Consider the following 230686-nt stretch of genomic DNA (forward strand, 5'->3'; position numbering starts at 1 on the left):
GGGTTTGATCTGTAGGAGGCCCGCCCCGGGCCGAATTCACGGCGAGGGCGCTACTCCTGCCGGGCAAATCCGCTCACGCACATCCATGTGCTTCGCGGTATAAGCTCCTCCCTGAGCAAATCCGCTCACACTCACGCGGTGGTTTGAATCGTACTACTCGCTGGTCAGCGTGCGCTTGTAGACTGCCTCGGCAATCGCCAGCAGTTCCGCCTCACTCATGTCGGGGTAGAGGCCGCGGGCGATCTGCATGCCGATCTCCAACTGGCCGTCCCGGCACAGGCCCGACATAGCGGCCTGCTCCATGGCTTCGAGGATGGTAGCGGTATTTGGATCCATGATCTGATTCTAGTACCTGTCGCGGCTTCAGGCGTCAATAAACCCGACGACGCTCTGGGCACTGCGGGCGATCTCCAGCTCTTCATTGGTGGGAATCACCAACAGCCGGACCCGGGAATCGGCCGAGTGTAAAGCCAGTATGTTGTTGGATGCTGTCGGCTCTTCACAGGAGATAGCAATACCCAGTCCCTCCAATCCCGTGCAGATTTGCTGGCGCAGTTCCGTATCGTTTTCACCGATACCACCGGTAAAGATGATCGCATCCACCCGGCCCAGGGCGGCGGCGTAACTGCCGATGGTCTTTTTTATCCGGTAGGCGAACATGGCTCTTGCCAGCTGTGCGGCATCGTCCCCCTGCGATGCCCGTTGACTCACCTCGCGCATGTCGCTGGAGCCGCACACACCTTTCAGACCGCTCTCCTTGTTCAGGAGTTTTTCCAGCTGATCCGCGGACAGGCCGCCTTCACGCAGCAGATAGAAGTGCAGCGCCGGGTCGATATCGCCACAGCGGGTGCCCATCATCAGCCCCTCCAGCGGGGTCATGCCCATGCTGGTGTCTATGCAGTGGCCGGCTTCAATGGCAGCCGCGCTGCAGCCATTACCCAGGTGCAGGGTGATCAGGTTGAGTGAATTAAGCTCGGTGGAGAGAAATTCGGCCGCCTGCTTGGCCACATAGTGATGCGAGGTGCCGTGAAAGCCGTAACGCCGTACCTGGTAGTCCCGATAGAGCCGCTCCGGCAGGGCGTAACGAAAGGCGTAATCCGGCATGCTCTGGTGAAACGCCGTATCGAATACCGCCACCTGGGGGACGTCGGGACAGAGTCCCTGCATCACCTCGATCCCCTCCAGGTTGGCGGGGTTGTGCAGCGGTGCCAGCGGGATCATGGCGCGGATGGCCTGGATCACCTCATCATCAATCAGTACCGGTTCACTGAACCGCTCACCGCCATGCACCACCCGATGTCCAATGGCGGTCAGTTGATCCAGCGAGGCCAGTGCGCCGCTGGAGCCGAGCTGCGCCACAACCTGCTCCAACGCCTGGTGATGATTGGCTACAGGAGCACCCGGCTCGCCGATCCGGTCGATCATCCCGGTGGCCAGGGGTAGCTGCCGTTGCATATCGAACAGCTGATACTTGATGGATGAACTGCCGGCGTTGATCACCAGAATGGTCACGCCGGATTCTCCCGCTGGTTGTTCTCCTGTGCCTGAATGGCGGTAATGGCGACGGTGTTGACGATATCGGTCACCGTACAGCCGCGGCTGAGATCGTTGACCGGCCGGTTCAGGCCCTGGATCACCGGGCCGATGGCCACCGCGTTGGCGGAGCGCTGCACCGCCTTGTAGGTGTTGTTGCCGGTGTTGAGATCAGGAAAGATGAACACCGTGGCCTGGCCGGCCACCTCGCTCTCCGGCATTTTGGAACGGGCTACCCCGGGATCAATGGCGGCATCGTACTGGATGGGGCCTTCCAGTTTCAGGTCGGGTCGCAGGCGGCGCGCAATGGCGACTGCATCCCGTACCGACTCCACATCATCCCCCTTACCGGAGACGCCGGTGGAGTAGGAGAGCATGGCGACCCGGGGTTCTATGCCGAACATGGCGGCGGTGCCGGCCGAACTGATGGCGATATCGGCCAGTTGAGCGGCATTCGGATTGGGGTTGATGGCGCAGTCCCCGTACACCAGGACCTTGTCCTCCAGACACATGAAGAAGACGCTGGAGACCAGCGAGCAGCCGGGTTTGGTGCGGATGATTTCGAACGCGGGACGGATGGTATGCTGGGTGGTGTGGGCGGCGCCGGAGACCATGCCATCGGCATGACCATGATGGATCATCATGGTGCCGAAGTAACTGACATCGGCCATGGCATCGTAAGCCATCTGCTCGGAGATCCCCTTGTGCTGACGCAATTTGAAGTAGGTGTCGGCAAAGGTTTGACGCCAGGGTGAAGTGCGGGGGTCAATGGTCTTGACCCCCTGCAGATTGAGACCCAGCTGGCTGATTCGTTGCTGGATCTTCTCTTCCGATCCGAGCAGGGTGATATCCACCACCTCGCGCAGCAGAAGGATCTCCGCCGCCCGCAGGATGCGCTCGTCGAATCCCTCCGGCAGGACGATGTGTTTGCGTACCGACTTGGCGCGCTGAATCATCTCGTATTCGAACATCAGCGGGGTCTTGCGGTGGGTGCGGCCGACAGATATTCGTGCCGTCAACTCTTCCGCGTTGATATGCTTTTCCACAATACCCAGGGCAGCGGCGATCTTGCGGTCATCCGAAGGGAGGATGCTTCCCTCCACCTCGTTCACCTTGAGCGCGGTACAGAAGGTATCCCAGGGTGCGCTGAGGATAGCCAGGCGGGATTTGGTCAGCCCCTCCAGCAACCGGGTTACCTGGGGGGCGGGTGTCAAGCCGCCGGTCAGCAGTAGTCCGGCGATCTTCGGATAGCTGCTGGAAACGTCTGCCGCCAGGGTGGTGAGGATGATGTCGGAACGGTCGCCGGGGGTGATGACCAGGCTGTCTTCCTGGATGTTATCGAGGAAGTTCGGTACCTCCATGGCGGCGACCTTGTAGTGGCTCACCTCCTGGTTCAGTGACTCCTGGTCGCCACTCAGACAGGCGATGCTCAATGAACGGGCGATCTCGCCCACGGTCGGCTTCTCCAGGGTGCGGTGTTCAGGCAGTACGTAGAAGGGGAGGGTGGGTATGGAAGAGACGGTCAGCTCGGCGATCACCTGATCAATGTTCTCCGGGTCCACCCGGTTGACGATGGCGGCCAGCAGCTCGCAACCGCGATTGTTCAGGGACTCCTCCAGCACCCGCACCGCGTCGACCGTTTCGTGGGCGGATCGACCATAGCCCTTGATCACCGGCATCAGCAGGCAACCCAGGTTATTGGCCAGGTCGGCGTTGAAGTCCAGCTCCATGGCCGAGGTGACATCGGAGAAGTCGGTGCCGGCACAGACCACCATGTCCACCTGCTGCTCCACCAGCTTGTACTTGGCCATGATCTGTTTCAGCAGCTCGGCATAGCGCCCCTCCGCCAGTAAATTACGGGCGGTTTCATCAGTACAGCCGTACAGCGCACTGGCCGGCAGGTCGATGCCGTAACGTTGGCTGATCAGGTGAGTGAGATCATCGCTGCCGCCGTTCTCCGGGATGATCGGGCGAAAGAAACCGACCCGTTTGGTGAGGGCGGTGAGCATCTCCATCACCCCCAGGACGATTACCGATTTTCCGCTGCCGGGTTCCGCGCCGGCGATATAGATACTTCTTAACATGGTTGCTCTTGTTACTGTTCAGGGTGCCCGCGTTGTGCGGCGCAGCATGATGAAAGAATAAGGAGTTTCCGGCAAGAATACCATCCCTTTTCGGGTTTTTTAGGATTCCAGAACCAAGCCTGAATCGCGAAGTACGTGAAGCACCGGCAGGAGCGGAGCGGCGCCGCGAATTCGGCCCGGGGGCGGGCCTCCTACAGGTGGATTATTGCAATGGTCGGGTGAACGATCCGTGATAAATCATCACCTTCGTGCGCCTGGCCATTCATTGCGGTTAATCGCTGTCATGGAGACCGATGAACGGAAGCAGCCGGGCTTGTGCTTTAATAGACTGAAAGCCACATGACCATGCCTAACAAGGGGTTCCCAATGCGTCCAATCCAGGAAATCGCCGACCGGCTCGATCTGACGGCAGCCGATCTGATGACCTATGGCGACCAGATGGCCAAGATCCGGCTGGCCGCCCTGAATCAGAATTCCTGCAGGCCGGCCGGTCGGATCGTGCTGGTCTCAGCGATCAATCCCACCCGCAGCGGCGAGGGCAAGACCACGGTCTCAATCGGTCTGGCCCAGGGGATGCAGCGCCTGGGTGCACGGGCCGCCCTGGCGCTTCGGGAGCCTTCGCTGGGGCCGATCTTCGGTATCAAGGGTGGTGGGGCCGGCGGCGGGCAGTGCCAGCTGGAACCCTCCACCCGCATCAATATGCATTTCACCGGAGACATGCATGCCATCGGCGCGGCACACAATCTGCTGGCGGCGCTGGTGGACAATGCGGTGCACTTTCGCAGCGAGCTGGATCTGGAACATCGGCAGGTGTTTTGGCGTCGGGTGCTGGACATGAATGACCGGGCCTTGCGCCAGGCGGTGATCGGCCTGGGTGGGCGATTGAACGGGGTGCCGCGGGAGACCGGCTTTGACATCACCGCAGCTTCCGAGGTGATGGGGATTCTCTGTCTGGCCGAGGATCTGGCGGACCTGAAACGGCGCCTGGGCAATATCCTGGTCGGCTTCGACCGTCAGGGGGCGCCGGTCACCGCGGCCAGCCTGAAGGCGACCGGGGCCATGGCGGCCCTGCTGCAGGATGCCATGCTGCCCAACCTGGTGCAGTCCACCGAGGGCGTGCCGGCGCTGGTGCACGGTGGACCGTTCGGCAATATCGCCCACGGCTGCAACAGCGTGATCGCCACCAAGAGCGCGCTGGCCCGGGCTGAGTACGTGGTCACCGAGGCCGGTTTTGGTTTTGACCTGGGTGCGGAGAAATTTTTTGATATCAAGTGCCGCAGCGCCGGACTCTGGCCCAGTGCCGTGGTGCTGGTGGTGACTGTCCGTGCCCTGCGCATCCACGGAGGCGGCAATCCCGAATCCGTAGGTACGGTTGAAGAGATTCGTGCCGGGATGGAGCATCTCTATCACCATGTGGAGAGCGTACAGGCGTTTGGTTTTGAACCGGTAATCGCTATCAACTGTTTTACCGGCGATCTCGAAGCCGATCTGGCCACGATCGAGGCCGGCTGCCATGAACACGGTCTGCCCGTGGCGCGGTTTGACGGCTACACCCGGGGCGGCGCCGGCAGCGAGGCGTTGGCCGAGGTGGTGCTGGGTGCGGCTAACAAGCCACAACCGCCGGTACGCTTCCTGTATGAACTGGATGAGTCACCACAGCAGAAGATATTGGCCGTCGCCAGTACCATCTATGGTGCCAGCGAAGTGGTGTTCAGCCGCACGGCGCTAAAGGACCTGGAGCGGATTCGCTCTCTGGGTTACGAAAAGCTGCCCATCTGCATCGCCAAGACCCATCTCTCCCTGAGTAGCGACCCGACCCGGGTAGGGCATCAGGATGGCTTCGAACTGCCGGTGGAGTCGGTGCGCATCTCTGCCGGGGCCGGTTACCTGCTGGCATTGACCGGGGATATCGTCACCATGCCCGGATTATCCGCCAGCCCGGCGGCCCACCGCATCGATCTCACCGATGACGGGGAAGTGTTGGGGGTCTGAGGATTGGCACCGTTCATTCGCGGCTTAAAAAAACGATGATTCAGCGCACGAATAGGGCGCTCCGTGGGCGGCGCAATTCGCAACTTCGATGTCGTGGAGGCATGGCCCGCACGATGGCTGATTTCGGCCCTCGCGCCTAATCCCGCCGCAGTTTTGCCGTCAGGGCGATCGGTGTCGGATACTTGAACAGCACCCGGTAAGTGGAGACCAGAAAGGTGAGCAGGGTAGCCAACTGGATCAGGTAAGAGGCCTCCAGCCCGATCAACTTACTCTCCCAGGCGAGTACCGCCAATAACAGGGAAAATTCACTCAGTTGACCGAGTCGGGCACCCACCTCGGTGGCACGCATTTTTTCTTCTCCCACGCTACGCAGCAAGCGCGAGAATATCACCGGTTTCAGCAACAGCATGGCTGCCGCGATCAACAGCGCGGGCAGGATCACATCATCCAGCATGTACAGGTCAAAGCCGGCACCGAGCGAGAAGAAAAACAGCACCAGGAAGAAGTCGCGCAACGGTTTGAGGTTTTCTGAAATGAAGAATGAGACCGGGCTGGTGGCAAGTGAAATGCCGGCAATAAAGGCGCCGATTTCGTGAGAGAGGCCGAGTGCCGTTGCGGCCTCCGCGAGGCCCAGGCACCAGCCGATGGTGATCAGGAAGATATACTCCTTGATGGTGTCGAATTTCTTCATCAGGGGATAGAAGACAAACTTCACGAACAGTGCCGAAACACCGATCAGCAGCGGCAGGGCGAGTCCCAGCTTGAATATCTCCAGCAGGGGGGATTCATTCCCGCTGCCGCCTTTCATCGCCAGCAGCAGGAGGATGGCGATCAGGTCCTGGAACAGCAGGATACTGATCACCAGCTCGCCGGTATGCTGATGATGCAACACCGTTGTGGGCAGCAGCTTCAGGCCGATGATGGTACTGGAAAACATCATGGCGGCGCCGACAATCAGCGACTCTTGCGGGGTGAAGCCGAAAAGCCAGGCGACCAGTCCGCCGCAGAAGGCAAACAGGGCGGAGCTGAGGACGGTGACCGTGGTGGTCTTTTTCAATAACAGCAGCAGTTCACGGGGGTTAAGCTCCAGACCCATCAAAAACAGCAGGAACATGATGCCGATATTGGACATCTCCCGTACCAGTTCACTGTCGTTCACCAGTCCGGCGGCGGAAGGTCCCAGCAGTACCCCCAGCAGGATATAGGAGATCAGCAGCGCCTGCCGTGCGTACAACGCCAGGGTGGCAAACACGGCGGCTCCGGAGAAGATCAGGAAAATGGTAAAGAGTATCGGGTGTTCGGTCATGGGGACGGGTCGCTCGACGTCTGGGAAATTCGGGGTTCTGGCACATTGCAGTATTCCCCTTGACCTGCGGTGGGGAGCAAGATGAGGATTCGGCCTACTCCTCCTGCAACTCTTTCAGCCGGGTCTGATAAGTTTCATCATCGATCTCACCGCTGGCGTGCTTCTGCTGAAGTATCCTGATGTGGTGTTCGGCCCACTCCTCCGGCGAGCCTGTGGACCGGTTGAGTAGCCAGCGCAGGATGAAAATCCCTGGAATAATGAACGCCAGTCCGGTTGCGACCTTGATCATTTGATCTTCAAACATAATAAATGCCTTAATCTGGTGAATGATCCGCTCTGGGTTCGGGTCATTATACACAATGACCTGATCATCCGGTTAACGGGGTAGACCGGGTAGCACCAGTAGTATGATTTTTCATGGCCATAACGCCTAAGGCGTGTCAGTCGATTCACTGTCTTCAGAGTGGTTATTTTCAGCTTGAATTCAGGCAACGCTGATAACGTCCATAGTCGGCAACATGGTTAATGCTGATAAGGGGGGAGTATATGCAGATTCGTAACAATGGGATGAGATTTGGCACGGTTGCCCAGGTGCTGCACTGGGGCATGTTTGCGGTTTTCATTGCACTCTTTGTATCGGCCGAGATCATGCAGGATCTGCCAAAGGGCGAAGAGAGATGGGCCCTGTACGGTTTCCACAAATCATTGGGTGTCACCGCCCTGTTTTTGGTTTTTCTACGCCTCTCATGGCGTGGATTAAACCCGCTGCCCGTGAGCAACGGAAATCACCCGGCCTGGCAACGGAGCCTGGCTGCTGCGGTTCATTTGCTGCTGTATACCGTAATGCTGGTGATGCCACTGAGTGGTTATGTCATGTCCATGGCACACGGTTATGGCATTGAGTGGTTTGGCTTGTGGGAATTGCCGGATCTTGTTGGTAAGGATGAGGCGTTGGCGGAGCAGGCGAAACAGCTGCACATCTACAGCTCCTATGGGTTGTACGCCCTGGTTGGAATACATGCGGGAGCGGCTATGTGGCATCAGTTTGTCCTCAGAGATGGCATCATGCAACGCATGCTGTCGGTAAAACATCAGCTCACTGATTAGATTTTCAGCCACATTGGTAGATTCCCGTGTCGCTATTAACCACAGGAAATGTGACTTGTTTAGTTGGGTGGATCAGCTAAATGTATGCAGGAATACAGCTCGCGTTTGGGAGATACCATGTTTGTTGTCGATGATCCGGTGCTGGCTCTGATCGTTCGCTTTGTCGCCAGGGCACGGGACCTGGATGTCACGGATGGAGAATTTCTGCAACGCCAGGTGGAGAGCATGAAGTGCTACCTGGAGCGTTATCCCGAGCAGGAGCATGGTGATAAGGCGATCGAGTGGATAGCGGAGTATGCCGCGCAATACCGGGACCAGTGGCAGAAACAGGTGGTCACGCAGCAGGCCACGCAGACCCGCTGCATGGACTGTCCGATGAATACCTTGGGTGAGGATAGCTATTGTCAGATCCACTATCAGTGGCTGCGGTTGCTCAAACGTTATACCCGGGATGAGATGAGTTCTTCGGAGTATGTGAAAGCGGCGCTAAAAATGTTGCGGGAACACAAACAGGAGCTGAAGGTACGAAAAGAGCATGAAGCAGAGGGGCTACGGCAGCTAAAGGCCTATCGTGATGCGAGAAACCAACCGTTATAGCGACCCCATTGCATGACTCGAAGCGGGCCCCCTGTATGAATGTCACTCCTGCGGATGATCCTACTCCAGCCGGACCAATACCAACAGATGATCGGAGCAGCGCCTGTTTTTTGGGATGCCCCGGTCACGGCAACGCCCTATAATCCCGATAGTCTGAAATTTGTAGTATTCGGGATCTGATATGCATATCCACTCGCTGGAACAGTGGCGCCACGACCACAACTTCAATATAGATACCTCGGAAGGGGAGCGCAGAACCCGGCTGGTGGTCCTGCTGACGGCGGTTATGATGGTGGTGGAGATCGCTGCCGGTTATCTGTTCGGCTCAATGGCCCTGCTGGCCGATGGCTGGCATATGGGGACCCATGTGGCGGCGCTGGCCATCTCGCTGTTTGCCTACCGTTATGCCCGACAGAACGCAGAGAATCCACGTTTCAGTTTCGGCACCGGAAAGGTTACGGCGCTGGGTGGTTTTGCCAGCGCCATCAGCCTGGCGATGGTAGCCCTGCTGATGGGCGTGGAGTCGGTGGAACGCTTGATTGCGCCCGAGACAATCCGCTTCAATCAGGCGATTCTGGTGGCGGTCGTGGGTCTCGTCGTCAATCTGCTTAGTGCCTGGCTGCTGCATGGCGGGTCTCCCGCGCACCACCTCCATGATGATGACCATCACCATGGGCATCCTCATCAGCATGACCAGAATCTACGTGCCGCCTATCTGCATGTAATTGCCGATGCCCTGACCTCCGTGCTGGCCATAATTGCCCTGTTTGCCGGTAAATATTTTGACTGGATCTGGATGGATGCCCTGATGGGGATTGTCGGGGCGGTGCTGATTACCCGCTGGAGTATCGGGCTACTGAAGGATACCAGTGCCGTGCTGCTTGACTCCGTGCCCAGTGACGAGATTGGCCGGCGCATCACGGATGCGATCGAGGCGGAGTCGGACAACCGCATCGTGGATCTGCATATCTGGCAGTTGGGTCCGGGCAGTTACGGCGTCATCATCTCGCTGGTCACCCATGAGCCCAGGGACCCGGAACATTACAAGGCGTTGATCCGGCATATCCATGCGTTGGGGCATGTCACGATCGAGGTGACCGGCTGTGAGGGCGAGGCGTGCATAATGCCGCCACGCCAGTAGGTGTGTGGACACTTGTAAATTTTTACCTGATTATCCACCTAACTCAGCCGTATTCAGGAAAACTATTAGCCGCGAATAAACGCAAATGAATACGAATCATGCTATTTCGCTAATACCTCAGCCCCTGGTCTGGATGGAGGGTACCGATCGTTTTCCGGTATGGACCTATTCGGTTACAGCATATATAGATAGCCGTCTTTATTACTATTTGCGTGTATTCGCGTTCATTCGCGGCTTTATAAAGGGTATCCAGCCATAGTTGACTCTGGTGGGTAATCAGGAATTTTTAACCGATGCACAGTTGACCGGCAGTGTCTGTTAAGCGATGAATAAACGAAATGCCATCATCCATCGATAAACTGTTGAAGAAACATCAGAAGCTGACCCAGTCGGATATGCTGAAAGTAGCATCCCACGTGCAGCGCGAGCAGGGCGAGTGGATTATCAATACCCTGATGATCGAGGGGCAGTCGGTACCCTTTATCTATAAACGCAAGCGGCGCTACAAATCACTTCAGGGGCAGCGGGTCAATATCACCTACTATCCGGCGATGGATTCGGTAGCGGGCATCGAGTTTGAAATAATGAAAGTGGTACGTATTCGGGTTGCCTGAGCGGCCACCATTAATGCAGCCATGCTGATTGTGGGGTTGACTTCACGGGCTGATCGTTAAATGGTTGGGTGGTTACTCTTAACTCCAATAACCGTTGCAAACGAAATCAATGAGCCAAAGTAAAAATTATCTGATGGTAGATGGGGCCAGGCTGGAATGCCGCTGGTACGGCCGGCGCAAGGCGGATCAACCGGTGTTGGTGCTGCTGCATGAGGGGCTGGGTTGTATCGATATGTGGCGGGATTTTCCGGACAGACTGGCGGAAAAGACCGGCCTGGCTGTCTTTGTCTACAGTAGACAGGGTTACGGAAGGTCTGACCCGTTTGAACGTCCGCTGGAGGTCGGTTTCATGCATCGGGAAGGGTTGGAAATCCTGCCCGGAGTGCTGGATGAGGCGGGTATCGATCAGGCAATTCTTGTAGGGCACAGCGATGGGGCGTCAATTGCCCTGATCTACTCGGGCGAGCGTTCCGATAGGCGCATCAGGGGGCTGGTATTGCTGGCGCCTCATCTGTTTGTTGAGGAAGAGACCCTGGAGGGAATACGCCAGGCGAAGCAGGCATTTGACACCGGCCAGCTCGCCGACCGGCTGCAACGCTACCATGGAGACCACACGGAAAGTACCTTCCGGCACTGGTCAGGAATCTGGCTGGATCCCCGGTTTACCGCCTGGAATATTGAATCCAGTTTACCGGGAATCAATGTGCCGCTGCTGGCGATCATGGGTGAGGATGATCAGTACGGTACTCTGGCCCAGATCCATAGGTTGGCTGAACAGTCGCCGCAACAGAGCGAACTGGCCGTACTCAAAGATTGCGGTCACTCACCCCATCTGGAACAGATGGAACAGACCCTTGACCGGATAACCGATTTTCTGCGTCTGCAGGGTCAGGTCGACCAGCATCGACCTGACCCTGAGCCGGCATGATTCAGGTGCGGAATTTCCCCGCCATGGTCTGCAGGTCGGCGGCCAGTTGCGCCTGCTGTGTACTGGCAACCGCTGTCTGTTCCGCCCCCTGGGCTGACTGAACCGAAAGGTCATTAATCGAAACTATGTTGCGGTTAATCTCGTTGGCCACCGCGCCCTGCTGTTCAGCGGCGGTGGCAATCTGGGCGTTCATGTCCTTGATGCGCGAGACGGCCTGATTGATCTCATTGAGCGCCTGATCGGCCTGCTCCACCTGGGCGAGGCTGTGTTCCGCCTTCTGCTGACCCCGCTGCATCGCGGTCACTGCCTCCTTGGTGCCGTGCTGCAGACGTTCAATCATGGACTGGATCTCCTGGGTCGATTCCTGGGTTCTGCCTGCCAGGGTGCGTACCTCATCGGCGACCACGGCAAAGCCACGCCCCTGTTCTCCGGCGCGTGCCGCCTCGATTGCGGCATTGAGTGCCAGCAGATTGGTTTGCTCGGCAATACCCCTGATCACATCCAGTACGCCACCGATGGTGTTGCTGTCGGCTTCCAGATTGTGAATAACCTGTGCCGCCTGTTCCACTTCGCGGGCCAGATCACGGGTTGCATTCAATGCCTGTTCCGCCACCGCGCGGCCGTTGTTGGTGAGGGTGTCGGCCTGCAGGGCTGACTGTTCCGCCTCGGCTGCATTGCGTGCCACATCCTGCACCGTGGCTGCCATCTCGGTCATCGCCGTGGCCACTTGTTCAGTTTCCGACTGTTGCTGCTTGATGCGAACGCTGGACTCTCCGGTGATCACCGAAGTCTCTTCCGCCGCGGCGGCGAGCTGGATGGTGGTGCCGCCCAACTCCTTCACAACCGTTCTGAATTTGTCACAGATGGTGTTGAAGGCGTTGGCTATTTCGCCCAGCTCGTCACGGGATTCATGCTGGCTGCGCACCGTCAGGTCGCCGGCGGCCATCTGTCGGGATGCTTCGGTCAACTGACTCACCGCATTACTGATACCCTTGATGGTGAGCAGGGCCAGCAGGCCGAGCAACATAACACCGGCAATCATCAAGACAATTGAGATATTCAGAACAGATTGATTCTGATTCACGGTGTCTGCATAGGTGGCCTGGGCGACATCCAGCTGCAGTTGCCACAGTTTCTCCACGGCGGCATAAGCGGTCTCAAATGTGGGGCCGGTCCGGTTCAGCAACTGCAGATCGGCGGCCTCGTATCTGCCTGCCCTGATCAATTCGGCGACCGCCTTAAGCCCTTCCTGCACAAAGATGGCCCGCTTGTTTGCGAAATCCTCCGCCAGAACCTTCTCTTCCGGCGTGAGGTAGGTCGTCAGATAGGCCTGCCAGATACTGGAAATGGTGGCGATATTGGCATCAACAGCTTCAATATGCCGGGTTACCGGATGATCATGCAGAATGGCTGTATGGGAATCCGGTGCATGTTGCAGCGCCAGCAGCAACTCACCGCGGTTTGTCCGCATCAGATCAATGATTTTACTGAGCTGACCGGTCGGGATCAGGCGGTCTTCATAAACGCTTTTCAGGCCGGACTCGGCATTGTTCATGGCGCTGATACTCAGTAGTCCAACCGTTGCCAGTTGCAGTACAGCAAACGAGACCAGAAAGATCAGGCGTGCCTTGATGGATATTTTATTGAGTAATTTCATTTTGTTACCTCCGGGGGCTGGGGGGGCAATTGACATTGGTTGTTGTTTCATTCTTGGTCAGTTGTTGCTCAGTCACTTATGAGGCGTACATCAACATCGGTATGTGCCGGGGCACACGCCAGTTGTTTGTTTGATTCCGAAATTTCACTGCATAGGTGATTCAAGGCCTCTCCTCAAAGCACGGCTTCGGAGAGGGGGTTGCGCCACTGTCCCTGCTCATATTAATGACATATGTCAATTTTCGACCGGAATGAATAATTCTTTAGTCTTTTTCTGAGAATTATTATTGGGTTGATTTACCGGCGTGCCTGGAATAAAAGTAGTCCTGTTGCCGTCGGCGAACGGGGATTAAGTTCTTTGAGATGGGGTAGCCTGGTTCTTTGAGGGAAGGAAGAGTCCTTATCAGGTGGGTGTCTGGAGTTCCGGGAAAAAGGGGGGCGTTGTGTTACAAAACATTGCGATTTTATTTTTGCTTTTAATGGCAATTGTGATTGCCGGTTGCAGTGGTGATCAGCACGATCACCCCGATCTGAAAACGGGTCAGCAGCTCTATGAGTATCACTGTGCATCCTGTCATAAAGAGGATGGCACCGGTATATTTCTAAAAGGTGTCCCGGCCAACCGGGATACTGATCTCTCGGTATGGCAGATTATCCATAAGGTACAGACGGGCTCGGAAGAGAAGAGCGCGATGCCCAGTTTTGAAAAAATGCCGCAACAGGAGGCCTCGAAGATCGCAGTCTACCTTAAGCAGCTGGCTAAGAAATAATCGGGCCCGGTCAGGCGACCGGGCCCGAGTCACTCGGATCAGGCAGCCTCCACCTTGCTGTCGATCACGTTTCCGCTACGCTTCTGAATCTCGATCCGGCGCGGTTTCATCTCTTCCGGTATCTCTCTGATCAGTTTCACTTCGAGCATGCCGTCCTGAATAATGGCGCTCTCGACCCGAATGTGGTCCGCCAGTTGGAAGTTGCGCTCAAAGCTGCGATTGGCAATCCCGCGATGCAGGAAAGTCCGGCTGGACTGCTCGTCCTCCTGTTTCTGACCGGAGACATGCAGCATGTTCTGCCTGACCTCGATCTCCAGATCATCGGTAGTGAAGCCGGCGACTGCCATGGTAATGGTGTAGTGATCCTCATCCACCAACTCGATGTTGTAGGGTGGGTAGCCGCCACTGACGTTGGCGTTGTGGATTGATTCCAGGGTGTTGGCCAGGCGATCAAAGCCGATGGCACTGCGGAACAGGGGTGAAAGATCATAAGCTCTCATAGTGATATCCTCATTGTTCAAGCGATATTTTCAAGCAAGTGTGTTCGATTGAACCACACGGTTTCGTGAATCCTCGCGGCATCCACTTGACTATGAGTTAGGGGCTTTGGATTTGGATTTCAAGCGTCAGTGGGCAGAAATTTTTCTCGTGTCGCGCATTCTGTTCGGCGGCGCCCACGGGGCGCCCTATTTCTTTCGTGTACCGTCAGTTACCGTAGGTCGTGTTAGCCAAAGGCGTAACCCGACAAGGGGATAATGGGCACGTTGCGCTTTGCATATCCTACCTGGGGTAATTGCCCAAATTCGTTATGACTGCCCAGATCGCGTCGCGCTTAGTAACCGGTCATCTCAAGATAGCCCCGGCCTGTCAGTCTGTTCTGCTCATATACGTCCACCGCACCTTCCCAGTAACGTACGCTTAGGTCCATCTCCTGATCATCCAGCACCGGTTTAACCTGCAGCGTCCTGTTTTGTGAATTTATCCGCAGGCTCCACTCAACGGGATAACGCGTTCCGGTCGGACTCTGCCACCAGCGTTCGGCTGTCAGCTCGACATCATCGGGAGTCAGCCGTCTCGACTGTCCAATGGCGGAAACCAGCGTGCCCGCGCTGAAGGGATCAGGCTCGCCTTCACTGTCCCTCAACTGGTAATACATGAGATTTTCCCCACCGCTGAGCTGCAGTGAGAACCAGTCCCAGCCGGTCTGATCCGGGGAGAGTGCGCTGGTGCCCCACTCCCGGTCGAACCAGGAATTCCCTTGCACCCTGAATGTGGTGCCGTCCAGGGTAATGTTGCCGGTGGTGTGCATGCGGGGGTAGGAGTAGTAGTAGGAGGCGTTGCCCGGCTGGGCACTCTTCTGGCTCAATCCTTGGTCGCCCTGCAATATGACGCCGACAGAAGATTCGCCCTCCAACTCCAGGACTATTTTGAACTCCCTGGCGGTGATGTTGATACGCCAGGGAAACGTCGATCCGGTTGCGTCCAGTTGCCAGTCTTCCACCCAGACCCTGAACGGTTCCGTCTCCACCCCGGCCAGTCCGGGCCCCGTCCTGACCAGCCGCTCTTCCGCCAAGTGGCGTTGGCCGTCGGCATCGGTAATCGCCACATGGGCCATCCAGACCGGATTACCGGCCCAACTTGAAGCGCTTTTCACGCTGCCCGGTGGTGTCAGGGAGAAACGGAAAAAAGTGACCTGATAGCCGAAGCGGCGGCCGTTGTTGCTCTGCAGATTGCCGGTAAAATACCACCACTCGTTGCGGTATTCAGGATGTCCGCCATGATCCCGGGGAAAGCTGAATTCCCGTGGCGCCGTGGCACGGGCAAAGCCGGCCTGATCCACGGTGGAGAGCAGCCCGGTTGCCGAGAGTTTGGCTGCCGGTGCCGGGGGTTCGGTGCAACCCGTCAGCAAGAGTAACAGCAACAAAAAGCAGAGCCACTTCATACTACTCCTCCCGCAATGCCAGGGCGGGGCGCGTGCGCGCCATGCGCAGGCTGGGATAGAGCCCTGCAAGCAGCGCGGCAATCAGTGCGAAGCCGGTGGCCTCCAGCAGAATGGTGGGCGAGAGCTGGCTCGGCATGCTCCAGCCGAACGCACGCAGATTGATCACATGCACCAGGATCTCCGCCATCAGCCAGCCCAGCGGCATCGCCAGCAGCGCGGCAATCAGCCCCATCAACAGGGTCTGCAGGCTGATCTGGCCCAGCAGTTGGCGCGGCGTCAGGCCGGTGGCCCGCAGGATGGCATGCTCCCTGGCTCGTTCCAGTTGCAGCGCCATCATGGCGCTGACAATGCCGACAAAGGCCACCGCGATCACCAGCAGGCGCAGCACCCGGGTAATGGTAAAGGTGCGGTCGAAGATCTCCAGCGACTGTTCCAGAATCTCCCGGTTGGCCCGCACCTGTAGTGGCCGTTCTGACTGACCGGCCAACTGTTTGATCCGGGTGAGCAGGGGTTCGATCGGTTCTCCTGCCTGCAGATAGATGCCGAGGGTGGTGATCTGCTTATCGTGCCAGAGGGTGGCGTAGCGATCTCTCGGCATGACCACCAGTCCCCGGTCTGAGCCGTAGTCGAAAAAGATACCGCCGATAGTAAATCTGACTACGCCATCCGGCGTAAGCAGAGGCAGCGCGTCACCGACCTGGAGACGATTGTGGTAGGCATAGGGCTCCGAGATCAGCAGCAGATCACCCGTGGCAAAGCGCTCCCAGAGATCGGGCAGGGTCTCGCCCTTGAAATGGAAGCCGCGATAACTGCGGGCCGCCAGGCCGATGGCCAGCAGGTTGACCGGGCCATTCTCGCTCTCCAGGGTGACATGGCGGCCGCTACTCAGATCTTCCACCCCCGGCAGCGCTTCAACCTGTTCCAGCAGCCAGTCGGGCAGGGGCGCCGAGGCGCGCTTGGAGGCGCTATGGGGGGCGGTGACATAGATATCCCCCTGTACCGTCTGGGCCAACCACTGGCCGACGGTGTCGCGGAAACTCTCCACCATAATGCCCATGCCTATAGTGGCGGCGATGGCCAAGGTCAGGGCGGCAATGGCCGGGCCGGTGCGACTCAGGGTGGCATCGATGCCCCGGGAGGCAAGTCGGCCGATGGTGCCGAACAGCCATTTCAGCGGATGCTGCAGCAGCCGGGAGAGTGGCGGCACCAGGGTCGGTACCAGCAGGCAATAGCCCATGATGAAGCAGAACAGGGCGGCAAATCCCATCAACAGGCTGCGTTCCGAGGCTTGCACCAGCAGCGCCCCCCCGGCCATGCCGGCTATCCCGATCAACAGCAGCCAGGGTAGTGCGCGGTGGCTCCGCCGCTCGATAACCGAGCGGCGGTTAACGCTTTGGGGGCTGGAACGGGTGGCCTCCCAGGCCGGCACGGAGGCGGCAAAAAAGGTGGTGAGCAGACCAAGCAGCGAACCGGTCAACAGGATCTGTGGTGCCAGTTCAAGCTGGCTGACGGTCAGGGCAAAATAGAGATCATTGATGGTGCGGGTCACCAGCCAGAGCAGTTGCCGGGCCAGCAGAATGCCGGCTCCCATGCCCACCAGGGTGCCGATCAGGCCGATGAGCATCTGTTCCGCGAGTATGGCACGGAACACCTCGCCCCGGGTGGCGCCCAGCAGGCGCATGATGCCGAACTGGCGGCGCCGCTGCAGAACCGAAAAGGTAGCGGTGTTGTAGATCAGGAATCCGCCCACCAGCAGGGCCAGCAGACTCATGGCGGTCAGGTTGGTCTGAAATGCCTGGCTCATGTCGGCCATGGCGGCGGTGCGCCGTTCGGTCTCCACCAGTCGGACGCCTTCGGGTAGCCAGTCACGCAACATGGCGGCTTGCGTCTCATCCAGCGCGAGGTCGATCCGGTCCAGGCTGCCGAACTGCTGTAACAGGGTCTGTGCAACGGCAATATCGGTTACCAGCACACCATCCAGCGCCGCCTCCCGGCGGTCGCCGAACAGGGCAAGAATCTCTGCTTCTTGAATAGTGCCGGCGATATCCAGGGTGATACGGCTGCCTGTGTCCAGTCCGAGTCGCTGGGCGCTATAGGTTGAGATCAGCAAGCCATCGCGGCTGGTCAACAGTTGATTCTGCACTCTGGGTGGGGCATTCAGGGTCAGGTTTCTGAATGGACGCTCCGACAGCGGATCGAGTCCGAGCAGGGTCAGCTGCTCCTCGTCGATGCGCACCACCCCTTCCACCACCGGGGCACTGGGAAGATAGGGGTATTGGCGTCTCAGGTCGGTGAAGAGCTGCTCGGGGAGTCCGGCCGATCCCGCAATGATCTGGTGAGTGACGCGGCCGGAGATCTGCTCCATGGTGATCTCGAAGGCCCGGCTGGCGCTCTGGTTGGCCAGGCCCACTGCCATCACCACTGCCACCCCCAGGGCGATGCCAAGTACCGACAGGATGGACTGCCAGACATGTCGCTGCTGGTGACGGAAACCGGCGCGCCAGAGACGGGAGCCTACCAATGGAGTTCTCCTCCTTCACTCAATACTCCGTCGCTCAGGGTAAGGATGCGGTCGGCCCGTTCGGCCACCTCCAGGCTATGGGTCACGATAATCAGGGTGCGCTTGAGCTGTCTTGAGAGGCCGATCAGGATGCCGAGGATCTGGTCGCCGGTCTCCGCGTCCAGGTTGCCGGTGGGTTCATCGGCCAGCACGATAGTGGGGTTGTGAATCAGTGCGCGGGCGATGGCAATGCGCTGCTGTTCGCCACCGGAGAGCTGGTCGGGGAAGGCGTTCCAGCGATCACCCAGCCCCACATCGGAAAGTATCAGGCCGACCATGCGACTGATCTCCAGTTCCTTGAGTCCGTTTAGCTCCAGCGGCAGACCCACGTTCTCGGCCACAGTCAGGGTCGGGATCAGGTTGAAGAACTGGTAGACAAAGCCGATGTGGCGGCGCCTCAGCAGGGTGCGGTCCCGTTCCGAGAGGGCATTGATGTCCTGCCCCAGCACCTGTATCCGGCCCTCTTGCGGGGTATCGATGCCGGCCAGCATATTCAGCAGGGTGGATTTGCCGGAACCGCTTCTGCCGAGCAGTGCAATACACTCGTACTCTGCCACCTGCAGATCAATGCCGTTCAGGATAGGTCGGCTGTCGCCCCCTTCACGGTAGCTGTGCATCAGTTGTTCAACGACAAGCAGCGGTTTGTTCTGTTTATTCTGCATATGCTTCATAGGATAGGAAATCTACAACAGTTCAGCTATCACCCGGCATGACTATTTGGCAAACTAGGCCATCAATCCGAACAGCCTGTCCAGACCATGAGCATAACCATTAATAGCAAACTTCCGGCAGTGGGCACCACCATCTTTACCGTAATCGGTGAGCTGGCCAACCGTCATCAGGCGATCAACCTGGGTCAGGGATTCCCCGATTTCAGTGCCCCCCAGGCGCTGTTGGAGCGGGTGGATCATCACATCCGGCAGGGGCATAACCAGTATGCGCCCATGGCCGGGGTTGCCCGTCTGCGCGAGGCGATCGCCGCCAAGATCGAGCAGAGCTATGGCCGCCCGGTCTCGGCAGACCGGGAGGTTACGGTGACGCCCGGCGCCACCGTAGCGCTCTACTGCGCCATCACCGCCTGTGTCAGGCCGGGGGACGAGGTGATTGTGTTTGATCCCGCCTACGACAGTTATGAACCGGCCATTGAACTGAGTGGCGGCCGTGCGGTGCATCTGCCGCTGTTGCCGCCGGCCTTCGCTGTCGACTGGCAACGGGTCAAGGATGCCATCACGCCCCGGACCCGTATGATCATCCTCAACTCGCCCCACAATCCGACCGGGGCAACCCTGTTGGCGGAGGATCTGGCGACCCTGGCCGAGCTGGTGCGGGATACCGATATCCTGCTGCTCTCCGATGAGGTGTACGAGCATCTGGTCTATGACGGCGTGACCCACCAGAGCCTGCTGCAACACGACGAGCTGGCGGCGCGCGCCTTCGTTGTCTTCTCTTTCGGTAAGACCTACCACGTCACCGGCTGGAAAACCGGCTACTGCATTGCCCCGGCCGCGCTCACCGCGGAACTGCGCAAGGTGCACCAGTATGTCACCTTTGTGGCGGTAACACCGATCCAGCTCGCCCTGGCGGATTTTATGCAATCCTGCCCGCAACACCACCAGCAACTTGCCGCCTTTTATCAGCGCAAACGGGACCTGTTCTGTGAGCAGATGGCCGGATCGCGTTTTCATTTTTCCCCGGCCAAGGGCACCTTTTTCCAGCTGATGGATTATAGTGAAATAAGTGACCAGGAAGATTTGGCCATGGCGGAGTGGCTGACCCGGGAGCAAGGGGTGGCGGCAATCCCGGTTTCGGTATTCTATGAAGAGCCGCCAGCGGCGCGTTATGTGCGCTTCTGTTTTGCCAAAGAGGACGAAACCCTCATCAGAGCAGCGGAGTTATTGTGCAGGATCTGACCCTTACCCTGATACAGGACAGCATTTACTGGCAGGAGCCGGAAGCCAATCGAGAGCACTTCGAGGTGTTGATCTCACAGGCGCCGGCGTCCGATCTGATCCTGTTGCCGGAAATGTTCAGCACCGGTTTCTCGTTGGAGTCTTTCCAACTGGCCGAAACCATGACCGGCGAGAGCATCCACTGGATGACCCGCATGGCGCGGGAGAGTGGGGCGGTGATCGCCGGTTCCCTGATCCTGGAGGATGCCGGTCACTACTTCAATCGGTTGATCTGGATGCGCCCGAACGGCAGTTTCGCCTTCTATGACAAACGCCACCTGTTCCGCATGGCGGAGGAACACCGCCACTACAAGCCGGGTGATGCACGGCTGGTAGTTACCCTCAACGGCTGGCGCATCTGTCCGCTGGTCTGCTATGACCTGCGTTTCCCGGTCTGGAGTCGCAACAACAGCAGCTTCGACCTGCTGCTCTATGTCGCCAACTGGCCGGAGAAGCGACGCATGCACTGGCAGCGACTGCTGCCGGCCCGGGCGATCGAGAACCTCTGCTATGTCGCCGGGCTGAACCGGGTCGGCGAAGACGGCAACAACATTGCCTACAGTGGCGACAGCGTGGTGATCTCACCCCAGGGCGAGGAGCTGTTGAACGCCGGCAGTGAGGCAGGGCTGTTCACTGTCCAGCTCAATCACGCCGAGCTGATGAGCTACCGGGAAGCATTCCCCGCCCACCTGGATGCGGATCATTTTTCCCTGTAATACTCCTTGAATAGGGCACCTGAACCCAGCCCCGATAAATCCCCAAACGGGTTCCATGCTTCCCAAGAAATTAGTTCATTATTATACGGTTGTTTGATAGGCTTCTTTATTGAAGATCAGCCGGTAGCCGGTAAGTTGGGGTGAGGAATGAACCCCAACTTCACGCGGTACACGCTGAAGAACCGTTGGGGTTCGCAAGCTTACCCTAACCTACGAGCTTGGTAAGGGACTTCTGCGAGTAGGTTAAATATTGAAAAGTACTTTATGAAAATAATTAAAAAGATCGAAATTAGCTATTTTAGGTCAGTGTATTCAGTGGATTTAAAGAACGTTGATGATCTGAATATTTTGATTGGTGGAAATGACAGTGGGAAGTCAAATATTTTAAAGGCTTTAAACCTGTTTTTTAACAATAAGACGGAATTAGGCCAAGAATATTACTTTTCGGATGATCTGACGAGAAAGAGGGAGCAAGAGGCACGAGATACGAAAGGGCGTGCAACTATATGGATCAAGGTTCATTTTTATAACTTTTTAAATTGGAAATCTCTACCAAAGGAATTTGTCATTAAGAAGGTTTGGAATCGGTATGTTGCTGAGCCAGAAGTGGCATACCCGAAAGGTCTTCCCTCAACTGCGATTGCTAGGTTCTTGAATAAAATTTCTTTTCATTACGTGCCGGCTGTTCGAGGAAGAGACATATTTAGCCACTACTTGTCGCTGCTCCATGACGCCCTGCTTGAAGATGAGAAAGCTGGATTGATTAACTCAACAGATGAGTTAATGAATACTTTGAACAATAGCACTCAGGATATGAGTGAGAAAATAAAAGAAGGGGTAGGTATAGAAAGCAGTATACAACCCCCAACAAACTTGCGTGTATTATTTAACGCTCTTGATTTCTCAACTGGGTATGGAGATCACAGTGTACCTCTTCAAAAGCGAGGGGACGGCATACAAAGTAGACATATACCCTATATTCTTGATTTCATTGCAAGGCATACAAACACACATCACATATGGGCATATGAAGAGCCGGAAACATCATTAGAGCTTGGCCCTGCGTTTGAGCTTGCGAAACAATTTAAGGAGGAGTTTTGCGAGGAAAACCAAATTTTTCTTACGACCCACTCGCCAGCGTTTTATGATTTATCTGGAGATCACGTATCTAAATGGTATGTGTATCAAATGGAATTGGAGAGCGGTAATGAAACCCGGGCTGAAAAAGTGTCTTCTGAAGAGATATTAGATCGCAAGCTCGGTGTAGCTGCATTAGTTGCTGACCGAGCAAGAGAAGCATATGAGCAGATACAAACTTTAACGACTACAGTCAATAGACTTGACGCAGAGCTTGTACAACAAGCGATTCCTCATGTAATCGTTGAAGGTGTCACGGATAAAACCATTATGGAGGAGGCATATCGCAAGCTTTATCCCAATGATGATCCTTTTTGTGAATTCTTACATGCAGGAGGAGCTACGAATATCCCACCGTATCTTAAGTCTGCCAAAGTTTTGTCAAAAGAATTTTCTCACGCTGTTATCGGTTTATTCGACAGGGACCAAGAAGGAAGAAAACAAATAAGGGAGTTCTCTTCCAGTGGGCGTATAGATGATACTGAATTTTACGAAATATCTTCTGAGCGAATGCTTTATGCTGGTTTGCTTGCACTACCTGAGACGCTTCAAGCTATCGAAGAAGATATAAAAAATAACATAGGTAGTGAACTCAATCTACCAGTACCGATTGAGTTCATGTTTCCTGCGGAGGTTATAAGTGAAGCATTAGGCGAGGGGGTCATTGAGCTTGAAGATCGAATAGCAAAAGCGAATGACCCTGAGCTACCCACTACTATTAATCTTAGCGATCTTTATTCAAATCAACTTCCAGATGGAAGTGGGTATCTTGCTAAAAAAGTAAAAAAGAGTACTAAGACCCAATTTTCAAACTGGGTGTCCGAGCAGCCAGCAGAGTCATTTGAAAACTTTAGGACTATTTTCGAACAACTTAAAATAGTGATTGATACGGAGCAATAATAATTTAACATATATGAGCCTTCTCGGAGCCAATAGCCCGTAGGTTGGCGTCCGTTCCTCACCCAATCCTACGGACTCAATCAACCGAGCCAAGTAGGGTGGGCACGCCTTTTGTGCCCATGCGGATAGAAGGTTTATTCATCTGGAAGCGGACATTTCGCTCCTTAAGACTCCCCTGTAAGTATAGGTAATAGAGTTTCCCCTATACTCATTACTATGCGATTAGCATTCGGCCATTGCATACACGCACAACCAGGAGTGCAAATTGCTTCCTGTCGGTCAACGTTTAATCGTACGTCGCACCGTTGTTACGAGTGCAACAGCCCGCTTATTAACGGAAAGGCCGCACAAACAAAAGCGGTTGATGATAAATGAAGTGCAACTACTCGTTGGACCGAATTACCACCAACCGCGTTAATACCACGCCTGATAATTATTACTGAATGGTCATTTTAATTTCAACCGGGATGGCCCTGGATACCATTTCGTAAACCGGAGAGAAGCTGATCAGTTTCCCGATAGTTGCCTCATCAGCGGGCGTTTTAACCCGGATATCGACATTAACTTTTTGATATCCACGGCTGACATCCTCTGAAACGCCAAAGAAACCGCGAGCATCCATCTCGCCTTCAGCGGAAATATCAAGCGATTCGATTGGGATACCTTGTACCGATGCATGGGCAACCACGGTCGTGTTCAGGCAACTGACCAGGGCGTTGAGATAATGTTCAACCGCATTCGGCGCCGTGTTCTGCCCCGCCAGGAATACAGGCTGGTCAGCATTCACGGTCAACACTTGTGTACGCTCCGCTTGCTCACTATTGCCTGCGTAGAAGCTCTTGATAGCGGTGCGACTGCGGCTGCCGTTAATCCACTCATTTTTGGCGCGGAAGCGAAACTTACCGTAGTTTTCGTCCCGTGACATGTTGGTCGCCAGTTCTACAATGCGCTGGGTATCAACGCCATTTACCAGGTGGTCAATTTTTTTTGCAGTATGGGTCATGATATTTCTCCTAAGGGGTTTGGTGGTTTAAATCGACTTATCGCGTCGATGGAGAAATATTATGCAAACACTGTTTACCCTTATACGTCTTGGAATGTAGTAAACCACTACAAAATCTGTAGTAGACTATTTGATACCTGCAACGATTGATGGCTGGGAGGCACTATGGACTATGGGCAGTTCTGTCCCATCGCTAAGGCAACCGAATTGCTCGGTGAGCGCTGGATGCTACTTATTCTGCGCGAACTGTCCCTTGGTTCCCATCGTTATAGCGAACTCCAACGCGGCCTGTCTCGAATATCACCCTCATTGTTAACCAAGCGACTGAAGCAACTTGAAGATGCCGGCATTGTTGTGCGTAAGACACAGCAGGGCCGTAAAGGACATCAATATTTCCTGACACCTGCCGGCAAGGAATTAAAACCGCTGATAGAAAATCTCGCTGTATGGGGTATGCGTTGGGCGCGCGGTCAATTGCGTGATGAAGAACTGGATGTTGAATTCCTTATGTGGGATATCCAGCGTCGCCTGCAGATAGACGAACTACCGGATGGCGAAACCATATTCTGTTTTATCTTTAACGACATTGAACGCTACAACAACTGGTGGCTCATCGTGCGCGCCGACAGTGTCGACCTCTGTACCGATAATCCGGGAATGGACGTTGATCTTTATATCCGCAGTTCACTCCGTACCATGGTGGAAGTCTGGGAGGGGGACTTGGCTCTGCAGGCTGCATTAGATGATGAGCGAATAGATACACAAGGCAATAAACAGCTGTCAAAAACCATGTTGAGTTGGTTTGGTATCAATCCATATGCGGATGTTCGTCCTGGTGATCCAGCCTTGACCAGGGTTGCTGCAGACGATTGATTATAAAATGAAGCCGGTAGGTTGGGGTGAGGAATGAACCCCAACATCACGTTAATCACGAATGCAAACCCGTTGGGATTCCTGTAATTATAACCAACTCGCCAACGGCAATTATCGCGCATAATAAACAAAGGATTGCGAAACATGCGCTACCGACGTGCAGATGTGAAAGGCGGCACCTATTTTATACAGAGGCGAGTGACTGGAACGTCATGGCTAACGATATCGAATCCGGTTATGGGGGGCGAATGGAATTTAGTTGGAGTTCACGGGCTTATCTCAACCCGCGGGCTGTCGTAAATATTAAGTCGGAGAAAAGAAATGGATCACGACCTGGAGTCAAATAAACAAAATGCTATTGCATTTTATCGCACCGCTTACCTGGGAGATCCGTCCAGGGCTGTCAAGGATTATGTCGGTGCAGAATACATACAGCACAACCCACTGGTCGCCGATGGTAAGCAGGCGTTCATCGACTACTTCGAAGAAATGGCCCGGGATTATCCTGACAAAAGCATCGAATTTGTCAGAGCAGTAGCCGAGGATAATTTGGTGGCACTTCACACTCATCAGACATGGCCAGGCAATGAACAATACGTGACAATGGATTTTTTCCGTTTCGACCATAATGGAAAAATTGTTGAACATTGGGATTCAATACAGGAGGTTCCAAGTGAAACAAAGAATGGAAACCCAATGTACTAGACAAACAGATGACAGCTACATGGTCATACCTGCGAAGGACGAAATGCCGGGCCTAATCTGGGTGTCACAGGCCACGAATGCTCATTGACAGGTTTTGTCGGTAGCAAGCCAGCTCGGAACATTATTTTTCTCCCACCGACTTTCATAGTGGGTCGAAGAGTGATTAAACCAGCCGATATATTTTTCTTCTACGCCACTCCAATTGGCGGGAAATCTGTTTCCACCCCCGTCCGCAAGAACCACAAGATCCAAATGGACCCGCAGTGAGAATATCGATTGGTAATTTTCAGGTTTCGGGCTATACCGGTGGGGGTGAGCCGGGGTTGACAGCAGGATCATTCTGCCGAAGGGAATACCGCTGGATGCTATGAATCCAATGTTAGCCCCATGGCTATGGGCAACGATATTCAGACAAGCCTTGTTGTTTTTAGTTGCCCAAGTCGCGAGTTCTGTGGCGGCCTGTTTACGCGCATCGTGACTCCAGGTTCCCGTCCATGCGAAAGGTTTGTTACCAATGTACAGGTCATCGATCTGTACCTCATGTTCCAGGTACTCAAAGAAAGGGTAGCCGTTCCGCCACCAGTTTTCATCGTTAGCCCAGGTGCCATGAATCACCAAGGTAGAATGCGGGTTTTCTGTTGGATCTGAGCCTGGCTTCTGCTCCTCTGTCAGCTTTTCGAGTGCTGAGTCTTTTGCTTTGAATCGGGCCAGAAGCGTGGTGGCAAGAAGCGACAATCGCTGGTCCTTTAGCTGCGTCCCGCGCCTGAGCTCTTCCAGGGCTTCCTGTTCGCCGTCGGTGAGTACGATCAGCAGTGGTGCTGAAGCGATGCGAATGAGCGGGTCTGGATGAACGAACGATATCGCCGCCAATTTTGTGATGTCCTCCAGGTTTGGCTGCTCGCCTATTTTACTGGCAATGCTTCGCTGCATGTCTATGAGCCGATCGGGGAGTATCCTGTAGACCTCTTGCTGGATATCGATCTCGTCACGTATAGCCGTTAGTGCACGCGGGAGTATGTCTTTGTTAAGTTCCGCTACGCCGTAAAGGCGCTCTGTCAGCCCAATGGCTTTCAGGTCACCAGGTGGCACCATGTCGTCTTGCCTGATCCCTTCTATTGGACTCAGCAGATTCAGGAGAACCAGGAGGAACGCTGCCTGAGTCTGATCTTCACGGACCCGGATGTCTCCGTGGTAGCTCTCCAGGTAATGACTTGGATTATCGAGTGTCGGATAGTTGGTGTAATATTGCGCCCCAGCCGGTAGTGCTGAAAGCAAGCCAATCAAATAAACGAGTAATTTGATTCTGGTCATTGAGCTCTTCCTTGATCGCTTCTCCGGTTATGGTCGCAATCCCCTCCCGATGCCGAACGCTCCCATCCCCATTAGTGGTATTGTGGATAAGAGTGATAGCACCGGGCTGATCTTTTTGTTGGATCCTGTAACCGGCTTCCGACTATTTATCCATAGAAAATCAAACCGGTTGCACTGAATTATAGTTAACATGGCCAGGACTTTTGGTATTGATGTTCGGCAGCGGTTGTCCGGTTCAACACGGAAAACGGGGCAGATTTATTTTCTTGCCTATGCCTGCCGCTCTACACGGTGTTGTCTTATCGCAATAGATTTCTGGAGAGACCTTCATCGCCCATTGAAATGCTATGGTTACCGGTATCGGACAGATTTGATTAACCGAACCTGACAGGAGCAAACAGATGAACGACGACAAGTTCAATATGGATATGCGTAAATTTCTGAAAAAGGTTGGTGTTACCTCGCAACGGGAGATTGAAAACGCCGTGAATCAGGCCATGAACTCGGGTGCGATCAAGGGTAACGAAAACTTCAAGGTCAAGATGACCCTGGAAATCGCGGAGTTGGGTCTGACCTGGGTGGTTGATGGTGAAATTGCCCTGGAATAGTCGACAACGACCTGTCACTGTGACCAAGTAGTTTAAACAATTATTTGCTGTTCAATGGCAGCTGGGTGCGGCATGTGCGAGATTACGCAGGAATCCAGGGCATGGGGTTGGGTTGCGCCTTGCAAACATTCCTCAAAGGGCGCTGGCGCCTTTCGATATGATTATGTGGTCAAGTAAAACAGGTCGGCGCTCCAAGCCCGGCTGGAAGTATCGAATACGGCGCTGGATCTTCTTGCTCTTGCTGGGTGTTGCATTCCTTGGCGTGCTGGTGGTATTGCCCTGGCGCTGGATGGCTCCGCCCACCAGCGCCTTCATGCTGGCCGAGCGCTGGCAGTCTGATGGCGAGATTGACTATCGCTGGACCCCGTTTGAGCGAATCTCTCCGCAACTGGCGATTGCCGTTGTCGCGTCCGAGGACCAGAAATTTCCCGTGCACTATGGCTTTGATCTGGATTCGATCATGGATGCCTTGTCGTCCAGACAGAAAAGAGTCCGGGGCGCCAGTACCATTAGCCAGCAGGTTGCCAAGAACCTGTATCTTTGGGGAGGCCGCAGCTATTTGCGCAAGGGGATTGAAGCCTACCTGACGCTGTTGATTGAGAGTCTCTGGCCCAAGCAGCGCATACTGGAGGTCTACCTGAACGTGGCCGAATTTGCTCCCGGTATTTACGGGGCCGAGGCGGCGAGCCAGCGCCTGTTTGGCAAACCCGCCAATCGGCTTACACTGCATGAGAGTTCATTGCTGGCAGCGGTGTTGCCGAATCCCAAGCGCATGCGGGTGACACCGCCATCTGATTACGTAAGCAGTAGAGCACAGGATATTCGCCGGGAAGTGCGCCGCTTGGGTGGCCCGCCTTACCTGACTTTTTTGCAATAGGTTGGCAGGCCACACGGACAAGGAAAAGAGCGGCAGAGCAATATTTTTGCGAGCGTTTGAATCCAGGTTTCCTATATTTGGTTACATAAGCCGATCGGATGTGTAAGACCAGCCTGGCAGGAGGTCGCCAATGGACAGATGGTTTTTATTCCTATTACTCACGCTTGTCTTTCCCTTGTACCCAGCCATTGCGACCGACAGTGCGGTCGGTCGCGCGCATCTTGAGCGAGGCAATTACGTTGCGGCCTACCGGGAGTTCAGGGGGTTGGCGGAGCGTGGATATCCCGTTTATCAGAATGTCATCGCCGGGATGCATGCCGAGGGAAAAGGGGTGCCCAGAGACCTGGTTCTGGCACACGTCTGGTACTCGCTCTCGGCAGCCCAGGGGGATACGGAGGGAGTGGCAGGGAAAGAACGGCTGGAAAAAACGTTGACCGATGATCAGTTGATGACATCCAGGCGACTTGCCCGGGAGTATGCCGAAAGGTATCTCGCACCGTACAGAACAAGCGGTGACTGGCAACTCTGATTATCCAAGTCTGAGCCCGTGGGTTTGTCAAATCCGGGCTGGGCCGGCACCTCTGGACCGGGCGCGGGGCTGAAAGTGTGGGTCGAAAAACAGGCATATTAACCACAAAATAGTAGGGTTTATTCCGTTGTGCTTTGTTGATATCGGCAATATCTTGTGGAATACGCCTCGGCAAATAGCTGCCTTTTTCCAGTGGCAAGTAAGTTGCCCATAGGAATAAAATCGACGCGTGCGCCACTCAGTGGAGCCCCACTCGGGCAATATCCTGTGCTCAAATCCTGCGAACCTCATAGCGTAACCTTAACGGTGGCTTCTGAGAGATATGCTGTTATTCTCTTCCGTACACCACCAGCGCCGCTTCGCGGGCACCGATGGCGGTGTCACCGGCGTTTGCAACATTGCCTCTGTAGGCAAACTGAGTACACGCATGTTGATGATGGCTACCCGGTAAATTTTTACGCTTAGGGCGGCTCAATTCAGAAATATGAAGCGCGAGAACATGATTATACGTCATATTTTTTTCTGGTTTGTGCTTATGCTAGTCGCTATCGGTAATGGTTTGCTGAGGGAGGCAACCTATGGCAAGCGAGTAACAGAACTGGCTGCTCACCAGATTTCTACCCTGACAGGTATATTATTTACCGGTCTCGCCGTTTGGGTATTTTCCCGCATCTGGCCCCTGAAATCGCTGACCCAGGTCTGGATGGTTGGCCTCTCATGGCTGCTTCTCACTCTTATCTTTGAGTTCTCTTTTGGTCACTATGTTGCGGGACACTCCTGGGCGAGATTGCTCCAGGACTACAATCTCTTGGCAGGCCGGGTTTGGGTGGTCTTTTTGCTGTGGGTGGCGATTATGCCATACATCTTCTACAAAACAGGGCGAACCCAGGCGTGACCAATGGATCCCGCTGTTCACCGCGTGCACTGAATGATGCTAATCACTGATCTTGTATAGCCATTCAGGATTCCTGTTTCCATCCATATAAAAATGTGTTTGTTCGAATTAAATTATCTGATAGTCTTCTTAGGCAGTATGGTTATAAAAATATAAAATAACTACTATCTTCCACCTTCACTTTTCCATACACACTACCAAAGCTATCGATCGAAAATAGCTTGGAAAGTAACTCCTGGCCGCCGCACAGGATTGCTTGTGGAAAAGTGCGGCATAAAAAGTCCAGTGGAGGATAACTGTGAAGAAAATACTACTGATTTCTTTATCTGTTTTATTGCCTTTGTGTGCGAAAGCTTCAGGTGATATTGGAATAGCTGCAAAAGGTGGTTTTCCAGAATATTTGTTTCTGGAGAAGGTGAATGAGTCTGAGGCCCATTCAACGGCAGTGATGATATCAAAATCACTTGCTATTGGCAGACTGGTGATATTTGCCCAGATGGGAAAACTGACTGATCCGACCCTCGGCGATAAAGGCTTCAGTGGCGATGTGTTTGCTGATCAGTGGAAATCTGCACTTGAGGCGGAATTTATGGATGCCTCTCCTACGCAACAGCGCATCATTGACAAGCTGATATGGGCCGGAAAGTTGAGTATGGATAATAATCAGGACCGGCTGAATGTGCAGGGAGTCAAATGGAAACATTTCCTGCCAGCCAAGTGGGCGAGAGAGGCCGGTCTGATGTTTAACTCCAGGACGGGTATTGTAACCAAACAGCCTTCCGTCAATTACCGACACCCAAGTAATGCTCCGGATTTAAAGGAAATAGAAGTACTTACCGAGTTTGTGAATGCCGGTACGGAGGCAAAACCCAAAGGCGAGTTTGCAATGATGGGAAAGCAGAAGGTCTACCGGTATTTTGATCCGATTAATCTCATGCCACCCTGTTTGGCTTGCCACGGAAAACCGAAAGGTGAACTCGATATGCTGGGTTTTGAAAAAGACGGATTCGATGCCGGTGATGTGATTGGCCTGATCAGTGTCTCGGTGGCTGTAGAGTAATAGACTATCAGCGAACGTTACCGGGTTATCATTTGATGCGGTGCTGTTTACACGTCATTTGATAGCCTGGTAAGTCGAGCCTTCTTGGCGAAGCCCTGTAGGAGTGCGGAATTACCATGAATTTTCATTACAGCAGCAGACCGTCAGGGTAGTGACGTCCGCCGCTGCAAAATGGAAGTTTAACTACCGGCACCGGGTCCCTTGAATCCAGCCCGGGCAGTTTTCGCTTTCTCCATTGATAACTTGGCTTCTTGAGTGGTCAATGCCTGGACGGTTTTCAGGTTGGTGACGCCACCAGATGACCCTGCGATCATCAATCCGGCCAGGACATCAGTCAAACTGTCACCTTCGGCGATGACCAAAAAGTCGTATTCGCCAGTGGTAACATAGTACTGAAGGAGTTTGGCGCCGACTGATTCCATAAGACCGGCTACAGCTTTCTTTCGATCCTCGGGATTACTAACCATTCCCTTGATCGCCTGGCCGGTGTAGTTGCCTTGTGTGATAAAAATACTCATCAGTGTTTCCTTATTCCTAAATGAAAAACTACCGAAAGAGCGGGTTGTTACAGGGTCTCGCCAATCTCATTTACGCTTGGCGTTTCTCTTGCCGTTCCTGATTCCTGCTGCGCCCTCATATCATCGTCGGTCCGATCAATGTTGTTTAAGTCATTCTCGGTAGATATAGCTGGAGGGGTGTCTGCGTAACTAAAGACGGCACTGCAGTGGTTAAACTGTAGTACGAAAGACCGGAATAACAACATTAATAAAAACAGGGTAAGAGTGGATGAACTCTTGGCGTCCCATCCACCATCCTCTGCCACATCCCGAAGCGTGGGGGTGAACAACAGTAGGCTATGGATGGTGTTCTTTTAATGGATCAGGCAGGTGAGCGGTAAGAAAGGTTTCAAGGCCGCGCATATAGTTATCCCCGCTGACAATAAATCCCGTGTTATGGTCGCCCCTGAGTTCCAGGAAGGTTCGCGGCGGATGTGCCGCTTCATAGAGTGACTGGCCGTGTCGATAGGGGATGATCTCATCCTCCCGGCTATGTATCACTTGCACCGGACAATGCACTTCAGCCAGATAATTCCGTGTGTTGTATTGCAGTCGGGAAAGCAATCTGGCCGGCAGCCACCAGTACAACTCGGCCGCCAGTTCCGGTACCGAGATAAAGGCAGACTCCAGAATAAGTGCGCCGGGTTGCACGCGTGCAGCGAGCCAGGCTGCCAATGCGCCGCCGAGTGATCGACCGAACAGTACGATTCGATCAGGTGATTCGCCCCGGATGTCCACCAGATGATGCCATGCCGCCAGGGCGTCCAACTGGGTTCCCCGCTCGCCGGGTTGTCCCTGGCTTTGTCCATAGCCACGGTAATCAAAGATCAGGACGTTGAGTCCCAGTTGATGAAAGATCTGCAATGATTCCAGCCGGTGGGAGATATTACCCGCGTTGCCATGGAAGAACAGCAGGGTTCCGCGCGCGCGCTCGGTGGGAATATACCAGCCATGCAGGTCCACGCCGTCGTCGGTCAGCAGCCGCACATCTTCATGGATCAGGCCGATATCACGTGGGCTGGCGGTGAGTTCCCGTGATGGCATGCCGGGCAAATAGAGCAGGCTGGATTGATTGAGATAAACGATGAGCAGTAAGACAGCGTAAATGCCGGCCGCTATCAGTATCACGTTCAACATGGTCCCGGATTTCCTGGATTGATCCATAAGAGCAGCATAGCGGAATCCTTACCCTGTGTGTGGTCGACGTAGAGAGGCCGGGTTTGTTGGAGGGGGGGCGATTCCAGGAAGTTTCAAAATAGAGAGGTTGGAGGGTTACAGGAAGTGCCATGGGTAAAACCGGCTGCCATACATGGTTGATAACTGTACCGGGGGCTTTAATATTGCTGTGTGTTATTTATGGAAATTGATTGACAATATTCGCACGGTTATTTGCAGAGAGAAAAAACAGGGCATCTTCTATGAAATATTCCAGACTGGGCAGCAGTAATCTTAGGGTATCCCGGGTGTGTCTGGGCACCATGACCTGGGGTACCCGGAACAGTCAGCAAGATGCCAATGCACAGATAGAGTACGCCCTGTCCCAGGGGATCAACTTTATCGATACGGCGGAGATGTACGCCATACCGCCTACGGCAAAGACCTATGGAACGACAGAAACCCTTATAGGTAACTGGATCGCGGCCAATTCAACCCGGCGTGGCGAGTTTGTTCTTGCCAGCAAGATCGCCGGTAACGGCCTGGAATACATCCGCAAGGGCGGCGATATTACCGGTGAGGCGGTCATCGCTTCGGTGGATGCCTCTTTACGGCGATTGCAGACGGATTATATCGACCTGTACCAACTGCACTGGCCCAATCGCACCTCCCCCCACTTTGCCAAACATCATCCAGGGATGCTGCGTTTCACGGAAGTGGAGGCAACGGTCCATTCCCTGCAGATGCTGGAGATTTTGCAGGCGCTTGATGCCTGTGTTAAAGCGGGAAAAATCCGCCACTTTGGACTCTCTGACGATACCCCCTGGGGCATCAATGAGTATATCCGTCTCAGTGAGCAGCATGATCTTGTACGCGTGACTTCGATTCAGAATGAATTCAATCTGCTACATACCAAGGACTGGCCCTATCTGATCGAAAACTGCGTGCACGCCGATGTGGCCTACCTGCCCTGGTCACCGCTGGCGGGTGGGGCGTTGACGGGGAAGTATATTGATGGTGCCCGGCCTCCAGGTACCCGCTGGAGCAAAATGCAGCGTAATGGATTGTTTCGGGATACCGGAGTGAGCAATAGCGCGATAAAGGCCTATGCTGAAGTGGCGACCCGGCACGGGCTTGTTCCCACCCAGATGGCACTGGCCTGGTGTAATCAGGTGGATGGCGTGACCTCTACTATCATCGGTGCCACTTCAATGGATCAGCTGCGGGAAGATATCGCCGCATTTGAACTCTGTTTAAGTGAGGCTGTACTGAATGATATTGCATCGGTCCATCGGCAGTACCCGGTGCCATTCTGAAAGTGGCCGCATTTCTGCTCCGGCTTGACCTAACTTTTATCCACCAACACAGTTGAAGCCGAATGAGGTGAGACGGGCCATATGCACAGCCGTAGTTCTGTTATGGATCAAACCTTCCCCTGTATCGGGATCTGCTACTATTGATACCTAAGGCAGATCCCAATACAGGGGATGAGGTAATGCGGGTGCTCTCATGAATAGTATCGGGCCTAATAAGCAGCAGTATTCGTCAGCCATCAACAATAAGATCGGTTCATTACCTCTGTTGCCATCCGTCGTCTCACAACTGCTGGTATTGAGTCCGGATGATGATGACTTTCTTGATCAGGTATATCACCTGGCCAGGCAGGACCCAACCTTTTCCATCAGGCTGGTCCAGTATGCCGCAAAGACCTGCAAGTCCAGTCAGATGGCGGAGAAGTTCAGTCTTAAACATGCCATAGCCAGACTCGGCTCCCGGCAAATCGCCAGTATCGTCGCCAGCCTGTCCTTGATGGACTCCTTTGAACCGCGTAATCAGAGTGACCGAAATCTCTGGGTTCACTCAGTACAAGTTGCGGTAATTGCGAAAAAGCTGGTGGAGGTGATGCCCGATCTGCATCTGGAAAGTGAAATCATCTACCTCGGAGCGCTGTTGCATGATATCGGGCGATTCATCATTTTTCAGGCCGTTCCGGAGGGTCCTTCCCGTATTGATGAAAATCGCTGGTCGACGCCTGCCGCGCTACTCGATGCTGAGATGAAAACCTGCGGTATCGATCATGTTCGGGTCGGAGCCGATGCCTGTGTGCATTGGGAGATACCCAAGGCGATAACTGATATTGTTGCCAATCACCACAACTATAATCTGCCGACTGATGCGTTGGATGAGCGATTGCTGCGCCTGCGTGTCGATATCATTCAGATCGCGGATTTTTACAGTGTCTATCTGATGAACCAGCCCGTTATGGTACCGGATGAGATTGAACAGGAAGAGGGATATGAAGAAAAACAGATTGAAATACTGGCCACAGAGCTTGCTGAAGTGATCTTGTCCACCGGCTCTGTACTGCCGGAAAAATACCGATCAATAATCCCCAGAACATTGATTGTTCAGCGGAAAAATATACTTGTTGAAACCGGGAAAATCCTGGATGCGTTGGGGCTTCAGGAGTAGACGGCAAACGGTATGATGCGGTATGTCTGAAGTTAAAACGGTAGGGCTTTTTCTATTAACCGCGCTGGCGGAAATTGTTGGCTGCTATCTGCCGTATCTCTGGCTTAACCAGAATAGATCCCCCTGGTTACTTGTTCCTGCCGCACTCAGTCTCTCTCTGTTCGCCTGGCTGCTTACGCTGCACCCGACGGCGGCCGGACGAGTATACGCGGCATACGGCGGTGTTTATGTGTTTGTGGCCATTCTCTGGCTCTGGGCCGTTGATGGCGTTCAGCCTACGTCCTGGGATCTGGTGGGTTCGGCTGTTGCATTGACCGGTATGGCGATAATCATGTTTGCCCCGCGGTATGGCTGAAACATCAGGGTCTGGCAATGTTCTATAAAAGTACATTGCACGTTATGCCACCCTGCGGTGGCTCTTAATATCACGCGGATCGCGTTATCGATTTACCGGTCAGATTAATTCATTTTATGGAGATCTATGACACAACAAGAAGCTGTATTCATTGGTCCGCCGGTTACATACAAGCAGGACGATACACCCAGGCGGGTCGGCTTCGAGCTGGAGTTCACCGGCCTGACACTTGATCAGACGGAGACGGCACTGGTGTCTTCACTGAACGGTGTTGTAGAGAGCATATCGGTAGCGGAGCGGAAATTACATGTAGAGGATCTGGGTACGTTTAATATCGAGCTGGACTGGGAATTTCTCAAGCGTACAGCGGCGAGGAGTGAGCAGGCGGAGGAGGGCGGTGACTGGGTCGATCTGCTGAGTCAGGCGGCGACCCTGCTGGTGCCAATGGAGGTGGTTTGCCCGCCGATTCCGATTGCGGATCTAGGGGCTCTGCTACCCATGGTTGACGCCCTGCGCCAGGCCGGGGCCATCGGGACCGAACATTCCCCGATTGCTGCCTATGGGGTTCATGTGAATACCGAAATTCCGAGTCTCGATGCCGGCACACTGAACGCCTATCTGCGTGCCTTTGCACTCCTGCAGTGGTGGCTGGTTGACGATCTGCAGGTTGATGTGACACGTAAAATCAGCCCCTACATTGATTTGTTTCCACAAGCCTATCTGGAACAGTTGTTTTCCCGGTCTGAACCGACACTGGATCAGGTTTTTTCTGACTATCTTCAGCATAATGCCACGCGCAACCGTGCCCTGGATATGCTGCCAATACTGTCTGACATAGACAATGACCGCGTGCGCCGTGCCGTGGATGATCCGAAGATCAAGTCAAGGCCCGCTTTTCATTATCGGCTTCCCGATTGTCATGTCGAGAAGGCTGACTGGACATTGGTAGATCCCTGGAATAACTGGTTGGTGGTCGAACGCCTGGCCAACCAGAGGAGTGCATTGGATGAGTTGTCGTCTGCCTTCCTTGCGGCGGAACGGCCAGTGATTGGCGTAGGGCGTTCGAGCTGGGTTGAGTTTATTGATCAATGGTTAAGAGACCACGAGTTGGTGTAACCGGCAATGCACGACGCTGGTCTCCCAGTTGGTGGTGCACCCGGTTTGCGTTACGCCTGGCCGGTGGCGTGCCGGAACGGATCAGTGTGCGCCACCAGTTCAGCGGCGATTCTCCAGACGCATTGATTATTGGCGGTGGCGACGATATTGCACCGGAACACTACAACGGTGATATCAACGCCATGGTCAAAGCGGATCCGGAACGTGATCGTCTGGAGATCGGCTGGATAAAGTATGCACTGGAGAAGCACATACCACTGCTGGGGATCTGTCGTGGCGCCCAACTGATCAACGTGGTATTAGGCGGTACCCTGCACCAGGATATCCGTCAGTTGCGCAAACTCACTTACAACCGGCCTGGTCTGTTACCCACCAAGCAGGTGCGGCTGGCAGCAGATTCGAATATTGCCTCGGTGTGCGGAAAGATCCATCTCAGGGTTAACAGTCTGCACTATCAGGCAATCAAAGAGCACGGTCCCGATCTCAGGGTTGTGGGTTGGGACCTGGACCAGATTACCCAGGCTGTTGAATCGACCACCGGATGCAGAATCATTGGCGTACAGTGGCATCCGGAATACCTGTTCTACCTGCCGTCCCAGTTTGCGCTGTTTCGCTGGTTGCTGCAGGATACGGCATGATTCTTTCCTACCTGCTGTTGTTCAGCTCCGCCTTTCTGGCGGCCACCATTCTTCCGTTCTATTCTGAGGTGGTTCTGTTCGCCCTGTTGCGCGATGGCGGTGATCCCATCGTGCTGGTGAGTATTGCCACGCTCGGTAATACCTTGGGGGCCGTGGTCAATTGGCTATTGGGCTGGTACCTGCTGCACTTTCAGGACCGACGCTGGTTCTATTTCAAGCCGGCACAGATCGAACGGGCACAGCGCTGGTTTCAACGTTACGGTTTCTGGACCCTGTTGCTCGCCTGGATGCCGGTGGGGGGGGATGCCCTGACCCTGATTGCCGGCATCATGAAGGTCCGTCTCTGGCTGTTCCTGCTGCTGGTGGGCACTGGCAAGGCACTACGCTATATTTCGGTAGTCTATCTGACTGCCTGGGCCCCGGTGTAAAAACTCAACGAACTAAAGTAGCGGTAGTTCCTCTTGGGTAGATGGGCAATCCTGTTTTTTAGCAAAACGCATACTGAGGTTTTCCACAATTCTGTTGCTACGGCAAACCAGTACAATAGCGATTGAAAATAAATTTGGGGGTTAAATGAATATGAAAAGAAGAATTGGTGCAATCTGCCTGGGCGTCCTGCTGTCAAACACTCTGCCGGCTGATGAGGTATCCCGAACGATCAATATCAAGCGCCTCTCCCTGGAGACGGCCCAGGAGATTGCCCATGGTGCGATCGAGGCGTGTCGTAAGGAGGGCATTCAGATAGGCGTCACGGTCGTTGACCGTGAGGGCACAACACAAGCCGTGCTGCGGGACACAATCGCCGCGCCCATTACCTTGGAAATCAGTCGGCAGAAGGCCTTTACGGCGGTCAATTTCAATGCCGCTACTTCACAACTGGTTTCCCGTGCCAATACACCGATTGGTCGTGTCGAAGGACTGGTGATGTCTGCCGGTGGCCTGCCGGTTCAGGCTGGCGGCATGCTGCTCGGTGGCGTGGGGGTCAGCGGTGCGCCCTCCGGTGAAACTGACGAGGCCTGTGCCCAGGCCGGCATCGACAAGGTCGTGGATGATCTTGAGATGTCCATGTAAGCCAGTATGTCGGCACGCCGGTCATCACATTACCGATGGTTAATCAGGAGAGCTCATGGGGGTAGTGCTATGGATGATGGGGGCCTTGTTCTCTTTCTGCCTGATGGCGGTGGGTGCTCGTGAGCTGTCGGGAGAGATCGATACCTTTCAAACACTGTTTTTCCGCAGCCTGATCGGCCTGATTTTCATCACCCTGATTATCTACAGTACCGGGCGTGTTGCTCTTTTTTCCACCCGGAGAGGTGCCCTGCATATCGGCCGAAACCTGTTCCACTTTGGCGGACAGTATGGCTGGTTCACCGGTATCGGATTATTGCCGCTGGCGGAGGTGTTTGCTCTTGAGTTTACCGTACCGATATGGACCCTGTTGTTCGCTGCCTTGTTTCTGAAGGAGGGGCTGACGGCCAAAAAGATCCTGGCCATTCTGTTCGGAATTGCTGGTGTCCTGGTGATTGTCAGGCCGGGTTCGGAGATATTTGATCTCGCTTCACTGATTGTGATCGCCGCGGCGATCTGTTATTCCGTCGCCCATGTCTCCACCAAGGCTCTTTCGAATACCGACCATCCCCTGACGGTGCTGTTCTATATGTGCCTGGTGCAACTGCCGGTCGGCTTGTTGCTTTCCCTCTCCTCCTGGCGCCTGCCGGATCCCCTGCAGTGGTTGTGGCTGTTGCTGGTGGGTATTACCGCCCTGACTGCACATTACTGCATTACCCGGGCGATGCAACTGTCCGAGGCCGGTATTGTGGTGACACTGGATTTTCTTCGCCTGCCGCTGATTGCGGTAGTCGGTGTGTTGTTTTATCACGAGGCGTTTGATGTCGCGTTGATGCTGGGTGCAGGATTGATGCTGCTGGGAAATCTGCTGAACGTGTATCAACAGAAGGCTGATGCTCCACGCATCCTCCGCGGTGGCCAGGACTAGCCGGACATTACCAAAAACCGGATGGCATAAACTGCTCCGGCTTCAGGCGCTTTTGTGCTAAATTTGTCCGGTCATTGTTGTGGATATAGCGAAGCCCCATGAGCGGAATGCCAGTTAAAAAACCAGTTTTATCACTTTGCATGTTATTGATTGCGCTTATCTTTCACCATTCCGGGTTCCATGCGGCCAAGATGTAAACGAATACGGCAAGAAGCATGAACGTTATCTGGAGTGGCGCCGGTGCACCCGAAAACACAGTGAAGTGGTGCGGGAGATGCGTGACCGGTTACGCGCCGTCGAGCGCAATATTTATTGACCTCTGGAGAGCAAGCTGATGATCACATCGATTATTTTACTGAATGTCGTCCGTACCCGGATCAATGAGATCGCGGAACAGTTGGCCGGGATGGATGAGGTATCCGAGGTCTACTCGGTGACCGGCAACTATGATCTGGTGGCCATTGTGCGTGTTGAGCACAATGATGATCTGGCTCGACTGGTGACCGATCAACTGGTCAAGATCGACGGCATCGAAAAGACCGATACCATGCTGGCATTCAAGGCTTACTCCAGACACGATCTGGAAGCGATGTTCTCACTCTGATTTCAACACAAAGCCTGTTCAAATTAATACTCCGGGTTGGGCTATGATTAATGCCTCTCTTAGCAGTTGAGCGTTAATCGGATCAGGAGAACAGGTGATGAGTGAACCCGTACGTGCAGCAGATAGCCCCTTTGCGGTTGAGGTCGAACAGGGCAAGACCTACTACTGGTGTGCCTGTGGCCGGAGCGCAACCCAACCCTTCTGCGATGGTTCGCATAAGGTGACAGAGTTCCGCCCGGTGAAATATGAGGCTGTAGAGTCAGGAACTGTCTACTTTTGCGGCTGCAAGGGGTCGCAGAATAAACCCCTGTGTGATGGCAGTCATAAGAAAACCTGAAAATCCATCTTTCCCGGCCATATTCAGGCGACTCCATTTCTGAGCCGATGGCGGGCGCGAATCCCGCCCGGTTTGCTTACGATCAATTCGTATTGATTCGATCTCAGCCTATAATTGCCGAATCGTTATAGGTGGAGCTTATATGAACAGTTTTGGAACCCTGAAGATTTTTGCCACCGCCCTGATGGTCAGCGTGCTGGCCGGGCCGGTTATCCAACGACTGCTACCCGATTGGGCGACGCTGGCGGAGAGCGTCGGATCGGGCGGTGCCTGGTTCGCCTCGATCATGTACCACATTGTTTACGGGATCATCATCGGCGCGGCAGCGGCGTTGGCGGTGACTCTGCTTGGCCGATTCGGCAAGTTTTTGACCCTGCCCGGTGCGGCGATTGCGGCGCTGGTCACTGTTGTGCTGTTTGATGCCGGATTTGTGCTGTTCAAGCCAAAGGTGGAGACTTTCGCCTGGCTGGCGCTGATTCTGGCGCTGATCAGTTTTGCCGCCCATACCCTGATGACCTTCATTCCGGTTGGCCAGCATGCGGGGGATGATAACCGGGAACTGCCGGGGTAATTTCAGCCCCTCCCGGTTTGTCGTTTTGAAAAATCAGGTGCTGCCGCCCCGGTAGCGGATCGACCGCAAACAGAAAAACACTATCCCGCCAGTGTGCCGAATTCACGATCGGCGAAAAATCCCTGCGGATCTTTCAGCATCAGGATGCTGTCCTGGATCGCCTTCAAATGATGGAACTCTTCGTGGGCCAGTTGGGTATAGAAGTTTTTCTCAAACAGATCGGTGACGGCTTCCGCCCGTTCGGCATAGAAATTCTCACCCTTGCGCTCGAACTCGGCGGCCTGTTCAAGTGCCGCGATATCGTCAGCATCCAGATGCTGTTTTTCATCCAGTTCGGCCAGGGCGTTGGTGAAGATGGTCTTGTACGCTTCCCCAGTCTCTTCGGCCACGGGGGGGTGCTCTGGCCAGACGCCGGATTGTTCCAGGGTGTGGTAGATCTCGCGGATGCGCCGGATGTGGCCCTCCTCGGACTTGCGCAGATATTCAAACATGTTGCGTCCGATATCACTGGTGGCTTTGTCGCGGGAAGCCTGGTAGTAGGCCATACCCTCTTTTTCCAGTTGCATGGCCCTTTTGAGGGCGTTTAGTCGTACATCCAGCATCGTTCTGTCTCCGGTCAGACGGGAAGAGTCATAACCCGGCATGTGAATATGCTTCTTTATTCAGCGCCGAATATCGTAATCTGTATCAGTTTTACACGGTTTGCCATCAACTGGCAAAGGAACTGTTTGGGTGACGTAGGGCTCCGATCCCTTCTGCGCCTTCGATTTCTATTTCTCCCCCAGGGCTCGAATGGTCTGCATGAAGTCCTTTGCAAACTGTTCGCCATCCAGCTTGGCAAAGTCGAGCTGGTACTTTCCATTGATGATCAATGCGGGCACGCCGGTCAGCTCCGCCTGATCGAACAGGCGCCTTGACCGTTCGATCAGTATTGAAACCTCCTGGCTGTTCATCTGCTGCTCCAGGGCTTCCCTGGTGATACCGGCGTCGCTGAACAGGTCGGCCACTTCGTCCAGTGTCGGATAGCGCTTTTCATTGCGCTTGTCGGCGTAGATTTTGAACACCCGATCATAGTGGGATTCCTTTACCCCCAGGGCCTCCATGGCGTAATAGATTCGCGCCTCGATCTCCCAGCGCTGGTTTGGCGCCGCCGGGATGGTGATGAACTGGATATCCTGGTTGTCCTGCCTGAATGCCTTGACCAGGGGTTCCAGGCTGTAGCAATGGGGGCAGCCGAACCAGAAAAATTCCACCACATAGGGTGCGCTGGCGCCCAGTTCATCGGTTGGCAGGGGTGTATTGAGCAGGGTGTACTTGTCCTGGGCGATGTCCACCGCGGTCTCTGTCAGGCTGGTCTGCTTGCCAGGCTCTGGTTTCGGAACCTGGGTGCCATTGTCGCAACCCAGAAGGGCCAGTCCCAGACTGGCGATGAGGAGGTACTTTTTCATTATTTTTCCAATGGATGGTTAAATTGGGGAATGGTCTTGGGCGACGCTCGACCGGGGAAGAATAGCCTTACACCCGGCGGACTTCAACCTGGAGCGCTGTTTGATGTCGCGCCTGTTATCCGGGGTGAGATAACCTTCACGCCATGATCGCCTCTGTGCAATACTCACTGCTGCTTCATGGTGAATTATTGCTTTGTAACCGAGTGGCGGTACATTCGGGGCTACGCCGCTGATGAGAGGAGCTGTGTCCGTTGAGTTATCGAATCGATTCCACTGTACGGAAACTCACCCCCCCCAGGATCCTGTTGCTTGACTGGCATGCCACGCTGGTGGATTCACTGGATGCCATGTATCGCGCCATCGATGATCTGCTACCGCAGTTTGAAGAGCTGGGGCTGTTGAACCGTCTGGCCCCGGAGGAGCTGAGCAAGACCCCGGATGATGTCAAGCTGGTCCGCTTTGTCCGTATTTTCCGGCGTCTGCACCCCAAGATCCGCGCCGAACGCCGGGTCTCCCGGACGGATATTTTTGATGCCCTGTTCGGTCCCGACCTGGAGGCGATCTCGATTGCCCACAAGGCGTTCAACGAGTGCTACCGGGACCATTTTGGTGAAGTGAAGCCGTTCGAGGTCGGGATGCGGGAGCGGTTGCTGTTGTTGCGAAAACTGGGTATTCGCCTCGGGGTGCCGACCAACCGCAGCCGGGAGTTTCTGGGGCAGGAGATGCACAGCCTGGAAGGGGGCAGTTGGGTCGAGCTGTTTGACACCACCGTGTGTGGTGATGAGGTGACTCACCACAAGCCGGCACCGGATGTTCTGCTCCAGGCCATCGCCAACCTGAACGCCGAACCGGGAGCGGATGTCTGGTATCTGGGGGATAGTCGCACCGATACCATCGCCGCCAAGGAGGCCGGCATCACCAGCATCTTCTACAACGGCGCCATGTGGGACTGGGATTGGCTGGAACGGATCTTTCCCCGTACCGAGCAGCATCCACACAAGCCGGACGCGGTGGTGGATGATCTCGATTCACTGCTGGATCTGCTCTACAAGCTGGAGCCGGAAACGATAACACCGGAACGATCCGCCATCTGGGCGAGCCGGCCGGAACCGTTGCCACCGCGCCGCCCGCCGCCGCCCCGTATCGAACCGGACTGGCATCCGGCGGTGGTGGACCTGACCGCCCCGGTGCTGCTGCTGTTTGACTGGCACGCCACCCTGGTGGATACCCTGGATGCCATGTATCACGCGGTGGATGATATGCTGCCCGAGCTCGATACGCTGGGACTGTCGGAGCGCCTGGTGGATTCCGCCCACAGCAAGACTCTTGAGGATGCCAAACTGGTGGAGCACGTGCGCAATTACCATCAGTTGCATCCCAAGATCAAGGCGGACCGGAAGATCTCCCGCACCGATATTTTTGAAGTGCTGTTTGGTAGCGATGAGGAGGCCAAGCAGATTGCCCATGCCGCGTTCAACCGGCACTATCGCAACCACTTTGGCGCTGTTTACCCGTTTGAACCCGGGGTCAAGGATATGCTGGTGGCACTGCGCGCGCTGGATATGAAGCTGGGGGTGCTGACCAACCGTGATCGCGAGTTTTTCGAGCACGAGCTGGCGGCCGTGGAAGGTACCGGCTGGACCGACCTGTTCGACACCACGGTGTGCGGTGACGACACGGCGCTGCGTAAGCCCCATGCCGAGCCGATACTCAAGGCGCTGGACAATCTCCACCTGCTGCCGGGGCCGGAGATCTGGTATATCGGCGACAGCACCACCGACACCATCGCCGCCAAGCGGGCCGGCGTCACCAGCGTTTTTTTCAACGGCGCCCAGTGGGATCAGCAGTGGCTGGACAAGATCTTTCCCGGCACCGAGCGGCACCCGCACAAGCCGGATGTGGTGGTGAATGATTTTGGCGAGTTCTGGGCCCTGACCCTGGCCTGTCGCGCGGCCCGTCCACGCAAAGGGTGGAGCATCTGATCGGTCGGATCAGAGGCCGCTGTTATGGATATCAACCGTTTTCACTGCCCGGGCTGTGGCCAGCGAGTCGAATCCTGGGTGGCCCGGCGGCCCGAATTCCACTGTCCTGGTTGTGCTCAACGGTTTCACTCCAATTACCGCCGTTCGCTGAAACGGAGTGCGCTGTTCGGTCTGTTGTTCTGGATTGGTGGAACCGCGCTGGGCTGTCTGCTGATAGATCCCTGGCAGGTGGTGTTTGTATTTGCCATTGAATTCGGTGGTCTGCTGGCTTTCGCCGCTGCCTTCCTGCTGCACCGTTACACCATCCGTATCACTCCAGATCCATAGGGCGGACCATGCCAGCCCGGAGCCGGTTTCCTCCCCTATGGATAGTCCGCCTCAGACCCCCACACGACTAAAATCTGTCCCCACCCTGAGTCCGTAATGCTGTTCCAGGTCAAACTCCTGGATCAGGCCGTCCACTGCCTGCTGACCCTGGGTGCGCTGCATCTCGCCGAGAATCATGCGCACTGCATTGCGGTTGTAGCCGCTGCCGAACTGTAGCTGTACCTGTATCAGCTCCCGTGCCCTGTCGATATTCATAATGCGTCACCTTTTGACCGGCCTCTAAAAAACTTACGACCGGCTGAAACAGCTTCTACCGGTACGGCTGGCCGCCGGCGTGAGTTTGATCTGTAGGAGGCTCGCGCCGGGCCGAATTCCCGGCGAGGGTGCCATCCTGGTGTGCGAATCCGTGGCGGAGTCAACCCTGAACCGGTTTTACGCGCATACCGACGGTATCGAACAGATGTGATTCCGGCATGCCGCATAAAAGCACATAAAGTTTGCGTAAATATAATAATAAAGCAAATAAAATTGCATTCATCCATTCTGCTGCCTATGCTTTAGGGCAGTTCAGCACCCTTTGTGATGCGTAACAACCCCCGGAGACTATGGATAGCCAGCGACAGAACGCCACCGGCATGGAGAGCGTGAACGGGCCGCAATCCCTGGAGCAGCTCTCCCGATTGCTGGCGGACCTGAAATCAGGCACCGCGGAGCTTAAAGTCGGCAAGCGCGCGCTTGAGGTGCTGGACGGAATGATTACCTATCCCAAGCAATCCGCGATCTCCTCCATATCGCATCTGGCCAAGACATTCGACGTGAACCCCTCAACCCTGACCCGGCTGGCCAAATCCCTCGGATACAAGGGGTTCGCCGAGCTGCAGAAAATCTTTCGGGATTACACCGCCGGTACGGAAAACTTCTACAGCCGGCGTGCCGGACAGCTGTTTCAGCGTGAGGATAACCGTCATGAAGGGATGCATCTGGCGACCCGGATCGCCAATGAGGAGACCCAGAACATCGCCAGTATGGTCGATAACCTCAACAGCAAGACACTGGATGGGGTGGTGGATCTGTTGGTCCACGCGCCGCGCATACGTACCCATGGTTTGCGCCAGTCCTATCCGATCGCCAACTATCTCTCCTATGGGTTGGGTCTGATCCGCAACAATGTCTCGGTTCTGAGTATTGCCGAGCATGGCATTATTCATGGAATCTCCCAGCTGGAACCGGGTGACCTGTTGTTTACCATCGGCTGTGCTCCATACACCCGCAGTACAGTCACGGCCTCACAGGTCGCGCGGGAGCAGGGGGTTGCGGTGGTGACGATCACGGACAACCACGCCTCGCCGCTGGCGGCCTCGGCCAGCTATACCTTCATCTCGCCCACTTCCGGCACCTTCTTCAGTAACAGCATGAGCGCATCCCTGGTGCTTATCGAAGTGCTGCTCTCCCTGGTGGCACGCAAACTGGGCGACAAGGCGCTGGACTCGCTTATGCGCTATGAAAAGTTGATCGGGAAAATGCAATTTGAGATATGAACAGCCAACATGAAAACCTGCTGGTGACCTGTGATGACGGCATTGCCGAGCTGCGCTTCAACCGTCCGGAGCGGCTGAACGCGGTCAATGAAGCGCTCTATGCGGAGTTGCAGGAGCAGCTTGGACGGCTGGAGCAGATGCCAGATGTAAGGGTGATCCTGCTGACAGGTGCAGGACGCGCCTTCTGTGTTGGTGCCGACATGAAGGCCCATGGCGAGGCCACACGCAGCGCCTATCAGCGCCGTCAGTACCTGAACGCGGAACAGCAGGTATGTCGGGCCATTCGCGAATCCGCCAAACCGGTAGTGGCGGCGGTCAACGGTTATGCCCTGGGGGCCGGTGCCGAGATGGCCATTGCGGCGGACTTTATACTGATGAAGGCGTCCGCCCGGATCGGTCTGCCGGAGATCACCATCGGCACTTTCCTGGGGGGCGGCGTGACCCACACCCTGCCACGCCTGGTCGGGCTGGCGAAGGCGCGTGAGCTGGTGTTTCTGGGAGAAAAGATAGACGGTGCGGAGGCGTTGCGCATCGGCCTGGCCAGCCGCTGTTTCGCCGATGACCGGTTTGATGAGGAGGTTCGGGCATTTTGCCGCCAGCTGGCGCTTGGCGCACCGCACTCCATGCAGCTGGCCAAGCGGCAACTCAATCATGCGCTGCAACAGGGTTTTGATAATGCGTTGCAGGCGGAACTGGAGGGCATGACCTTCTGTGCAACCACCCGGGACTGGCAGGAAGGGGTGGATGCGTTCCGGGAGAAACGTGCACCGCGCTTCGAGGGACGCTGAGATGACCCGGCCAATGGACAATCCGCTGCAGCAGATTCTCGCCCCTCGCTCCATTGCCGTGCTGGGTGCCTCCCGTGACGCCGGGAAAAGGGGCAACCTGGCGATCCGTTATCTGCAGCAGAATCAGTTTCAGGGAGCAATCTATCCGGTCCATCCGAAAGAGACAGAGGTGCTGGGGCTGGCATGCTATCCCACGGTCGAGAGCCTGCCGGAGGCAGCGGACCTGGCCTTGATCTGCACCGCCGCAAACACTTTGCCTGAGCTTGTCCGCCGCTGCGGAAGCAAGGGAATTCGTGGGGCGGTGGTACTGGCCACCGGTTTTTCCGAGACCGGAGAGGTGGGGCTGGCGCTGGAGAATGAGATGGTGCGGGCGGCCCGGGAGAGTGGGCTGAGAATCATCGGTCCCAACACCTCCGGCATGTTCAATACCCATTGCGGCGCCAACCTGGTTGGCTATCGGGATTTGCGTACCGGTTCGATTGGCCTGCTCTCCCAATCCGGCAACATGGCGCTCTCGCTGGTGACCGAAGGGGGGCAGCACGCCACGCTGGGTTTCTCCACCTATGTGGGTGTGGGTAACGAGGCGGACGTGCAGTTTCACGAATATCTGGACTACTTCGCCGCCGACCCACATACCCGGGTGATTGTCGGCTATGTGGAAGGGCTGAAACAGGGCCGGCGTTTTTTGCAATCCGCCGCCAGTATCTGCCTGGAAAAGCCGCTGGTCATTTACCTGTCAGGCCGTACCGCGGTTGGCCAGCAGTCGGCACGCTCCCACACCGGTGCACTGGCCGGCAGCTATGAGATGGCGAAAGGCGTGATGCGACAGGCCGGAGTATTGCTGGTGGAGCGGGCCGACGAGATCCTGCCGGTTGCCAGTACTCTGGCGTCAACCGCAGAATGGTTACCGCTCAACGGCAACCGTGTCGCCATTCTCGCCGATGGTGGGGGGCACGCCACCATCGCTGCCGATGCCCTGCATCAGCTCGGCCTGTCGATTCCGTCGTTGAGTGAAACGACCCGGCAGCAGCTGCGTAGCCTGTTGCCACCGGCCGCCGCTATCAATAATCCGGTGGATGTGGCCGGTGGCACCGATAATCATCCGCAACTGTTCGCCGACTGTGCCGAGGTCCTGCTGGCCGACAGCCGGATCGATGCCCTGTTGATCGTCGGTCTGTTCGGTGGCTATGCGTTGCGTTTTTCCGAATCGCTTGCCGGCGAGGAGCGGCAGTGTGCCGAGCGGCTGGCCCGGTTGCCGGGCAGTCTCGGAAAACCACTGCTGCTGCAGAGTCTTTACCGGCCGCTCAAGCCTGAACCGCTGCGCTATCTCGAAAGTTCGAATATCCCGCTGTTCAGCTCCATTGATGAAGCAGCCCGCTGCCTGGCTGCCGTGGTCAATTACAGCGAGGCAAAAAAACGGCTGTCGATCCATGACCAAACAGCAGCGGCCGATCCGTCAATCCCGGTATCCGAGTTGATTTTCAAAGTGCTGCAGGCAGGCCGTAGCAGCCTGTATGAATACGAGGCGCTGGATGCACTCGCCGCCTACGGGGCGAAGGTTGTCGTGCCGCAGGTGATCCGGGATGAAGAAGGATTCAGCGACATGGCGCCGTCCCCGCCGGATCTGCGTTATGTGATGAAACTGGTGTCCCGGGACATCCTGCACAAGACGGATGCGGGCGGTGTCAAGCTTGACCTGATGCGCGACGATTTCCCGCAGGCCTATCATGAGATCCTGGCCAACGCCCTGCGCTACCAGGCGGACGCTCGGATCGAAGGGGTACTGTTGGTGCCGATGGCGGAGCCGGGTGTGGAGGTGATTATTGGTGTCACCCAGGACAGGCAGTTTGGTCCGGTGATGATGTTCGGACTCGGTGGCGTATTTGTGGAAGTGTTGCGGGATGTGGTGTTTCGCACGCTGCCTTTGCGCCGAGCCGATGCGCTGGAGATGCTGGATGGGATTCGTGGCAGTAAAGTCCTGGATGGAATCAGGGGCGGGGAGCCGGTAGACCGGCAGGCGCTGGTCTCCCTGATGCTGGCGGTTTCCGATCTCTGCATGAACCACCCCGAAATCGTCGAGCTGGATCTAAACCCGGTGCTGGCAAGGCCCGGGGATTATTGCGTGCTGGATGCACGCGTCTTGCTAAACCCGCAACAGGAGGCGGCATGATTGGCACGGCACGAGGGAGAGATGCCCGGGCGTGGTCCCGGCGATCAATGCGTTTATTGAATAGCGCAAAACGAAATTCAAGGGAAGGTAGGCACGTTTCCTTGGCATCGTGCGGCTATCCGGGCACGGGTAGGCTGCACATTTTGCGGAACAAACTGCTACCAGTGAAGGTAGCAAGCTGAAACTGTTCACTCAGGAGGATTTATCATGTTGAAGAAAAAAGTAACCACCTTGGCACTGCTGGCGGGACTGGCGCTGGGTGTTGTCGGCGCCGCCCATGCGGAGTCATTTATCACTATCGGTACCGGCGGTGTTACCGGTGTCTATTATCCCACCGGCGGCGCGATCTGCCGTCTGGTGAATAAAAACCGCGCGGAGCACGGCATCCGTTGCTCCGTGGAGTCGACCGGTGGTTCGGTCTATAACCTGAACACTATCCGTGCGGGTGAGTTGGACATGGGCGTGGCGCAGTCAGACTGGCAATACCACGCTTATCATGGCACCAGTAAGTTTGAGGAGAGCGGTCCAAACAAGGAACTGCGCGCTGTCTTCTCGGTGCACCCGGAACCGTTCACCGTGGTGGCGCGTGCCGATTCCGGCATCAAGACCTTTACCGACCTGAAGGGAAAACGGGTCAATATCGGCAATCCCGGTTCCGGTCAGCGTGGCACCATGGAGGTGTTGATGGAAGCGTTGGGCTGGACCAAGGATGACTTCTCCCTGGCTTCAGAACTGAAGTCGGCCGAGCAGTCAAAAGCCCTGTGTGACAACAAGATCGATGCCATGGTGTTCACTGTGGGTCACCCCTCCGGCTCCATCAAGGAGGCCACCACCACCTGTGATGCCGTACTGGTCTCGGTCACCGGACCGGAAGTGGAGAAGCTGATCGCGGAGAACGCCTATTACCGGGTCGCCACCATTCCGGGCGGAATGTATCGTGGTAATGACAATGATGTGCAGACCTTTGGTGTGGGTGCCACCTTTGTCTCTTCCACCAATACCCCGGCTGATACCGTTTATCAGGTGGTCAAAGCGGTGTTCGAAAACTTCGATGACTTCCGTAAGCTGCATCCCGCTTTTGAAGTTCTGAAGAAGGAGCAGATGGTCAAAGATGGTCTGTCGGCCCCGCTGCATGACGGAGCGATGAAATATTATAAAGAGGCTGGCCTGATGTAAGACGACTGAGCGGGCGGCCGGCGGGCTGCCCGTTTTGTCCAGGGATGGAATTATACCGCGGAGGCCAAGGATGGCCGGGAGCGGATTTGTCCAGGGCTGTTTGATGAGCGTGAACTGGCAGCGGAGGTGTTGCCCTTCTTGTGGTAGGAGCGGTGCCTCGCCGGGAATTCGGCCCGGGGCGGGCCCCCTACAGATCAAGCCCACTCCGGTGGCCAGCGGTATCGGCAGGGGCGGCCTCGCCGCGAAACGGGACCCATTGGGAGAGCAGAATGAATAAGGAACCCACAAGAGAGGAGAGCGTCAGCGACCAGGAACTGCAGGAGATGGTCGCACAGACCGACAGTGGTGCCCGGCATCCCGGTGGCGTGCCCGGTAAGGTTCTGTTCGGCGTGCCCCTGGCGTGGTCGCTGTTCCAGCTCTGGTACGCCTCACCGCTGCCGTTCTTTTTCAATTTCGGCGTATTCAACAATACCGAAGCCCGTTCGATTCATCTGGCGTTTGCCCTGTTCCTGGCGTTTACCGCCTATCCTGCGTTCAAGCGTTCGCCACGTGAGAGCATTCCGCTGCAGGATTGGATATTCGCCGTCCTGGGTGCTTTCAGCGCGGCCTACATCTACCTGTTTTATGAAGATTTATCGGGCCGTTCAGGAGCGCCTATTACCCAGGATCTGGTGATCGCTTCCATCGGCATGCTGCTGTTGCTGGAGGCCACCCGGCGCTCCCTGGGACCCCCGCTGATGGTGGTGGCAATCGTCTTTCTCATCTACACATTCGGCGGTCCCTATATGCCGGATGTCATTGCCCATAAAGGACAGAGCCTCTCCAAGGTGATGTCCCACCAGTGGCTCACCACGGAAGGCGTGTTCGGTGTTGCATTGGGTGTTTCCACCAGTTTTGTATTTTTGTTTGTATTGTTCGGGGCCATGCTGGAAAAGGCCGGGGCGGGCAACTATTTCATCAAGATGGCGTTCGCCCTGCTGGGTCATATGAAGGGCGGTCCGGCCAAGGCGGCGGTGGTCGCCTCAGCGGCTACAGGACTGATCTCCGGCTCTTCGATCGCCAATGTGGCAACCACCGGCACCTTTACTATTCCGCTGATGAAGCGGGTGGGTTTCTCCGGTGCCAAGGCCGGTGCGGTCGAAGTGGCCAGTTCAACCAACGGACAGTTGACCCCGCCGGTGATGGGTGCGGCGGCGTTTCTGATGATCGAATATGTCGGTATCTCCTATCTCGAAGTGATCAAGCATGCCATTCTGCCAGCGGTGATCTCCTATATCGCCCTGTTTTACATCGTTCATCTGGAAGCGCTGAAAGCCAATATGCAGGGACTGAAAAGGCCGGTCCAAACGACGCTGCTGCAGAAACTGATGACCTTTTCCGCCATTGTCGCCGGTACCTGTTTTATCGGGTTGGCGGTTTATTACGGTATTGGATGGATCAAGACTTACGCCGGTGAGGCAGCCTTCTATATTGTCTCTTTGCTGATCCTGGTTGCCTATGTCGGATTGATAAAATTCGCCGCACGATATCCCAAGCTGGAAGTGGATGACCCGAACAACCCGCTGATCGAACTGCCGGAAGTGGGGCCCACGGTCAAGGTCGGACTCTATTTTCTGCTACCGATTGTGGTGTTGATGTGGTGCCTGGTGGTGGAGCGTTTCTCTCCGGGGCTTGCGGCTTTCTGGGCCACCCTGTTCATGATTTTTATCGTCATCACCCAACGACCATTGGTGGCCTTTTTTCGTGGTCAGAGTGGTCAGGTGGAGTGGATAGAGTTCCGGTACGGTCTGAATGACTGTATCGATGGCCTGGTGGTCGGTGCGCGTAACATGATCGGTATTGGTGTGGCGACGGCGGCGGCCGGCATCGTCGTTGGCACCATTACCCTCACCGGTATAGGACAGGTGATGATCGAGTTCGTAGAGTTCATCTCCGGCGGTTACCTGATACTGGCGCTGATCTTCACCGCCGCCATCTGTATCGTGCTTGGCATGGGACTGCCCACCACCGCCAATTATATCGTGGTTTCCAGTCTGATGGCGCCGGTGGTGGTGACGTTGGCGGCCACCAATGGGCTGGTGGTTCCCCTGATTGCGGTGCATATGTTCGTGTTCTATTTCGGCATCCTGGCGGATGACACGCCGCCGGTGGGACTGGCGGCCTTTGCCGCCGCCGCCATCGCCAAGAGCGATCCGATCAAGACCGGTATCCAGGGGTTTATGTACGACATCCGGACGGCCATCCTGCCGTTCCTTTTCATTTTTAATACCCAGCTATTGTTGATTGATATCGACGGTTGGTTTGAGTTGCTTCTGGTGATTGTCAGTGCGGTGATTGCCATGCTGCTGTTTGCTGCGGCCACCCAGGGCTACTGGTTGACCCGGAGTCGGTTCTGGGAGTCGATTGCCATTCTGCTGGTGGCATTTACCCTGTTTCGTCCCGGTTTCTGGTGGGATGAACTGTATGCGCCGATGGATGTTATCTCCGCCACCGAGATTAACCGGGTAGCGGAAAACGTCCGGGAGAACGGCAAGTTGCAGATCACGGTTGCCGGGGAAAACCTGGACGGCAAGTTTATTCGAAAAACCGTTCTGCTACCCCTGGGTGCGGCCGGTAGTGGCGAGGCGCGGCTGGCCAGCGCCGGGCTGGAGACCCGTATAGAGGGGGATAAGGTGTACGCCGACAATGTGGTGTTCGGCAGTACGGCGCAGAGTGTGGGCATTGATTTTGACTGGGAGATCGTCCACCTGGAAGTGGAAGCCGACCGCCCGGCCAAACAGTGGATGTTCATCCCCGCATTGATATTGCTGGCGCTGGTGGGTCTGATACAGCGGCGGCGTCATGCCCGGCAACAGCGCCAGGACGTGCCCTTGTCGGTCTGATCTCCACAATTGTCGCCTCTGCTTTGAAGGGGCCGCCCATGGTAAAAGGAACCGGTTATGTTCAAAAAAATATTGCTACCGATTGATCTCCAGGAGACGGAGCTGGCAGTCAAGGCGTTGAAGATTGCCACTGATGAAGCGCGCAAACATCAGGCCGAGATCTATGTGATGACGGTGCTGCCGGGGTTTGGTATGCCGCTGGTCGCCTCCTTCTTTCCCGACCAGGCGATGAAGGAAGCAATGAAAGAGGTGGCCAAGGTGATAAAACGCTACATCCGTGACAATCTGCCCGATGACATCGTCACCCATCCGGTGATTACCGAAGGCAATCCGCCGGAGCAGATCCTCAAACAGGCGAAAAAGATCGAAGCGGATCTAATTGTCATCCCATCCCACACCAAGGGCTTGTCACAGGTCTTTCTTGGCTCCTGTGCCGCCAAGGTGGTGGAACACGCCAAATGCTCTGTCATGGTGATCAAGGGTGAGTGATGATTTGCCCCACAACGCCGTGATAGATAGCATGGTGGTGTAGGGTGGATAAACCAGGTGCGGCCGCTGTGCATATTCTGACAATGGCAAGTGTCATATTTGTATTCTGAATTTTACGCAAGGAGTAAGCCCCATGGGGAAAAAGAAGAGTGAGAAGAAGAGTGAAAAAAAAGCCGAAGAGCTGAAGCAGAAGGCGAAAGCCAAGGCTAAAGCTAAGGCCAAAGCCAAGGCCAAGAAGCGTAAGGAGAAAAAGAAGGCCAAAAACAAACTTGATAAAAAGAAAAAACAGAAGAAGAAAAAAGGGTCGAAAAAAAGCAAGAAGTGAAGCATCCCGGCTATAGATGAAACCCAATGCAACAACACCCGTCACGGCGGGTGTTGTGCTTTCCACAGATTAATTCTCCAGCTCCAGCAGGGGCAGAGAACTGCGGGCCTTGATCTGCGACAGCTGGATATTTGACTTGATGGAAGAGACACCGGGCATCTTCATCAGATGCTCGGAAATAAAGCGCGAAAAACCCTGTAGATTCCTCGCAATCACCCGCATCTCATAATCGCCATCACCTGTTATCAGCAGGCACTCGAGGATTTCCGGCCGTGCTTGTACCGCTTTTTCAAATGCCCCGGCGATATTTTCCTGATGCTTTTCCAGGGTGATGTTAATCAGTGCCACCACATCCAGTCCCAGAGCCTGTGGGTCGATTACTGCCGAATAACCGGTGATGATGCCGGCTTTTTCCAGTTGCTGCAGTCGCCTGGCACATTGGGAGGGGGAGAGGTTGATCCGTTCCGACAGGGCCACGTGGCTGAGGCGGGCATCCTGCTGCAGATGATGCAGGATCAGCTTGTCGTACTTGTCCAGTTTGATGGTCATGGCCTACCCCTGTGGCATGTAAAGCCGTGTATTCTGGAAGAATAATGCTTGAAACATTCATATTAAACAAAAATATGCAATAAACAAGCGTATTTGCTTAAAAACTCTTCAGCATACACGCGATAACGTCATGTGGTTTCCGCTATGCTGGCGCCCAGTTTTTACCCTGACCTGGAGAGATGATCATGACACTGGCCGAGGCACTGCTGGACGGTTTGAAACGGCATGGGGCGGAAGAGATATTCGGCATCCCCGGGGACTTTGCCCTGCCTTTTTTCAAGGTGATTGAGCAGTCGGGCATCCTGCCCTTCTTTACCCTGAGCCATGAGCCGGGGGTCGGCTTTGCCGCTGATGCAGCGGGGCGCTGTCGCGGTTCCCTGGGGGTGGCGGTGGTCACTTATGGGGCCGGTGCCTTTAACATGGTCAACAGCGTGGCCTGCGCCTATGCGGAGAAGTCGCCGCTGGTGGTGATCTCCGGCGCACCCGGTATCGCCGAGAAGCAGGGTGATCTGTTGCTGCATCATCAGGTGAAAACCCTCGGCTCCCAGTTCGAGGTATTCAAGGAGTTTACCTGTGACCAGGTGGTGCTGGATGATCCGCGCAACGCACCGGAAAAGATCGCCCGGGTGTTGCGCAACTGCCTCGAGCAGTCACGCCCGGTCTATATCGAGTTTCCCCGTGATCTGGTCAATGCCGCCTGTGATGCCGTTCCGCTGCTGGAACCTTCCGTGGCTGATCCCCAGGCGCTGGCCGCCTGTGCGGAAGATATCCTGACCCGGATCACGGCGGCCGAGCGGCCGGTGATCCTGGCCGGTGTCGAGGTGCGCCGCTACGGACTGGAGCAAAAGGTGGCTGAGCTGTCGCGACGGCTGAACCTGCCGGTGGCCACTTCGTTCATGGGCCGTGGCCTGTTCTCCAAATCCGACTGCCCACTGATCGGCTCCTATATTGGCATGGCTGGCGACGCGGCAGTCTGCGAGGCGGTGGAGGAGTCGGACCAGTTGTTGATGTTGGGGGTGATTGTCTGTGACACTAATTTCGGCGTCTCGGCGAAGCGGCTGGATATTCGCCATACCGTGAACGCCTCGGACCGCGAGGTACAGGTGGGTTATCACGGCTACCGGGGACTCTCCCTGTCCGAACTGGTGGATGAACTGTTGTGCCAGACCGAATCCAATGCCAACCATGCCACGCCGGTCAAGCCGGACTATCCCCGCGGTTTGGAGGCGGATGCATCACCTGTAGTACCCACCGATATTGCCCGGGCGGTCAATGACCTGTTCGACCGGCATGGTCCGATGCCGATCGCCTCGGACATCGGGGACTGCCTGTTTACCGCCATGGATATGGACAATACCCAGCTGGTGGCGCCCGGCTATTACGCCACCATGGGATTTGGCGTGCCGGCGGGATTGGGTCTGCAGGCGGCCACCGGACAGCGCCCTATTATCCTGGTGGGTGACGGGGCGTTCCAGATGACCGGTTGGGAACTGGGCAACTGCCGGCGCTATGGCTGGGATCCTATTGTGCTGCTGTTCAACAACAGCTGTTGGGGCATGCTGGCTACTTTTCAGCCGGAGAGCCGCTTCAACCAGCTGGATGACTGGCACTTTGCCGACATGTGCGGCCCGCTGGGGGGCGATGGAGTGCGGGTCAACAATCGTGCCGAACTGCAGGCCGCACTGGAGCAAGCGGTTGCCACACGGGGACGGTTTCAGCTGATCGAGATCATGCTGGCACCGGATGCCCGCAGCGCCACCCTGCAGCAGTTCATTGAGGCACAGGGCCGGCGTACCGGGATGCGGCCGGGTTGACGCCATGGCTCCGGGGGGAGCGGTGCGCAGTTCGTGGGTTGGGATGAGGGACGAATCCCAACATCACGGTGCATGGAGATGAATCCCCCGTTGGGGTTAGCGGGTTCACCCCTACCCATTACAGATCCATGTCCCAGCACTCACTGGTGAGCTCGGTGCCGAACAGTTTTTCCTGCCAGGCCCGGGTACAGCTGAAGCCTGTCTTGCCATAGAGTTTTCTCGCCTGCGTCAGGTCTGAGCAGGTCCAGAGGGTGATCTTCCGGTAACCGGACTGGCGGCAAAAATCGACACACTGTTCGATGAGTTGTCTGCCGATCAGCATTCCGCGAAAACGGGGCTCTACCAGCAAGGCGCGCAGCCGGGCGGTGGTGTCATCCTCCTTGACGGCAAAGATACTGCCGGCGAACTGTCCGCCCACCTCTGCCACCCAGCCCTGCTCGAGCTGTTTGTCATAATGGCTGGCGAAGGCCGAGAGCACCTCCAGTACCGTACGCTCGAAACTCTGATCCCAGCCGTATTCATCGGCGTAGAGCACGGCGTGCCGGTTGATAATGGTGCCGAGATCACCCAGCTTCAGGGGGCGTATCAGCACTGCGCGCTGCTTGTCGAATTCCAGTAGTTGACGGATTCGTTGCATGGCCGATATCAGCTCGTCCTGCTGGTCCGGGGGCAACGGCTTGAGCAGTTGTTGCAGATTTTCCCGTGCCAGGCTATCTAGCGTCCCCAACCGGGTCTTTCCAGAAGGTGTCAGGGTAAGCTGCTTGCGACGGCGATCCTCTGGATCAGGGGTACGCTGCAGCAGGCCCTGATCCAGCAGTTTGGCGAGTATCCGGCTCACGTAGCCTGGGTCCATGCGCAGATAATCGGCCAGTGATGTGGCGGTAGTACTGCTGTCCCCGGCCACTTCGAACAGCACGCGGATCTCGGGCAGGCTGTACTGTTGGCCGAGAAAACCCTCGTCGAGGATACCGATGTGGCGGGTATAAAAGCGGTTGAATGCGCGGATCTGATCGATCCTGTCTGCTGTCTGGTTGCCGGTCATCGTCCGTTCTCCCTGGGCCTGTGCAGCTAATATGCAGCCAAATAGTTGACTGAGTCAAATAAAAAAGCCGGCCGTTTTCCGGATGTTCGAATTCATACATTCCGGGGAGATGAGCGGTGATGCGGCGTTCACAGGACGCCCTAGGGGCGGAGAGGTCCATCGGGATGCCTATAGGGCATGCCCGCCAATCGACCGGTGAATCAGTTGAAACTGAGTCGGCCTATCAGGGGGAAGCGGAATTCGTTCCCGGCCATCGCCTTGGCCAATCCGACAATGCCGAGTAGTACCAGGGTGGAGTGGACGGTGGTGAAATAGAGAATCAGCACCATCCAGGTGTTGGCACTTTTATAACCCCCGAGCCAGAGGATCGCCAGGTTGGCAATCACCAGCAGAATACCGCCGATAATGCTGGCAATGAAGGTCTGTTCCAGATGACAACGAGCCAGGGGCGGAGCGCTGTGGCGATGCTTGAAATAGAGATAGGCAAGCCAGAGAAAACAGACGCCGGGCAGGAGCAGCAGGTTGGAAAGGAACAGCGCCTCCGCCATGATAGCCAGTTGGGTGCCGGGTTGTTCATTTGTCTCATTCATAGCCTGAAACCGTTGTTGTTTATTCTGTTTGACTACAGTGTAGCTGCTGACATGATACGGGCAACGGCTTCAGCTGTCTCTTGTCCCGCCGCTGTTTACGCTTACTATTCAAGTGGGAACTGCTATATTGCCTGTCAGAGTGAATCAGGAGGGAAGCCGTATGCCACAACTGTTATCACTGTCCCGGGCCGCGCGTCTCGCGGATGTCACGCGCGGCGAGTTGCAGAAAAAAATCAGAAAAGAGCGGGTCAAGACCTTTGAAGGTGAGATCGCCGTAGAGGATCTGTTGATTCTCTATCCCCATGTCAATCTGGATGATGACCCGGTGCTTGAGCGGGTCCAGCGCATCAAGAGCGAGGCACGCCCGAAATCCCACTACAGTGACGGCTGGATGCCTGATCCTCAGGTATTGATGCAGCGCCTGCATGAATTTCAGCACACCCTGGTACAGACCAAGTCGGCGCTAAACACCTCAGAGGCGCTACTGGATGAAGTGGTTTCCGATCTGCGGAGCGCGCTGGAAAAGCCCGAGACCGCCCTGCGCGCGGCCATCAAACTATGCATTGGCAAACTGGATGGTGCGATGGGTCGGCTGGATCGGGCAGGAGACGCCAAGGCGCGGCTGTTTGCCAAGGATGCACTGCTGAAGATTGTCACAGCCAGTGTACGCCTGCAACCAAGTGGGCATGAATATTTTATCGAGGGCAATGACTCGATCCTGGAGGCCGGCCTCAAGGCCGGTCTTTATCTCGACTACGGTTGCACCAGTGGCAATTGTGGCGCTTGCAAGTGCAAGGTGGTCTCCGGTGCCGTGCGCAAGCTGCGTCAACACGACTATGTGCTGAGTGCCAAAGAGCAGGAGGAAGGCTATGTCCTGGCCTGTTCCAATACGGCAATATCCGATCTGGTGATTGAGGCCAATGAGGCGTCAGTCAGCGATGAATTGCCGCATCAGATGATTCGTGCCGTCGTGCGCAAGGTGGAGCGGGAGAGTCCTGAACTGGCGGTGCTGCATGTGCAGACGCCGCGCACCCGGTCGCTTCGCTTCAAGGCGGGCCAGCGAGTGCAGGTGACCACCGAAGCGGGTGTGAGCGATACACTTTATATTGCCAGCTGCCCCTGTGATGGCCGCAATCTGCTGTTCCTGCTCTTTGCCGGTATCGGTTCTGCACTGGAAGAGACGGTATTCAACTGCGACCTTGTAAAGCAGACGCTGGTGCTGGAAGGTCCGGAAGGTCAGTTTCTGTTGCATGAAGATTCCAAACGCCCGGTGTTGTTTGTTGCCAGGGGCGGTGGTCTGGCGCCGGTCAAGAGCCTGGTGGAACAGGCCATTACCATCGATGAAGCGGAAGATATCTCCCTGATCCTGGTGGGGGGCAGCCCGGCCGGCTCCTCCCTGGAACGGCTCTGTCGATCCTGGGATGATGCCCTGGATAACTTCCAGTACCGCAGTACCGAGGCAACCATTGCGGCCGATGAATTGGTCGGGCAGATTATCCAGGCGATGGAAGAGAATGCGCGAACCGAGATCTATATCGCCGGTCCCGATGCCTGGTTGCAGGAGCTGTTACAGGTGGCAGCAGGCAAAGGCGTGGACACCGGTGAATGGTCGCTGGAAACGGTGGGTTGTTGACCTGGATGCCCCGGTTGCAAAGGTGGATTAAAATGGTTTGCGCCCATGCCGGTCGCATCCGTTTCAACCCGGTTTTATCAGCCACATAGTGACCGCCGGCGTGGACGTCTCCACTCCGTAAATCGCCCGGGTACATCAGGTATCCCGCGTTAATTCGGATGATAACCGGCGGTTTGTATACAGGCTTACATCATTCGATGGATTCCGGTATGCCGGTTATTTTATTCGCTCTTTGCTGCATCCTTGATGGCTTCACCGGCCTTTTCCATCTGCTCGCCGGCCTGTTCGGCCGCGTTGTCGATTTTTTCGCCCGCCTGTTCTGCCGGTCCGTCATTCTGGTCACAGCCGGTGAGTGCAACTAGTAGTGCACCCGTGGCTAAGGAGAGACCGATGGTGGCGCTACGTTTTGTAAGTTTCATTACGCTGTTCCTCGGTAATGGTGTTTTCGCTAATGGAATCTGATTTTCAAGATATGCGCACCCTTGGGCGTGGTTACTGCGAAATGGGTTGCTGCAACATTGGCCGAGGCCAATATTTTATCCAGTAAATATCTGTCGTCATCCTGGCCGATTTCGTGGCCAATAAAGCCCCATATTACTGCTGAACCCATGGTGCCGTCCGTGTCGCCCCGGTAAGTATAGCCTAACCCGCAAGTCGCGAGTGGCTCCTGAGTTTATGATCTGACTGCGCATGACTATGGGACAGTATGAAACACGTTATTTTTTCGGTGCTGAACCCTGCGCCCCATATTTTCTCTTATATATTTAAAGAGCTATGTGAAATCAGGAGATCAGGCATGAATCTGATAACCACGGGAATAGATCATTTAAATCTTGATGTAATTGACCTGGAAGAGAGCTGTAAATTCTGGAATGAGTTGCTTGGATTTGAGGTGCTGGAAGAGATCCCGGAGCAGAATGGAAAAATTATTGGCGTTAAAAGTGCCCTTTTAGCCTTATATGAGAGGCCGGGTATGCAGAAATATGAGAAAGGTGGGTTTGCACACGTTTCATTCAATATTCAAAACTTTAATGATATTGAGGAGAGGTGTAGGGAGTTAGGTATCGGCATCAAATATGATGGTGCCATCCAGTGGCCACAATCCAGGTCTATCTATATTGAAGATCCGAATGGCTACGACATAGAGCTGTCCGAGGTCTGGGGAGGCAATCTCGTATAAGCATATTTGGGATCGGTTTAGTAACCTTCCTTGCGCGTCTGACCTGAATTGCAGCCGAAGCAGCAGCGTCATCCGATCCAACTTGACGGTAGCGGTGGGAGGGCGAATTCTGCCAGGGCTTGGCGTAACGCACGCACGGCATTGGTGATGGGAAGCTTGATTTTGATCGTAGAGTCGTATTTTTGCAGTTTCCACGCAGGCAAGTGTACGAACTGATTGTTTGACTCATGACACCGTTCATGTCGGGGCACAGGCCGCGACCCCTGGAAATCACTCACATTGCGTCACTCCTCCTCCCGTGCTTACAATGCGCCAATAGTCCACATATGTTTCCAACTGGAACAAGAGTCGCGAACGACCAGAACTGAAGGCTATGTACACCTCTTATTTCGGTATCGAAGAGAGTCCATTCTCCATCACCCCTGATCCGCGCTTTCTCTATATGAGTCAGCAGCACCAGGAGGCACTGGGTTATCTGCTCTATGGTGTCAGCGAGAGTGGCGGATTCGTACTGTTGACCGGCGAGGTTGGGGCTGGCAAGACCACGGTATGTCGTTGCCTGCTGGAGCAATTGCCGGAGCATGTGGATGCCGCTCTGATCCTCAATCCGCGCCTGACCGCCTACGAACTGGTCGCCACCCTTTGTGATGAACTGGGGATCGATTACCCGCAATCCTCCCAAAGCCTGAAGGTTTTGTATGATGTACTTAACCGGTATCTGTTGGAGGCGCATGGTGCGGGGCGCAGGACAGTGCTCATTATCGATGAGTCGCAAAACCTGAGTCCGGATGCGTTGGAACAGGTTCGGTTGCTGACCAATCTTGAGACCAACAAGCATAAATTACTGCAGATCATACTGATTGGCCAACCCGAACTGAGGGATATGCTTGATCGCCCCGATCTGCGCCAACTCTCCCAGCGGGTCACCGCCCGCTTTCACCTGCCGCCTCTGACTGAGCAGGAGACCCTGGCCTACATAGCCCACAGATTGTCGGTGGTGGGTCTGGATCGTGCTGTATTCAGTCCCTCTAGCCAGCGTCGGGTATACCAGCACTCTGGTGGAGTACCACGGCTGATAAACACCATTTGCGACCGGGCCCTGTTGGGCGCCTATGCTGAGGACCGGATATCCACTGACCGGCGGATAATCGACAAGGCGGCCGAGGAGGTCACCGGCAAGCGGTTGCAGGGCTCGTCCCGGGTATTGCTGATCTCGCTTATCCTCGTCCTGGTCGCCGGTATCGGGGGCTTTACTTATTCACGTGTGGCGAATGTCCCGGTGGCCCAAGACGAGGTCGGCCCGGGCGATACCCCAAGGCAGCCCCCACTTGCGGTGGGTAAGCCAGGCGAGGCGGTTGCTGTCGAACCGGCACCCGCCGTGGATTCTCCGCCAGCAGCAGCGGAGACGCCGGCGCTTGGAGACGAAGTGTTGGCGCCAGGACTCCCGCAACTGTCAACCGCAGTACCTTCAGCAGAACCGCAGGCAGGGGTTGATAAGGTCGATAGCACTCCCCAACCTGAACCGGATCAAACAGATGAAGAACTGCCACTGGCTGCCGATGGCGAATCTTTGATTACTGCTGAGGCATTGAACCCGGTGGATGAATTGATACAAGAATCCCCCGTCGGTAATCTGGTGGGAGCCTTGAACGACCTTTTTGCGTTATGGGGTATGGCCTACGCACAGCTGGATGGTAGTTCTCCCTGCATGCGCGCGGCAGCAGCTCAGCTGGAGTGTCTCCAGGGCAAGGCAAGCCTGCAAAAACTTCGCACCATTGATAGAGCTGCAATCATCGAGCTTGCCGGAAATGGGGGCAATGTACACTTCGTTGTACTGGTCGGTTTAGAGGAAACAGCTGCACAGGTGCAAGTGGGGGAACGGATTTCCAAGGTGCCCCTGGATGGATTGGCTCGCGTTTATACGGGGGATTATCTATCACTTTGGCATCCGCCGGTTTCGGGCGTAAGTTATTTGCAGCCGGGGATGCGCGGCAATGGTGTGCGCTGGCTCCGAAAGAGCTTGTCTCGGGTTAGAAATTGGGTGGAGACGACGAAGGATGCCAGCTACTTCGATAACGGGTTGTATGATCAGCTGCGTGCATTCCAGCGTGATCAGGGACTGGATGTTGATGGAATCGCAGGCCCCATGACATTTATCTCCTTGAACAGCCTTGTTAATGATACGTCGGTGCCCAGGCTGCGACGTTCAGAAAAATGAGTATATAGCTCTATGTCCTACATACTCGATGCATTAAGAAAATCCGAGCAGGAGAGAAAACTCCAATCCGGCGAGGTGCCCAATCTGTCGACATCCCATGTTGGCAAACCACAAAAACGTTCGTTAGGGGGGTACTGGCTGAGTATAGTTCTGATGCTGCTGGGAGCCGGGGGGGCGATATTTCTGCTATGGGACCGGCAGGCGCCGAGTGACGTTGCCAAGCAAGCGACTCAGCATCCTGCCACCGATGTGCCCGCCGTGGTGACTCCTCCGCCTTCAGCAACCCGGCCACGCATCGTGGAGCCGCCAGCCAAACCTCAGAAGGTGGCGCCTGTGGTCCTCACCATACAAAAAAAGCCAGAGCTACCATCGCAGCCGATACCATCATCGGTCGTCAAGTTGCCCGAGGATTTAGTCAATAAGCCTCCACAACCGGTCTATCCCGTTGTGCCGAAGGGTGGTCGGCTGGCGGAAAAGCTGCGGGAATTGGCAGTGCCTGAACAGTCGGATGATGTGGCTGAAAAACCGGCAGAACCGCTGGGTGAGCGTGTTATTGCCCGCCGGATGCAACCTGAAAAGGTCGCTGAATTGCCACCGACTGTGCCGGTAGACAGGGTTGCCGAGATCTTGAAGGAGGAGAGGGCCAAAAGAGCGGAGCAACCCGTTACAGAACCGGCTCCGGTGCAGGAAGTCCAAGCCCATGAAAAAACAGAGGCGAACCCGGGCGAACCCGTTCCCGAGCAGAGTGCCCTGGACCTTTACTACCGTACCCTACCCGCGGCACAGAACCATGGGGTGCCGATGACGACAGTCAGTGTTCATGTCTACTACGATGATCCGGCCAAACGATTTATCCTGGGTGGGAGGAAGCGGTATACGGAGGGTGACTCGATGCCCAACGGAGTGAAGCTGGAGTCGATTACGCGGCGGGGCATCATCCTTGAGTACCAGGGAAAGCAGTACCGACATGATATTGGTTGGGGAGGGTGAGGGAACACAGCTGAGCTATAATCATGTTATTACCCGTTGGGGGTACGAGGCGCAGGTCGGGCTGGGACTACTGTCGAGGCGGAACCATGACAGACGGGACAACGGTTAAAGCGCGAATCCTGGATATTGCCATCATGCTGGCAGAGGACAAGTCCTGGGAAGCGGTTCGGCTGCAGGAAGTGGCGAGTCGGGCCTCGCTCACACTGGAGGATATCCGGGCCGAATTCAGCGAAAAGGATGAACTGGTCGACGCCTGGTTTGACCGTGCTGACCGTGCCATGTTGACGGATGCCGCGACACTGGTACATACCCGGCTGGCACGACATCAGCGCATGCATCGGGCGATCATGACCTGGCTCAATGCACTGTCCAGACATCGACAGGTGACCCGCCAGATGATCCTCGGGAAACTGGAACCGGGGCATCTGCATCTGCAGATTCCCGCGCTGATGCGCGTCAGTCGTACTGTGCAGTGGATGCGCGAGGCGGCAGGCTATCAGGCCGGTTTTCCTCGGCGGGCGCTGGAGGAGACGGTGCATACCGGTATCTATCTCGCGACCTTTTTCTACTGGATGTCGGATGAATCAGTGCGCTCCCAAAGAACGCACCGATTTCTCCATCGCCAGTTGAGACTGGCCAGCCCGATCTTCAACTGTGGTACTGGATTGATCAGGACCCATGGGCATGACTATGACCCCTCCCGTGACGGAGCACGGACCGAAGTACAAGGTGACCGGTCAATTCATTGAGTTTGTCTGCGGGCAATGGATCCTCTGACCCACTCGTTGTTTGGCGTACTGGTGGTGCGTGCTGCGCCTGGCCAGAAAGCGGCGTGGAGCCGCGTCAGCTCCTCACGGGCAATCCTGGTGGGTGCCACCGCCGCCCTCTTTCCCGATATTGACTACCTCACGTTCTGGCTTGACCCGCTCAGTTTCATCGCGGACTGGCATCGGGGCCCGACCCATTCGCTGGTCCTGGCTCCGCTGTGGGCAGCTGCGCTCGGCTGGTCATTCTCAAGATTGTTGCGTGATCGAAGCAATAGCCGTGTCTATATGGGCATCTGTCTGCTCGGGCTGCTGTCGCATATCGCTGGCGATCTTATCACCATATACGGTACGCAGATCCTGGCGCCATTTTCGGATTGGCGCCCGGGATTGGGGATAACCTTTGTCATCGATCCCTATTTCAGCGCGATAGTATTGGCTGGAGTAGTGGCATCACTCAGATGGACAACCATGCGTTGGGCGCGCGTCGGTTTGCTGGTACTGGCGCTTTATCTCGTGCTTCAACTGTTCCTGCAACAGCGTGCGACCTCGATGGGTGAAACCTATGCCCGGGTCCAGCAACTGGAGCAGGCGACCAGCCGTGCCTTGGCCCAGCCGTTGTCACCCTACAACTGGTTGATCATCGTCACCGAGGGAGAGCGTTATCACCTTGCCCGGGTGAGTCTTGACGCTACAGGCGATCAGCTACCGGATGGTGCCTTGGGATGGCTGGGGAGGCTCTGGACTGCCTACCGGTCGCCGTCGCTGCTGAACTGGGAGCGATACAGCCGCTTCGGGGCGCCCGGCCGTGAGCGGGCGCTGGTGCAGTCAGCGTGGCAAGCGGCCAGGTTTGACGGGTTTCGGCGTTTTGCCCGCTACCCTGTGCTCTATCGTGTGGACCGGGTGGCGGGGGAGACCTGCGTCTGGTTTACCGATCTGCGTTATCTGTTACCGGAACTGATTCCACCATTTCGCTACGGTATGTGCGGCTCGGGGGTGATCGACCACTGGAGACCGTACCGGTTAAGACGCTCCACCCTGGATGAGCGCCAGCCCTTGGGGTATCGCTGAGAATTCAACGTATTCAGCGGCGCCAGTGTGCTGCCAGTGACCCATCACCGGCAAGTAGATAGTGGATGTCCTATGCTCGATGGCATGGAGCACGTTATTTTTCTCAGCTATCGGCGCGTGGATACCTCGGGTCACGCGGGTCGTATCAGTGATGACCTGGCGCGTCATTTTGGGCGTTCAGTGACCTTTCGTGACATCGAGTCGATTACCGCTGGAGTCGATTTTGTACAGGCGCTGGAACAGGCTATCCATGCCGCCCGGGTGTGCATCGTGCTGATCGGTGATACCTGGCTGACCGAAACATCGGTCGATGGCGCGCGTCGTCTCGACAGTCCTGAAGATCACGTCCGGCGTGAGATTGAAATGGCGCTCAATGACTCGGGGCTGAAGGTGATTCCGGTACTCGTGGAGGGTGCCAGCATGCCGGACGAGGATGATCTGCCGGTATCCATCGGGCGACTGGCGCGACTGCAAGCGGTGGAGTTATCAGAAAGCCGCTGGGACTACGATATGGCGCGACTGGCGGCTGTTCTCGAGGGATTTGGCGTCGGGCGTGAATTGTACAGACGTCTGCCGCACTGGCGGCTTGTTTTGTCGCTGGTGATGGTGTTGGCAGTGGCTTTGTCGGGGCTGTACTACTGGCGCAGCATGGTGGGGGTGGAGCAATACACCGGTTTGTGGTATTTGCCCAACGGTAGCTACTGGTCGGTACGGGAAAAGAACGGACGGTTGTGGGTGGATGAGACTCACTACGAATCGCACCAGGTGTGGCAACAGGGTCCTGGCGAAATTTTGGACGGTGAGCTGCAGGTGGCGCTGGAGCTGGTATTCGAGCGTACGGAGTTTCGTTTCCTGCACCGCTTGCGTCTCTCTTCTGATCGGCAGAGCCTCGTGGGTTCGGTGAGGCGTTCCGACAGAAGTATTGAACACCCACAGGTGATGACGCGCCGCAACCCGCCGTAAACCAGGTAGTGATGTTAGTACGTGACGGCTCAATGGATTCCATGCTCTCGTGTTCTGCAGCATGCCTGCTTGATTGGTGGAGAGAGGTGGTAGCGAATTTTTTACTACATTGGTATGGCACTCTCCACGCCAATATTAAACAGATAGTTTGCTTGTCGGTTATCGAGCTATATGCGAATAGCGGAGTGGCTTTGCCGGATGCACTTTAGCAATAGTTGAATTCAGTGAATAAATGGAGAATGAGATGAAAAAGGTATTATTTGCAACGTTGACCCTTCTGTTCATAACCAGTCCGCTAACGGCGGCAGACGGCGTAATCAATGTTCCGAGTGACTATGGTGTCGAGGAGACCGCCAATCGTCTGGAGGAGGTATTGAAGAATAAAGGCATGACCATTTTCAATCGCATAAAACATTCTGAAAGCGCGGCCGCGGTCGGTATAGAACTGCGCAAAACGGAACTGATCATTTTTGGCAATCCCAAGGTTGGCAGCCCCCTGATGAAATGCCAGCAAACGGTTGCCATTGATCTGCCCCAGAAAGCCCTGGTCTGGGAGAATGAAGCGGCCAAGGTCTGGATATCCTACAACGACCCGAGATATTTAGAAAAACGGCATAACATCACGGGCTGTGAAGAGACGCTGATGAAGGTGGAAAAGGCGTTGGCGTGTATCACAAAATCAGCGGCGACCAAATAAGGTAGCAGAGCCGTGGCCAACCTCGGGTCCGAGGTAATATGACTGGCACTTTAATCCACGACAAAACCGTTGCTGACCTGGGCGAAGGGGCGCAAGTTGATAGTGAATGTCCCATGCTCGATGTGGAAGAGAATTCCTGCACGCCGATTCATATAGCGGGCCAGGAGGGTTGCTTAATTCGGGTTCAGCAGTTGCTGTTCGGATAGTCCTGAGACAGATGATTATCTGTTCCCAGGTTGAACATTGCTGTTGTGCCGCCTGATTAAAGCGGACTTTCCCATATCATATGCCGAATCAATGCATCGAAGGGCATGATCCACATCTGTTCTGCCGGTTCGCTGTCGAGACACCGCATAGATTAATTCTGTTTTAATTTCAGGGTGGGCGTTATATTGTGTAAAACGCTATACCAGTGAACCCCATAATCAATAAGAAATAAGGGAATATTCCGGGTGCTATCGAACAGATCAGGAATTGCTATCAAGGAAATTGACCAGACGCGAAATTTCCAGACCATCAATATAATTGGTTTGGCGGGTGTGGCATTCCTTCTGTTCTTTGGTATCAATGCCATTTTGCAGGAGAACTATTTTCTCGCGGCGGTGTTATTTGGTAGTTCTGTTTGCGGATTATTTTCCATACTTCTGATGCGGAGTACCCGAAACTACGCCTATGGCACTTATGGGATCTCGATTCCAATCGTCGTTATTTTTGCATATCTGATAGCTTCCGGGGGTGTGGAGAATACCGGACCCCTCTGGAGCTATTCCCTGTTTCTGATAATCATGTTGTTACAGGGATTCAAAAAAGGTGTGATGGCTTTTTTTGCGCTTCTGATTATCGCAATTGTACTGATGTTTTATCCAAACCTTTCATTTGTTTCCGCAGAATATACCCGGCCTTTAAAATCCGGTTTATAGCGTCGTTTATTGCATTAGGCATCATGGCTTCAATTTATGAATATTTGCGCAGGAAAAGCCAGAATGAGTACGTAGCGATCAGCCATGAGCTGGAACTGGCTTCTCGTACTGATGCACTCACCGGGCTCGTGAACCGACGGGCCATGCAGGCAAGCCTGGAGATTGAGCAGAGTCTGTTTTTTCGGCATGGCCATCCGTTTTCGGTCATCATGATGGACCTGGATCACTTTAAGCAGATTAATGACAAATATGGGCATGGCAAGGGGGACGAACTCCTGATATTAATCGCCCGGCTTCTTTTAAAAGAGGTCAGGCAGCAGGATTTAGTGTGTCGCTGGGGAGGGGAGGAATTTCTGGTTCTGTTGCCACAGACCAATCAAGAGCAGTCTTTGATTGTGGCGGAGAAACTTCGTAAAGCAATTGAAGTGATTGATCTTGATGTGATTGGTATAACCGATCCTGTCACAGCGAGTTTTGGTGTGGAGTGTATCTCTGCCACCCAAAATATCTCTGAATTGATTGCAGCGTCTGACAGAAATCTCTACGAGGCCAAGCGGCGTGGCCGGAATCAGGTTTTTGACCCCGCCGGACGGATCTGTGCGAAGGGTACTGTCGAATAGTTTATTTCGTACTTGACGCAACATTTACATTTGCAAATCATCGAATTGGTGAACCGACGCCGCCTTTGCTGTCGTTCGTTGGCCGGATGCCGGATAAGGGTGGTACAAACATTAACAGCTACAGGTGACGGCATGGATATCGACTACAAAGTCAATACCCCGATAGCAACCGATCAGTTTATTACGCTGCTACGTGAATCGACGCTGGGTGAGCGCAGGCCGGTAGAAGATCGTGATTGTATGGAGGGGATGGTCAGGAACAGCAATCTGATGGTGACAGCCTGGTACGGGGATAAACTGATTGGTATCGCACGTTCAATGACGGATTTTCATTTTGCCTGTTATCTTTCTGACCTGGCTGTTCATGAAAAATTTCAGAGAAGCGGTGTCGGAAGACAACTTCAAACCATCACCCAAGCGCAGCTTGGTCCACGCTGCAAGCTGATTCTGCTGGCAGCGCCGGCGGCCAATTCCTATTACGCGCACATCGGTTATACCAATAATCCACGCTGCTGGGTGTTGGAGCGTGGACAGGCTATCAGCACCCGGCATGCATGAATAATTTATGACGCTTTACTAATGATCAGTGCGGCATTGACCCCGCCAAAGCCGAAACCGTTGCACAGGGCGTGGCGGGTGGTCTGGGGGCGTGCGGTATTGGGCACGAAATCCAGATCTTGCATGGCCTCGTCGGTATTGTCCAGATTGAGGGTAGGGGGCAGCAGGTCGTTCATTACTGCCAGAGCCGAGAAGATACTCTCAATACCACCCGCCGCGCCAAGTAGATGACCGGTAGCCGATTTGGTCGACGAGACCGGGATCTTTGGCAAGCCATCGCCAAACACGTTTCTCAGCGAGGCAACCTCCGCATTATCGCCGACCGGGGTAGAGGTAGCGTGGGCATTTACATAGTTGATATCACCGGGTTCGAGTCCGGCCATCTTTAGCGCGGCGCGAATAGCAGCAGCCGCTCCAGAGCCATCCTCCGGCCCCGAGGTAATATGATAGGCATCGGCGCTGGTGCCGTAACCACTGAGCATCGCCAGTGGCTTTGCTCCGCGCGCCAGGGCGTGTTCCAGGGTTTCAATCACCATCAGGCCGGAGCCTTCGCCCATCACAAAACCGTTGCGTGCCTGGTCGAAGGGGCGTGAGGCCTTGGTGGGTGCCTCGCTTTCGGTGGAGAGCGCCTTGAGCGCATTGAAGCCGGCCAGTGACAGGGGATCGACACACGCCTCTGCACCCCCTACCAGGGCGACCTCGGCTTCGCCATTACGGATGATGCGCATGCCATCGCCGATAGCCTGAATCCCTGCTGCGCAGGCCGTTACCGGACAGCCGAGGGGGCCTTTGAAGCCGTATTTGATGGACAGATTGCCCGATGCCATGTTGGCCAGAAAAGCCGGCACGGTAAACGGTGAGAGGCGTTTGTAGCCGCGTGCATCGAGGGTCTGTTGTGCCTGGGTGATGGTAGTGAAACCACCGATGCCCGTTGCGATGATGGTGGCGGTTGCCTGCCGCTCGGCCTCGGTTTCGGGAAACCAGCGCGCCTGCTCCAACGCTTCTTGCGCCGCCGCCAGGGCATAGATGGTAAACAGATCGAGCTTTTTGCGCTCTTTTTTCTCAATCAACGGCTCAATATCGAAACCGGCGTCGGGGTCCTGTTCAATATTGGGTACCAGTCCTGCGATCTTGATCGGAAATGCCTCGGTATCAAAACGATCAATCAGACCAATGCCGGATTGTCCGGTCGTCAAACGTTCCCACACTGGCTTGACGCCGCAACCCAGAGGGCTGATCATGCCCATCCCTGTAATGACGATCGGTGAACTCATGGTTTCTCCACAATGTAATCTAATAATGAAACCCTAGCACTCGCCAATATATGATCAAGATAATATTTTGCCCACGATGATGGGGGAATTTCATGCCTTATTCAGAAGATCACAAAGCAAAATCAAAAGACCGTATCCTTAAATCCGCCACCGAACTGTTTTGCCGCTACGGTTTTGAGAAGGTATCCATCAGTCAGATCATGAAATTAGCGAAGCTGACGCACGGGGCTTTTTATGCCCATTTTGAATCGAAAGAAGCCCTCTATAATGCGTCGTTCCTGGAAACACTCAAGGGCAGCCGCGCCGCACGACTGGTTAAAGGGCCCTTGTCGATCAAACATTTAACTGCGCTGGTTACCAATTACTGGAATCTTCAGGAACTGAAGGAAAAGAGCAAACCCGGGCCTGAAACGATCCTGTTCAACGAAATCGGCAACGATAATGCAGAAGTCAGGAAGTTGTTTGAAACGTCATACCATAGTCTGAAAAAGATGCTGGAAACCCGCATTATGGCCTTGAGCCGTCTGAAAAAACTGCCCTTTGAGCCCGATCGGGACACCATCGCCGAAAAAGCCCGCGCCATTCTTGCATCCCTGGTGGGCGCTGTTGCCATTGCCAAAAGTATTCCTCATGAAGAGGAGCGACGCGGGATTTTAGAGGCCGCCCAAAAGCAGATTTTGATCATGCTCGGTGTGAACGAGAGCGAACTGGACAGCCTGTTGGGGTCAGTTGCGCCAGATGTCTGGTAGCGTACAGATAATATCTGCCAGCATATTTAACACGGGCCATGGGAATAAAAAGGCGATGGAAACCAAAAAGATTGACCATCTCTGTATTGCAGTAAAAGACCTGGATGCGGCAAGAAAGGTATGGGAGCCGATTCTGGGCAAATCACAACCCGACGATCCCTATGTGGATGAACCTGAACAGATCCGAGTAGCCAGATACTGGCTTGGCGGAGTAGGTTTTGAACTCATGGAGTCGACCTCGCCCGATGGGCCCGTCGCCAAGTGGATAGAAAAACATGGTGAAGGGGTGATGATTGTCAGTCTCAATGTTGCCGATACCCGGGAATCCATAACGGAACTGGAGCCAAAAGGTTATCCATTTATACCGACCCGGAAAGGAGAGAAGGCGAGACCTTTCAGGGACTGCGAGTTTGCCTTTATCCATCCTGAAAAAATGAACAATGTACTGGTAGAGCTGATTGATTACCGCTGGAGTGAACTGGAGAATCAGTAGTCGGCTCCGGCTTTGTCCAACGTAACCACTTCCCTCTGCTACAGTCAGTTCAGACGATCTTATTACCCTTCAATAATTATGGGTTACCCGTATAACACAACCACCCTGAACTATACTCAGTGTCTGAGTGACCCCACCCAGACATTGGAGGTTTCAACATGTTCAAGCGCATATTCCTTACAATCGCTATAACCCTGGCGCTGTCCACTCCGGCGCTTGCCAGCCACTGCCCCATGGACGCCAAGGCGATAGATGCGGGACTTGAGAATACCCAACTCAACGATATGCAGAAGTCCGAGGTAATGGCTCTGCGTGATGAAGGGATGAAACTACATAACAGCGGTGAGCACCGCCAGGCAGAGCAGACCCTGGCCAAGGCAATGCGAATGCTGCTGGAAGCAGGCAAGATGTAGCGTGAAAACCTTTTCAGGCCGCCATGTCTCCGATCACGCAGAGATATGGCGGCCTTTCTGTTGGTGATCTACTTTCGGAAACCGGCAGATTCTCCAGCCCGGCAGGTTATTTATGTGCTGTAATTCGTTGGGTGAAACTTATTGCGTGCTGCACTACAGGGGCGTGAAGTGATCCGCTCACGCTGTCATAACAGCAACTGATTTGGTAGGCTCGCTGAGCCACAGGGAATAGGGCGCGATGCTTCCTGATGCTCTGGCACGACAATAACAGGATCTCCTATTCATGGGTTCGAATTTCTGGAATTTACAGTGAATAATGCTTATGTGATTGGCCATATTTCGGTTAAGAATTCTGAAATGTGGGAGGAGTACCGTGACAGGGTGCCGGCTACCCTGGAGCCGTGGGGTGCTGAATTGCTCCTGCGCGGAAAGCTGGTCGCAGTCCTCGGTGGAGCACACGTGCACACCGATACGGTGGTTATCCGTTTTCCCAGCCTGGATGCGGTGAACGGCTGGCACACCTCAGCGGCATACCAGGCGCTGATTCCATTACGCCAGATGGCGGCGGATGTGGATTTGCTTACCTTCGAGGAATAACTGCGTTTCAGGATATAGGTAAGCGTTCCGCGCGTTATGATGCCGGCTGTTCATAGAGTGACCTATTCCCTCACCCATGATCGAGGTGAGGGGATAGGTCATGTCATTTAAAGATGGATTTCAGTTTGTCGCCGACTTCTCCGGCCTTGTCGCCGACGTCATCTATCGATCCGCTCTGTTCCTGTACCGCCTTCATCTTGTCGCCAACCTGTGACTGAAGTTTGGTTTTCAGCTCGTCCAGGGAGACGTTGCCAACGCTGGAAGCGGCACTGGTGACTTTCTGCATTACCAGTTCGACTACATCCGAGGCTGAACTGCCGCCGTCCTTTTTGCCGATATCCTTCATTTCTATATTCGGCAATGGCGTGCGGATGGGTGTGTCAGAGAGCGGTGTGACTACCAAGACTTCGCCGTCCTGTATGGTCAGCAGATCGATAATCAGCTTCTTCTCTTTATCTCCCGCCTTTTCGTTACCAGTTTTGCCGCCATCGGCAAACTGCTGCACATTTTTTACCAGTTGCTGCAGGTTGGAGCCGGCGTCGCCACCCGGTTCATAGCTCAGCTTGGGAGCCTCGATATTGATGCTCTTGATGCGGATGACATCGGTGGTCAGGGATTCCGGGTCAAGGGCAACCTTGATCGCGCCCAGTTGAAAGGCATTGTCGCTCTTGTAACCGGCCGGGTTGCCCACGGTCAGTCCCTTGAGTGCACCTTCGCCGGATATGGCCACCTCGGCGCTGTCCAGTGATACGCTGCTCTGGGTCACCTTGGACCCGAAACCCTCCACGGCATCAACAATCAGGGAGCCCAGGTTGGATGAGAGAAATATAAACACGCCGATCACGACGATAATGATAAGGGTTGCCAGGCTGATGGCGGTACGTTTGACGGTGCCCATTGTTATTGTCTCCTTTCGATTGGGAATCATTCCAGAGTCAATGGTGACACTATTCTGTTTGAATTGTCACCCCGGATCTCGAGTTAGGGGCGGAGCAGGACCCGTTGAACAAGTTATTGTGGACAAACAGCGGGTCAGTCATCGTGCCGGGTGCTTTTTTTCTTTTTCTTCACCCGATGTGCGTTCTTGGAGTTCTTCACCAGGTCTTCGATAATCGGTGTCAGCAGCACCTCCATGGCAAAGGTCATCTTGGTGCCGGGGATCACCAGGGTGTTGCGGCGGGAGATGAAGGAGTTCTCGATCATGTGCTTCATGTAGACCAGGTCGATATTGTATTTCTTGATGATGCGCTTCTTGACCCGGATCACCACCAGGCTCTCATCAGCGGTTGGCACCTCCCTGGAGATGAAGGGATTGGAAGTGTCCACCGTGGGAATACGCTGAAAGTTTATGTCGGTGTGGGAAAACTGGGGCGTGATATGCTCCACGTAGTCATCCATGCGGCGCTTGATCGCCTCGACAGTGGTTTCCGTGTCATAGCCACGGGCTTCATTGTCGCGCTGGATTTTCTGGATCCACTCCAAATTAATAATCGGCACCACGCCGATCAGCAGGTCCACATAGCGGCGTACTTCCGGCATGCCGCCGTGGAGCCCTTCATAGAGCAGCAGGTCGGTCTCTTCCCGGGTCTCTTCCCAGGGCGTGAAGGTACCCGGCTTCATATCCCACTGCAGGGCTTCTTCTTCGTTGTGCAGGTAGTGGCGGATCTTGCCCTGTCCGGTCGCCTTGTAGTTCTTGAACATCAGTGCCAGTTCGTCCAGCAGGTTGGCCTCGGGGCTGAAATGGCTCAGATTCCGTCCCTGCTGCTTGGCCAGCTTGGTGGCTTTTTTCATTTCGCTACGGGTGTGGCGGTGATAGGAGTCACCCTCGATCATCAGCGACTGAATACCTTCACGATAGAAGATATGGCTGAAGGCGTCCCTGACGGTACTGGTACCGGCACCGGATGAGCCGGTCACCGCAACAATCGGAAACTCTCTTTTACCCATGGATATTGGACTCTTGGCAATTCTGGAAGACGAACCGGCCGATTCTGGCATATTTCCAGCTTGATTACCCGGGGATATTGGGCGGTGTTCAGTGTTCGCCCTTGGTCTTGCGGATACCGGCCAGCCGGTTGCCCTGCTTCTGCGGTCCCCCCATGGGGAAAATATCGTGCAGGTAGCGGGTATTGCCCCGCTCGCTGCCCCAGCTCTTCTTGAAGTGCTTTATCATGTCGCGTACCTGCGCCTGCACATGGTGCTGGTGATAATAGTCGCGGATGAAATTAATCACTTCCCAGTGCTCATCTGTCAGCGTCAGGTGCTCTTTTTCCGCCAGAGCCACGGCAAAGCCTTCCGACCACTCATCCATGTCCTGGATATAGCCTTCCTGATCGGTGGCGATCTGCTCATCACCCACAGTGACATAATCAATACGTATGGCAAAAGGGTTCGTTTTCATCTGTTAACCTCCGAAAAAGAGGGGAGCAATCTTGCTCCCCTCCGGATACTTCTCATGTCTGTTTCCACCTGCCGTGGAGCCCGCAGGTGCCTACTCTTCGATGCGTTTCATCGCACTCTCTTGAGTCGGTAAGCGTAACTTAGAATCGACACTTTCCCAACACTTAGTTCATTTTGATCATTTTCACCCGCACGATCTGGTAGGGGCGGCTGATATAGCTCAACGGCACGCTCCAGACATGTACCAGGCGAGTGAACGGGAACAGCAGGAACACGGTCATGCCGAAGAATATGTGCAGCTTGAAAATGAAGTTTACATTCTGGATCAGGCTGGGATCGACACTCAGTGTGGCCACGCTCTTCACCCACTCGGTCAGGGCGATCATGGTGCTGGCATCGCCATGGGACGCGTGATCAAAGGAGACCACGGTGGTGCTCAGACCCAGGGCCACGGTGGCCAGCAGCCAGCCGATGATGAAAGTGTCACGAGTACGGCTGACCGCACGAACCCGTGGCTCGTTCAGGCGACGCAGCAGTAGCATGGTGGCTCCAATCAGACAGAGGCTGCCGAAGACCAGACCCGCATAGATGGCAATGTACTGGTGTGCGGTATCCGAGATACCCAGTGCCAGGAACCAGCTGTGCGGGGTCAGCATGCCGACCAGGTGGCCGAAGAATACCGCCAGTATGCCCACGTGGAACAGGTTGCTGGCAAGGCGCATGCTTTTACCGCTCAACAGCTGGCTGGAATCGGCTTTCCAGGTGTACTGCTCACGATCGAAACGGAGCCAGCTTCCGAGCAGAAAGATGGTGCCGGCCAGGTAGGGGTAGGCCCCAAAAAAGAAGTTATGCAGTGTCATTCAAATCTCTCCTCAGGCTGCTTGGGCCAGATGTCCACGGTTTTCAACAATGCGAAGAATCCGCGCGTAGGGGCTCTCGGCCTTTTCCAGGTTGTCGCCAATCACTTTCAGTACCTTGGCGGCGTCGCCCAGGAAAACCCGCGCCTGCAGATCGTCCAGGGTGGAAACATATTCCAGGATCAGCGGCAGGAAGTCGGGGATCTCTTTGCCCTCAACCTCCAGGCCACTCGCCTTGTAATACTCCGACAGGTCGATCAGGGCAGGGCCACGACCCCGGTCATCACCAAACAGGTGATGGGTGAGGTGCAGGTCATGCTCCGGAACCATGTCGAAGGTCTGGACATACTGGCTCTGCAGACCGGTCAGGTCATGCATGTTCATCCAGGAGACAAGATTGAGCAGATCTTCCTTTTCCTGTGGACCAATGGCGTCATCCTGATTGATGGCGTCGATGATCCCGGGCAGGTTCTGCATCAACTCGTCGTCCGGATAGTCGAGCAACCGGGCCATGATGTTGTAGATAAGCATCGTTATAGTCTCCTGTTAAACCGTATCTTTTTTCCGCGGCTGGATATCCTGCGGGGTATAGGTACGTTTACGGGAAGCAGGGAACAGGGAGAAGCCCTGGCCGGCGTCGCTGCCCTGAGAACTGATATTGCCCGCACTGAAGCCGTTCTGTCCCTGGAAGGCGTAGGGATCTTCCTGCGCCAGCGCCTCGTTGGCGGTCGGGATCACGAAACGGTCGTTGTAGTTGGCAATGCCAAGCATCTGGTACATCTCGTCGGACTGCGCCTCGGTCAGACCGGCGGCCTCCAGTGCGGCCGTGTTGGTGGTGCCGTCCACATTCTTGGAGCGTTGGTTGCTGCGCATTGCCAACAGGCGGTTCAGCGCGCTGATGATCGGTTTCTCGTCACCGGCGGTAAGCAGGTTGGCAAGGTACTGAACCGGGAAGCGCAGCGCCTCGGCCTTGGGAATGCAGCCGTCGGCCTCGGTCGGCAGGGTGCCCTGGTCAATCTGGCTCTGTACCGGCGACAGCGGCGGCACGTACCACATCATCGGCAGGGTGCGGTATTCCGGATGCAGCGGGAACGCAATCTTCCAATCGATAGCCATTTTGTAAACCGGTGAACGCTTGGCAGCATCCAGCCAGGTGTCAGGGATACCCTGTTCCTGTGCCTGACGGATCACTTCCGGATCATTCGGGTCGAGGAAGATATCCATCTGTGATTTGTACAGATCCTTGTCACCCGCAACAGCGGCGGCGTCACTGATCTTGTCTGCGTCGTACAGCACCACGCCCATGTAGCGAATACGACCAACACAGGATTCCGCGCAGGCGGTCGGCATGCCGGACTCGATACGCGGGTAGCAGAGGATACACTTCTCGGATTTGCCGGACTCCCAGTTGAAGTAGATCTTCTTGTAGGGACAGGCGCTGACACACATACGCCAGCCGCGGCAGCGGTCCTGGTCGATCAGTACCGCACCGTCCTCATCGCGCTTGTAGATTGCCCCGGAAGGACAACTGGCCACGCAAGCCGGATTCAGGCAGTGGTTACACAGCCTGGGCAGATACATATGGAAGGTCTTCTCGAACTCCTTGTAGATCTGCTTCTGGATACCCTTGAAGTTCTGATCCACCGAGCGGCTTTCGAACTCGCCGGCCAGGTCATCTTCCCAGTTGGGTCCCCACTGGATCTTCTCCATGCGCTCACCGGTGATCTGGGACAGCGGACGGGCAGTTGGGGCCGCCTCGGAGAGGGGCTTGTTCTGCAGCTTGGGGTAGTCGTAGTCGAACGGCTCGTAGTAGTCGTCGATCTCCGGCATGTCCGGGTTGGCGAAGATGTTCAGCAGCTTGCTGATGCGGCCGCCGGCCTTCAGCTCCAGTTGACCGTTCTCTTTCTTCCAGCCGCCTTTCCACTTCTCCTGGTTTTCCCACTCTTTGGGGAAACCGATACCGGGCTTGGACTCCACGTTGTTGAACCAGGCGTACTCGACACCCTTGCGGTTGGTCCAGATGTTCTTGCAGGTGACAGAACAGGTGTGGCAACCGATGCACTTGTCCAGGTTCAGGACCATTGCGATTTGTGCACGTATATTCATCTTTAGTATTCCTCAATATGCTTTTCACCGGGTGCGGGGTGCTATCACCCCGCACATTGCGATTCACAGGCTCAGTTGTTGATTCCTTCCGGATTCAGTTGAGCCTCGCGTTCCGGTGTCAGATCACCTTCCAGCCAGTTCACGTCGGCATCTTCGATTTTGTGCACGATGACGTTCTCGTCACGCTGGCTGCCCACGGTTCCGTAGTAGTTGAAGGAGTAGGAGAGCTGGGCGTAACCGCCGATCATGTTGGTCGGCTTCATCACCACCTTGGTCACGCTGTTGAGAATGCCGCCGCGCTTACCGGTGGTGTTGGAACCCGGTACGTTCACGTTCTTCTCCTGGGCGTGGTACATCAGGGCCATGCCCTTGGGTACACGCTGGCTGACCACTACACGGGCCACGGTGGCACCGTTGGCGTTGACCGCCTCGACCCAGTCGTTGTCCTTCAGGCCGATGCTCTGGGCCTCTTCCTCGTTGACCCAGAAGTAGGGGCCGCCGCGGAACAGGGTCAGCATGCGCAGGTTATCCTGATAGGAGGAGTGGATGCCCCACTTGGAGTGCGGGGTGATCCAGTTCAGGGTCAGGGTCTTCTTGCCTTCCAGCTTTTTCGCCAGCTCTTTGGGCAGGTTCTTGTGTGCACCCAGGTCCTGTGGCGGACGGTAGCAGCAGAGACCTTCACCAAAGTCCAGCATCCACTCGTGATCGAGGTAGAACGATGCGCGTCCGGTCAGGGTACGGAACGGAATGTGCTCGTGGACGTTGGTGTAACAGGCGTTGTAGCTCACCTCTTCAGACTCAATGCCGGACCAGGTGGGTGCGGTAATGATCTTGCGCGGTTGCGCCACGATGTCATGGTAACGGATCTTCTCCTCATGACGGCCTTCATACAGGTGACTGTGGTTGATGCCGGTCTTCTTGGAGAGAGCGGACCAGGATTTATGGGCCACTTCACCATTGGTCTCGGGTGCCATCATCAGTACGGTGTCGCACACCTGCACATCTTCCAGCAGTGAGGGCAATCCCTTGGAGATACCTTCCTCGGTAATGACGCCGTTGTGGGTTTTCAACTGGTCGATTTCGAGATCGGTATTCCAGTCCAGCCCCTTGATGTTGTTGCCCAGCTTGTTCATCAGCGGGCCGACCGAGGTGTACTTCTTGTAAGTGTTGGCGTAATCGCGCTCCACCACCTTGAACAGCGGGGCGGTCTTGCCCGGGATCAGGTCACACTCGCCGCGTTTCCAGTCCTTGACCTCGCCATAGGGCTGGGCCAGGGCCATTGGGGAGTCGTGCTGCATCGGCAGCGAGACCACATCCTTCACGGTGCCCAGATGCTTCTCGGCGATCTCGGAGAACTTCTTGGCAACGCGCATGAAGATCTGCCAGTCGGACTTGGACTCGAACGCCGGATCCACCGCCTTGCCCAGCGGATGCACAAACGGGTGCATGTCGGTGGTGTTCAGGTCGGCCTTCTCGTACCAGGTGGCGGTCGGCAGGATGATGTCCGAATAGGCGCCGGTGGAGTTGAGGCGGAAGTTGATATCCACCATCAGGTCCAGCTTGCCGATCGGCGCCTTTTCACGCCACTTGATCTCCTTGCAGTTGGCGCCTTCGGTGCCCTCCTGCATGACGCCGTTCTGGGCGCCCAGCAGATGCTTGAGGAAGTACTCGTGCCCCTTTGCGGAACAGCCGATCAGGTTGGCGCGCCAGACGAACAGGTTACGTGGATGGTTCTCTTCCGCATCGATATCCTCGATGGAGAAGGCCATTTCGCCGCTCTTCAGCTGCTCGGCCATGTACTGGGAGATGCCTGCCTCGTCGGTGGCACCGGCCGCTTCCGCCGCCTTGACGATATCCAGCGGGTTCTTGTTGAAGTGCGGCGCCGACGGCAGCCAGCCAAGACGCTGGGAGACTACGTTGTAGTCGGCGATCTGGTAGCCGCGATACTTGGCGGTGGCGGTGGAGCCGAGGATGTTGTCGGCCTCGACCTTCTCATAGCGCCACTGGTCAGTATGGAAATACCAGTAGGTGGTGCTGTTCATGTGACGCGGCGGACGGTGCCAGTCGAGGGCGAATGCGATCGGTGCCCAACCGGCCTGCGGACGCAGCTTCTCCTGGCCCACGTAGTGCGCCCAGCCGCCACCGGACTGACCGACACAGCCGCACATGTGCAGGATGTTCATGATCGAACGGTAGCCCAGGTCGTTGTGGTACCAGTGATTGATGGCGGCGCCCATGATCACCATGGATTTGCCGCGGGTCTTGGAGGCGTTCTCGGCGAACTCACGTCCGGTGCGGATCAGGTCTGCGGTCTTGATGCCGGTCACCTTGGAGCCCCAGGCCGGGGTGTAAGCGACGCTCTCATCCTCGTAGGAGGTGGCCAGGTTGTCGCCCAGGCCGCGGTCGATGCCGTACTGGGAGACCATCAGGTCGAACACGGAGGTGACGAAGACCTCCTCACCCGATGCCAGCTTCAGCTTGCGTACCGGGATGTTGCGCAGCAGGGTGTCGTCCTCGCCCGGGTTGAAGTGGGGGAAGGCGACGCTGACCACGTCATCGCGGCTGTCGATACAGGTCAGTTCGGCCTCGATATCGGCCTGGTTGGCGGCGTTCTTCGGCAACAGGTTCCATTTGCCTTCCTCGCCCCAGCGGAATCCGACAGAGCCGTTAGGCACCACAAAGGCCTTGCTGACCTCGTCATACACCACGGTCTTCCACTCGGGGTTGTTGGACTCACCCAGGTTCTTGTCGAAGTCAGTGGCGCGCAGGAAGCGGCCGGAGACATAACGGTCACCATCCTTGCGCAGCATCACCTGCATCGGCATGTCGGTGTAGGTGCGGACGTACTCGGAGAAGTAGGGGTCCTGCTTCTTGATGTGGAACTCGTTCAGCGCCACGTGGCCCATGGCCATGAAGGCGGCGGAGTCGGTGCCCTGCTTGACCGGCATCCAGAGGTCGGCGAACTTCACAAACTCGGCGTAGTCCGGCGCCATGGAGACCACCTTGGTGCCGTTGTAACGGGACTCGATGGCGAAGTGGGCGTCCGGAGTACGGGTCATCGGCAGGTTGGCGCCGCAGATGATGATGTACTTGGAGTTGTACCAGTCGGCCGCTTCCGGCACGTCGGTCTGCTCGCCCCAAACCTGCGGGGAGGCGGCGGGCAGGTCACAGTACCAGTCATAGAAGGAGCCGCAGGCGCCGCCGATCAGCGACAGGTAGCGGGAGCCGGCCGCATAGCTGATCATGGACATGGCGGGAATGGGGGAGAAGCCGTAGATACGGTCCGGTCCCCACTTCTTGATGGTGTAGACGTTGGCCGCGGCGATGATCTCGGTCAGCTCTTCCCAGTTGGAACGGACGAAACCGCCCAGGCCGCGCACGGCGGTGTAGCTCTTGCGCTTGGCGGGATCTTGCTGGATCGCTTCCCAGGCTTCCACCGGGTCCTTGCCGCTTTTGCGCTCGCTGCGATAAAGGTCGATCAGACGGCCGCGCACCAGCGGATACTTGATCCGGTGCGGGCTGTACAGGTACCAGGAGAAGGAGGCGCCACGCTGACAGCCACGGGGTTCGTGGTTGGGCAGGTCTGGCCGGGTCTCCGGGTAATCAGTCTGCTGCATTTCATAGGCAACCAGACCATTCTTGACATAGATTTTCCAGGAGCAACCACCGGTACAGTTCACGCCATGGGTGGAGCGAACCACCTTGTCATGGCGCCAGCGGTTACGATAGGTATCCTCCCACTGGCGATCTTCGTTAGTCACTATACCGTGGCCTTTGGAGAAGGTCCCCTGGACCTTCTTGAAAAACCTCAGGCGGTCAAGAAAGTGGCTCATTGTGTATCTCCTCTAAGCATGTTTTTTAACGTGCTATTAACTAAAACAGTATTAAGTAGGAGCAGGCCCTGATTGGGGGGTAAGTATCCGCATGAGCAAAGCACGTGTGGATGGGCGGGCCTGCTCCAGACCCTTTTTACTCGGTTGATCAACGCGATCGATCAGGGGTTGTCGTACTCCCGCTTCGGGCCCAGGTAATACCACCAGTTGATGATCAGGCAGACCACGTAGAAGATGGCGAAACCGTAGAGGGCGTACTCGGGCGTGGCAGCCTTGATCTGCTCACCGAACACCTGAGGGATAATGAAAGCGCCATAGGCGGCTACCGCGGAGGTCCATCCCAGTGCGGGCCCTGCCTGCTCCTTGTTAAACACCATGGCGATGGTGCGGAAGGTGGAGCCGTTACCGATGCCTGTGGCGGCAAACAGGATCAGGAACAGGATCAGGAAGGGCACAAAGAACTCTTCCGGTGTAGCCGATGCATAGGCAGCCTGCAGGTAGTAGGCGACACCCAGGGCGCTGCCGATCATGATGATGGAGACGATCTGGGTCACCTTGGCACCACCCACCTTATCGGCGATCCAGCCGCCGACCGGGCGGATCAGGGCACCGATGAAGGGGCCCATCCAGGCGTACATCAGGGCCGAGGGGCCGTTGGCGTTGACCGTGTTGTGAGTCAGTACGCCGTCGACCATCAGATGCTGGTAACCGAACACCACCTTGATGGCCAGGGCGAAACCGGCGGAATAGCCGATGAAGCTGCCGAAGGTCATGGTGTAGATGACGCTCATGATCCAGGTGTGCTTGTTGCTGAAGATCTTGAACTGACGCTGCAGGTTCGGCTTGATGTCACCGGGGATCATCTTCATCAGCATCACGGTGCCGAACAGGATGCCAGCGATCACTGGCCACTTGGCCCAACCCGGCGCACCCAGCCCGGTCGGTGCCGGCAGGATGATGTAGAGACCGATAGCGGCGGTGATAAAGCCGATCAGCAGCATGCCGGCGATCTTGGACATGGCGCCGATGGGGGAGCCGATGTGGGGAGAGACGTCATCGGTGCGGATGTTGTTCATGCCGAACCAGCCGGCAAAGGCCAGTGGTATCAGCAGCAGCAACCAGACGTAGCCGGCGTTATGGATATAGCTTTCGGTGCCGGCCGGGATCTTGCCGATCAGGGTGCCGGAGGTGTTCTCCAGGATCATCGGTTCACCACCGAAGATGCCGAAGGTCATCACCAGCGGTACCAGGATCTGCATGGTGGTAACGCCAGCGTTGCCCAGACCCGCATTCAGACCCAGTGCCAGACCCTGCTGACGCTTGGGAAAAAAGAAGCTGATATTGGACATGGATGAGGCAAAGTTGCCGCCACCAAAGCCGGACAGGAAGGCCAGTGCCTGGAAAACCCAGATCGGCGTGGTCTTGTCCTGCAGCGCGATACCGGTACCGATGGCCGGCAGCATCAGCAGGGCGGTGGTGAAGAAGATGGTGTTGCGCCCACCCGCGATACGGATGAAGAAGCTGCTGGGAATACGCAGCGTGGCGCCGGTCAGGCCGGCGATGGCGGCCAGGGTAAACAGCTCGGATTTGGCGAACGGAAAACCCAGGTTGAGCATCTGTACCGTGATGATGCCCCAGTAGAGCCAGATGGCGAAGCCACACAGCAGGCTGGGGATCGAGATCCAGAGGTTGCGATTGGCGATCCGCTTGCCCTCCGACTCCCAGAACTGGGCGTTTTCCACATCCCATTTTTGTAAATCAGACATAATTGCCTCTCTATATAAGATTGTTACTACTAATCGTTATTTTCAGTGCTGTTGTTTATTCAAGGGTGTCCACGGCGGCCGCCTTCAACTGACGCAGTCGCATATCATTGGCTTCCAGTTTTGCCTTCTCTTTCGATTCCGTGTACTTGGTGATCAGCTCTTCCAGCAGATGCGCCTGTTCAACTGCAGCCTTGGCGGCGGCGTACTCTTCGGGGTTTTCGTGCGACTTCACGTATTCATCCACGGCATGCTCCTTGGCAATTTCCATGTCGTGCTCCTGGTGCTCCCTGGCGAAGGTGTAGTGCATCCAGATCAGGGAGACGCAGGTGGCGCCGTAGAGCAGCATGAAGACGGTGGAGTTGACGCCGGTGATATCCTTCATGGCGCCAAACATGATCGGCAGCAGGAAGCCGCCCATGCCGCCTGCCAGGCCGACGATGCCGGAGATAACGCCAATGTTGTCGGGATACTCGTCGGACAGAAACTTGAATACAGACGCCTTGCCAAAGCCCCAGGCGATACCGACGATGAACAGCAGCACGGTAAAGACCCAGACATTCAGTCCAATATCCAGGGTAACCGGGCCATTGATGGTCTTGACGGTGACGGCAGTCTGCGGATAGGACATGAAGAACAGGCATACCCAGGAGATCCACATCACCCACCAGGTCACCTTGTAGGCGCCGTACTTGTCGGAAAACCAGCCACCGAGGGCGCGGATGACACCAGAGGGGAGTACAAAAATGGCGGCCAGCAGGGCGGCAGTAGTCAGGTCGAAGCCGTATTCATTGATGTAATACTTGGTCATCCACAATGAGAGACCGACAAATCCGCCGAACACCAGTGAGTAGTACTGGCAGTATTTCCATACCCTGGGATCTTTCAATGCGGCCAACTGGTCCTTGATGGTGATAGTCTTGGAGACCTTGTGCTCGGGATCTTCGTAGGTGAACATCCAGAACAGGATCACCACCACCGCCATGCCAACGGCATAGACCTTGGGTACCATGGTCCAGCCATAGGTAACCACCAGGGTAGGGGCGACGAACTTGGTCAATGCCGCGCCGGCATTACCCGCACCGAATATACCCATGGCGAAGCCCTGCTTCTCCTTGGGGAACCAGCGCGCGGTGTAGGCGATGCCCACGGAGAAGGAGGCGCCGGCGATACCGACAAACAGGCCCAGTACCAGGAATTGCCAGTATTGCGTGGCGTCCCCGATGAACCAGAGCGGAATCAGCATGGCGCACATCAGCACGAAGTAGACAATGCGTCCGCCAAACTTATCGGTGAGCATGCCGACGGGTAGACGCACCAGGGAGCCGGTCAGGATGGGCGTGGCGATCAGCAGTCCGAACTGGGTGTCGTTCAGTGTGAGCAGTTGCTTGATAGGGATGCCGATGATGGAGAACATCACCCAGACTGCGAAGCAGGCCGTAAAGGCGATGGTATTCATGCTCAGTACGGATATTGCTTTTCTCTGCTGACTCGCCATATTTTTCAATACCTGTAATTACAAATTATTGAGAAGAAACAGCCCACTCGTCGGAGTGTGGGTGCAGTCTATACCCATGAAATGGTTGTGGAAGTGGGGTGGGATACTGGTCAGATGCCCTGCATACCACTAAAGAGGTATAGGGGGTAGATAAGGAAAGTGTATGTAAATGAAGGAAAAGTTTTCTAACAAGGGGGTTGCTTTGAGGGTGGTATTAAGCCTGTGAAGTTTAAGGGGGTACTGCTAAATACCTTGCTCCTACCACCCCTGAACAGGATAAGATCGCAATATGGCCCAGCGGTATAAAAATTCGATTGTCCTGCGCATGGGAATCTCCATGGGATTCATCATCCTGCTCGGTTTTTTGACCATGCTGGGATCAATCTTTATTGAGGAAAAAACCCAGGGGCATGCGGCGGCGGTCAATCAGGCAGGCAGCCTGCGCATGCAGTCCTATCGCATAGCCACCCGGCTGGTTTACAAGTCCGATATCAATCCCGAAACCTACTGGAAGTTGACCAATCAGCTGGTGCAGGAGTTTGAGGATCGGCTGCGCAGTCCGCGCCTGATAGGTATCATCCCGGCAGATCCGGAGCATAAGCTGACCCGGGCCTACAATCGGATCAATCAGCAGTGGCACAAAAAAATAAAGCCGGTTTTAACCGTTTATGTGGGTCTGATGGCACCCGACAAAACTGGATTGCTGCCACCCCATGAGGTGGGTGATCCTCTCTGGGTGGCGACCCAGCAGAATATACGCTCGCGCTATGTCTCCATTGTCGACCGTTTTGTAGGTGACATCGATATTCTGGTACGGCTGCTGGAAGAGGGAACCGAGTCGAATATCCGTTGGCTCAGGGCCATTCAACTCAACTCCCTGTTTCTGACTCTGGCGGCGGTGTTTTACACCATGTATCTGGTGCAGGCGGTGGTATTGCCGCCGTTGCGTGATCTGCTGCGATTTGCCCAGCTTGCCCGCCATGGTGATTTTACGGTACGGGTCAAGCATGAGCAGAATGATGAACTGGGCCAATTGGGCAGCGCGTTTAATGGCATGGCGGATGACCTTTCAAAAATGTATGCCGACCTGGAGAAGCGGGTACGGGAAAAGACTGCTGATCTGGAGCGCAGCAATCGCTCTCTGGAGCTGCTTTACAAGACCACCCGTCGTCTAAGTGATACCCACATCTCACCCCGGATGTATGAGGAGCTGCTCAAGGATATCGAGAAAGTGGTCGGGTTTGGGCCGGGCAACATCTGTCTGGCAAAATCGATGGGTGGTGAGGTGTTTACCCTGGCCTCCAGCAATCTTTCCGGAGCCACGGTCTGCAGCCAGGATGAGTGCCTCTCCTGCATGAACCAGCAGGGGACCGAGATCAAGGAGTGGCGGGAGTCAGATCAGACCCTGCGGCGGGTGCTGTCGATACCGATACGGGATCAGGATGAGCAGCATGGTATCCTGTTTATTGCCATCCCGGAGGGCACGCTGCTGAAGGTGTGGCAGAAGCAGTTGCTGGAGGCGGTGGCGGATCACATCGGTGCGGCTATCAGTGTGGCCTACCGCACCACCTATAACAGACGCCTGGCACTTTATGAGGAGCGGGGGGTGATCGCCCGTGAGCTGCATGACTCCCTGGCCCAGTCGCTCTCCTATCTGAAGATTCAGGTCAGTCGCCTGGATATGGCGATCAAGCAATCCAGCGATACGCACGCTATCCAGGGCGTGGTTCAGGAGATTCGAGAGGGGTTGAGCAGCGCCTACCGCCAGCTGCGGGAGCTGCTGACCACCTTCCGACTGAAGGTGGATGGCCGAGGGCTGTTGCAGGCGCTGGAAGATACGGTTGATGAGTTCAAGGCACGCAGTGAAATTGATATCCGGCTGGACTGTAATCTGCAGGGTCTGCAGTTGAGTGAAAATCAGGAGATCCATGTGCTGCAGGTGATACGGGAGGCACTCTCCAACGTGATCCGCCACTCCGGTGCAACGTCGGCGCAGGTGACACTGACGGGTGGGGAGGATGAACCGATCAGAGTCTCCGTGGTGGATAACGGGCGTGGTATACCGGCCTCGCCCGAGCGTTCCCGTCACTACGGTCTGGCTATTATGGATGAGAGGGTCAGGAGCCTTAACGGCATATTGACTATCGAGCCTCTGCCGGGGTGCGGCACCCGGGTGGCATTTGAATTCATGGCCGCGAAAAAAGGCCACGAGGCAATCGTTGATAAAGTGGATTCCCTAGAATTATGAGCAAACAAACGCCGATTTCCATTATGGTTATTGATGATCATCCGCTGTTCAGGAAAGGGCTGGCCGATCTGATCGGAATGGATCCGGGTCTACACCTTGTTGCTGAGGCCTCATCCGGGGAGGAGGGCTTGTCCAGGGCGCAGGAACTGAAGCCGGAACTGATCCTGCTGGATCTTAATATGAAAGGGATGGATGGTCTGGAGACCCTCAAGGCACTGAAGCAGACGGATCTGGAGAGCTATGTGGTGATGTTGACCGTCTCCGATAACGAGAGTGATGTCACCGCCGCACTACGCCTGGGGGCGGACGGCTACCTGTTGAAGGATATGGAACCGGAGAGCGTTCTGGAGCATATACAGATTGCCGCGTCCGGCAGACTGGCGATCACCGATAGCCTGACTGAACTGCTGGCCCGGGCGCTGCGCGAAGATGCGCGCCCCAGAACTCCCGGAGAAGCGGGCCTGACCCGGCGAGAAGAGGAAATTCTGGACCTGATAGCCACCGGCATGAGCAACAAACAGATCGCCCGCGAGTTGGATATTGCAGAGGGTACGATCAAGGTGCACGTGAAGCATCTGCTGAAAAAACTCAACCTGCGCACCCGCCTGGAGGCGGCAGTCTGGTGTACCAAGAACAGCCCGGGGGGGTAATGCCGTTTGCAGCCTGCCCAGAGTAGCCGGTGTAGGATGGGCAAAGCCTGCGTGCCCATCAATCCGAAACCCGCTATCCGGGAAGATGATGGGCACGCTCCGCTTTGCCCATCCTACCCGTCCGCGGAGCGCCCCTGCGGTCGGCAGGAATTCACCCGCGTATTAAATCCTCCCCTTGTGATCCATCCCTGGGCGGGGCTGCATCCTCCAGGCAGGCGTCGACCATTGCCTGGGCCGCATTGGATAGGGAACGGTTGGTGTGGGTGACGGCCCCCAGGGTGCGACTCAACTGCAGTTCCGAGATATCCAGTACCTTCAGATCCGGGGCATGGGTCATGGTCTCCGGCAACAGGCTCCAGCCGAGCCCGATGGAGACCATCATCTTAAGGGTTTCGAAATAGTTGGTGGCCATGCCGATTTTCAGGCTCAGCCCCAATGGTTGCAGGGCCCGTTCCAGAATACGCTGTGTATAGGTGCCCTTGGCCACCAGCACCGCCTGGTAACTGACCAGATCGGCCAGTGAGACCCGGCGGCAGCTGGCCAGCGGATGTTCTGTCGATACCACAAACAATAACGGATCGTGCCATATTGGCCGGGTGGTCAGGTTGGCGATCGGCTCGGTGGGCAGGGTGACAATCGCCAGCTCCAGATCCCCCTGCAGTACGGCGCTGCAGGCGGTTTCTGAATCCATGAAGCGGATATCCAGCTGTACCTCCGGATAGTTTCGGCTATAACGTTTGAGTGCCGGCGGCAGACGTCGCAACCCGATATGGTGACTGGTGCCCATGGTCAGCCTGCCGTTTACCTCGCCATTCAGGTTGGAGATGCTGCGACGGATATCCTCCAGTTCGTAGATCATCCGCTGAGCCCGGGGGAGCAGTTGCCGGCCCGCTTCGGTAAGGCTGATCCTGCGGCTGATGCGATCGAACAGACGGGTGTTCAGTTCCTCTTCCAGGGAAGCGACCCGTTTGCTGACTGCCGGCTGGGTCAGGTGTAGCTGTTCGGCGGCGACCGAGAAGGAGGCGGTCTCTGCCACCGCCAGGAAGGCTTTCAATGCATTGATGTCCATGTGAAGTCTTTGTTCCCGTTAGCCAGTGGGTTGAGGTTCGCAGGCTCACCCCGACTTGCGGGCTATATTTCAACCGCGAAGAACGCAAAGAGCGCGAAGGAAAACAACGGCTTGTATTCTCGAGAACTTCCAGCTGCCGGGTTGGGCCGAAGATGAAGATAAACCATTGTATCTCTTTGCGTACTTGGCGTTCTTCGCGGTTAGATCTAATCCGTTGGGGTTCGCGGATTCGCCTCACGGTTTCCGCCCCCAGCCCGAAGAATACAGTATTCCCGCAAAGAATTATAAACATAAAAAAGATGAATTTGTTTTATATTTAGTCGAGGTTTATGCTTTCTGCTCCATTCAAAGGTGGCGGAACGATGAGCGCAAAAACACTCTACGACAAGATTTGGCAGGAGCATGTGGTACGAACCGACGCGGACGGCACCACGCTCTTATATATAGACCGGCAACTGGTGCACGAGGTGACCTCACCCCAGGCCTTCGAGGGTCTGCGGATCGCCGGGCGCAAGCCCTGGCGCACCAGTGCCACCATTGCAACCCCCGATCACAACGTGCCGACCCTGGGCCGGGCCGATGGCATCGATGACCCGATCGCTCGCCTGCAGGTGGAGACCCTGGATCGCAACTGCGAAGAGTTCGGTATTACCGAATTCGGCATGTCCGATGTGCGTCAGGGCGTGGTGCATGTGATGGGTGCCGAACAGGCGCTGATCCTGCCCGGTATGACCGTCGTGTGTGGTGATTCCCATACCGCCACTCACGGCGCCTTCGGCGCGCTGGCGTTCGGTATTGGTACCTCGGAGGTGGAGCATGTGTTGGCCACCCAGACCCTGATCCAGAAAAAATCCAAGTCCATGCTGGTGAGTGTGGACGGTGAGGTCGGCCCCGGGGTCACCGCCAAGGATATCGTGCTGAAAATTATCGGTGTGCTGGGTACCGCAGGCGGCACCGGCTATGTGATCGAATTCGGTGGTGAGGCCATTCGCAATCTCACCATGGAAGGACGTCTGACGGTCTGCAACATGGCAATCGAGGCAGGCGCCCGGGCCGGACTGGTGGCAGTGGATGACACCACCATTAACTATCTCAAGGGCCGCCCCTATGCCCCGAAAGGTGAGCAGTGGGATCAGGCCGAGGCGGTCTGGCGTGGCCTGCAATCGGACGAAGGGGCCGAGTTTGATGCCGTTGTGCGTATCGATGCCGCAGATATCCAGCCTCAGATAACCTGGGGAACTTCGCCTGAGATGGTGTTGCCGGTCAACGGTATCGTGCCCGATCCGGATCAGGAGAAGGATCCCACCAGGGCGGACGGCATGCGCCGTGCCCTGCAGTACATGGGGCTTGAGGCGGGTACGCCGCTAGTGGAGATTCGTCCGGATCATGTGTTTATCGGATCCTGCACCAATGGCCGCATCGAGGACCTGCGGGCCGCCGCCGCCGTCGCCAAGGGTCGCAAGGTGGCGCCCAATATCGTGCAGGCGCTGGTGGTGCCGGGCACCGGTCTGGTGAAGCAGCAGGCGGAAGCGGAAGGCCTGGACAAGATATTTATCGAGGCCGGATTTGAGTGGCGCGAGCCCGGCTGCTCCATGTGCCTGGCGATGAATGCCGACCGGCTGAAACCGGGCGAGCGCTGTGCCTCCACCTCGAACCGTAACTTCGAAGGCCGCCAGGGGCAGGGTGGGCGCACCCATCTGGTGAGTCCGGCGATGGCGGCGGCTGCCGCCGTGATGGGTCATTTTGTTGATGTGAGGGGGCTCTGATGGAAGCTTTTAAAACCTTTGCTGGTGTGGTGGCCCCGCTGGATCGCTCCAATGTGGATACCGACGCCATTATTCCCAAGCAGTTTCTGAAATCGATCAAGCGCACCGGCTTTGGTCCCTACCTGTTTGATGAGTGGCGCTACCTGGATCACGGCGAGCCGGATATGGACTGCAGCAACCGGCCGTTGAACGATTCGTTCGTGCTCAATGATGCGCGCTATGCCGGTTCGCAGATACTGCTGGCACGGGACAACTTCGGCTGTGGTTCCTCGCGCGAACACGCCCCCTGGGCACTGGCGGATTACGGCTTCAAGGTGATCCTCGCCCCCAGCTTCGCCGATATCTTTTTCAACAACTGCTTCAAGAACGGCATCCTGCCGATCCGCCTGAGTGGAGCGCAGATCGATGGCCTGTTCGCCAAGGCAGCTGGTGATCAGGCGCTGCAGATCAGCGTGGATTTGCAGGCCCAGACTCTCACCTTGGCAGATGGCGAGGTGATCGGCTTCGAGGTGGACGAATTCCGCAAGCAGTGTCTGCTGGAGGGATTGGATGATATCGGACTCACCCTGCGGCACAGTGACGAGATCGCCGCGTTCGAGCAGCAGCGCCGGGCCAAGGCGCCCTGGGTCTTTACTTGATAAACCGCTAAGCGCGCCAAGTGCGCTAAGGCAAACACAGGGAGGTGTTTGAAAGAAATTGAAGAGGTTGCAAGTGACGTTTGAACTTCAATGTGAAGCACATGAAAGACGGCATTAAGCGCATGGTGAATAGGCTTTAAGCTTTGCGCACGTGGCGTACTTTGCGGTTATTTTGATAAACCGCTAAGCGCGCCAAGTGCGCTAAGGGCGAAGGCAAACACAGGGAGGTGTTTAATGGGAATTGAAGAGGTTGCAAGTGAAGTTGTCGATGCAGCAATAAAGGTTCATCGAGAAATGGGGCCTGGCTTGCTAGAGGGTGTCTACGAAGCTTGTCTTGAATATGAACTCAGGACAAGAGGCGTGCCGGTTTTGCGACAGGTCGGTTTGCCCGTGGTGTATTCCGGGGTAACGCTTGATCAGGGTTATCGGGTTGATCTGCTGGCTGATCAGCAGGTGGTCCTGGAGGTAAAGTCAACCCAAATAATTACCGTACTGCATGAGGCGCAGTTGCTGAACTACCTGAAACTGGGGAGTTTCAAGCTGGGCTTTCTATTGAACTTCAATGTGAAGCTCATGAAAGACGGCATTAAGCGCATGGTGAATAGGCTTTAAGCTTTGCGCACTTGGTGTACTTTGCGGTTATTTTAATAAATCATTGAGAATGAATTGAAGGTTAGAGAATGAGCAAAAATATTCTGGTACTGCCGGGTGACGGCATTGGGCAGGAGATCGTCACCGAGGCAGTCAAGGTGCTGGCCTGCCTGCGCGACGACTACGGTCTGGATATCGAGATGGATGAGGCGCTGATCGGCGGTACCGCCTACGACGCGGCTGGACACCCGCTGCCCGAGGCGACTCTGAATCTGGCCAGGGAAGCAGACGCCGTGCTGCTCGGCGCCGTGGGTGGCCCCAAGTGGGAGCCGCTGGATATCTCGGTACGGCCGGAGAAGGGCCTGCTGGGTATCCGCAAGGAGCTGGGACTGTTCGCCAATCTGCGACCGGCCATTCTTTATCCGCAACTGGCGGATGCCTCCACCCTGCGTCCTGAAGTGGTCTCCGGGCTGGATATTATGATTGTGCGCGAGCTGACCGGCGGCATCTACTTTGGTCAACCCAGGGGTGTGCGTGTTCTAGAAAATGGTGAAAAAGAAGGCTTTAACACACTGATTTATAAAGAATCAGAGGTTGATCGCATTGTCCGCGTGGCCATGGATATTGCCATGAAGCGCAACAAACGGGTCTGTTCGGTGGACAAGGCCAACGTGCTGGAGTGCACCGAGATGTGGCGCGAAGTGGCGGTCAAGGTCGGTGCCGACTATCCCGAGGTGGAGTTGTCACACATGTACGTGGACAATGCCGCCATGCAGCTGGTGCGCGCACCGAAACAGTTCGATGTGATGGTGACGACCAACATGTTTGGCGATATCCTATCCGATTGCGCCTCCATGCTGACCGGCTCTATCGGCATGCTCCCCTCTGCCTCGCTGGACGAGAACGGCAAGGGCATGTACGAGCCGATTCACGGTTCTGCACCGGATATCGCCGGTCAGGGTGTGGCCAATCCTCTGGCAACCATTCTCTCAGTCGCGATGATGCTGCGCTACTCGCTGGATGAGGATGCCATGGCGGATCGGGTTGAGCAGGCAGTGAACAAGACGCTGGACCAGGGGCTGCGTACTCCCGACATCTACTCCGAGGGCACCCGGAAGGTGGGTACCGAGGCGATGGGCGACGCGGTTGTCGCGGCACTTCGGGCAGGATAAGTCAGATCAAATTATTCTCGCCGGGGCGCAAAGTGCGTAGGTTGGGATGAGCGGAGCGAATCCCAACGGATAGCGGTTTTTTTCAATGCCATATGTTGGGGTTCGCAAGCTCACCCCAACCTACAGCATAAGGCCGTTAGAAAAACGGCTTATTTACGATTTTTTTATCTATATAGGTGATAGCAATGAAACGGGTAGGTTTTGTCGGCTGGCGTGGCATGGTGGGCTCGGTCCTGATGGAGCGGATGCTTGCGGAGAAGGACTTCGATCTGATTGACGAGCCCGTCTTCTTCACTACCTCGCAGGTGGGCCATTACGGTCCCGATATCGGCAAGCCGATACCCGCACTCAAGGATGCCGCCAGCATTGATGAACTGAAGGCGATGGATGCCATCGTCTCCTGCCAGGGTGGCGACTACACCAAGCAGGTCTACAAGGATCTGCGTGGTGCCGGCTGGGATGGTTACTGGATTGATGCGGCGTCCGCGCTGCGCATGGAAGAGAGCAGCGTAATCATCCTTGATCCGGTCAACATGGATGTGATCAGAAATGCCCTGGCCTCTGGCGTCAAGGATTTCATTGGCGGTAACTGTACCGTCAGCCTGATGCTGATGGCCCTGGGTGGCCTGTTCAACCGGGATCAGGTGGAGTGGGCCACGGCCATGACCTACCAGGCGGCATCCGGTGCCGGCGCCAAGAACATGCGCGAACTACTGAGCCAGATGGGGGCGGCACACGCCTCGGTGCAGGGGCTGCTGGCCGATCCGGCCTCGGCCATCCTGGATATCGACCGCGAGGTGGCCACCGCCATGCGCAGCGAGGCGTTTCCCACCGATAACTTCGGGGTGCCGCTGGCCGGTAGCCTGATCCCCTGGATCGATACCCAGTTGCCCAGCGGCCAGAGCCGCGAGGAGTGGAAGGGCGGGGCGGAGACCAACAAGATCCTGGGTCGCGAGGCTAATCCGGTGCCGATTGACGGACTCTGTGTGCGCATCGGCGCCATGCGTTGCCACAGTCAGGCCCTGACCATCAAGCTAAAGCGGAATCTGCCGATAGATGAGATCGAGGGCATGCTGGCGGAGGCCAACGACTGGGTCAAGGTGATCCCGAATGACCGGGAGCGTACCATCCGTGAACTGACCCCGACGGTGGCGACCGGCACGCTGAGTGTACCGGTGGGTCGTCTGCGTAAACTGGCCATGGGTGAGGACTACCTCTCGGCATTTACCGTCGGAGATCAGTTACTCTGGGGTGCGGCTGAACCGCTACGGCGCATGTTGCGAATCCTGCTCCAGGACTGATCTAACCAATAACGACAGACCGGGAGTTGGCCCAGCGGCATCGAAAGGCTGTTGGGCCAGCTCCTTTTTCTATTATGGTGAGGGTAAATGACGGACAAGAAAGTGGATATCGCGATAGTGGGTGTCACTGGCGTCGTTGGCGAGGCGATGCTTTCGATACTCGAAGAGCGAAAATTCCCGGCTGGAAAGATCCACGTGCTGGCGAGTCAGCGCTCTGCGGGCAAGCGGGTCCCGTTCGGGGAGAAACACCTGGTGGTAAAGGATCTGGCCGAGTTCGATTTTTCCCAGGTACAGGTCGCACTGTTCTCGGCCGGCGCGGCCGTTTCTGCCGAATATGTTCCGAAAGCGGTGGATGCCGGCTGTATCTGTATCGATAATACCTCACAGTTTCGCTATGATGACGAGATTCCGCTGGTGGTACCGGAAGTCAATCCGGAGCGGATTGCCGATTATCGGCAACGTGGTATCATCGCCAACCCCAACTGCTCTACCATCCAGTTGCTGGTAGCCTTGAACCCGCTCCATAGGGCGGTGGGTATAGAGCGTATCAATGTCTGCACCTACCAGTCAGTTTCCGGTGCAGGGCACAAGGCGATCGAAGAGCTGGCCGGGCAGACTGCCCGTCTGCTCAATGGCCAGTCCATCAAGCCGCATGTTTTTCCCAAACAGATAGCCTTCAACGTACTGCCGCAGATTGATCGCTTTATGGAGAACGGCTATACCCGGGAAGAGATGAAGATGGTATGGGAGACCCGGAAGATACTCGGTGATGAGTCAATCCAGGTCAATCCGACAGCGGTGCGGGTACCGGTGTTTTTTGGTCACTCCGAGGCGGTGCATATTGAAACCCGGGAGAAGATCAGCGCGAAACAGGCGAGGGATTTGTTGTTGAATTCTCCAGGCATTGAACTGGTGGATGAGTGTGATGATGGCGGATATCCCACGCCGGTGACCGAATCTGCCGGGCAGGATGGCACCTTTGTCGGGCGTATCAGGGAGGATATTTCCCATCCTCGAGGGCTCAATTTGTGGATTGTGTCCGATAATGTGAGAAAGGGTGCGGCACTTAACACTATTCAGATTGCTGAGATTTTGGAAAAAGACTATTTGTAAGCTATAGTTAGGCAACAATTATTAAGTCCATTCTATGTTGTGGGTATTTGCCGGATTTTCCTGTCTGGAAATTAAGGAAAGTGGGTATCGAAGGGGGAGACATGGTTCGTAAATTATCCTTGGCTGTGGCCTTGGTATTGGGGATATCGCCGTTCAGCACTTTTGCGGTAGGGTTGGGGAATATCCACCTTAATTCTGCATTGAACCAGTATTTTGACGCGGAGATCGATCTGCTCTCGGTTGATCAGGATGAGATCGCGGATATCAAGGTGACGCTGGCCAGTCCCGACGCCTTTCGTCGCTCCGGAATCGAGCGTCCCTTTATTCTCAGCAAGCTCCGCTTTAACGCGGAAGAGACAGCCGATGGTAAAACGGTTATCCGGGTTTCCAGTCGTGACCCAATCCGCGAACCTTTTCTCAATTTCCTCATAGAGGTGAACTGGCCGAAAGGCAAGCTGTTGCGTGAATACACCGTGCTGCTGGACCCGCCGGTCACCCTGGATCGACGGCCGGCACCGGTACAGCAGGCGCCGATGCAGCGGGCACCGAGCCGCCAGATGGCTGCTCCGGCTGCCCGGACGCCGGCATCCCCCGGCGGTTCAGCAGTAGCCCCTTCGGATGTGGCCTGGGCGGGTAGTCCGTCGGTCAGTGAATATGGGCCGACCCAGCGTAATGATACGCTGTGGGGTATTGCCAAGCAGGTGCGGACCAGCGGCGCCAGCATGGAGCAGATGATGATTGCCCTGCAGCGGGCCAATCCGCAGGCATTCATCAACCAGAATATCAATAATCTCAAGGTGGGGCAGATTCTCCGCGTCCCGAAGGCCGATGAGGTACAGGAGCTGAGTCGTCGGGAAGCGTCGATAGCCTACCGCGAGCAACTGCAGGATTGGCAGGCGGACAGTAAACCGACCGAAATGCCTGCAGACACGGCCGACGCCGACCAACCGATGGCCACGGAAAGTCCGGTGGAGGTCACGCCCGAGCCCGCAGTGGAGCTGAAGATTGCTTCTGCGCGGCCCTCTGGTGAAGGTGAGGCGGGTCCCAGTGAAGGTGCCAGTCAGGGCGCCGCACTCGAACAGCTGAAACAGGATCTGATCGCATCGGAAGAAGCGAAAGAGGCAGCGCTGCAGGAAGCAGAGAATGTGCGGTCCCGCGTGGACGACCTGGAGTCCCAGCTTGAAGACCTGCAGCGCCTGCTGAGCCTGAAGAGCGAACAGTTGTCCCGGTTGCAGGCTGGCGTCGCGGGAACTCCCGAGGCTGCGGAAGAAACTCCGGTGATGGCCGAAGGCGCAGAGGGCGCGGCAGAGGGAGAGGGCTCGCCGGTGATGGCTGAGCCGGAGCAGGAGATCGCGCTGCCCGCCGAGGGTGAGACAGCAGAGGCAGATGTACCGGCGGTTATGGAAGAGGCGGTTGTTGATGCGGGTGCACCAGAGGAGCCCCCCGTTGCAGCCGAGCCTGTTGTAACCGAAGAGGAGTCCTCGCCTGTAATGGAGGAGGCACCCAAGACCGAAATGGCTGCACAGCCAGCGGAAACCGCAGTTGAACCAGCACCGGAAGAGGATGCAAAACCGACGCCCCAGCCGGCACCTGCCAAGGATGAGGGGTTGCTGGACATGATTACCGGTGACACCACCATGCTTGGTGTGGCGGTGGCCGGTATCGTGGTGTTGCTGGCGCTGCTCTGGGTGGCTGTCAGTCGGCGTCGTTCCAGCAGCGCGGACTTCCAGGAGAGTATCCTTATCAGCACCATCGATGAGGGTGATTCCGAGCAGGTAATGGATGAGATCAGCCAGGAACCGGCGTCGCATCCAACCGAGGAAACCTCGTTCCTGAGTGATTTTTCGCCCAGCGATATCGACGCCCTGCAGGATGAAACCGGTGAAGTCGACCCGTTGGCGGAGGCGGATGTCTACATCGCCTACGGACGTTACCAGCAGGCGGAAGAGCTGATTCGCCAGGCGATAGAGAAGTTCCCGGAGCGGCCGGAACTGAAGCATAAGCTGCTTGAGATTCTCTATGCCACCAAAGACAAAGATGCCTTTGTCGCGCTGGCCGAAAGCGCGGCGGCCGAAGGTCTGGATCGAAAAGACCCGATAGCCTGGGGCAAGATCGTGACCATGGGAGCGCAACTGGCCGCCGGCCACGCACTGTTTGCTGGTGGCGAACAGGCCGGTCAGTCCGAGCTGGATGATGACGAGCTCACTTCCCTGGAAAATGAACTCGGGCTGGATAACGGGCTTGACCTGGATGAGGTGTCGACCACGGTTGACCTGATAGACCAGGATGCCACTGAAGAGTTGGAGTCTGTCAGTGCGCTGGATCTGGATAAGACCTCGGAGTTTTCAGAACTGGACGATCTGGATGATTTCAGCCTGGACAGTGAACTGCTCAAGGCCAATCTGGACGAAATCAGCACGGATCTGGGATTTGAGCCGGAAGGCTCGGAACAGCAGTCTGCACCGGAGGCGGATGAGGAAATGCTCTCTCTTGAGGAGGGCGATAGTCTGACGCTCGATGCCGATACCGATATCAGTATGGTAACTGAGAGCGGGCTGGTGAATGATGATGATACGGATGCCGATCTGACCCTGAGCGAGCTGGATACCGAGGGATTACTGGAAGAGGATAGCGCCTTCTCGATCGAAGATCCCCTGGAAAGTGCTGAAATGGATGATCTGAAACTGGATGCCGAATCCGAGGCCGAACAGTTGGGGGATGCAGTGCTGGATTTCAGTGATTCACTCGCGCTCGAGGAGGGTGATTCACAGATTTTCGACTCACTGGAGCTGGATCAGGACGACGCGGATGCCCCGCTTGAGCTGGACGAGTCGTTCTCCCTGGATGACCTGGACCAGGAGGACGACAGCGATGGGCAGATCGAGGAAGGCGGTGATCTCACTGATGAAATCAACACCAAGCTGGATCTGGCCCGTGCCTATGTCGATATGGAGGACGCCGACGGTGCCAAAAGTATTCTCGACGAGGTAGTGAAAGAGGGTAATGACGGGCAGCAGGCGGAGGCGCGGAAGCTGCTGGATCAGTTATCCTGATTGCCATTCTCGGCAGGAAACGGAAGGCGCACTTCGGTGCGCCTTCCGCGTTTTGATTTCGGTATTCAGCATGCGTATGTCTGCGAAGTAGTTTGGCCCCATAGCGCGGGCTGCGCCGCCGCCACGGTCAATGGCGCCCGTGGGGCGCCTTTTGAGCTATCAAGCGTGGCCGCGCGGCGTGCTGTGGTATTCACCCGTTACACGCGCCAACGCGACAAACAGATTCGGTCGATCTTGGTCATTTCGAGTAACATACCGTTCCGAATGAATCCTCCAAATACAACCAGGCATCCAGGGAGCAGAAACTGAATGCGTTTGGCCATGGGTATTGAGTACGACGGCTCCTCATTTCATGGGTGGCAATTGCAAAAATCCGGCGTGCGTACGGTTCAGCAGATGCTGGAAGCGGCGCTGGGCAAGGTGGCGGCCCATCCGGTACGCACCCATTGTGCGGGTAGAACCGATACCGGCGTGCATGGTGAAGGGCAGGTGGTCCACTTTGACACTCCCTCGATACGCGCCATGCGGGGCTGGTTGCTGGGGACCAATGTCAACCTGCCGGAGGACGTGAATGTCAACTGGGTCCGTGAAGTGCCGGAATCGTTCCATGCGCGCTTTTCTGCCACCAGTCGCAGCTATCGCTATGTCATCCTGAACCGGTCTACCCGGTCGGCTATCTGGCGCAATCGCGCGGTCTGGATTCACCAGTCCCTGGATGCGGAACGCATGCAGGCGGCGGCCGATCATCTGATCGGCACCCATGATTTCTCCTCCTATCGGGCGGTCGGCTGTCAGGCCAAGAGTCCGGTCAGGACGGTCAGCCGGCTGGTCGTGAGTCGGCAGGAAGATCGGGTGGTGATCGAGGTGACGGCTAATGCCTTTCTGCATCACATGGTGCGCAATATCGCCGGTGTGTTGATCAGTATCGGCAAGGGTGAACAGCCGGTGAGGTGGAGCCGGGATGTGCTGGAATTCAGGGATCGCACCCTCGGTGGTGTCACTGCTCCGCCGGAGGGGCTTTATCTGGTTCATGTGGGATATCCCGCCGAGTATGGTCTGGTTGTGGATCAGACTGCGGAGACGTGATGGAGATGCTTTTCGGTTACCTGCAATATGAGTCAACGACCCGTTTTCAGCGCTCCTTGCGGTTACATTCTATTTGAATCGATTTGTGGCCCGGATGGCGGGTAAAATCTTTCTCAATCAGGCACTATCCTGTATCGTTATTCGTTCTATGAGAACCCGGGTTAAAATTTGCGGTATTACACGTCCAGAAGATGCCATCGCGGCTGTCAGGGCGGGGGCGGACGCCATTGGTCTGGTGTTCTATCCACCCAGCCCGCGTGCAATAACGGCGTCCCGGGCGGCGCAGATCATCCAGGATATACCACCCTTTGTCAGCACGGTCGGGCTGTTTGTGAACGCCACGGCCGATGAAGTGGCGGCGGTACTGAAAACCGTTCCGCTGGACCTGCTGCAGTTTCATGGTGATGAGCCACCTGATGCATGTGTTGGGCATGGGCGTCCTTATATCAAGGCCGTGCGGATGCGACCGGATGTGGATCTGCCCGAGCTGGACAGGCGCTATCAGTCGGCGCTGGGTCTGCTGCTGGACAGCTATCAACCGGGTAGCCCCGGTGGTACTGGTGCTACCTTCGACTGGGGGCGTATTCCAGACACCATGCGTGGCCGGATCATTCTGGCGGGCGGACTGACCCCGCAGAATGTTGCGGCCGCCATTCAGCAGGTCTGTCCCTATGCCGTTGACGTGAGTGGCGGCGTCGAACAAGAGAAAGGTATCAAGGATGAAGAGAAAATCAGGGCATTCATGCGAGGAGTAGAGCGTGCCAACCGAAAAAACGATTGATTTTACCCGTATGCCGGACAGCCGTGGTCACTTTGGCCCCTATGGCGGACTGTTTGTCTCAGAAACACTCATGGAGCCGCTGGAAGAGCTGCGTGACGCCTATGAAAAGTATATGCAGGACGCCGCTTTCCTGGCTGAACTGGATGCCGATCTGGCGAACTACGTGGGACGGCCTTCGCCGGTCTACCACGCACAACGGCTCAGCCGCGAGAACGGCGGTGCCCAGATCTACCTGAAGCGGGAAGACCTGAATCATACCGGTGCGCACAAGGTGAACAATACCATTGGTCAGGCGCTGCTGGCCAAGCGGATGGGCAAGTCCCGTATCATTGCCGAGACCGGTGCCGGTCAGCATGGAGTGGCGACTGCCACGGTCGCGGCCAGGTTGGGACTGGAGTGCGTGGTCTACATGGGTGAGGTGGATATCGCCCGCCAGGAGGCCAATGTCTATCGCATGAAATTGCTGGGTGCCCGCGTTGAATCGGTGTCATCCGGTTCCAGGACCCTCAAGGATGCTCTGAATGAGGCGATGCGCGACTGGGTGACCAATATTGACAATACCTTCTATATCATCGGTACGGTCGCTGGCCCCCATCCTTACCCGGCCATGGTCCGGGACTTCCAGGCGGTGATCGGCCGTGAAGCCAAGGAGCAGATGCAGCAGCAGACCGGCGGGTTGCCGGATGCACTGGTCGCCTGTGTCGGTGGCGGGTCCAACGCTATCGGACTGTTCTACCCTTTTCTGAATGACTCTTCGGTGGCGATCTACGGCGTTGAAGCCGCCGGTGACGGACTCGATTCGGGTCGTCACGCGGCACCTCTCTGTGCCGGTACACCCGGGGTGTTGCATGGCAACCGAACCTATCTGATGGAAGATCCGAACGGCCAGATTATCGAAACCCACTCCATTTCTGCCGGGCTGGACTACCCCGGGGTCGGTCCCGAGCACGCCTGGCTCAAGGATGTCGGTCGCGCCAAGTACGTGGCCGCCACCGACAAGGAGGCGTTGGCGGCATTCCATACCCTGACCCGGGTGGAGGGCATTATCCCGGCGCTGGAGTCGAGCCATGCCATCGCCTATGCGCTGAAACTGGCCCGTGATATGGACGAAAAACAGACCGTGCTGGTCAATCTCTCTGGTCGTGGTGATAAGGATATGCATACCGTGGCAGCACTGGATGGACTGAAAATATGAGCAGAATCAGTGATCGTTACAAGCAACTGGAAGAGCGGGGACGGGTCGCGCTGATTCCCTTTGTTACCGCCGGTGACCCGGGTCCCGCTGTCACGGTACCGCTGATGCATGCGATGGTCGAGGCGGGTGCCGATATTATCGAACTGGGAGTACCGTTCTCCGATCCGATGGCGGACGGACCGGTGATCCAGCGCGCCAGCGAGCGCGCCCTGGAGCACGGCATAAGCCTGCGGGATGTGCTGGCCATGGTGCATAAATTCCGCGAGCGGGATACGAGCACCCCGGTGGTGTTGATGGGCTATCTCAATCCCATTGAAGTGATGGGTTATGAGGTGTTTGCCCTGGCCGCGCATGAGGCCGGCGTGGATGGTGTTCTGACGGTGGATCTGCCACCGGAAGAGGCGGATGATCTGTTGTCATCACTGCGGCCGCGGGATATCGATCCGATTTTCCTGATGGCCCCGACCACCACGGAAGATCGCATGCAGCGCATCTGTGATACAGCCAGCGGTTTTGTTTATTATGTGTCGGTAAAAGGTATCACCGGTGCCGGGCATCTGGCGATTGGCGACGTGGCCGCCAAGACTGCCCAGATCCGCAAGCATACCCGACTGCCGGTCGGTGTCGGTTTTGGTATCAAGGATGCCAAGACAGCGCAGGCGGTGGCTCAGGTGGCGGATGCGGTCATTGTCGGCAGTGTGCTGGTAAAGCGGATCGAGGAGTTGCGAGAAACGCCGGAAGAGATCGCCCCGGCTGTTGCCATGATCCTCTCCTCCATGCGGCATGCAATTGATCTGATTTAGGTACGATGCCGGGTGGGTATTGACATGGGCATCGGTTGGACGGGTTTAAAGAGTATAAACGGGATTTAACCATGAGTTGGTTTGAAAAATTGATGCCGAGCCGTATCCGTACGGAAGGCGGCAGCAAACGGGCCGTTCCAGAGGGGCTTTGGGCCAAGTGCCCCGGCTGTGGGGCCGTCCTCTATCGCGCCGAGATGGAGCGAAATCTTGATGTCTGTCCCAAATGCAGCCATCACAACCGGATCGGCGCGCGCAAGCGTCTGGCGGCATTTCTTGATATGGATTCCGGGCAGGAGATTGCCGCGGAACTGTCGCCAACCGATCCGCTGAAGTTCAAGGACAGCAAGAAGTACAAGGACCGGATTACCCAGGCGCAGAAGGCCTCGGGAGAGAAAGATGCGCTGATTGTCATGCAGGGTACCCTGAAGGGCCTGAATGTAGTCTCGGCGGCCTTCGAATTCAGCTTCATGGGTGGTTCCATGGGCTCGGTGGTGGGGGAAAAGTTTGTCCAGGGAGTGAATGTGGCGCTGGAGCGGCGCATCCCCTTCATCTGTTTCTCGGCCAGCGGTGGCGCCCGCATGCAGGAGTCACTCTACTCCCTGATGCAGATGGCCAAGACCAGTGCCGCACTGCATAAGATGCGCGAACAGGGAATTCCCTACATCTCGGTATTGACCGATCCGACCACCGGCGGTGTCTCTGCCAGTTTTGCCATGCTGGGGGATCTGAATGTGGCCGAGCCGAACGCCCTGATAGGGTTTGCCGGTCCCCGGGTGATCGAGCAGACCGTGCGCGAGACCCTACCGGAGGGGTTCCAGCGCAGCGAGTTTCTGCTGGAGCACGGCACCCTGGACATGATTATTGACCGGCGTGAAATGCGCGACAAGCTGGCTGATCTGTTGAGTATCCTGACCCATCAGCCGAAACCCGTTGCCAAGACTGAAACCATCGAGGTGGTTTCCAGAACGGAAGAGTAGAAAAGGACCGTAGGTTGGGGTGAGGAACGAACCCCAACATTCTGGCGCACATGCATGCAACACAGTTGGGGTTCGCAGGCTCACCCCAACCTGCGGGCTGCTGGACAGTTTGGGTTTGACTCCGACTCCGCCGATCAAATGTACACTTACGATAATAACCTCCATGCGATTTGAACATCTCGAAGACTGGCTGGACTGGCAGAGTACCCTGCACCCTAAACAGATTGAACTGGGGCTGGAGCGGGTAAGCGCGGTCTGGCGCAGGCTGCACGCCGACCCACTGGCATGCCAGGTGATCACGGTAGCGGGAACCAACGGCAAGGGTTCCTGCGTCGCCTTTCTGGAGGCCATGTTGCGTTCGGCCAGCTATCGGGTGGGTTGCTACACCTCGCCCCACCTGGTGCGGTATAACGAACGAATTCTGATCGATGGTGAGCCGGTACCCGATCGTCAGCTCTGTGAGGCGTTTGAGCGTGTTGATCAGGCGCGTGGAGACAGCCTGTTGACCTATTTCGAGTTTGGCACCCTGGCGGCGCTGGATCTGTTTGCCTCAGCGGGGTTGGACGTGGTGGTGCTTGAAGTGGGGCTGGGCGGACGGCTGGATGCGGTCAATATCATTGATCCCGATGTCGCCCTGATCACCACTGTGGACATTGATCACACGGACTGGCTGGGCCAGACCCGGGAACAGATCGGACGGGAGAAGGCCGGTATCATGCGGCCGGGTCGACCGGTAGTTTTCGCCGGCAACGACATACCGGATTCGATCCGGGAGAGCGCGAAAAAGGTGGGCGCCCATCTGCTGCTGGCGGGTCAGGATTACCAGTGGCGCCGTCAGGACCAGGGCTGGGACTGGCTGCATGCGACCCATCCGCGTCATTCACTGCCGCTGCCCAACATGCGTGGAGAATTTCAGTTGCAGAACGCCGCAGCGGCACTGATGGCGTTGGAACTGTTGCGTAATGAACTGCCGCTGGACCAGCGGGCAGTGCGCTTCGGATTGCAGGAGGCACAGCTTTCCGGTCGTTTTCAGGTGGTCGGGCGTGATCCCCAGGTGATTCTGGATGTGGCCCATAATGCCCAAGCGGCCCAGGCGCTATCGGATAATCTGGGGGATATGTTTTGTCATGGCCGCACCATCGCCGTCTTCTCCATGCTGGCAGACAAGGAGATTGAACAGGTGGTGAAGATCATGTCTTCGCGTATCGATGAGTGGTATCTGTTCCCGATCGATGCGGTACGGGCGGCCAGTCTGTCGCAATTGGAGCAGGCGTTGCAGGCGCAGGCGATAGAGGCAGGGCAGCGGCGCTGCTTTGACGATGTCACTGCCGCCTTTTCAGCGGCCACTAGCGCTGCCGGTGAGGGTGACCGGATCGTGGTATTCGGCTCATTCTATGCGGTGGGAGATGTGGTGAAACTGGTATGATACGCAGCAACCATCGGGTGCAGTTGGACAATTCTCCGCAGGGGACTGGAACGGTGGTTGTATCCATCCCTATAATGGAGCCGACCTCGGAATCGGCGAAGGGTATGCGACGTGGATGAAAAATTGAAAAAACGCCTGGTGGGAGCGACGGTGCTGGTGTCTCTGGTAGTGATATTTGTTCCCATGCTGCTGGAAGATGAGCCGATAGTTGAAACCGGCATTCAAAAAACCAATATCCCACCCAAACCCGAACGTGATTTTTCCTCCCGCGTGATCCCTGCTGAAGATGAAAAACTCTCCATTCCGCCGATTTCGCACCGCCCGGAGATCGTGCCGCTGAAGGCGCCACCACCACCTCCGGCACCCGTGGTGGTTGAAAAACCGGAGCCACTCGCACCATCCTCTACACCATCTGATGCAGCCGAACAGACGGAGACGAAGCCCCCGGCAGTGGCGCCGCGTGAGGGACTGACCGCCTGGGTGATTCAGGTCGGCAGCTTCTCCAACCGGGAAAACGCGGAGAAACTGGTGCAGCAGATTCGTGAGATGAAATATGCCGCCTTCATGGAGCAGGCGGATGTGGATGGCAAGACGCTCTACCGGGTCAAGGTCGGTCCCGAGGTTGACCGTAAGCTGGCTGACAAAATGCTTGATAGTCTGAATAAAGATCTTAAACCATTGAATTTAAAGGGCGCTGTTAAATCCTACCCTTGATTTGAAGAGAATTACATTGGTTTGAATGGCATTAATTGCTTCTGCTACTCATGAGCCTCTGATAAAATCGCGCGTTTTCCAAGACAAAAATTCCTCTATGAATTTAAGGTCTAGACCCAGCAGCCAGGTGATGTTCTGAATGATCTGGATTGATTTCGTCATTCTCGGCATTATCGGCCTATCGGCAATCATCAGCCTGATCCGTGGCTTCGTGCGTGAAGCGCTGTCTCTGGCAGTCTGGGTGCTCGCCTTCTGGGTCGCCTGGACCTTTTTCCGTAATCTCGCCCTGCAACTGGACTGGTTCACCGTCCCCTCGGTCCGGCTTGGCGCCGCGTTTCTTATTCTCTTCATAGCGACCCTGATGTTGGGTGCGCTGGTTAACTTTCTGGTAGGTCAACTGGTCGATAAGACCGGACTGAGCGGAACGGACCGGCTGATCGGTATTCTGTTTGGAGCGGCACGGGGAGCTATACTGGTAGCAATACTGGTACTTTTGGCAGGGTTAACACCCTTTCCAAACGATCCCTGGTGGAAGGAGTCACAATTGATCGGATATTTCCAGGAGCTTGCCGTCTGGCTGAAACAGTTGCTGCCTGCGGATATCGGCGAAAAGTTTAAATTTATTTAAATCTTGATTAACGATTGAGAAGACTCTCAAGGGTAGACAGATCATGTGCGGTATTGTCGGAATCTTTGGTTACAGCCCGGTAAATCAGGCGATCTACGAGGCGCTGCTGGTTTTACAGCATCGCGGACAGGATGCGGCGGGAATCGTTACCATGGATGGCAGGAAACTCCATCTGCGCAAGGACAACGGCCTGGCGCGGGATGTGTTCAGGACCGAACACATGATCAACCTCAAGGGAAACATCGGCATCGGCCATGTACGCTATCCCACTGCCGGCAGTTCTTCATCTGCAGAGGCACAACCTTTTTACGTCAACTCACCCTACGGTATCACCCTGGCGCACAACGGCAATCTGACCAATGCCGACGAACTGAAGGGTGACCTCTACCGGGAGGATCTGCGCCACATCAACACCTCGTCTGATTCCGAAGTGCTACTGAACGTGTTCGCCCATGAACTGCACAGTCTGGGTAAACTGCGAATCGATGAAAAAGACGTTTTCAAGGCGGTTGCGGCGGTGCACCGGCGTTCCCGGGGTGGTTATGCCGCTGTCGCCATGATCATCGGTTACGGCATGGTCGCCTTCCGTGATCCCCACGGCATACGTCCTATCGTTTTTGGCAAGCGGGAGACCGATCAGGGCACCGAATATATGATCGCCTCCGAGAGTGTGGCGCTGGATTCGCAGGATTTCGAACGAGTGCGGGATCTGGCTCCAGGCGAGGCGATTTTCATCGACATGAGTGGCAAGCTGCATAGCTGTGTCTGCGCGGCTCCCACCGAGCATACCCCCTGCATCTTCGAGTTTGTCTACTTCGCCCGTCCCGATTCCATTATCGACAACATCTTCGTCCACAAGGCACGCTCGCGCATGGGTACCAAGCTGGCCGGCAAGATCAAGCGGGTCTGGCCCGATCACGATATCGACGTGGTAATTCCGATCCCCGATACCAGCCGAACTGCGGCCCTGGCGCTGGCCAATGCGCTGGGTGTGGAGTATGCCGAGGGCTTTATCAAGAATCGCTATATCGGCCGGACCTTCATCATGCCGGGACAGCAGGTGCGCAAGAAGTCGGTCCGGCAGAAGCTCAACGCCATCGATTCGGAGTTCAAGGACAAGCGGGTGCTGCTGGTGGACGACTCCATTGTGCGTGGCACCACCTCGCAGCAGATCGTGCAGATGGCCAGAGAGGCGGGTGCGGCGAAAGTTTACTTCGCTTCTGCCGCGCCACCGGTAAAACACCCCAATGTGTATGGCATCGATATGCCTTCGGCCAATGAACTGGTCGCCTTCAACCGGAGCGTGGAAGAAGTGCAGGAGATTATCGGCGCCGACCGTCTGATCTTCCAGGATATCGAGGATCTCATCTCCGCTGTCAAGAAGGAGGACAAGTCAGTGGTCAAGCGATTCGACACGGCGGTATTTGACGGTCAGTATGTCACCGGTGACGTGAGTCCGCAGTATCTGGAGCAGCTGGAACTGATCCGTAACGACACCGCCAAGCAGGGCGAGAGTTCTGCAACCGACGTGGTGATCGGCCTGCATAATAACCAGTAACGACGGAGACCAGCGCGTAGCTATCCTCGTTCCCACGCTCTGCGTGGGAATGCATATTGCCGTGCCCTGAATGCGCGGTGCCTGTGCGCCGTTAGCCCATATATGGTCTCCTCCCTCGTTGCAAGGCACTGTGGCTGCATGACAGGGACAGGATTGCGTCCATATATCCGGCCTGTTAATGAAGTGCGTAGGTTGGGGTGACCAGATCGACCTCACGCAACCGACAACCAGGCCCATCGCCAAAAGCGACCACGGATTGGTGACTACCGGAGCGAACCCCAACATGGGCGCTGGACAGAAACGCCGTTTGTTGGGGTTCGCAAGCTCACCCCAACCTACAGACCTTATTGGTTATGTGTCGATCAGGGCAGGCACAGGGGCCTGGACCGGGTCAACCCATCATGAAATGAGCATGGGCGGCGGCTACCGGCCGCTGTGGATCGCTCTGCCACGCCTCCACCCGCACATTCGAGACGCTGCGTCCCTGCTTGATCAGATAACCCCGGGCGAAGGTGTCCTGGTTACCGATGCAGGGACGCAAATAATCCACCGAGATGTTGATGATCTTGGGGAAACGGGCGATATCGCACTCGTGGATGATGTGCATCACCCCGGCGTGTTCCAGCATCGCCCCGACCACGCCACCATGCACTGCCGGAATGGTGGTATTGCCAATATTGCTGGGCTTTGCGCGTAGAATAGTGAGCAGGCCCTGTTCGTCCGAATCCAGCTCAAAGCCGACAAAGGCGCTGTAGGGGATCAAGTCACTGATGGCGGGGAACTCGCCGGCCGCTTTCAGTTTCATGATTTTCTCAAATAATGAGGTTTCACTGTTGTGCATCGGGTGCGAATCCTACCGAGCCAACCATGAAGCTGGCAACAAAATGAGCAATCGGATCGTTTGGTGAGTCGTGATAGGCGTGACCTTTCACGAACGCCACATGCCGGGTCTGCCGGTAACACTCGGCGTAACCGAGGATGGATTTTCCCGGCTCCGCCGGTTTCAGATAATCGATGCGCAGATCCAGGGTGGCGATTGATGCGCCGACCGGGACCACGCTAAAGGCGGCGGCACCACCGGCGCTGTCCATCAGGGTGGTGATGACTCCGCCGTGGAGGACTCCGGTCTCCAGGTTGCCCACCAGATGAGGTGCGTATTCGACCTGGAACAGGCAGGAGCCCCGGTTCAATTCGATGGCCGTGATTCCCAACGCCTCGACATGGGGGAGCTTTTCCAGGATCGACCGGATGCCGTTGAGCGGATAGAGTGTGTTTTCGTCAATTGACATGTCCGATGGTTTCCTACTGAGCGGTCCATTCCCGTGTGACCAGCGGTCTATCGCCGGTCAGGATAGTGCCCCTGAATCGATCCCCCCGGTTGAAGGCGCCCACTCCCTTGGGGGTGCCGGTCATGATGATATCGCCGTCCTCCAGGGTGAAGCTGCGGGAGATCTCCCGCAACAGAAGGTCCGGTTTGAATATCATCAGGTCATAACCGCCCTGTTGGACCAGTTTGTCGTTTATTGTCAGCTCCAGCCGCAGCGATTCGACCGGGTTCGCGAGTTTCACAAAATCACTGAACACGGCGGCGCGGTCGAACGCCTTGGCGCGTTCCCAGGGCAGGCCTTTGGCTTTCAGTTCGCCCTGGATCTCCCGGTTGGTCAGGTCCAGCCCAAAGCCAACCCCGGCAATGGCGCCGTCCATGATCAGCAGCGCGATCTCACCCTCATAATGGAGGGGCTGTTCCGTACCGGCATACAACTCACTGCTGATAGCGGAGTTGGGCTTGATGAAAATGACCGGGGAGGTGGGTACCTCGTTGTTCAACTCCTTTGCATGATCGACATAATTTCTGCCGATACAGATCACCTTGGACGGGGTGATCTGTCGCTCTTCAAAGAGGATCGGGTTCATCAGTGCTCCAGGTTGGAAATCGAATGGCCGGCTAGCATGGCCGATTTGCTTCGGATCGGACGTGGTAGTGACATCAATTGAACAACAGGGCGCCGATCACTTTACGACCTTCCGAGGTGAGAATGTTATAGGTGCGACAGGCGGCGGGCGTGGTCATGATTTCAATGCCAATGCCGGCGTCGATCAGCGCGCGGTACAGGCGCGGGTCCGGGAATTGTTGCCGCTGGCCGGTGCCCAGTACCACCAGGTCGGGGCACAGCTCGACAAAGGCGGCAAAGTCCTCCTCGCTCAGCGACTGAAAGGAGTCCGGTCGCCAGTCGGGGATGATACGGTCGGCCATGATCACCAGGCTTTTGGAAAAGGTGATACCGTTCACGACCACGCTGTTGTCCGTGTAGGCGTGAATGGTATTGCCGTTTGATTGGTCTGCAACGGAGAATTTCATGCCGGCAAAGATAGCAGCCCCCGGCACTCCCTGCAAAAAGAATAAATTCTCCTTTACTGCCGGTTTATTACGTTGACATGGCTGTAACCGCTCGGTTACGTTAAACCCTTTTTTCCAGCCACTGAATCAGTGCAGTCAAGAGGTCCCCTGTGTCAACGCCCGAGATGGAAGATTTTAGCAGAATCAAGCGCCTGCCGCCGTATGTTTTCAATATCGTTAATGATTTGAAAGCCGCGGCGCGAGCGCGGGGCGAGGACATTATTGACTTCGGCATGGGGAATCCGGATCAGCCGACGCCACAGCATATCGTGGACAAACTGGTGGAAGCGGCACAACGCAAGGATACCCACCGTTACTCCATGTCCCGCGGTATTCCGCGGCTGCGTCGTGCTATCACCAAATGGTACAAGACGCGCTACGATGTGGATCTTGATCCAGAGACCCAGGCCATTGTCACCATCGGCTCCAAGGAAGGCCTGGCGCACCTCTCGCTGGCCTGTCTGGGCCCGGGCGATTCGGTGTTGGTGCCTAATCCCGCTTATCCGATACATCCCTACGGTTTTGTCATCGCCGGTGCGGATATCCGCCACGTGCCCCTGGTACCGGATGTGGATTTCTTCGACAAGCTGCAAGAGGCGATCGTCGATTCCTGGCCCAAGCCGAAGATGCTGGTGCTCAATTTTCCAGGTAACCCGACGGGTCAGTGTGTCGAGCTGGATTTTTTCGAAAAGGTGATCGATATCGCCCGCCAGAACAATATCTGGGTGGTACACGATCTGGCCTATGCGGATATCGCCTTCGATGGCTACGTGGCCCCCTCGATTCTGCAGGTGAAGGGGGCGGAGGATATCGCCGTCGAATTCTTCTCGCTGTCAAAAAGTTACAATATGCCGGGCTGGCGGGTTGGCTTCATGTGCGGTAACAAGGCGCTGGTGGCGGCCCTGGCGCGGATGAAGTCCTATCTGGATTACGGCATGTTCACGCCGATCCAGGTGGCGGCGATCCATGCCCTGGAAGGCCCGCAAGAGTGTGTGCGGGAGATCCGCGACATGTACCAGCGACGTCGGGATGTCCTGTGCGACGGTCTGAAAGCCGCCGGCTGGCCGGTGGAGCGGCCCAAAGCGACCATGTTCGTCTGGGCCAAAATTCCGGAACAATATCTGGCGATGGGGTCGTTGGAGTTCTCCAAAAAGCTGCTGAAGGATGCCAAGGTGGCGGTGGCCCCCGGCATCGGATTCGGCCAGCATGGTGACGACTATGTGCGTTTTGGACTGATCGAAAATGAGCACCGAACCCGGCAGGCGATTCGCGGCATACGCGAGATGATCCGCAAGGATGCCAAGCTGGCGGTAGAATAAACATTTCCCGCGCGACGGCTGCGCGGAATGGGACAGGAAATTGGGAGAAAGAGTTTGGAAGCGGTCAAAGTAGGTTTATTGGGATTGGGTACGGTCGGTGGCGGTACAGTCAATGTGCTGACCCGCAACGCGGACGAGATTGCCCGTCGGGCAGGCCGGGGAATTCGCATCACCCAGGCGGCGGCGCGTGAATACAACGCCGAGGCGATCAGCGGACTGGATCAGATCGAAGTGACTGATGACGCCTTCGCCGTGGTCAATAACCCCGAGATCGAGATTGTCATTGAACTGATCGGTGGCTACTCGCCAGCCCGTGAGCTGGTGTTGCAGGCGATCGAAAACGGCAAGCACGTCGTTACCGCCAACAAGGCACTGATCGCCATGCATGGGAATGAGATATTCGCCGCCGCCCAGGCAAAGGGCGTCACCGTGGCGTTTGAGGCGGGCGTGGCCGGCGGAATACCCATTATCAAGGCGATTCGTGAAGGACTGGCGGCCAACCAGATCGAATGGGTGGCGGGCATTATCAACGGCACCGGCAACTTCATTCTCAGTGAGATGCGTGACAAGGGGCGCGACTTCGAGGATGTGCTGGCCGAGGCCCAGGCGCTGGGTTATGCCGAGGCCGATCCCACATTTGATGTGGAGGGGATCGATGCCGCCCATAAGCTGACCATTCTCAGCTCCATCGCCTTTGGTATTCCGCTGCAGTTTGAGAAGACCTATACCGAGGGGATTACCCGGATTGAACGGCAGGATGTGGCCTTTGCCGAGGAGTTGGGGTATCGGATCAAGCACCTGGGTATTGCCCATAAGACGGCAAAGGGTATCGAGATGCGGGTGCATCCGACCCTGATTCCGGAGCGACGTCTGATTGCCAATGTGGATGGGGTGATGAACGCCGTGCTGGTCAAGGGCGATGCCGTCGGTCCGACACTCTATTACGGCGCCGGCGCCGGCGCAGAGCCTACCGCCTCGGCGGTGGTGGCCGATGTGGTGGATGTGGTGCGTGCCCTGACCACCGACCCGGAGAACCGGGTGCCCCATCTGGCGTTTCAGCCCAATGAACTGTCCGATCTGCCGATCCTCGGTATGGAGGATGTGGAGACCGCCTACTATCTGCGTATGCAGGTGGCGGATGAACTGGGCGTTATGGCGGAGATTACCCGCATCCTGGCCGACTCTGGTATCAGCATTGAGGCCATTCAGCAGAAAGAGCCGGCGGAGGGGGACACCCAGGTGTCGCTCATCATGTTGACCCATGAAGTGCTGGAACGGCAGATGAACCAGGCGATCGACCGGATGGAGGCGTTGGCGTCGGTAACGGGCCCTGTCATGCGTATTCGCATGGAGCAGCTGGAAGGCTGAGCTTACCCGGGCGGCGGACCTCATGATGCAATGGTGGACGTGCCATCGCTGATCCACCCTATGACACTCCGAGCAGGTAATGACCGAACCGCGAAATCTACATCTGCTTGTTCCCGGTCTGCTGGGACCGATGCCGACGCTGAATCAGGCAGGGGCGCCGCTGGATTTTAAGCTGCTGGAAAGGCTGTTGGCTCGAGCCCATCGCGTGGCGCACCCTGGGCACGACCTGGAATCGGTGCTGTTCCGCCTGTTTGGCATCTCCGCTGATGATGACCGCAACCTGCCCACTGCCGCCTATCGCCGCCTCGGTGACGGCGCAGCCGCCGATGAGCGCTATTGGCTGCAACTGACGCCGGTCTATCTGCGTCCGGATCAGGACCGGCTGCTGCTGTTTGACGTGGAAGACCTGGACCTGACGCTGGATGAAGCGAATGAACTGGCTCAACTCTTCAACAGCCATTTCGCCGAAGAGGGGTGGCAGGCGGAGGTAGGTCATCCGCACCGTTGGTATCTACCGCTGGCATCGGCGCCCGCTCTCAAGACCTACGAGCTGAGCGATGTGTTTGGCCGCAATATGGATCTGTTTCTCCCGGAAGGCGAGGAGGGCATTCGCTGGCACGGAGTGCTGAACGAGATCCAGATGCTGTTTTATGCAGCGGATCTCAATGCCCGCCGCGAGCAGGCGGGGAAGGGGCCGATTAACGGCCTCTGGTTATCCGGTGGGGGGCAACTGGCTGGGCAGCCTCGGACCAGCCTCACGATACTTTATGGAAACTCCCCTCTGCTGTGTGGATTGGCCAGCGTCGCCGGTAAACCCGTTGAGCCGCTGCCGGACAGGGTCGATGTGCTGCTCGATTCGACGGGTGGAGAACTCCTTGTCTGTTACGATCGGCTGCAACGCCCGGTGCTCTGCGCCGATCCCTATGACTGGAGTGAACAGATCAATCAATTCGAGCGCTGGATTGAACCACTGGTGGATGCGGTCAGGGACAAGCGGCTCGACTCGCTCCAACTCTACACCTGTAATGGGCAGAAATACCGCATAGACAGGAGCGCGTTGCGCCGTTTCTGGAAACGACCGCAACCCCTCGGTAAATGGCTGGACAGGAACCCGCAGGGCTGAGCATAACGGCGCCCGCTCCGGTGCTCGACGTCACGCCTTGGGGCGTTTGTTCCAATTGCGCCGATTGATGGTATAGCCCGTGCTGTGGCCGGAAAATGGCAGCAGCAACATACCCGGCAGCCGCTCCACCTTGGTCGGGTCACGAAACCGGTCAATACCAATGGTCATCCCTTCATGCCCCGCGTCGGGTTGCGCCTTGTAGGTGCCGAACAGCCGGTCCCACCAGGGCAGGTTGAAGCCGAAATTGCTGTTGGTCTCGTCATCCTCAATGGAATGATGTACCCGATGCATATCCGGGGTGACAACAAACAGTCGCAATACCCTATCCACTTTCACCGGCAGTCGCAGATTGCCATGATTGAACATGGACGTGGCGTTCAGCAATATCTCGAAAATTACAACGGCCAGCACCGGTGGGCCCAGCAACAGGATGGCGGCGAATTTAATCAGCATGGAAAAGATGATCTCCAATGGATGGAAACGGGCGCCCGTGGTGACGTCGAAATCCAGGTCGGCATGGTGTACCCGGTGCAGCCGCCAGAGCAGGGGGATGGCGTGCACCATGACATGCTGCAGGTAGATAATGCCATCCAGCAGGATGACCGAAACGGTTGCCGAGAGCGCCAGCGGCAGATGGTAATAGTTAAACAGACCCCAACCCTGTTGTCCGGCAAAAACCGCCACTCCGACCGCCGCCGCAGGAAACAGCAGGCGCAGCAGCAGCGAGTTGAGAAAGGTGAGGCCCAGGTTATGCGACCAGCGCAGGATCTTGGGCTGACTCAGTAACCGGCGCGGGGTCAGGATCTCCCAGAGAGCCACCAGCAATAGTATGCCGAAGAAAAAGCCGAGTCGTATTGGTACTTCGTTCTCAAGAATAAAGTTGTTCCAGTCCATAAGTATCGATACCGGTTACCCAAACAGGGCATGTCTGCTGATGTTACATCATCCTGAACCAATGTGGCGTATCATCAGCTGGAAGATGCTCCCCCTTATGCAACAGGAAGCGACCCCATGAAAGCAGCATTTATTATTGTGCTCGGCATAACGGTTGCTGTGATTATGCTGTTCTTTATCCTTGCGATGGTTTCCCGCTCGGGAGAGCCTCCGGGACTGGCCGGGGGAATGCTGTCGAAATGTCCCGACAGACCCAACTGCGTTTGTAGTGAGTATGTGGAAGATACTGCGCACCACATCCCGCCGATCCCTATCCCGCCGGACAATCAGCAGAATATTTTGCCTTTATTAACAAGTATTATCGGCGAGATGGGCGGGACGGTGCTTGCCGAGCGCGACGGCTATCTGGCCGCCACGTTCAGCTCTGTCGTTTTCGGATTTGTGGATGATCTGGAGGTCCGTATCGATACCGCCCGACAGCTGATCCATATCCGCTCCGGTTCGCGGGTTGGCTATAGTGATGGGGGTGTCAATGCCAAACGGACCGAACAGTTGAGAACACTGTTCGAGGCGAAGCGCACGGCAAGCTAGGAGTCTGTCGGGCTTGACCGATCGTGGCGAGGGAACGCCGATTTGAGACAGATTTTCCGATCTTTCGAGGCGAATAGTGAACCTATTCAACGAGAAAGATCGGAGAATATGGCCAAATCCGGCTCTTCCGCAGTAGATTAGTGTTAAGTCCGACAGACTCCTAGGCACGGGGGTGATGGAGGCCGGCGGGTTACTGGCTTACCAGTATCTTACGCGTCCGGTATCCACGTGAACGAAATTGGACTGGGTGTAGAGACCGACACCACCTGCTTTCAGCGATTTGGCGGCGCGGTGGAGCTGTTTGATGTCACATCCGGATAGACGGATATCGAGGGCCTTGCCATCCATGTGCAGGCTGCGTTTGGCAACGCCATTGCTGTTTTGGCGCAACATTCTGTTGGTCTTGGGGGAGCGGTAGCCTGAGATGATGTGAAATTCGCCACGGCAGCCGATACGGGCCTGTACCTGGTGCAGCAGGTCGAATAGCCGCGGGTCCATTTTGTGCTGGTCGCCGGTGCGGTGATCACGCAACAGGTGATTGATCTCTTTCAGTCCGTCCCGAATGTACTCGCCATCGGCCCAATAGGTAACCTTGGTGCGTTCTCCCGTATGCAGGTGATGCAGCGCCAGCACGCGTTCAGGTTTCTTGGCAATGTTGGCGAAGGCGTTGGGAACTACCAGAACGGCCGCAGCTGCGGCACAGCCACTGAGGAATCCGCGTCGACTGAGGGTGGGTGTCTGCAGTTCTGATTTTTTTGTTGGCTCAAACATCATGAAGCCGGGTTCCCCAATGCATACGGCTGACTTGCTTGTTTTATATCGAAAAAATTTTGTCGATGCTATACGAAGAGGCCGCTCATTGCCAGCCGTGTGAGCCCTGTCACGCTGTGGGCGTGCCGGATCGAAGAGTTGTCGCTAATTAGGGAAGGAGGTTTCTTCCGCTTCCTGATGGGCAAACTTTTTATCCTGGGAAGGGTATAACTGCCCCAGGCTCAGGATCAGTGGGCGGTCGAGATCGTAGATGTCGGGACGGAACTGGATCTGTCCCGCCGGGTCAACCCAGGCCGTGAAATAGACCAGAAACACATCTATCGGGTTGGCTAGTCTGAAGTAACTGCTTTCACGGGATTCCAGCTGACTGGTGAAGGAAGAGGCTGTTTCGAGATCGCCTTGGGGCAGCAACTGATGAACGAATCCCCTGATATCCTGGACTCGCACACAACCGGAACTGAAGTCCCGGACGGGCTGTTCAAACAGTCTCTGGGCCGGGGTGTCGTGCAGGTAGATGGCATAGGGATTGGGCATGTGGAATTTAATCCGTCCCAGGCTGTTGCCGTCGCCTGGACTTTGGCGCAACTGAAACGGGAAGTTGTATTTGTTGTATTGCCCCCACTCGATCATGGCCGGATCCTGCTCCACCCAGTTGTCCCCCTCCCGTTGTTGGACCTGGATGTTCTTGCGTAAAAGGTATTCAGAATCACGGCGCTGTTCCGGGAGCAGGTCTTCCACGGCTATGCGTCGTGGTATGGTCCAGGTCGGGTTCAGTACCAGGTGAGTCACGCGTGTGGCGAAAGACGGGGTATTGCGCATGGGGCGGCCGATAATGGTGCGCTTTTCCATCTGTATCTGGTCATGCTCCACCAGTTGCACCAGATAGCCGCCGATATTGACCAGAATGTAACGATCACCAAGCTGTTGCGGCAACCAGCGCCAGCGCTCCAGGTTTGACTTTATCTGGGCGATGCGTTGTTCGATGGGAATATTCAGAGCGTTGCGTGTCTCGGGGCCGATGATGCCATCCTGCTTGAGGCCGTGCGATTGCTGAAAGCGTTCGACGCTCTGCTGCAACCGGGGGTCGTAGATTCTGTCATCAATGGGCGATTCGCCCGTTTCAAGTTCTTCCGAGGCGATGAGTCGTTGACGCAGCAGTGGTATCAGGTCGTGATGCTCGCCGGGGCGTATCAAGGGCGCTTCGGGAAGTCCGGGCCAGCCACCTCGGTCGGCTATACGGCGATAGTCAGACAACGCCCGCAGCAACTGGTGATAGCTTTGGGATCGCGGGCTCAGGCTTTGCAATACAGACACCGGGTCCAAATTGACCACCGCCTGATCCAGCAGTCGTGAGGCATCTATCTGTTCCACGGGTATTTTCCACAGCGGGTCCACTTCGCCTGGATCGAGCTGTCCCTGGGCGAGGTGCCGGCTCAGCCGGAGAAATGCATCGGTCAGCAGCAGGTCGCTACGAATGATCTGCTGAATTTTGTCGAGGTGCCGGGTATCGAGGCTTTGGGCGTGATAAAAACCAGGGTCGAACCCGAGCTCCGCACTGCCCATGATATAGCGTTTCAATGCACTGCCCGCCTCACTGATCAGGCCCGCCGCATCATGCCACAACAACCGGTTGCCGTAGTTGCTATAAATCTGCCGCAATTGTGACCAGTCCGGGGAGGGGCGTATCGGCAGCGACTCACCGGTGGTGAGCTGCTCCTGCAACGAGCCAGTGAGCACGGACGTCGTGATCTCTTTCTCATCGGCGCCGCTCGGACCAAGGAAAGCCATCAGTGCCAGTAGTACCAGCAGATGCAGACGGTAGTGAAAGTTAATCTCAGTCATGGTCCTTTGGAACAACAGCGGGTGGAGACATAGGTGCGCAGAAGTGCCTGCTCTGCCTGATAGTATAGATCGCAGCGGGATTGAGTATAACCGGGGAAGTCTCCTCAAAGTGGGCGGGAACTGATTTATATCACGACCGCCAACTGTTGCTATAGTCCCTGATCTGATTCGGCGAGCTCGATCAGCGGCTGTCTGCAGGAGCGGCAGTGGTAGCTTTGACCCTGCAATACCCGGTTGTGGCGGATGCTGCTGAGTTGGTGGGTACGGCAGTCGCAGTGATAGGGATAACGCTTCAATGTGCGTCGGCTGGAGCGGCTGACGTCGTAGTTGTGGCAGCGCGAGGCCTCGGCACCGAACAGCTGCATCACCTGGCGCCACTCCGGGCCGTGAGGTCTGATCTTTTTTCCGAACAGGCGGCGGGCGACGATATGCGCCACTTCGTGCGGCACGGTGTGCTTGAGAAAATCATCCCGGTTCTCGGTCAGCAGCAGCGCATTGAAGCGGATGACGGGGGTGGAACGGGCCGGAAAGATGGCCATCCCGGCCGCCTTGCCGGTGAGGTCAAATCGGACAATCACCTTGCCCGGGTCTTGTTGGAAGCGGTTGCCGGCAGTTGCCAGTAGTTGTTGAGTCAGGGCTTCCACTTCCTGATGCAGTGCGGTCTCAGACATCCGGGCAGATTACACCATCCGGTGAGAGATGGCATTGCCCTTTGTGGGAAGTTGCAGCGGGCGCCATCGGCGTCTGTCGAATCTATTCAATCAGCAGCACAATCAGTTCCACCGGGCCGTGCACGCCATAGGCCAGGGTCTGCTCGATATCCGCGGACTTGGAGGGGCCGGAGATCAGCAGGGCATTGGTCGGCATGCCGTCCTGCCAGTTTTCGTTGGCAATGGCATCGGCAAAAGTGTTGTGCAGCTTGTCTGCTTCCACCACCGCGATATGCACCGGTGGCACCAGGGAGAAGGTGCGCGGCTCTTCCGGGGTGGGCCAGAGGATCATCGCCCCCACCTCGGCTATGGCGCTGCGGGTGGAGGTGATGGCGGCATCGATGTCGAAGAACAGCTCCTCTTTCCAGCCATCCACATCCACTTCACGGGTGACCAGTTCCGGCAACTCTTCGCCTGCCCGCCAGGCGCTCTCAATCTTTTCCGCCAACGGTCCGGCCGGGGCGTAGAGCAGATTTTTCAGCTGTTTCTCTTTCACCAGTTTGGCCAGTTGTTCCGGCCAGTCGGCAGCGGTGACCCGGTGCACTTCGGTCCTCACTGAGCGCATCGCCTTGCAGAACAGTTCGATACGTTGTTGCCGATTCCAGTCAGGTGAATTGAAACCGCGATCCAGATCCACCGGGGGCTTTTCCGCATTTCTGGCGCGCAGCCGGGCCAGAATGTTGTCACGTGCCTTACTCATGGTCAAAACCCTCTTCCCGGGCCAGTTGGTGTAATGATTTCGGGGCGATTTTCGGGGCTGTGCGCACCCGGGTCCAGGGACCGATCTTGTTGGGTATGGCGCCACGGAACAGGCTGGCCAGCCGGGTGCCGCTGCGATACACAGCAGGATTGGCATGCGCCCAGCTCCACAGTTTCCAGATCATCGCCTCCTTGCCGGAACGCTGCGAGCCCTGGCCGTTGGTGGCGCCGGTATGGTCGTCCCGCACCTGCTCATAGCGCAACCGGTGCAGCAGCTTCGGTAGCGGGATTTTCACCGGGCAGACCTCGCCGCAAGCACCGCACAGGGTGGAGGCGGTAGGCAGGACGCCGAACTTGTCCAGGCCGAATTTCTGCGGTTCTATACATGAGCCGATCGGACCGGGAATCAGCGAGCCGTAGGCGTGGCCGCCGATGCGGGTGTAGACCGGGCAGTGATTCATGCAGGCGCCACAGCGGATGCAGCGCAGGCTGTCGAACAGTTCGTCATCCTCGTAGATCTTGGAGCGCTGGTTGTCCAGCAGCACCAGGTGTACCTCCTTGGGTCCATCCCGTTCACCCGGTTTGCGCGGTGAGCTGATCATGTTGAAGTAGGTGGAGATGTGCTGGCCGCTGGCCGAGCGGGTGAGCAGTTTCAGCAGGGGCGGGACATCCGACAGCTTCTCCAATACCTTCTCGATGCCGGTGACGGCGATATGTACCGGCGGTACGGTGGTGCACATGCGGCCGTTGCCCTCGTTCTCCACCAGGCAGAGGGTGCCGGTCTCCGCCACGGCAAAGTTGACTCCGGAAAGACCGATCTCCGCCTCGTAGAACTTGCTACGCAGAACCTGGCGCGCGCTGCGGGTCATGGTCTCGATATCCTCGCTGTAGGGGATGTCGGGATGCTTGGCCTTGAACAGCTTGGCGATCTCCTGTTTGCTCTTGTGGATGGCCGGGGCAATGATGTGGGAGGGCGTCTCATGATCCAGCTGGATGATGTATTCACCCAGGTCGGACTCGATGCAGCTCTTACCCTGGGCTTCGAGGAAATGATTCATCTCCATCTCCTCGGAGACCATCGACTTGCCCTTGATCATGCGCGTGGCGTTATGCCGTTCCATGATCTCCAGCACAATCCGGTTGGCCTGCTCGATGGTCTCGGCCCAGTGCACCTGGATGCCGTTGCGGGTGCAGTTGGCCTCCAGTTGCTCCAGTAGCTCCGGCTGTTTGGCCAGGGCATTGGCGCGGATCTTCGAGCCGAGGACGCGCAGCTCTTCCATGAAGGACTTGTCGGGAAAGGCGTTGCTGCGCTTCTCCATCAGCCCGTCCATGGCGATACGGAAATTGCTGCGTAGTTGCGGGTTGTTCAGCGCCTCCTGTACGCGCTGGTCGAATTCAGCTTTTTGTTGCATGGGTACGCTCCCAGAGGAAACTGGCAATGTGCTGGCCCTTGATGTGATGGTTCCGGGGTCCGATGCCCTGGTGTTCCATGTGCCCGGTGATGTTCATCAGGCAGCCGCAATCGCCACTGACCAGTTGGTCGGCACCGGTATCGCTGATGGCCTGGGCTTTGTCTGCCACCATGGCGGCGGAGATGTCCGGATGCTTGACCGCAAAGGTGCCGCCGAAACCGCAGCACTCCGCCTTGCGAGCCTGCTCCACCAGCTGCACGTTGCCGAGCTGGCGCAACAGCGCCTCGTGCTCATCGGCAACGCCCATCTCGCGACGTGCCGAGCAGGCGGTGTGCAGGGCGACCTTGACGGGTTCGCCGAGATCCTTCAATTCAATCTTCAACACATGCACCAGGAATTCGGTCAGTTCGAACACCCGTTGCGAGAATTCATTCACCAGGGCTTCTTCGGGCTTGCCCTTGAACACCTCCGGGTAGTGGTGACGCATCATGCCGGCGCAGGAGCCGGAGGGGACCACAATGGGATAATCCTTGGGGAAGCAGCGGATCTGGTTCAGCACCACCGCCCGGGTCTCATTGCGGTAACCGGAGTTCCAGGCCGGTTGTCCGCAGCAGGTCTGGTCCTGTGGGAAGATCACCTGGACCCCTTCCCGCTGGATCAGCCGCATGCCGGCCAGCCCGGCCTGGGGATAGAGCAGGTCGATCAGGCAGGTGCCGAAAAAATAGACCTTTTCGGGCCTGTCCGGATAGTGCTGGATCAGAGACATAGTGGCTCCCGAGTAGTGTGAATCAAAAAGTTAATACGCAAATAATAGAATGTGCTGAGCGCAGTTTTGTAGGGTGGATAAGCTGGTAGGCGCATCCACCATTGTTGCGGTGGATGCGCTGTCGCTTATCCACCCTACGAAATCACATCCTACAGGATAACAGCCAATCGTTATGTTGACAGGCCGCGCAGGGAGCGCTGCTTGCGCACCTCTTCACGGTCAATCTGCTGTAGCGACTCCTCCACAAATACCAGATGCTCCTGCGCCGCCTGGCGTGCCTTCTCGGCATCGCCCTCGACAACGCTGTTCATCAGCCGTTCATGCTGGTGACTGAGCGGCTCGAATACCCGGGGCAGGGTGTAGAGCTTGTCCAGATTGTGCGAGATGCTGCTCTGGAGCAGGGTGAACAGCCCGCGCATTACATGCAGCAGCACCAGGTTGTGCGACGCCTCGACGATCGACAGATAAAAGGCGGCGTCGGCACGCGCCTCGTCCATGGGATCGGGGCTGCCGTGGTTTTTTATCATCACATCGAAACAGCGCCTGATCTTCTCCTTGTCTTCACCGGTGCCGCGCAGGGCCGCGTAATAGGCGGCCGTTCCCTCCAGGGCGTGGCGGATCTCCAGTACATCGAAGCGTGATTCCGGCATCTCCCTGAGCAGGGTAATCAACGGATCGACAAACGACGGCTCCAGCGATTCACATACATAGGTCCCGCCGCCATGGCGGGTGCTGAGGAGACCCTTGCTGTTGAGTTTTTGTATCGCTTCACGCAGGGAGGGTCTTGATACCTCCAGTCGCTGAGCCAGGTCACGCTCGGCCGGGAGTTTCTCTCCAGGTTTGAGATCGCCCTCTGCAATCATCGTCTCCAGCTTTTCTGCAATCTGGTCAGAAAGTCGTTGCTGTTTCATGTTGCGGTCTCTGCTTCCTTACAACTGGTAAGACCAATTGTTTTTGAGTTTAGATGGATTTGTTAAAAAAGAGAAGTCCTGGGGGGCTATTTTATCAAATTTTCAACAAAAATAACGCAGTAAGGAGGGTATATATAGGGTGTGAACGGCCTGATATTTTCTCTTTCCGAATGTTTGACATTACAAATTCCATGGGTTATTAATAAATTGGCCTGACCAATTAACCAGTTTGTCAGGCGACAGGATGGCCTTGTCAAATCGTCTCGGGATTGTGATCCGCGCAGGGTAGAAGCCGGAGAGAAGACGGTTGATCGGGAGGCCGTCACCCTGTTTCCCCATTGGAGTGAGAAAAAAACGATGAATCGAAAATTGATCTCTGTAGTGTCTGCTGCTGCCCTGGCCCTGAGTGTTGCCAGCGGTGCCGTATTGTCGGCAGAAAAGAAAACCCTGTTGAAGGTGCCGGTCTATTTCGGCACCCACCTGACCGGTCTGGGCAGTACCCCGAAGTGGCTGGCCGATCAGCTGAATGTCGCCAGTGGCGGCAGTGTCAAGATCAAGGTTTATGAGCCGGGCAAGCTGATCCCGCCCAAGGAGATCCTGGAGTCGGTCGCCAGCGGCAAGGTGAATGCCGGCTATACCACACCGGGTTACAACACCGGGGTGCTGGGTGCGAAGGGCGGCATCTTCTCGGCCGTGCCTTTTGGTCCCGATGCCCCGGAATTCCTTGCCTGGATCTACTACGGCGAAGGCCGCAAGCTGTGGCAGGAGATGTACGACAAGAAAGGACTCAACGTGCACTCCATCCCCTGTGGCATCACCGCGCCGGAGACTTCCGGGTGGTTTAACAAACCGATCGATAAACCGGCCGATCTGCAGGGCCTGCGCATGCGCTTCTTTGGTCTGGGGGCGCTGGTGATGGAGAAGATGGGCGTCTCCACCAGCCTGTTGCCCTCCAGCGAGATCTTCCCGGCGCTGGAGAAGGGCGCGATCGATGCAACCGAATTCTCCATGCCGGCCATCGACAAGCTGCTCGGTTTCCACAAGATCCTCAAGTTCAACTACTACCCCGGCTGGCATCAGCCGGCAACTGTGTATGAACTGCTGGTGAATGGCGATACCTGGAAGGGTATGGGTGAGACCCAGCAGGGTCTGCTGGAGATGAGCTGCAAGGCCGCCATGCTGGATGGCCTGGCACTGGGGGAAGCGATCCAGTTCCCGCAGATGAAGGAGAATCTCCAGAAGAACGGCGTGGAGAACCGCTACTGGTCTCCCGAGATCCTGGATGCATTCGAGGGTAAGTGGAACGAGGTTGTGGCAGAAGAGTCGGCCAAGGACCCTGAGTTCAAGGCGATCTGGGACAACATGCAGAGCTTCCGCAGCGACTACGCCATCTGGAACAAGTGGGCCTTCCTGCCCCGTCCGGGCACTGTGCGCGAGCAGTAAACTGCTACAGGAGGGGCCCGGGTTTCGGGGCCCCTCTTTTTTTATCCGCCCCATTTATCCCCCTATCTGCGTGACGATGCGTGGGTGGAATATTCCTGGAATTTATCGAGGCAAGAGATGAATCAACCCAACGATCTGGAATACCGCATTCCCATCGTCGATGCCCTGAATGGATTTGTGCAACGTATCGGCCAGGTGATGGCCTGGAGCAATGTGCTGCTGATCGGCATAATCCTGGTTCAGGTCGTCCTGCGTTACGGCTTCAATCACGGACTGGTTTATCTGGAGGAGCTGATCTGGCACATCTATGCCGTCGGCTTCATGTTCGGCCTCAGTTTCGCCATTACAAATGATTCACACATTCGTGTGGATATCGTGCATATGAACCTCTCCCGCGCCAATCAGCACCGCTGGGAGATCTTCGGCATCCTGTTTCTGCTGTTGCCCTTCATTGTGGTGATCTTTCTGCACAGCCTGGAGTGGGTCTACTACGCCTACGAAACTGGTGAGAGCTCCGCCAACCCCACCGGCCTGCCTTATCGCTGGGTGGTTAAATCGGTCATCCCGCTCAGCTTTGCCCTGTTGTTTATTGCGACCATCGCACGCCTGGTGCGTGAGGTTACGCTGCTGTTGCATCTGGCCCGGGAGCCGGAGGAGGCCTATCCGGGACGCGTCTCCATGCTGCGTCACCTGTTTCAGGTGCAGGAGCAGGGCAGTGGTGACACCAGCGACAACCATCAGCGCGGGGAGGGCTGAGCCATGGAGATGAACGAGATCCTGGTTATCGCGATGTTCGTCAGTTTCATCGCGCTGCTGTTTACCGGTTTTCCGGTCGCCTGGGCGCTGGCCGGTATCGGTGTGCTGTTTGCCGGTGTGGGTTATCTGGCGGACAACCACCTGGATACCATGACCGGCCTGGACTATTCCACCCTGGGCCTCGCGGTGGGGCGTATCTTCGGCATCATGGACAACTGGGTGCTGGTGGCCCTGCCGATGTTTATTTTCATGGGCCTGATGCTGGACAAATCGGGTGTCGCCGAACGCATGATGCACGCCATGCAGGGGCTGTTCGGCCGGGTCCGTGGCGGGCTGGCCATAGCGGTCACCCTGATCGGTATTATCCTGGCCGCCTCCACCGGTATTATCGGGGCCTCGGTGGTGTTGCTCGGTGTGATGTCCCTGCCGGTGATGATGCGTCAGCAATACAGTAAGACCCTGGCACTGGGCACCGTTGCCGGTGCCGGTTGTCTCGGTATCCTGATTCCGCCCAGCATCATGCTGGTGATCATGGGAGATCAGATGGGCCTCTCGGTGGGTGATCTGTTTATGGGTGCCGTGTTTCCCGGCATCATCCTGGGGATCTTCTATATGCTCTATATCCTCGGTTTCTCTTTCTTCCGTCCCGCCGCGGCGCCGCTCGCGGACAATGCCCAGGCGGTCAGTCTCGCGGTGGTCTGGAGCGTGTTGAAGACCATTCTGCCGCCAGCGGCCCTGATCCTGGCAGTGCTGGGTTCCATCTTCGCCGGTATTGCCACGGTAACCGAGGCCAGCGGCATTGGCGCGCTGGGTGCCATCATCATGGCCGCCAGCTATCGTCAGCTCAGTTGGTCGGTCATGAAAGAGGTGGTGATCAACACCTTCAACACCTCGGCCTATATCTTCGCCATCTTTGTCGGTGCCACGGTGTTTGCCCTGGTGCTGCGGGAGCTGGGTGGTGATGAGCTGATCGAGTCTACCCTGACCGGCCTGCCGTTCGGGCCCTACGGTATTATCGCCTTTATTCTCGGCGTGGTATTTCTGCTCGGCTTCTTCCTCGACTGGATCGAGATCAGCCTGATCATCCTGCCGCTGCTGGCGCCGGTGATCAAGGGGCTGGGGCTGGATATCGACGGCCACGGGGTGGTGGACAATCCCGAACTGGTCTGGTTTGCCCTGCTGGTGGCGGTGACCCTGCAGACCTCGTTCCTGACGCCGCCGGTCGGATTTGCCCTATTCTATCTAAAAGGGGTCTGTCCACCGGGCATTTCCCTGATGGATATCTACAAGGGGGTGATTCCATTCATTGTGCTGCAGCTGCTGGGTCTGCTGGTGGTGGCCTTCTTCCCCGAGGTGGTGACCTGGCTGCCGTCGGTGGCTTATGGTAAGTAAGGCAAAGGTTTTCTGATGAGTGATGGTTGTGGGTTATTAACCCTTGGATACAGGTAAGGCATGTCAGCGGACTACACGGCATTAAAGCGCGAACTGGGATATTTCATCGGCGACGACCGGTTGATTGATGACCCGCTGCGCACCCTGGCCTACGGCACCGATGCCAGCTTCTACCGGTTGATACCGAAACTGGTCGTCAAGGTGAATGACGAGGCCGAGATGGTGCGGATTCTGGCGGCCGCCCACCGTTTCAACACACCGGTTACCTTCCGGGCGGCCGGTACCAGTCTCTCCGGGCAGGCGATCAGCGATTCGGTGCTGTTGCTGCTCTCGGGCGACTACTGGCGGGGCTATAGCATCAGTGACGATGCGGTGATTATTCGCCTGCAACCGGGGGTGATCGGTGCCTGGGCCAATAGTTACCTGGCTTCCTATCAGCGCAAGATCGGTCCTGACCCGGCCTCCATCAACGCGGCCAAGATCGGTGGCATCGCCGCCAACAACGCCAGCGGCATGTGTTGTGGCACGGCCCAGAACAGCTACCACACCCTCGCCAGTCTGCGCCTCATCCTGGCCGACGGGACGGTACTGGATACGGCAGACCCGCAATCGGTCACCGCTTTCCGGGATTCCCATGACGAGTTGTTGAAGTCACTCTCCGTGCTGGCGGCTGAAACGCGCAACAATCCCACACTCGCCGAACGTATTCGTCACAAGTACCGGTTGAAAAACACCACCGGTTACAGCCTCAATGCACTGATCGATTTTGCTGATCCGATTGATATCCTGCAGCACCTGATGATCGGCTCCGAGGGAACGCTCGGCTTCATTTCGGAGATCGGTTACCGCACGGTGGTGGATCACCCCTGCAAATCCACCGCCCTGATCCTGTTTCCCACGGTGGAGATCGCCTGCCAGGCGGTGGCGCTGCTCAAGCAGGCCCCGGTGACGGCGGTGGAACTGATGGACCGCGCTGCCCTGCGTTCAGTACAGGATAAGCCGGACATGCCGGCCTACCTGCATGCGCTGGATGATGAGGTGGCCGCCCTGCTGGTAGATGTGCGCGCCGCCGATCCGGAGACGCTGAAACTCCAGGTGGCGGAGATCCTGGCGGTGCTGAAAAATATCCAACTGGTGCGCGAGGCTGAGTTCACCTTCGATTCGGTGGCCTATCAGGCGTTGTGGAATATTCGCAAGGGGCTGTTCCCGGCGGTGGGGGCGGTACGTACCACCGGCACCACGGTGATTATTGAAGATATCGCCTTTCCGGTACCGCAACTGGCGGCGGCGGTCAGGGGGCTGCATCAGTTGTTCGAGAAATATCACTATCACGAGGCGCTGATCTTCGGGCACGCCCTGGAAGGCAATCTGCACTTTGTCTTTACCCAGGATTTTGGCACCGCCGCCGAGGTGCAACGTTACCAGGGTCTGATGGACGAGGTGTGTGCGCTGGTGGTGGGCGAGTACGGTGGATCGCTGAAGGCGGAACACGGCACCGGTCGCAACATGGCTCCATTCGTGGAGATGGAGTGGGGCAGCGATGCCTATCGCCTGATGTGGCAGCTCAAGCGGCTGTTCGATCCGGCCAATCTGCTCAATCCCGGCGTCATCCTCAACGCGGATGCCGAGATTCATCTGAAGAATCTCAAACCGCTGCCACCGGCTGACCCGCTGATTGACAAGTGCATCGAGTGCGGTTTCTGTGAGCCGATCTGCCCCTCGCGCAATCTCACCCTGACACCACGCCAGCGCATCGTCTCCTGGCGCGAAATCTCGCGGCTGAAAAAGAGCGGTGAAGATGCCCAGCGACTTGCGCGCTTTGAACACGACTTCGCCTATCAGGGGCTGGATACCTGTGCGCTGGATGGACTCTGCGCCATCGAGTGTCCGGTGGGCATCGATACCGGCAAGCTGACCAGGCAGATTCGCCAGTCACAACATGGCAGCGCCGCGGCACGTATTGGTGATTGGGTGGACAGGCACTTCTCCACGGTTGCCGCTACGACCCGTGCCGGTCTCCGGCTGGCGGCACTCTCCCAGGATCTGCTGGGTGACCGGCTGATGGGCAAAACCAGCGGCCTGATGCGACGCCTGAGCGGTGAACGTATCCCGCAATGGAATCCGGCCATGCCGCGCGCCGCCGGCAAGCTGCCGGCATCGGTTACCGATGTCCCCGGGCGCAACGGCACGGTGGTCTATTTTCCCAGCTGTGTCAGCCGCACCATGGGACCGGCCAAGTCCGATCCCTTTCAGGCCGATCTGCATCAGGTGATGCAATCGCTGTTGTACAAGGCCGGCTACCGGGTGATTATCCCCGAACGTCCGGAGGGGCTCTGTTGCGGCATGGCGCTGGAGAGTAAGGGGTTGTTGGCGCAAGCGGACCAGAGTCTGCTGCGGCTGGAGCAGGCTTTGTGGGCTGCCAGTGAACAGGGCCGCTATCCAGTCCTGTGCGATACCAGCCCTTGTACCTTCCGCATGCTCGAACAGATCAGGCAACCGTTGCAGATACACGAGCCGGTGGGCTTCATCAATCGCTACCTGTTGGAACACCTGCGGCGCACATCGCAAATGGCGAGTGTGGCGCTGCACATCACCTGCACCAGCCGCAAGATGGGTCTGGCCGATGAGATGCGCCGGCTGGCGCAACAGTGCGCGCAACAGGTGTTCCTGTCCGAGGACAAGGGCTGCTGCGGATTTGCCGGCGATAAGGGATTCACCCGTCCCGAGCTGAATGCTTCGGCACTGAAACGGCTGAAGGCGTCGCTCCCGGCAGATTGTGAAATGGGCATATCCAACAGCCGCACTTGCGAGATCGGGCTGTCGCTGCATGCCGGTCTCTCTTATCAGTCCATCGTCTACCTGGTTGATCGATGTTTCGAGGCAGAGTATCCCGCTTGATTTGATGGCTGGTCATCAATGGGTGAAGTGTGGATACTAGCGCCTTTTAAAATTCAATCAGTAGCATTCGGATCGTCCCTTCCATGCAACAGATATTCAGCATTGTCTTTCCCATTTTCGCCATCGTCCTGGTGGGCTATCTTTATGGACGCCGGCATGCGCCGGATATGGCGGCAGCCAATCAGCTCAACCTGGATATCTTTGTCCCGGCGCTGATTTTTCATGTGCTGTCACAGAAGAGCTTTGAGCTGGGTGCCTACCAGGAACTGGCATTGGCATCACTGCTGGTGGTGTTGGGTTCCGGGGTGCTGGCCTGGGGCGTGGCCCGTTTGCTGAAGTATGAGGCCAAGACCTTTGTGCCGCCCATGATGTTCTCCAACTCCGGCAATATGGGACTGCCACTGGCGCTGTTCGCCTTTGGTGAGGCGGCGCTACCGGCGGCAGTGGTGTTGTTTATTGTCGAGAACACGCTGCATTTCAGTATCGGCATGAAGATGCTGGATCACCGTACCTCGCTGATCGGTATTCTGCGTATCCCCATGGTGCTGGCGACGGTTGCCGGTATCGCCTTCAGTCTCACCGGCTGGGTGCTGCCCAATGTGTTGTCGGTTTCCATTGAGATGGTGGGGCAGGTGGCGATTCCCCTGATGCTGTTTTCCCTCGGTGTGCGCCTGACCGGGGTGGATCTTCGGGACTGGCGCATCGGTGTCATTGGTGCCCTGGTCTGTCCCGCCACCGGTCTGATTATTCTATTGATGATCACCCCCTTCCTGGACCTGCCCGCACTGCAGTACGGACAACTGCTGGTGTTCAGTGTATTGCCCCCTGCGGTGCTCAACTTCATGGTGGCGGAGAAGTACAACCAGGAGCCGCGCAAGGTCGCATCAATTGTCATGCTCGGCAACCTCGGCAGTCTGCTGGTGATTCCGCTGGCATTGGCCTATATCCTGGCGCAGAACGGGTTGTGATTCAGCATTGCGGTTGGATTCACTCGACCGGGGCTGCGGTGTAGCTGTTCCGTTTCCCAAAACTTCATCCGACGCCGCTCACCTGCTTCGGCCGGGATCAGGTAGCTGAAACTTGCGGCGATACATTTTCGGTGTCATGCCGGTGATACGTTTGAACAGCCGGCGAAAGAATGCCGGATCTTCGTAGCCTACCCGCCAGCTGATCTCGTCCACCGGGGTATCTGTCTCCTCCAGCTCAGATTTGGCTTGGGTGATTCTCAACTGCTGGACATAGTGGATTGGGCTGAGCCCGGTTGCCTGACAGAAACGGCGGCTGAATGTGCGCGGTGAGAGTCCCGAATTCTGCTGTGCCCGCTTCAACGGACGGGGCAGGTGGCTGTGCGCTTGCAGCCATTGCTGGGCGGCGAGGATGACACCGTCGCCATGCTGGCGGTTGTCCTGGAAGATTATGTAGGGCGCCTGTCCATCGGTGTGGCTGTTGAGCAGGAAAAACTTGGCTATGACGCGAGCGGCCTGCGGTGAGCTGTAGCGGGCAATCAGGTAGAGCACCAGGTCGTGCCAGGCGGCTGAGGCTCCGGACATGATGATGCGGTTGGATGCACCGGTTATGAGCAGTACCTTGTCGATGTTCAACCGCACCCTGGGGAAGTGCTCGCGGAACAGGGCCTCGAAGGCCCAGTGCTGGGTGGCTTCATGGCCATCCAGCAATCCGGTTTCCGCCAACAGCATGGCACCGGTGCAGGCGGAGCAGATCAGGCTGCCCCGTTGATGCATGCGCCTGATCCATTCGGTCAGGTCGGGGTAGGGGTCCCTGGGCCAGTTGGAAGTCAGCAGATAGAGCGATGGAATGATCAGCACATCGGTCTGGTCCACCTTGCTCAGTCGGGTCTGCATCGGCAGAGGCATGCCCATGACGTTCGTAATGATGTTGCCGCCAGGTTCGGCGCACTCCAAAACCGAATCCGGTACTACCACATTGGCGCGGAATGACACTGTATCCGGTACCATGTGAGCGACGCTGTTGAGCACACCGTGTAATCCACCCAGAGCGGAGACATCCACCTCGGGTGTCGCCACCAGACTGACATGGATTGTTCGTTGGTCGGGCATATTCCCTCCCACGCTGGCTGAAATGCCCCGGTTCTGCCCATTTTGCCTCTTACCCCCACGAGACTCAATTGGCATGCTGATACCTACTGTCAGACGAGTCCGCCTGCCCGGTGGGCGGACGGGAGGTTCGCAATGGATGGTCAATATTCGGGATCGTCGGCGGAGATCTACGAACGGCACTTTGTGCCCGCGCTGTTTCGCCAGTGGGGGAATATCATGGTCGACCGGTTGGGCGTTGGCCTGGGAGACCGGGTGCTGGATGTGGCTTGCGGCACCGGCGTACTGGCCTGTGCTGCTGCTACTCGCGTGGGGAATGATGGCTGCGTGGTGGGGCTGGATATCAATCCCGAGATGCTTGCCGTCGCCAGACGAAAAAATACCGTCATTGACTGGCAACAGGGACCGGCCGAGGCGCTTCCGTATGAGAATGGGAGTTTTGACCGGGTGGCCAGTCAGTTCGGTTTCATGTTTTTCGAGGATCAGGCAGGCGCCTTGCGGGAGATGCTGCGGGTGCTGCGGCCGGGCGGACAACTCGCCGTTGCGGTCTGTGATGCGCTGGATCATTCGCCCGGCTATGCGGTACTTGCGGAACTGCTGCATCGGCTGTTCGGCAGCGCCGTGGCCGACGCTTTCCGCGCCCCCTTCAGCTGCGGGGACCGGGAGCTGCTGCTGTCCCGCAGTGCGCAGGCGGGCATTACTGCCGCCGGTTGCCGAAGGGTGGCGGTCACTCGACATGACGGACTGGTTGAATTTCCCTCCATTAAGGCGTTGGTTTCCACTGAACGAGCTTGTGTCTGGACCCTGGGTGGGCTGCTCGATGACCGGCAGTTCGAACGACTGACGAGCAAGGCAGAGGAGTCCTTGCGGCCGTTTGTAGAAGCGGATGGGCATGTCCGTTTCAACATGCCGGTGCTGATTTTGAGCGCCACCCGTTATGGCGAGGCTTCGGGCTAGTGGTCCGGATTACCGGATGGTAAGGGGCATGCTATTGCGTCAGCATTGAATCTATATACTCTTTTAGTGCGATTGCGTTGTTGTATTGTCGCTCTTTTGATCCATACAGAAGCATGACAGTTGGCTTGTCAAGGTAGTTTACGAGCTCACTTACCGCCTCGGAATTGTTGTCGAGTTCGGCAAAATACCGCTTCTTGAATTCAGGCCACTTTGGGATGTCATGTTGATACCATTTTCTAAGTTCATTTGATGGCGCGACAGCCTTCAGCCAAACATCAATTTTCGCGTCATCTTTTGACAAACCTCTTGGCCATAATCGATCAACCAATATCCTGAATCCGTCCTTTGAATCCGGTTTGTCGTACACACGTTTAACTAGAATTTTCATAGATTGAATTTCATCCTATATTGCATACAACATTAGGACATCCTTCGACTGTTATTGCTGATTTTTGGCGTTTCATTGGCGTAGGCAAAAACGTTTCCCACCCCACCTGGTTATAAATGCACTTTATTAAGTGGTTGCTTCCCATTTTTATAAATGTGAACTGACGCACCGATTGTCTGAAAAGCTTACTGTATTGATAGGTTTACTGGAATTAGACCGGTTCAAAATATGAAGCGGTCAGATAGCAATCAAGGTGCAGGAATCAAAGGGAATTAGAAATTAGTTCCAGCTCGGAGTTATTCAATCAGGGGCGGTATCTCACATTTCCTCCAGAAGAGGACAGATCAATGACAAATAACTTGTCTTACGTGCGCACCCAAAAAGAACTACCGGCATCGAAAAAGACCTTTTCAGAATTTCGTCAGCGAATCAAAGAACTAGCTCCACTTGTATTGATTGCGGTTGCGCTGGCTATCATCATACCAGGCGAGGCCGATGCCTCTGTCACGCTTGATAGTGCCGTATGGAATACAGCGAAAGAGCGGCTAACAGTAAGAGGCACGAGTGATGAGGATTTTGATATTCAAGTGGTCAATGCTTTTGATCACAATCTGGTTATCGGCGAGGATGATCCCAACAGAAGGGGTAGGTGGAAAGTTACAGAGCGTGATCTGGAAATTGTGCCCTGCCGCATTAGCATATTTGAGGCCGGGACCGACAATAATCTGGGTGAAGCCGATGTAACAAACGCGCCGGCAGATTGTTACCCAAAGGTTGTGGTCGAGCCACCACCCGTCGAACCGCCGCCGGTTGAGCCACCTCCGGTTGAGCCACCTCCGGTTGAGCCGCCAACAGACCCTTCCAGTAACGTCTCTATCAACTCTACCAGCCAGAATGGTTTACCTTGGACTCCCGTCGAGGAACAGCCACTCATCATCGGACAGAATTACAAGGTCTTCGCCATTAATGACCTGGGAATGCATTGCGGTGACTTCGATACCCGAATCTCAAGTATCCTGCCGCCGTTCAATGTCCTGCATGCGACGGTCATACAAAGGGGCGTGGAGCCGAACGTCCTTACTCCCGCAGACGGTGTGAGTGTGGTTTATTCGGCGGCCTCCAACCCGAATGATCCGATTCTGACAGGGGTTAACTCCGCGGGTACCGGGCCGGTTTATTCGAGCATGCTGGCAGATGGAACGGTCTATAAAACCAATTTCTGGGAGGTGGCGAGAGAGGCATACGACGCCTTCTATCCGCCAATGATACTCCCGGCATTCTACCCGGCGGGTGCCAATATTCTGGACCTGGGATTACCCATGCCCAATGTTGAACGCTTCTATCTCGGTGATGGTGCACTGACAGCCGATCAGCAATCCATGCCGGGCCGTCATGCTCCCTATCTGGATAATCTGGTTGAACTGTTTGAGGCCTACGTGGTGGATCAACCGTTCTTCATGAATCCGGCATTCCGGTTTGGTTATGTCTCGGAGGGCGTCAACTGGTATGAGGCCGCGGGCATTCCTGTATCCGCTTTTGATGACTACGGTCGTGAAAACCCCTGGCCCCTGTATCGGGTGCAGGCCCATGATGCGAGCGGAAATATCCTGGCAACGAATGATACTGTCGTGCCAATCTCCGGCGAGGCCAACTGCGGCGCCTGTCATGGTGCGACCGTTGATGGTGGCAATGGTGCTGCCACGGACCGCCTGGTCCAGGCGGGTATCGAAGTCGCCACGGTTCTGGATGATCCCAAGCTGGATGAGGTTCCGCTGGAAGTGAGCAAGGAGTATGCGGCCGACGTCAATCTGCTACGCCTGCATGACCTGAAGCATGGGTCAGGTATTGCGCAACCCAAATACACACCTGACCTGGTTGATCAGACACCGGTTGTCTGCCAGTCCTGCCACTACACACCGGCGCTGGACCTGGCTCAACTCGGGCCGCTGGGGGAAGAGAATGATCCTGGAAACTCGCTCCATAATGGACGCGACCAGATAAAAAACAAATCGATGTCCAATGTTATGCACAGCCATCACGGCACTGTCACGGATAAAGATGGCAATCGGTTGTTCCCGGACATGCCGGCGATCGAAAAGGATGAAAATGGTTTCGTGCTCAATGTGGTGGAGCGCCGGCAAGTTCTTGAAGAGACCTGTTACCAGTGCCATCCCGGTCGACGTAGCGACTGCCTGCGCGGCGCAATGGCCAATGGCGGCATGCTCTGTCAGGATTGCCACGGCAGCATGGAGCAGGTCGGCAATGATTTCACCCGAAATGTAACACCGGACAACCCCGGCGCCTTTGAGCTGGGTGGTGACTTCTACACCAATGCCGATCAGCCCCGTGTACCCTGGGCGAATGAGCCGGGTTGTGGTTCCTGTCATACCGGTGATGCAGTGGACAATATGTCTGGGCATGCCGATGTCATGGTTAATCCTGGTAACAGCGCTGGAGCCACTGATGGCATACGGCTGTTACAGGCCTATCTGACCAATGATCCGAAGGCGACCCCTATTGTTCCGACCAACAAGCGTTTTGCTGAAAATGTCATCACCGCAGAGAATCCCGCTGTGATCGATGCTGCCCAGGAGGCCGGTACCGATCCGGCTGATGATCCACGGGTCGGTAACCCGATGCTCTACCGGGTAAGTACCGGGCATGAGGGTATTTTCTGTGAGGCGTGCCATGGTGCGACTCACGGTATTTGGCCAAACAAGAACCCCGAGGCCAATGACAATGTGGCGGCCGTTCAACTCCAGGGGCATCGTGGGACGATCACCGAGTGCAGCACTTGTCATGACGCACGGGCCTTCGAGGACAGTGGCAAATTCGAGCTGACCATGAATGGCCCCCACGGTATGCATCCGGTGGGCAGTCGTCACTGGAACACGCACCACAAGAAGGCCCAGGAAGATGGTCCGAGGAACAGCTGCCAGGCGTGCCACGGTACTGACGGTCAGGGTACGGTGCTCTCGGCAATGGCAACCAACCGGATTCTGGAATGTAAGGACGACGAGGGGCAATTCTGTGCCGATGAGGGTCCTAAAGAGTTTCCGAAAGGTCACCAGGTCGGCTGCGCGGATTGTCATGAAAATGAGATCTGATTGATCTGTGTAATGAGCAGTCTTACTGCTTATGCCCTATAACACCCCTCTCCCTCAGGGAGAGGGGTGGGTGGGACCCGCCAGCGCGGGCATATCCATGGCATAAATACTGTCGATATTTTTTACAAAATAGTCTAATTGTTCTTAATAATAAAAATAATTAACTGAGCATCTGTTTGATTCCCAATAGTATATTTTTCTTGGCTCGTTATTTGCTGAAGTGCATGTCAGGCATTAATACTCTAAATCTGAACTGCATTGCGGGAAATAATAATGAAAATACTTTTGTGTGGGGTCATTTGGATCGCAACGCTGCTACCTGTCACTGTTTCGGCTTCTGTAATCTACAGCTTTGGTAACGGAGGCGATGGTAGCACCTCACATACGGTATCGGTTGACGGTCTGACCGTCGAGGTCTCGGGATATGATACCGATTACAATGCAACCACGAACACCGGTACGGCCGCCAATATAAACCGTCATGCCAATGGCTGGGGCATCCAGACCGATCCGGCTGATCACAGGATTGGTCTGGATGAAGCGATGGTATTTGACTGGGCATCAAAAACCGTCTCGCTTTTGTCGAGTGTGGTGTTTGAAAGAGGCGGTACCCCAATCGAATTGTTCGATCTGTATATAGACGGATTACTTGTTTTGAATGATTTTGCCGTCACGCCGGATCTTGCTGGAAGCAATTTTGTTAGCCTGGATATGAGCGGTTTTGCCCTTTCAGGATCCCGGTTTGCCTTTGTCGGACAAACACCAACCACTAACGGTGATGGTAACCAGGGCATTAGAATTCAACAGTTGGAGGTGGCTGTGGTTTCTGAGCCCTCAATCCTTATTCTCATGAGTGTAAGTCTTCTGGGACTTGGTTTGGTCAGGCGCAGAACGCAGGGTTGAATCCCACAGCGCGGGCACGTTTATCGTGCCCGCGTCGCTATTCGCTAAATAGATCACCAGCCGCCGTAAAAAGCCCGATCTGTTTCCGCATTGATGATCCCCGCAACATCGTTGCCAGGTTGTCTATTCCCGAAGTTTGCGTTTCGACCCTTTTATCTATCCGGGACGATTACAGTCCGTCGTACAGGTATTTAGGGTCAGTGAATAAATGACCCAATGCCAGGCTCGGTTTTACACGGATCCCAATTACTTTGCCTGGCTTGCTATATTTTAGTGGCCAATCGTTCCTGAAAAAATATGAATTACCCCTACGCCCGAAATAATCAGTCCCATACCTATTATGGCGGGGATATCCGGGATCTGTTTATACAGCAATGCACCAGCAATGGTGATCATGACGATGCCGGCGCCTGACCAGATTGCATAAGTAATTCCTACCGGTATGGTTCTTAAAACCAGGGTCATGAAATAAAACGCAAAGCCATAGCCAACAATAACCACCAGGCTTGGATATAGCTTAGAGAACTCTGCGGATGCCTTCAGTGCACTTGTTGCTACAACCTCTGCAATGATAGCAATAGCCAAATATATGTACGCCATATCTTTTTCTCTGGAATCCGGTTTTTGGATTAGGGTCAATCAGGTCGTGTCGGTTGTCATAGGTTCGCCCGACTGTGTTACTTGATAAGCCCGAGTATTTCCTTGAACTCGGTGGCTCGACAGTCACCCACCAGCTCATACAGACACATCTCGACACTGGTCTTCCCGGCACCTTTGGAAGTGAGTTTGGAAATGGCGATTTCTTTATTGGATAGTGCTCTGGAAGAGACGCAATCACAAACCAGTTCGATTTCATACCCGAGGCGAATCAGGCTCGATACGGTCTGGTAAACACAAATATGTGCTTCAATACCACATACCAGCCATGTGGTGACATTCGACTGTTTTACGGCTTTGTCAAATGCCTCCGAACCACAACCATCGAACATATATTTGGTTATTGGCTCAAGCGGAGTTAATGCTTCACTAATCTCCGGAATCGTCGCGCCCAGTTTTTCCGGGTTTTGCTCCAGCCACAAAATGGGCATATCGAGGGCCTTCATGCCCTTGATTAAAGCTACCGCATTTGCGACTAGCCTGTCGCTGTCATGAACAATATTTGCCAACTTGCCTTGTATATCTATAACAATAAGACCGGTGTTGTCTCTTCTTAACATGAGTGCCTCTATGGCTTTCGCATTATAACGGTAGAGTCTTGACGGGTGGGCACAGAAGTCGCGTCTACCCCGGCGGTAAATGGGCCTGTTTTTCTGTTACTCACGTCAATCTGGGATTGATTATATAAGTGCCTGTGAGACTGGCGCTGGCCAGCACATGACCTTCAATGGCCGCGAGCGCCTCGGGGCCGCCAAAACGGCCGCTGAGTCCGCAGCCCTCAATATCCAGTGCGTAGAGCGTGAAGTGGTAGTGGTGCACAATGCTGTCGTTCCAGGGAGGGCAGGGACCATCGTAGCCGTAATAGTCTCCCGCCATGTCGGCATCACCCGCAAACCAGTCGGTGTAGTTGTTGATGCCACGAATGCCCCCGGCAGGTGAGGGGCCTCCCGGCTTTCCCTTCGCCGTGACCCCGTCGGCATCAGCAGCGGCAGCAATCTGTCGCTGATCGGCTGGGATATCCACCAGCACCCAGTGATAAAAATCGACCCGGGGCAGGTCGGCCGGTACTTCGCGCCCCTCCTGGTTCACGTCATCCGGTTTGCTAGGTACATCCGGGTCGTGGCAGATCAGGACAAAAGAGCGCGTTCCCTCAGGGACGTCATCCCAGCTCAGGCCCGGATTCTGATTGCCGGCAAGTGCCACGTGACTGTTTTTGTCATGCTTGCCAAAGGCATTGGTTACGGGGATGGGCCGGTTATCCTTGATCTGGTCGCTGGTCAGTTTCATCGAATTCTCCTCTTACTTCTTCCGTATTATAAATGTACCGTGACGCCGTTTTCGCTCACCACTTCTATGATTTTTTCCACATCCTGAGAATCTGCTGGAATTTGCTTGTCGACCGCCGTGAACATTTGGGAAGCTATGCTTCCGGCACCTGTTACTTCAAGCATCTCGCCACCATCGGGACCATATTTGAATGCGTGTATCGTTCCACCGGGAATGAAAACCAGTGTGCCCGGTGTACACATATCCGCCTTCCCGTCGCAGGTGAACTCAACACTTCCTTTAAGCACAAAGAATGCTTCGTCCCAATCATGGCTGTGCGGAGGAGGCCCCATGTTATTCTCGCCGCTCTGGAAGCTGAATTCCTGTCCTTTCGTGTCCTTGTTTGAGGCAAGCACTGTTACTTTCGTGCCGACGACATTTAGCGCCGGTCCATAATTATTCTGGTTGACGATTAGCGGAGTTCTACTCATTGGCTTGCTCCTGATGGATTTGATGGGCCGGGTTGCAGCATCATGGGTGAGCTCGGTTGACTGGCATTACATAGTGTAGTTCAGCGAATCGACATGATGGCTGGTCAACGTGAGCGATTGGTCTACGACCGGCAGGGGGTATGAACCAATGGGATGAAAGTCCGCAGAATATTGATGGTTGTAGCGAAAATCATTCAAATCCAGACGGGTTTCTACACTGACCCCATTACTTGGGTGAGTCTTCAAGCATTGGAATCTTTTCCAGGTCTTTGTCCCAATCTGCCCTGTTAGAAACAAAAATATGCGCATCCGGCCTGACCGGTAAATCGCCATCAAGACTACCAGCAGGTACCACCAAAAGCTTTCCTTCCATTTGATGATTAGGAAGTGCCGAGCCGCAAATAGAACAAAAGCATTTAGTGTGTTGAGTTGATGGCAGAGTGAAAATTTTAACTTTATCTTTGCCGGATACCCATTTTAGCGTCGCAGTGGTAGAAAAAAGATTGGCTGCATGGGCTGAGCCGGTATCTTTACGGCAACGACCACAATGACAAAGATAGAAACTTTCAAAGTTTCCCTCTATTTCGAAACGTATTTCACCGCAAAGGCACGAACCAACTTTTTTAGTATTCAATGACCGATCTCCAATTTAAGAAACGATGGAACAATCAGGTCAAGTCTGACCCCAAACATCCCCCCCAAACATCCCCCCCAAACATCCCCCCCAAATATCCCAGGCATCATACCAGTAGGCAGGTTGGACTCAATCGCGTTCATCCAAATACGTATCAAGGTGTCAGTAACGCCCTCAGTTGGTTGACAACCTCGGGTGCATCCCAGTGAATCGCCCCGTTCACGCCGTAAGCGATTTGTCCATTCGGGCCAATCACGAAGGTGGAGGGAAATACCAGCACGTTCCACTTGGCTGACTCCGTGCCATCCTCGTCCAGCAGGACCGGAAAATCGACCTTCACCTGCCCCATGAATTTCTGTACCTGCTCGGCACCCTCAGCGTAGTTTACAGATATCAGTTCGAATGACTCGCCGGCCATCTGTTCCCGCAGGTTATTCAGCGAGGGTATCTCCTCCACGCAGGGACCGCACCAGGTGGCCCAGAAATTGACCAAGGTAACCTTGCCGCGATAGTCGTCCCTGGAGAGGTGCTGCCCTTTAGCGTCAACCAGGTCAATGGGCGGCGGAGCCGGGTTGCCACGAAAGGCTGTCAACTCGGAATCAAGGCCGCTGGACAATGCGGCAACCTTGTCCGCCAGGGGCAGGGCATGTCCTGGCGTTGGTGTTTTATCAAGCAGGTCCAGGCCTCGGACAATCTGTGCCGGGACCCTCTTCAGCGCGTTCAGCGTGGCAGGTGATTCATCGTCATCGTAGAAAAGGCCAGTGACTCCGGGCATCACCTGCACATACACCGTGGCGCCCCCTTTCTCCAGACGCGACAGCAGCTTGCCCAGTTGCCAGCGGTTTCCCCCCTTCTCTGCCTGGTAGAGAATTATCGGCACATTGGTGGCATCCACAATGGGCTCATAAACCGGCTCCAGGCCCAATGCCGGCACCGTGGCATAGAGTTCGGGTGAGAACAGCATGGCGCCCGACAGATAGGTGGTGGCCTCACCGCTGTTCTGCTGCGCCTGCTGCCAGTGCTGAATTCCGCGCAGGGTCGGAATGGCCGAATAGCCGCGGCCGATCACGGTGATCGTCTTACCGGTTCTTGCATGCGCCGCCGCTATCAAGCCTGACACATACTTGCCATCGATGGTCCGCATGGTCTGTGGCCCCTTGATGAGGAACAGGCTCTCCGCCAGATCCACCAGCCAGACCTCCACACCCAGCCCGGAGAGCTTCACCGCCGTTTCCAGCATGCGTGTCGGCTCACCCAGCCCCGGCATCAGCCAGATGGCCAGATGGGTGCCTTCGGCGGGATAGCGAACAATGGTAAGTTCCTGATCCGCCACCGGAACGAGCAGCTCGCCAGGTGGATCCTGTGCGAATACGCAGAAGGAAACAAGCAAGGCGAACATGAGGGTAATTAACTGCATTGGGTGCCACCGGGTTAAATGACGTGGGCCGATTATAGACAGTTGTACCCGACCCAAACCATTACCATTTACCCGAACCGGTTCAACAGTGGAGTTTGAAAGTTTGGATGGAAGTTTTAGGTCGTATGGAAAGCCACCGATGGAGCTATGTGTGCGACATTTAGTTTTTCATCTGACGCCAGATATCTTGGGTGGCATTGGTCTTTCGGCCATGTTGCTGGTGCGTTTTATTATGGTTTAACCTTTTATTTCATCAGGTTAAGGCATGTTGGCCTGCAATCCTGGAGCCAAACCGGTATACTGTTCCGTCAACTTTGTTCACGGTGCTCCCCCCATGCAAGCGGCTCCCAATCTCTTCTCTTATCGCCAGTACTGGGCCAAGCGGTTCGGTACCGCACCGGTGCTGCCCATGTCCCGTGCGGAGATGGATGCGCTCGGCTGGGACAGTTGTGACGTGATCCTGGTGACCGGGGATGCCTATGTGGATCACCCCAGTTTCGGCATGGCGCTGATCGGCAGGCTGCTCGAGGCGCAGGGTTTCCGGGTGGGGATTATCGCCCAGCCGGACTGGCGCTCGGTGGCCGATTTTCAGCGTCTCGGCAAGCCCAACCTGTTTTTCGGCATCACCGCCGGCAACATGGACTCCATGGTCAACCGCTATACCGCCGACCGCAAGATCCGCTCCAACGATGCCTATACGCCGGACGGGGAGGGGGGCAAGCGGCCGGACCGCTCGGTGGTGGTCTACGCCCAGCGCGCCCGGGAGGCGTTCAAGGGGGTGCCGATCATCATTGGCGGCATCGAGGCGAGCCTGCGCCGTATCGCCCATTACGATTACTGGTCGGACAAGGTTCGCCGCTCCATTCTGCCGGACTCCAAGGCCGATCTGCTGATGTTCGGTAATGCCGAGCGGGCGATTGTAGAGGTGGCGCACCGGCTGGCCCAGGGCGAGGCGATCGGTGACATTACCGATGTGCGCGGTACCGGCTTTATGCGCCAGGACATCCCCGATGGCTGGCTGGAGATTGATTCCAGCAGCGTGGATGAGCCCGGACAGATCGATCCCAAGCCTTCGCCCTATGCCGAGGCGCCGGCCTGCGAGACGCCTCCGGCAGAGAGCAAGGTGGTCAGCTTTCATCAGCGGCCGAAAAAGTCGGATCGTGCCCACGCGGTGGTGCGCGTCCCCTCCTATGATCAAGTGGTGGCGGACCCGGTGCTCTACGCCCACGCCTCGCGGGTGTTTCATCTGGAGACCAATCCCGGCAACGCCCGGGCGCTGGTGCAGCAGCATGGCAAGCGTGATGTCTGGCTCAATCCGCCGCCGATCCCGCTGGAGACCGACGAGTTCGACCGGCTCTATGAGTTCCCCTACACCCGCAGGCCCCATCCGGCCTATGGCGAGGCGAGCAATCCCGCCTGGGAGATGATCCGCTTCTCAATCCCCATTATGCGTGGCTGCTTCGGCGGTTGTACCTTCTGCTCCATTACCGAGCACGAGGGGCGCATTATTCAGAACCGCTCCCATGAGTCGGTGATTCACGAAATCGAGACCATCCGCGACACGGTGCCGGGTTTCACCGGCACCATCTCTGACCTGGGTGGACCCACCTCCAACATGTACCGCATGCGCTGCGAGAGCGAGCAGATCGAATCCGCCTGCCGCCGTCTCTCCTGTGTGTTTCCCGATGTCTGCAAGCACATGCAGATCGATCACAGTTCGCTTACCCAGCTTTACCGCAAGGCGCGTGAGGTGAAAGGGGTGAAGCGGGTGCTGATCGCCTCGGGCCTGCGTTACGACCTGGCGGTGCGCGATCCGGAGTACATCAAGGAGCTGGTGACCCACCATGTGGGGGGCTATCTGAAGATCGCCCCGGAGCACACCGAAGAGGGGCCGCTGGATAAGATGATGAAGCCGGGCATCGGCACCTATGACCGCTTCAAGAAACTGTTCGAGAAGTATTCCCGGGAGGCGGGCAAGGAGCAGTACCTGATCCCTTATTTCATTGCCGCCCATCCCGGCACCTCGGACCAGGACATGCTCAACCTGGCGCTGTGGCTGAAGCGGAACGACTTCCGCCTGGACCAGGTGCAGGCGTTCCTGCCAACGCCGCTGGCCATCGCCTCGGCCATGTACCACACCGAGCGCAATCCACTGAAGAAAGTGAAGCGCAACTCAGAACAGGTATCAACGCCCAAGGGCGGGCGTCAGCGACGTATCCACAAGGCGTTCCTGCGCTACCACGACGCGGAGAACTGGCCGCTGCTGCGCGAGGCGCTGAAGCAGATGGGCCGGGCCGATCTGATCGGCAACGGCAAGCGCCACCTGGTGCCTTCATGGCAGCCGGAGGGGACGGGGCGGTCAAAAACGCGTCGCAGTGGCCCGGCCAAGCGTATCACGCGTGGTGCCAGGTCGCCGGTGATCGGGTCCGCGGCCGGTAAGAAAGCGGGCACCAGAAAGCGGCGTTAGCGCTGCTGGGTTTGAAAAACACCCTCACCCCAGCCCTCTCCCTCGGAGGGAGAGGGAACCCGGTGGGCACGCTCTTTGCGCCCACGCGGACAACGCCGTGAAAACCGCCAGGCACCAATCCCGCAGACCATGAGCATGTCCGGTCTTCGGTGCACTCCCAGCGGATGGTGTGGATTCATTTAACGTACTTACCCTACAGGCTGTGACGCGGATGGAATTCAGAGTGCCGGGGTATAGCGAAACAGAAAATAGTTGAACTGCTGGTCGGCGCCAGCGGGTGTTTTGTGGGTCTCCTGTCGGGTCTGTTGCAGTTCAAAGGCATGCCCCAGCTCCATGGAAATCTTCCGGCTGTCATATTGAACGATATCCAGATTACTGCACTTTTTCGGTCCCTCGGGGGCGAAGGCGGCGATGATCAGGTGGCCGCCGGGCAGCAGGGTCTTTTTCACGTTGGCGATGTAGGCGTGGCGGTCATTGGCCTGGATGAGGAAGTGGAACACCGCCCGGTCATGCCAGAGGTGCACCTGGTGCGCCAGTTGGAAGTCGGTAGCATCCGCCTCCAGCCAGTCGACCCGGTTGGCCGCCTCACCAAGTCGTGAACGGGCCACCTCCAGCGCCGCCCGGGCAATATCCAGCACCGTGATGGATTGGTAACCGGCCTCGATCAGATGATCGACCAGCTTTGATGCGCCGCCACCTACATCCACAATGGAGTCTTCGGGGGTGAGGTTGCACTGCTCAATCAGCTCCAGTGACAGGGCCGGGGTTGGTTGAAACCAGCTCACTTCATCTGAAGGGCGGGTCTGATAAATATGTTCCCAGTGTGTTTTGCGGTCGGTAGTGGTCATGATGGTCTCTTCCTGTTTGCTACAGGATACCGCCAGTGTGGGGTTAATTCACCGGTCGAATCGTTTATGCGGCCGAATTTTTCGGATTATGCGGTGCTAATCAGGTCTATGGATAAATCTGCCATATCCCGTCGTGTTTTGTCGGATTACGTTGCGCTAATCCGACCTACAGCTGATTTATACAGGGTTCCGTCGGATTATGCTGCGCTAGTCCGATCTGTGGGGCTGAATGCATCGCAGGTCGGGTTAGCCGAAGGCGTAACCCGACAGGAATCGGCGGTTTTCGCTGTGGCCGCTATTTAACCGTCGTTTGAATCCGATCCCTCGAATGAATAGGGGAAGGCGCTACGGGCATTCTCATCGATACTGATTCGCCGGGAGAGGGGCGGAAAGGCGCGTTGCGGGCAGTCCCTCCGCTCACATACCCGGCAGCTTACGCCGATCGGTTCCACGGCATCCTGGTCCTCCAGGTTGAGACCGGTGGAGTAGATCAGTTTATGGGCATGTTTGATCTCGCAACCCAGACCGATGGCGAACTTGCGCTGCGGCTGCAGGTAGCTGGTGCCGCTCTCGTGCACGGTACGCGCCAGGCAGAGATAGGTTTTTCCGTCCGGCATTCTCGCCAACTGGCGCAGGATAGTGCCGGGAGAGGAGAACGCCTCGTGCACATTCCACAGCGGGCAGACCCCGCCCAGGCGGGCGAAATGGAAACTGGTGGCGCTCTGCCGCTTGGAGATATTGCCGGCCATGTCCACCCGTACAAAGTAGAAGGGGACCCCCTTGTCGCCCGATCGCTGCATGGTGCTCAGGCGATGACACACCTGCTCGAAACTGGTGCCATAGAGTCCGCTCAGGCAGCCGATGTCGTAGCGCAGTCTTTTCGCATTGTTGAGGAACTGGCTGTAGGGCATCAGCAGGGCGCCGGCGAAATAGTTGGCCAGGCCCACCCGGCAGATCGCCTGCGCCTGGCTGCTGACCAGCTCGGCGTCTTCCAGCTCCTGGTCGATCAGGTCATGAAACAGCAGCAGGGCGATCTGATGGGCGATATGAAAGGCGCGCCGGGCCGGTGAAGAGGGTTTTGTCAGGTAAAGAATTTTGTTGCTGGCATCAAACTGTTTCTGCAGTGAGCGCTTCTCTTCAAAACTGTTCAGCCGCACCGCGATGCCATATTCCTGCCGGACGAAATCGGTCAGGTTCTGTTCCAGGTCGTCGATATTGAACTGCTGTTGTTCAAACAGGGATTCGGCGGCGTGGTCCAGTGACTCGATGTGGTTGTTGCGCCGGTAGAAAAAATCCCGCACCTCTTCATAGGGAAACTGGGCGCCATGCAGTGCCTTGATGCGCTCTTCACCGGCAATCGATTCAGAGAGCGTCTGGTGATCCACCTGGAGGCGCTGATAGGCGCGAAACAGTTGCAGGAAACGGTCGGCCAGCCGGGGCGAGGTGGAGACTACCTCGCGCAGTTCGTGTGTCGCTATGTCGGTGCCCCGGAAAAGGGGGTCGCTGAGGGATTCCCGAAGCTGGTTGGCACGCCGGTCCTCATCTTCGGTCCAGTCGGTGAAGTCGATATTCAGGGCGAGTTCAAGCTTGGTCAGTATCCGCTTGTTGAGAGGTCTGGCATCGTTCTCGATCTGGTTCAGATAACTGGCCGAGATGGCCATCTTTTCTGCCAGGGCGGCCTGGGTCAGGCCCTTTTGATCCCGCAGTTTGCGGATACGGCTACCCAGATTGGTCAGTTTTGTCATTCGATTGAGACTCGTGGAATATGCTTATTTGCAAATATACTTGCATAAAAATATATAACAAACAGAATCTTATGATATAAATTTCGCATTAGCAATATAGCTTCGAAAAATTTGCATGGCAGTTTTTTTATGCGCAGGTTGGAATCTGAATCTCCGCACAAGGCTGGTATACTGGGCCGCTGTTACTTTTTTACGAATTTCAGGATCGAGGACGATCAACGATGCGTTATGTGAGTACCCGAGGCGGCATAGAGCCGGTTACCTTTTCCCAGGCCGTAATGATGGGCCTGGCCACCGATGGTGGTCTGCTGTTGCCGGAGTCCTTTCCGCAGATCGATGCCACGACCCTGCAGCGCTGGGCCGAATTGCCGTTCAAGGCACTGGCGGTTGAGGTGATGTATCCCTATGTCGGTGAGGATATCTCCCGGGTGGAACTGGAAAAGCTGGTCGAGGAGTCCTATGCCAGCTTTAGCCATCCCGAGGTGACGCCGGTCGTGGAGGTGGGGGATCTGCGCATACTGGAGCTGTTCCACGGCCCGACCGCCGCCTTCAAGGATGTGGCGCTACAGTTTCTGGGGAATCTGTTTGAGCTGCTGCTGGAGCGCAGCGGCGGCCGTCTGAATATCCTCGGCGCCACCTCCGGCGATACCGGTTCCGCCGCCATCTACGGGGTACGGGGTCAGGAGCGGATCGATATCTTTATCCTGCATCCAAAGGGGCGGGTATCGCCCATCCAGGAGCGCCAGATGACCACGGTGCTGGATGCCAATGTGCACAACATTGCCATCACCGGCACCTTTGATGACGGCCAGCGCATTGTAAAAGAGCTGTTCAACGATCTCGCTTTCAAGCAGGAGTACACGCTGGGCGCGGTCAACTCGATCAACTGGGCGCGCATTCTGGCCCAGGTGGTCTATTACTTCTATGCCTGGGGCCGGGTCAGCGGCGGAGATGTGGATCAGAAGGTCACCTTCTCGGTACCGACCGGTAACTTTGGCGATATTTTCGCCGGCTATGTGGCCATGCGCATGGGCCTGCCGGTAGAGCGCCTGATTCTGGCCACCAACCGCAATGACATCCTCAGCCGCTTCGTCAATAGCGGCGTCTATCAGACCGGCGAGGTGTATCCCACCATCAGTCCTTCGATGGATATCCAGATATCGTCCAACTTCGAGCGCTATCTCTACTACTTGATGGATCAGGACCCGGCCAAGGTGCGGGCATTGATGGATCAGATGGGCCGGGAGGGCAAGTTGGAGGTGCCGGCTGAGAAACGGGCCGAGGTAGCCGCACTGTTCCAGGCGGCGGCCGTGAGTGAAGAGGAGACCCGGGACCAGATTCGCGACACCTATGCCCAGACCGGCTACATCCTCGATCCCCATACCGCCGTGGGTGTGCATGCCGCCAAAGAGATCCCCGGGGCGATCTGCCTGGCGACGGCCCATCCGGCCAAGTTCGGTGCGGCGGTGAAAGAGGCGATCGGTGTGGAGTCTGAACCACCAGCCTCGCTGCAGGGACTGATGGAGAAAGAGACCCGCTGTGCCGTTCTGGAAGCAGATGCGGCGGTGATCCGGGATTTCATGAAGACTACCCTGGCCGGTTAGGGCGGGTTTTATTAAATATGTCGGATCAAATGGATCGGCCGCTCGTCCGGCCGGTCTTTTTTTGTCCAGGGATGGTCGGAAGGGCGCGCGTACGTTTCGCCTGCATGGGTGTAGGTGAGGGGCGTTAGCTGGGAGCGGCAAGCTTTGCCTATCCTACTCATTGCATCCGATTTTGTAGGGTGGAAAAGCGAAAGCGCATCCACCGTTTGCGAACAGCGACAATTTAAATAATAGCGAAACTGAACCATGGCAACAGAGTCCAGACAGATCAAGATCGTCGATACCACCCTGCGGGATGGCGAACAGACCCAGGGGGTCTCTTTCTCACCCGAGGAGAAGTTGAACATTGCCAAGGCATTGCTGGAACTGCTGAAGGTGGACCGCATCGAGGTGGCATCGGCACGCATCTCCGAGGGGGAGAAGGCGGCGGTCGCCGAGATCATTCGTTGGGCCGACAGTGTGGGACTGGCAGACCGGGTCGAGGTGCTGGGTTTTGTCGATTTCAAACGCAGTGTGGACTGGATTCGTGAGACCGGTGGCCGGGTCATCAACCTGTTGGCCAAGGGCAGCGAGAACCACTGCGTCAATCAGCTCAAGAAGACCCTCGTCCAGCATGTGGGAGATATCAAGAAGACCATCAATTACGCCCACAAGCAGGGCATGCAGGTTAATCTCTATCTGGAGGACTGGTCCAACGGCTACCGGGATAATCCGGAGTACGTCTACGAACTGATGAATCGTCTGCAGGGACTGGGTATCGAGCACTTCATGTTGCCGGATACCCTGGGTGTGCTGACTCCGGATGAGGTGTTCAACGATCTGACTGACATGATCCAGCGCTTCCCCGAATGTCAATTCGATTTTCATCCCCATAACGATTACGGCCTGGGCACCGCCAATGCCGTAATGGCGGTCAAGGCGGGTGTCTCGTCCATCCACTGTACCCTGAACTGTCTGGGCGAGCGGGCCGGTAACGCTTCGCTGGCAGAAGTGGCGGTTAACCTGAAAGATCAGATGGGCATGAAGCTGGGGATCAAGGAGTCCCACCTGGTACTGCTCAGCCAGATGGTGGAGAGCTTCTCGGGCAAGCGCGTCGCGGACAATGCACCGATTATCGGTGCCGATGTCTTTACCCAGACCAGTGGTATCCATGCCGATGGCGACAAGAAGGGCGGACTGTATCAGACCAAGCTGACGCCCGAGCGTTTTTCCCGCCGCCGCAGTTATGCCCTGGGCAAGATGAGTGGCAAGGCGTCACTGCAGAAAAACCTGGAGAAGATGGATATCTCCCTGTCACCGGAGAATCTGGAGAAGGTACTGAAGCGGGTAGTGGAACTGGGCGATGAGAAAAAGGCAATCACGTCGGATGATCTGCCATTCATCATCGCCGAGGTGCTGGAGAGCAAGGATTATCACCATATCGAACTGATCAACTGTTCCATCACCTCGGGGCTTGATCTGGAATCGACCGCCAGTATCCGGGTGCTGATTCAGGGCGAGGAGATTCGTATGGCCGGGATCGGGAATGGCGGGTTCGATGCCTTCATGAATGCCATTGGCAAGGTGCTGAAAAAATATGATGTCGTGCTGCCGAAACTGGTGGATTTCGAGGTGCGCATCCCGCGTGGCGGCAAGACCAATGCGCTGACCGAGGCAACTATTGCATGGGAAATAGCTGGCCGAAGCTATAACACCCGGGGTATTCACTACAACCAGGTGTTTGCCGCCATCAACGCCACCATGCGCATGCTCAATATCCTGCTGCATCGGTTGGAAAAGGCTGGTTAGTATAAGCTGGTCGTTCTGAGATTCGGATGAATAGCGAAAGTTGTATGTTGTTAGCGTAGTTTTTCTACCAGTGAGGCAGTCATGAAAGAGTCAGTTCAAGAGTATTACGGCAAGATCCTGCAGCACAGCAACGATCTGCAGACCAACGCCTGCTGTACCGGTAGCGCGGATACGCCGGATTTTCTAAAGACAGCGATGGCCAATATCCATGATGAGGTGGCGGGCCGCTATTACGGTTGTGGACTGGTGCGTCCGCAACTGCTGGAGGGTATGCGCATACTCGATCTCGGCAGTGGCTCGGGCCGCGACTGCTATTTGCTGGCCCAACTGGTGGGTGAGAAGGGCTATGTACTCGGGGTCGACATGACCGACGAACAGCTCGCCGTGGCCAACCGGCATGTCGAATGGCATCGGCAGCGTTTCGGTTTTGCCCGCTCCAATGTGGAGTTTCGCAAGGGTTATATCGAACAGCTGGATGAGCTGGAACTGGAAGAGAACAGTTTCGATATCATTGTCTCCAACTGCGTAATCAATCTATCACCCGACAAGGAAGCCGTGTTGCGGGAGGCGTATCGTCTGCTCAAACCGGGTGGTGAGCTCTACTTTTCCGATGTCTACTCGGACCGTCGGGTGCCGGCGGAACTGCTTAACGATCAGGTGCTGTATGGCGAGTGCCTGAGTGGCGCGCTCTACTGGAATGATTTTCAGAATCTGGCTAAAAAGGCGGGCTTTCTCGACCCCCGGCTGGTGGAGGATCATCCCATCGCTATCGGCAATGACGAAATCCACCGCAAAATCGGCCATATCGGATTTTTCTCCGCCACCTACAGGTTGTTCAAGCTGGATGGGCTGGAGAGTCACAGCGAGGACTATGGTCAGGCGGTCATTTATCGGGGCGGTATTGCCAATAGTGAGCATCGCTTCGAGCTGGACAAGCATCACCTGATGGAGCGAGGGAAGATAATTCCCGTTTGTGGCAACACCTATCGAATGCTGCGGGAGACCCGGTTCACGGACTACTTCGAGTTTTTCGGCAATCGGGAGATCCACTACGGCATTTTCGACGGGTGTGGTACCAGCCTGCCGTTTGCGACGGAATCGACGGTTGATAATGATCAGGGTGCCGGCTGCTGCTGACGGAAACGCCCTGGCCTGGTGTGTCAATTGCCGGTCGGATTTAAAGATTTCGCTTTTGTTGTCGCTAACCCTGGATAGGCCGTGATCTGTTGGGAGATTGCTTGATGGATAAAATGCGAAAACTCTTTGAGTCTGTGGATGCCTGCGCCGACAGACTGGATCAATTAAATAATCGATTTGCGCATCTGGCAACTGAATCAACCCACGAAAGTGTCGAGACCTGGAGGAGGGTCAAGGATCGTATCCTGTTCGATTATGGTGATGAGAAGAAGGTGCATGAGAGTGGGCCCGATATCAAGGCCATAGCCATTGAGCTGCTGGAGAAGCAGGGCCACAGTCTGGAAGATGTACTCGATACTCTGAAGGCGGATCATGGGGTGGAAATTGACATCGCCGGTCTGGCCCAGGTCATCGGCCGCACGGTATACATCTCTGCCTTGAGAAAGGATGCGGCGGACCTGCTGAATAATGCGATCTCATTTTCCCAGATCGCCAGCCTCTGGAATGATCTGGACCGTCCCGCCTTCGGTGGCGAGAACTGGACCGCCCGCAATGTCTCCATACTGGTTGAATAGATAAGAACACCGTATCCCGGTGGCGATTACCAGGTCAGAGTCTGGAAGTGGGATCAGCTTATCGCTCTGGATGTGGGCTGCCGTTATAATCCTCGAGTTGCTTTTTAATTCTTTTTTGGTTGCCGCATGAGCTCCAGTGACAGTCCCAGATTCGATATGAAGGCCTTCGCGAATACACTCGTGGAGGATATCGAAAATAACCGTATTAAACTGCCCACCTTGCCGGCAATCTCCCTTGAAGCACTGCTGGTGGTGAACGATGCCGGCAGTTCCATGGCCGATGTGGCGCGGATTGTCAGTAAGGATACTTCCATGGCTGCCCGTCTGGTCAGATACGCCAACAGCCCGCTCTACCGGGGTGTGAATACGGTCAGTTCCGTCAAGGCGGCCATCACCCGGATCGGCTTCGATGCAGTAAAGAACGCCATCCTCAGTCTGGCGATGCGGGATGTCTTCACCACCGCCTTCAAACCGATCCAGGCGCGTATGGAAGCACTGTGGAAGCACAGCGTGGATGTGGCCGCCAAGGCGACCGTTCTGGCGTCTCATTTTCCCCATCTCAACAAGGATGAGGCCATGCTGGCCGGTTTGATTCATGACGTCGGGGCAATTCCCGTGCTGATCAAGGCGGCCGAGTATCCGGTGCTGCTGGAGAAGGAGGAGAATCTCGACAAGGTGATCGACAAGCTGCACATGCCGATCGGCAAATTCTTGCTCTCACGGTGGAATTTTGATCCCGGGCTGGTGGATGTGGCTGCCAATCATGACAAACTGGACCGCGTACCCAAAGGGAATATGGTGGACTATGTGGATATCATCCAGGTGGCCAATATCCTGAGTCACAAGGGGAACGAGAGCCGCTGGACGGAGGTGGATATCAACGACAACCTCGCCTGTATACGGGTGGGCCTGGATCTGATCTCGCACCTGGAAAACCGCACTGAAGAAGATGATTCCGAATCTGAATTGAGCAGCATGCTCAATTGAACGCAATGGGCGGCTGGTTGGAAAAAACGAAGAGGTAGGATGGGCAAGGCTTGCCACTCCAGCTAATGCCCCTCACCTACATCCAAGTAGGCGAAGCGCAACGTGCCCATAAAGAGCGGATTGACGGTTTACAGGCTGACCGTCTCCAGTTATCCCATGCCGGTTCGATTCCCGGTATCGTGGCTGAATAAAAAAAGGCCCGAAGCCTTGTGGCTTCGGGCCTTTCTGTATTTGGAGCGGGAAACGAGATTCGAACTCGCGACCCCAACCTTGGCAAGGTTGTGCTCTACCAGCTGAGCTATTCCCGCATCAATCGAAGGCCGGTATTCTATTGATTATGGTTGTCATGTCAAGCGCTAACTGCTGATTTTGGTGAATCCAGCCGGGCGCTGATCAGTGCTGTTACAGGCCTATCCAGTCAAGCAGCGCCGGATGGCTCTCCAGTAACAGCTTGGTGCTGATCAGGATGCAGACCAGCACGATCATGGGGCGGATCAGGCGCACGCCACGTTTTACTACCAGCCGGGCGCCAAACCGGGCACCGATCATCTGCCCAAGGCCCATGGTGAGGCCGATGCTCCATACCACGTGACCGCTGATGATGAAAAAGCTGAGTGAAGCGAGGTTACTGGTCAGATTCAATATCTTGGTGTGGGCGGTGGCCCGGGTCAGCCCAAAACCGAGCAGTCCGACAAAACCGATGGCAAAGAACGAACCGGCACCCGGTCCGAAGAAACCATCATAAAAGCCGACACCAAAGCCGATGGTTAAGGAGAACAACAAGGGGGATGCCCTGGGGGTGCGATGTTCGTCGCTGATTGTGGGGGAGAGCAGAAAATAGAGCGCGATAGCGATCAGCAGCAACGGGATGACGCTGGCCAGAAACTGGGTGCTGATACGCTGCACGATCAGGGTGCCCATTGCCGCACCGACGAAGGTGCAGGCAATCATGAATTTCAACTCGCTCAACCTGATCAGATTGTTGCGGATAAAATAGAGCGAAGAGGAGAAGGTGCCGAAGGAGCCCTGCAATTTGTTGGTGGCCAGCGCCTGGGTGGGTGGCATTCCGGTTGCCAGCAGTGCCGGCAGGGCGATCAGACCGCCACCGCCGGCAATGGCATCCACCATGCCGGCCAGCATGCCGGTAAAAAACAACAGTGCCAGAATTTCCGCTGACAGTTCAATTGCGGACATGATGGCTGGCGAATATTGGTGTGTCGGGCATGGTTGGCACCTGTAGTACAAAGCAGCATGTTAGCCGAGATCACCCTGTCGGCATACAATAGCTGCAAAACATGTACAACCTTCATGATTGACAGGCCGACGCCACAGAGGATGCGCCTTTTATGAAAATCAAGATCTACACCACCGGTGGCACTATCGACAAGATCTACTTCGATCAGAAGAGCGAATTCCAGGTGGGCGAGCCGCAGATTCTGGAGCTCTTGCGGGAAGCCAACATCACTTTTGATTTTGAGGTTGAATCACTAATGCGCAAGGACAGCCTGGATATGAGTGACGCGGACCGGGCACTGATTGCTGAGCGTATCCGCAAGGATCTGAATGAGCGCATTCTGTTGACCCATGGCACCGACACCATGGTGGAGACGGCAAAGGCGTTGGTGGGCATCCCGGGAAAGACCATTGTCCTGGTCGGCTCCATGCAGCCGGCCCGTCTGCGTTATAGCGATGCCATTTTCAATATCGGTTACGCCGTCGCCACGGTGCAGATGATGCCGCCTGGGATCTATGTGGCGATGAACGGCCAGGTGTTCGATCCGTTGCATGCGCGCAAAAACGTGGCTGGTCACCGTTTCGAGGCTATCTGAGACGGTTCGGCTCTGTAGGGTGCCCATGCTGTCATCTCCCGTTGCTATATCCTGTAGGAGGCCCGCCCCCGGGCCGATTTCGCGGCGAGGCGCCGCTCCTACAGGTTGATTTTTGCAACGCTCGGTTTAATGCGGTTCGGTGCCGATCAGCGTCTCCCGGATCAGCAGATCCACTACAGCCCGCAACGCCGCTTCGTGTTCCATACCCCCGGCCAGTGCCTGTTCATAGACCTTGACCTGGCGATGCGCGCTGGTGCCTTCCCGAACAATGGTGCGCATGTGGCCGAGTTCCCGCTCACAGCCAAAGAATTCAGCATCTTCCTGCAGTAACTCCAGAATCTCTTCAATCAGATCTTCGAAGCGGGTGATCTGTCCCTGACCAAAATCCAGCAGCCCCTCATCGATACCGTAGCGGTGGGCGCGCCAGCGGTTCTCATTAATCAAGAACAGGGTGTAGCGCCGCCAGCGCTGATTGCCGCGGCGCAGTCGGTAAAGCATACGCAGCCAGCAGCGGTAGAAAGCGGCCACGCAGAGAGCGTCATCCAGTCGGGTGCAAACATCGGATATGCGCATCTCCAGGGTGGGATAACGGCTGCTGGGCCGTATGTCCCACCAAATCTTGGTGGCATCCTCGATAACGCCGGCCTTCACCAGCACATCAATATGCCGTTGGTACTCGCCATAGCTGTCGAAATACTCCGGCAGACCGGTCCTGGGCATGCCGTCCCAGAGTGAAATCCGGTAAGACTTCAGGCCGGTATTGCGGCCGCGCCAGAAGGGGGAAGAGGTGGTGAGCGCCAGGATATGGGGCAGGATATAGGTTGTCTGGGCCATCAGGTCGGTGCGGAGGTCGTCATCCTCAATGCCGACATGGATGTGCATGCCACTGATCACCAGTTGCCGCACCACCTCCTGCAGGTCATTGGCCAACTGGTCATAGCGCGCCTTGTGGGTGTGTTCCAGTTGGCTTGGCTTGCCGAAGGGATGGGTGGACACGGCGACTACTGCCAGATTGTGCCGCTCGGCCACGCTGGCCACGGTACGGCGCAGATAGGCGAGATCATCACGCGCCTCGCCCAGGGTATGGCAGACCCGGGTGCCCACTTCAATCTGACACTGCAGAAATTCCGGTGAAACCTGCCCTTCCAGCAGGGCTTCGCACTCTGCCAGCATGGTTTTCGGGGCCTGGCTGATCAGATTCCGGGAATCCTTGTCGACCAGCATGTACTCCTCTTCGATACCGATGGTAAATGACGGTTCCTTCATTTGCTCTCCAGATCGCCCGATTATTATTGTCGTTGACTACTCAGGGAACAGTCACCTGAGTCAGAACCCGTTGCAAATGAGTATGGATGATATCGGCCCATTCGACGACGCCGTCGTCGTGGCCGATCAGGTCCTGACGGATCTCCAGCAACAGGTGGGGATAACCGTTTTTTTCACCGTGAACATCCATCGTATAGCCCACCGGGTTACGCGCATGGTACGGCTCATTGTCCCCCACACGGAACCGCCTGGCGGATCGCAGACTCTCCAGCAATGGGGTGGAGAGGCGCTGATCCCGGTCCCACAGCACACCGATATGCCAGGGGCGCTGAAAGCCCCGGAATATCGGGGTAAAACTGTGAATGGAACAGAGTACCGGTGTCTGGCCGCGGCTGATGATTCGGCCCAGGATGCGTTCGATCCGGTTGTGATAGGGCCAGAACAGCGCCTCTTCCCGCTGCCCAATCTGTTCGGGTGTCAGGGCGTGGTTGCCGGGGATCTCGATATTGTCGCTCACTTCCGGTATGGAAGAGCCATCCCCCGGGTGGCGGTTGAGGTCGATCACCAGGCGGGAGTAGTTGGCCAGCAGGGCGGTGGCATTGAACCGGCTGGACAACAGACGGGTCAGCTTTTCACAACCGATGTCATAGGCGACGTGCATGCCGAATACATTCAGATCCAGGCCGAGATGGGCCAGTTTTTGTGGCACCCGGTTGCTGGCGTGGTCGCAGAGCAACAGCAGCGGTGACGGGCTCTCGCTGTTCAGTTCCTCCCAGGCCGGTGGCTCTCCCGGTGTGAGAAGGTCCTGGCTGATCGGCGTATGTGCGGCGTCTGGGCGATCCAAGAATGTTGTCCTGTGCGCTATGGCATAAGGCTCTGACAGTTAACTGGAAGTATATCCGATGGTGGATAGTGCGACCATCCAGGCCGTCAAAGGTGTACCCATGTGGGTTGTTGCTGCGCCAATCCCACAGGTCTGACCGCTTGATTTCAAGCAAACCGCTCCTCCGCCAGTTGGTCCGCCAACTCATCAGTCGGTATATGCTGCTGTTCGGCGCGGTTGAAAATCTCCGACAGGGTATCGCCGATGGCGTCCACCTGCTGCACGATCTGCTGCTGATCCATTGCTATGCGTTCATAACAGACATCGATCACGCCACCGGCATTGATCACATAGTCGGGCGCGTAGAGAATGCCCTTTTTCATCAGTGCCGTGCCGTGACGTTTTTCCGCCAACTGATTATTAGCGGCCCCGGCCACGATGCTGGCTCGCAGACGCGGGATGGTTTCATCATTCAGGATGGCACCCAGGGCGCAGGGGGCGAACACATCCACCTCCTGGTCATAGATCTCCTCGTTGGCGACGGCCACGGCGCCCAGTTCAGTGACCATCTGTTGCACCGCGTCGCGATTGATGTCGGAAACCCAGATGCGGGCGCCGGCATCACACAGGAACCTGGCCAGGTGATGACCCACGTTGCCGACACCCTGTATGGCCACCCGCACACCCTCCAGGCTCTCCCGGCCCAGCCTGTGCCGCACCGCCGCCTGGATACCGACAAAGGTGCCGCGTGCGGTCATGGGGGAGGGGTCGCCACTGCGACAGTTGCCTTCCGCGTCGCACTTTTCGGCAATGCCCGACACATGCCGGGTCAGCTCTCCCATCAGCAACATATCGGCAACACCGGTGCCGGAGTCTTCGGCCACAATATAGCGACCGCCCAGACGCTCCACCGCCTGTCCCATGGCGCGGATCAATTCTGGCGTCTTCTCACTGCGCGGGTCGCCGATAATGACCGACTTGCCACCCCCGAGGGGCAGATTAGCAACGGCTGATTTGTAGGTCATGCCCCGGGAGAGGCGCAGCACATCATTCAGCGCATCCGCTTCGCTGGCATAGGGATACATCCGGCAGCCGCCCAGGGCCGGTCCCCGGTGGGTGTTGTGTATGGCGATGATGGCCTTCAGTCCTGACGCCTTGTCATGGCAGAAGACCACCTGTTCATGATGGTCGAATTCATGATGAGTAAACAGTTTCATGGTTATTATCCTGCTCTATTCATGGTTGTGGTCATGCCGCCCGGGTCTTGTCGACGGACGGTTGGTGGAACTGGGCAAGCAGCGCCTGCTGTCTGAGGGCCGCCTGCTCGGCCGCCGCCTGTTTGATGTAACCGAAACCACGAATCTCTTCCGGCAGGCGGGCCAGGGTGATGGCGGTCTCCAGATTGTCGCCTGTCAGGTGGGTGAGCAGTGTCTCAAGAGTGGATTCATAGTCACGGATCAGCCTCCGTTCCAGTTGCCGGTCGGGGTTGTTTCTGAACGGATCCAATCGACTGCCGCGCAGCCTTTTGAAACGGCTCAACAGACCCATTATTTTCAACATCCAGGGACCAAAACGGCGTTTGCCGTGTCTGCCGGTCTCCGCATCCGCCTTCGACAGGACGGGTGGGTCGAAATGAAACTCCAGGTGGAAGTCGCCTTCGAACTGGTTGGTGATCTGCTCCCGAAAGTTCGGGTCGTTGTAGAGTCTGGCTACCTCGTATTCGTCCTTGTAGGCCAGCAGACGGGCATAGTTTTCCGCCACGGCCTCGGCCAGACCATTGAGATGCAATGCCCGCTCACGCTCCCTGACCCGTTCCACCAGGTAGCGATAGCGGGCGGCGTAGGCGGCGTCTTGGTAATCGGTCAGGTGTTGGCTGCGATGGGCAATCAGCTCATCCAGTGTCTTGGGCGGCTCAAGCGCCGGTTTGTCGGGCGCGGCCAGTTGCTGTACCGCTTCCAGATCGACGGCGGCGCGCCGTCCCCAGAGCAGGGCGCGCAGATTGTCCTCGACCGACACGCCATTCAACTCGATGGCCTTTTTCAGTGCCTCCAGCGACAGCGGCAGATAGCCCTTCTGCCAGGCGAAACCGACCATGAACAGATTGGCGCCGATGGCATCCCCCAGCAACGATTCCGCCAACCGGCTGGCATCGATGAACTGGGCGTTTCGGGTAGTCTTCGCAAGTTGCGATTCCAGCGCCTGGGCCGGGAAGGTGAGATCCTTCTGCTTAATGAATCCGGAGGTCATGGTCTGGTGGCTGTTGATCACCGCGTCGGTGCGCTCCGGGTTCAGTTTGGCCATCGCCTCGAAGCCGGTGGCCACCGCCAGATCACAGGCCAGCAGGGTGTCCGCCTGGCCGGCGGCAATTCGCATGGCGTGGATATCCTCGGGTTTTTTGGCAATACGTATGTGACTCACCACGGCGCCATATTTTTGCGCCAGGCCGGTCATATCCAGTACCGTTACGCCACGCCCGTCGATATGGGCCGCCATGCCCAGCAGGGCGCCGATGGTCACCACGCCGGTGCCGCCGATACCGGTCAGCAGGATACTGTGCGGGCGTTCCAGTTCGGGCAGCACCGGCAGGGGAAGGTCGGGCCACGCCAGACCGTCCGGCTGGTTGGCGGCGCGCTTCAGTTGACCGCCGTGCACGGTGACAAAACTGGGACAATAGCCCTCCACGCAACGCATATCCTTGTTGCAGGAGGATTGGTCGATGGCCCGTTTGCGGCCAAACTCGGTCTCTACCGGGATTACCGAGAGGCAGTTGGACCGGGTGCTGCAGTCGCCGCAGTTTTCGCACACGGCGGTATTGATGAAGGGTCGCACCTTGGGATCTTCCAGGGTGCCCCGTTTACGCCGCCGTCGCTTCTCGGCGGCACAAGTCTGTTCATAGATCAGCACCGAGACACCCGGGGTGTTGCGCAGCTCGCGCTGGATCTTTTCCAGATCGTCCCGGTGATTGAAAGTGGTGTCGGGTGCGAACTGGCTGCGCTGCTTGAATTTGTCCGGATGGTCGCTGACCAGGGCGATGCGTTTGACCCCTTCCGCCGCCAGTTGCTGGCTCAGTTGCTGGACACTGAACGGTCCGTCCACCGGCTGGCCACCGGTCATGGCCACGGCATCGTTATAGAGGATCTTGTAAGTGATGTTGACATTCGCGGCTAGTGCGGCACGAATGGCGAGTACCCCCGAGTGGAAGTAGGTGCCTTCACCCAGATTGGCAAAGATATGTTGGGTGTCGCTGAACGGGGCCTGGCCGATCCAGGGCACACCCTCGCCACCCATCTGAGTAAAGGTGTCGGTGCCGCGGTCCATCCAGGTGGCCATGTAGTGGCAACCGATGCCGCCGGTGGCCCGGCTCCCCTCGGGCAGTTGGGTGGATGTGTTGTGGGGGCAGCCGGAGCAAAAATGGGGTACTCGGTCCAGTGTCACCCGGGGCAGTGCCAGCTCGGCCTCTTTCTTCTGCAGGAAATGCAGCCGCTTCTCGATCACTTCACTCTGGTGGAAACGCTCAATCCGGGCCGCGATCACCCGGGCAATGCGGGCCGGGGTCAGCTCACCCGCCGAAGGCAACAGCCACTGGTTGGCGGTGTCGAACTTTCCCACCACTTTCGGTCGCACTTCCTCCTTCCAGTTGTAAAGCTGCTCCTTGATCTGGTTTTCGATCAGGCCGCGCTTCTCTTCCACCACCAGGATTTCGTCCAGTCCCTCGGCAAACTGACGTACCCCTTCACGCTCCAGCGGCCAGCTCATGCCGATTTTGTAGAGGCGGATACCGATCTGTGCAGCCCGCTCAGGGGTGATGCCGAGGTCCTCCAGCGCCTGCATCACATCCAGGTAGGATTTGCCAGTGGTGGCAATGCCCAGCTTGGGTTCCGGGCTGTCGATGACAATCCGGTTCAGCTTGTTGACCCGGGCAAAGGCGAGGGCGGCATAGAGCCGATGCCGATGCTGCAGGCTCTCCTGGTCGAGCGGTGTATGGGGCCAGCGAATATTGAGTCCGCCCTCCGGCAGTACATAGTCATTCGGGATGGTGATCTTTACCCGCTCGGAATCGACCGAAACCGAGGCCGAGGTATCGACAGTCTCGGCAATGGTCTTGAGCGCCACCCAGCAGCCGGAGTAGCGCGACAGCGCCCAGCCGATCTGGCCGTAGTCCAGGATCTCCTGCACCCCGGCCGGGTTGAGGACCGGGATCATGGCGTCCATGAAGGCATATTCGGTCTGGTGTGGCAGGGTGGATGATTTGCTGTTGTGATCATCGCCGGCGATCACCAGCACGCCGCCGTGGGGCGAGGTGCCGGCGGCATTGGCGTGCTTGAACACGTCGCCGGAGCGATCGACGCCCGGTCCCTTGCCGTACCACATGCTGAACACGCCGTCGTAACGGGCACCCTGGAACAGGTTGACCTGTTGGCTGCCCCAGATGGCGGTGGCGGCCAGGTCTTCATTGAGCCCAGGCTGAAAGGTAATGCGGTGCTGGTCCAGGTACTTTTTGGCTTTCCAGAGCTCCTTGTCCAGACCGCCCAAGGGCGATCCGCGATAGCCCGAAATAAAACCGGCAGTGTTGAGACCGGCCTGCTGGTCACGCTTTTGCTGCAGCATCGGCAGGCGGGTCAGTGCCTGAACACCGGTGAGATAGACGCGACCGGAGTCTAGGGTGTACTTGTCATCAAGCTTGATATCAGCTAACGCCATGTGAGGATCTCCCAGGGCCTGATTCGGGCTGTTGGCCCGCATAGAGTCAGTAGCCGGCAATCAGCGACGACGCAACGGATTAACCGCAGCGAAGCTGTCGCGCGACGTGTGGAATCGATCTTTGGTAACGGCGGCTAACTGATCGGAGCGGATCGGCGGCGGGCGTCCGTCAGGTTGGGAGTGTTGTGCAGTTGCTTGGGTGGAGAAAACCACCGGGGGGTTGTGGCGTGAATCATTGTTCCATCCTCCAATGCGGGGTCGCCGCGTTTGGTTGGCGCCTGAACCGGTCGGCTCGGGCTGATTGAAAGCCCTTTTGGGGCTTCAGATCAGTGCTTTATAACGGCCTTTGTGAGGCGCGTTGGGCGCAGACAATAGGATAACTCAGTAAATCCGTCAAGTTTGTTCGCAGCCGTTACGATTTCGTTACAGATAATTATAGGCGAGTTTTTTTTGTTGGGAATGGCATGCCCGGCGGTTGTGGTCCACCGGGCGAGGTGGTTTGTGAGTCTAGGAGTTTGTCGGGCTTGACCGATCGTAGCGAGGGAAAGCCGATTTGAGACAGATTTTTTGATCTTTCGAGGCGAATAGTGGACCTATTCAACGAGGAAGATCGGGAAATATGGCCAAATCCGGCTTTTCCGCAGTAGATCAGTGTTAAGTCCGACAGGCTCCTAGCGTGCGGCGGCTTGCTGGATGAAGGCGCGGATGCGCGGGGCGATCTCTTCGCGGAAGCGGCGGCCGTTGAAAATACCGTAGTGTCCGACATTTGGCTGGGTCAGGTGTTCATGCAGTGGAGCGGCGGGGCAGAGTTTGTGGGCCGCCCGGGTCTGGCCTGGTCCGGTGATATCGTCCAGCTCCCCTTCGATGGTCATTAACGCGGTGGCGCTGATCAATTCCGGTTTAACCAACCGGCCTGTGCACTCCAGTATTCCCTTGGGCAGGTGATGCTCCAGGAAGACCTTCTGAATGGTCTCCAGGTAGAAGGGAGCGTCCAGATCCATGACAGCAAGATATTCGTCATAAAACGACTCATGCTGGGCCGCACTGTCGCCATCACCCGATACCAGGTGCTCAAAGTAGTCATGGTGGGCCGAGACGTGCCGGTCGAGATTCATCGAGAGGAAACCGGCCAGTTGCAGAAACCCGGGATAGACACTGCGGCCGGCGCCTCTTCGATTCAGCGGAACGGTGTGGATGGTATGCCGTTTGAACCAGTTGAGGTTGCGATTTTCGGCGAAATCATTGACCTCGGTGGGGGTCTTGCGAGTATCCACCGGACCGCCCATGAGGATCATGCTCAGTGGTACTTGCTCCTGGTCTTCCGACATCAGCGCAACTGCCGCCATGGCCGGCACCGAGGGTTGACAAACGGCCATCAGGTGCACGTCACCATCGAAATAGCGAATGAACTCGCGCAGATAATCGACATAGCTGTTCAGGGTGAAGCGGCCATCGGAGAGCGGCACGCTGCCGGCATCATGCCAGTCGGTGATATAGACGTTGTGATCCTGCATGAATTCCCGGACTGTTCCACGCAACAGGGTGGCATAGTGACCGGACATGGGCGCTACCATGAGTAGATTGGGCTTCTTCACATCGACGGCACCAAACCGCAGCAGATCACCGAATGGTTTGCAGATTACCACGCTCTCCTCAATTCCCAGATCAAAGGCCGGTCGGGAGTAGGGGCGGGTATAACGTTCGAGCAACCGACTCGCGGCATGCCACTGTTTCAGCCAGGGGATATCCTTGGTCAGTGTGGCGTTGAGAAAGGCGTATAGATTGACCGAACGGGCCCAGAAAGTGCCCACGGCATGGAGGTTATAAAGCATAGCAACGACTCGATAGACTGCATCAGATGGTTTCTACAGTACCCCTAATAGTGCGGTGCAGCAACAGAAAGCGCGGGGTTCAGAGGTCCGCAACCGTGCTGAAAATCTGGCGGTTTGAATGGTAACAATTGTAACTGACTGAAATGTCAGGAGTAAGCGCTATATACCCTGTTATTTAAAGGTTTTTATTAAAAATGGCATGAAAATAGATAAACCGGCTTGAGATGCCGAACCCTACAACCTCCAGGTTTGTATTGTCCTGTTTTTAAGCTATAGCTGTTATGACTATCAGGAGGGCAGCATGTCCAGTGAAAACACATCAAAAGAAACGCCGGCCTTTCAGCACCCTACGGATGAAGATCTGCGTAACAAGCTGACGGAACTGCAGTATCAGGTAACCCAGCAGGACGGGACCGAGCGGCCATTCCAGAATGAGTTCTGGGATGAGAAGCGGGAAGGACTGTATGTGGATGTGGTCAGTGGTGAGCCGTTGTTCTCTTCCCGGGACAAGTTTGACTCCGGTACCGGCTGGCCCAGTTTTACCCGGCCAGTGGATCAGGCGCGTATCGTCGAGCGCACCGATAAAAAGCTGTTCACGGAACGCACCGAGGTACGCAGCCGTGAGGGAAATTCCCATCTGGGCCATCTGTTTCCCGATGGACCGGCGCCGACCGGACTGCGCTACTGCATCAACTCGGCATCCCTCCGGTTCATTCCGAAAGCGTCGCTTGAGGCGGAAGGATATGGTGAGTATCTCAAACTGTTCGAGTGACCCCGGGTATGCACAATCGCTTGACAATACTGCCGTTGCCGACCTAGTCTTAGCCGAAGCGCCGATTTATCTCAGATTGCGGGCGCTATAGAAATGCGGCTAAAGCGAGGAACACCTGCTTTGGCTGTGCAGCCAGGCGGGTTTTTTTATGCCCGGGATTTTATTCAAGAAAAGGTATTCCCAAATGACAGAAGCGTATGATGACTGGGGCTTGGCAACCCGGGCGATCAGGGCGGGCCACATCCGGACCGCGGAGGGAGAGCACTCGGAGCCGATATTCACTACTTCCAGTTTTGTCTTTCAGAGTGCCGCCGAGGCGGCTGCCCGTTTCAGTGGCGACGAACCGGGTAATATCTACTCGCGCTTCACCAATCCGACCGTGGCCTGCTTCGAGCAGCGTCTGGCAGCCCTGGAGGGGGGCGAGGCCTGCGTAGCCACCGCGTCCGGCATGTCGGCAATCCTGGCCACCTGCATGGCGTTGTTGAAGGCGGGTGATCATATAGTCTCATCCCGCAGTATCTTCGGTACTACCAACGTGCTGTTCAACAAGTTTCTGGCGAAGGTGGGTATCAGCACCAGCTTTGTGCCGCTGAGTGATCTTTCTGCCTGGGAGGCGGCTATCCGCCCCGATACCCGCATACTGTATGCCGAGACTCCGTCCAATCCGATTACCGAACTGGGTGATATCGCCGCCCTGGCCGATTTGGCACACGCCAGGGGATTGCTGCTCGTGGTGGATAACTGTTTCTGTACCCCGGCCCTGCAACAGCCGCTGGCACTGGGTGCGGATATCGTCATCCACTCCGCTACCAAGTATCTGGACGGGCAGGGTCGCTGTGTCGGTGGTGCGGTGGTCGGTGATGCCAAGTTGGTGGGTGAGGAGGTGTTTGGTTTTTTACGCACCGCCGGGCCGACCATGAGTCCATTCAATGCCTGGGTATTTCTGAAAGGACTGGAGACTCTGCAACTGCGCATGCGGGCCCATTCGGAAAATGCTCTGCAACTGGCGCGCTGGCTGGAGAGGCAGGATGCGGTTGAGCAGGTCTATTATCCCGGTCTACAGAGCCATCCACAGTATGCGCTGGCGCAGCGCCAGCAGAAGGCGGCCGGCGGCATGCTCTCCTTTGTGGTGAAGGGGGGGAGGGAGCAGGCGTGGCGACTGATTGACGCCACCCGGATGATCTCCATTACCGCCAATCTGGGTGATACCAAGAGCACCATTACCCACCCGGCATCCACCACCCATGGCCGGTTGACGGATGAGGAGAAGGAGTTGTCTGGTATCGAAGATGGCCTGATCCGCATCGCGGTCGGGCTGGAGGATATTGAAGACATCCAGCACGATCTGGAAGCGGGACTGGCTAACTAAAGTGGCTACAGAAAACGGACTGCTCGAGATGTGGAATCGCCGACATGCCGAGGCGGAAACCCTGGGGCGTGTGGCGGCGGTGCTGGAGCAGAACATTCACTTGGCCGCCCCCGGGTGCCGGGCGCTGGACCTGGCCTGCGGGCGCGGGGCCAACGCGCTCCACATGGCAGCGGCGGGGCTGGCGGTAACGGCCTGGGATCTGTCTCCGGTGGCCATCAGTCGATTGGACAGCGCGGCAGTGGAAGAGGGGCTGGTTGTTGAAGCCGCCGTCAGGGATGTGATTGCCTCTCCACCGGAGCCCCGGACCTTTGATCTTATCCTGGTCAGTTTTTTTCTTGAGCGCAAGCTGGCGCCGGCCATTGCGGCGGCGCTGAAACCGGGTGGTCTGCTTTATTATCAGACCTACAGCCGGGCGGCTGTGACTGATGAGGGACCCTCGTCGGAACAGTTCCGTCTGGATGACAATGAGCTGCTGGAACTGTTTCCCACGCTCAAAATCCGGGTCTATCGGGAAGAGCGGTGCTTGGGGGATACCCATCGCGGTTGGCGGGATATGGCCATGCTGGTGGCGGAGAAGACCTGAATTCACCTGGGGACCCTCTGACTGATTCAGAGGTTCCGGCAACGCCGGGTGGCTTTAATCAGCGCGTCCCTAGAGTTGCAGGGCGAGATGAATGATAATGTCAGTCGCTGTGCTGTCCCGGATCTCCTGGTTGGTCCAAGGGTAGTGGATTGAACGGCGGTTCGTATCGTGAGGTAATCGCACTACCCCGAGGAGAGTGACATGAATGAGTCCACCCCCCGTGTCTGTGTACGGGACGTGATGAAAACCGAGTTTGGCCTGATCGAGGGAAGTGCCACGATTTTCGAGGCGCTGCTGTTGATGAAAAAGCTCCGCACCTCGCTGCTGGTGGTGGACAAGCGCCATGAGGATGATGAGTACGGTCTGCTGTTGATATCGGATATCTCCCGCCAGGTGCTGGCGCTGGATCGCTCTCCCAAGCGGGTTAACGTGTATGAGGTGATGACCAAACCGGCCGTCTATGTCGATCCGGAGATGGATATTCGCTACTGTTCCCGCCTGTTTGCCCGCTTCGACCTGGTGCGCGCGCTGGTAGTGGACAACAAGCAGATCCTGGGTACCATCAGTCCCAATTTGCTGGTGCTGGATGGGATATTTTTCGGGCTGGAACAGCACCGATGAAAATCGTGTAATGGTACGCCACCGCTTTAAACTGAATATCAGTGCGGAAACTTTTCTTCACTACTACCGGGGCGCGGCACGCGCGGTGATCGTCCAGGCCGAGGATGGTCGCACCATCCAGCTCCCGGCCAAAAACTTTCGACCCTTTGTTACCGCCAGTGGCGTTTCCGGACGCTTTGAGTTGGTTCTGGATGCCAACGACAAGCTGATTGAGCTACGTCGTCTGTGATGTTTCGAATTCTTCTGCTGGTTGTCGGCATATTGTTTGCCATTAATCCGATCCAGGCACTAGAGCTACGTTATATATCGGGTGACGGCCTGACTGCCGCGGGTTCAGCGCGACCACCTGTGGATGATCCGCAAGCACTGCCGGATGCCGTGCTGGCAATGGGTACCGGTGCCGTTCGTTCTGCCTGGTTGGTGTTTCCCACCACCCGATATGACCATGCCATCCTGGGAGATGGCATTGAGGCGGAGGGGGTGCGGATTGAACTTGCCTCCGGTCAGCGCCAGACCTTCAGGCTCCCGGAGGATTCGGTATTTGAAGACCGCTATCCAAGGCTGGTCGATCTGGATGGCGATGGTGTGGATGAGATTGTTCTGGTCCGCAGCTATCTTGACCGGGGTGCGGCTCTGGCTGTTTTAAAGACCACACTAGACGGGCTTAAGATCCTGGCTGAATCTGATCCGATTGGCCTGCCGCATCGCTGGATGAATCCGGTCGGCACGGGCGATTTCGACCGGGACGGCATCATCGAGCTGGCGGCTGTGGTCACTCCCCATATTGGTGGTATTTTGACCATCTATAAACGCCAGGGTGGCCGACTGGTGCCGGTACATCGAATGTCCGGCTTTTCAAATCACCGTATCGGCTCTCTGATATTGGGACAATCGGCGGTTGTGGACCTGAATGGCGACGGAACCCCGGACCTGGCTGTTCCTGCACCAGGGTTCCATGAACTCCGGCTCATTTCCTTAACAAATGGAACGTTGAAGGAGATAAAAAAACTGGCGCATAGTAGTCCCATCGTCACCGCTTTGCTGGTTGTTGACCTGGATGGGGATGGTGACCAGGATCTGCGTTATGGTCTGGCCGATGGACGACAGGTTGAACTGTTGTTGCCTTGAATAATCAGTGCGGCACTGACCAAAGCTTAACTACACGCCGGGAGATTCATGCGCCTCGCTGCCTGCCTGATTTTACTGTTAACGTGGCTGCTCGGCGGTTGCGCGGGACTTGAACCGGCGCAACCGCCCGATCTGAATATCCCCGACAGTCATCTGTTCGGTGTCACCCGACTGGCTTTTGATCCAAAAGGTGAGCGTGTCGCTTCGGCCGGCTTTAAGGGAGATTTGGCGGTCTGGTCGGTGCCGGAAGGTCGTGCAATCAGCAGACTCAATTGGCATAACACACCGGTGCGGGGACTGGCGTGGGTCGATGATGACCGGCTGTTGAGTGCGGAAGAGGCGGGCGTTATTGTCATTTCAGACCTGACCGAGGGCCGGGTGTTGGGCAAACACGTGACGATGCCGGGGCTGACGTCGCTCGCCTATATGGCACAAGCCAAACTGGTCGTTGCCGGCTATGAGAACGGGCGGGTCATGGCCTTTTCCTATCCGGGTCTGGAACCGCTGAAACAGCTGGATCTCGGTTCCGCGGTGGTTGCACTGGCCAGCGATCATGCGGGTGACCGACTGGCGGTCTCCACCGATGATCAAGCTGTGCGCTTGCTGGACCGCACGCTCGCCGAGATCCAGCGGCTGGATTTACCCTCCGCCACTGCGCTGGAATTGAGTTTCTCGCCGGATGACCGGGAGCTGGCGTCCGGTGCCTGGTACAAGCTCTTCTACTGGGATCTGGCCACCGGCCGCCTGCGGGTTCAGCAGACTGAACACTGGGGAGCGGTTACCTCGATCGACTATCACCCGGACGGCCAGCGGCTGATCAGCCTGGGTCGCCATACCGATGCCAACCTGCGCCTGGTGACGGCAGATGCGGGTAAGGTGTTGCGCCGGTTGCAGGGACACCGGCTCTGCGGTGCCGCAGTGCGCATTAGCCCGGATGGACGTTATGTTGCCAGCGGCAGTGATGATGAGAGTATCCGGTTCTATGATCTTAGCAAACCGTACCGGCCGCAACGGGTAGGGAATAACTGGTGAACGGGATGATGATGGAGGATCGATAACTCGTTTTGCAGGGTTATTAAATAACAGGTTAGGGAGACTGCGAAAAGCCCCCAGACAAAGAAAAAGGGTTAGTGGCTACTACTGCCGCTAACCCTTTCTTTGTATGGCTCCTCGGGACGGGCTCGAACCGCCGACCTAGTGATTAACAGTCACCCGCTCTACCAACTGAGCTACCGAGGAATGTGTCGAGGCGCGTATACTAATCAGCTATCCGTGTGGGGTCAAGGGTAGGTGGGAAAAAGTTTTATTTCGCCACACGGGCCGGCATTTGCTCTCTACGCTGACTTCAGGGGCAGTCAATCGGTGAACCGTCGGATTTGGTCTGTGACAGGCGCGGTCGTCCAGTATTTGAGACGATGACCGCCTTGGGTTCCACAACCTGTTGCTGATCACAGAAACTGAGCGTCAGGTTGTAGCCGGGCGACATGCCCAGTGGGTTGAACAGGATGCGCTTGCGGAGAATAGTCGAGTGGACTGTTATCCGGTCACTAAGGCCCTGGAATACCCGCAGCAAGGTGTCGTCGGAATCAACGGTTTTATTATTGTTACTGTCTTCAACCAGGATATAACCCTGATCCCAGATAATGCTGTCGTTGCAAGTCTGACCGTCCAGACTGGGACAGAGGATGGTGCGTCGGGCGCGGGTTATCGCTTCGCTGCGCCCCAGTTGTATATGGCTGATCATGGTATTGATTGAACTGGAGCGCGCATTGTTGCCGGTGAGTGCGCCCATGGCGGGTATCGCGAGGGAGAGAGTGATACCGCCGATGGCTAAAGTGATCAGTAGCTCCAGCAGGGTGAGTCCGTCACACCGGCGGGTAAACCCGTTTACATGAGATTTCACGATGACACTCCTTTGTCTGGTTGTGGCACAATTCCTTTGCGCCCGGCAGGATGGAATTTAACCCGGCGCGCGCGGGTGACGGATAGGATTGCCGTGAAGTCTCCGTAGGAGTTTTCCGATTGAGAGCATTGGAGAACTGCGAGAAGTGCGTAACAGGCAAAATGGCTTTTTATCCGACCTGGTGGAATGCCAATCACGAACTGCTTTCGATGGCGGTGCAGAAATTTGCCCGTCTATCCTCTCTATTAAATGTTATTCGCGGCTATCGCGGTTAAACGGTTTTAAGTAATTGATATGACAAAGGCCTTCCAACTCGTATCCGATTTTCAGCCCGCCGGTGATCAGCCGGAGGCGATTCGCCAACTGCTGGAAGGTCTTCGGGATGGCGAGGCGGGGCTGACCCTGCTGGGAGTGACCGGGTCAGGCAAGACCTTTACCATTGCCAACGTGATTCAGGAGCTGCAACGTCCGACCCTGGTGCTGGTGCATAACAAGACGCTGGCGGCCCAGCTCTATGGCGAGATGAAGGAGTTTTTTCCGAACAATTCGGTGGAGTACTTCGTCTCCTATTACGACTATTATCAACCGGAGGCCTATGTTCCCTCCTCGGATACCTTCATTGAGAAGGACGCCTCGATCAACGAGCATATCGAGCAGATGCGGCTCTCCGCCACCAAGGCGCTGCTGGAGCGACCGGACACCATCATTGTCACTACCGTCTCCTGTATCTACGGTCTGGGTGATCCGCGCTCCTATCTCAGCATGGTGCTGCACCTGGTACGCGGTGATGTGCTGGATCAACGCGCCATCCTGCGGCGTCTGGCCGAGTTGCAGTACACCCGCAACGATGTGGAACTGCACCGCGCCACCTACCGGGTGCGTGGTGAGCTGATCGATATCTATCCGGCGGAGTCAGACGGAGAGGCGGTGCGGCTGGAACTGTTTGACGGCGAGGTGGAGTCGATTGCCCTGTTCGATCCCCTTACCGGTGAGATCCTGCGCAAGGTGCCTCGTTACACCATCTATCCCAAGTCTCACTACGTGACCCCGCGTGAGACCCTGCTCGCCGCCGTGGAACAGATCAAGGTGGAGTTGAAGCAGCGCCTGGAGCAGCTGCGCGAGGCCAACAAACTGGTGGAGGCACAGCGGCTGGAGCAGCGCACCCGTTTTGATATCGAAATGATCCTGGAGCTGGGCTACTGTTCCGGTATTGAGAATTACTCCCGTTACCTCTCCGGCCGCCAGTCTGGTGAGGCGCCGCCAACCCTGTTTGACTATCTGCCGGACAACGCACTGCTGGTGGTGGATGAGAGTCATGTCTCCATCCCCCAGGTGGGTGGTATGTTCCGCGGTGACCGATCACGCAAGGAGACCCTGGTGGAGTACGGATTCCGGCTCCCCTCGGCCCTGGATAACCGCCCCTTGCGCTTCGAGGAGTTTGAGCAGCGTTCACCCCAGATCATCTATGTCTCCGCCACGCCACGCGACTATGAGCTGGAGCACTCCGGTGCAGTGATCGAGCAGGTGGTGCGCCCCACCGGTCTGGTGGATCCGGAGCTGGAAGTGCGACCGGCCGGCACCCAGGTGGATGATCTGCTCTCGGAGATCAATCTGCGTATCACCGTGCAGGAGCGGGTACTGGTCACCACCCTGACCAAACGGATGGCAGAGGATCTGACCGATTACCTGCATGACCACGGTATCCGGGTGCGCTATCTGCATTCCGATATTGATACCGTGGAGCGGGTGGAGATCATCCGCGATCTGCGACTCGGTGAGTTTGATGTGCTGGTGGGGATTAACCTGTTGCGTGAGGGGCTGGACATGCCGGAGGTCTCGCTGGTGGCGATCCTGGATGCCGACAAGGAGGGCTTCCTGCGTTCGGAGGGTGCGCTGATCCAGACCATCGGTCGGGCCGCACGCCATATCAACGGTAAGGCGATCCTCTATGCCGATAGGGTGACCGGTTCAATGCAGCGGGCGATTGATGAGACCAACCGACGACGGGAAAAGCAGATCGCCCATAATCTGGCGCATGGCATCACACCCCAGAGCATCATCAAATCGGTAGCCGATATCATGGAAGGGGCGCGCCCCGGCGGGCCCATGTCGGCCAAGCGCTATGCCAGGGTGGCGGAGGAGACGGCTGAATACGGTTCACTCTCGCCAAAACAGATGGCCAAGCGCATCCAGGAGCTGGAAAAGCAGATGTATCAGCATGCCCGGGACCTGGAATTCGAGGAAGCCGCCCGGCTGCGCGACCAGATCAAGTCGCTACAGGGAAAGGGGTTGCTGGCCTGAGTACTTACGCCTGCTGGGTCGTTCCCCAGCTTCGCGGTAGTATGAAACCGAGTACCCAGATCCCGAGGCGCTGCAGATAATAGGTGAGTGGGGTGCAGAGAATCCACGCCACCATCAGCAGTGCCAGCAGGCTGGAACCCACCAGATTGTCGGACAACCAATGAGCGCCGGCCACCATGCGGGGCAGTAGGATCAGGGCGCCGATCAGCGTCGCCGCCACGCCCCAGCGCCAGCTGGCGAAGAACCAGATACAGCCGACCCAGATCATGGTGACAATACCATGGTCACCCGGAAAGCTGCTGTAGGTGGCATCCTTGGCCTTGATATGGGGCACCAGTTCGCTCAAGCGATAGACCGGCTCCAGTACCAGTGACGGACTGGGCCGCACCACTGCGATAATCCGCGAATAGAGATCCACCAGTCCGCCATCCTGACTCAGCAGGATCATGCCGGACATAATGCCGAACATGCTGAGGCGTTCAATGCGTAGTGTCTTGGGGCCGGTAAAGATGAATATGAAGAAGAACAGGATCATGACCAGCCCGGTGACTATGTCGGCGGCCTTGGTATTGGCGGCCGCCCAGAAGGTGGACCACGGATCCCCGTTGGCCAGCAGGCCATTCAGCAGAAAAAAAAGTTCGCTGTCGAGGGTGTTCCAGAGTGCCCGGGTGGGTTCGGACAGCCAGCTGCCGTAGATCAGCAGCGCAAACAGATGGCAGAGAAAGAAGGGCAGGGGGTACCAGATGCGCTGTGTTTGCTGCACAAAACCACTCCGACAGAAAAGAGATCGGTTTTTAGCTTCTATTTCCAGGGAAGTCAACCGACCCGCCGGTCCGCTGGGCGGACCGAAGCGCATTCCCGTTTTTCTTCCGGGATTTGCGTTTCCCGCTTGCATGATCGACCGTTGGGCGTGTATTATGCGCCCTCTTTTACAGGCGCGTAGCTCAGTTGGTTAGAGCACTACCTTGACATGGTAGGGGTCGTTGGTTCGAATCCGATCGCGCCTACCAACACCCAAAAAAGCCTCCGCTGAAACGGAGGCTTTTTTGTCCTGATTGGATTCCGGGTGGTGGGAGTGGCTTCGGTCGCAAAAGTGTTTGGTGAGGCCGCTGCGCTTTGCCTATCCTGTAACTCAATAGAGTTAAATTTGGTGTAGGGTGGATAGGCCGGCAGGCGCATTCGCCATTGACACAATGACATGCCTTGCACGTCACCCTCATGGATCATGAAGATCTGTTGTAATTCATGTGGCCTCTCGTATGGGTCACCACTGAGAGAGAGAATATAATGCCTGTTATTACCCTCCCAGACGGCTCCCAGCGGAGCTTCGATAACCCGGTTTCCGTACACGATGTTGCCGCCTCCATTGGTCCCGGTTTGGCCAAGGCCGCCCTCGCCGGGCGTGTGGATGACCGGCTGGTGGATACCAGCTTTCTGATTGAACAGGACAGCCGGCTGGCGATCATCACAGATCGGGACGACGACGGCCTGGATGTAATCCGCCACTCCACTGCCCATCTGCTGGCCCAGGCGGTCAAGCAGCTGTTCCCCTCTGCCCAGGTGACCATCGGCCCGACCATCGATGATGGTTTTTATTACGATTTTTCCTATGAGCGCCCCTTCACCCCGGAGGATCTCAAGGCGATCGAAGAGCGGATGAAGGAGCTGGCCAAGGCCGATCAGCCGGTTTCCAGGTCGGTCATGTCACGGGATGAGGCAGTAAAGTACTTCCGTGACATGGGGGAGTTGTACAAGGCGGAAATTATTGAGTCGATTCCGGCCAACGAGGATCTTTCGCTCTATACCCAGGGTCATTTCACCGACCTGTGTCGCGGTCCCCATGTACCCCGCACCGGGCATCTGAAGGCGTTCAAGCTGATGAAACTGGCGGGCGCCTACTGGCGCGGCAACTCGGACAACGAGATGCTGCAGCGAGTATACGGCACCGCCTGGCGTGACAAGAAAGATCTGAAGGCCTATCTGCACCGGCTGGAAGAGGCCGAAAAGCGCGATCACCGCAAGCTGGGCAAGGCCCAGGACCTGTTCCATATCCAGGAAGAGGCGCCGGGTATGGTGTTCTGGCACCCCAACGGCTGGACCATCTATCGGGAAGTGGAGCAGTACATCCGGGAGAAGATCAGAAAGGCCGGCTATAAGGAGATCCGTACTCCGCAGATTGTCGATCGCTCCCTGTGGGAGAAGTCGGGCCACTGGGACAAGTACCGGGCCGACATGTTTACCACGAATTCGGAAGAGCGGGATTTCGCCATCAAGCCGATGAACTGCCCCTGTCACGTGCAGGTGTTCAATCAGGGCTTGAAGAGCTATCGTGAGCTGCCGTTGCGCTTGGCGGAATTCGGTTCCTGTCACCGCAACGAGGCGAGCGGCACCCTGCATGGTCTGATGCGGGTGCGCAACTTTGTCCAGGACGACGCCCATATCTTCTGCACCGAAGACCAGATCCAGTCCGAGGTCTCCGCCTTTGTCGACCTCCTGTTCGAGGTGTATGCCGATTTCGGCTTCAGCGATATCCAGATTGCCCTCTCCACCCGTCCCGAGAAGCGGGTCGGCAGTGACGCGGTGTGGGACAAGGCGGAACAGGCCCTTGAGCAGGCGCTCAACGCCAAGGAGCTGGAGTGGCAGTTGCAGCCTGGAGAGGGCGCCTTCTATGGCCCCAAGATCGACTTTTCCCTGCGTGACTGCCTCGGACGGGTCTGGCAGTGCGGCACCATGCAGGTCGATTTCTCCATGCCGGGACGGCTGGATGCCAGCTATATCGCCGATGACAACAGCCGCCAGGTGCCGGTGATGCTGCACCGGGCGATCCTCGGGTCATTAGAGCGTTTTATCGGAATTCTGATCGAGGAGTCGGCGGGTGCGCTGCCGCTCTGGCTGGCGCCGAAACAGGCCGTGATCATGGATATTACCGACCGGCAGGCCGAATATGTGAAAAAAGTGTCCGAAAACCTGGATAATCAGGGCTTCAGGGTGCAAATAGACTTGAGAAACGAGAAGATCGGCTTTAAAATTCGCGAACATACTCTGGCAAAAGTTCCCTACCTGTTGGTGGTGGGCGACCGCGAGATGGAAGAGGGGACAGTGGCCGTCCGCACACGCAGCGGCGAAGATCTCGGTAGCATGAGCATCGAAGACTTCTCACAGCGCATGCGGGACGAAATCAGCCGCCGTTCAAATTAAAGGCTTACCAGTTGAAAGCACCGGTTATCGGTGCTTTTTGTGTTGGTAGGCTTTGGTTCTGTGGAGGAACTGAGTTATCGCTGCACCAAAAAGAAACCGGATGAACGATGAAATCGATGTCCGTGAAGTCCGTCTGATCGGCGCCGATGGCGAACAGGTCGGCATTGTCCCAATAGATGAAGCCATGGCTGTCGCCGCAGAGAGCAGTCTGGATCTGGTCGAGATTCAGCCCAATGCGGAACCACCTGTCTGTCGGGTGATGGATTACGGCAAATTTGTTTTTGAGGCAAAAAAGCAGAAGTCAGCGGCCAAGAAAAAGCAGAAGCAAGCACAGGTTAAGGAGATCAAATTCAGGCCAGGGACTGGTGAGGGGGATTATCAGGTCAAACTACGCAACCTGATACGTTTCCTGAATGACGGGGACAAGACCAAGGTAACCATGCGGTTCCGCGGTCGAGAGCATGCCCATCGGGAACTCGGTCTGGAGTTGCTGCAACGTGTTGAGGCGGATCTGTCTGAATACGGTGAAGTTGAGCAGCAGCCACAGATGGAAGGCCGGCAGATGGTGATGGTTCTGCGTCCCAAAAAGTAAGTATCTTAAAATCAAGATCCAAGGATCGAGACAGGTTGTCATCGCAGGACCGCATGGGTTCTGGATATCGACCCCGGTCGGCGGGTTAAATAGCGGAGTTACAGGTAATGCCAAAGATCAAGACAAATCGTGGCGCTGCAAAACGGTTCAAGGTAACCGGTACCGGCGCCATCAAGCGTGGCCAGTCCCACCGTCGTCATATCCTGACGAAAAAGAGCACCAAGCGTAAGCGTCAGCTGCGTTGTCCTTCACAGCTGCACAAAGCCGACGTGGCCGTAGCCCGTCGTATGATTCCATACGCTTAAGCCCGATAGGAGACTGAACAGATGCCTCGCGTAAAACGTGGTGTACAAGCACACGCCCGACACAAAAAAGTGCTTAAAGCGGCCAAAGGTTACTATGGTGCCCGCAGCAAGATCTATCGTGTAGCCAAGCAGGCGGTCATCAAGGCCGGTCAGTATGCCTACCGTGACCGTCGCCAGAAGAAGCGCCAGTTTCGCGCACTCTGGATTGCCCGCATCAATGCCGGTGCCCGTACCAATGGTCTCTCTTACAGCCGCATGATCAATGGGCTGAAGAAGGCGGGTGTGGAGATCGACCGCAAGATGCTGGCCGATCTGGCCATCTTTGACAAGCCGGCGTTTAGCGCCCTGGCAGAACAGGCCAAGGCCAGTCTCTCCAGCTGATAGCTTGTCATTGCGACCGGGAGTTCCGGCGCACTAGTGTGACAACGACAGGGGAAAGGCCTTTTGGTCTTTCCCCTTTTGTTTTGTGTGCAGTGTCCAGTCCGGCAGGTTCCTGGCGCTGATTCCAGATGAGGACCCTATTAATGGATTCTGAATCCAATATTGAACTTTCCACGCTGGTTGATGAGGCGACAGGCCTGATTGCGGGCGCGGAGAAACTGGCGGCACTGGATGAAGTGCGGGTACGCTATCTTGGCAAGAGCGGTCTGTTGACGGCTCAGCTCAAACAGCTGGGAAAGCTGCCTGCCGAGGAGCGGCCGCTGGCCGGCCAGGCCATCAACAGGGCCAAGCAGGCACTGCAGGGGCTGATCGAGCAGCGCAAGAGTGCGCTTGAGCAGCAGGCCCTGGCCGCACGACTGAGTTCAGAGCGGATTGATGTGACGCTGCCCGGGCGTGGTATGGGGCAGGGTGGTCTGCACCCGGTGACCCGGACCCTGGAGCGGATCGAGGAGCTGTTTTCCCGCGCCGGATTCGCTATCGAAGAGGGGCCGGAGATCGAGGATGATTACCATAACTTCGAGGCGCTGAACATTCCCGCCCATCATCCGGCGCGCGCCATGCACGACACCTTCTACTTTGATGCGCACCTGCTGCTGCGTACTCACACCTCACCGGTACAGATTCGTACCATGGAGAATGCCGGTCCGCCGCTGAAGATCATCGCGCCGGGGCGGGTCTACCGCTGTGACTCTGATCTGACCCATACCCCGATGTTTCACCAGGTGGAGGGATTGCTGGTCGATGAGAATGTCTCGTTCGCTGATCTGAAGGGCGTGCTTTACGATTTCCTGCAAAGCTTCTTTGAGCGTGACCTGAAGATTCGTTTCCGGCCCTCCTATTTTCCCTTTACCGAGCCCTCGGCCGAAGCAGATATTGAGTGTGTGATGTGCGGCGGTGAGGGGTGCCGGGTCTGCAGTCATACCGGCTGGCTGGAAGTGCTGGGCTGCGGCATGGTGCATCCCGAGGTGTTCCGTCACGTGGGCATCGATAGCGAGAAATATACCGGCTACGCCTTTGGTATGGGGGTGGAGAGACTCACCATGTTGCGCTATGGGATCAATGATTTACGTCTGTTTTTTGAGAATGATTTGAGGTTTCTCAGGCAGTTTGCCTGATCATTCGCCCGCGACTCGAAGGAGTGTGGGGTTTAATTGCGATATTCGGCGCGCGATAGGCGCCCTTCAGGATTGGAAACGAGATTATGAAATTCAGTGAAGCCTGGTTGCGTGAGTGGGTAAACCCAGCCGTTACGACCACTGAACTGGCTGATCAGCTCAGTATGGCAGGTCTGGAAGTGGACTCGGTTGAGCCGGTGGCCGGTGAGTTCGAGGGGGTGCTGGTGGGTGAGGTGCTCACTCGTGAGCAGCATCCCAACGCCGACAAGCTCAGCCTCTGTACGGTGAATGTGGGGGGCGATGATCCGCTGCAGATCGTTTGCGGAGCGCCTAATGTGGCGGCAGGTCTCAGGGTGCCGGTTGCGGTGATTGGCGCCGTGTTGCCGGGTAATTTCAAGATCAAGCGGGCCAAGCTGCGCGGTGTCGAGTCGCAGGGTATGATCTGTTCCGCCTCGGAACTGGGTCTGGCGGCGTCGTCTGACGGTATTCTACCACTCGCTGCGGATGCCCCTGTCGGTGATGACTTCAGGGCTTATCTCTCGCTGAATGACAAGGCGATCGATGTGGATCTGACGCCGGACCGGGGGGACTGTCTGGGGCTGGCCGGTATCGCCCGGGAGGTCGGGGTAATCAACCGTACCCCGGTCACGCCGCCGGTCATGGAGCCTGTTCCGGCGGTCAATGACGAAAGCTTCCCGGTTTCCCTGGAGGCGCCGGGGGGGTGTCCCCGTTATCTCTGCCGGGTGGTGAAAAATATCAACCCCGCCGCCGAGACACCGCTGTGGATGCAGGAGCGGCTGCGCCGCAGTGACTTGCGCCCCATCAGCCCGGTGGTTGATGTCACCAACTATGTGATGCTGGAGCTGGGTCAGCCGATGCATGGCTTCGATCTGGCCGAGCTTGAGGGCGGCATTCGTGTGCGAATGGCGGACGAGGGTGAGAAGCTGGTACTACTGGATGGCCAGGAGATAACCCTGCGCAGCGATACCCTGGTGATTGCCGACCAGGCCAGGCCGGTGGCCATAGCCGGTATCATGGGCGGGGAGCACTCCGGCGTGAATGACAACACCCGGGATATCCTGCTGGAGAGCGCCTTTTTTGCACCGACCATGATTACCGGCAAGGCGCGCAGTTATGGTCTGCATACCGACTCTTCCCATCGCTTCGAACGGGGTGTCGATCCCCAGCTGCAGAGACAGGCCATCGAGCGTGCCACCCAGCTGCTGCTGGAAATCGCCGGCGGAGAACCCGGCCCGGTATCGGAATCGGCCGACGAATCCCATATTGAACCCCGTCCAGAGATCCTGCTGCGCCGCGAGCGGGTGGCCAGGGTGCTGGGGCTGGAGATTGACAATGACATCATTAGCGACATCCTGACGCGCCTGGAGATGCGGGTAGAGAAGGTGGATGAGGGCTGGAAGGTGATTGCCCCCAGTTGCCGTTTCGATATCAGCATTGAGGAGGATCTGATCGAGGAGGTCGGGCGGATCTATGGCTATACCCGGATTCCCACCCGCCGCAGCGCGACGGCCACGGTGATGCGGGCTGAACCAGAGGTAACCTTCAATCTGCAGCGGGCCAAGCGACTGCTGGTCGATCGGGATTACCAGGAGGCGATTACCTACAGCTTCATCAGCAGTGAAATGCACGACCTGATCGATTCCGGACATGACACGGTGGTGCTGGCCAATCCGATATCGTCAGATATGTCGATTATGCGGACCACCCTGTGGGCCGGCCTGCTACAGACGGCCATGTACAATCAGTCACGCCAGCAAGCACGCGTCAGAATCTTCGAGTCAGGTCTTAGATTTATTAGGCAAGATGATGATATTAAACAAGAATCAATGATAGCTGGTCTTGTTTCAGGTGCAGCGCAGCCAGAAGGTTGGGGCACCCCTGCGCGGGCCGTTGACTTCTTTGATATCAAGGCCGACCTGGAGGCGCTGTTTGCCCTGACTGGGTGTGCTGATGAGTTTCGCTTCCAGGCCGCCAGCCACAGTGCATTGCATCCGGGGCAGAGCGCACAGATCATCCGTGGTGACAAAACTGTCGGCTGGATTGGCAAACTGCACCCGGAACTGGAACAGAAGCTGGATCTGACCTCCGGCGCCTACCTGTTTGAGATTGGCCTGAATCATCTTCTGGAAGGGCGTTTGCCGGTTTTCAGTGCGCTTTCCAAATACCCCTCCATTCGGCGCGATATTGCGATCGTGGTGGATCAAAAGGTGGGATTTGACGAGATTCGACAGACAATCCGGGAATCGGTGCCGGAAATTTTGAGAGAAATTCTGATTTTTGATGTCTATACTGGTGAAAAGGTAGACTCAGGACGAAAAAGTCTCGCTTTGGGCTTGATTTTACAGGAAAGTTCCCACACTCTTACGGATGAAAAAGTGGAACGCGTAATGGCGCAGATAGTTGCTGCGCTTGTCGAACGCTACAATGCACAACTGAGAGATTGAACATATGGCTTTGACCAAGGCGGATATTGCCGAAAAACTTTTTGATGAACTTGGCCTGAACAAACGCGAGGCCAAGGAGATGGTTGAAATGTTTTTCGAGAAAGTGCGCATTTCGCTGCAGGAAGGTTCACAGGTTAAGTTGTCTGGGTTCGGTAATTTTGATCTGCGCGAAAAGAAAGAGCGCCCTGGAAGAAATCCGAAAACCGGTGAAGAGATCCCGATTTCGGCGCGCCGCGTGGTGACATTCCGCCCGGGTCAAAAATTGAAGGCGAGGGTCGAAGCTTATGCTGGAAGCAAGCAGTAATACTGCAGATCTGCCGGCAATACCCGGCAAGCGCTATTTCACTATTGGTGAGGTGAGCGAGTTGTGTGGCGTCAAGCCGCACGTGCTGCGTTATTGGGAACAGGAGTTCACCCAACTGAAGCCGATCAAGCGGCGCGGAAATCGTCGGTATTATCAGCGTCATGACGTATTGATGATTCGCCAGATACGCAGTCTGCTCTATGACCAGGGTTTTACTATCGGCGGGGCGCGTCAGCAGCTTTCCGGTGAAGGCGCAAAGGACGATCAGGACCAGAGTCACCAGATAGCCAGGCAGTTGCGGGCCGAGCTGGAAGAGGTGTTGCAGATACTTAAACGCTGATTCGCTCAACATTGACAACGGGGTGCATACCGCCTAGTATGCGCGCTCAGTTTTCGGGCGGTGGCGCAGTCTGGTAGCGTGCTTGTCTGGGGGACAAGTGGTCGCAGGTTCAAATCCTGTCCGCCCGACCAATTGAAAAAGGGGGTGTCCGTGAGGACACCCCCTTTTTCTATGGTGTGCCAAGCAGGGCGACGCGCATCTATTGCCCTTGATCCTGATCCTGAATTTCTCGATTCAACCGCCAAGATCACAAAGTACGCAAAGAGATACCATGGCTTATCTTCATTTCCGTCCATGGGTCCGTAACCAGTTGTATTGCATCCTCGGTTCCGTAAGCGGTACATCCCTGCACCACTCCTCCGGCCCAACCCGGTTGGTGAGTAATTTGGCAAATACAAGTCATTGTTGTCCTTCGTGTTCTTTGCGTCCTTAGCGGTTGAAATAGTTTTTTTTAGGTTTATTTCGATGGACGGCGCCTGTGGCGGCAAGTGCTATACTGCTCGGCCCGAATTCACAGCACCGTTTTCAGATATCGATCCCACTCCGATGACGAGCCAGACGCCAACACTGTTGCGGGAACTTCCCTACATCGAGGACACCAGCCGGCTGTTTGCTCCGCTTGCCGGGCAGCCCTGGGCGATGTTTCTGGACAGCAGCGACCGGGGGAGCAAACAGGCCCGTTATGATCTGGTCACCTGTGATCCGATGGCAACTCTGGTCACTCGAAATGGCCGGACCCGGATCACCCGGGCGGATGGTTCGGTGGTTGTCTCCGAAGATGAGCCGATGGGCCTGTTGCAGGCCTTGCTTCGGCAACACCGGATGGATTCCCATGAATCCTTACCCTTTCGTGGTGGGGCTCTGGGCTATTTTTCCTACGACCTGGCCCGCTCTCTGGAGCGGTTGCCGGTTGTGGCCAGGGATCAGGACCAGTTGCCGGAGATGGCCATCGGCATCTATGACTGGGCGCTGGTGGTCGACCACCAGGAGCAGCGTAGCTGGCTGGTCGGCTGCGGTTTTGATTCGCGTACCGTTACTCAGTGGCCAATGCTGGTGGAGCGGTTCTGCCGGCCCCCGGTAATGGTTGAGCCGGTACCTTTCAGGGTGAAGGGAGCGGTCGAGTTCAATATGTCCCGGCAACAGTATGCCGATGCCTTCCGCGAGATAAAGCGCTACATCCAGGAAGGGGATTGTTACCAGGTGAATCTGGCCCAGCGCTTCTCGGTGGCTACCGAGGGTGACCCCTGGCAGGCCTACCAGCAGTTGCGAAGACTCAATCCAGCTCCTTTTTCCGCCTATCTGAATACCCCGGCAGCACAGTTGCTATGTTCTTCACCGGAGCGATTTCTGGCGATCAGGGACGGGTTGGCGGAGACCCGGCCAATCAAGGGTACCCTGCCGCGTGGCACAACCACCCAGGATGACAGGGCGCTGAAACAGCGTCTGCTGGCGAGCGAAAAGGATCGGGCGGAGAATCTGATGATTGTAGATCTGCTGCGCAATGATCTGGGCAAAAACAGCGCCTTGGGCACTGTGGAAGTGGGTGAGTTATTCGGTTTGGAGAGCTACGCCACTGTGCATCACCTGGTATCCACGATCAGTAGTCGGCTGGCGGCAAATCGGGATGCGCTGGATCTGTTGCGTGGCTGCTTTCCAGGTGGTTCCATTACCGGCACGCCGAAGCTGCGGGCGATGGAGATTATCGAGCAACTGGAACCGGATCGTCGTGGGGTCTATTGCGGTTCAATCGGCTATATCGGGTTTGATGGCAATATGGACAGCAATATCGCCATACGCACAATGGTGCATATTGATGGTAGGATGCGCTTCTGGGCAGGTGGCGGTCTGGTGGCGGATTCCGTGCTGGATAGCGAATACCAGGAGACTTTCCACAAGGCCAACGCCATGCTGCGGCTGTTACAGCCGGAATATTCAGCACCCGGAAGTATCCGTGGCGGCCATGTTCCGGATCTGAAAACCGGTTGATTCGAATAATACGATGTTGATGCGCATAGCCAGCGTGCTCCTGTCACTGCTGGCCCATGGAACAGTTCTGCTCTATCTAGGCGGCTTTACTCCGCACGACAGGCCGCTACCGGCCACATCGGGCAAAAGTCTGCAGGTCGCTCTTGTGCGTGCTGAAAAAGGGCAGCAGGAGGCGATGGTTGCGCCTGTGCCCGAGGCGGCGCCGAAACCGGCTTCCGCCAAGGCGGTGTATCAAGCCACGCCGGAACCGGTTGTCTCGCCCAATGAATCAGACCGGAGCAATGTCATTCAACAGTTGCTCGCCACACAGGCCCCCACCGCGGCGGGGCGACCGGTAAAGAGCCCTGCTGCGGCAGTATCGAAAAAGCCGGAAGCGCCCGTCGTGCGACACGCCGAGCCGCCGCCCCCGATGCCTGAACCACAACCTGCCAATGAACCGATTGTACAGCGCGTGGCCAATCCATCATCCAGTGCCGGGCCGGTTGAGCAGCACGATTCCGCGGAGTCACCGCAGCAGTCGGCGAAGGCTCTGCGGGAGATCGAACGAGCCTATATGAACGCCCTGGTTACCGCGATCGAAAGACACAAGCGCTATCCCCTGCGGGCTCGAAAAAAGGGTTATGAAGGAGAAGTCCTGGTGTTGTTTACCGTGCTCAGGGACGGCACCATCTCCGAGGTCGGAATCGGTAGCAGTTCACTCAGGGTGATCCTGGACCGGGCTGCTTCAAAGGCGGTGACGGATCTGGGACGTTTTGAACCCATTCCACCCCAGTTGGATCGTGACTACTGGGAGTTTCGGGTGCCGATACGCTTTGCCATGAATTGACCCCGCAATCAGAAATTCACCCATACACCTCATCCCGACAGGGCCAGTTTGTGCCACGGGTCCAGCCGCGGGGGGTAAATTCCCTTGTGGATTTTTCGACTTGGCTTAAAATAGCCACCTCTGAAGGGTGCCCGTCATGGGTTAAAAGGGAACAAGGTGAGTCTGATCCAGACAAATCCTTGACTGTCCTCGCAACTGTAAGCAAGTAGTCCGGTCTCATGAAGCCACTGGTCCAACGATTGGGAAGGCGAAACCGGGTGTCGATCTGCAAGTCAGGAAACCTGCCTTTCATGCGTCGCATTTCTACCGAACGGGGTATTCAGTAGAGCGGTCTTCCGTTAGCTGACGCATTCAGGCAGGTCGGAAAACCTGTACTTGTATGCAGTCCCGCTGTGGCCCGTTCCGGTTTGGCCTGTCAGCATCAGCAAGTCTCTCTTTCCGTCCTGCATTTGTTCCAAATGCACTCCCCCCGGGGAGTAACGGAGAGACCCAGCAATGATTCGCAATAGATACTATCGGTCGGTTATTTTATCCGGCATCACCCTGGCGCTGCCCACGTGTGCAACCTATGCCGCCACCTCCCTGGACAGGGTTAATGTGACCGCCACCCGCATGGCACAGAGCATTGATGAAACCCTGGCGGCAGTCACCGTCATCACCCGGGACGATATCAAAAACAGCCAGGCCAAGGACATCACCCAGCTACTCGATGGTACCCAGGGACTGACCATGAGCAGCAACGGCGGACTGGGCAAGGTAACCGGCATACGTCTGCGGGGTACAGATTCCAAACAGGTGTTGGTGTTGATCGATGGGATGCGTATCGGTTCCGCTACTTTAGGAACGGTCGCTTTTCAGGATATTCCGCTGGCGCAGATCGAACGGATCGAGATCGTCAGGGGACCCCGCTCCCAGCTGTATGGTGCCGATGCCATGGGTGGTGTCATACAGATATTTACCACAAAGGGAAAGCCCGGCGGCTTGGTAACTGCCGAGGCGGAATACGGCTCACACAATACCCGACGAGTGGCCCTGGGACTGAATGCAACACAGGATAACCTGGATTACGGTTTTAGCCTGTCTGATCTGCGGTCGGACGGATTCAGCTCGCTGAAAAACAATAACCCGGATGAGGATGGTTATAAAAACCGTTCATTCTCTGGACATCTGGGTTATCGCTTTTCCAATGGCCTGAAGCTGGGTGTTACCGCTTTGCAGGCTAAAGGCGAGAACGAGTATGACAGTGCCTTCGGGCCGGCCGATTTTTTCGATACCGATTTTCTGCAACAGTCGCTCAGCAGCAAACTGGAGTATTCGCCCAATGACAGCTGGGACATCACACTCTCGTTCGGTGAGAGCCGGGATGAGACGATCAATTTTACCAACAGCAGCTTTGCCTCATTCTTCAATACCAGGCGGCGTCAATTCTCCTGGCAGAACGACATTGCAGTCGATGAAGAGAGTGTACTCACGCTCGGTATCGATTTTCTGCGTGATCAGGTTGAGGGTACCAGCAGCTACAGTGTAAATCAGCGGGATAACAGTGCGCTGTTTGCCCAGTACCAGACAGCGTTTGGCGCGAACGACGTGGTGATCGGCCTGCGGCATGATGACAATGAAGCGTTCGGCGACTACAACACCGGCAATATCGCCTGGGGACGGGAGTTAACCGAGACGCTAAGGCTGGTTGCCTCCTATGGCACCGGTTTTCGTGCCCCGACATTCAATGACCTCTATTATCAGGATCCCTGGGGTTCAAACGGCAACCCGAATCTGACCCCGGAAGAGTCAGAGAGCGTTGAATTGTCACTCAGGGGCAGTCAGTCGTGGGGCGGATGGAATATCAATCTGTTTCGTACCGATATTGAAGGCCTGATCGACTGGGTCGAAATTGCACCCTTTACCTATCAGCCGCAGAACGTCGACCGGGCCAGAATTGATGGCCTGGAGGCGGGCATCAACACGCAACTGGCCGGTTGGCGGATTAGTGGTAATCTGACCCTGCTCGATCCTCGCAACCGCACGACGGGTAGATTGTTGACGGATCGAAATGAACAGGCGATTCGGATTGATATTGATCGGGCGTTCGGTCCCACTGAGCTGGGTGCCACACTACAGGCTCGCAGTCACAGCTACAGCAATGCAACCAATACCTTCAGGACTTCCGGCTTCGGTACCCTGGATCTGCGGGTGGCACACCATCTGAGCAGCGAGTGGACCCTGCGCGGTCAGGTGCGCAATCTGTTTGACCGGGACTATGAGACTATTCGTACCTATAACACCGGCGGTCGTGAACTGTTTGTCTCTGTTCATTATGAAGCGAAATAGGGGATAATCGCCCGGCCCCCTCATTACTGAGAGGGGCCGGATCAGGCTTAATCGGGCAGCAGAGTGGGTAAAACAATATTGAACCGGAGATCACTCACTTTTCTGTTATTGCTGTGGGTGGTTACAGGGGCCAGTGGGGCCGAACAGCCCCAACGTGTCATCTCCATCAACCTCTGTACCGACCAGTTGCTGTTGATGTTGGGTAGACCGGATCAGATCGCGTCGGTCAGTCACCTGGCACTGGAGCCGAATAGTTCATACATGGCGGCACAGGCTGCCAACTACCCGGTCAATCACGCCAAGGCGGAAGAGATTCTGGCCCTGAAGCCGGATCTCGTTCTGGCCGGCGCCTACACCGACCGCTCGCTGATTGCGCTACTGAAAAAACTCGGCTACCGGGTGGAGCAGTTTCCGCTTGCATCCAGTGTCGAGGATATCCGCGGCAATATTCACCGAATGGCCGGGCTGATCGGCCGGGAAGCGCAGGGCCGCCAGATGATCGAGGCGATGGATGAACGATTGGAACGGATAAAACGGCAGCGACCCGAGATCAGACCCAGGGGAGCATTTTATCAGCCCAACGGCTATACCGGCGGCATCAATACCCTGCAGCACAGTGCCCTGGAACTGGCCGGGTGGGAGAATATTGCCGCCCTGGAGGGAGTGATTGGTTACGGCGCCATTGATCTGGAACGGCTGATCCTGGCACGACCGGTACAGCTGTTCACCTCCTCCTATGCTCCCGGCACCCACTCCCGGGGCCAGCAGCTTTTGCAACATCCGGTCCTTCGGCAATTGACCCGGGGCAGGGCGCCGATTGAGGTGGCCTACCGCTACTGGATCTGTGGCGGACCAATGATTGCGGAAGCGGTGGAGATATTGCACCGGAGCCTGCCTCGATGAGCCGGCTGATGAATCTGCAGCAACAGACCCTGGTGGCGCTCCTCGTCATACTGGTTTGTCTGCTGTTTGCCGCCTCGCTGTTTGTTGGCGCCAACCCCCTGCCGGTGCTGCAGGCGGCGCGTGAGAGCCTGCTGGATACGCCCACCGTGATCGGCCTGATCTTCGGAGAGATCCGCTTGCCGCGAGCGTTGATCGCCCTGTTTACCGGTGCCACCCTGGGTCTGGCCGGTGCCGCCATGCAGGGACTGTTGCGCAATCCTCTGGCCAGTCCCGGGCTGATCGGCAGCGCCAGTGGCGCCGCACTTGGCGCGGTGGGGATGCTCTATTTCGGCCTGGGTGCGCTGTTGCCGCTGGCTGTTCCCATGGGGGGCATGGTTGGTGCGCTGCTGGCTACCTTTCTGGTCTACCTGATGGCTGGCCGGGAGGCCGGTACCCTCACCCTGATCCTCGCCGGCGTGGCGATCAATGCCCTGGCACTGGCGATGATATCGCTGCTGCTGAATCTGGCGCCCAGCCCCTATGCGGTACGGGAGATCGTACTCTGGATGATGGGTTCCATCGCCAATCACAGCATGCATGATCTCTGGACCCTGTTACCCGGTGTCCTGCTGGGCTGGCTGCTTCTGCTGGGTACCGGCCGATCCCTGGATGCGCTGACCCTGGGAGAGGAGACCGCCAGCACCATGGGTATCTCGCTCACCCGGCTACGCTGGCGTATCTTTCTGGCGATCGCGTTGTCGGTCGGTTCGGCGGTTTCCATCACCGGTTCCATCGGCTTTATCGGTCTGGTGGTGCCCCATCTGTTGCGGCCACTGGTTGGTTTTCAGCCCTCGCGGCTATTGCTCACCAGCGCCCTGGGCGGTGCTGCATTGCTACTGGCGGCGGATATCGCTACCCGCCTGTTTCCGGCCGGCTCCGATATCAAGGTTGGAGTGCTGACCTCACTGGTGGGAGCGCCATTCTTCCTCTATCTCATACTCAAGAGCCGGCGGTACCAGCTATGAATCGGCTGCACGGTACCGGTCTGACGGTGTCACTGGGGGGCGTCACCATCCTGAATGGGGTCGACTTCAATCTGAAAGCGGGTGAAATGCTCGGCCTGATCGGTCCCAACGGGGCCGGCAAGACCACGTTGTTGCGGGTATTGGCCGGCCTGCTGAAACCCCGGTCGGGAACCCTGTGCTGGGAGGAGGCGGATTATCTGCAACTGTCTCCCCAGGAGCGGGCCAAACGCCTCTCCTATCTGGCCCAGAGTGGCACCGCCCACTGGCCGATGAGTGTTGAACGCCTGGTTGCCCTGGGACGTCTGCCCCATCTCTCCGACTGGCAGCGACCGGGGGAGACGGATCAGGCGCTGATTGCGCAGGTGATGGCGGAAACCGACCTGAACGATTTTCGTACGCGGCAGTTCAATACCCTCTCCGGGGGGGAACGCTCCCGGGTGCTGCTGGCGCGTGCCCTGGTGGCGGAGCCCCAGGTGTTGTTGGCGGACGAACCGGTGGCGGCGCTCGATCTGGCGCACCAGATCGAGGTGATGTCACTGCTGCAGTGCTACTGCCAAAAGGGCGGAGCGGCGGTGGTGGTGCTGCATGATCTGCGGCTGGCGGCGCACTACTGCCACCGCCTGATGCTGCTGGTGGCGGGTGAAACCCTGGCCGAAGGAAGCCCGGAGTCGGTGTTGACCGGAGAGAACATGGCGCATGCCTTTGGGGTGCGACTCAACAGTGCCGCGGCCTCGATTGCGGAGACGCTGAAACTGCCCTGGGAGAGAAGCCTCTAAGCCATGAATCTGCTGCTGCTGGAACCAGAGGACCTGATTGAGAGCAATATTGCGGTGATCCGCGGTCATCGGCTGCAACATATTCTCGATGTGCATCGCGCGCAACCGGGTGATCGCCTCAAGGCGGGTCTGCTCAACGGTAAGATGGGCCAAGCGGAGATCCTGACCCTGGATCGGCAGCAGGCGACACTGCGGCTTGAGTTGAACGAGCCGGCACCCGACGGGTTGCCGCTTATACTGGTGCTGGCCCTGCCGCGTCCCAAGATGTTGCGCCGCTGTCTGCGTATGGTTGCGGAACTCGGTATTAAGCGACTCTACCTGATCCACAGTTTTCGGGTGGAGAAGAGTTACTGGCAGAGTCCCCTGCTGTCGGCGGGTGAGATACACCGGACCCTGCGGGAGGGACTTGAGCAGGCGAAAGATACCCGGTTGCCGCAGGTTGAGATCAGAAAACGTTTCAAGCCCTTTGTCGAAGATGAACTGCCCGGACTGTTGGCAGGGAGGCTGGGGCTGGTGGCTCATCCCTATGCCGGGAGCGCCGGTAATCCCGCGCTGTCGTCGGAGCGACCGGCGCTGATCTGTGTCGGACCCGAAGGTGGGTTTATTCCCTACGAAGTCGAGAAGCTGCTGGCAGCGGGGTGCTCGCCGCTGGATCTGGGCGAGCGTATTTACCGGGTGGAGACGTTCCTGCCGTTGCTGGTGGGGCGACTGTTCCACTGAGGCTCCTGGGGTCCAATACCGTTTATCGTTAAAACCCTGTTGTAGCGCGTCACGATAATTCAGCGGAAAATGCAAGATAAAGCAATTTTCGTAAATTGCACAGGGTGAACACAAAATTACACTCTATGAAGCCTTGGATCAGTAGGTACAGCCGAAAATAAGGCGATTACTACTCCTCCAGGAAATACATCTTTGACTCAAGATCAGTAAAATCCGCCATGATTTTGGTCACAAAGGCCTCCTCACACGCTTTCTTGCACTCAGTAACAAGATTCTTGACTGCCTGAAACAGCAGTTCCTTTTCATGGTCTGAAGCGCATTCAGGGTAGGGAAGGTCAACCATCAGCTGAAATTCCATTTTCACATACTTAGAGAAGCGGTCTCGCAGGCGTTTGGATATGACCTCTGCGGCCTGATCGGATTGGCCGGCTTGCTTCACCTGCCTGTGGATATGACGCTCACAGGAATCTAATATCTGCTTCTCCACGGCGGGGAATTTTAGTGGTTCACTCATAAATATACCTTTTGGGGCACTTGTTTCAGGCGAGTATCTGGCGAATACCTGTTGAATTCCTTAGTATCACGTTCATGATAACTTTTTCTCCTGCGGCGCTGCCCATGCTTTCGGTGACAAATCGCGGGTCAACAGAATTGATGATCCTGAAATTGGCGGAGGCCTGACTTTCGCCACCGGCCTGGTTCATCCTGTGGCGTGGGTCCGAAGGAGTAAGCACCTCTTCTCCACGCTTAAGCACTGCTGGCACCTCATCAGGCTTGATGCCGGCAATACCGCCTGAGTGGTAACGGGGGGCATTGACGAATGCCAGGGGAGACACCTGGCGAACAGGCCCGCTACCAGCAATACCCCCCGTATGATGTACCCCGGCAGCCAGGGTTGAAAAAATCGAGCTGGGATCACCACCGGCCATACTGGTGAAGAAGCTGCGCAGGATCTGTTGCGCGAGCAGCTCGGACACCATCCGGTGGATGGTTTGAACAAAGCCAGCCAGCATACCATCTAGCCCCTCATTGAATGGATCGAACAGGAAGTCGGCAAAGGCACTTTGGATATTCCTACCTGCTTGAATGGCAAACTGGTCCATCTCATTGGCGGTTTCCTCAGCCTTGCCGTTCAGTTCGTCCATCCTTTCCTGGACGTTAAGGGTGGCCGCTGCCCACTCTTCCCAGGACAGCTTTCCGGCATTCAAGAGCACATCGAGCTGCTCCATTTCCCGCCGCAACGGCTCCATTGGATCCAGCGTATCCCGGATGGCCTGGGCCGCCAGGTCGAGTGATTCCAGCCATGCCTGGTATTCTGCATTTTCGGCTTTAACGGCCTCTTCAGAGGCCTTTACCACAGCTTCAAATGCCTCTTCAGCAGCAATCTCTTCCCGCAGGGCCTGGCGTTTGGCAATCAGGGCTTCGGTTGACTGCCGAACGGAGTCAGCCAAGGCTTTGTCTTTGGCGGCTGCGATAGCCTGTTCGGTCTGGTACCGGAGCAGCTCATCCGCCGTGAGGCCCAGCGTTTCGCGTTGTTGAGTCAGGCGATCAATGAATTTCTTCAAGGAGTCATCGGCCTCATCGGCACCCTCACCAATTCCCTTGATTCCGGATTTTGTAGACTTGGCCGCCGTGGCCAGATCATGGGCCCGCCGCTTGGCTTCATTCAGGTATCTGTTAACGTCGCCCAGCTTGTTGAACAACCGGGAAAACTCCCGACCACTGGTAAACTTTATCTCCTGCTGTAGCCGCTCTCTGTCTGCCTCTGCCTTTGCAATGGATGCTTGCAGTTGGGCCAGCTCAACGCCTTTCAGGTCTCCCTGTAGTTGCTTGAGCTTGGCCGAGTAGTTTTCTGTTGATGATGCCGCATCATCGCTGTTGCTTTTCCATACAGCTAACGCTGTGGCGGCGGTAATGATCACACCGACTGGTCCACCCAGAAACTTTAACGCGCCCTTAGCTAGGTTGGCAGACAGGGTTAAGGCATCAACCTTCAGGGCGCTTGCCGTCGCTGATGCCCCCATAATCATCATTGCTCGACTGGCAAATAGGGCATTGGCAGCCATCGATCCCAATGCCGGGCCTGCAATGCGTGCCACCAGCAGACCACTCACGCCAATGGCCGCCTCATCCAGGTGACCGACTAAAACCTTGAGATCGTCACCCAGTTCCTTGACGGTTTCATCAGAAAACGCCATCTCATCTTTCATTTCGCGCAGGTAGTCACTGACCCCTAACGCAATGATCTCGCCGAGCTGTTCACGCAGATCCCCCAGGGCCATATCAAACTGGTCGATGCCACCGGTAGCGGTTTCGCCGAGTTTCTTGTTAACCCCAGATACCTGTGATTCCATCTCCTCCAGAATTTTGACAAAGTCCTTAGACTTCTTCGTCTCATCACTGAATGTGATACCCACCAGCGCCAATTCTCCCACCATGCCCATGCTGGCCTTGCCGACCATGTTGGCGGCACCGACCACATCACCCTTCATCTTTGCGGCCAGGTCGACCATCAAGCGGGTGGCGCGGGGAAGCAGATCGTCGCTGATTTTACTGTAAGTGGTGAGGAAGCTCTGGCCCTGGATGATTGCTTCATCCCCGATAATGCCTTCCCCCTGAAGCTGCGAAGCCAGGGCTTGCAGTTGGCCAGACAGTCCTTGTGTGGTGCGCCCCATCGATGCCAGGGACGCATCCAGACCAGCAACGGCCTGCTCCTGCACTTTAAAGTCACTTATCAGGCGTCTGGCGGTAGCCACACTGAACGCCGCCCCAATGGCTGCGCCCAGTGCCGTATAGGCGCCGGTGAGCTTGCTGATACCCTTGCTGGATTTCTCGCCCGCCTTGCCCTGATCAAGGATCTCTTTTTCAGAGCGTTGCAGGTCACGGATTGCCTTATCGACTTCCGCTTTGATGCGTATTGCAAGAGTGAGATTTTTATCCGCCATAGGGTTCTCTCAGCATTTCAAGTGCTTCTGTTGCTGTACCGAAGTTCATAGCCGCATTAATATCGCAAATCCGGATTGCCCTGGTTTCATGGTCATGCTTTAAGGCGTAGTCAAAGAAGAGAAGCAGCTGCCGACGCGTATAACCATTCAACTGCTCTTTTGCATGGCCGTGGGCGATGAGTGTGGCGAAGACGGATCCCCATCCGAGTGATTTTCCGCCTGTCGATTCCTCATCTTGGGCACCAGCAGCGCCAACAGGCGGCGGACGAAAAAACTCTGATTCACACTCCAGAAAGTGGTGGACAAAATCGTACCGTCTTTATCGGAAAGCCCTTTTACCCAATCCACCTCACGGTTAACCGAAGCCGCCAAGAGTTGAGTGAATTCCTCCGCATGACTTGAAAAAACAGATAACAGACGGTTTATATCGATTGTCTCCCAGTCTTCACCAATATCGGCAAATGACTGGATAATCGGCATCGCCGTTGGTTCAAGCTTGAGTGATTCATAAAAGCGAAATTCACGGACCGTAACAGTTTCTCCGGTGGTTAATGTAATGTCTCGGTCCGGAATCAATATTTCCAGTTCTTCTTGAGGCGATGTCGTCATGTCATTCTCATAGGATTAGATAAATAGACTAAACGGCGCGACCGTAAATCCGGCTCACTTAGAAAGTGCGTATTCATCAGGCGATAAACCAAGTTGCTGGCATATCTCCAGCTCGACTTCGGTAACTCCATAGCATGATGCAAGGGCAGAGCTATCGACGCAGTAACTATCGATTTCCTTTTGCCTGGCATACTCTTCAGTACTGATTCCCATCATTGAGCAGATGGCAATCTCCTCCTTTCCAAGGGTTGGCTTTAATGTTTCAATGACATTTCCTTGTGACTTGGCTGCTGCTGTAATGGGTATTTCCGGCAAGCTGGAAAGTGCAGGCGTGTTTGTGAGTGCAATGTGCAAAATATCCAGCACTTCACCTGTTTTCTTGCTATAGGAAAAGACAGGCGAGATGTAGCGATACTCTTTCGCCTTGAGATAGGCTTTTGCTTTGGGCGTCCATTCGGTACCTACCGCATAGATGCCCCGATTCTCTTTCAGTTCCAAATCCTTTATCCAGCCTGCAGCCGGTGCAGGGAGGCCATTTTTAGCTGATTCAAGGGTCTGGTGTTCATAGTCAATGAGAAGTGGTTTCCTCCGACTACGAACCTTCCGAATCACATTCAATGCATTGGCCAACGTCAGACGCCAAGTCGGTATATCTCTTGGCCGCCCATCACTTGCCCTAAAGTCGCCAAGAGGAACAATCTGGAATGCTTTGTCTTGGTCATTGGGTGCCAGGGAGCAGCTGGCGAAGCCGATCAATGGTGAGTAAGCATTTTTCATGTTCCTATACCTTCGTCAATTCCTGTACTGGCCCGCGCATTTTTCTGTATCACCGTCATACGATACCGAACAGCGCATCGAGATCGGCAGGGTTTTCCTGGTAATAGGCCCTCAGTGCGCTCCTCGCTGGCCCCATTGCTCCCTTGGCCTGTTGGGCAATACCGAGCGCCTCTTTGTATTCATTCTTATACTGTGGATACTTAGGGTCGTCCTTGTCAGCACCACGGGCGGCAAGCACTTTATCTTCGAGAATAAAGACTCTCATTTCTGCATTGGCTCGCGCGATTGCAGCGGCATTCAGCGCATCGGTTAACTCAGCGGGTACGGGCATTCTTCAATCTCCTAAAATGGTGTTTGTGATAAAATGGCAATGTGACAGGTTAGTTTATGGCCAGCAGATACCCATGGCTTCAAACCGCTCACGCTCCGCCTTTACTGCATCAATCACTAGATCAGAGTTTGGATAGAGACCTTTGAAAAGAATCCCTGGTCCTACTGTCGGTGCCACCGGATTAATCAGACTGTCTGGAATAAATGTTTGCCGCTCGTTTCCGGTCAGAAAAATAGGCGCAGAGCGCTCACCCTGCTCTGTAATCAGTCGCTCAAGGGCTGCAAGGCGTGTCAACGATACAATGGCCTGCTTTGCTTGTTCCTGATAAACCTTGGCAACAGCTGCTGCCTCATTCATTAGAAACTGATCCATGATTTTTGGTGTTACCCGTTCAAGCTTTTCCAGGTCTAGCTTCAATACTTGCTGCTTTCGAACTAATCCGGAAATCACCTGGTTGGCACGGGCCGCCAGTTTTTCTTTTTCAGCCTGCTGCTCTGCATTTGCTTGCTCCATTTTTGCAATTTCAGCATCAATTGGATCAAGCTGTTCTTGGGTTGCCTCACCCAGAGCGATATCAGCCAGCAAGTCATCTCTTTTTTGGTGTAAATCGGCAAGGTCAAAAAAGCCATCCCTGGCATTCCCAACGAACCCATGTTGTTCATCTATCAACTCTTGGAGCTGCTGAATCTTTTCAGATAAATCGATTATGATTGATTGATGCACGGCGACTTCATCTGCAGATGCACCTTGGCCAAGAAAGTTAAGCTTTTTGTCAATGGCGGCCATTTCATCAGTAGCCTCCTGTATTGAATCCCGTAATCGGCTCAACTCCAAGGCGATGGCTTTTTCATCATTTTGATATTTCGTCAGCAAAGCACGACTGTCTTCAGTATTGCTGTTCAGATTACCCTTGATTGCATTCCTGACGTCTCTTAATGATGTCTCCAATCCACGTACACTAATGCCTTTATTACCGACAGCTGATTTCAATTCAGCTTTCCGCTTTTCAAGTGTTTGCTTATTCGCCATTGTTTCAATGAGAGACTGATACGCCTTCTGTGAATTTTCCTGCTGTGATGTGAGGTTTTTCATTGGGGTTCCTGTGTTTGTTTAATACTTAATCTCCAGTCAGCCTGTTGAACTATTCGCCTGACAGATCGATCAGCAATACCTAACGCGAGCGCGACATCTCTTTCTGAGATGCCTGCCTTTCTCATCTCTACAACCCGATTTGAAAAGAGATATTGCTTAATTCTTACGCCTGAGGGGATTTTTATATCCGTTCCTCCAGCTAATTGACACAGATGATGGATATCCGTGGAACTCAATCCAGTAAAACGAGCTGATGCATCCGATGTGCTACTTGGAATGTATATATCAGTCCCGCCATATGTTTTAATCAGCCAAAGGATTCCTGAGAGGGATACCCTTTTCCCCAGAAGATTCTTGATGCCATTAGGAAGCAACGATCTCAATTTATCATCGGGGATATTGGCTATTTCGAACATTTACCGCTCCGCTTTACCGTGTGCAAATAAATGATACATCCCCCGGACAACTGTCCTAAGGCGGACCACGGTCCGGGTGTGATTATAGAGAGACGTGAAGAGCGAAAGAGAGGAAAGAACAACTCTTGTAAAGCGGAAAATGCTCCGTCAGAAATCCTCGCCATCAGATCGGAGATAAGCAATCAATTGATCTGCTAAATCGAGATATTCAGCAGCTAATATTTTCCACTCTTGGAGTGGTAAAGTATCAATCATCCCTTCTGGATCGCCAAGAAGTTGGTAATCCAGCAATGCCCACCCGGCACTCAATTCACTCACCCTGTCGGCAAGCTCATTGGAGGACTTCTCGATGAAAACGATATAGCTATCCCCGAATGAACCTGTGGCAGGGTGCCCATGAGCAGCCAGCCAGGCGTCAATGGCATATGCGCGGGCTGACAAGAGCCGATCCCCGACCCAGTTCATGCCACTTCCATTCTGAAGGTAGCACCTGGCGATTCTGACTTGCTCCCTTGCATCATCGAATGAGAAAGAAAAACCCATATGACTGCTCTCTTGTTCGCCCCGGATCACGGTTCCACTAATTGGCTCCTTGCCTACACGATCCAGTATTGCCCTGATGCCCGTCAATGCGACCTTTCCTAGTCGTTGTTGGTAAGGGCTGCGTACCGTCTCAACAAGCTCACCCTGCAAGCATGTCAGAGGCTTAATCCCTTTCCGATAACATAACGACTCGTTTGACAAGGCGTTCAGGGCCCAGGATGCCATTTAAATTCACCGCTAATCGTTTAACTGGCTTCAAGCTATGCCGTGGTATAGGTATACCACGCAAAACGGCTTATATCACCGCTCAGCGTCTCCCCCCTCATTTGCTACGGGAAGTCATACGCTTCAGCGCAACTATGGCCTTGCCAGCCACATCCAAGCTCATGAACCGGATGTTGCTCGCGTGAAAACGACGTTCCAACCAATGGTTCAAACTCCGTTCGCTTGGGTCGTTCGCATACTGCTTCCACAGCCCCACGATCAACTCCAGCTGCTTAGGGCTGGCCATGCCAGGGCGATGGCCGAAGTTGCGTTTGCATCGGAGTGATTTGAACCCCAGCGCCTCGAAGCGGCCCATCACTTGCTCGAAGCCTCTGCTGTCCAGTTCCTTGGCGCTGCCAACTCCCGCCGTATTGCGCAGCAGCGTCCGGTAGGCGTTTTCACTCATATGCAACTGATTCTTCGCCACATGTACCAGCCCCAGTTTTGCATTGGATATTGACATCTCTTTACTCTCCATGCGGACCCGCTTTCTGGGCTGGCCGTATCTCTACGCGCCACCCAATATTCTGATGCCGTACAAGATTCGGGATATAGCCAAGTTCACGGATTCTATCCATCAGAAACTCCAGTGCCGGCTTCAGTGACTGATCCGAATCAGTAAAATTGGCCAGATCCGAAGCTGCCGTAGCAATCCCCGAGGCGCTTGCACTTTCTGAAGAAACAACCTTCAGCAGATCAAGCAGCAACTCACCAGGGAGTCGATCGCCTTCCTGTGGGTAACTTAATAAGCGGTCTTTCAACGATCCGAAGGCATCATAGAACTGATCAATACCAGATTCGGCGCTTTGCGCCACATCACTAGCCAGGCCAATTAACTGCCGGACATCCTCCAGGTCAGCTGTGCCAATGGTGTTTAAGCATTCCAGTTCCTCGACTATTTTCAGCAAGGCCGTCAATTGATAGATCTTATTTCTTAGGCTCCAGCCCATGTCCTCACTCTGCTCAACACTACTTACCTTATTCACTTTATACCCCCGCAACCACATCAGCAGTGATTTTTCCCTCGCCAATTTCTGCGGCAAGGTTCATACACTTGACCACCAGATTGTTGACCACCAGGGGGTAGAGCATGGAAATGGTGTCGCGGCCGTTACGGTGGCGTAGGGTCAGTCGTTTTCGTATGGCCTCGAAGGCATCGGCCTCAAACACGTCGGTTAGCGACTTATCCATGCGCTTGAACTTCAGGCCAAGGTACTCCTCCAGGTTGCTGTTCAATGGCACTAGCTCGGCAACCTCGATGCGCCTGATCACCTCACGGGCCTGCCAGTTCTGTCGCTCGTCAAGCTTCGACTTCAGTTCTGATTGGCCGATGAGAATGATCGATAGCAAACGCCGGAAGCCATCTTCCAGCTCCCAAAATCGCTTCAAGTACTTCAGCGTGTGGACGGTCAGATCGTGCGCCTCCTCAATAATAAGCACATGGCTGCTTCCGCTACGGCTTGAACCGGTCAGCAGTTGCTCAATCTGCCTACCCTTTGCCTCGAGTGAGCGCCGAGGCCGCTCCTGAGAGATGTCTTCGATGATAGCGTCGCATACTGCGCCGGCGGTCAGTCGCGCCTTGTCGATGATGCGCGGCAGGATCGGTGTGATCTCGTGCCCCTCGCGGTAAATACGGTCGATGAGGTCGCGGCGTAGCACGCTCTTCCCAGCGCCTGACTCCCCAACTACTGCCAGGAAGCCGCCGTGCCTGGCAGTGTTGAACATGTACTCACGGATATAGCGCTGATCGGGTGCCAGAAACACGTCATCTGGCCCCTGTACATCGTCCTGGAACGGGCTGCGAAACAGCCGAAAATGGTTTCGTGCAATTTGTGATAGCATAACGGTCTCCGGTAGTTGATCTTCGTCTGCGGTCGGAGCGGGGGCGATATCAATCCGCGCAAGGTCTTGGTGGGTCGAGCGCGGTTGGTATCGGTCCTCTTCATCGATCTCGAATGCCACTTCAATATCCTCCTCAGAAACGCCCTGATGGCGAAGGAACGCCCTGATCTGCTGCTGCAACAAACTTTTTGGTGATCTGGCCGGCCAGAGATCACGGTTGAGTATCTGGGCCAATGTGGCCTCGCTGGGATGCGCTCCTTTGGCCAGAACCAGGTAACGCGCCAACTCGCTCTGCGGTACGCAGATCGCCCCCAATATTCGCTTACACTTCAGCGGGGTAGGCTTGCGCCTCCGATGTGCTTCCCATCCTTCCTCGTACAGTTTCCTACTATGCATGTGTCGGTCCTCCCTTGGTTATGACGCGGTAACAGACAACTCGGCATCGGGTAAGGTCTTTCCCTCCATCCAAGCTGCTATCCGCTCCAGCTCATCTTCCGGCACCCCATTGGGGTAGGTCTCACGAACGGCGGCGCTCTCGGCCTTGGTGAGCGGACGGTCGAGACGGGCCCGCAAGCGTTTCAGCGCCTCGATAATGCTCAGCGGCTGCCGCTCGGGGTGAACCGCGTGTGGCAAATCAAGTTCGGTTCCGGGACGGCGCATATAGCTGGCCACTACCTGGTCTTCCAAGTAGCTGAATGGGTCCACCTTGCCCCCAAAGGCAGGCTCGCGTCGAGCACGGGCGAGGTCCACCTCTTGTTGGGTTTCTGCCCCGTAGGCATCTTTTGCCATTTGCTTCCGGTGGCGGTCTGTGTCTGTGTCTGGCTTGGCTGCGTAGCTCTCGCCGAAGATCGGGGCATCGACGGGAAAACCCGCTTCATTGTGCCCCTGCGGTGCGCACTCATATGCCACTTCCTGACCATCCTCATCCTCAAGTAGAACCAGAATATTAGGGGCCTGGTAGGGGTTAACACACACACTCACGGATTCACCGACACGCACGCCTGGCACATGCTCCACCGAGTAGGTTTCTGGCGCACATCCCTTCATCGCATAGGTCACCACCAGGTTGCCTTTGACCTGGCGGGTCTCCGGTTTCGTGGAAAGCAGTTGCTCACAGAGTTCGCGAGGAGGGCAAATCCGTAGCTGCTCGGCGCGGATGGTCTGCCAAAGACCATAGCGGGTGGTGCCGGTGCGCCGATGAATCCGGTTAGCGTTATATGCCCGCATCCAGGCATGCGCCTTGGCATTCAGCTCTTCGATGCTCTGGATGTTCACAAGAAATAGCCGTCCCTCGAAGTCACGCTCGATCAGGTCGTGGGTCTTCTCCACCTGGCCCTTGGCGCGGGGCCGGCCCGGTTCGTGCGCCCAATGCTTGACCTGGAGGCGGTCCAACAGATTGCGGATCAGATAGGACTGGTTGGCGCTGCCGGCATCCCATACCAGCATGAGCGGTACCCCGTGGAACGGGTCTTGCTCATGGGGGCGCTCGGCAAACGCCGTCATCAGAAACTCGAACAGCGTTTCCTGATCTTCACCTGCCGCCTGAAAGTAATGGACATAAAGGGTGCCGGTAAAGTGGTCAGTGACCAGGTAGCGCAGCACACGTTGCTTGGCGACACGCGCCACGTTAGCAGGTTTGTTCTTGTAGAAGCGCTTCTCATCCATGACCGCCAAGCCACCCTTATCCAGGTAGTACAGGACACAGACCGATACATCGAACTGCCAGACGTGGTTGGGGTGCAGGCTGCGCATCTCGGTATGGGGCGTCGGACGCGTAAGCTGGTCGGGGTGACATCCGCTGTTGCGCATTGTCCGCAGGTAGGTACCTGAAGACGCATTGGATTTGATCATTCCGTTCTCCTTAGCAATCTCGATTGCGGTCGATGCGGAAAGGAGGCGTTTTCCGTTGGCTCGGGCCGACTCAGCCATGAGTGTCGCCACCGCTTTGGCTTCTTCGAGAGAAACGCAGCTTTTTCCTGCATCGTCCCGACGCTTGCGCCCTGACTCCCACCCGATTTCCTTCAGGCCCCGGTATACCCAATCCCTGGAGCATTTTAAAAATGCAGCAGCGCGGTCGGTGATCTCGCTTCGCTGGCCTCGCGGCGCTTGCCCGAGCCTCATCGCAACGTCTACGAGGTATCGCCTTTCGTCCGCCGTCAATTCCATGACCGTTACTCCGTATCATTCATCCAGGAATCGTCGTAATCGAGATCCACCGGGTCTAGCTGAAGGTCAACCTGAATTTCATCCAGAACGATCCGCAAACGGGCGAGGGCTTGGGCGCAGGCATGGCGCAGGTCCCGCGGTGCCTCCTCCCAATCGAGAATCTCCTTGATGGCTGCACGCGGCCCCAGCATGGCGCTCTTGACGAGAAACACCTCCTTGTTCAGGCGCTCGGACAGCTCACCGGCACGCTGATCGGGCGTGAGCGATTCGGCCTTGTAGAGCTTGGCCTTCAGATCGTCGGTCTCTTTGCGGTGGTCGGAGACGATGCGGCGCGATGCCTCCAGCTCGCCCTGCAGATCCTTAGCGCGCTGCTCCAGGCTCTCCTTCTCCTCGGCGTGCTTGGCGCTCATCGCGCCCACGATATCTAGGAGCGTTTCCTTGTCACCTTCTATGATCGCCTGACGGATCTCGTCTTCGGCACTACCATCTGTGTTGGCAGCAATGCGAAGTGCGCGACTCATCCTTCCGGTTATGCCGAGCTGGGTCATGCCTTCAAAGACTTCGGGACCAAACTTATCAAACTGGGTGATCTTCTCGTTCACATGCTCCCTGGAATACCCGAATATGTACCGGCAACAGTCATCCCAAGTGGTAACCGTTACCACTTCTCCGCTTGCAAGCGTTAGCGAAGATCCATTAAGTGCTTGATATAACTTGTTTTCCTTTATTTTTTTCCATTCCGCCACCATGGTAGCGGTTACCAGTCTATGGATACCGCCAAGAATCTGCTGCCGGCCAATCATCTGATTGATCAGGTCACGGGCATCCGAGTATCCCGAGGCAGCATGCTCGTTCTGGGCCTTGATAACTTGCTTGGTAGTTGCAATATCCAGTTCAGTTTCCGCACGCTCCTTACGACGCTTGATGTCTCCCATATCCATGCTTTTGTTCTCGTTACTCATGCACGCAACTCCTCACCCGTAATTCGCTTGTAGTTCTCTTCGATCAAATGGATTTGCTCAAGGGCCGTCCGCCTGTAGCTGGCAGAGATGTTGGCGAGCTTTTCGGCCACAATCCAACGCGACGCCTTGCCCCCTGAGACAGGCGTTTCAACCACCCATCCCAGTGCCTCCCAAGTCAACAGCGAGCGCCGAGCCGACTGGGGATCGACGCCGGTTAGATCCCAGATCTCCTTGATCGTCTTGCCTTTGAAATCGTCCTCGAACAGGCATTCCAGGACCTTCCCAGCCTTGTGTACGGATTGGGTAATCTCACTCACTGGTTTTCCCCTTTGGGTAACGTTTTGAAAGCTTCTGCAGGTACCGATGCACGGTGTTTTTGCTGGGAGCACGCGCTTTTCCGAATCGCTCCACGCACAGGGCTGAGATTCGAGCCACTCCGTGATAAACCGGGAGGCTGTGAATAAATGCCTTCACCGCGGGGTCCGCATCAATTTTTGAAACCCGACCGCGACGAATCAGGTTGGGGTTGAAGGGGTATACCTGGGAACCGGGGGGCGGTGATACGGTCAGGCTCTCCCGCAGTATGATCGATAGCGCCTGGTTGACGATCATCATGGCGTCCATGCCGGCAACATCAATCAGCGCCGCCACAATGTCGCGTGCCTTTCGGCGAATCTCGATTTCAGAAAGTCGCTGCACCCTGTGAAGATTGTTCATTATTTCGCCCTCTCAACCCTGCGTGACACGTCGTAGTCGCTCATCTCACAGACACCTTCATCCTCCGGTCCATCCATTCCAGCGAAAGCTGGGAAACGCAGGTAATTCACAGCCTTGCGCCCACACTGCGCCGGCACCCGGCGCACGAAGAAAGCTGTTTTAGTCCCCAGCCCAGTCCGCACGACTAATCGTTCGCCTGGCCTGATCGTCGTTGGCCTCATTTCTTACCTCCAAATCCAAGTTCCGGTTGCTGATGTTTCTCCACAGTTCGTTGCTGGTAGGCCAGCTGTTCCATGGTCGTGTGGAGCGTGGCAAGCGTCTCCTCGGTGCCGACCTTGCCTTCATAAAAGGCCAGGAGCTTGCCCACCACCTCGGTGCAGGACGCCTGCAGTCCATTGATGTCCTTGGCGGTCGCATTGCGGCCAGTGGGGATATCGATCAGGAGCTTGTGAGCGGAATGCCCGATAAAGCGGGTGACGTAGGTAATCCCGCATGCTTCCTCAAACGGCCGGATCAGGATGGCCGGTAGTCGACCGGACTCCAGCCACTTATATAAGGTCCAGCGTGAGGCCAGCCCCATCAGCTCTGCCACCCGGTCCACAGAGCGGTTGTGTCGCTCACGCGCATACTCCAGGCACCACTCCATGGCCTGGCGCAGGGATGTCGGTTGCCTGTTCTTCCAACTACGCCTGGTCATTGGAAAGCCCTCCAAAGCGAAGCCTCCAAACAAAGCCTGTCCGTGCCTCTACGCAACGAGCCAGAAACGACATATGTTTAAAGACAAAGGAATTCATCGTGATCAGGCAGCGGCAGAGGAAGAGCCAATGACACCAGATGCTTCAAGAAGTTTTTCACGCAGAGCGCGGCCTTTGGGGCCATCCCAAGAGCCAATTAAGGCCGCACGCGCATTGCCATTGTTGACGCCATGCTCACGACACCAAGCGGAAAAGGTGGTTCCTTGGGTAATAAAGTTCGCACGAACTTTTAGGTGGAGATCAATGCCTGGGGTTGCTGTATTGATGTCCATGTTGAATTACCTCATGATAGTGTTTAGTAAAGCCATTAAATACAACTATTAGTTGAAATATTAAACATATAGTTTAAATGAGTCAACAAAAAATGCCTGAAATTGGAAAAATCTTGTCCCGCTTTATGGAAATCTCAGGGGCTCGTAGCGATTCGGCTATTGCTAAGGCACTTGGGGTTACACCCCAAGCCATTGGTAATTCAAGAAAAAGAGGGGCAATTCCCTATGAAAAGTTCCTTCAATTTGCAGAGAGGAACGATATCTCTTTGGATTATCTATTGCTGGGTAAAGGAGGGAGGGATAAGGCTACAGACCCTATCGACGAAGAACTATTTAACGAAGTAGTTTCTGCTTTGGCGTCTGAGGAAAGCGAATTAAGAAAGGTAAATTATGATGTTTTTTGCCACTATGCAGTAATGATTTACAACCAGGCACATCTAGTTACAAACGTCGAAGAACGAACAAAAGTTATCGCTAGCACAGTCCGTATGCTAAGCATTTCCACTATAAAAAATGTACTAACCAATATTGAGAATTGGGAACCCTCTGATCCAGAACACAAAAATAAACTTCAGAAGGTTTTGAACGAAAGAATTAACGAGCTTGAGATTGGAATGGAGGCCGGCACGTCCACTGTTCAACAAACAATTAATGGAGAAAATAACCAAGTTGCTGGTAGAGATATTACTAATCCTAAGAATAAGGATTAAACATGGATAAACAGGGCCAGCAAGAAATTTCTCAGCAAAACGAAGGGAACGGAAATTACGCTGCCGGCCGCGATATCGTAATCAATCAAGTCAATGAAAAAAGCTGTCCAAAACCTCTAAATGAATGCACACCTGACGAATTGATAGCCGAAAGGGTACATACCAAGAAGATCCTCAAGGATGCTCGAAAAGCCATATTTCTCAGTTGGCAACTGGCAGCTGTTACCGCAGGTCTTATTGTATATGCTGTATGCGCTCTATACCTGCCAATCGGCTATACAGGAATGTGGCTTGCAACGGTGTTCTTTTTTGTCTTTCCGGCTTTTTTCTTGGTCTGGCTAGTCCAACGTGAAGGCGAGGTGATCCGGGATCAGTTATTGAAGCTAAATCTTATTCACAGGCTCCTAAGAGGCTATGGAGTGCGGTAGCGCTGGCGACTTATACCAGAGAGTTCAACCAATCTAAATAATGGAAGAAGAATACATACAATTTAACTCACACCAGGTAGATGTCCGTGCACGCACTGACTCATTGGCGAGAGCTGTATTTATTATTGCTGGCGGTGGGCTATCGATCTCGATAGGGATATTTACAAACTCCCTAATGCAGGATGTAGATCCTTTCTTGGCTGCATCACTTAAAGTTGCATGGTGGTGTTTGGCGATAACCATCGTTTCTCTCGTTCTGATGCTATTCACCATTATTACTAGAGATTATTTCTTTGCTGAGACCTGGCGCCAGAAGCTGCAAGGAAAACGCCAGGATGTACCGCATGGTCCAGGTGTGGCTGATTTGATTATTTGGCTACTTGCTACAATTGGGCTCGTAACTTTTATTGGGGGATTTCTCGGCCTGGCATTTGTGGCAACAAGCGTGATCGGTTCAAGGTAGGCCCAAAATTGGGCCAGAGTCTGTTTTGAATTCTAGTTTTCAGTAGGCGGTGTCGGCCTGTGTAACAGATAGTTTAGGGTCAGAATACACACTCTTTCGGCTGTTTTTTATTTTGTAACCTGTTTTTCACTATGCGATCCCGTTATAACTCGACTAATCCCGGCATATCCCGTTTATCTTAAACATCCCTTAGTATTATCTTAATAACAAACACCCTGTTTCAACCGCCAAGGACGCAAAGAACACGAAGGAAGACAACGACTCGTGTTCTCATGATTCACCACCTCACCTGCCGGATTGGGCCGGAAATGCAGAGAAGCCATGGCATCTCTTCGCGTGCTTCTCGGTTGAGTAGAGGCATTCAGGCTTATCAAGGCGGCGGATAGAAGCGGGCGGTGAAGGGGCGGAGTCAAGTGTATTACCGATTGTCGGCCAGGGGATGGCTTGACTCCTCCCCCGTAGGTTGAAATAGTTTGTATCAGCTGCAACTGCCCATGCTAGAATGCCGGTCGATTTTATTTCGCGTAACTGTTTGAATTAAAAAATATATTATATGTTTTTTGACAACTATCTCTGGGCCTATCTGCTGGCCATTACCTTGCTCACGGTATCGCCCGGGGTGGATACCCTGCTGGTGATCAGGAATACCGTGCGTGGCGGTTTCAGGGATGGTGTGTTGACCAGTTTTGCCATCTGTCTGGGCCTGTTCGTACATGCGGCCGTCTCCGCCGGGGGCATCTCCCTGATCCTGATGCAGTCGGCCTGGATGTTCTCCCTGCTGAAGCTGGCGGGCGCCGGTTACCTGGTCTGGCTCGGCGCCAGGAGTCTGTATTCCGCCTATCGTGGCGAAAGTGGCCTGAAGTTTGAAACGGGCAGGGTAAAGCACCGCCAGGTGGCCGCCTGGACCTCACTGCGTGAAGGTTTTCTCTCCAATGTGCTGAACCCCAAGACAGTCATCTTCTATATGGCGTTTCTACCCCAGTTCATCCAGCCGGGCGATCCGGCGCTGGCCAAATCCCTGTTCCTGGCCGGGCTGCATTTCATCATCGCCAATATTTGGCAACTGATACTGGTGCTGATGGTGGGGCGGGCCGCCATCTGGCTCTCCCGTCCCAGGGTTGGGCGCTGTTTTCACAGCCTGACCGGTTCGGTCATGGTCTTCTTTGGCATACGCCTCGGTTTTGATTCCTAGCCCTCAGGCCTCTTCAAGCCACTCGATCAGGTAGAACAGACGGAATCCCTCGGATGAACGGGAGGGTCCATACACCAGTGCCGGGTAGCGCTGCTCTTGCACATTCGCCTGAGCAATGGCGCTGCTGTACGAGTCCATAATCTCGACACAGTTCTCGGGAAAACGGGCGCGTTTTTTTCCCGGTACATAGATCACCGCATAGTGCTTCTCAACTACTGAGCTTTCCGGGTCGCTGCCGTGGGTTCTGGGAAAATCCATAGATTGACCGCCTGTTCCTGAAGACCACTTTCAGATTAACCCGATTGGCAACCGATGAACAATCAGCCCTGTTAATCCCCGAATAGCACCGGTGGATGATCCAGTTTCAGAGGATGCGCACGGGGTTGGTGAAGTTGCAGGAGATCAGGATATCGATTGCAGTACCGGACAGGTAATCAATCTGGTCAGGTCCGGTAGCTGTTCCAACTGGCGGCGTATCTGATTCAGGCGCTCCATCGAATCGGTTTCTGCGAACAGGATCAGATCCACCTCGCCACTCAAGGCATGTCCGTAACAGAGTTCAGGGATGGTTTGGATCGCAGGTAGCAGTTCATCCAGCTTGAATGGTGAAAAACTGAGTTGAAAGTAGGCCTGCACCGCTTTCTTGCCCACCTCACCCAGACGCAGCGTGTAGCCGCGGATGACCCCGTGTGCTTCCAGCCGCTGAATCCGTTCGGCCACGGCGCTACGGGAGAGACCGATATCACGCCCGATGGCCGCCAGTGACTCGCGGGCGTTCTGTTTCAGTCGATTGATGATCTGCCGGTCAAATTTGTCCACAGCCGGATTATTGCGAGTTTTCAGGTTCTTCGTCCAGTACTCTCTGGACCGCTAATTTCACGGGAATAATGTACATCTTACGGTCAAAAACCGGCGTGTTTACAGCTGTGGGGTGTGAGGGCCTTCGGTAGGATCAACATTAGACCAAAACCGACGGAGACAAACAGTGAATAGTGAAAGCTTCTTGCAGTATCGTGATGGACAGCTCTACATGGAATCCATATCTCTGAATAGCATTGCCGAACAGGTGGAGACCCCGTTTTACTGTTATTCGGCAGCGGCCATCAAGGCGCGGATAGGGGATTGCAAATCCGCCTTCGAGAGCATTGGCGCCACGATACATTATGCGGTGAAGGCCAACAGCAATCTTGCCGTGCTGCGGCTCATGGCCGAGGCGGGTTTGGGTGCGGATATCGTATCGGAGGGTGAACTGGCGCGCGCACTGAAGGCCGGGATTCCTCCACAAGATATTATTTTCTCCGGTGTCGGAAAAAGAACATCGGAGCTGCTGGCCGCGCTGGATGCGGGCATATTTCAGTTCAATCTGGAATCGATTCCGGAGCTGGAACGTCTGGCGGATCTCTGCGAATCCCGGGGCCGTACCGCCAACGTATCAATACGGATCAATCCGGAGGTGGATGCGGCAACCCACCGGCATATCACCACCGCTGTGAGGGGGAGCAAGTTTGGAATACCTTTCAGCCAACTGGAGTTGGCGCTGGAGCGGATTGTGCGCAGTGACAGTTTGAGGCTACATGGCCTGGCAGTGCACCTCGGTTCCCAGATAGTGACACTGGAACCCTATGAGAAAGCCTGCCGTCGACTACGGGAGTGGGTTATCGAGTTGAGAGATAAAGGCTATCCAATTACCCACCTGGACCTGGGTGGCGGTTTTGGTATTGACTACGGTGATGGTCGTTGTCTGGCGTACGGGGCGGTTGCCGCCGTGATCGATCGGGAGCTGCGGAACCTGGGGGTGGCAATTGCCGTCGAGCCAGGACGCTCCCTGGTGGCGACTGCCGGAGTGCTGGTGAGTGAGGTGGTCTATCGAAAGGAAGTTGAGCCGGTTCCCTTTCTGATTCTGGATGCTGGTATGAATGATCTGCTGCGCCCGGCCCTGTATCAGGCCTCCCATCAACTGTTAACGCTGAAGCAATCGGATGAAGCAAGGGAGATCTGCAATGTGGTTGGCCCAATCTGTGAGAGCAGCGACAGTTTTCTACAACAGGCCAGCCTGCCGCGGGTCAACTCGGGGGAGCGTGTGGCCTTGCTTCAGGCCGGTGCCTATGGGGCGGTTATGGCGTCCGGCTACAACAGCCGGGATGTCATTCCTGAGGTGATGATCACGGGTGATCAATATGGCCTGATCAGAAGACGCATCTCCCATCGTGACCTGATGGAGTATGAGAATTTTGCATGACCGGACCGGTTCTGATCTTTGTCAGCTTTGGTCTTATGACTAAAGGATCAGGCTGATTTGTCGATACAACAGACAATGATTATTTGCCCGGAATTAATGGAATAGCCCGGTTGGTAGAATTGGAAAATTTCAATTGTCAGGGGATCTCCTCATGCGTGAGTCCATAACCCATCTTATTCGCTGGCTGTTATCGGCTGTCGGTATTCGCTCCATCAACAGCCAGTTCCTGTTCTCCTATATCCTGATCTTCCTCTGCGCCCTTATCTCGGTGATCACCATCTATCTGAGTCTGGGGGTGAATTCCAACTCCATTGATGTCGCCGGCCGGCAGCGGATGTTGAGCCAGCGGCTGGCCAAAGAGGCGATGCTGGTGGCCCAGCAGGCTGAGAGCCGCGAGGTGATGGAGAAGACGATCAATCTGTTTGAATCCTCTCACAAAGCGCTTTTTGAGGGTGATGAAGCACAAAATATACTCCCGGTGAAAGATGCGCTGATTCTTGAGCAACTCAAACTCGTGGAGCAGCTCTGGTCGGGGTACAAGCAGGTAATTACCCAGTATGCGGCAAGTCCGGACAATGCCGGTTTGGCGGCGATTCAGAAACAGTCGGTTCAGGTATTGAAGGAGATGAACAAAGCGGTGGGTATGATGGCCACTGCAGCCAACGACTCGGTCGCGCTGCAACAGACTATCGCCTTTGTCATGACCTCAATCATTCTGCTGCTGGTGGTGCTGGGTCGGGTGTTCGGCATGACCGTGCTGATGAAGGAGATCGATCAACTGCGCACTCATCTTGGGGAGGTGAGTAAGGGTGATTTCTCCAAACCGATTGACTGCCTGGACAGCCAGAATGAGATCGGGCTCGCCTATACCGCCTATAACAACATGCTGCAACAGGTGGGGCAGATGATCAAAGGCGTATGTCAGGTTGCCGATAAGGTCAGCGAGGCGACGTCCAGGGCGACCGAGACGCTGAATAGTACCGATCAGGGGGTGACTCAACAGCAACAGGAGATCACCCAGGTTGCCACTGCAATAAACGAAATTACCGTAACCGTACAGGAGGTGGCGCGCAATACCAGCCAGGCGGCCGAGTCTGCGTCACAGGCGGACCAGGAAGCGAGAACCGGCCAGACCATTGTCAATCATACCCGCAGTGGTATTCAGAACATGGCGCAGCAGGTTGAAGAGGCCGCTTCCACCATCAACATCCTTGAGAGTGATACCCAGCAGGTGGGGCAGGTGCTTGAGGTGATTACCAGTATTGCCGAGCAGACCAACCTGTTGGCTCTGAACGCCGCTATTGAGGCTGCCCGTGCCGGTGATCAGGGGCGTGGATTTGCCGTGGTGGCGGACGAGGTTCGCACCCTGGCGCAGCGCACTCAGGAGTCCACCGGCAAGATACGCGATATCATTGAACGATTACAGAGTCAGGCAACGGCTTCGGTCAAGGCGATCGGCAAGAGCCGTGAGATCGCACACCAGAGTGTGGAGCAGACCGAGGAGGCCGGTGTTGCCCTGGAGAAGATCGTCGGCATGGTGACTACTATCCGGGATATGAGTACCCAGATCGCTACTGCCATCGAACAGCAGAGCCAGGTGACCGCGGAAGTGGATCGCTCGATTGTCAGTATTGCTGAGGTGGCAGAAAATACCAGACAGGCCGCACGCCAGACAGTCAACTCCAACGCGCAGATTAGTGAGGAGATCGAGCAACTGAACCGGGTCATGTCTCAGTTCCATACTACCCGAGCCGGCCTGGACCTTTAAGATTCCCAAGGCGGTGCACCTGCTGTGGAAGGGGGGTGTTTTGCCTATCTGAATGGCTGGAACAGGATGCCGATGCGGAACCCGGTCGAAGTGTCGGTATGATTCACGTCGATCTCGGCATCATGAATCTCCGCTATGCGTTTGACAATGGACAGGCCCAGTCCACTGCCGTTGGGACCGCTTTGTGCCCCACGCCGGAAGCGCTGGAACATCAGATCGAGCGTCTCGCTGGAAATGCCGGTTCCTGAATCCCATACCTCCAGTCGGATCCGGTCGGCGTCCCGGGTAATCCGGATGCCGGCTGCACCCGGACCTGGGGTGTATTTAATGGCATTTTCCAGCAGATTTCGCAGCATGATCTGCAGCATGGTCGGCTCGCCATTGATTGGATATTCGGGTTGCGCTGAATCCATCTCCAGGCGGATGCGGTGTTGTCGGGCGTCCTCCTTCAGGGTGGTGATCACTCTCCGGGAAAGCCCGACCAGATCGACGGACTGGAAAGTCAGTGTGGTGGCGCTTTCCCGGTCAGCCCGCGCCAGGGTCAGCAACTGGTTGACCAGGTGGGTGGTTCGGTCGATGCCCTGCAGCGCCTTGTTCATCGCCTTGGTCTTTTGTTGTTCATCCGTTGCCCGTAGCGCAACTTGAAGTTGCACCTTGAGTCCGGCCAGCGGGGTTCTCAGCTCATGGGCGGCGTCCGCGGTAAAGCGGCGCTCATTTTCAATAGCGTGGTTGAGGCGTTGCAGTAACCGGTTGAGTGCCCTGATCAGGGGAGAAATTTCAGCCGGTGCATGATCAATATTGAAAGGACGGAGTGAGTGTGGGTCCATGGCACCCGCCTCATCCACCAGTTGTTTCAATGGCCTCAGGCTGCGACTGATGCCCAGCCAGATAAACAGTCCCAGTAGCGGCAGCACCAGCATGATGATTGAGAGTGTATCCTTGATCAGGTAGGCGACCAGTTCTTCGCGCGCAGCAAGCTTTTGTGCCGTGTGGATGACCAGTCCGGTCTCCCTGTCCCGGAGGGTGAATACACGCCATTTTTCCCCATCAAATGTGTAGTCGCTGAAGCCTTCCGGCAGCTCGGTAAGGAAATCGGGGGCATCTTTCGACTGGATAATAAGACGGCCAAGATTTGCAGCGAATGCGATATTCAGCTCATAGTCATGTTGAAAATTGCTGTTCAGCTCGATATTGCGAATCAACTCCACTTCACCTTCCTTGATCTCCTGCTGCAGCAACCCAAACAGAATCCGTGCATTCTGCGCGAGACTGGCATCGTAGATCTCCTCCAGTTCATGGGTCGCGTCCTGGTTGACAAGAATAAAAATACCCAGCCAGGTGATGCCTATCAGTCCGATCAGACTCAGTAACAGCCGCTTGCGGATTGATACCTTCCTAGACATTGCCGTCGGCCTGTTTGGGGATTTTGTAACCCATTCCACGGATGGTCTGAATGGTGGACTTGCCGAGTTTTTTCCGCAGGTGGTGGATGTAGACTTCTATGGCATTGCTCTCCACCCCATCGTCCCATCCGTAAAGCGCCTCTTCCAGACGTTGCCGTGACAGCACCTGGCCGCTGTGAATCAACAACGCCTCCAAAATGGCGTACTCCCGTGAAGTGCAAGTGACCGGTTGGTCATTGAGATGAACCGTGCGGCCGGCCGGGTCGAGGGTAATAGCGCCATGCCTGAGCAGGGGAGAGCCACGCCCGGCGCGGCGCCGGGATATGGCGCGCAGGCGCGCGGCAAGCTCTCCCAGATCAAATGGCTTGGGCAGGTAATCGTCGGCACCGGAATCCAGTCCAAGGACACGGTCATCCAGGCTGTCCCTCGCCGTCAGTAACAGGACTGGGATAGGGTTGTTCTGTTGGCGTATTCTGCGCAGCAGTGTCAGCCCGTCCTGTCCTGGAAGCGAAATGTCCAGGATCGCCAGATCCAGGGCATCATCCTGCAGGGCGGCTTCCGCCTGATTTCCATCGGTTATCCAGTCGACGGTGTAGCCCATCTGCTCCAGGCCGACGCTCAGCCCATCACCCAACAATTGGTCGTCCTCAACCAGTAGTACCCGCATTATTATCGTCCATCAATTTCGCAGCCCAAGAAATCCGCTATTAGGCTTTAACAGCCTTAAGTTTTCCTTAATCTTTTGCAAGTAGTCTCGCCAGGATAAGTCCTCAATTCTTACCATGAGATAAATTCTGATGCAGGCACGACACTCCAACAGCCGATATTCGTTGATTGGCTATATTCTGTTAATCGCGCTGGCCGGTTTCTTTATTACCCGAACTCTGCTGCTGGTGGCGGCATTCCCGGAAGCCGACCTGTCGATCATAGCATTTTTGAAGGTCTATCTTCTGGGGCTGATTTACGATTTGGCATTTTATAGTTATGCGCTGATACCGGTTACCCTGTATCTGTTGTTAATACCTGAACGGATCTGGAAAACTAGACTGAACCGTGGTTTTGTGCAACTTGCGATCTTTGCGACTATATATTGCCTCGGGTTTATTGTAGCGGCAGAGCTGCTGTTCTGGGATGAGTTCAGTGTTCGTTTCAATTTTATATCCGTGGATTATCTGGTGTACCGGCGTGAAGTGACGGATAACATCCGCGAGTCTTACCCGTTACCGCTCTACCTCAGCGCCATTTTTGTTGTCAGTCTGTTTGTATACTGGCTGATTGCTGACAGGATCAAGGCTGTTCTTGATGTCCGGGAGACATTCCGGCAACGCGTGGTCTATGCGGGTGGGATACTGCTGCTACCGGTGGTGAGCTTTTTGCTGGTTAATCAGGATCTGCGTGAACTGTCCAATAACAGCTATCAAAATGAGCTGGCCAGTAACGGCCCCTATCAGTTTATTGCCGCCTTCCGGAACAATGAGCTGGATTATTACAAGTTCTATCAGACGCTGCCCGACTCAAAGGCCGCCTCGCTCCTGCAGAAGGAGATCAGTCAGGGAGCGGCCGTTGCCCCCAGCTTCGACATCCGGCGGTATATTGATAACCCGGGAAGCGAGCGACACCTTAATGTATTTCTGGTAATGGTTGAGAGCCTGAGTGCCGATTATCTTGGTGTATTCGGCAATACCGAGTATCTGACGCCAAATCTGGACCGTCTGGCCGGCCAGTCCATGCTGTTTACCAATCTGTATGCCACCGGCACCCGGACTACCCGGGGGCTGGAAGCCGTCACTTTGTCAATACCGCCGACACCCGGACGTTCCATTGTCAAGCGTGTAGGGCATGAGACAAATCTCTGGTCGATCGGTAATGTACTAAAACAGAAAGGCTACGACGTCGAATTCATCTATGGCGGGCGCGGCTATTTTGAGAACATGAATGCCTTTTTTGCGGGTAATGGTTACGGCATTATCGATCAGTCAAGTACGCCGGACAGCGAAATGGGCTTTACCAACGCCTGGGGCATGGCAGATGACGACCTGTATGCCCAGGCCATCAAGGCGGCGGACTCTGCGTATCGGGCCGATAAGCCGTTCTTTTTTCATCTGATGACCACAACCAATCACCGACCCTATACCTATCCGGATGGTCGTATTGATATTCCCTCCGGCAGTGGCCGGCCTGGCGCGGTAAAATATACCGACTGGGCGATTGGCGAGATGCTTGCAAAGGCGCGGCAGAAGCCCTGGTTCAAGGATACCCTGTTTGTCATTGTCGCCGATCATACCTCCGGTAGCGCGGGCAAGGTTGCCCTGCCGGTCAGGCAGTATCATATTCCCATGCTGATCTACAGCCCTGAACATATTAAGGCGCAAAAGGTGGATACCCTGTCGAGCCAGATCGATGTGGCGCCCACTCTGCTGGCGTTGTTGAATATGGATTATGACTCGGCCTTTTTTGGCAAGAACATATTGACCATGCAGCCGGACGATGAACGGGCGCTGATCGGTAACTATCAGAAGCTGGGTCTGTATGCCGACAACCGACTATCGATCCTCAGCCCAAAACGGCGCATGACCAGGCAGGTCAATCCGAATGCATCAGCGCCTGTAGAGACCACGCTTGTTGCGCCGGATGCCGATATCGAGCGGGATATCGCCTATTATCAGGGGGCCAGTTACATATTTTCCCAGCACCTGAATGCCTGGGAACCGCCAGCGGTTACTCAATAATGCAACACAATAATAATTTCTTACGCAACCATCTTGTTCTGCCACTGTTGCTGTTTGTGCTGCTGGTGGGGTTGCTGGAGATCAGTTCACTGGATCTCTATATTGCGGATCTGATCTACCAGGCGGGTGGGCCCGGTTGGACGCTGAAGAACAGCGTGCTGTTTTCCGACATCCTGCATACCAACGCCAAGGCGCTGGTGAAGATACTCGCGGTGATCCTGTTCGCGGTTGCCATTATCAGTCAGTTTGTTACCCGTATGCGACCCTACCGCCGGGCGATCTGGTATCTCGCACTGGTGATGCCCCTGTCCGGACTACTGGTTGGCATCGGTAAGGAGCTTACCCATGTCGATTGCCCCTGGGATCTGTTGCGCTATGGGGGAGAGCATCCGTATCTCGGGCTATTCGAACCACATCCGGGCGATTTCAAATATGGTAAGTGTTTTCCGGCGGCGCATGCCGGTGCCGGCTATACTTTCCTGGCGCTCTATTTCTTCCTTGCCGTGTTACGACCGGAATGGAAACGCCTTGGTCTGATAACCGGGATCACCATGGGCCTGATATTTGGCATCACCCAGCAGATACGCGGCGCCCACTTCATATCTCATGACCTGTGGACAGCGGCGATCTGCTGGTTCAACAGCCTGGGCTGGTACTGGCTCGCCTTTCTCAGAAAAAAGCGTTCAGCCCGGGATGGGGATGTACCCGTTCCTTTAAATGACCCGGAATGGGAAAACGCCGGGTCATCGGTTGCCATGATCACCAGCGAAAAATAATGGTCCCGGAAGAGTGGCCGTAATCGTATCGATGGCCCGGCCTGCCGTAATGGTTCCAGTATTGTCTGCTTGGGCGATACTGACTATTCAAGCGGTGATGCCAGGCCCGGTTGTGGGAATGCCCGTGTCGATGCCGGATGATTTTTTTCTCGCGGTGAGTAAAACGGTCATCACGATGGGAATTCCAACCAACTTGCCTTTGTTGGTATTGGCTATCCTGATTTTTCACGAAGCCACTTCCGTCGTGTCGGCCTCCTGCCTGGACCTGCGTCACGACTGCAAGTGATAGTGAGGTGATGATCAACGCCTTGGTTAAAAGTTTCATTCCGATTCTCCTCTGTATTTTCCCGGTACGCCTAAAGACTACGACCTGATGGCTGAATGGTGCCTGAATGGGACGGAATAATTTTGCTGTGAAATAACCTTGTGGTTTCCCTTTTGTTTGGTTCTGAACAAAGGGTTAGATTAGATCCATATGCAGATGAACCGAGATTGGAGGCGTTTATGAATGAAATGGATAGAATCAAGCTGGAAGCGGCTGCATTCCGTGGTCTGGTAGGTCATCTTCGAGAACGGACCGATGTGCAGAATATCGACATTATGAATCTGGCCGGTTTCTGCAGGAACTGCCTCTCGAAATGGTACAAGGCGGCAGCTGATGCACAGGGTATTTCCATCACCAAGGATGAGGCGCTGGAAGCCATCTATGGTATGCCCTACGATGCCTGGAAGGCGAAATATCAACAGGAGGCCACTCAGGAACAGAAGGATCGGTTCAATCAGACCAAGCCGCTGCATGCCAAAATCAGCGGACATGTTTAACAGTACGGTACGGTTACGACCCCGGAGCAAGCTGAATATTACCCGGTCGATATCTATGCCATACTGCCCAGCCAAAGATTGTCCCGGTTCCCGAAGGAAATACCATGACAAAACCGACGCTGGAAGAGATTCTGGGGCGTCTGCAGAAGCTGCAGGCCGAACTGGAAATAGAGATCGACCAACTGCTGAAGGAGAAGCGTCGGCAGTTTCATTATACTCTTGAACAGGGAAAGGTTCGGTTCGAGCAGGGCTTCAAGGCGTTACAACGCCAACAGCGAATCGGACTCTGGCGTTATCTTCTTGGCGCCAGGCTTGCGCACGTGCTCTCTGCACCGATCATCTACAGTGTTATTGTGCCGCTGGCTTTACTGGATCTGATGATCACTCTTTACCAGCATACCTGCTTCAGGATCTATGGTATCCCGCTGGTCCGCCGGTCCGACTATATGAGCGTGGACCGGCTGCAACTCTCCTATCTGAACGCCATCGAAAAGCTGAATTGTCTGTACTGCAGTTATGGCAATGGTGTGGTGGAGTATTGCCGGGAGATCAGCGCGCGCACGGAACAGTACTGGTGCCCGATAAAACATGCGCGGCGTACTCCGGACCCGCATCACCGGGTTGATAAGTTCTTTGACTATGGTGACGCTGACGCCTATAAGCAGAAACTGCAGAGTTTGCGTCGCCAGTGGGAGGAGAGTGCCCCGAAAAATACGCCAGAATCCGGAGGCTGAAGTTGGGGAGGTGCGATACGGGCACGCGGCCCGCACCGCACTTGTTTTTACATTACTGCTGCTTGGCGCGACGTTCCTGCATCGCCTGATGCATTGCCTCGTGCTGGGCTTCCATCTGTTTTTGTGCTTCCGCACGACGGGCTTCCATCTGTTTCTGTGCCTCGGCGCGGCGCTCTTCGCGCTGCTTCTGCATCTCGGCACGCTGTGCCTCCATCTGCTTGATCATCTCTTCCCGCTGGGCGTTCGCCTCGGGATTGTCCGAGTTGAAAGGCGCCATGGGATAGGCAAATGGCGGCTGTCCGGGTGCTGATTGCTGAAACTGGCTGCGCTGGGCTTCCATGGCTTCGCGCATCGCCTGATGCTGGGCCTGCATGGCCTTTTGCTGTTCTTCGGTCATGTAGGCGGGTGGAGGAGCGACAGGTCCATAAGGATGGACACCGGCACCATAAGGTGCGCCATAGCCACCATAGTAGGGGTTACCATAGCCGCCATAGTAGGGGTTACCATAGCCATAACCGTTACCGTGGGTATAGGCATTGCCGCGACCGCGGAAACTCATGTTGAAATCTCCGGAACCGTCACCAAGACCGTTGCCGAATCCATTTCCATTCCAGGGATTGCCGCCCCACCAGGCGCTAGCGATCATACAGGTTGTGGTCAGGGCAATCGCTACAATTAACTTGGTGATTTTCATTGTATTAACCTTAGTGGGTTGATGACAGAGAAGGGTAGTTCATTTTCCCCGAGTCCTACCTGCGGACTCGGGGAAAATGAAGTTCTGCACAGTTCTTAACGGAACTCTTACAATCGGCACATCCCTGTGCTTGCATCCTTTGATCACATGGTGACCAGATGACCAATTATTGAGCGGCAGGTGCCTGCGGAGCTACTGGTGCGCCTGGTGCCGGGTATCCGTAAGGTGCGCCGTAACCATAAGGAGCTGCACCATAAGGAGCCGCGCCATAAGGAGCACCATAGCCGTAAGGTGCGCCGTAACCACCATAGTAGGGGTTGCCATAGCCATAGCCGTTACCACGGGTATAGGCATTGCTGCGGCCGCTGAAGTTCATGTTGAAATCACCGGTACCGTCTCCCATACCGTTGCCCATTCCATTCCAGGGACCGCCGCCCCACCAGGCAGAAGCAGTGGCGGATGCGGACAACATGGCGACAACAGCAGCAATCTTTGCAAATTTGTTCATGGGTATCTCTCCTGAAAACCTTGATTAAGTATATGTCTTGTTCTGTAAAGCGCTACAGCTCGCCTTAACTGTGAGTAAGAATATAAGAAATTACTAAAATAGTAAACAACTATTTAATAAAAATATTAATAGTATTCAATATCAATGCGTTAGCTGTTGTGTAATGGGTGAAGATCAGCCTTGACGTCCCAACAGGCAGGCCAGATGCCGAACCATTGGTTGTGAAACAGGCTGGATTTTTTTTCGCATGACCGACCCTACAGCGTCCGTCAGACTGAGGATAGGCGTAAGGACGCTGTCATCCATATGAGCCAGAAACAGCATGGCGTGTATTTCCGCCCTCAATTCGGGAAGTCTTTTCGATAATTGGAAAAGGGGGCCGTCATTGTCAGCTATCAACGATTCGACCACGCGATCAATTTCACTGATCTCGCGCAGTTCACCGGTGTGGGACCGGGCGCTGGAAAAATAGTTGCCTACGGCTTTGAACAGGCTGCTGACCACGTCCTGGTTGGCCGGGCGCGACACCACGTCAATCACCGCATTGGCAAATGTCTGGCCACGACTGTCCAGCAGTTTCTCTATGAGTATGGCGTAGTGATTGCCCTGATCCGTCAACGGTGCTATTGCAGAACGATAGGATTGCAGGTCGTTTCTGGGTGGCAACTGGTCAGGCAGCTCGTCAGGGACTGTTTCCAGGAATCCCACCCGATAGCTCTTCGAGGAGCGTCCCCTGTTCCAAAGCCGCTGTTTGAGATTGTCATCAATCAACCCCGGCTGGAGTACCAGGCGCACAGTTTCCAGCATTTGTTGAGGTTCGGTCTCAAAGGGAAGATGTTCCACCAGAAAGGCAGCCAGTTCCGGCGCCAGCGAACCAGCCGCCACGGCCGGTTGTTCCAGCATTCGTCTGGCATACTCGGCTTGTGGTTCACACCACCAAGCCAATTGGGCGAGTTCATTGGTCAAACCCGGCGAACAGACTACCGCCATGACCGCCTCCGGTTCCGCCAGTTTCAGCAGGCTGGACATCCGGGTGCTTTCAACTTGTCCCATGCGTGTCCAGCGCTGAATAAAAACGGGATAACCGCCGGGGGAGTCAAGTGCGATTCCGGCGAGCAGTTCGCGCACTTTTTTGAGATACCTGTCCGGATTGCCGTCGGGGTGCAGGATAACTCTCAGCTCTTTTTCGCCCTTTTTGCCATATACCTCCATGCTGTTCTCGTTGATACGAATGGCATCGGCGTTGACGGCAAGCACGTTCAGGCGCAGCAGATCTTCGTGTGTCAGTTCCATGTAACCTGCGGTCCTCAATTGAGCTGGATGCGTTGACCCCAGGGGATCTCCGCCTTGCCTTTGATCAGCCAGATCACCGGCATCGCCGGTTCGTGTTCAGGGAAATCGCCCTGGGCATCGGTAAAATAGATCAGCAGGTCGCAGTGGGCATCGTGTTGTGCAACCCACTCAAACACCGGTCTGAAATCGGTGTCGCCACCACCTTTGAACGCATGGGGCAACTGGAGTTGTTCCCAGGGTTCGGCAATCCAGGGGCCGTCAGGGGCCAGGACGGCATCGCAGGCCAGGAGGGTAATACGCGCATTGGCCTGCCCCTTAATGGCGTCGATTTCTGAAATGAACTGGCGCATCTCTTCATGGCTGACAGACCCGCTGGTATCCAGCCCGATCACCACTTTCAATTCGCTGCTGCGCAGACTCGGGAGTATGGCATCGCCCTCCCGGCGTGATGGCCTGGCCCAGTTGTAATCCTCCCGGGCGGTAGCGGTCATGTATTTGGCAAGCAGCATGCGCCAGGGAATTTGCGGTTGCAGCAGGTGGCCGATCATGCGTCCCAGTTCACCGCCCATCTTGCCGGCCTGCATTGCCTGCTGATGCGCGCCGGCCAAACGCTGGGTCCATTGCACGGCCAGTTGTGCCTGCTCAACCGGTGACAGCGGGTCGGGTTGTCTGGCGCCTGTCGGTGATGAGTCTGAAGCAGGCTGGCGGTTTGCCGCCGGTTGTGGTTCCGCCGGCTGTTGCCCGGGCTGATCGGCACTTTTTCCCGAAGGTGGTTGATCTTTCGGGCTGTCTCCGCCGTTACCCGGGCTGCCACCGGGACTGGAGTCGCTCCGATCATAAATGTGGTGATCATGGGTGTTCATCTGATCACTCTCGGCGATGCAAGGGTAAATCTCTTCGGCGGTCATACCCTCAAATTCAACCAGGTGCAGGGCCCCGGGACAGGGCTCCAGCTGTTCGGCGATCAGTAATGGGTTGATCGCCAGATCACAGGCGATATCCCAGCGATATTTATCCCGGTGCATTCTCCTGGCGAAATGGGAGAGCGCGCAGTGCAGTGCTTCATGGGCCAGGACAAACTGGGTCTGTTCCAGGGTCAGGGCATCAATGAAATCGACATTGTAGTAAAAGGCGCGTGCATCCGTCGCGGTAGTCTGACACCAGGAGGGATCTGCTTTGAGCATGGGCAGGCGCAGGACCAGGGCGCCAAGGAACGGTTTGTCCAGAATCAGGCGCGTCCTGGCGGCGCTGAGTTTTGTTTCAATCTCACTCATCGTCTGCCTTTTTCGGCCTTGTGCTACAGATCGTAAAGCATCACATCGGCGACTGCCTCGGCCCAGGGAGCAAACTCTGGTATGCCGAACAGATCCTGACCGATGGCGCGATGCATATCCGAAACCAGCATGATGCCCATCTCCCGTTGGGGGAATCGGCCGGCATATTCGAGAATACGTCCATACACCTTCTGTTCGTTGTCGCTGCCCCGGGCTTTGACGGCCCGCGCGACCAGGGCGGAAGCGACAGCGTACTGCAGGTCTATCTCGTTTGGCACAAGAACCGCTTCACCCTCCAGTATGGCGTCGATATCGGGCAGTTTATCCAGGTTGTTAACAAAGGCCGCCAGCTCGATCCCTGCCGCCGGCCCGACACAGGCCTGCAGGGTATCGCAAAGCAGATCCGGTAATGTGCCGAACTTTTGCAGCCCGCGATGGGCAAATTCCCATGAGCGGGGAGTGGGAAAGGCTACCGGATTGTGGGCGGGATCAAAATCAAATAGCCGCTCGGGGCGGAAGCGCAGAAATGCGATCACCCGTTCATCAATACGGTTATCATAGGCCCAGGCGACCCAGTCATCCAGATGGGTATCCACTTCAAAATGGGTAAACCGGTTGGCCAGTGGAGCCGGCATGGTGTAGGTGACCCCCCGGTCGCCTTGCCTGTTTCCAGCAGCAAAAATGGCCCATCCCTCCGGTACGGAGTATTCGCCCAGACGCCGGTCAAGAATCAATTGATAGGCTGCGGCGGAGACACTCGGTGGTGCGGACGTGATCTCGTCAAGAAACAGGATACCCCGTTCACCCTGTGTGTCGGCATGTGGAAGCAGCGCCGGTTCGGCCCACTCAACGCGTTCACCACTACGGAATGGAATGCCGCGCAGGTCGCTTGGCTCCATCTGCGAGAGGCGTATATCTATTACCGGCACCTGGTGGCGATTACCCACCTGGCTGACCAGTTGTGACTTGCCCACACCGGGTGGTCCCCAGAGCATGACGGGTGTGTGGTGGCCTTGCTCGGTACTCAGGTATTCACGGTCCAGAATGGCCGATATCGCGGCTGGTCGCATGGTACTCCCTTGTTTGAACGGTGGTGCGGGCGGTATTTTCAGCTAATAACCTACCATATAACTGGGAAAAGCAAATAATAAGAGATAGTGATGGCAGCGATTGAATAGTTTATATATTCGCAGTTGTGGGCATCGAGTCATCAGCTCGTTACAGCGTTGCTGCGGAAAATGTATCGCACTCTTTTAATGTGCCGCTTCGAAAGCCCTTGTTGAACCACGCGACGCGCTGGGTCGACCGACCATGGGTAAATGAATCCGGTGTCACATGACCCTGTGATTGTTTCTGCAGGCGGTCGTCTCCTATGGCGCTCGCCGCGGTCAATGCCTCTTCTGCATCGCCTTGTTCCAGCAATTGCCTTGAGCGATCAGCATGATGCGCCCAGATACCGGCAAAACAATCTGCCTGTAGTTCCTGTCGTACCGATAGCTTATTTGCCTCAGTCTGGGAGAGGGAGCGTTTTGCCTGATGTACTTTGTTTGAGATGCCCAGTAGCGTCTGTACGTGATGTCCAACTTCATGTGCAATCACGTAGGCCTGTGCAAAGTCTCCCGGTGCTTTAAAGCGGTTTTTCAGGTCGTTATAAAAACTGAGATCAATATAAACTTTCTGATCGGAAGGGCAGTAGAATGGTCCGGTTGCCGCCTGACCCAAGCCGCACGCGGAGCGCACCGCGCCGCGAAAAAGTATCAGTTTTGGCTCTTTGTAGGAATCACCCATCTGTTTGAATAGCTCGTGCCAGGTTGTTTCGGTGTCAGCCAGGACGACTGAAACAAAACTGACCAGTTCCTCTTCTGCAGCACTTTGCTTGACCGGACCTGATGGCTGTGGGTCAGCAGACTGAATACTGTCTCCACCCAACATGCCGCCGAGATTCCCTGTGAAGATGCCATAGGCGCCGAGCGCCAGGATAGCGACCACGCCACCCTTGAGCCCAAACAGCTTGAAGATCATCGGTAGCAGATTAAGCATGCCACCGCGACCGCCGATTCCACCGACAGAGGGGCCGCGATTGCCTCGTCGATCCTCCACATTGCTGCTCTGTTTCTGACCACGCCAACGCATTGTTCTACTCCAGTTGCCCAGGGTTGAATTCGGCTTTCTGATCAATTACCTGCCAATCTTACCAGCTTCTTGTTTGATGGAAGCGGATCTATACAGATTAATGGTAAACCTTTGTCAAATCAGTCCGGCGGAATCAATTAAATCCCGCCTGTAGTTTTCCGGGTTCCCTGAATGCCAGTAGCAGTATCAGTAGCAGGCCGACACCCATGATAATGGCGGCAAGATAAAGCGAGCCGTTGTAGGTCCCGGATGTTTCAGCCAGGGTACCGGCGAGCGCCGGAGCGGCGATCTGGGCTACGCCATAGCTGAGGGTCAGTTTGCCCATCGGTTTGGCCGGTTTTGTCGGATAGAACTTACCCATCATCGTCAGCATCAGACTGACGATGCCGATAAAGGTGCCGCCATAAAGTGCGGCGCTGAATAGCACCAGAAAGAGATTGGCATCGAACAGGGTAGGTAGGATGATGCCGATGATCTGCAGCGCAAATGCCAATGCCAATGCTTTCAGCTCGCCGGTTTTTCTGGCGATACGATCCCAAATAAAACAGGCAGGTGCCGCCGCCAGTCCGACTGCCAGCCAGGCCAATTCACCGTTTCCCTGCAGTGCGGGTTCGGCTTCCACGATCACCACCAGAAATGTGGCGCTAATAACATAGCCAAAACCGGCACAGAAATAACTGCTGAACAGCAGGATTGTCCAACTGCGAGGGGGAGGTCGGTCTTCCATTTTCACACCGCTGGTAGTGAACGGGCTGCTGTCGGGACGGGGCAGCCATCCCCACGCAGGGATGAACAGGACTAGCCCAATCACCGTCAGAGCCAGCCACTGCTGGTCCCAGCTGAGATGGCTGGCCATCAGGTCAACGGCTACCGCGCTCAAAACGATGCCCAGGCCAATGCCGCTGAAATGAATACCGAGCTCCATTCGGTGGTTATGCCTGATCAGCCAGTTGAGGATCAAACCTGAACCTATAAGCAGTCCGGCAGCGCTGCTCAGGCCGGCCAGAAAACGCATAATACCCCAGAGCCACATGCTTTCGCTGAAGGCCATTCCGGCGGTTGTGACCAGTGCCAGGACCAGGCCGATACGGTAGAGGGTGTCCTTAATCTGCAGATTGCTGATAGAGGCAGCTATCAGTGCGCCCCCCATGTAGCCGAAATAGTTAAAGGTCGCCAGCCATCCGCCGGTGGCATCGCCCAGTCCGGTCTGGGATTGCATGATCGGTAGTAGCGGCGTATAGGCAAAACGCGCAATGCCGAGGGTAAGGATCAGGCTCATGACGCCTGCAAACAGAACTTTGATGTGTGATGGAGAAGGGGACATCGGCATACCTGGATAGTGACGATCCGATAGTATACCCGTCCGGCCATGTGAGTTTATAAAATAGTTGCGTTATAAACCATTTGGAAACAATGGTATAAGCTGTGGGTATTGCGACAGGATGTGTGTATTGGGCCGCGGTGATGGCATTGCATCGTCAGGTGTGAACCGAGGGCTTATTCGGCTGGAGTCGATGACGAAAACTCGCCGGGGTAGTGATGCTCTGTTTGTTAGTGCTGGCGCCGCTACAGATAGCCTTTTTTCAGAAACAGTCCGGCCTGTTCTTTTGGCATGGGTCGACTGAACAGGAAGCCCTGGGCGTGGGGACAGCCGAGCCGCTTGAGCTGCTGATGCTGAATCTCCGTTTCCACCCCTTCCGCTATAATCCCCAGCCCCAGTTCCTTGGCCATGGCGATAATGGCGGTGACGATAGAGTTTCTGCTGCTGGTGGCGCGTATCCCGCTCACAAAGGAGCGGTCAATCTTGAGTGTACTCAGTGGGAGGGATTGCAGGTAGCCCAGTGAGGAGTAACCGATGCCGAAGTCATCAACGGCGATACAGATACCCGCAGCGTGCAATTGCCGCAGTTTATTGATGACCTGATCCATATCCTGGATCAGTACATTCTCTGTGATTTCCAGCTCAAGCGCGGAGCCGGGAATCCCATGTTTGGTCAGAGTATTGAACACCTGATGTTCGAAATCAGCTTGCGCCAACTGTTTTGAAGAGACGTTGACCGCCAGCTTTAGCTGATCATGCCCGGCCTTTCGCCATTTACTCAATTCCGCGCAACCGGCATCCAGCACCCACATGCCGATCTCATTGATCAGGCCGTTCTCTTCCGCTACTGGGATGAACTCCGTGGGGCTGATATTGCCTGCTTCGGGATGCTTCCAGCGTAACAATGCCTCCATTCCGGAAACAATGCCGGACTGCAGGTCGATCTGCGGTTGAAAATAGACCTGTAGTTGCTCTTCATCTATGGCGCGCCGGAGTCCGGTGTCCAGCGAGAGATGCTGGTCGGCCGTCGCTTTCATACTGTTGGAAAAGAACTCGTAGCCATCCTTGCCGTGTCGTTTGACATGATACATGGCGATATCGGCGTGCTTGATCAAAGTGTCCATGGTTTCTCCGTCATCGGGGAACAGTGCTATGCCGATACTAAAGCTGACGAATACCTCAACCCCGTCGATGAAAATGGGCGCTTTCAGGTTGTCCAGGACCTTCTCCACCAAGCGAATGGCGTCGACCCTGCCGGACACTTCAGGTACCAACAGATTGAACTCGTCACCGCCGACTCTGGCCAGGGTATCGCTGTCCCGCAGGCTGTTCCGCAGGCGGTTGGCAACTGTCTGCAGCAACTGATCGCCGGCGACATGACCGAGTGAGTCGTTGATTACCTTGAACCGGTCCATGTCGAGATACATCAGTGCCAGCTGACTGCTGCTCCGCTTGGCCTGGGAAATGGCCAGTCCGAGGCGGTCCCGCAGCAGTGCCCGGTTGGGTAACTGGGTCAACAGGTCGTGATAGAGCTGGAAGTTTATTATCTCTTCTGCCCGTTTGCGCTCACTGATATCCCGCGCGACACCATAGGTTCCGACATAGCATTTTTCACTATTGTTACCGGTGTCGCGATAGATGCCCATTGAGTTCAGCTCGATGGAGACAGAGCGGCTCTCAAAATAACGGCTGGGCTGAGCATTATCCCTGCAGCGCAGTCTGAATTCCACGTTTCGGCTGGCGCGGTCACCGGTGCGACGTTCGGCAAAGGCATATTTTGCCTTCTCTATATCCTCTTCGTGCACCACTTCTGAGTAATGATGTCCAATCAGATCATCTTTCTGGTAATCCAGCAGCTGGCTGATGCGATCATTCACAAAGCAGAAGTAACCTGCCTCATCAAGCATGTAGATGATATCTGGAGAGTTATCGACAATGAAACGATAACGGTATTCGGACGCTTCGAGTCTCTGGTGGACCTGTTTGAAATCCCGTTCCAGGTTACGTTTTTTCAGTACATTTTCAATAATGCCGAGGAGTTCAACCGGATTGTACGGTTTGCGCAGAAAATCGTGGACTCCATGCCTGAGGGCTTCGGTGGCGTTTGCGAAGGTCGCTTCGCCACTGACAATCACCACATCAATGCCGGGGAAGTCGGCTTTAAGCAGTTCCAGAAACTCCAGCCCGGAGATTTCCGGCATGTTCAGATCCAGCAGGACCAGTTCAATGGGTTTCTCACGCAGTATATCCAGCGCAATATGCCCGTTTGCGGCGATAATGCTCGAATGTCCGTAGGCCTGAAGGAGATCACGAACGCTTTCGCGCATGCGAACCTCATCATCCACCACCAGAATCCTGGCCGGTTCATTCTGGGCTGAATTGGTGGTCCTACCGGTTAGCTGGGGCAAAAAGTCGCTCCCCAGCCAGGATTCCGTGGACTTCATCATTGTATCTTCCCCTTGTTACTCGTCCCCTAAACGACGAGGTAGGTGGATGAAGAATTCAGTTCCACCCCCTGAGCGACCTCTACAGCTAATACTCCCTTTCAGCTCATCAATGAGGTTTTTTACAATGGTTAATCCTAAACCTGAGTGGTTATCGCCTTTTGTGCTATCTAACGGGGTAAACAGTTTACCCATGATATCCGGGGGAATACCAGGTCCGCTATCCGCAATGCTCAACTCGACGTATTCCCGTCCCCCGATATTGATATGGTCGTGCGTTCGGATCCAGATTTCTCCACCATCGGCCATCGCCTCGACAGCATTTTTTACCAGATTGGTGACCACCTGTTTGAGGCTTGCCCGGCTGATCTGAATGGCCGGCAGTTTCTTATCCAGTTCCACATGTTCGGTAATCTTGTGGGTCTGGAAGTAGGAGGCCTGAAATATCTCTACCAGATCGCCGATTACTTCGTTGATATCCACCGAGTAGGATGCAACGTGTTGAGGATCGCCGATATCGCGTAATCGCAAAGCAATATCACCAACCCGCTGAATCTCCTCTTTGATAATTTTCAGGTGGTCGGAAATAGAGGGATCTTCTTTAAATTTAGCAGAAAGTACATGCAGATAATTATTGATTATGCCCAGTGGGTTGTTGATTTCATGGACAATGCTTCTTGCTTCACGCTGGTGCCACTGACGCGTATTTTCTAGTAGATCCTCGGTTCTTCTTTCGATATCACGGTGTGTATGGATATTTCCCGCAGCGGTTGTTGCGAATAGAGGCAGGAAGCTTAAGTGGTGCGCTTGCTGATCCTGCTCCGGCTCAGGTAGTCCTACCGCAATCACTCCAATTCGATGCGAGCCGGTGATCAGTGGAATACAGAGCAGACATTCCCGCTCAAGGGTTCTGGCGAGTTGCCGGTCAATCAGTGAAGCGGGATTTGAACTCAGCGGTCTGATCGGTTCCTGGATTGTTCCTGCTATCAGTGCCTGGGCGATGCGACTCCGGCCTTCGGAAATAGGGATGTTGAATTCCGCAATCAGTGTGTTGCTGACGGCACGGGCAGCGACCCCCTTGAGATGCCGCTTTTCGGTATCAGCGAGGAACAGAATGCTGCGATCCATCCCGAACAGGATATTCAGTTCATCGAGGATCGACCTGAGGAACTCCTGTAAATCCTTTTCATTGCCCGGCTCCAGGTTGATGCCGCTAAGCAGGGCGAATTCACGCACCCGGCGGGCCAGTTCGAGTCGAACATCCTCGGTTTCAACCTGGACCTCAATTCGGCCTTCCACGCCTTTTTCAAGATGAATTCCGAGACCATCGGCCGCCTTATGAACCTGTTGCTCTATATCTTGTTTAAGACTGTCGACGACGGAGGGGGTCAAGCCAAACAGCAGCTCTGCTTCGGCATGGAGGATGTCGCTATCAATGCCCGGATCACTCAGCTTATGGGTGAAGTTGGTCAAGCGTACCAAACGCGGTGCTTCAAGCAGACGATCGGCCGGTTCATTCTGATAGAGCAGGGCATCGCTGAGGAAGGACTCCAGGTCCCATTCGCGCACCACCAGCGCACTGACTTCGTGATAAGCGGCGCCGAACAGTTCACGTTCATGCTCGGTGAGGCTCAGGTCGGAGTGAGGCTTGAGCAGCAGATCACCATAGGCTTCCGGTTGATTGTTGAGAAACACCAGTTGGCCGAGCTTGTGCAGCAAACCGGCCAGATAGGCCTCGTCGGGAAACTCATAGCTGGTCAATGTGGCCAGGGATCTGGCCGCATGGGCACACCAGAGTGATTTGTACCAGACCATACCAAGGCCCTTTCCGGCCTGGACATTGAACTGAGAGAAGAACTGATGCACCGCGGCGTTAATGGCGATGGTTTTAATGTTGTTCAGCCCCAATACCACCAGCAGCCGGTTGAAGTCCCTGTCATCGTTCCATTGTGCGTAGGCGGCGGAGTTGCAGACGGCGGTGATCTTGGCGGTGAGAGCGACATCCTGCTGAATTATTTCTGCCAGATCCTGAAAACTGACGTCGACTTGATGGCAGGCTTCGATTAATCTGAGCAATACCTGCGGGACAGAGGGAAGTCTGCCCAGATTGAGTTTTTCGATGCTGACAAGTGGTGCCTCATTCATGACATCACATCCTGCACCAATTATTAACCATAAGTCAATGACATAGAAAGGAATTCTGTACAATTTCTGGACAAATGAGAGCGACAAAAGCAACTATTCACGATACCTTTGGCGGATCAGTGGGAATAAAAAGCCAAAAATGTGATGCAATTAACAGAATGGTTGTGATCGCCAGCGGCAAAGGTGGTGTCGGTAAAAGTACGCTCTCCGCCAATCTCGGTGTTGCTTTAGGGCAGATGAAAAGGCGGGTCTGCCTGTTCGATGCGGATACCAATCTGGCGAATATCAATATCCTGTTTGGCATTAACCCCCTGCAAACGCTGCGCGAATATGTCAATGGACATAAGCGCCTTGACGAGATTCTGTTGCCGGTTTCCGACCACCTGCGGATCGTTCCAGCCGCCAGTGGAATCGCCGAGTTCCTTGAGTTGGTGCCCCAGCAGCAGGAGCGTCTGCTGAGTGGCCTGAGGGATATTGAGCGGCAAAATGATGTGATTCTGGTCGATTCGGCGGCTGGTGTTGGTACCGGTCAACTCAACTTCTTTCTGGCGGCCGCCTGTCCGGTGTTGGTCATTACGCCGGAGCCGACCTCACTGACGGATGCCTTTTCGTTCTTGAAGATGGCCAAGCGGTACGGATTCAGTGGAACTGCCTATATCGTGGTCAACATGGTATCTGATCTGCACGCCGCGAGAACCGCCTTCAAACGGTTTAAGCAGGCCACGGAACAGTATCTGCAGCTGCAGGTAGGCTATCTGGGTTACGTGCTGCAGGATCATCATGTTCAGGCTTCGATAAGGAAACAGCAGCCGGTTATGCTCAGCAAGCCGGAGTGTCTGGCCAGTCGCTGTATCCGTGTGATCGCCGAACGACTGATCCGGTTGCTGGAGAATCAAGGCCGGGATTCGGAGACGTTCAGCGACTATCTGCGTGAGATGAATCAACCCTTCGGAATCGGCTTGCAGCAAGCAGGGCAGAGTGCCCTGGATGAGGTCGCAGCGGATCAGGATGCCGATTGGCAAAAACAGGCCTTGTTTCATCTTCAAGTGATGGATAAGGACGTAGCCCGCGCGTTTATTCGGCGCGCCGTGAGCGAATGGACGATTAGGCATAATGCGGATGAAGCGGAGCTATTTTCAGATCTGGATCAAACCAGGCCCCAGGAGTCGGTATCCCGCCAGGCAACCGCGATACAGGGTGCTACCACTGCGGATAGCGTCAGGCCGTCACTTCACATCTTCCGGGATTCAGTTGCCAAGAGCCCATACGCGGCCGCCGTCCAGTTTGCCGAGCTGTTGGCTCGGGTTGAGAAGTGGTAACAAACCTGTAAAGAATCCGCCAGCAGGACATGGGAAAGACTCTGTCCCGGTTACGTACTCGCTGGTTTGGCCTGGCAGATCGCTCTGTAGATGCTCCCGATGTGAGATGTACTGAATAGATTCACTCCAGCAATGCATGACCTGACATTCAACAAGCAACCGGAATTTGGCCATCGGGTAAGATAGTCGGTGGGAGCCGTTTTCTTCATGGTTGCGCCCGTTTTGGCTGAACCTTGGGCAGCATTTAATATACTCTGGGCAATGTCGCGACTAGAATGGACTTATGAAAACCTACACCTGCCAGTGTGGTGCCCGTCTGCACTTTGAAAATTCCCTGTGCGTGAGTTGTGGACATGAGCTGGGATTTCTGCCGGACTTGCGCACGCTAACCGCACTCAAACCGGTCGGCGAAGCAGTTTGGCTGGCCATGGCTAACGATCGCCGTTATAGAAAATGCCGGAACTATGATCAACACCATGTCTGCAACTGGATGGTAGCGGAGGCGGACAGCCATGCTTACTGCTTCTCTTGCCGTCTCTCCGAGATTATTCCCGACCTGAGTAATCCGGATAATCTCAAGCTCTGGGGTTTGATCGAGCAGGCCAAACGACGACTGCTATACAGTCTGTTGTGGCTGGAGTTGCCCATTGTCAACCGGGAGGAGAATCCACAATTCGGCCTGGCCTTTCACTTGATGGAGGATCAGGGCTATTCCGAGTTCGCACAGGAAATGCCATTGCAGGATACGGTTTTTACCGGACATAAAAGCGGTGTTATCACCCTGAATATCGCCGAGGCGAATCCGGTAGCCCGCGAGCAGACACGCGCGCATGTGAATGAAAGTTACCGGACCCTGCTGGGTCACTTCCGGCATGAATCGGGGCACTACTACTGGGATGTCCTGCTGCGAAATTCACCGCATATCGAAGAGTTTCGCGCGCTGTTCGGCGATGAGCGTATCGGTTATGGTGACGTGATGCAGGGATACTACGCCAATGGCCCGGTGGCGAATTGGCAGACCAACTGGATCAGTGGCTACGCCAGCGCCCACTCCTGGGAGGATTGGGCAGAGACCTGGGCACATTATCTGCACATGATCGACAGCATGGAGACCGCCAACGATTACGGTTTTGATCTGGGTAATACCGGCCAGCATACAGCAAAGTCACAACAGTTCAATGCCGAGTATCTGTCATCGGTTTCTATCAATGATCTGGTGAATGAGTGGAGTAATTTTACCGTTGCCCTGAATGATATGAATCGCAGCATGGGATTGCCGGACGCCTATCCTTTTGTGTTGACTGACTTCATTATAAGAAAACTCGCCTTTGTGCATGCCATCGTGATCAGTAAAGGGCAGTAGAAGTCCGCGCGGCTTGCACGGATGCCCCACTCCACGGTTACTGTTCAGCGCGTGATTTTTTCATTCCCAGTCAAACTTTGGGAGGCGCGTAAACGCCCGTTTGAGTCCTTCATTCCACGATTTCTGCAGTGATTTGTAATAGGGTGAAGCGAGTTTCAGAGACGACTGTCTTGGCTCCTCCAGGCTGTCCCCGATATACATCGATAGTTCGAATGGCGGACCCACGGAAATATTGCTGCGCATGGTTGAATCCAGCGACACCAGTGCGCAGCGGGCTGCGTTGTTCAGCGATGAATCCATGGTAATCACGCGATCAAGTATGGGCTTGCCGTATTTGTTTTCTCCAATCTGCAGATAGGGTGTTTCAGCAGAGGCGCTGATGTAATT

220 protein-coding genes, 4 tRNA genes, 1 pseudogene and 1 riboswitch (1 of these 226 cut by a window edge) are annotated in these 230686 nt (G+C 55.9%); of the genes and pseudogenes, 128 read left to right on the forward strand and 97 right to left on the reverse strand.

The window, feature by feature from the left end; translation table 11 throughout:
- Positions 1-153 precede the first annotated feature (153 nt).
- From A3GO_RS0105455 to pta, 3 genes are read right to left on the reverse strand one after another with little or no spacing between them, the layout of a single operon-like run.
- Entirely contained in the window at positions 154-336 is a 183-nt protein-coding gene (locus A3GO_RS0105455; protein ID WP_029132546.1) for a hypothetical protein, read from the reverse strand.
- Positions 337-363: 27 nt separating this feature from the next.
- Positions 364-1512, reverse strand: coding sequence for an acetate/propionate family kinase (locus A3GO_RS0105460; RefSeq protein ID WP_029132547.1), 1149 nt, complete (start codon positions 1510-1512; stop codon positions 364-366).
- Entirely contained in the window at positions 1509-3617 is a 2109-nt protein-coding gene (gene pta, locus A3GO_RS0105465) for a phosphate acetyltransferase (RefSeq protein WP_029132548.1), read from the reverse strand. Before pta ends, A3GO_RS0105460 begins: the two co-directional genes overlap by 4 nt.
- Positions 3618-3983: 366 nt before the next feature.
- On the opposite strand from pta, the gene A3GO_RS0105470 reads away from it, so the two are divergent.
- Positions 3984-5609 carry a formate--tetrahydrofolate ligase gene (locus tag A3GO_RS0105470; RefSeq protein ID WP_245621675.1) on the forward strand — a complete coding sequence of 542 codons (1626 nt, stop codon included), beginning with the start codon at positions 3984-3986 and terminating at the stop codon, positions 5607-5609.
- Between the two features lie 136 nt (positions 5610-5745).
- Here the strand turns inward: A3GO_RS0105470 and A3GO_RS0105475 are convergent, their stop codons facing one another.
- Together A3GO_RS0105475 and A3GO_RS0105480 are read right to left on the reverse strand one after the other, a co-directional pair.
- On the reverse strand, positions 5746-6915 hold the full coding sequence (locus A3GO_RS0105475) for a cation:proton antiporter domain-containing protein (RefSeq protein ID WP_029132550.1): 1170 nt from the start codon (positions 6913-6915) through the stop codon (positions 5746-5748).
- A gap of 94 nt (positions 6916-7009) precedes the next feature.
- On the reverse strand, positions 7010-7219 hold the full coding sequence (locus tag A3GO_RS0105480) for an SHOCT domain-containing protein (RefSeq protein WP_157606729.1): 210 nt from the start codon (positions 7217-7219) through the stop codon (positions 7010-7012).
- A 242-nt stretch (positions 7220-7461) separates the two neighbouring features.
- On the opposite strand from A3GO_RS0105480, the gene A3GO_RS0105485 reads away from it, so the two are divergent.
- From A3GO_RS0105485 to A3GO_RS0105505, 5 genes are all read left to right on the forward strand, one after another.
- Positions 7462-8022, forward strand: coding sequence for a cytochrome b (locus A3GO_RS0105485; protein ID WP_029132552.1), 561 nt, complete (start codon positions 7462-7464; stop codon positions 8020-8022).
- 117 nt (positions 8023-8139) lie between these two features.
- A complete protein-coding gene (locus tag A3GO_RS0105490; RefSeq protein WP_029132553.1) occupies positions 8140-8619 on the forward strand; it encodes a hypothetical protein in 480 nt (159 codons plus the stop codon).
- A gap of 181 nt (positions 8620-8800) precedes the next feature.
- Positions 8801-9760 (forward strand): CDF family Co(II)/Ni(II) efflux transporter DmeF, encoded by a 960-nt coding sequence (gene dmeF, locus A3GO_RS0105495; RefSeq protein ID WP_029132554.1) that lies wholly within the window; start codon positions 8801-8803, stop codon positions 9758-9760.
- Positions 9761-10098: 338 nt separating this feature from the next.
- Positions 10099-10374 (forward strand): hypothetical protein, encoded by a 276-nt coding sequence (locus tag A3GO_RS0105500; protein ID WP_029132555.1) that lies wholly within the window; start codon positions 10099-10101, stop codon positions 10372-10374.
- A gap of 109 nt (positions 10375-10483) precedes the next feature.
- Positions 10484-11302 carry an alpha/beta fold hydrolase gene (locus A3GO_RS0105505; RefSeq protein ID WP_029132556.1) on the forward strand — a complete coding sequence of 273 codons (819 nt, stop codon included), beginning with the start codon at positions 10484-10486 and terminating at the stop codon, positions 11300-11302.
- Position 11303: 1 nt separating this feature from the next.
- On the opposite strand, the gene A3GO_RS0105510 is transcribed toward A3GO_RS0105505, so the two are convergent.
- A complete protein-coding gene (locus A3GO_RS0105510; protein WP_029132557.1) occupies positions 11304-12959 on the reverse strand; it encodes a methyl-accepting chemotaxis protein in 1656 nt (551 codons plus the stop codon).
- Between the two features lie 478 nt (positions 12960-13437).
- On the opposite strand from A3GO_RS0105510, the gene A3GO_RS0105515 reads away from it, so the two are divergent.
- Positions 13438-13728 carry a c-type cytochrome gene (locus tag A3GO_RS0105515; RefSeq protein WP_157606730.1) on the forward strand — a complete coding sequence of 97 codons (291 nt, stop codon included), beginning with the start codon at positions 13438-13440 and terminating at the stop codon, positions 13726-13728.
- Between the two features lie 38 nt (positions 13729-13766).
- On the opposite strand, the gene A3GO_RS0105520 is transcribed toward A3GO_RS0105515, so the two are convergent.
- From A3GO_RS0105520 to A3GO_RS0105535, 4 genes are all read right to left on the reverse strand, one after another.
- Positions 13767-14228: an Hsp20 family protein gene (locus A3GO_RS0105520; protein ID WP_029132559.1), complete on the reverse strand. Its 462-nt coding sequence runs from the start codon at positions 14226-14228 to the stop codon at positions 13767-13769.
- A 332-nt stretch (positions 14229-14560) separates the two neighbouring features.
- Entirely contained in the window at positions 14561-15670 is a 1110-nt protein-coding gene (locus A3GO_RS0105525; protein ID WP_037374749.1) for a carotenoid 1,2-hydratase, read from the reverse strand.
- A gap of 1 nt (position 15671) precedes the next feature.
- A complete protein-coding gene (locus A3GO_RS0105530; RefSeq protein ID WP_029132561.1) occupies positions 15672-18191 on the reverse strand; it encodes an FtsX-like permease family protein in 2520 nt (839 codons plus the stop codon).
- Positions 18185-18892: an ABC transporter ATP-binding protein gene (locus tag A3GO_RS0105535; RefSeq protein ID WP_051301902.1), complete on the reverse strand. Its 708-nt coding sequence runs from the start codon at positions 18890-18892 to the stop codon at positions 18185-18187. The genes A3GO_RS0105530 and A3GO_RS0105535 overlap by 7 nt, the downstream gene beginning before the upstream one ends.
- Positions 18893-18988: 96 nt before the next feature.
- Between A3GO_RS0105535 and A3GO_RS0105540 the strand changes: the two genes are divergently transcribed.
- The 3 genes from A3GO_RS0105540 to A3GO_RS0105550 all read left to right on the forward strand — a co-directional run bounded on the left by A3GO_RS0105540 (position 18989) and on the right by A3GO_RS0105550 (position 22932).
- Positions 18989-20140 carry a pyridoxal phosphate-dependent aminotransferase gene (locus A3GO_RS0105540; protein WP_037374750.1) on the forward strand — a complete coding sequence of 384 codons (1152 nt, stop codon included), beginning with the start codon at positions 18989-18991 and terminating at the stop codon, positions 20138-20140.
- Entirely contained in the window at positions 20128-20895 is a 768-nt protein-coding gene (locus A3GO_RS0105545; RefSeq protein WP_029132564.1) for an amidohydrolase, read from the forward strand. The genes A3GO_RS0105540 and A3GO_RS0105545 overlap by 13 nt, the downstream gene beginning before the upstream one ends.
- Positions 20896-21159: 264 nt before the next feature.
- Positions 21160-22932, forward strand: a complete 1773-nt coding sequence (locus A3GO_RS0105550; protein ID WP_029132565.1) for an ATP-dependent nuclease — start codon at positions 21160-21162, stop codon at positions 22930-22932.
- Between the two features lie 436 nt (positions 22933-23368).
- Here A3GO_RS0105550 and A3GO_RS22680 read toward each other — a convergent pair whose 3' ends face one another.
- Positions 23369-23935, reverse strand: coding sequence for an OsmC family protein (locus A3GO_RS22680; RefSeq protein WP_051301872.1), 567 nt, complete (start codon positions 23933-23935; stop codon positions 23369-23371).
- Positions 23936-24100: 165 nt separating this feature from the next.
- Between A3GO_RS22680 and A3GO_RS22685 the strand changes: the two genes are divergently transcribed.
- Positions 24101-24808, forward strand: a complete 708-nt coding sequence (locus A3GO_RS22685) for a winged helix-turn-helix transcriptional regulator (protein ID WP_051301873.1) — start codon at positions 24101-24103, stop codon at positions 24806-24808.
- Between the two features lie 321 nt (positions 24809-25129).
- Positions 25130-25513 (forward strand): nuclear transport factor 2 family protein, encoded by a 384-nt coding sequence (locus A3GO_RS0105565; RefSeq protein WP_029132566.1) that lies wholly within the window; start codon positions 25130-25132, stop codon positions 25511-25513.
- A gap of 81 nt (positions 25514-25594) precedes the next feature.
- Here A3GO_RS0105565 and A3GO_RS0105570 read toward each other — a convergent pair whose 3' ends face one another.
- Complete coding sequence (locus A3GO_RS0105570; protein ID WP_029132567.1) at positions 25595-26824, reverse strand: lipase family protein; 1230 nt, start codon at positions 26822-26824, stop codon at positions 25595-25597.
- A 401-nt stretch (positions 26825-27225) separates the two neighbouring features.
- Between A3GO_RS0105570 and A3GO_RS0105575 the strand changes: the two genes are divergently transcribed.
- From A3GO_RS0105575 to A3GO_RS0105595, 5 genes are all read left to right on the forward strand, one after another.
- A complete protein-coding gene (locus tag A3GO_RS0105575) occupies positions 27226-27432 on the forward strand; it encodes a DUF6494 family protein (RefSeq protein ID WP_029132568.1) in 207 nt (68 codons plus the stop codon).
- Positions 27433-27595: 163 nt separating this feature from the next.
- A complete protein-coding gene (mtgA, locus tag A3GO_RS0105580; protein ID WP_051301903.1) occupies positions 27596-28309 on the forward strand; it encodes a monofunctional biosynthetic peptidoglycan transglycosylase in 714 nt (237 codons plus the stop codon).
- 130 nt (positions 28310-28439) lie between these two features.
- Complete coding sequence (locus A3GO_RS0105585; RefSeq protein ID WP_029132570.1) at positions 28440-28838, forward strand: SEL1-like repeat protein; 399 nt, start codon at positions 28440-28442, stop codon at positions 28836-28838.
- A gap of 484 nt (positions 28839-29322) precedes the next feature.
- Positions 29323-29733, forward strand: a complete 411-nt coding sequence (locus A3GO_RS0105590; RefSeq protein WP_245621676.1) for a hypothetical protein — start codon at positions 29323-29325, stop codon at positions 29731-29733.
- 298 nt (positions 29734-30031) lie between these two features.
- Positions 30032-30793: a Tll0287-like domain-containing protein gene (locus A3GO_RS0105595; protein WP_157606731.1), complete on the forward strand. Its 762-nt coding sequence runs from the start codon at positions 30032-30034 to the stop codon at positions 30791-30793.
- Between the two features lie 179 nt (positions 30794-30972).
- On the opposite strand, the gene A3GO_RS0105600 is transcribed toward A3GO_RS0105595, so the two are convergent.
- Both A3GO_RS0105600 and A3GO_RS0105605 read right to left on the reverse strand, forming a co-directional pair.
- Positions 30973-31311 (reverse strand): GYD domain-containing protein, encoded by a 339-nt coding sequence (locus A3GO_RS0105600; protein WP_029132573.1) that lies wholly within the window; start codon positions 31309-31311, stop codon positions 30973-30975.
- A 336-nt stretch (positions 31312-31647) separates the two neighbouring features.
- Positions 31648-32487 (reverse strand): alpha/beta hydrolase, encoded by an 840-nt coding sequence (locus A3GO_RS0105605; RefSeq protein WP_029132574.1) that lies wholly within the window; start codon positions 32485-32487, stop codon positions 31648-31650.
- Positions 32488-32768: 281 nt separating this feature from the next.
- Here A3GO_RS0105605 and A3GO_RS0105615 point away from each other — a divergent pair, with 281 nt between their 5' ends.
- The 8 genes from A3GO_RS0105615 (at position 32769) to A3GO_RS22690 (ending at position 39082) form a co-directional block, all read left to right on the forward strand.
- On the forward strand, positions 32769-33821 hold the full coding sequence (locus A3GO_RS0105615) for an aldo/keto reductase (protein WP_084609824.1): 1053 nt from the start codon (positions 32769-32771) through the stop codon (positions 33819-33821).
- Between the two features lie 193 nt (positions 33822-34014).
- The gene (locus tag A3GO_RS0105620) at positions 34015-34977 is read left to right on the forward strand and encodes an HDOD domain-containing protein (protein WP_029132576.1); all 963 of its coding nucleotides are present in this window, start codon (positions 34015-34017) and stop codon (positions 34975-34977) included.
- 22 nt (positions 34978-34999) lie between these two features.
- Positions 35000-35332 carry a YnfA family protein gene (locus A3GO_RS0105625; protein WP_029132577.1) on the forward strand — a complete coding sequence of 111 codons (333 nt, stop codon included), beginning with the start codon at positions 35000-35002 and terminating at the stop codon, positions 35330-35332.
- A gap of 126 nt (positions 35333-35458) precedes the next feature.
- On the forward strand, positions 35459-36448 hold the full coding sequence (locus A3GO_RS0105630) for an amidoligase family protein (protein WP_029132578.1): 990 nt from the start codon (positions 35459-35461) through the stop codon (positions 36446-36448).
- The gene (locus A3GO_RS0105635; protein ID WP_029132579.1) at positions 36421-37086 is read left to right on the forward strand and encodes a gamma-glutamyl-gamma-aminobutyrate hydrolase family protein; all 666 of its coding nucleotides are present in this window, start codon (positions 36421-36423) and stop codon (positions 37084-37086) included. Before A3GO_RS0105630 ends, A3GO_RS0105635 begins: the two co-directional genes overlap by 28 nt.
- Complete coding sequence (locus A3GO_RS0105640; RefSeq protein ID WP_084609826.1) at positions 37083-37514, forward strand: YqaA family protein; 432 nt, start codon at positions 37083-37085, stop codon at positions 37512-37514. Before A3GO_RS0105635 ends, A3GO_RS0105640 begins: the two co-directional genes overlap by 4 nt.
- 151 nt (positions 37515-37665) lie before the next feature.
- On the forward strand, positions 37666-38157 hold the full coding sequence (locus tag A3GO_RS0105645; RefSeq protein WP_029132581.1) for a GlcG/HbpS family heme-binding protein: 492 nt from the start codon (positions 37666-37668) through the stop codon (positions 38155-38157).
- 55 nt (positions 38158-38212) lie between these two features.
- Positions 38213-39082 (forward strand): DMT family transporter, encoded by an 870-nt coding sequence (locus A3GO_RS22690; protein WP_245621677.1) that lies wholly within the window; start codon positions 38213-38215, stop codon positions 39080-39082.
- 7 nt (positions 39083-39089) lie between these two features.
- Here A3GO_RS22690 and A3GO_RS26675 read toward each other — a convergent pair whose 3' ends face one another.
- Positions 39090-39224 (reverse strand): hypothetical protein, encoded by a 135-nt coding sequence (locus A3GO_RS26675; protein WP_273437252.1) that lies wholly within the window; start codon positions 39222-39224, stop codon positions 39090-39092.
- A gap of 192 nt (positions 39225-39416) precedes the next feature.
- On the opposite strand from A3GO_RS26675, the gene A3GO_RS0105655 reads away from it, so the two are divergent.
- The 3 genes from A3GO_RS0105655 to A3GO_RS0105665 all read left to right on the forward strand — a co-directional run bounded on the left by A3GO_RS0105655 (position 39417) and on the right by A3GO_RS0105665 (position 40594).
- Complete coding sequence (locus A3GO_RS0105655) at positions 39417-39686, forward strand: Lrp/AsnC family transcriptional regulator (RefSeq protein WP_029132582.1); 270 nt, start codon at positions 39417-39419, stop codon at positions 39684-39686.
- A gap of 97 nt (positions 39687-39783) precedes the next feature.
- Positions 39784-40023, forward strand: coding sequence for a CDGSH iron-sulfur domain-containing protein (locus A3GO_RS0105660; protein WP_029132583.1), 240 nt, complete (start codon positions 39784-39786; stop codon positions 40021-40023).
- Between the two features lie 142 nt (positions 40024-40165).
- Positions 40166-40594, forward strand: coding sequence for a hypothetical protein (locus tag A3GO_RS0105665; RefSeq protein WP_029132584.1), 429 nt, complete (start codon positions 40166-40168; stop codon positions 40592-40594).
- A gap of 80 nt (positions 40595-40674) precedes the next feature.
- Here A3GO_RS0105665 and A3GO_RS0105670 read toward each other — a convergent pair whose 3' ends face one another.
- Positions 40675-41196, reverse strand: a complete 522-nt coding sequence (locus A3GO_RS0105670) for a ferritin family protein (protein ID WP_029132585.1) — start codon at positions 41194-41196, stop codon at positions 40675-40677.
- Between the two features lie 168 nt (positions 41197-41364).
- The gene (locus tag A3GO_RS0105675) at positions 41365-42042 is read right to left on the reverse strand and encodes a thiol:disulfide interchange protein DsbA/DsbL (protein ID WP_029132586.1); all 678 of its coding nucleotides are present in this window, start codon (positions 42040-42042) and stop codon (positions 41365-41367) included.
- Positions 42043-42293: 251 nt separating this feature from the next.
- Here A3GO_RS0105675 and A3GO_RS0105680 point away from each other — a divergent pair, with 251 nt between their 5' ends.
- Both A3GO_RS0105680 and A3GO_RS0105685 read left to right on the forward strand, forming a co-directional pair.
- Positions 42294-44024: an HAD family hydrolase gene (locus tag A3GO_RS0105680; protein WP_281179366.1), complete on the forward strand. Its 1731-nt coding sequence runs from the start codon at positions 42294-42296 to the stop codon at positions 44022-44024.
- Between the two features lie 24 nt (positions 44025-44048).
- A complete protein-coding gene (locus tag A3GO_RS0105685; RefSeq protein WP_029132588.1) occupies positions 44049-44351 on the forward strand; it encodes a hypothetical protein in 303 nt (100 codons plus the stop codon).
- Between the two features lie 51 nt (positions 44352-44402).
- On the opposite strand, the gene A3GO_RS0105690 is transcribed toward A3GO_RS0105685, so the two are convergent.
- Positions 44403-44606, reverse strand: coding sequence for a hypothetical protein (locus A3GO_RS0105690; RefSeq protein ID WP_029132589.1), 204 nt, complete (start codon positions 44604-44606; stop codon positions 44403-44405).
- Between the two features lie 350 nt (positions 44607-44956).
- Between A3GO_RS0105690 and A3GO_RS0105695 the strand changes: the two genes are divergently transcribed.
- The 7 genes from A3GO_RS0105695 to A3GO_RS0105725 all read left to right on the forward strand — a co-directional run bounded on the left by A3GO_RS0105695 (position 44957) and on the right by A3GO_RS0105725 (position 53719).
- On the forward strand, positions 44957-45889 hold the full coding sequence (locus A3GO_RS0105695; RefSeq protein ID WP_051301875.1) for a MurR/RpiR family transcriptional regulator: 933 nt from the start codon (positions 44957-44959) through the stop codon (positions 45887-45889).
- Complete coding sequence (locus A3GO_RS0105700; RefSeq protein ID WP_037374751.1) at positions 45886-46677, forward strand: enoyl-CoA hydratase/isomerase family protein; 792 nt, start codon at positions 45886-45888, stop codon at positions 46675-46677. Before A3GO_RS0105695 ends, A3GO_RS0105700 begins: the two co-directional genes overlap by 4 nt.
- Before the next feature lies 1 nt (position 46678).
- Positions 46679-48847 carry an acetate--CoA ligase family protein gene (locus A3GO_RS0105705; RefSeq protein WP_245621678.1) on the forward strand — a complete coding sequence of 723 codons (2169 nt, stop codon included), beginning with the start codon at positions 46679-46681 and terminating at the stop codon, positions 48845-48847.
- A 207-nt stretch (positions 48848-49054) separates the two neighbouring features.
- Positions 49055-50023, forward strand: a complete 969-nt coding sequence (locus A3GO_RS0105710; protein WP_029132593.1) for a TAXI family TRAP transporter solute-binding subunit — start codon at positions 49055-49057, stop codon at positions 50021-50023.
- 269 nt (positions 50024-50292) lie between these two features.
- The gene (locus tag A3GO_RS0105715) at positions 50293-52905 is read left to right on the forward strand and encodes a TRAP transporter permease (RefSeq protein ID WP_037374752.1); all 2613 of its coding nucleotides are present in this window, start codon (positions 50293-50295) and stop codon (positions 52903-52905) included.
- A 57-nt stretch (positions 52906-52962) separates the two neighbouring features.
- A complete protein-coding gene (locus tag A3GO_RS0105720; protein WP_029132595.1) occupies positions 52963-53394 on the forward strand; it encodes a universal stress protein in 432 nt (143 codons plus the stop codon).
- A 133-nt stretch (positions 53395-53527) separates the two neighbouring features.
- Complete coding sequence (locus A3GO_RS0105725) at positions 53528-53719, forward strand: hypothetical protein (RefSeq protein ID WP_029132596.1); 192 nt, start codon at positions 53528-53530, stop codon at positions 53717-53719.
- Between the two features lie 69 nt (positions 53720-53788).
- Here A3GO_RS0105725 and A3GO_RS0105730 read toward each other — a convergent pair whose 3' ends face one another.
- Positions 53789-54268 carry an Lrp/AsnC family transcriptional regulator gene (locus A3GO_RS0105730; protein ID WP_029132597.1) on the reverse strand — a complete coding sequence of 160 codons (480 nt, stop codon included), beginning with the start codon at positions 54266-54268 and terminating at the stop codon, positions 53789-53791.
- Between the two features lie 185 nt (positions 54269-54453).
- On the opposite strand from A3GO_RS0105730, the gene ipdC reads away from it, so the two are divergent.
- Positions 54454-56082, forward strand: coding sequence for an indolepyruvate/phenylpyruvate decarboxylase (ipdC, locus tag A3GO_RS0105735; protein ID WP_029132598.1), 1629 nt, complete (start codon positions 54454-54456; stop codon positions 56080-56082).
- A 118-nt stretch (positions 56083-56200) separates the two neighbouring features.
- Here the strand turns inward: ipdC and A3GO_RS0105740 are convergent, their stop codons facing one another.
- A complete protein-coding gene (locus A3GO_RS0105740; protein WP_029132599.1) occupies positions 56201-57124 on the reverse strand; it encodes a bifunctional helix-turn-helix transcriptional regulator/GNAT family N-acetyltransferase in 924 nt (307 codons plus the stop codon).
- Positions 57125-57324: 200 nt separating this feature from the next.
- Positions 57325-57714, reverse strand: a complete 390-nt coding sequence (locus tag A3GO_RS0105745) for a hypothetical protein (RefSeq protein WP_029132600.1) — start codon at positions 57712-57714, stop codon at positions 57325-57327.
- Positions 57715-57874: 160 nt separating this feature from the next.
- Here A3GO_RS0105745 and A3GO_RS22695 point away from each other — a divergent pair, with 160 nt between their 5' ends.
- Positions 57875-59347 carry a 2Fe-2S iron-sulfur cluster-binding protein gene (locus A3GO_RS22695; protein ID WP_051301876.1) on the forward strand — a complete coding sequence of 491 codons (1473 nt, stop codon included), beginning with the start codon at positions 57875-57877 and terminating at the stop codon, positions 59345-59347.
- 221 nt (positions 59348-59568) lie between these two features.
- On the opposite strand, the gene A3GO_RS22700 is transcribed toward A3GO_RS22695, so the two are convergent.
- Entirely contained in the window at positions 59569-59766 is a 198-nt protein-coding gene (locus A3GO_RS22700; RefSeq protein ID WP_037374753.1) for a hypothetical protein, read from the reverse strand.
- 377 nt (positions 59767-60143) lie between these two features.
- Between A3GO_RS22700 and A3GO_RS0105760 the strand changes: the two genes are divergently transcribed.
- From A3GO_RS0105760 to A3GO_RS0105805, 11 genes are all read left to right on the forward strand, one after another.
- Positions 60144-60527, forward strand: coding sequence for a VOC family protein (locus A3GO_RS0105760; protein WP_037374754.1), 384 nt, complete (start codon positions 60144-60146; stop codon positions 60525-60527).
- Between the two features lie 373 nt (positions 60528-60900).
- Complete coding sequence (locus A3GO_RS0105765) at positions 60901-62745, forward strand: AAA family ATPase (RefSeq protein WP_029132602.1); 1845 nt, start codon at positions 60901-60903, stop codon at positions 62743-62745.
- 12 nt (positions 62746-62757) lie between these two features.
- On the forward strand, positions 62758-63735 hold the full coding sequence (locus A3GO_RS0105770) for a general secretion pathway protein GspB (RefSeq protein ID WP_029132603.1): 978 nt from the start codon (positions 62758-62760) through the stop codon (positions 63733-63735).
- Positions 63736-63821: 86 nt separating this feature from the next.
- Positions 63822-64484: a TetR/AcrR family transcriptional regulator gene (locus A3GO_RS22705; RefSeq protein ID WP_211245084.1), complete on the forward strand. Its 663-nt coding sequence runs from the start codon at positions 63822-63824 to the stop codon at positions 64482-64484.
- A gap of 15 nt (positions 64485-64499) precedes the next feature.
- Positions 64500-65570: a metal-dependent hydrolase gene (locus A3GO_RS22710; RefSeq protein WP_051301877.1), complete on the forward strand. Its 1071-nt coding sequence runs from the start codon at positions 64500-64502 to the stop codon at positions 65568-65570.
- A 72-nt stretch (positions 65571-65642) separates the two neighbouring features.
- Positions 65643-66533 carry a toll/interleukin-1 receptor domain-containing protein gene (locus A3GO_RS25200; RefSeq protein WP_051301878.1) on the forward strand — a complete coding sequence of 297 codons (891 nt, stop codon included), beginning with the start codon at positions 65643-65645 and terminating at the stop codon, positions 66531-66533.
- Between the two features lie 244 nt (positions 66534-66777).
- A complete protein-coding gene (locus tag A3GO_RS0105790) occupies positions 66778-67230 on the forward strand; it encodes a DUF302 domain-containing protein (protein WP_029132604.1) in 453 nt (150 codons plus the stop codon).
- A gap of 38 nt (positions 67231-67268) precedes the next feature.
- Positions 67269-67436, forward strand: a complete 168-nt coding sequence (locus A3GO_RS26045) for a hypothetical protein (protein ID WP_157606733.1) — start codon at positions 67269-67271, stop codon at positions 67434-67436.
- Positions 67437-67682: 246 nt separating this feature from the next.
- Positions 67683-68150: a hypothetical protein gene (locus A3GO_RS25205; RefSeq protein WP_051301879.1), complete on the forward strand. Its 468-nt coding sequence runs from the start codon at positions 67683-67685 to the stop codon at positions 68148-68150.
- Between the two features lie 23 nt (positions 68151-68173).
- Positions 68174-68770 carry a GGDEF domain-containing protein gene (locus A3GO_RS22720; RefSeq protein WP_051301880.1) on the forward strand — a complete coding sequence of 199 codons (597 nt, stop codon included), beginning with the start codon at positions 68174-68176 and terminating at the stop codon, positions 68768-68770.
- 132 nt (positions 68771-68902) lie between these two features.
- Positions 68903-69328: a GNAT family N-acetyltransferase gene (locus A3GO_RS0105805; protein WP_029132605.1), complete on the forward strand. Its 426-nt coding sequence runs from the start codon at positions 68903-68905 to the stop codon at positions 69326-69328.
- Between the two features lie 5 nt (positions 69329-69333).
- On the opposite strand, the gene fabF is transcribed toward A3GO_RS0105805, so the two are convergent.
- Positions 69334-70602, reverse strand: a complete 1269-nt coding sequence (gene fabF / locus A3GO_RS0105810; RefSeq protein ID WP_029132606.1) for a beta-ketoacyl-ACP synthase II — start codon at positions 70600-70602, stop codon at positions 69334-69336.
- A 92-nt stretch (positions 70603-70694) separates the two neighbouring features.
- Here fabF and A3GO_RS0105815 point away from each other — a divergent pair, with 92 nt between their 5' ends.
- The 4 genes from A3GO_RS0105815 (at position 70695) to A3GO_RS0105830 (ending at position 72854) form a co-directional block, all read left to right on the forward strand.
- Entirely contained in the window at positions 70695-71351 is a 657-nt protein-coding gene (locus A3GO_RS0105815; RefSeq protein WP_029132607.1) for a TetR/AcrR family transcriptional regulator, read from the forward strand.
- A gap of 55 nt (positions 71352-71406) precedes the next feature.
- Entirely contained in the window at positions 71407-71844 is a 438-nt protein-coding gene (locus A3GO_RS0105820; protein WP_037374755.1) for a VOC family protein, read from the forward strand.
- Between the two features lie 158 nt (positions 71845-72002).
- Positions 72003-72257, forward strand: coding sequence for a hypothetical protein (locus A3GO_RS0105825; RefSeq protein ID WP_029132609.1), 255 nt, complete (start codon positions 72003-72005; stop codon positions 72255-72257).
- A gap of 309 nt (positions 72258-72566) precedes the next feature.
- The gene (locus tag A3GO_RS0105830; RefSeq protein ID WP_029132610.1) at positions 72567-72854 is read left to right on the forward strand and encodes a DUF1330 domain-containing protein; all 288 of its coding nucleotides are present in this window, start codon (positions 72567-72569) and stop codon (positions 72852-72854) included.
- Between the two features lie 103 nt (positions 72855-72957).
- Here A3GO_RS0105830 and A3GO_RS0105835 read toward each other — a convergent pair whose 3' ends face one another.
- The 9 genes from A3GO_RS0105835 to A3GO_RS22730 form a co-directional block, all read right to left on the reverse strand.
- Positions 72958-73752, reverse strand: coding sequence for an AsmA family protein (locus A3GO_RS0105835; protein ID WP_029132611.1), 795 nt, complete (start codon positions 73750-73752; stop codon positions 72958-72960).
- 134 nt (positions 73753-73886) lie between these two features.
- A complete protein-coding gene (locus A3GO_RS22725; protein ID WP_051301881.1) occupies positions 73887-74801 on the reverse strand; it encodes a phosphoribulokinase in 915 nt (304 codons plus the stop codon).
- 88 nt (positions 74802-74889) lie between these two features.
- Positions 74890-75255 (reverse strand): TusE/DsrC/DsvC family sulfur relay protein, encoded by a 366-nt coding sequence (locus A3GO_RS0105845; RefSeq protein ID WP_029132612.1) that lies wholly within the window; start codon positions 75253-75255, stop codon positions 74890-74892.
- A 163-nt stretch (positions 75256-75418) separates the two neighbouring features.
- Positions 75419-76114 (reverse strand): respiratory nitrate reductase subunit gamma, encoded by a 696-nt coding sequence (gene narI, locus A3GO_RS0105850; RefSeq protein WP_029132613.1) that lies wholly within the window; start codon positions 76112-76114, stop codon positions 75419-75421.
- Between the two features lie 12 nt (positions 76115-76126).
- A complete protein-coding gene (gene narJ / locus A3GO_RS0105855; RefSeq protein ID WP_029132614.1) occupies positions 76127-76642 on the reverse strand; it encodes a nitrate reductase molybdenum cofactor assembly chaperone in 516 nt (171 codons plus the stop codon).
- A 15-nt stretch (positions 76643-76657) separates the two neighbouring features.
- Positions 76658-78217, reverse strand: coding sequence for a nitrate reductase subunit beta (narH, locus tag A3GO_RS0105860; RefSeq protein WP_029132615.1), 1560 nt, complete (start codon positions 78215-78217; stop codon positions 76658-76660).
- A 71-nt stretch (positions 78218-78288) separates the two neighbouring features.
- On the reverse strand, positions 78289-82050 hold the full coding sequence (locus A3GO_RS0105865) for a nitrate reductase subunit alpha (protein ID WP_029132616.1): 3762 nt from the start codon (positions 82048-82050) through the stop codon (positions 78289-78291).
- Between the two features lie 161 nt (positions 82051-82211).
- Positions 82212-83816, reverse strand: a complete 1605-nt coding sequence (locus A3GO_RS0105870) for an MFS transporter (protein ID WP_029132617.1) — start codon at positions 83814-83816, stop codon at positions 82212-82214.
- Positions 83817-83871: 55 nt separating this feature from the next.
- On the reverse strand, positions 83872-85311 hold the full coding sequence (locus A3GO_RS22730) for an MFS transporter (protein WP_084609827.1): 1440 nt from the start codon (positions 85309-85311) through the stop codon (positions 83872-83874).
- A 289-nt stretch (positions 85312-85600) separates the two neighbouring features.
- Here A3GO_RS22730 and A3GO_RS22735 point away from each other — a divergent pair, with 289 nt between their 5' ends.
- Together A3GO_RS22735 and narL are read left to right on the forward strand one after the other, a co-directional pair.
- Positions 85601-87559, forward strand: a complete 1959-nt coding sequence (locus A3GO_RS22735; protein ID WP_051301882.1) for a histidine kinase — start codon at positions 85601-85603, stop codon at positions 87557-87559.
- The gene (narL, locus tag A3GO_RS0105885) at positions 87556-88209 is read left to right on the forward strand and encodes a two-component system response regulator NarL (protein WP_029132618.1); all 654 of its coding nucleotides are present in this window, start codon (positions 87556-87558) and stop codon (positions 88207-88209) included. The genes A3GO_RS22735 and narL overlap by 4 nt, the downstream gene beginning before the upstream one ends.
- A gap of 151 nt (positions 88210-88360) precedes the next feature.
- Here narL and A3GO_RS0105890 read toward each other — a convergent pair whose 3' ends face one another.
- A complete protein-coding gene (locus A3GO_RS0105890; protein ID WP_029132619.1) occupies positions 88361-89278 on the reverse strand; it encodes a LysR family transcriptional regulator in 918 nt (305 codons plus the stop codon).
- A 362-nt stretch (positions 89279-89640) separates the two neighbouring features.
- Here A3GO_RS0105890 and leuC point away from each other — a divergent pair, with 362 nt between their 5' ends.
- The 16 genes from leuC to purF all read left to right on the forward strand — a co-directional run bounded on the left by leuC (position 89641) and on the right by purF (position 108080).
- On the forward strand, positions 89641-91044 hold the full coding sequence (gene leuC / locus A3GO_RS0105895; RefSeq protein WP_029132620.1) for a 3-isopropylmalate dehydratase large subunit: 1404 nt from the start codon (positions 89641-89643) through the stop codon (positions 91042-91044).
- Positions 91044-91682, forward strand: a complete 639-nt coding sequence (gene leuD, locus A3GO_RS0105900) for a 3-isopropylmalate dehydratase small subunit (protein ID WP_029132621.1) — start codon at positions 91044-91046, stop codon at positions 91680-91682. The genes leuC and leuD overlap by 1 nt, the downstream gene beginning before the upstream one ends.
- Before the next feature lie 234 nt (positions 91683-91916).
- Complete coding sequence (locus A3GO_RS0105905; protein WP_029132622.1) at positions 91917-92294, forward strand: GxxExxY protein; 378 nt, start codon at positions 91917-91919, stop codon at positions 92292-92294.
- 68 nt (positions 92295-92362) lie between these two features.
- Entirely contained in the window at positions 92363-93445 is a 1083-nt protein-coding gene (gene leuB / locus A3GO_RS0105910) for a 3-isopropylmalate dehydrogenase (RefSeq protein WP_029132623.1), read from the forward strand.
- 185 nt (positions 93446-93630) lie between these two features.
- Positions 93631-94746 carry an aspartate-semialdehyde dehydrogenase gene (gene asd, locus A3GO_RS0105915; protein ID WP_029132624.1) on the forward strand — a complete coding sequence of 372 codons (1116 nt, stop codon included), beginning with the start codon at positions 93631-93633 and terminating at the stop codon, positions 94744-94746.
- 87 nt (positions 94747-94833) lie between these two features.
- On the forward strand, positions 94834-95859 hold the full coding sequence (locus A3GO_RS0105920) for an aspartate-semialdehyde dehydrogenase (RefSeq protein WP_029132625.1): 1026 nt from the start codon (positions 94834-94836) through the stop codon (positions 95857-95859).
- A 101-nt stretch (positions 95860-95960) separates the two neighbouring features.
- The gene (locus tag A3GO_RS0105925; RefSeq protein WP_029132626.1) at positions 95961-98912 is read left to right on the forward strand and encodes a motility hub landmark protein FimV; all 2952 of its coding nucleotides are present in this window, start codon (positions 95961-95963) and stop codon (positions 98910-98912) included.
- 309 nt (positions 98913-99221) lie between these two features.
- Positions 99222-99998, forward strand: a complete 777-nt coding sequence (gene truA, locus A3GO_RS0105930) for a tRNA pseudouridine(38-40) synthase TruA (protein WP_029132627.1) — start codon at positions 99222-99224, stop codon at positions 99996-99998.
- Positions 99999-100146: 148 nt separating this feature from the next.
- Positions 100147-100779 carry a phosphoribosylanthranilate isomerase gene (locus A3GO_RS0105935; RefSeq protein ID WP_029132628.1) on the forward strand — a complete coding sequence of 211 codons (633 nt, stop codon included), beginning with the start codon at positions 100147-100149 and terminating at the stop codon, positions 100777-100779.
- A 10-nt stretch (positions 100780-100789) separates the two neighbouring features.
- Positions 100790-101974 carry a tryptophan synthase subunit beta gene (gene trpB / locus A3GO_RS0105940; RefSeq protein WP_084609858.1) on the forward strand — a complete coding sequence of 395 codons (1185 nt, stop codon included), beginning with the start codon at positions 100790-100792 and terminating at the stop codon, positions 101972-101974.
- Positions 101971-102777: a tryptophan synthase subunit alpha gene (gene trpA / locus A3GO_RS0105945; protein ID WP_029132630.1), complete on the forward strand. Its 807-nt coding sequence runs from the start codon at positions 101971-101973 to the stop codon at positions 102775-102777. The genes trpB and trpA overlap by 4 nt, the downstream gene beginning before the upstream one ends.
- Positions 102778-102848: 71 nt before the next feature.
- Complete coding sequence (accD, locus tag A3GO_RS22740; RefSeq protein WP_051301883.1) at positions 102849-103754, forward strand: acetyl-CoA carboxylase, carboxyltransferase subunit beta; 906 nt, start codon at positions 102849-102851, stop codon at positions 103752-103754.
- A gap of 163 nt (positions 103755-103917) precedes the next feature.
- Positions 103918-105180 (forward strand): bifunctional tetrahydrofolate synthase/dihydrofolate synthase, encoded by a 1263-nt coding sequence (gene folC / locus A3GO_RS0105955; protein ID WP_029132631.1) that lies wholly within the window; start codon positions 103918-103920, stop codon positions 105178-105180.
- 111 nt (positions 105181-105291) lie between these two features.
- A complete protein-coding gene (locus A3GO_RS0105960; RefSeq protein WP_029132632.1) occupies positions 105292-105894 on the forward strand; it encodes an SPOR domain-containing protein in 603 nt (200 codons plus the stop codon).
- A gap of 139 nt (positions 105895-106033) precedes the next feature.
- The gene (locus A3GO_RS0105965; RefSeq protein ID WP_029132633.1) at positions 106034-106522 is read left to right on the forward strand and encodes a CvpA family protein; all 489 of its coding nucleotides are present in this window, start codon (positions 106034-106036) and stop codon (positions 106520-106522) included.
- Positions 106523-106565: 43 nt separating this feature from the next.
- Entirely contained in the window at positions 106566-108080 is a 1515-nt protein-coding gene (purF, locus tag A3GO_RS0105970) for an amidophosphoribosyltransferase (RefSeq protein WP_029132634.1), read from the forward strand.
- 391 nt (positions 108081-108471) lie between these two features.
- On the opposite strand, the gene A3GO_RS0105975 is transcribed toward purF, so the two are convergent.
- The 4 genes from A3GO_RS0105975 to A3GO_RS0105990 all read right to left on the reverse strand — a co-directional run bounded on the left by A3GO_RS0105975 (position 108472) and on the right by A3GO_RS0105990 (position 110466).
- The gene (locus tag A3GO_RS0105975; RefSeq protein ID WP_169720370.1) at positions 108472-108885 is read right to left on the reverse strand and encodes a PaaI family thioesterase; all 414 of its coding nucleotides are present in this window, start codon (positions 108883-108885) and stop codon (positions 108472-108474) included.
- A 22-nt stretch (positions 108886-108907) separates the two neighbouring features.
- The gene (locus A3GO_RS22745) at positions 108908-109369 is read right to left on the reverse strand and encodes a PaaI family thioesterase (protein ID WP_051301884.1); all 462 of its coding nucleotides are present in this window, start codon (positions 109367-109369) and stop codon (positions 108908-108910) included.
- Positions 109370-109382: 13 nt separating this feature from the next.
- Complete coding sequence (locus tag A3GO_RS0105985; protein WP_029132636.1) at positions 109383-109994, reverse strand: fumarylacetoacetate hydrolase family protein; 612 nt, start codon at positions 109992-109994, stop codon at positions 109383-109385.
- 73 nt (positions 109995-110067) lie between these two features.
- Positions 110068-110466 carry an Mth938-like domain-containing protein gene (locus A3GO_RS0105990; protein WP_245621681.1) on the reverse strand — a complete coding sequence of 133 codons (399 nt, stop codon included), beginning with the start codon at positions 110464-110466 and terminating at the stop codon, positions 110068-110070.
- A 137-nt stretch (positions 110467-110603) separates the two neighbouring features.
- On the opposite strand from A3GO_RS0105990, the gene alaC reads away from it, so the two are divergent.
- The 3 genes from alaC to A3GO_RS22750 all read left to right on the forward strand — a co-directional run bounded on the left by alaC (position 110604) and on the right by A3GO_RS22750 (position 114288).
- The gene (gene alaC / locus A3GO_RS0105995; protein ID WP_029132638.1) at positions 110604-111797 is read left to right on the forward strand and encodes an alanine transaminase; all 1194 of its coding nucleotides are present in this window, start codon (positions 110604-110606) and stop codon (positions 111795-111797) included.
- A 54-nt stretch (positions 111798-111851) separates the two neighbouring features.
- A complete protein-coding gene (locus A3GO_RS0106000) occupies positions 111852-113165 on the forward strand; it encodes a homoserine dehydrogenase (RefSeq protein WP_029132639.1) in 1314 nt (437 codons plus the stop codon).
- A 79-nt stretch (positions 113166-113244) separates the two neighbouring features.
- Positions 113245-114288, forward strand: a complete 1044-nt coding sequence (locus A3GO_RS22750) for a hypothetical protein (RefSeq protein ID WP_051301885.1) — start codon at positions 113245-113247, stop codon at positions 114286-114288.
- 30 nt (positions 114289-114318) lie between these two features.
- Here A3GO_RS22750 and A3GO_RS0106010 read toward each other — a convergent pair whose 3' ends face one another.
- A complete protein-coding gene (locus tag A3GO_RS0106010) occupies positions 114319-115182 on the reverse strand; it encodes a sterol desaturase family protein (protein ID WP_029132640.1) in 864 nt (287 codons plus the stop codon).
- Positions 115183-115299: 117 nt separating this feature from the next.
- Between A3GO_RS0106010 and A3GO_RS0106015 the strand changes: the two genes are divergently transcribed.
- Positions 115300-115773, forward strand: coding sequence for a DUF1499 domain-containing protein (locus A3GO_RS0106015; protein ID WP_029132641.1), 474 nt, complete (start codon positions 115300-115302; stop codon positions 115771-115773).
- 198 nt (positions 115774-115971) lie between these two features.
- On the opposite strand, the gene mepK is transcribed toward A3GO_RS0106015, so the two are convergent.
- The 7 genes from mepK to A3GO_RS0106050 all read right to left on the reverse strand — a co-directional run bounded on the left by mepK (position 115972) and on the right by A3GO_RS0106050 (position 122884).
- Positions 115972-116547, reverse strand: coding sequence for a peptidoglycan L,D-endopeptidase MepK (gene mepK / locus A3GO_RS0106020; RefSeq protein ID WP_029132642.1), 576 nt, complete (start codon positions 116545-116547; stop codon positions 115972-115974).
- 141 nt (positions 116548-116688) lie between these two features.
- A complete protein-coding gene (locus A3GO_RS22755) occupies positions 116689-118386 on the reverse strand; it encodes a L,D-transpeptidase family protein (RefSeq protein WP_051301886.1) in 1698 nt (565 codons plus the stop codon).
- Positions 118387-118535: 149 nt separating this feature from the next.
- Complete coding sequence (locus A3GO_RS0106030) at positions 118536-119057, reverse strand: SprT family zinc-dependent metalloprotease (RefSeq protein ID WP_029132643.1); 522 nt, start codon at positions 119055-119057, stop codon at positions 118536-118538.
- A gap of 82 nt (positions 119058-119139) precedes the next feature.
- Complete coding sequence (locus tag A3GO_RS0106035) at positions 119140-119796, reverse strand: LutC/YkgG family protein (RefSeq protein WP_029132644.1); 657 nt, start codon at positions 119794-119796, stop codon at positions 119140-119142.
- Complete coding sequence (locus A3GO_RS0106040; RefSeq protein WP_029132645.1) at positions 119789-121207, reverse strand: LutB/LldF family L-lactate oxidation iron-sulfur protein; 1419 nt, start codon at positions 121205-121207, stop codon at positions 119789-119791. Before A3GO_RS0106040 ends, A3GO_RS0106035 begins: the two co-directional genes overlap by 8 nt.
- On the reverse strand, positions 121191-121973 hold the full coding sequence (locus A3GO_RS0106045) for a (Fe-S)-binding protein (RefSeq protein WP_037374757.1): 783 nt from the start codon (positions 121971-121973) through the stop codon (positions 121191-121193). Before A3GO_RS0106045 ends, A3GO_RS0106040 begins: the two co-directional genes overlap by 17 nt.
- Positions 121974-122143: 170 nt before the next feature.
- The gene (locus A3GO_RS0106050; protein ID WP_029132647.1) at positions 122144-122884 is read right to left on the reverse strand and encodes an FCD domain-containing protein; all 741 of its coding nucleotides are present in this window, start codon (positions 122882-122884) and stop codon (positions 122144-122146) included.
- A gap of 357 nt (positions 122885-123241) precedes the next feature.
- Here A3GO_RS0106050 and A3GO_RS0106055 point away from each other — a divergent pair, with 357 nt between their 5' ends.
- The 5 genes from A3GO_RS0106055 (at position 123242) to A3GO_RS0106075 (ending at position 130341) form a co-directional block, all read left to right on the forward strand.
- The gene (locus A3GO_RS0106055) at positions 123242-124327 is read left to right on the forward strand and encodes a TRAP transporter substrate-binding protein (protein ID WP_029132648.1); all 1086 of its coding nucleotides are present in this window, start codon (positions 123242-123244) and stop codon (positions 124325-124327) included.
- Between the two features lie 117 nt (positions 124328-124444).
- Positions 124445-125083 carry a TRAP transporter small permease subunit gene (locus A3GO_RS22760; RefSeq protein ID WP_084609829.1) on the forward strand — a complete coding sequence of 213 codons (639 nt, stop codon included), beginning with the start codon at positions 124445-124447 and terminating at the stop codon, positions 125081-125083.
- A gap of 3 nt (positions 125084-125086) precedes the next feature.
- Positions 125087-126475, forward strand: a complete 1389-nt coding sequence (locus A3GO_RS0106065) for a TRAP transporter large permease (protein WP_029132649.1) — start codon at positions 125087-125089, stop codon at positions 126473-126475.
- A 60-nt stretch (positions 126476-126535) separates the two neighbouring features.
- Positions 126536-129373: an FAD-binding and (Fe-S)-binding domain-containing protein gene (locus tag A3GO_RS0106070; RefSeq protein ID WP_029132650.1), complete on the forward strand. Its 2838-nt coding sequence runs from the start codon at positions 126536-126538 to the stop codon at positions 129371-129373.
- 83 nt (positions 129374-129456) lie between these two features.
- On the forward strand, positions 129457-130341 hold the full coding sequence (locus A3GO_RS0106075; protein WP_157606735.1) for an AEC family transporter: 885 nt from the start codon (positions 129457-129459) through the stop codon (positions 130339-130341).
- Positions 130342-130419: 78 nt separating this feature from the next.
- On the opposite strand, the gene A3GO_RS0106080 is transcribed toward A3GO_RS0106075, so the two are convergent.
- Complete coding sequence (locus tag A3GO_RS0106080; protein ID WP_029132652.1) at positions 130420-131451, reverse strand: GlxA family transcriptional regulator; 1032 nt, start codon at positions 131449-131451, stop codon at positions 130420-130422.
- Between the two features lie 132 nt (positions 131452-131583).
- Between A3GO_RS0106080 and A3GO_RS22765 the strand changes: the two genes are divergently transcribed.
- Positions 131584-132405 carry a class I SAM-dependent methyltransferase gene (locus A3GO_RS22765; RefSeq protein ID WP_037374758.1) on the forward strand — a complete coding sequence of 274 codons (822 nt, stop codon included), beginning with the start codon at positions 131584-131586 and terminating at the stop codon, positions 132403-132405.
- 31 nt (positions 132406-132436) lie between these two features.
- On the opposite strand, the gene A3GO_RS0106090 is transcribed toward A3GO_RS22765, so the two are convergent.
- Entirely contained in the window at positions 132437-132793 is a 357-nt protein-coding gene (locus A3GO_RS0106090) for a DUF488 domain-containing protein (protein ID WP_029132653.1), read from the reverse strand.
- Between the two features lie 347 nt (positions 132794-133140).
- Here A3GO_RS0106090 and A3GO_RS22770 point away from each other — a divergent pair, with 347 nt between their 5' ends.
- Complete coding sequence (locus tag A3GO_RS22770; protein WP_051301887.1) at positions 133141-135900, forward strand: hypothetical protein; 2760 nt, start codon at positions 133141-133143, stop codon at positions 135898-135900.
- A gap of 273 nt (positions 135901-136173) precedes the next feature.
- Positions 136174-136803, forward strand: a complete 630-nt coding sequence (locus A3GO_RS0106100; protein WP_029132654.1) for a PEP-CTERM sorting domain-containing protein — start codon at positions 136174-136176, stop codon at positions 136801-136803.
- Between the two features lie 270 nt (positions 136804-137073).
- Here A3GO_RS0106100 and A3GO_RS0106105 read toward each other — a convergent pair whose 3' ends face one another.
- From A3GO_RS0106105 to A3GO_RS0106125, 6 genes are all read right to left on the reverse strand, one after another.
- Positions 137074-137403 carry a DMT family transporter gene (locus tag A3GO_RS0106105; protein ID WP_029132655.1) on the reverse strand — a complete coding sequence of 110 codons (330 nt, stop codon included), beginning with the start codon at positions 137401-137403 and terminating at the stop codon, positions 137074-137076.
- 77 nt (positions 137404-137480) lie between these two features.
- Positions 137481-138020 carry a hydrolase gene (locus A3GO_RS0106110; RefSeq protein WP_029132656.1) on the reverse strand — a complete coding sequence of 180 codons (540 nt, stop codon included), beginning with the start codon at positions 138018-138020 and terminating at the stop codon, positions 137481-137483.
- A gap of 100 nt (positions 138021-138120) precedes the next feature.
- The gene (locus A3GO_RS0106115) at positions 138121-138747 is read right to left on the reverse strand and encodes a YbhB/YbcL family Raf kinase inhibitor-like protein (protein WP_029132657.1); all 627 of its coding nucleotides are present in this window, start codon (positions 138745-138747) and stop codon (positions 138121-138123) included.
- Between the two features lie 26 nt (positions 138748-138773).
- A complete protein-coding gene (locus A3GO_RS0106120) occupies positions 138774-139217 on the reverse strand; it encodes a cupin domain-containing protein (RefSeq protein WP_029132658.1) in 444 nt (147 codons plus the stop codon).
- 226 nt (positions 139218-139443) lie between these two features.
- Positions 139444-139851: a GFA family protein gene (locus A3GO_RS25680; protein ID WP_084609833.1), complete on the reverse strand. Its 408-nt coding sequence runs from the start codon at positions 139849-139851 to the stop codon at positions 139444-139446.
- A gap of 154 nt (positions 139852-140005) precedes the next feature.
- On the reverse strand, positions 140006-141268 hold the full coding sequence (locus A3GO_RS0106125; protein ID WP_051301888.1) for a TlpA family protein disulfide reductase: 1263 nt from the start codon (positions 141266-141268) through the stop codon (positions 140006-140008).
- 334 nt (positions 141269-141602) lie between these two features.
- On the opposite strand from A3GO_RS0106125, the gene A3GO_RS22775 reads away from it, so the two are divergent.
- Positions 141603-143735: a YgiQ family radical SAM protein gene (locus A3GO_RS22775; protein WP_037374810.1), complete on the forward strand. Its 2133-nt coding sequence runs from the start codon at positions 141603-141605 to the stop codon at positions 143733-143735.
- A 218-nt stretch (positions 143736-143953) separates the two neighbouring features.
- Here the strand turns inward: A3GO_RS22775 and A3GO_RS0106135 are convergent, their stop codons facing one another.
- Positions 143954-144583: a class I SAM-dependent methyltransferase gene (locus A3GO_RS0106135; protein WP_029132660.1), complete on the reverse strand. Its 630-nt coding sequence runs from the start codon at positions 144581-144583 to the stop codon at positions 143954-143956.
- 299 nt (positions 144584-144882) lie between these two features.
- On the reverse strand, positions 144883-146328 hold the full coding sequence (locus tag A3GO_RS0106140) for a helix-turn-helix domain-containing protein (RefSeq protein ID WP_029132661.1): 1446 nt from the start codon (positions 146326-146328) through the stop codon (positions 144883-144885).
- 221 nt (positions 146329-146549) lie between these two features.
- On the opposite strand from A3GO_RS0106140, the gene thrC reads away from it, so the two are divergent.
- The 5 genes from thrC (at position 146550) to A3GO_RS22780 (ending at position 152419) form a co-directional block, all read left to right on the forward strand.
- Positions 146550-147932 (forward strand): threonine synthase, encoded by a 1383-nt coding sequence (thrC, locus tag A3GO_RS0106145; RefSeq protein ID WP_029132662.1) that lies wholly within the window; start codon positions 146550-146552, stop codon positions 147930-147932.
- A gap of 246 nt (positions 147933-148178) precedes the next feature.
- A complete protein-coding gene (locus A3GO_RS0106150) occupies positions 148179-149720 on the forward strand; it encodes an alpha-isopropylmalate synthase regulatory domain-containing protein (protein ID WP_029132663.1) in 1542 nt (513 codons plus the stop codon).
- An 81-nt stretch (positions 149721-149801) separates the two neighbouring features.
- The gene (locus tag A3GO_RS0106155) at positions 149802-150857 is read left to right on the forward strand and encodes a methyltransferase domain-containing protein (RefSeq protein ID WP_029132664.1); all 1056 of its coding nucleotides are present in this window, start codon (positions 149802-149804) and stop codon (positions 150855-150857) included.
- A 104-nt stretch (positions 150858-150961) separates the two neighbouring features.
- Positions 150962-151432, forward strand: a complete 471-nt coding sequence (locus tag A3GO_RS0106160; RefSeq protein ID WP_029132665.1) for a hypothetical protein — start codon at positions 150962-150964, stop codon at positions 151430-151432.
- Positions 151433-151558: 126 nt separating this feature from the next.
- Positions 151559-152419, forward strand: a complete 861-nt coding sequence (locus tag A3GO_RS22780; protein WP_037374760.1) for an HDOD domain-containing protein — start codon at positions 151559-151561, stop codon at positions 152417-152419.
- A 232-nt stretch (positions 152420-152651) separates the two neighbouring features.
- Here A3GO_RS22780 and A3GO_RS0106170 read toward each other — a convergent pair.
- A tRNA-Gly gene (locus A3GO_RS0106170) sits at positions 152652-152727 on the reverse strand.
- Between the two features lie 94 nt (positions 152728-152821).
- Positions 152822-153613, reverse strand: coding sequence for a TSUP family transporter (locus tag A3GO_RS0106175; protein WP_157606736.1), 792 nt, complete (start codon positions 153611-153613; stop codon positions 152822-152824).
- A 152-nt stretch (positions 153614-153765) separates the two neighbouring features.
- Between A3GO_RS0106175 and A3GO_RS0106180 the strand changes: the two genes are divergently transcribed.
- Complete coding sequence (locus A3GO_RS0106180; RefSeq protein WP_029132667.1) at positions 153766-154248, forward strand: asparaginase domain-containing protein; 483 nt, start codon at positions 153766-153768, stop codon at positions 154246-154248.
- Positions 154249-154374: 126 nt separating this feature from the next.
- Here the strand turns inward: A3GO_RS0106180 and A3GO_RS0106185 are convergent, their stop codons facing one another.
- The 5 genes and pseudogenes from A3GO_RS0106185 to phaZ form a co-directional block, all read right to left on the reverse strand.
- A complete protein-coding gene (locus A3GO_RS0106185) occupies positions 154375-155514 on the reverse strand; it encodes a carboxylate-amine ligase (protein WP_029132668.1) in 1140 nt (379 codons plus the stop codon).
- A gap of 40 nt (positions 155515-155554) precedes the next feature.
- Positions 155555-156358 carry an N-formylglutamate amidohydrolase gene (locus A3GO_RS22785; RefSeq protein WP_037374761.1) on the reverse strand — a complete coding sequence of 268 codons (804 nt, stop codon included), beginning with the start codon at positions 156356-156358 and terminating at the stop codon, positions 155555-155557.
- 146 nt (positions 156359-156504) lie between these two features.
- Complete coding sequence (locus A3GO_RS0106195; protein ID WP_029132669.1) at positions 156505-157554, reverse strand: Glu/Leu/Phe/Val dehydrogenase dimerization domain-containing protein; 1050 nt, start codon at positions 157552-157554, stop codon at positions 156505-156507.
- A 31-nt stretch (positions 157555-157585) separates the two neighbouring features.
- Positions 157586-161038, reverse strand: a complete 3453-nt coding sequence (locus A3GO_RS0106200; protein WP_029132670.1) for an indolepyruvate ferredoxin oxidoreductase family protein — start codon at positions 161036-161038, stop codon at positions 157586-157588.
- 671 nt (positions 161039-161709) lie between these two features.
- Positions 161710-162873 (reverse strand): annotated as a pseudogene (gene phaZ, locus A3GO_RS0106205) (polyhydroxyalkanoate depolymerase); the annotation flags it as partial.
- Between the two features lie 298 nt (positions 162874-163171).
- Between phaZ and msrB the strand changes: the two are divergent.
- The 7 genes from msrB to A3GO_RS0106240 all read left to right on the forward strand — a co-directional run bounded on the left by msrB (position 163172) and on the right by A3GO_RS0106240 (position 168375).
- Positions 163172-163642 (forward strand): peptide-methionine (R)-S-oxide reductase MsrB, encoded by a 471-nt coding sequence (gene msrB, locus A3GO_RS0106210; RefSeq protein WP_037374763.1) that lies wholly within the window; start codon positions 163172-163174, stop codon positions 163640-163642.
- 184 nt (positions 163643-163826) lie between these two features.
- A complete protein-coding gene (locus A3GO_RS0106215) occupies positions 163827-165011 on the forward strand; it encodes an O-succinylhomoserine sulfhydrylase (protein ID WP_029132673.1) in 1185 nt (394 codons plus the stop codon).
- Between the two features lies 1 nt (position 165012).
- Positions 165013-165594 (forward strand): class I SAM-dependent methyltransferase, encoded by a 582-nt coding sequence (locus A3GO_RS0106220; protein ID WP_029132674.1) that lies wholly within the window; start codon positions 165013-165015, stop codon positions 165592-165594.
- 201 nt (positions 165595-165795) lie between these two features.
- Positions 165796-166215: a CBS domain-containing protein gene (locus A3GO_RS0106225; RefSeq protein ID WP_029132675.1), complete on the forward strand. Its 420-nt coding sequence runs from the start codon at positions 165796-165798 to the stop codon at positions 166213-166215.
- A gap of 10 nt (positions 166216-166225) precedes the next feature.
- Positions 166226-166444: a DUF2835 domain-containing protein gene (locus A3GO_RS0106230; RefSeq protein ID WP_029132676.1), complete on the forward strand. Its 219-nt coding sequence runs from the start codon at positions 166226-166228 to the stop codon at positions 166442-166444.
- On the forward strand, positions 166444-167343 hold the full coding sequence (locus A3GO_RS25210) for an FG-GAP and VCBS repeat-containing protein (protein WP_157606737.1): 900 nt from the start codon (positions 166444-166446) through the stop codon (positions 167341-167343). Before A3GO_RS0106230 ends, A3GO_RS25210 begins: the two co-directional genes overlap by 1 nt.
- 48 nt (positions 167344-167391) lie before the next feature.
- A complete protein-coding gene (locus A3GO_RS0106240) occupies positions 167392-168375 on the forward strand; it encodes a WD40 repeat domain-containing protein (RefSeq protein ID WP_029132677.1) in 984 nt (327 codons plus the stop codon).
- A gap of 131 nt (positions 168376-168506) precedes the next feature.
- On the opposite strand, the gene A3GO_RS0106245 is transcribed toward A3GO_RS0106240, so the two are convergent.
- Both A3GO_RS0106245 and A3GO_RS0106250 read right to left on the reverse strand, forming a co-directional pair.
- Positions 168507-168582: transfer RNA gene (locus A3GO_RS0106245), tRNA-Asn, on the reverse strand.
- A 106-nt stretch (positions 168583-168688) separates the two neighbouring features.
- Positions 168689-169246, reverse strand: a complete 558-nt coding sequence (locus A3GO_RS0106250; protein WP_029132678.1) for a GspH/FimT family pseudopilin — start codon at positions 169244-169246, stop codon at positions 168689-168691.
- A gap of 294 nt (positions 169247-169540) precedes the next feature.
- Between A3GO_RS0106250 and uvrB the strand changes: the two genes are divergently transcribed.
- Complete coding sequence (uvrB, locus tag A3GO_RS0106255) at positions 169541-171547, forward strand: excinuclease ABC subunit UvrB (protein WP_029132679.1); 2007 nt, start codon at positions 169541-169543, stop codon at positions 171545-171547.
- Positions 171548-171551: 4 nt separating this feature from the next.
- Here the strand turns inward: uvrB and A3GO_RS0106260 are convergent, their stop codons facing one another.
- Positions 171552-172310: a phosphatase PAP2 family protein gene (locus tag A3GO_RS0106260; RefSeq protein WP_169720371.1), complete on the reverse strand. Its 759-nt coding sequence runs from the start codon at positions 172308-172310 to the stop codon at positions 171552-171554.
- A 170-nt stretch (positions 172311-172480) separates the two neighbouring features.
- Between A3GO_RS0106260 and A3GO_RS0106265 the strand changes: the two genes are divergently transcribed.
- The 17 genes from A3GO_RS0106265 to A3GO_RS0106345 all read left to right on the forward strand — a co-directional run bounded on the left by A3GO_RS0106265 (position 172481) and on the right by A3GO_RS0106345 (position 188850).
- Positions 172481-172557, forward strand: a tRNA-Val gene (locus A3GO_RS0106265).
- 277 nt (positions 172558-172834) lie between these two features.
- A complete protein-coding gene (gene thrS, locus A3GO_RS0106270) occupies positions 172835-174745 on the forward strand; it encodes a threonine--tRNA ligase (RefSeq protein ID WP_029132681.1) in 1911 nt (636 codons plus the stop codon).
- A 100-nt stretch (positions 174746-174845) separates the two neighbouring features.
- Entirely contained in the window at positions 174846-175337 is a 492-nt protein-coding gene (gene infC / locus A3GO_RS0106275; RefSeq protein WP_051301890.1) for a translation initiation factor IF-3, read from the forward strand.
- 107 nt (positions 175338-175444) lie between these two features.
- Entirely contained in the window at positions 175445-175642 is a 198-nt protein-coding gene (gene rpmI / locus A3GO_RS0106280) for a 50S ribosomal protein L35 (protein WP_029132683.1), read from the forward strand.
- Between the two features lie 21 nt (positions 175643-175663).
- Positions 175664-176023 (forward strand): 50S ribosomal protein L20, encoded by a 360-nt coding sequence (gene rplT / locus A3GO_RS0106285; protein WP_029132684.1) that lies wholly within the window; start codon positions 175664-175666, stop codon positions 176021-176023.
- 143 nt (positions 176024-176166) lie between these two features.
- Positions 176167-177198, forward strand: coding sequence for a phenylalanine--tRNA ligase subunit alpha (gene pheS, locus A3GO_RS0106290; protein WP_029132685.1), 1032 nt, complete (start codon positions 176167-176169; stop codon positions 177196-177198).
- An 86-nt stretch (positions 177199-177284) separates the two neighbouring features.
- A complete protein-coding gene (pheT, locus tag A3GO_RS0106295) occupies positions 177285-179663 on the forward strand; it encodes a phenylalanine--tRNA ligase subunit beta (protein WP_029132686.1) in 2379 nt (792 codons plus the stop codon).
- A gap of 4 nt (positions 179664-179667) precedes the next feature.
- Complete coding sequence (ihfA, locus tag A3GO_RS0106300) at positions 179668-179967, forward strand: integration host factor subunit alpha (protein WP_029132687.1); 300 nt, start codon at positions 179668-179670, stop codon at positions 179965-179967.
- Positions 179948-180307: a MerR family transcriptional regulator gene (locus A3GO_RS0106305; RefSeq protein WP_029132688.1), complete on the forward strand. Its 360-nt coding sequence runs from the start codon at positions 179948-179950 to the stop codon at positions 180305-180307. The genes ihfA and A3GO_RS0106305 overlap by 20 nt, the downstream gene beginning before the upstream one ends.
- Before the next feature lie 54 nt (positions 180308-180361).
- Positions 180362-180438: transfer RNA gene (locus A3GO_RS0106310), tRNA-Pro, on the forward strand.
- 415 nt (positions 180439-180853) lie between these two features.
- The gene (gene pabB / locus A3GO_RS22795) at positions 180854-182293 is read left to right on the forward strand and encodes an aminodeoxychorismate synthase component I (protein ID WP_051301905.1); all 1440 of its coding nucleotides are present in this window, start codon (positions 180854-180856) and stop codon (positions 182291-182293) included.
- Between the two features lie 13 nt (positions 182294-182306).
- On the forward strand, positions 182307-183119 hold the full coding sequence (locus tag A3GO_RS0106320) for an energy transducer TonB (RefSeq protein WP_029132689.1): 813 nt from the start codon (positions 182307-182309) through the stop codon (positions 183117-183119).
- Positions 183120-183227: 108 nt separating this feature from the next.
- A riboswitch (cobalamin riboswitch) is annotated at positions 183228-183422 on the forward strand.
- 192 nt (positions 183423-183614) lie between these two features.
- Positions 183615-185447, forward strand: coding sequence for a TonB-dependent receptor domain-containing protein (locus tag A3GO_RS0106325; protein WP_037374765.1), 1833 nt, complete (start codon positions 183615-183617; stop codon positions 185445-185447).
- 78 nt (positions 185448-185525) lie between these two features.
- Positions 185526-186350 (forward strand): ABC transporter substrate-binding protein, encoded by an 825-nt coding sequence (locus A3GO_RS0106330; RefSeq protein ID WP_084609839.1) that lies wholly within the window; start codon positions 185526-185528, stop codon positions 186348-186350.
- Positions 186347-187354: a FecCD family ABC transporter permease gene (locus tag A3GO_RS0106335; protein ID WP_029132692.1), complete on the forward strand. Its 1008-nt coding sequence runs from the start codon at positions 186347-186349 to the stop codon at positions 187352-187354. The genes A3GO_RS0106330 and A3GO_RS0106335 overlap by 4 nt, the downstream gene beginning before the upstream one ends.
- Positions 187351-188130, forward strand: a complete 780-nt coding sequence (locus A3GO_RS22800; protein ID WP_037374768.1) for an ABC transporter ATP-binding protein — start codon at positions 187351-187353, stop codon at positions 188128-188130. The genes A3GO_RS0106335 and A3GO_RS22800 overlap by 4 nt, the downstream gene beginning before the upstream one ends.
- Before the next feature lie 3 nt (positions 188131-188133).
- On the forward strand, positions 188134-188850 hold the full coding sequence (locus tag A3GO_RS0106345) for a 16S rRNA (uracil(1498)-N(3))-methyltransferase (RefSeq protein ID WP_029132693.1): 717 nt from the start codon (positions 188134-188136) through the stop codon (positions 188848-188850).
- A 169-nt stretch (positions 188851-189019) separates the two neighbouring features.
- On the opposite strand, the gene A3GO_RS0106350 is transcribed toward A3GO_RS0106345, so the two are convergent.
- The 17 genes from A3GO_RS0106350 to A3GO_RS25685 all read right to left on the reverse strand — a co-directional run bounded on the left by A3GO_RS0106350 (position 189020) and on the right by A3GO_RS25685 (position 202541).
- Positions 189020-189364: a hypothetical protein gene (locus A3GO_RS0106350; protein ID WP_029132694.1), complete on the reverse strand. Its 345-nt coding sequence runs from the start codon at positions 189362-189364 to the stop codon at positions 189020-189022.
- Positions 189365-189389: 25 nt separating this feature from the next.
- Positions 189390-191795, reverse strand: a complete 2406-nt coding sequence (locus A3GO_RS25215) for a coiled-coil domain-containing protein (protein ID WP_051301892.1) — start codon at positions 191793-191795, stop codon at positions 189390-189392.
- Between the two features lie 147 nt (positions 191796-191942).
- A complete protein-coding gene (locus A3GO_RS22810) occupies positions 191943-192404 on the reverse strand; it encodes a DUF6631 family protein (protein ID WP_157606738.1) in 462 nt (153 codons plus the stop codon).
- A gap of 54 nt (positions 192405-192458) precedes the next feature.
- Positions 192459-193181, reverse strand: coding sequence for a phage protease (locus A3GO_RS25220; protein WP_051301894.1), 723 nt, complete (start codon positions 193179-193181; stop codon positions 192459-192461).
- 55 nt (positions 193182-193236) lie between these two features.
- The gene (locus A3GO_RS0106375) at positions 193237-193512 is read right to left on the reverse strand and encodes a hypothetical protein (RefSeq protein ID WP_029132695.1); all 276 of its coding nucleotides are present in this window, start codon (positions 193510-193512) and stop codon (positions 193237-193239) included.
- 54 nt (positions 193513-193566) lie between these two features.
- A complete protein-coding gene (locus A3GO_RS0106380) occupies positions 193567-194604 on the reverse strand; it encodes a hypothetical protein (protein WP_029132696.1) in 1038 nt (345 codons plus the stop codon).
- The gene (locus A3GO_RS26050) at positions 194601-195020 is read right to left on the reverse strand and encodes a hypothetical protein (protein WP_157606739.1); all 420 of its coding nucleotides are present in this window, start codon (positions 195018-195020) and stop codon (positions 194601-194603) included. Before A3GO_RS26050 ends, A3GO_RS0106380 begins: the two co-directional genes overlap by 4 nt.
- 147 nt (positions 195021-195167) lie before the next feature.
- Entirely contained in the window at positions 195168-195650 is a 483-nt protein-coding gene (locus tag A3GO_RS0106385; RefSeq protein WP_157606740.1) for a hypothetical protein, read from the reverse strand.
- 235 nt (positions 195651-195885) lie between these two features.
- Positions 195886-196290: a regulatory protein GemA gene (locus A3GO_RS0106390; RefSeq protein WP_029132698.1), complete on the reverse strand. Its 405-nt coding sequence runs from the start codon at positions 196288-196290 to the stop codon at positions 195886-195888.
- A gap of 4 nt (positions 196291-196294) precedes the next feature.
- A complete protein-coding gene (locus A3GO_RS0106395) occupies positions 196295-196813 on the reverse strand; it encodes a hypothetical protein (RefSeq protein WP_169720372.1) in 519 nt (172 codons plus the stop codon).
- Position 196814: 1 nt separating this feature from the next.
- Complete coding sequence (locus A3GO_RS0106400) at positions 196815-198065, reverse strand: ExeA family protein (RefSeq protein ID WP_084609841.1); 1251 nt, start codon at positions 198063-198065, stop codon at positions 196815-196817.
- An 18-nt stretch (positions 198066-198083) separates the two neighbouring features.
- A complete protein-coding gene (locus A3GO_RS0106405) occupies positions 198084-199520 on the reverse strand; it encodes a DDE-type integrase/transposase/recombinase (RefSeq protein WP_051301895.1) in 1437 nt (478 codons plus the stop codon).
- 320 nt (positions 199521-199840) lie between these two features.
- Positions 199841-200797 carry a hypothetical protein gene (locus tag A3GO_RS0106410; RefSeq protein ID WP_029132702.1) on the reverse strand — a complete coding sequence of 319 codons (957 nt, stop codon included), beginning with the start codon at positions 200795-200797 and terminating at the stop codon, positions 199841-199843.
- The gene (locus A3GO_RS0106415) at positions 200794-201114 is read right to left on the reverse strand and encodes a helix-turn-helix domain-containing protein (protein WP_029132703.1); all 321 of its coding nucleotides are present in this window, start codon (positions 201112-201114) and stop codon (positions 200794-200796) included. The genes A3GO_RS0106410 and A3GO_RS0106415 overlap by 4 nt, the downstream gene beginning before the upstream one ends.
- A complete protein-coding gene (locus A3GO_RS0106420; RefSeq protein WP_029132704.1) occupies positions 201107-201514 on the reverse strand; it encodes a hypothetical protein in 408 nt (135 codons plus the stop codon). The genes A3GO_RS0106415 and A3GO_RS0106420 overlap by 8 nt, the downstream gene beginning before the upstream one ends.
- Before the next feature lie 217 nt (positions 201515-201731).
- Entirely contained in the window at positions 201732-202211 is a 480-nt protein-coding gene (locus tag A3GO_RS0106430; protein WP_029132706.1) for a hypothetical protein, read from the reverse strand.
- Positions 202212-202313: 102 nt separating this feature from the next.
- Positions 202314-202541, reverse strand: a complete 228-nt coding sequence (locus A3GO_RS25685; protein ID WP_084609843.1) for a helix-turn-helix domain-containing protein — start codon at positions 202539-202541, stop codon at positions 202314-202316.
- Between the two features lie 77 nt (positions 202542-202618).
- On the opposite strand from A3GO_RS25685, the gene A3GO_RS25225 reads away from it, so the two are divergent.
- The 4 genes from A3GO_RS25225 (at position 202619) to A3GO_RS0106450 (ending at position 205334) form a co-directional block, all read left to right on the forward strand.
- Positions 202619-203251 (forward strand): helix-turn-helix domain-containing protein, encoded by a 633-nt coding sequence (locus A3GO_RS25225; RefSeq protein ID WP_084609845.1) that lies wholly within the window; start codon positions 202619-202621, stop codon positions 203249-203251.
- A 2-nt stretch (positions 203252-203253) separates the two neighbouring features.
- Positions 203254-203679, forward strand: a complete 426-nt coding sequence (locus tag A3GO_RS0106440; protein WP_029132707.1) for a hypothetical protein — start codon at positions 203254-203256, stop codon at positions 203677-203679.
- A gap of 40 nt (positions 203680-203719) precedes the next feature.
- Entirely contained in the window at positions 203720-204142 is a 423-nt protein-coding gene (locus tag A3GO_RS0106445) for a hypothetical protein (RefSeq protein WP_037374773.1), read from the forward strand.
- A gap of 553 nt (positions 204143-204695) precedes the next feature.
- Positions 204696-205334, forward strand: a complete 639-nt coding sequence (locus tag A3GO_RS0106450) for a LysE family translocator (protein WP_029132709.1) — start codon at positions 204696-204698, stop codon at positions 205332-205334.
- Between the two features lie 3 nt (positions 205335-205337).
- Here A3GO_RS0106450 and A3GO_RS0106455 read toward each other — a convergent pair whose 3' ends face one another.
- Positions 205338-205592, reverse strand: coding sequence for a hypothetical protein (locus A3GO_RS0106455; protein WP_029132710.1), 255 nt, complete (start codon positions 205590-205592; stop codon positions 205338-205340).
- Between the two features lie 144 nt (positions 205593-205736).
- Complete coding sequence (locus A3GO_RS0106460) at positions 205737-206153, reverse strand: Lrp/AsnC family transcriptional regulator (protein WP_029132711.1); 417 nt, start codon at positions 206151-206153, stop codon at positions 205737-205739.
- 166 nt (positions 206154-206319) lie between these two features.
- Here A3GO_RS0106460 and lysA point away from each other — a divergent pair, with 166 nt between their 5' ends.
- Positions 206320-207573: a diaminopimelate decarboxylase gene (gene lysA, locus A3GO_RS0106465; RefSeq protein WP_084609847.1), complete on the forward strand. Its 1254-nt coding sequence runs from the start codon at positions 206320-206322 to the stop codon at positions 207571-207573.
- A 151-nt stretch (positions 207574-207724) separates the two neighbouring features.
- On the forward strand, positions 207725-209341 hold the full coding sequence (locus A3GO_RS0106470; RefSeq protein WP_029132713.1) for a methyl-accepting chemotaxis protein: 1617 nt from the start codon (positions 207725-207727) through the stop codon (positions 209339-209341).
- 44 nt (positions 209342-209385) lie between these two features.
- Here A3GO_RS0106470 and A3GO_RS0106475 read toward each other — a convergent pair whose 3' ends face one another.
- On the reverse strand, positions 209386-210744 hold the full coding sequence (locus A3GO_RS0106475) for an ATP-binding protein (protein ID WP_029132714.1): 1359 nt from the start codon (positions 210742-210744) through the stop codon (positions 209386-209388).
- Positions 210737-211411, reverse strand: coding sequence for a response regulator (locus A3GO_RS0106480; protein WP_029132715.1), 675 nt, complete (start codon positions 211409-211411; stop codon positions 210737-210739). The genes A3GO_RS0106475 and A3GO_RS0106480 overlap by 8 nt, the downstream gene beginning before the upstream one ends.
- Before the next feature lie 130 nt (positions 211412-211541).
- Between A3GO_RS0106480 and A3GO_RS0106485 the strand changes: the two genes are divergently transcribed.
- Together A3GO_RS0106485 and A3GO_RS22825 are read left to right on the forward strand one after the other, a co-directional pair.
- Positions 211542-213473, forward strand: coding sequence for an LTA synthase family protein (locus tag A3GO_RS0106485; RefSeq protein WP_051301897.1), 1932 nt, complete (start codon positions 211542-211544; stop codon positions 213471-213473).
- Positions 213473-214249 carry a phosphatase PAP2 family protein gene (locus tag A3GO_RS22825; protein ID WP_051301898.1) on the forward strand — a complete coding sequence of 259 codons (777 nt, stop codon included), beginning with the start codon at positions 213473-213475 and terminating at the stop codon, positions 214247-214249. Before A3GO_RS0106485 ends, A3GO_RS22825 begins: the two co-directional genes overlap by 1 nt.
- Here the strand turns inward: A3GO_RS22825 and A3GO_RS26055 are convergent.
- A complete protein-coding gene (locus tag A3GO_RS26055; protein WP_157606742.1) occupies positions 214233-214574 on the reverse strand; it encodes a hypothetical protein in 342 nt (113 codons plus the stop codon). The two genes, A3GO_RS22825 and A3GO_RS26055, sit on opposite strands and share 17 nt — an antisense overlap.
- Before the next feature lie 179 nt (positions 214575-214753).
- On the opposite strand from A3GO_RS26055, the gene A3GO_RS0106500 reads away from it, so the two are divergent.
- Together A3GO_RS0106500 and A3GO_RS22830 are read left to right on the forward strand one after the other, a co-directional pair.
- The gene (locus A3GO_RS0106500) at positions 214754-215071 is read left to right on the forward strand and encodes a DUF1244 domain-containing protein (protein WP_029132718.1); all 318 of its coding nucleotides are present in this window, start codon (positions 214754-214756) and stop codon (positions 215069-215071) included.
- Positions 215072-215175: 104 nt separating this feature from the next.
- Positions 215176-215805 carry a hypothetical protein gene (locus A3GO_RS22830; protein ID WP_037374776.1) on the forward strand — a complete coding sequence of 210 codons (630 nt, stop codon included), beginning with the start codon at positions 215176-215178 and terminating at the stop codon, positions 215803-215805.
- 52 nt (positions 215806-215857) lie between these two features.
- On the opposite strand, the gene A3GO_RS26680 is transcribed toward A3GO_RS22830, so the two are convergent.
- From A3GO_RS26680 to A3GO_RS0106550, 9 genes are all read right to left on the reverse strand, one after another.
- Positions 215858-216499, reverse strand: a complete 642-nt coding sequence (locus A3GO_RS26680) for a sulfur globule family protein (protein WP_037374778.1) — start codon at positions 216497-216499, stop codon at positions 215858-215860.
- Positions 216500-216665: 166 nt separating this feature from the next.
- Positions 216666-217007 (reverse strand): sulfur globule family protein, encoded by a 342-nt coding sequence (locus A3GO_RS0106515; RefSeq protein ID WP_029132719.1) that lies wholly within the window; start codon positions 217005-217007, stop codon positions 216666-216668.
- Positions 217008-217181: 174 nt separating this feature from the next.
- Positions 217182-218300 (reverse strand): hypothetical protein, encoded by a 1119-nt coding sequence (locus tag A3GO_RS0106520; protein WP_029132720.1) that lies wholly within the window; start codon positions 218298-218300, stop codon positions 217182-217184.
- A gap of 14 nt (positions 218301-218314) precedes the next feature.
- Positions 218315-219574 (reverse strand): vWA domain-containing protein, encoded by a 1260-nt coding sequence (locus tag A3GO_RS0106525; RefSeq protein WP_037374779.1) that lies wholly within the window; start codon positions 219572-219574, stop codon positions 218315-218317.
- A 23-nt stretch (positions 219575-219597) separates the two neighbouring features.
- Positions 219598-220644, reverse strand: coding sequence for an AAA family ATPase (locus tag A3GO_RS0106530; RefSeq protein WP_029132722.1), 1047 nt, complete (start codon positions 220642-220644; stop codon positions 219598-219600).
- A gap of 148 nt (positions 220645-220792) precedes the next feature.
- Positions 220793-221707 carry a KPN_02809 family neutral zinc metallopeptidase gene (gene ypfJ / locus A3GO_RS0106535; protein ID WP_029132723.1) on the reverse strand — a complete coding sequence of 305 codons (915 nt, stop codon included), beginning with the start codon at positions 221705-221707 and terminating at the stop codon, positions 220793-220795.
- Between the two features lie 133 nt (positions 221708-221840).
- On the reverse strand, positions 221841-222986 hold the full coding sequence (locus A3GO_RS0106540; RefSeq protein ID WP_245621679.1) for a YbfB/YjiJ family MFS transporter: 1146 nt from the start codon (positions 222984-222986) through the stop codon (positions 221841-221843).
- A 287-nt stretch (positions 222987-223273) separates the two neighbouring features.
- The gene (locus tag A3GO_RS22840; protein WP_051301899.1) at positions 223274-225475 is read right to left on the reverse strand and encodes a putative bifunctional diguanylate cyclase/phosphodiesterase; all 2202 of its coding nucleotides are present in this window, start codon (positions 225473-225475) and stop codon (positions 223274-223276) included.
- Positions 225476-225490: 15 nt separating this feature from the next.
- Entirely contained in the window at positions 225491-227617 is a 2127-nt protein-coding gene (locus A3GO_RS0106550) for an HDOD domain-containing protein (protein WP_029132725.1), read from the reverse strand.
- A gap of 158 nt (positions 227618-227775) precedes the next feature.
- Here A3GO_RS0106550 and A3GO_RS22845 point away from each other — a divergent pair, with 158 nt between their 5' ends.
- Together A3GO_RS22845 and A3GO_RS0106560 are read left to right on the forward strand one after the other, a co-directional pair.
- Complete coding sequence (locus tag A3GO_RS22845; protein WP_051301900.1) at positions 227776-228936, forward strand: P-loop NTPase; 1161 nt, start codon at positions 227776-227778, stop codon at positions 228934-228936.
- Between the two features lie 283 nt (positions 228937-229219).
- Entirely contained in the window at positions 229220-230299 is a 1080-nt protein-coding gene (locus A3GO_RS0106560; RefSeq protein WP_029132726.1) for a zinc-binding metallopeptidase family protein, read from the forward strand.
- A gap of 60 nt (positions 230300-230359) precedes the next feature.
- Here A3GO_RS0106560 and A3GO_RS0106565 read toward each other — a convergent pair whose 3' ends face one another.
- A protein-coding gene (locus tag A3GO_RS0106565) for a proteasome-type protease (protein ID WP_029132727.1) crosses the window boundary here: on the reverse strand, positions 230360-230686 show its 3' end. Its footprint extends 405 nt past the window's final position; the window shows 327 of its 732 coding nt (coding positions 406-732); the start codon falls outside the window, past its right edge; the stop codon is at positions 230360-230362.

The sequence above is a fragment of the Sedimenticola selenatireducens DSM 17993 genome, assembly GCF_000428045.1.
In the GTDB taxonomy this organism is placed as follows: Bacteria; Pseudomonadota; Gammaproteobacteria; order Chromatiales; family Chromatiaceae; genus Sedimenticola; species Sedimenticola selenatireducens.

Bases quoted from the DNA above. Each gene is read 5' to 3' on its own strand.
- narJ (WP_029132614.1), bottom strand. From the start codon at position 76,642: ATGCTTATCTACAACATCATGGCCCGGTTGCTCGACTATCCGGACGAC.
- A3GO_RS0105725 (WP_029132596.1), top strand. From the start codon at position 53,528: ATGGGGAAAAAGAAGAGTGAGAAGAAGAGTGAAAAAAAAGCCGAAGAG.
- A3GO_RS0106390 (WP_029132698.1), bottom strand. From the start codon at position 196,290: ATGTCAATATCCAATGCAAAACTGGGGCTGGTACATGTGGCGAAGAAT.
- trpB (WP_084609858.1), top strand. From the start codon at position 100,790: ATGCCGGACAGCCGTGGTCACTTTGGCCCCTATGGCGGACTGTTTGTC.
- A3GO_RS22680 (WP_051301872.1), bottom strand. From the start codon at position 23,935: ATGACCCATACTGCAAAAAAAATTGACCACCTGGTAAATGGCGTTGAT.
- A3GO_RS0106115 (WP_029132657.1), bottom strand. From the start codon at position 138,747: ATGAAACTGACCAGCGACCAGATCAAGGATAACCGGCCCATCCCCGTA.
- ipdC (WP_029132598.1), top strand. From the start codon at position 54,454: ATGACACTGGCCGAGGCACTGCTGGACGGTTTGAAACGGCATGGGGCG.
- A3GO_RS0106520 (WP_029132720.1), bottom strand. From the start codon at position 218,300: ATGGAACTGACACACGAAGATCTGCTGCGCCTGAACGTGCTTGCCGTC.
- A3GO_RS0105745 (WP_029132600.1), bottom strand. From the start codon at position 57,714: ATGAATGAGACAAATGAACAACCCGGCACCCAACTGGCTATCATGGCG.
- A3GO_RS0105695 (WP_051301875.1), top strand. From the start codon at position 44,957: ATGGATAGCCAGCGACAGAACGCCACCGGCATGGAGAGCGTGAACGGG.
- alaC (WP_029132638.1), top strand. From the start codon at position 110,604: ATGGAAGATTTTAGCAGAATCAAGCGCCTGCCGCCGTATGTTTTCAAT.
- A3GO_RS0105985 (WP_029132636.1), bottom strand. From the start codon at position 109,994: ATGAACCCGATCCTCTTTGAAGAGCGACAGATCACCCCGTCCAAGGTG.
- dmeF (WP_029132554.1), top strand. From the start codon at position 8,801: ATGCATATCCACTCGCTGGAACAGTGGCGCCACGACCACAACTTCAAT.
- A3GO_RS0105585 (WP_029132570.1), top strand. From the start codon at position 28,440: ATGGACAGATGGTTTTTATTCCTATTACTCACGCTTGTCTTTCCCTTG.
- A3GO_RS0105505 (WP_029132556.1), top strand. From the start codon at position 10,484: ATGAGCCAAAGTAAAAATTATCTGATGGTAGATGGGGCCAGGCTGGAA.
- narI (WP_029132613.1), bottom strand. From the start codon at position 76,114: ATGACACTGCATAACTTCTTTTTTGGGGCCTACCCCTACCTGGCCGGC.
- A3GO_RS0105645 (WP_029132581.1), top strand. From the start codon at position 37,666: ATGAAAAGAAGAATTGGTGCAATCTGCCTGGGCGTCCTGCTGTCAAAC.
- A3GO_RS0105705 (WP_245621678.1), top strand. From the start codon at position 46,679: ATGACCCGGCCAATGGACAATCCGCTGCAGCAGATTCTCGCCCCTCGC.
- A3GO_RS0106175 (WP_157606736.1), bottom strand. From the start codon at position 153,613: ATGTCCGCAATTGAACTGTCAGCGGAAATTCTGGCACTGTTGTTTTTT.
- A3GO_RS22690 (WP_245621677.1), top strand. From the start codon at position 38,213: ATGGGGGTAGTGCTATGGATGATGGGGGCCTTGTTCTCTTTCTGCCTG.
- A3GO_RS0106320 (WP_029132689.1), top strand. From the start codon at position 182,307: ATGTTGATGCGCATAGCCAGCGTGCTCCTGTCACTGCTGGCCCATGGA.
- A3GO_RS0105615 (WP_084609824.1), top strand. From the start codon at position 32,769: ATGAAATATTCCAGACTGGGCAGCAGTAATCTTAGGGTATCCCGGGTG.
- A3GO_RS0105500 (WP_029132555.1), top strand. From the start codon at position 10,099: ATGCCATCATCCATCGATAAACTGTTGAAGAAACATCAGAAGCTGACC.
- A3GO_RS0105640 (WP_084609826.1), top strand. From the start codon at position 37,083: ATGATTCTTTCCTACCTGCTGTTGTTCAGCTCCGCCTTTCTGGCGGCC.
- A3GO_RS0105710 (WP_029132593.1), top strand. From the start codon at position 49,055: ATGTTGAAGAAAAAAGTAACCACCTTGGCACTGCTGGCGGGACTGGCG.
- A3GO_RS0106375 (WP_029132695.1), bottom strand. From the start codon at position 193,512: ATGCCCGTACCCGCTGAGTTAACCGATGCGCTGAATGCCGCTGCAATC.
- folC (WP_029132631.1), top strand. From the start codon at position 103,918: ATGCGATTTGAACATCTCGAAGACTGGCTGGACTGGCAGAGTACCCTG.
- A3GO_RS0105660 (WP_029132583.1), top strand. From the start codon at position 39,784: ATGAGTGAACCCGTACGTGCAGCAGATAGCCCCTTTGCGGTTGAGGTC.
- trpA (WP_029132630.1), top strand. From the start codon at position 101,971: ATGAGCAGAATCAGTGATCGTTACAAGCAACTGGAAGAGCGGGGACGG.
- A3GO_RS25685 (WP_084609843.1), bottom strand. From the start codon at position 202,541: ATGGACATCAATACAGCAACCCCAGGCATTGATCTCCACCTAAAAGTT.
- A3GO_RS0105845 (WP_029132612.1), bottom strand. From the start codon at position 75,255: ATGAAAACGAACCCTTTTGCCATACGTATTGATTATGTCACTGTGGGT.
- A3GO_RS25220 (WP_051301894.1), bottom strand. From the start codon at position 193,181: ATGAAAAATGCTTACTCACCATTGATCGGCTTCGCCAGCTGCTCCCTG.
- A3GO_RS0105760 (WP_037374754.1), top strand. From the start codon at position 60,144: ATGAATCTGATAACCACGGGAATAGATCATTTAAATCTTGATGTAATT.
- ihfA (WP_029132687.1), top strand. From the start codon at position 179,668: ATGGCTTTGACCAAGGCGGATATTGCCGAAAAACTTTTTGATGAACTT.
- A3GO_RS0105825 (WP_029132609.1), top strand. From the start codon at position 72,003: ATGTTCAAGCGCATATTCCTTACAATCGCTATAACCCTGGCGCTGTCC.
- A3GO_RS0105670 (WP_029132585.1), bottom strand. From the start codon at position 41,196: ATGCTGGATGTACGACTAAACGCCCTCAAAAGGGCCATGCAACTGGAA.
- A3GO_RS0105600 (WP_029132573.1), bottom strand. From the start codon at position 31,311: ATGAGTATTTTTATCACACAAGGCAACTACACCGGCCAGGCGATCAAG.
- A3GO_RS0106065 (WP_029132649.1), top strand. From the start codon at position 125,087: ATGGAGATGAACGAGATCCTGGTTATCGCGATGTTCGTCAGTTTCATC.
- A3GO_RS0106120 (WP_029132658.1), bottom strand. From the start codon at position 139,217: ATGAGTAGAACTCCGCTAATCGTCAACCAGAATAATTATGGACCGGCG.
- A3GO_RS0106230 (WP_029132676.1), top strand. From the start codon at position 166,226: ATGGTACGCCACCGCTTTAAACTGAATATCAGTGCGGAAACTTTTCTT.
- A3GO_RS0105575 (WP_029132568.1), top strand. From the start codon at position 27,226: ATGAACGACGACAAGTTCAATATGGATATGCGTAAATTTCTGAAAAAG.
- mtgA (WP_051301903.1), top strand. From the start codon at position 27,596: ATGTGGTCAAGTAAAACAGGTCGGCGCTCCAAGCCCGGCTGGAAGTAT.
- A3GO_RS22705 (WP_211245084.1), top strand. From the start codon at position 63,822: ATGACAGACGGGACAACGGTTAAAGCGCGAATCCTGGATATTGCCATC.
- A3GO_RS22810 (WP_157606738.1), bottom strand. From the start codon at position 192,404: ATGACGACATCGCCTCAAGAAGAACTGGAAATATTGATTCCGGACCGA.
- A3GO_RS0106475 (WP_029132714.1), bottom strand. From the start codon at position 210,744: ATGTCTAGGAAGGTATCAATCCGCAAGCGGCTGTTACTGAGTCTGATC.
- A3GO_RS22845 (WP_051301900.1), top strand. From the start codon at position 227,776: ATGGTTGTGATCGCCAGCGGCAAAGGTGGTGTCGGTAAAAGTACGCTC.
- narH (WP_029132615.1), bottom strand. From the start codon at position 78,217: ATGAATATACGTGCACAAATCGCAATGGTCCTGAACCTGGACAAGTGC.
- narL (WP_029132618.1), top strand. From the start codon at position 87,556: ATGAGCAAACAAACGCCGATTTCCATTATGGTTATTGATGATCATCCG.
- A3GO_RS0105475 (WP_029132550.1), bottom strand. From the start codon at position 6,915: ATGACCGAACACCCGATACTCTTTACCATTTTCCTGATCTTCTCCGGA.
- mepK (WP_029132642.1), bottom strand. From the start codon at position 116,547: ATGATGTTTGAGCCAACAAAAAAATCAGAACTGCAGACACCCACCCTC.
- accD (WP_051301883.1), top strand. From the start codon at position 102,849: ATGAGTTGGTTTGAAAAATTGATGCCGAGCCGTATCCGTACGGAAGGC.
- A3GO_RS0105540 (WP_037374750.1), top strand. From the start codon at position 18,989: ATGAGCATAACCATTAATAGCAAACTTCCGGCAGTGGGCACCACCATC.
- A3GO_RS22725 (WP_051301881.1), bottom strand. From the start codon at position 74,801: ATGGGTAAAAGAGAGTTTCCGATTGTTGCGGTGACCGGCTCATCCGGT.
- thrS (WP_029132681.1), top strand. From the start codon at position 172,835: ATGCCTGTTATTACCCTCCCAGACGGCTCCCAGCGGAGCTTCGATAAC.
- A3GO_RS0106500 (WP_029132718.1), top strand. From the start codon at position 214,754: ATGAATGAAATGGATAGAATCAAGCTGGAAGCGGCTGCATTCCGTGGT.
- A3GO_RS22840 (WP_051301899.1), bottom strand. From the start codon at position 225,475: ATGATGAAGTCCACGGAATCCTGGCTGGGGAGCGACTTTTTGCCCCAG.
- A3GO_RS0105635 (WP_029132579.1), top strand. From the start codon at position 36,421: ATGGTTAAGAGACCACGAGTTGGTGTAACCGGCAATGCACGACGCTGG.
- A3GO_RS0106560 (WP_029132726.1), top strand. From the start codon at position 229,220: ATGAAAACCTACACCTGCCAGTGTGGTGCCCGTCTGCACTTTGAAAAT.
- A3GO_RS0105565 (WP_029132566.1), top strand. From the start codon at position 25,130: ATGGATCACGACCTGGAGTCAAATAAACAAAATGCTATTGCATTTTAT.
- A3GO_RS0105870 (WP_029132617.1), bottom strand. From the start codon at position 83,816: ATGTCTGATTTACAAAAATGGGATGTGGAAAACGCCCAGTTCTGGGAG.
- infC (WP_051301890.1), top strand. From the start codon at position 174,846: ATGAACGATGAAATCGATGTCCGTGAAGTCCGTCTGATCGGCGCCGAT.
- A3GO_RS22720 (WP_051301880.1), top strand. From the start codon at position 68,174: ATGGCTTCAATTTATGAATATTTGCGCAGGAAAAGCCAGAATGAGTAC.
- purF (WP_029132634.1), top strand. From the start codon at position 106,566: ATGTGCGGTATTGTCGGAATCTTTGGTTACAGCCCGGTAAATCAGGCG.
- A3GO_RS0106325 (WP_037374765.1), top strand. From the start codon at position 183,615: ATGATTCGCAATAGATACTATCGGTCGGTTATTTTATCCGGCATCACC.
- A3GO_RS0106160 (WP_029132665.1), top strand. From the start codon at position 150,962: ATGGATAAAATGCGAAAACTCTTTGAGTCTGTGGATGCCTGCGCCGAC.
- thrC (WP_029132662.1), top strand. From the start codon at position 146,550: ATGCGTTATGTGAGTACCCGAGGCGGCATAGAGCCGGTTACCTTTTCC.
- A3GO_RS22825 (WP_051301898.1), top strand. From the start codon at position 213,473: ATGCAACACAATAATAATTTCTTACGCAACCATCTTGTTCTGCCACTG.
- A3GO_RS0106455 (WP_029132710.1), bottom strand. From the start codon at position 205,592: ATGGATTTTCCCAGAACCCACGGCAGCGACCCGGAAAGCTCAGTAGTT.
- truA (WP_029132627.1), top strand. From the start codon at position 99,222: ATGCGTTTGGCCATGGGTATTGAGTACGACGGCTCCTCATTTCATGGG.
- A3GO_RS0105905 (WP_029132622.1), top strand. From the start codon at position 91,917: ATGGGAATTGAAGAGGTTGCAAGTGAAGTTGTCGATGCAGCAATAAAG.
- A3GO_RS26055 (WP_157606742.1), bottom strand. From the start codon at position 214,574: ATGAAACTTTTAACCAAGGCGTTGATCATCACCTCACTATCACTTGCA.
- A3GO_RS0105935 (WP_029132628.1), top strand. From the start codon at position 100,147: ATGAGAACCCGGGTTAAAATTTGCGGTATTACACGTCCAGAAGATGCC.
- leuD (WP_029132621.1), top strand. From the start codon at position 91,044: ATGGAAGCTTTTAAAACCTTTGCTGGTGTGGTGGCCCCGCTGGATCGC.
- A3GO_RS22745 (WP_051301884.1), bottom strand. From the start codon at position 109,369: ATGTCAATTGACGAAAACACACTCTATCCGCTCAACGGCATCCGGTCG.
- A3GO_RS0105675 (WP_029132586.1), bottom strand. From the start codon at position 42,042: ATGAAAAAGTACCTCCTCATCGCCAGTCTGGGACTGGCCCTTCTGGGT.
- A3GO_RS0106040 (WP_029132645.1), bottom strand. From the start codon at position 121,207: ATGCAACAAAAAGCTGAATTCGACCAGCGCGTACAGGAGGCGCTGAAC.
- A3GO_RS22710 (WP_051301877.1), top strand. From the start codon at position 64,500: ATGGATCCTCTGACCCACTCGTTGTTTGGCGTACTGGTGGTGCGTGCT.
- pabB (WP_051301905.1), top strand. From the start codon at position 180,854: ATGACGAGCCAGACGCCAACACTGTTGCGGGAACTTCCCTACATCGAG.
- A3GO_RS0106100 (WP_029132654.1), top strand. From the start codon at position 136,174: ATGAAAATACTTTTGTGTGGGGTCATTTGGATCGCAACGCTGCTACCT.
- A3GO_RS22695 (WP_051301876.1), top strand. From the start codon at position 57,875: ATGCCACAACTGTTATCACTGTCCCGGGCCGCGCGTCTCGCGGATGTC.
- A3GO_RS0105890 (WP_029132619.1), bottom strand. From the start codon at position 89,278: ATGGACATCAATGCATTGAAAGCCTTCCTGGCGGTGGCAGAGACCGCC.
- A3GO_RS25210 (WP_157606737.1), top strand. From the start codon at position 166,444: ATGTTTCGAATTCTTCTGCTGGTTGTCGGCATATTGTTTGCCATTAAT.
- A3GO_RS0106420 (WP_029132704.1), bottom strand. From the start codon at position 201,514: ATGAACAATCTTCACAGGGTGCAGCGACTTTCTGAAATCGAGATTCGC.
- A3GO_RS22830 (WP_037374776.1), top strand. From the start codon at position 215,176: ATGACAAAACCGACGCTGGAAGAGATTCTGGGGCGTCTGCAGAAGCTG.
- A3GO_RS0106430 (WP_029132706.1), bottom strand. From the start codon at position 202,211: ATGACCAGGCGTAGTTGGAAGAACAGGCAACCGACATCCCTGCGCCAG.
- A3GO_RS0105700 (WP_037374751.1), top strand. From the start codon at position 45,886: ATGAACAGCCAACATGAAAACCTGCTGGTGACCTGTGATGACGGCATT.
- rplT (WP_029132684.1), top strand. From the start codon at position 175,664: ATGCCTCGCGTAAAACGTGGTGTACAAGCACACGCCCGACACAAAAAA.
- A3GO_RS0106030 (WP_029132643.1), bottom strand. From the start codon at position 119,057: ATGTCTGAGACCGCACTGCATCAGGAAGTGGAAGCCCTGACTCAACAA.
- leuB (WP_029132623.1), top strand. From the start codon at position 92,363: ATGAGCAAAAATATTCTGGTACTGCCGGGTGACGGCATTGGGCAGGAG.
- A3GO_RS0105455 (WP_029132546.1), bottom strand. From the start codon at position 336: ATGGATCCAAATACCGCTACCATCCTCGAAGCCATGGAGCAGGCCGCT.
- A3GO_RS22765 (WP_037374758.1), top strand. From the start codon at position 131,584: ATGGATGGTCAATATTCGGGATCGTCGGCGGAGATCTACGAACGGCAC.
- A3GO_RS0105480 (WP_157606729.1), bottom strand. From the start codon at position 7,219: ATGTTTGAAGATCAAATGATCAAGGTCGCAACCGGACTGGCGTTCATT.
- A3GO_RS0106155 (WP_029132664.1), top strand. From the start codon at position 149,802: ATGAAAGAGTCAGTTCAAGAGTATTACGGCAAGATCCTGCAGCACAGC.
- A3GO_RS0105690 (WP_029132589.1), bottom strand. From the start codon at position 44,606: ATGAATATCGACAGGGCACGGGAGCTGATACAGGTACAGCTACAGTTC.
- A3GO_RS0105730 (WP_029132597.1), bottom strand. From the start codon at position 54,268: ATGACCATCAAACTGGACAAGTACGACAAGCTGATCCTGCATCATCTG.
- A3GO_RS25200 (WP_051301878.1), top strand. From the start codon at position 65,643: ATGCTCGATGGCATGGAGCACGTTATTTTTCTCAGCTATCGGCGCGTG.
- A3GO_RS0105835 (WP_029132611.1), bottom strand. From the start codon at position 73,752: ATGGGCACCGTCAAACGTACCGCCATCAGCCTGGCAACCCTTATCATT.
- A3GO_RS0106485 (WP_051301897.1), top strand. From the start codon at position 211,542: ATGCAGGCACGACACTCCAACAGCCGATATTCGTTGATTGGCTATATT.
- A3GO_RS0105485 (WP_029132552.1), top strand. From the start codon at position 7,462: ATGCAGATTCGTAACAATGGGATGAGATTTGGCACGGTTGCCCAGGTG.
- A3GO_RS0106525 (WP_037374779.1), bottom strand. From the start codon at position 219,574: ATGAGTGAGATTGAAACAAAACTCAGCGCCGCCAGGACGCGCCTGATT.
- A3GO_RS22700 (WP_037374753.1), bottom strand. From the start codon at position 59,766: ATGAAACTTACAAAACGTAGCGCCACCATCGGTCTCTCCTTAGCCACG.
- A3GO_RS0106140 (WP_029132661.1), bottom strand. From the start codon at position 146,328: ATGACAAAACTGACCAATCTGGGTAGCCGTATCCGCAAACTGCGGGAT.
- A3GO_RS22780 (WP_037374760.1), top strand. From the start codon at position 151,559: ATGAGCTCCAGTGACAGTCCCAGATTCGATATGAAGGCCTTCGCGAAT.
- A3GO_RS22750 (WP_051301885.1), top strand. From the start codon at position 113,245: ATGACCGAACCGCGAAATCTACATCTGCTTGTTCCCGGTCTGCTGGGA.
- A3GO_RS0105590 (WP_245621676.1), top strand. From the start codon at position 29,323: ATGAAGCGCGAGAACATGATTATACGTCATATTTTTTTCTGGTTTGTG.
- leuC (WP_029132620.1), top strand. From the start codon at position 89,641: ATGAGCGCAAAAACACTCTACGACAAGATTTGGCAGGAGCATGTGGTA.
- A3GO_RS22730 (WP_084609827.1), bottom strand. From the start codon at position 85,311: ATGGCGAGTCAGCAGAGAAAAGCAATATCCGTACTGAGCATGAATACC.
- A3GO_RS0106380 (WP_029132696.1), bottom strand. From the start codon at position 194,604: ATGAAAAACCTCACATCACAGCAGGAAAATTCACAGAAGGCGTATCAG.
- A3GO_RS0105925 (WP_029132626.1), top strand. From the start codon at position 95,961: ATGGTTCGTAAATTATCCTTGGCTGTGGCCTTGGTATTGGGGATATCG.
- A3GO_RS0105665 (WP_029132584.1), top strand. From the start codon at position 40,166: ATGAACAGTTTTGGAACCCTGAAGATTTTTGCCACCGCCCTGATGGTC.
- A3GO_RS0106035 (WP_029132644.1), bottom strand. From the start codon at position 119,796: ATGAGTAAGGCACGTGACAACATTCTGGCCCGGCTGCGCGCCAGAAAT.
- A3GO_RS22775 (WP_037374810.1), top strand. From the start codon at position 141,603: ATGCAAGCGGCTCCCAATCTCTTCTCTTATCGCCAGTACTGGGCCAAG.
- A3GO_RS0106335 (WP_029132692.1), top strand. From the start codon at position 186,347: ATGAGCCGGCTGATGAATCTGCAGCAACAGACCCTGGTGGCGCTCCTC.
- A3GO_RS0105515 (WP_157606730.1), top strand. From the start codon at position 13,438: ATGGCAATTGTGATTGCCGGTTGCAGTGGTGATCAGCACGATCACCCC.
- A3GO_RS0105470 (WP_245621675.1), top strand. From the start codon at position 3,984: ATGCGTCCAATCCAGGAAATCGCCGACCGGCTCGATCTGACGGCAGCC.
- A3GO_RS0105490 (WP_029132553.1), top strand. From the start codon at position 8,140: ATGTTTGTTGTCGATGATCCGGTGCTGGCTCTGATCGTTCGCTTTGTC.
- A3GO_RS25215 (WP_051301892.1), bottom strand. From the start codon at position 191,795: ATGGCGGATAAAAATCTCACTCTTGCAATACGCATCAAAGCGGAAGTC.
- A3GO_RS0105570 (WP_029132567.1), bottom strand. From the start codon at position 26,824: ATGACCAGAATCAAATTACTCGTTTATTTGATTGGCTTGCTTTCAGCA.
- A3GO_RS0106135 (WP_029132660.1), bottom strand. From the start codon at position 144,583: ATGACCACTACCGACCGCAAAACACACTGGGAACATATTTATCAGACC.
- A3GO_RS0105965 (WP_029132633.1), top strand. From the start codon at position 106,034: ATGATCTGGATTGATTTCGTCATTCTCGGCATTATCGGCCTATCGGCA.
- A3GO_RS0105805 (WP_029132605.1), top strand. From the start codon at position 68,903: ATGGATATCGACTACAAAGTCAATACCCCGATAGCAACCGATCAGTTT.
- A3GO_RS0105790 (WP_029132604.1), top strand. From the start codon at position 66,778: ATGAAAAAGGTATTATTTGCAACGTTGACCCTTCTGTTCATAACCAGT.
- A3GO_RS26675 (WP_273437252.1), bottom strand. From the start codon at position 39,224: ATGCAAAGTGATAAAACTGGTTTTTTAACTGGCATTCCGCTCATGGGG.
- A3GO_RS22770 (WP_051301887.1), top strand. From the start codon at position 133,141: ATGACAAATAACTTGTCTTACGTGCGCACCCAAAAAGAACTACCGGCA.
- pta (WP_029132548.1), bottom strand. From the start codon at position 3,617: ATGTTAAGAAGTATCTATATCGCCGGCGCGGAACCCGGCAGCGGAAAA.
- A3GO_RS0106180 (WP_029132667.1), top strand. From the start codon at position 153,766: ATGAAAATCAAGATCTACACCACCGGTGGCACTATCGACAAGATCTAC.
- A3GO_RS0105685 (WP_029132588.1), top strand. From the start codon at position 44,049: ATGGATATCAACCGTTTTCACTGCCCGGGCTGTGGCCAGCGAGTCGAA.
- A3GO_RS22735 (WP_051301882.1), top strand. From the start codon at position 85,601: ATGGCCCAGCGGTATAAAAATTCGATTGTCCTGCGCATGGGAATCTCC.
- A3GO_RS0106185 (WP_029132668.1), bottom strand. From the start codon at position 155,514: ATGAAGGAACCGTCATTTACCATCGGTATCGAAGAGGAGTACATGCTG.
- A3GO_RS0106045 (WP_037374757.1), bottom strand. From the start codon at position 121,973: ATGTCTCTGATCCAGCACTATCCGGACAGGCCCGAAAAGGTCTATTTT.
- A3GO_RS22800 (WP_037374768.1), top strand. From the start codon at position 187,351: ATGAATCGGCTGCACGGTACCGGTCTGACGGTGTCACTGGGGGGCGTC.
- A3GO_RS26050 (WP_157606739.1), bottom strand. From the start codon at position 195,020: ATGTTCGAAATAGCCAATATCCCCGATGATAAATTGAGATCGTTGCTT.
- A3GO_RS0106470 (WP_029132713.1), top strand. From the start codon at position 207,725: ATGCGTGAGTCCATAACCCATCTTATTCGCTGGCTGTTATCGGCTGTC.
- A3GO_RS0106070 (WP_029132650.1), top strand. From the start codon at position 126,536: ATGTCAGCGGACTACACGGCATTAAAGCGCGAACTGGGATATTTCATC.
- fabF (WP_029132606.1), bottom strand. From the start codon at position 70,602: ATGAGTTCACCGATCGTCATTACAGGGATGGGCATGATCAGCCCTCTG.
- A3GO_RS0105510 (WP_029132557.1), bottom strand. From the start codon at position 12,959: ATGAAATTACTCAATAAAATATCCATCAAGGCACGCCTGATCTTTCTG.
- A3GO_RS22755 (WP_051301886.1), bottom strand. From the start codon at position 118,386: ATGACTGAGATTAACTTTCACTACCGTCTGCATCTGCTGGTACTACTG.
- A3GO_RS0106350 (WP_029132694.1), bottom strand. From the start codon at position 189,364: ATGAGTGAACCACTAAAATTCCCCGCCGTGGAGAAGCAGATATTAGAT.
- A3GO_RS0106050 (WP_029132647.1), bottom strand. From the start codon at position 122,884: ATGAAACAGCAACGACTTTCTGACCAGATTGCAGAAAAGCTGGAGACG.
- A3GO_RS0105720 (WP_029132595.1), top strand. From the start codon at position 52,963: ATGTTCAAAAAAATATTGCTACCGATTGATCTCCAGGAGACGGAGCTG.
- pheS (WP_029132685.1), top strand. From the start codon at position 176,167: ATGGATTCTGAATCCAATATTGAACTTTCCACGCTGGTTGATGAGGCG.
- A3GO_RS0106015 (WP_029132641.1), top strand. From the start codon at position 115,300: ATGAAAGCAGCATTTATTATTGTGCTCGGCATAACGGTTGCTGTGATT.
- A3GO_RS0106345 (WP_029132693.1), top strand. From the start codon at position 188,134: ATGAATCTGCTGCTGCTGGAACCAGAGGACCTGATTGAGAGCAATATT.
- A3GO_RS26680 (WP_037374778.1), bottom strand. From the start codon at position 216,499: ATGAAAATCACCAAGTTAATTGTAGCGATTGCCCTGACCACAACCTGT.
- A3GO_RS0106010 (WP_029132640.1), bottom strand. From the start codon at position 115,182: ATGGACTGGAACAACTTTATTCTTGAGAACGAAGTACCAATACGACTC.
- A3GO_RS0106195 (WP_029132669.1), bottom strand. From the start codon at position 157,554: ATGAAACTGTTTACTCATCATGAATTCGACCATCATGAACAGGTGGTC.
- uvrB (WP_029132679.1), top strand. From the start codon at position 169,541: ATGACAAAGGCCTTCCAACTCGTATCCGATTTTCAGCCCGCCGGTGAT.
- A3GO_RS0106405 (WP_051301895.1), bottom strand. From the start codon at position 199,520: ATGATCAAATCCAATGCGTCTTCAGGTACCTACCTGCGGACAATGCGC.
- A3GO_RS0106550 (WP_029132725.1), bottom strand. From the start codon at position 227,617: ATGAATGAGGCACCACTTGTCAGCATCGAAAAACTCAATCTGGGCAGA.
- A3GO_RS0106450 (WP_029132709.1), top strand. From the start codon at position 204,696: ATGTTTTTTGACAACTATCTCTGGGCCTATCTGCTGGCCATTACCTTG.
- A3GO_RS0105715 (WP_037374752.1), top strand. From the start codon at position 50,293: ATGAATAAGGAACCCACAAGAGAGGAGAGCGTCAGCGACCAGGAACTG.
- A3GO_RS0106530 (WP_029132722.1), bottom strand. From the start codon at position 220,644: ATGCGACCAGCCGCGATATCGGCCATTCTGGACCGTGAATACCTGAGT.
- asd (WP_029132624.1), top strand. From the start codon at position 93,631: ATGAAACGGGTAGGTTTTGTCGGCTGGCGTGGCATGGTGGGCTCGGTC.
- A3GO_RS0105630 (WP_029132578.1), top strand. From the start codon at position 35,459: ATGACACAACAAGAAGCTGTATTCATTGGTCCGCCGGTTACATACAAG.
- A3GO_RS0106305 (WP_029132688.1), top strand. From the start codon at position 179,948: ATGCTGGAAGCAAGCAGTAATACTGCAGATCTGCCGGCAATACCCGGC.
- A3GO_RS0105550 (WP_029132565.1), top strand. From the start codon at position 21,160: ATGAAAATAATTAAAAAGATCGAAATTAGCTATTTTAGGTCAGTGTAT.
- A3GO_RS0106225 (WP_029132675.1), top strand. From the start codon at position 165,796: ATGAATGAGTCCACCCCCCGTGTCTGTGTACGGGACGTGATGAAAACC.
- A3GO_RS0106105 (WP_029132655.1), bottom strand. From the start codon at position 137,403: ATGGCGTACATATATTTGGCTATTGCTATCATTGCAGAGGTTGTAGCA.
- A3GO_RS0105525 (WP_037374749.1), bottom strand. From the start codon at position 15,670: ATGAAGTGGCTCTGCTTTTTGTTGCTGTTACTCTTGCTGACGGGTTGC.
- A3GO_RS22760 (WP_084609829.1), top strand. From the start codon at position 124,445: ATGAATCAACCCAACGATCTGGAATACCGCATTCCCATCGTCGATGCC.
- A3GO_RS0105865 (WP_029132616.1), bottom strand. From the start codon at position 82,050: ATGAGCCACTTTCTTGACCGCCTGAGGTTTTTCAAGAAGGTCCAGGGG.
- A3GO_RS0105535 (WP_051301902.1), bottom strand. From the start codon at position 18,892: ATGCAGAATAAACAGAACAAACCGCTGCTTGTCGTTGAACAACTGATG.
- A3GO_RS0106110 (WP_029132656.1), bottom strand. From the start codon at position 138,020: ATGTTAAGAAGAGACAACACCGGTCTTATTGTTATAGATATACAAGGC.
- A3GO_RS0105625 (WP_029132577.1), top strand. From the start codon at position 35,000: ATGTCTGAAGTTAAAACGGTAGGGCTTTTTCTATTAACCGCGCTGGCG.
- A3GO_RS0105820 (WP_037374755.1), top strand. From the start codon at position 71,407: ATGGAAACCAAAAAGATTGACCATCTCTGTATTGCAGTAAAAGACCTG.
- A3GO_RS0106215 (WP_029132673.1), top strand. From the start codon at position 163,827: ATGACAGAAGCGTATGATGACTGGGGCTTGGCAACCCGGGCGATCAGG.
- rpmI (WP_029132683.1), top strand. From the start codon at position 175,445: ATGCCAAAGATCAAGACAAATCGTGGCGCTGCAAAACGGTTCAAGGTA.
- ypfJ (WP_029132723.1), bottom strand. From the start codon at position 221,707: ATGCGTTGGCGTGGTCAGAAACAGAGCAGCAATGTGGAGGATCGACGA.
- A3GO_RS0106240 (WP_029132677.1), top strand. From the start codon at position 167,392: ATGCGCCTCGCTGCCTGCCTGATTTTACTGTTAACGTGGCTGCTCGGC.
- A3GO_RS0106480 (WP_029132715.1), bottom strand. From the start codon at position 211,411: ATGCGGGTACTACTGGTTGAGGACGACCAATTGTTGGGTGATGGGCTG.
- A3GO_RS22685 (WP_051301873.1), top strand. From the start codon at position 24,101: ATGGACTATGGGCAGTTCTGTCCCATCGCTAAGGCAACCGAATTGCTC.
- A3GO_RS0106440 (WP_029132707.1), top strand. From the start codon at position 203,254: ATGGATAAACAGGGCCAGCAAGAAATTTCTCAGCAAAACGAAGGGAAC.
- A3GO_RS0106445 (WP_037374773.1), top strand. From the start codon at position 203,720: ATGGAAGAAGAATACATACAATTTAACTCACACCAGGTAGATGTCCGT.
- A3GO_RS0106055 (WP_029132648.1), top strand. From the start codon at position 123,242: ATGAATCGAAAATTGATCTCTGTAGTGTCTGCTGCTGCCCTGGCCCTG.
- A3GO_RS0106075 (WP_157606735.1), top strand. From the start codon at position 129,457: ATGCAACAGATATTCAGCATTGTCTTTCCCATTTTCGCCATCGTCCTG.
- A3GO_RS0106400 (WP_084609841.1), bottom strand. From the start codon at position 198,065: ATGCATAGTAGGAAACTGTACGAGGAAGGATGGGAAGCACATCGGAGG.
- A3GO_RS0105655 (WP_029132582.1), top strand. From the start codon at position 39,417: ATGATCACATCGATTATTTTACTGAATGTCGTCCGTACCCGGATCAAT.
- A3GO_RS0105740 (WP_029132599.1), bottom strand. From the start codon at position 57,124: ATGACCGGCAACCAGACAGCAGACAGGATCGATCAGATCCGCGCATTC.
- msrB (WP_037374763.1), top strand. From the start codon at position 163,172: ATGTCCAGTGAAAACACATCAAAAGAAACGCCGGCCTTTCAGCACCCT.
- A3GO_RS0106090 (WP_029132653.1), bottom strand. From the start codon at position 132,793: ATGAAAATTCTAGTTAAACGTGTGTACGACAAACCGGATTCAAAGGAC.
- A3GO_RS0105815 (WP_029132607.1), top strand. From the start codon at position 70,695: ATGCCTTATTCAGAAGATCACAAAGCAAAATCAAAAGACCGTATCCTT.
- A3GO_RS0105920 (WP_029132625.1), top strand. From the start codon at position 94,834: ATGACGGACAAGAAAGTGGATATCGCGATAGTGGGTGTCACTGGCGTC.
- A3GO_RS0105520 (WP_029132559.1), bottom strand. From the start codon at position 14,228: ATGAGAGCTTATGATCTTTCACCCCTGTTCCGCAGTGCCATCGGCTTT.
- A3GO_RS26045 (WP_157606733.1), top strand. From the start codon at position 67,269: ATGACTGGCACTTTAATCCACGACAAAACCGTTGCTGACCTGGGCGAA.
- pheT (WP_029132686.1), top strand. From the start codon at position 177,285: ATGAAATTCAGTGAAGCCTGGTTGCGTGAGTGGGTAAACCCAGCCGTT.
- A3GO_RS0106150 (WP_029132663.1), top strand. From the start codon at position 148,179: ATGGCAACAGAGTCCAGACAGATCAAGATCGTCGATACCACCCTGCGG.
- A3GO_RS0105620 (WP_029132576.1), top strand. From the start codon at position 34,015: ATGAATAGTATCGGGCCTAATAAGCAGCAGTATTCGTCAGCCATCAAC.
- A3GO_RS0105975 (WP_169720370.1), bottom strand. From the start codon at position 108,885: ATGAAACTGAAAGCGGCCGGCGAGTTCCCCGCCATCAGTGACTTGATC.
- A3GO_RS0106200 (WP_029132670.1), bottom strand. From the start codon at position 161,038: ATGGCGTTAGCTGATATCAAGCTTGATGACAAGTACACCCTAGACTCC.
- A3GO_RS0106515 (WP_029132719.1), bottom strand. From the start codon at position 217,007: ATGAACAAATTTGCAAAGATTGCTGCTGTTGTCGCCATGTTGTCCGCA.
- A3GO_RS0105605 (WP_029132574.1), bottom strand. From the start codon at position 32,487: ATGTTGAACGTGATACTGATAGCGGCCGGCATTTACGCTGTCTTACTG.
- A3GO_RS0106540 (WP_245621679.1), bottom strand. From the start codon at position 222,986: ATGAGCCTGATCCTTACCCTCGGCATTGCGCGTTTTGCCTATACGCCG.
- A3GO_RS0105765 (WP_029132602.1), top strand. From the start codon at position 60,901: ATGTACACCTCTTATTTCGGTATCGAAGAGAGTCCATTCTCCATCACC.
- A3GO_RS0106080 (WP_029132652.1), bottom strand. From the start codon at position 131,451: ATGCCCGACCAACGAACAATCCATGTCAGTCTGGTGGCGACACCCGAG.
- A3GO_RS25225 (WP_084609845.1), top strand. From the start codon at position 202,619: ATGAGTCAACAAAAAATGCCTGAAATTGGAAAAATCTTGTCCCGCTTT.
- A3GO_RS0105770 (WP_029132603.1), top strand. From the start codon at position 62,758: ATGTCCTACATACTCGATGCATTAAGAAAATCCGAGCAGGAGAGAAAA.
- A3GO_RS0106410 (WP_029132702.1), bottom strand. From the start codon at position 200,797: ATGAGTAACGAGAACAAAAGCATGGATATGGGAGACATCAAGCGTCGT.
- A3GO_RS0106125 (WP_051301888.1), bottom strand. From the start codon at position 141,268: ATGCAGTTAATTACCCTCATGTTCGCCTTGCTTGTTTCCTTCTGCGTA.